This is a genomic window from Arthrobacter sp. UYNi723 (assembly GCF_054057635.1).
In genome coordinates this window covers 1-172,678 of sequence record NZ_JBSRZM010000006.1, presented here as the reverse complement: position 1 = coordinate 172,678, position 172,678 = coordinate 1, and the positions used below count along the sequence as shown (strand labels likewise).

The window sequence follows — 172,678 nt, the reverse complement described above, 5'->3', positions numbered from 1 at the left end:
GCCAAACAAGGCCCCAAGAGCCAACCAACCATCCGGGCACAATCAAATGATTCTTCGATAAACGCTACGCGGGCATCTTGACATGATTCCTCGGGGGACGCTGCCGCAGCCCGGTGACGCAGCCGCCCAGGCCTTGTAGTGTCGTGGGCAATGGGCAAGGACTCCCCCTGCCGCCCACCAGCAGCGAACCGGCAACCTAGGAGCGAACATGACTGTTGACGAGAACGAAGCCCAGGTCCTGGACCAGTGGACCCAGCGACTGGCCCAGGCACTGCAGATCCTGGACCTGGAGGTGGATCAGGAACTCCTCCTTGATCTGGCCAGGAAGTCTGCCGGCTCGGTGATCCATGCGGCTGCACCGGTCACGACGTTCCTGGTGGGTTACGCCGCAGGGCTCGCCGCTGGCAACGGCAGCGCCGGATCCAAGGAAAAGTCGACGGCGGCAGTCACCCAGGCGGCCGACGTCGCCTTCCGGCTGTGCGAGGACGGGCACGACGGCGGCCCGGCGGCTGGGGGCTGGGCGGACACGGGCCAGTAGGGAGCCCCGGCCACCGGGTCTCGCTCCCCACCGTTAACCGGCTACCGGCTCCAGCCTGACGATCACTTCCTTCGACGCCGGCGTCTGGCTGCCCTCGGCCACGCTTTCCAGCGGCACCAGCACGTTGGCCTCAGGGTAGTAGGCTGCCGCGCAGCCGGCCGCCGTGGGGTAGGAGACCACCCGGAAGTTCCGCAGCACCCGCTCCACGTTGTCCTGGTACACGCCGTGGATATCCACGTGCTGCCCGTCGGCCAGGCCCAGTTCGGCGAGGTCCCCGGGGCTGACAAACACCACTTCGCGGCCCTTCTTGATGCCCCGGTAGCGGTCATTGTTGCCGTAGATCGTGGTGTTGAACTGGTCGTGCGAGCGCATGCTCTGCAGGATCAGCGTTCCGGCCGGCCGCTCCATATGTTCGAGCTCGTTTACGGTGAGCATGGCCTTGCCCGTCGGGGTGGTGAACGTCCGCGAATCCCGTGGCCCGTTCGGGAGCACAAAACCGCCGTCCTGCCGGATCTTCCGGTTGTAGTCCTCGCAGCCGCTGACCACGTGCGAGACGTGGTCCCGGATGAGGTCGTAGTTCTTCTCGAACCCGGCCCAGTCCGCCTGCACGGAGTCACCCACCACTTTTTGGGCCAGCCTGCTGACGATTGCCACTTCGGACAGCAGGCCCGGCGCCACCGGCTCCACCGTCCCGTGTGAGGCATGCACGGCGCAGACCGTGTCCTCCACGGACACAAACTGCGGACCCGATTCCTGCATGTCAATCTCCGTACGGCCCATCGTGGGCAGGATCAGCGCCTCGGCGCCGGTGACCGTGTGCGAGCGGTTGAGTTTGGTGGAAATCTGGACCGAGAGCTCGGTGTTCTCCATCGCCGCGAACGCCGCGTGGGTGTCTGAAATGGCTCCCACGAAGTTACCGCCCATGGCCACGAAAACCTTGATGCCGCCGTCCCGCATTTGCCTGATGGTCTCGACGGCGTCGACGCCGTGTTCGCGCGGCGGTTCGAAGCTGAATTCCTTGCCGAGGGCGTCTAAGAATGCCGCCGGCATCTGCTCCCAGATGCCCATGGTGCGGTCGCCCTGGACATTGCTGTGACCGCGGATGGGAGAGGCTCCGGCGCCGGGCTTGCCGATGTTGCCCCGGAGCAGCAGGAGGTTGATGATCTCCTTGATAGTGGCCACGCCCTTCTTGTGCTGGGTGATGCCCATGGCCCAGGTGATGATCACCTTCTCCGCCCTGAGATAACGGTCCGCGAGCTCGTCGATATCCTCGGTTCGCAGGCCGGTGGCCGCCAGCACGGCAGCCTCGTCCAGCTGGGAAAGGTGCTCGCGGAGCTCCTCCAGACCTTCGCAGTGTTCGGCGAGGAACGCGTGGTCCAGCACCGTGCCCGGATTCGCAGCTTCGGCGTCCAGGACCCGCTTGGAGACGGCCTGGAGCAGGGCCATGTCCCCGCCGATGCGGACCTGCAGGAACTGGTCGGCGATCTCCGTGCCGCGGCCAATGATCCCCTTGACCTTCTGCGGGTTCTTGTAGCGCATCAGGCCCGCTTCCGGCAGCGGATTCACGGCCACAATGCTGGCTCCCGCCTCCTTGGCTTCCTCCAGGGCGGTCAGCATCCGCGGGTGGTTGGTGCCCGGGTTCTGGCCCATCACGATGATCAGGTCCGCCTTGGCGAAGTCATCGTAGGAGATGGTGGCCTTGCCGATGCCGATGGTCTGGCCCATGGCCCAGCCAGACGACTCGTGGCACATGTTGGAGCAGTCCGGCAGGTTGTTGGTCCCGTAGGCCCGGACAAACAGCTGGTAGAGGAACGCGGCCTCGTTGGAGGTCCGGCCGCTGGTGTAAAAGGCGGTCTGGTCCGGGCTCGGCAGCCCCTTGAGCTTGTCGGCGACGATGGTGAACGCCTGCTCCCAGCTGACCGGCCGGTAGTGGTCCTCCCCCGCTGGCTTGTGGACTGGCTCGGTGAGGCGCCCCTGCATCCCCAGCCAGTACTCGGACCGCTGCCGCAGGTCACTGACCGGGTTCTCGGCCCAGAATTCGGAGCCGATCACCACCGGAGTGGCCTCCCAGGTGACAGCCTTGGCGCCGTTTTCGCAGAACTCGAACGTCTTGCGGTGCCCCGGGTCCGGCCACGCGCAGCTCATGCAGTCGAAACCGTCCTTCTGGTTCAGGGCAAGCAGGGTTTTCCCGGTCCTGACCAGGCCCATGTGCTGCACGGCCGGCTCCAACGAGTGGTAGACGCCCGGGACGCCGGCGGCCCACGTCTTGGGGTGGCCGCTGACCTCGATGTCAGCCTCGTTGACCTCTTCCACGTGCGGGTTCTTGCGTGCCACGTTGCACTCTCCTTGGTTCAAGCTCACACCGGCAGCGCACCGGTTTCAGCTCGGTGTGACGGTCCCAGTCCACCCTTATTGAGGGGGTCATCCAAGTCAAGCAGGACTAACGGCAAACGCCTAGGTAGGGTGGAATGATGGACGTCCCTCCCTTTGTCTGGACCCTGACCATCGCGGGAATTGTGGGCCTGCTGGCTTTCGATTTCTTCTTCCATGTCCGTAAGGCCCACACCCCCACGCTCAAGGAATCGGCCATCTGGTCCTCCATCTATGTGGGGATCGCCCTCCTCTTTGGCCTGGGGGTGCTGTTGTTCGGCGGCACCACCATGGGCACTGAGTACTTCGCCGGGTACATCACGGAGAAGGCCCTGTCCGTGGACAACCTCTTTGTGTTCCTGATCATCATGGCCAGCTTCAAGGTCCCCCGTGCGGACCAGCAGAAGGTGCTGCTCTTCGGCATCGTGTTTTCGCTGATCGCCCGGACGGCGTTCATTTTCCTTGGCGCCGCTTTGATCAACAGCTTCGCGTGGGTGTTCTACATCTTCGGCCTGATCCTGCTGATCACCGCGGGGAACCTGCTCAAGCCGGACGGCCACGACGAAGACGCCGAAGGCCTGGTGGTCAGGCTCGCCAAAAAGTACCTCCCGGCGTCGGCCCATTACGATGGCGACAAGCTCTTCACCCAGGAGAACGGCAAGCGCGTCCTCACCCCGATGCTCCTGGTGATGGTTGCCATCGGCGGCACCGACATCCTGTTTGCACTGGACTCCATCCCCGCCATCTTCGGCCTCACGCAGAACGTCTTCATCGTCTTCACGGCCACCGCGTTCTCGCTCATGGGCCTGCGCCAGCTCTTCTTCCTGATCGACGGACTGCTGGACCGGCTGATCTTCCTTGCCTACGGTCTCGCCGCCATCCTCGGCTTCATCGGCGTCAAGCTCATCCTGCATGCCCTGTCCGAGAACAACCTGCCGTTCATCAACGACGGCGGGCACGTCAACGTCATCGAAGTCAGCACCGGTGTGTCCCTGACCGTGATCCTGGGCGTCCTGGCGGTCACCGTCCTGGCCTCGATCTTCAGCCCCAAGGGCAAGGCCAAGAACGCGGTGTCCGGCGCCAAACGGCACGCCACCGAATACCTGGACCTCAACTACGAAACGGACATGGCGGAGCGGGACAAGCTTTTCGCCCGGATGGTCCGGGAGGAAGACCAGATCCGCAGCCTGCCGGAGAAGTACAAACGGCTTATCCGCAACGAAACCGAATTCATGGACCTCCTCCACAAAGCCCACACCGAGCACGACGACGCGCAGGTGCGGGCAGCACAGGAGTAGCCGGGGGCCTTATTGTCAGCCCCTCTTGCTAGATTCAAACCAGCGCCAGGGGAACTGCCCTCCGGCCAGGCACGTCAATGGGGAGGCCCCGTGTTTCTGCTCGATCCAGCCAGCGCTGATCCCGGTACTGTTGATCCGCGCCTCGCTGATCCCGGTTCCAGAGCGCCGCAGGACCTGGTGTTTTCCGCCAGCGATCTGGTGGCCGCCAGCGAATGTGAGTACCGCACGCTCCGCATCCTGGACGAGAAACTGGGCCGGTCCCCCAAGGCGCAGTTTCCCGACGACGAAATGCAGCGCCGTGCCGGGGCGCTCGGTGACAAGCACGAGGCCAAGGTCCTGGCCGGCCTGATCGCGCAGTACGGCGCCTGGGACGCCAGCCGCGGGGCCGGGGTGTACTCGATCGAGCGCGGGGAGAACACGCGCGGCGAGCTGCTGGCCAAGCACGCTGAAACGGAACTCGCGCTCCGCGCCGGGGCCGATGTCGTCTTTCAGGCAACTTTCTTCGACGGCGAATTCCTGGGCTACGCCGACTTCATCGTCAACGAGGCTGCCGGCACCGGCAATCCTGGACGCTACGAGGTGTGGGACACCAAGCTGGCACGGCACGCCAAGGTGGGCGCACTCCTCCAGCTCGCCGCCTACGGCGATCAGCTCATCGGCATGGGCCTGGACCCATCGCCCCGGGTCACGCTGGTACTGGGCGCCGTGGTGGACGGCGACTACGTCCGCAGCCACCACCCCCTGCCGGACCTGCTGCCGGTCTTCCGCGAGCGCCGCGACCGCTTCCGCACCCTGACGGCCGCCCACCGGGAGGCCGGTTCGGCGGTGCAGTGGCAACAGCCCGGCGTCGCGTTCTGCGGGCGGTGCAACTACTGCGCCGAGCAGGTCCAGTCCCACCGGGACCTCCTGATGGTGGGCGGCATGACCACCCACCGGCGGAAGAAACTCATCGCCGATCACATCACCACCATCGACGCGCTGGCGGATCTCCCGCTCAGCAAGGCCAGCGGCTCCCTGGCCCGGCTCCGCGACCAGGCCAGGATGCAGCTGGGCCGGGACGTTCCGGACGGTTCGCGCACCTTCGCCAAGGACGGCGAGGAGCACACCGTCACGTTCAAGGTGCTGCCGGAGAACGCCCTGGCAGAGATTCCCCGGCCCAGCCCCGGCGACATCTTCTTCGACTTCGAGGGCGATCCCCTCTGGCAGGACCCCGCCACCGGCAAATGGGGGCTGGAGTACCTGTTCGGCGTCATCGAGGCGCCCGTGTTTGACGCTAACGCTGCTGGCGCCCACGCCGCCGACAGGCCCGTGTTCCGGCCCTTCTGGGCGCATTCACGAAACGAGGAGCGGCAGGCCTTCCTGGACTTCCTCGCCTACGTGGAAGAGCGCCGGGCCAGGCACCCGGACATGCACGTCTACCACTACGCCGCCTACGAGAAATCAGCGCTCCGGAACCTGTCCGTCACGCACCTCGCCGGCGAGGACATCGTGGACAGCTGGCTCCGCGACGGCCTGCTTGTGGACCTCTACGCCACCGCCCGGCATTCGCTGCGGATCTCCGAGCCGTCCTACTCCATCAAGAAGCTCGAGCCCCTGTACATGGGCAGCAACCTCCGCTCCGGGGACGTCAAGGACGCCGGAGCGTCCGTGGTGGCGTATGCCGGTTACTGCGCCGCCCGGGACGACGGCGACGCCGCCGCGGCCGCCCACATCCTGGCCTCCATCTCCGACTACAACGAGTACGACTGCCTCTCCACCCTCCGCCTCCGCGACTGGCTGCAGGGTCTGCGAGGGACGTCTGCCTCAAGCGCGGCGTCAACCGGAACGGCCGACGACGGCGGGCGGCCGGCGCCGTCGTTGTCCGCAGTTGTTGCCCCGCCACCCCTTCCGGAACCCGAACCAACACCGGAGGAGCGCCGCCTGCAGGATTACCTGGCCGGCCTCCCGGACAACCGGCCGTGGACCAACGACGAACGGGCCATCGCCATGGTGGCGGCTGCCACGGGATACCACCGCCGCGAGCGCAAGCAGTTCTGGTGGGAGCACTTCGACCGCACCGAGTCCGAGATCGACCACTGGTCCGAGCACCGCAACGTGTTTGTGGTGGATACCGCGGAAATTCTGACGGACTGGGTCCTGGCCAAGCCCACGGCGAGGATGCGCACCCGCACGCTGAGGCTGACCGGAGTCATGAGCGAAGGGTCGGAGTTCAAACCCGGGAGCACCTGGTGCCGGCTCTACGATTCGCCGGTCCCTGATGGCCTGGATGATCCGCTGGGAACCACCACGGGCCGCGGCTTCACCTTTGGCACCCTGGTGACTGCTGTGGAGGACCACCCGCGGGTTGCCGGCCAGACCATGATCACCATCGAGGAACGGGAAACCGGCAAGGTGCCCGCATACCCGCACATTCCGGTGGCGCTCACCGAGGACCAGCCGATCCGCACCGCCAGCATCGAAGCCGCCCTGGCCGAGCTGGCGCAGAGTGTCGGGGCCTCGGTCCCCGTCCTTCCGGAACACCCCGGCGTCGACATCCTGCGCAAGGTGCCGCCGCGCTTCCAGTCGATGCCGGGTCCCGCCGTCGTCGGCAAGGACGTCGCCGGTGCGGCGGACTACGTCACGGCGATCACCGCCACGCTGCTGGATCTCGATCATTCGTACCTTGCCGTGCAGGGCCCTCCCGGGACGGGCAAGACCTACGTCGGCTCGCATGTCATTGCGCGGCTGGTGGAGCAGGGCTGGAAGATCGGGGTGGTGGGGCAGTCCCACGCGGTGGTGGAGAACATGCTGTGCACGGCGATCGAAACCGCAGGTGTGGATCCGGCGCGGGTGGCGAAGAAGCTGGCGGCCCCGCATCCGGTGCTGTGGCACCGCACGTCCGACGACGACGTCGCCGCGCTGCTCGTCTCCCCCGGCGGCTGCCTGGTGGGCGGCACCGCCTGGACCATGACGGGCAGGTCCGTCCCCGCCGGTTCCTTGGACCTGTTGGTCATCGACGAGGCCGGCCAGTTCTCGCTGGCCAACACCCTGGCCGTGGCCCGCGCCGCCAAGCGGCTCCTGCTCCTCGGTGACCCGCAGCAGCTGCCGCAGGTCACGCAGGGCTCGCACCCGGAGCCCGTGGACGAGTCGGCCCTGGGCTGGCTCGCTGCCGGGCACGCCACCCTCCCCGGCGACCTGGGCTATTTCCTGGCGGACAGTTGGCGCATGCACCCGGACCTGTGCCGGGCCGTGTCCGTCCTCAGCTACGACGGAAAACTCGAAGCTGCGCCTGCGGCATCCCTCCGCAGCCTCGCGGAACTGCCGGCCGGGGTGGAAACAGTCTTTGTGGACCACAGCGGGAACACCAAGTCCTCCGCCGAGGAAGCTGCCGAGGTGGTCCGGCAGGCCCAGCGGCACATCGGGCTGAAATGGCTTCCCGGCGACGACAAGCCGGCCAGGCCGCTGAACCCGGAAGACATCCTGGTGGTGGCCGCCTACAACGCCCAGGTCCAGCTGATCCGGCAGGCCCTGCACGACGCCGGGCTGCCGGGTGTCCGGGTGGGCACGGTGGACAAGTTCCAGGGCCAGGAGGCGCCGGTTGTCCTGGTGTCCATGGCCTGCTCTGCTGTTGCCGAGGCTCCGCGCGGGGCCGAATTCCTGCTGAACCGGAACCGGATCAACGTGGCTGTGTCACGGGGCCAGTGGCGAGCCGTGATCATCCGCTCCCCCGAGCTCACGAATTACATGCCGGCCAAACCGGCGGTGCTCGAGGAACTTGGCGCCTTCATCGGCCTCAGCGCGGGTATTCACGGTGCGCTTACTCACAGCCGCGCAACACCCTGAGAAACCGCGTTCTCAGCGTCAAAGCAGGGTAAATTCGTGGGGTGACCTCCCAGAGCAACAGGTTGCCTGTCGGCGCCCTGATAGTCCTTGCCGCCATCGGCTTCACCGCCATCACCACCGAACTCCTGCCCTCCGGCCTGCTGCCCCAGATCAGCGCCGACTTCCGGGTCTCCGAGGCGACCGCCGGGTACCTGACGGCCGGTTACGCGGCCATCATCGTGGTCACCGTTATCCCCTTGTCCCTGCTGCTGTCGCGGGTCCCGCGGCACTACCTGCTCATCGCGCTGATCCTGTTCTTCGCGGCCAGCAACGCCTTGGTGGCCATCGTCTCCGATTTCGGCGCGGCCATGGGTTCACGCGTGGTGGGCGGCATCGCGCACGGCCTGCTGTGGTCCGCCATGGCCCCGTTTGTGGCGCGGATCGTCCCCGCCCACAAAGTGGGCAAGGCGCTGGCCATCGTGTTCAGCGGCAACAGCCTGGGACTGGCCATCGGCGCCCCGGTGGGCACCGCCCTGGGCAACATCGTCGGCTGGCGCGCGGCGTTCCTGGTCCTGGCCGCCTCCGGGGTGGTGCTGGCGCTCCTTGCCGTGTGGCTGCTTCCCCCGGTGCGGCGCATCCCCGATGCTCCGCACCCATCCATCCGCAAGGCGATCGGCCAGCCGGGAGTGAAGACTGTCGCCGTCGCCTGGCCGCTGATGCTTATGGCCCATTTCGCCTTGTTCACCTACATTGCGCCGTTCTTGCACGAGGTCCGGCTGCCCGACTTCAGCATCCCACTGTCCATCAGTGTTCTCGGTGTTGCCGGGCTGGTGGGCATCTGGATCGCCGGCATCACCGTGGATTCCCGGCCGCGTCGCTGGCTCCTGATCACCGTCGCCGGCGTTGTAGTGTCCGTGGCCTTGCTCCCGCTGGTGGGAAACGTCCTGCCGGCCTTGGCGCTGCCGGTCACGCTGGTCCTGATGTTGGTCTGGGGCACAGGCATCGGCGCGATGGGGATTTACAACCAGTCGGCCATCCTCCGGGCCGGCGGCGAGTATAGGGACGCCGCCAACGGCCTGACGGTACTGACCATCCAGATCGGGATCATGATCGGCGCGATGTTCGGCGCCGCCGCCCTCACCATCGCGGGGCCGCTCCTGATCCCGATCGCCGCCGCAATCCCCGCCGTCGTCGCGTTTGTGCTGATCCTGGCGGGATGGCGGCACGCCTATCCGCCGGGGCCGAAGGAACGCCAAGCCACTTTGGCCGAAGCAACGTCGCCGTAGCCTCCAGACGGCGCCGAAAAAACGTCCCCAACGTCCACATAGCCCCCCTCCCCCGCGGGGCTGGCGTGAAGCCGGTCAGGGGCCCCGCTCAGCGGGCCCGGAAGTCCCGGAACGATCCGTCGGCCGCGGAGATTGACTCCTCCACGCGTTCCACCCGGCCGGGCGCGTTCTCTGATCTCAGCCAGTCCAGGAGCTTTTGGACTTGCTGCTCCGGCCCTTCGGCCACGATAGACACCGAGCCGTCGTCGAGGTTCCTCACCACGCCCTTGAGCGCCAGTTCGTCGGCCTTGCCCATCGTCCAGAAACGGAATCCGACCCCCTGCACCACGCCAAAGACGCGGGCAGAGAGCCGGATATCGCCGCTCCCCCGGTCAGGGTTATCCCGGCTGGAGTCATCGCGGCGCCAGGAAAAACTCATGGCAGTCAGGACTGCTTAACCAGCGCAGCTTCGACGTTGATCTTCACCTTGTCGCTCACCAGCAGGCCGCCGGCTTCCAGGGCGGCATTCCAGGTCAGGCCGAACTCCTTGCGGCTGATGTCGCACTCGGCGGAGAATCCTGCGCGGGTGGCACCAAAGGGGTCCACGGCTACGCCGGTGAACTCGACCTCCAGCTCCACCGGCTTGGTGATTCCGCGAATGGTGAGATCGCCCGTGAGCGTGTAGTCCTCGCCGTCGCCCTCCACCGAGGTGGCCCGGAACGTCATCTCGGGGTACTCCTCCACATCGAAGAAATCCGCCCCCTTCACGTGCCCGTCGCGGTTGGCGTCGCCGGAATCGAAGCTGGCCGTCTTGACTGTTGCGTGAAGCGAAGCCTCAGCGAGGGATGCGCCAACGCGGGCTTCGGCCGAGGCGTCCGTGAAACGTCCGCGGACCTTGCTGATGCCCGCGTGCCGGACAGTGAAGCCAATCTCGCTGTGCGACATGTCCAGGGTCCAGACGCCCGATGTCAGGCCTGAAGGTAGGGTCACTTTGCATCTCCTTTGTGGGAAACAGTGCTGTGGAAACCGGCCAGGACGACCGGTTTCCACACTGCTTCACTCCGGAGTTTTTGTCCAGATACTGCGCCCAAATCCGCCCCCAGATGCCGTTATCTGGACGAAAACTCAGCGGGCTGGGCGGGCCTGGTCAGTTGATGGTGATGTCCCGCGTGCGGTGGTCGTAGCGGATGGTGACCGAGCCGCCGTCGTGGTGCAGTTCGTGGTTGGGGCCATCGAACGTGCCGAACGCGCCGTAGTTCTCGTCCCACGAACGGTTCAGTGCGATCTTGAAGGTGTATGAGCCGGCGGGCAGGTCGGCGCTGATCTTCCAAAGCTGGTCCAGGGCATCAAGCGTCAGCTGGGCCTCGTCATACTGCGGGGCCCAGTTCTCCGGAGCGCCCAGGATGGTGTTGAAGTCGCCGGCAACGGCGACAGCCTCGGGCTGCGGGAAAGTCTCCACTGCAGGCGCTTCTGCCTTTGCCTTGGGCGCTGCTTTGGGCGCAGTTTTTGGCGCTGCCTTGCGCGAGCGGACGGCCTTGACCACGGGCTCCACGGCGTCCTCGATGGCGTCCTCGATGGCCTTGGCAGCCTTCCCGACGGCTTCGGCGGCCTTCTTAGCGGGAGTCCGCTTTGCCGGGGCCTTCTTGGCGGGAGCCGCCTTGACTGCCGCTGCCACTGCCGGTGCCGGTGCGGGTGCGGGTGCGGGTGCGGGTGCCGGCGCCGGCGGAATGGCGACGTAGGCAGGAACCGGAGTGCCGGCGTCGAGCGCTACGGCGAAGGAATCCGCATCGGGGAACGCGACCGTGGCGCGCATGCCGTCATCGGTGATGGTCCAGCCGGAACGGCCCTTGACCAGCCAGCCGGCCTTCACCAGCTTGGCCGTAGCGGACGTGAGCGTCTTGTGTCCACGCGGAATGCCACCGCTGAGCAGCGTGGCCTCGTGATCACTGAACGGCACGCGCGCGGTGGCTTCCGCCAGAACCTCGCCGGTATTGAGTGAACCGCCGGACCAGACGCCTTCCGTCAGGACGTGCAGCACGGTCTTGAGTCGGAGGTCGGTGTTATCTGCGATGGACTTTGCCATGATTCCCCTTGCATAATGCGATCTGTCACTAGGCATCCTGCCAAGACCCTGCTAAATCGCGCGACTTGAATTGGTTAACTCTGCGTGTCATGACCGACTATGACGCGCATTACAGCAGAAGTGAGGCAGGAGTCTCGGCTAGGGGGCTGTTTACTCAACCCTGAAGCGGAAATCCCGGGTATCGCCGGACTCTTCCCGGACGCGCCCGGGCACCAGTGTAGCGAGCAGGAACGTGCGGAGCTACCCGCGGTTCAGCTCGTCCAGGAGCTCGGCTTTGCGCTCCTCGGAGGCGAACGACGAATGGATGGAATTGGCCGCGAGCCGTGCCCTGTCGAAGTCTGAAAGATCAAAAACGGCCTTCAGCTGGGAAAAGTTGTCGTCCACGTACCCACCGAAGTAGGCCGGATCGTCCGAGTTCACGGAGACGTTGAGCCCGGCGGCGAGCATGGCCGGCAACGGATGGTCCGCCAGGGTGTCCACGGCACGCAGCCGGACGTTCGAGAACGGGCAGACCGTCAGCGGAATCCGGTCCGCAACCAGCCGCTCCACCAGGTCCGGGTCCTCCATGCAGCGGATGCCGTGGTCGATCCGTTCCGCTCCCAGGATGTCCAGCGCTTCGATAATGTACGACGGCGGCCCCTCCTCGCCTGCGTGCGCGGTCAGCCGCAGGCCCGCTTCGCGGCCTTTGGCGAACAGCCGCTCAAACTTGGCCGGCGGGTTGCCCACCTCGGCCGAATCCAGGCCGATGGCCGCGATGGGGGCGTTCAGGGCCAGCAGCCCGTCCAGGACCTCCAGCGCCGATTCCTCGGACTGGTCCCGCAGGAATGCGGCAATCAGCAGGGTGGACATGCCGAAGTCCTCCTGGGAGGTGGCCAGCGCCGACGCCACCCCGTTGACGCAGGTCTCCAGGCTGACGCCGCGGGACAGGTGGGCCTGCGGGTCCATCATGATCTCCGCGTGCCGGACGCCCGCTGCCGCGGCGCGGGCCAGGTAGGCGCGGGTCATGTCGGCGAAGTCCTGTTCGGTCTGCAGCACCGCCATGTTGGCGTAGTAAAGGTCCAGGAAGGACTGCAGGTCCGTGAACTCGTACAGTCCCCGGAGCTCCGCGATCCCGGAATACGGAAGCGTGATGCCGTTGCGTTCGGCCAGTTCGAGGATCAGCTCCGGCTGCAGCGTGCCCTCAATGTGCAGGTGCAGTTCCGCAACAGGCAGGAGCGGCGCAGCTTCCTGCAGGTCTGTTGCTGTTTCTGTTTCTGCCGCGGCAGCTTCAGTGGCGGCAGCTTCAGTTTCGGGCACCGCGGTTCCGTCCGCAAAGATATTCATCCGGTCAGGATATGCCTGCAAGCCGGTCCGCGCCCTTTCAGCAGACCACCTCCATCAGGACATCACCAGCTGACCACCAGAAATCATCTCGGTTTGATAACGGCCTCCTGATGTCCTAGCGTGAAATGCAAGCCCGTTCTTCGGGCGACATGAATGCCCGGTGCTGCCTCCACCAGAACTGCCCGGCCGGCAGACACCGAAAATTGACCTCTATATCGTCAGGGGCGGGCAGTGGCGCAATAACCTCCCGGGACGGACCGAGCGCTGGTGGCCTTCAGGAGCATCACACCATGAACAACAACACCATTCGTACTGCCGCACGCCGTGGAGTAGCCGTCGCCGCCATTTCCGCAGCCGGCCTTGCACTCTCCGTCACCGCAGCAAACGCGGCCACCGACGGCGCAACTTGGGATTCACTGGCGCAGTGTGAAAGCGGCGGAAACTGGGCCACAAATACCGGCAACGGCTACTCGGGCGGCCTGCAGTTCAGCGCCAGCACGTGGGCTGCCTACGGCGGCACCGGTTCCGCAGCCGACGCCAGCCGCGAGCAGCAGATCGCCGTGGCCGAACAGGTCCAGGCGTCGCAGGGCTGGGGAGCGTGGCCGTCCTGCGCCGCGCAGCTTGGCCTGAGCGGCGGAGGGGGTACGACGGCGGTGACTCCCCAGAGCGCGCCAGTCCAGAGTGCGCCGGTCCAGGTGCCTGTGGAGAGCGTGCCAGTCCAGGCGCCTGTGGAGCAGGCACCAGCCGTGCCGGCCGCGACGGATGCCGTGACGGCTCCGCAGCACGCCGCGCCCGTGGAACTGAGTGGCGAGACCTACACGCTTGAGCCCGGCGACACCCTGAGCACCGTCGCCGACAAGCTTGGCGTTGACGGCGGCTGGCAGAGCCTGGCGGACGCCAACTTGGACACCATTGCCAACCCGGACCTCGTGTTCTCCGGGCAGGTCCTCCAGCTTCCCGCCTAAGCTTCAACACTTTCCGCGGGAACCGCCCCTTTCCCCAAGAACGGACGGCCCGCGGAAACAACAAAACCCGGCAGCAACAACCCCGGGAAACAACGACGCCGGAGCTCCCCTCGCTGGGGAGCTCCGGCGTCGTCCGTTGTTGTGTACTGAATGGCTGGCAGGGACCTGATCTTCCTGCCGGCCGCGATCCTGCTGGCTTAGGCTGCTGCCTTGGCCGCGGCCGGAATCTCGCGGATGATGCGAACCTTCCACGCGGCGTCGTCGCTGGTGTCCAGCAGGGCCACTGTGCCGTGGGCAAGGTTCAGCGCCACACGCTTGGCGGCCAGGAGTTCAAGGTAGAGGTGCTCGTTCATGCGGCTGGGGGTGTCGATCATGTACTTCACGGCGTCGCGGACCTTGCGGTAGTTGGCGCTCTTCTCGCGGTGCAGGTGCAGTTCCAGCATCTGGCGCTGGCGCACTTTGGGCTCGTGCTTGTTGAGCCAGGAGACGGCGAGGTGCACACCGATCACCAACGCGAGGGAGACAGCGTAGATCCACCAGCCGCTGGACATCAGGAACAGGGGCAGGTTGCCGATGGCCACGAGCGCGATCACGATCCGCAGCGCGACGATCCGGCGCAGTGTCAGGGCCACGGAGGCCATGGCCGCACGAAAGCCGTGCTGCTCGTGGCGTGCCGCGGCCGGGTCAAGGGTGAATTCATCAAGGACCAGGATGCCCTTGGCCTCCGGATCAAGCATCTGCCCAAACTTGGGCACAAACAGCTGCGTTGAACCGGCGGTCACAACAGGAGAAATTGTCATTGGGGGGCTTCCGGGACGGTGGGGCGTTTCGGTGATCTTAGTGGTTAGCGGCACCCGCTGTATGTATCGGTCCACTATATGAACTATTCCGCTGCTCCTTCGCGCTCAGGGGGCGCTGCCGCCGGATCCCGTTCATGTGGCGCCGGGCACTGCAATTGGCACATCCGCCGCATGCCGTCAGACTGAAGGGATGCAAACCTTCCTTCCGTATCCCGATTTCCGGCAGAGCGCCGCAGCACTGGACACCGCCAGGCTTGGCAAGCAGCGTGTCGAGGCGCTGCAGACCCTCCGGGCTCTGGTGATTCCCGAGTACGGCTGGCTGGACCATCCCGCCGTCCGCATGTGGATGGGCCACGTTCCGGCGCTCACCATGTACGGTCTGGCGATGGTGGACGAATGGACCACCCGCGGCCATGAAGACAACACGCGCGCCAACATCACCGAGTTCGCGCCCCAGGCAGCACACCCGGACTACGCGGCCAAGATCCCGCTGCCGGAGTGGCTCGGAAATCCCGATTTCCACCTGAGCCACCGCGCGAAGCTGCTCCGTAAGGAACCGAAGTTCTACAAGACGGTGTTCCCGGACGCCGACCTGGACCTGGACTTCATTTGGCCTGAGCCCAAGCACGAGTTCTATCCGGCAGAACCCGAGGGCGACATCTTCTGGATCCTCCGCGACCCGCACGCCGAAATCGATCCGCAGACGCTGGATACCGTGGCCCTGCCGCCGATCCGCCGCGGCGGTGCTGTTGCGCCCGGCGCTCCCGAGGACGGTTACTCCCCCGTTTACGTCGACGACGGCTCCCGCCGCCCGTCCAAGCAGCCGCGCAAGCTACCGCGCAAGCAGCTCGTGAAGAAGCCCACCCGGAAGCGCCAGGCGCAGGAGGAAGCATTCGCCACCCTCCCCGGCAAGACGACCGTCGCGGTTTCGTTTGAGGACGGCAACAAGTTCGCCGTCGGGCAGGTGCTGGGCCGTCCCATCACGCTCGACGACGGCCGGTTCGGCCGCACCTTCACCGTCACCGAGGTGATCGACCGGTCCGCGTTCGATTACCCCGCGCTCCTGCAGGACCCCCGGGTGTTCTTCCCGGTTCCCGCTCCCTGACGCACCACGCCCGGTCTCTCGCCCCTGAGGAGGCCTACCTGCTGCACGCCCGCGCAACTTTTCCCTTACAGTGATCCTTGAGTGCTGGCAGCGAGCACCAACAGCTTGGGGGCGAAAATGGGGGCAGGCGACGGCGCTGCTGAGCAGGCGCGGATCGCGGCGGAACGAGCGGCCAAACTGAGACGCCAGCTCGACTACGCAGAACGGGCGGAACGGGCGTGGGCCGCGGGTGCCGCTGGTGAAGCCCGGGTTGCGGCGATCCTGGAAACGTTGCAGCCCCAGGGCTGGATGGCCCTTCATGACGTGCATTGGCCAGGGCGGCCTAAAGCCAATTTGGACCATGTGTTAGTGGGCCCGGGCGGCGTCATCGTGATCGATGCGAAGAACTGGTCCGGCGACATCCATCTCCGGAACGGCGTCCTGCGGCAAAACGGTTACTCCCGTGAGCGAGAAGTCTCCGGGGTGGTAGAGCAGTGCTCAGCGGTGGCAGCCCTCCTGGAACCGCGGCACCGCCGCTACGTTCAAGCGTGGCTGTGCATGGTTGGACAACCCGATCTGCAGGGCACCACCGCCAGCGGTGCGCGGGTCCAGGGCATCGACACCGTATGCCGCGCCATAGGTGCTGTGCCGGCCGTGCTTGATGCGAACACAGTCGAAGCCATTCACCAATTCCTGACCAACCTGCTTGCCGGAGCGTCAAGTCCACCGCTTCTAACCACTGGAAGTGTTCCGACTGGGCCTTCGGATTTCATGCATGCTGCAGGCCCTGCCACATCCTTGGCACGGTGGCGCACTGCACGCGACCCCTCCGATGACCCACGCACCATACGCCCTCCAGTTAGCGCTCGACCAAAGCCTGCACGCAGGAAAAGGACGAGCTGCCTGGGGGTGCTCTTTCGGCTGGCACTGATCATTTTCGCCCTCGGTGTGCTCTCCAACGTGCTCTCACAACTTTCGCCCCAGCCGCAGAGAGTCCCGGTTCCCGCGCCAGCGGTAGTTTCCACCCTTCCAGCGCCCTGATCAAGCCGCGAATGCGAGTCACGACGGTGGGAATGGCAGACTTTCACCATGACGATTCTCTTGGCCGGCTGCGGCGATCTTGGCACTGAAGCAGGCTTGCGCTTCGCCGCGGCAGGGCATCGGGTGGTGGGCTGGCGCCGTTCACCCGAAAAACTGCCGGCTGCGATCGAAGGCGTGGCGGCGGACCTGGGCTCTGCGGATCTGCCCGCGGTTCCGGCGGACACCACCGCCGTCGTCGTGGCGGTTGCGGCTGACTCACCCACGGAAGCGGCCTACCGTGCCGCCTATGTGGACGGGCTGGCGCACGTCTTGGATGCCCTGGAGCGCGACGGTGTGACGCCGCGGCGGGTGCTTTTTGTGTCCTCTACCGCTGTCTACGGGGACGCTGGCGGTGGCTGGGTTGATGAGAGTACGACGCCGGCACCTGGCGGTTTCTCCGGACGGATCCTCCTTGAGGCGGAGGAACTCCTGGTTTCGCGGCTGCGCGGCACGGGTACTTCTCCCGTTACACTGCGGCTTGGCGGGATCTACGGTCCGGGCCGGACGCGGTTGATTGACCAGGTCCGCAGCGGGACTGCCGTGGTTCCCGACGAACCACGCTTCACTAACCGGATCCACCGGGACGACGCCGCTGCGGCGATCGTCCAGTTGGCCACGATGGAAGCTATGCCTGCGCCGGTATATGTCGGCGTGGACAACTCTCCCGCTGAACTTGGGGATGTACTGCGGTTCCTGGCCTTGGAAATGGGATATCCGGAACCTCCCATCGGACCGGCCGGCGAGGCCCGTGGTGGCAACAAACGCTGCAGCAATACGCTGCTCCGCGGGACCGGGCTCGAGTTCACCTACCCGACGTTCCGGGAAGGTTACCGGGCAGTTCTGGCGCGCACCGCAGTCCGCCACCCCTAAGCCAGCCGCCTATCTGCCCACCATGGCGAGCCAACACCTGAGGCCGGGCGCGAGCGTACACTTGCGGCCCCTGCGGCGCCGGCCGCTGTCTGGGTGTTTGGGCGTCCTTCGGGGTGACCCACATAGGCAGCTAAGTTCACGGTCCTGGTCGGTCCCTCGCGGGAAGACGATGATGCTGCGCGTTTTCGGCGCGATCGCATCCAGCGTGGCCGGGTGACCCGTCAAAAAAGCGCAGGCACCGGACCTGTCAGTGTGCGGCTGGCTCGCGGCCGGGCAGGACCACCAGCGCATCGCCTACCGGCCGCTCGGCGGCCCCCGCATTGGACGGCGTATTCACCACTGCGCCGTTGACCACCATGGTGGTGGATCCGCCGCCGTCCAGATTGATCGCTTCAGTCAGCCCCAGGGACTTTGCCACCTGTGCGGACTCCTGGAGGCTGAGTCCCAGGGAACCGGTCTGCCGCCCGTCCACCGTCACCAGGACCAACCGCCCGGCAGCGTCCGTTCCGGCAATCGTTCTCGGGTTGCGTTTGTGCGCCCAGCCGTAAAACATCCCCGGGTTCCTGTCGTGCACCATGCCGTCGCGCCGCGCTGTCACTCCGATCTTGCCGTCCTCAATCAACGCGGGCCCACCGTTGAGCACGTGCGAGCCCGGACCTGCCTCGAACTCTTTCCCGTCCGCGGCAACCAGCTCTGACGTCAGCCCCAGGTGCGCCCCGGGCTTTGCCAGTTCCAGGAGCCTTTCGACGTCGGTCCCGATCGCTTGGATGCTGGCACCCCCGGCAGGAACGGAGGCGCCGCGGCTGCGGTTTACCGCGGTCACTGTGCCGGTGGCGTCCAGCACGACCTCCAGTCCTGGCCCCGCCGGTGTGGTTGCACCGAATTCCGGAGAAAATGAAACGATCTCGTCTGCGTCTGTGCACGTGACGTCGTGCAGCGGCTCACTGGTCACCACGTCATCCGGCGTCCCGCCGCAGTTGCGGATAAGCCCCGGCACGCGGTTGATACCGTCCAAGGGAAGGACGCTGCCGCCGTCGGACACCGTACCCTCCCAGCTGAGGCGTTCGACGCCGGCCCTCGCCTTTTTGCCGTCGACTACCAATGCCGGCCGGTCACCTACTGCCTCGCTCAGCACCTGCCCGGAGTAGACTCCGGCCCCGGCAGGGTCGCCTTCCGCGCCGGCGGCAGGATCGAAAACAAAGAAGCCTCCGTTGACGGCGGCAACGGCTCCGGCGTCCGCCGCGAGCTGGCTGGTGGTCTCCCGCCGCTCAAGGTCGGGCCCGAACGTCGCAGCGATTTCGCCATCGAACTCCTTCGGGTCGATGGTCAGAACCTGAAGGTTCCACGGGCCCCGCGACTGGTCGGCACTGGCCGGATCCCCGTCCCAGCCGACGTACCAGGCCGACGCGGCGTAGCCGGCTGCCTTGACGCCGGCAATGGTGGCAGCAGCGTCCTCACGGCTGGCGAATTCCCCGACTCGAACCCGGAAGCCAAGCTCGCCGCCAGCATCGGCCAGCTGAGGCGAGACGACCCGTTCCACGCGCGCAGTGAAGCCCGCGGCGACCAACTCTGCAGCCACCCGTCGGGCAGTGGGCTCGCTGGACAAGGCGGAAGCGGAAACTTTGGGGTCCGACGACGGAATGGTGACCTCCGCCGTCCAGAACAGGGCGGTGGTTGCTGTTCCCCGCGAAATTGACGTCCTGGTCACGCCAGGCGCAACAGTGCTCACCGTGCGGCTTTCCGGCAGGTCCGGAGCGCCGAGGTCGAGTTTGGTTGCAGGCGCCACCTCCCCGAAGACCGGGATTGGCCCGGCCCCGCCGGTTGACGCGCCGGCGACCGGCGGAGCCATCAGCGTCATAGCAACCAACGCGCCCGCTGCCGTCAGCGACCCGCTTTTCTTCCGCGTAAACCCTGGAACCGTTGATTTCATACGGATTAACGTAGCGGCGCCGCAGGCCGGGCGCGGCCAAACTCCGGCCTGTTTCCACAGAGTTGGCGAGCTGTTCATCCACCGTCAGACAGCAACGCTCCGGCCACCGTAGCGGTGGCCGGAGCGTCCTGGTTCGCTCCCGGGTGTCAGCTCACCCGAACAGGGCGGCCACTCGGGTGAGGGTCTGGAACACGCCGTAGGCCAGCGGGATACCTACGATCGACCAGCCGACTGCAAGCTGTACTGAACTCATCTCAGGCCTCCATTGCGGGTACTTCGGACCGGACGCTGTCCGGGCGGGGTTCGTGGAACCGGGCGTCCACTGGTTTGATCATCAGGTTGGCCACGAAGCCGATCACGAGCAACCCGACCATGGTCAGAAGAGCAGGCTGGTACGAGGCCGCTGTGAGCTGGCCCGGCTTCCCCTGGGCGTCCAGGAAAGCATTCACGATCAGCGGCCCGGCAATGCCCGCAGCAGACCACGCAGTCAGGAGCCTGCCGTGGATGGCACCCACCTGGAACGTCCCGAATAGATCCCGCAGGTAGGCGGGCACGGTGGCGAAACCGCCGCCGTAGAAAGAGATGATCACGAAGGCAAGGATCACGTACAGGGCCGTGGTGGCCGAGCCGGCCAGTGCCAGCACGGTGTAAAGAACGGCGCCAACGCCGAGGTACACCATGTAGATACGCTTGCGGCCCGTGACATCGGACGTAGCTGACCAGGCGAACCTGCCCGCCATGTTGCCGATGGACAGCAGTCCCACAAAGCCGCTGGCGACGGCGGCACTCACCAGGGAGACGCCGTCGGACTGGCGGAAGAAGTCCTGGATCATCGGTGCTGCCTGCTCCAGGATGCCGATGCCCGCGGTCACGTTGCAGAACAGGGCGATCCAGACCAGCCAGAACTGCTTGGTCTTCACCGCATTCGCCGCCGAAACGTGCTCCGTGGTGACCAGCTTTGCCGCCTTGACCTTGGCAGGGTCGAAACCCGCGGGCGTCCAGCCATGGGCCGGAACCTTGATGGTGAAGGCACCAAAGAGCATGTAGGCGAGATAGACGACGCCGAGCGACAGGAAGAGCTTTCCGACGGCGTCGCCGCTGGCCACCCAGTCCTTCGCTCCGGAAGCGGGGTCGTACATTTTGAGCAGGGCGCTTGAGACCGGGCTGGCGATGAGCGCCCCGCCGCCGAAGCCCATGATGGCCATGCCGGTGGCCAGGCCCGGCCGGTCCGGGAACCATTTGATGAGCGTTGACACCGGCGAAATGTAGCCGATGCCGAGCCCGATGCCGCCAATGAAGCCGTAGCCCAGGTAGACGAGCCACAACTGGCCGCTGAAGATCCCCAATGATCCGACCAGGAAGCCGCTGGCCCAGAAGACAGCCGAGGTAAACATCGCCTTCCGGGGCCCGTGCTTGTCCACCCAGGTCCCCATGATCGCAGCGGACAGTCCCAGCATCACGATGGCGATGGAGAAGATCACCCCGATCTCGGTCAGGCTGGCATCAAAATGCTTGACCAGCGCTGTCTTGTACACGCTGGTTGCGTAGGCCTGCCCGATGCACAGGTGTACGGCCAGTGCCGCCGGCGGGATTAGCCAGCGGTTGAACCCCGGTGGGGCAATAGTGTGTTCACGATCCAGCCAGCCCATATTTTCTCCTCAATGTCCGCGGCAACGTCGGCCCGGTCCTCCGCAAATTATGGTGCACGTCACACCAGCATCACCACGCTTTGCGCCCAACGGTGGGATTGCCGCGGTAAGCGGTTCCAGCGCGGCACACCGGGCGCGCCACCATACCGCCCATTTCGTTTTCTCCCCCATTACCGGCGAGTATGAAGCCATGAAACGTGGAGCTCCTGTCGATGACATCAACGAAGATGACCTGCTGGTCGGCAAACCCAAGAAGTCGGCCGCCGGGCTGAAGGCGGTCGAAGTTGCCCTTGAGCGCGGCTTCGCCCAGGCCGGCGTCACCCGGACCGTCCAGTCCCTGCTGCGGCTGAACCAGCGGAACGGAACGGACTGCCCCGGCTGCGCATGGCCGGAATCCCAGGGACTGCGGAAGCCCGCCGAATTCTGCGAAAACGGCGCGAAGGCCATCGCGGAGGAAAACACGCTCCGGACGGTCACCCCGGAGTTCTGGGCGGAACACTCCATCGCGGAGCTCTCGACCAAGACCGAATACTGGCTCGGCAACCAGGGCCGCATCACCCATCCCATGGTGGTCCGGAGCGGGGAAACCCACTACTCCCCCATCGCCTGGCAGGAAGCATTCGACCTCATCGGCGAGCACGTCCTGGCCAGCACCCCGGAGCGCACGGTCTTTTACACGTCCGGCCGGACCGCCAACGAGACGGCGTTCATGTACCAGCTGTTCGCCCGCTCCATCGGCACCAACAACCTGCCGGACTGCTCCAACATGTGCCACGAATCCTCCGGCACCGCCCTGAACCCGACCATCGGCATCGGCAAGGGCACCGTTTCCCTCGAGGACATCCACGAGGCCGAGCTGATCTTCGTCGTCGGGCAAAACCCCGGCACCAACCACCCCCGCATGCTGTCCGCCCTGGCTGACTGCAAGAGCAACGGAGGCAAGATCGTTGCCGTGAACCCGCTGCCGGAAGCGGGACTGTTCAACTTCAAGGACCCGCAGTCGGTCTCCGGAGTCATCGGCAACGGGTCCTCGCTTGCCGATGAGTTCCTGCAGATCAAGGTAGGCGGAGACCTTGCGCTGTTCCAGGCCCTGGGCCATCTTTTGCTTGAGGAGGAGGAACGCGTTCCCGGATCGGTGGTGGACCGCGCATTCATCGACGCAAATACAGCCGGGTTCGAGGCTTACCGTGCCGCCCGGCAGTGCATCGACTGGGAAGAGACCGAGAAGGCCACCGGACTTTCCCGCCTGCAGATCTCCACAGTGGCGCAGATGCTGGTTAATTCCAAAGCCACCATCATCTGCTGGGCGCTGGGTCTGACGCAGCAGCCGCATTCAGTGAACACCCTCAAGGAAATCATCAACCTGCTGCTGGTGCAGGGCAACTTCGGCAAGCCCGGCGCCGGCGCCTGCCCGGTCCGCGGCCACTCCAACGTTCAGGGCGACCGCACCATGGGAATCTGGGAGAAGCCCAAGGAATGGCTGCTCGCCGCCCTCGACCAGGAGTTCGGTATCACTTCCCCGCGGGGCCACGGCGTCGACTCAGTGGAAACCGTTGAGGCGTTCGAACGCGACGACGTCGATGTGTTCGTGTCCATGGGCGGAAACTTTGCGCTGGCCTGCTCGGACACCGAGATGCTGGAGGCTGCCATGCAGCGCGTCGGGCTGACTGTCCACATCTCCACCAAGCCCAACCGTTCGCATGTGGTTCATGGCCGGACGTCGCTGATCCTGCCCACCTTGGGGCGGACAGACACCGATGACAAGCACCCGGGCGGCCGCCAGATCCTTTCCGTGGAGGATTCGATGTCCTGCGTCCACTCCACGCAGGGACGCCTGAAGCCGGTCTCAGACCACCTGCTCGCGGAACCCGTCATCGTGGCGCGCATGGCCCTGGCCACCCTGGGCGACGACCACGCCGTGGACTGGAAGGCGATGGCCGATGACTACGACGTTGTCCGCGACCACATTTCCCGTGTCCTGCCCGGCTTCGAGGACTTCAACAAGCGGCTCAGGACCAGGAACGGCTTCATCCTGCCCAACCCGCCACGGGATACGCGGAGCTTCGCGACGGACATCGGCCAGGCGCGCTTCACGGTCAGCCCGCTGGAGTACCTGACCCCGCCTGAGGGGCACCTGATCCTGCAGACCATCCGCAGCCATGACCAGTACAACACCACCTTCTACGGGCTGGATGACCGTTACCGGGGCATCTCCAACGGCCGCCGGGTCATCCTGATCAACAAGGACGACGCTGCCGAGCTCGGTTTCCAGGACCGCGAACTGGTGGACGTCATCAGCACGTTCCAGGGCGAGGAGCGCCGCGCCGACAAGTTCCGGCTGGTGCACTACCCCACCCCGCGCGGGTGCGCCGCGGCCTACTTCCCGGAGGCAAACGCCCTCGTGCACCGCGGGCTCGTGGCTCGGGAGTCCAACACGCCCGGCTACAAAGCGATGACGGTCCGCTTCCTTCCGCATGAGGAGCACGCCAAGCAGCTGAGCTGACCGGGCTCCGCGCTGGAGGTTGGGGACTGGGGCGGCCGGCGGTAGCGCCGGCGGCCGCTCCGCCTGGCAGAACGGACCCGGAATCGCTAGGTGGCAACGCCCGCCTGACGCAGGGCTTCGGCCAGCGCGGTGTTCGGCGGGCTCGCCGTGGCTGCTGTTGGTGCCGGCGCGACTTTGCGCCCGCTGGCCTCCGGGCGTGGCCCCCGGCCGGCCGAGCGTGCCGCAGCGTCATCGGCCGCCCGCGCCGGGCGGCCGCCGGGCGGCCGGCCGGCGGACGGTGCCGGCTCGTCGTCGAGCCTCAAGGTCAGCGAAATCCGTTTCCGCTCCGGATCGGCTTCCAGAACCTTCACGCGGACAACCTGCCCGGACTTCACCACCTCACGGGGATCGGAGACAAAGCGGTTGGCCAGCGCCGACACATGAACCAAGCCGTCCTGGTGCACTCCCACGTCCACAAATGCGCCGAACGCGGCCACATTGGTGACGGTCCCCTCAAGCACCATGCCGGGCTTGAGGTCGGAGATCTTCTCGATGCCTTCGGAGAAGGTCGCCGCGGCAAAAGCGGGTCGGGGATCGCGGCCTGGTTTGTCCAACTCCGCCAGGATGTCCTGGACCGTGGGCAAACCAAAGGTGCCGTCAACGAAGGCGCGTGGATCAAGTGACGACGCCGGCGCCGAGCCCGCGGCCACCAGGATTTTCCGGGCAATCGGATACGCCTCGGGGTGCACGCTCGATGCGTCCAGCGGCTCTGCTCCGCCGGTGATTCGCAGGAAGCCGGCGCACTGCTCAAACGCCTTCGCACCCAGGCGGGGCACCTTCTTCAGTTCGCTGCGCTTGGCAAACGGCCCGTGTTCGTTGCGGTACGCCACAATGTTTTCGCTCAGCAAAGGTCCGACGCCGGCCACGCGGCTCAGCAGCGCGGGCGAAGCAGTGTTCACGTCAACGCCAACCGCGTTCACGCAGTCCTCGACCACCGCGTCCAGGCTGCGGTCCAGCTTCGACGCCGTGACGTCATGCTGGTACTGCCCCACGCCGATGGACTTGGGATCGATCTTCACCAATTCCGCCAGCGGATCCTGAAGCCGCCGCGCAATGGAAACCGCTCCGCGCAGGGACACATCCATGCCCGGCAGCTCCGCCGAGGCCAGCGCCGACGCGGAATACACCGACGCCCCGGCCTCGGAAACCACCAGTTTCTGCGGTTTCGTCTCCGCGGCCGGCAGCAGCTTGATCAGTTCCGCGGCAAGCTTGTCCGTCTCCCGGGACGCGGTTCCGTTGCCGATGGCCACCAGCTCCACGTTGTGCTTCCGGGCCAGCCGCACCAACGTTGCGAGGGCCTCGTCCCACTTCCGGGCAGGCGCGTGCGGGTACACGGTGTCGGTGGCCACCACTTTGCCTGTGCCGTCCACAACGGCAACTTTCACGCCGGTCCGCAGTCCCGGGTCCAGCCCAAGAGTGGCGCGGTTTCCGGCGGGTGCGGCCAGGAGCACGTCGCGGAGGTTGGCGGCGAACACCCGGACAGCCTCGTCCTCTGCGTCGGTGAACAGCCGTCCGCGGAGGTCGGCGGTCAGCCGGGCCAGCACCCGCGAGCGCCAGGCAAGCTGCGCGGTCTGGATCAGCCACGAATCGGCGGGACGGCCGCGATCGGCGACCCCGAGGCACCTGGCCACAGCGGATTCGTAACGGGAACGCGCGGCGGCCAGGGCGTCGTCGTCGTTCGGATCCGCCTCGGCGAGATCCAGCTCCAGGACGCCGTCCTTCTCACCGCGCAACAGCGCAAGCACCCGGTGCGAAGGCATCCCGGTGGGCGCCTGGGCGAACTCAAAGTAATCGGCGAACTTCTGCCCGTCGGACTCCTTGCCCTTCTTCACCCGCGACACCATCCGCCCCTGCGTCCACAGCCGCTCGCGCAGGGTTGCGGCGAGGTCCGGATCCTGCGCAACCCGCTCGACCAGGATGGAACGGGCGCCGGCGAGCGCGGCGGCCGCGTCATCAATGGAGTGTTCGGCGTTCAGGTACCTGGCAGCCTCGCGTTCCGGGTCCAGGTCGGGCCGCTTCAGCAGCACATCGGCGAGCGGCTCCAACCCGGCTTCACGGGCGATCTGGGCCTTGGTGCGGCGCTTGGACTTGAACGGAAGGTAGATGTCCTCCAGCCGGGACTTGGTGTCCGCGGCGAGGATCGCTGCCTGCAGCTCGGGGGTCAGCTGCCCCTGCGCCGCAATCACTTCGAGGATAGTACGACGGCGGTCCTCGAGTTCGCGGAGGTAGCGCAGACGCTCGTCGAGCTCGCGCAGCTGCGTGTCATCCAGCGTCCCGGTGGCTTCCTTGCGATACCGGGCGATGAACGGAACGGTGGACCCGCCGTCGAGCAGGTCCACTGCAGCCTTGACCTGCCAGGTCTTCACGCCAAGCTCGGCGGCGATCTGGGCATGGATGGCGCTGTCCGGAGTTGGGGCAGACGCGGGGGCGGACGGGACGTGCGGGAGTTGGGTCACCTGAACATTTTGCACTACGGGCCTGATGGTCTCCAGCAACGCCCGGCCGGGCAGCCGGCCGGGTATTCCGCTCCGGGCCGTGAAGTGCTGTAGTTGATATGCCGTCACAGGCAATCACTTCGAGGAAGAGGGCCACCATGCGTGAACTGCTCATCGTCTTTCAGGAAGGATTCGACGAGGCCAACATCACCGTCATGGTCAACGGCAAGGAGGTCCGCCGCGATATGGGCGTGTCCACCAACCCGCTACTGGGAGAAGCCTACGAAACGTCCGTGGAGCTGCCCGCGAAAGGGGCGCAGGTGGGAGTGGAAGTCACCAACCGCGGCCTGAAAGCCATTGCCAAAGTCAGCGGAAAGCCCAAAAGCCTGCTCGTCTCCATTCAGGACGACAAGCTGGTGATGCGCGAAGGAACGGGCCGGGAAGCATACCTTTAGTTATTTCCCTAGCAATAGTCCATTCGCTGGAGTATTCTGGTGTTTACCGCTCAGCGCTTGTGAACCTGGGCGGGCCAACGTTGAAAGATGAGCCAAAACAGCCGTCGGATGGCTAATTGGCGCGCGCTGCCGGGACAGCACACCGAGCAGCCAACGACGGCGGCACCCAAGCCGGGTGCCGCCGTCGTCGTTAAGCTCTGGCTGAGGCCAGCATTGACCGCTAAGCCGAATACGCGGGGTAGTCCGTGTAGCCTATGGAGCCGTCTGCATAAAAGGTGGACGGGTCCGGTTCGTTCAGCGGAAGGCTTTCCTTCCAGCGGCGTGCGAGGTCCGGGTTGGCAATGGCGGGGCGCCCCACCACCACAGCATCTGCATGGCCGTCGGCCACCAAGGCGGTTGCTTCCTCCCGGGTGGTCATGGTGCCGAAGCCGGAGTTCACCAGGAACGTGCCGTTGAAGCGCGCCCGGAGATCCTGGACCAGCTCACTCGTGGGCTCGTGGTGCAGGATGCTGACGTAGGCGAGGTTGAGCGGGGCAATGCTGTCCACCAGCACCTCGTAGGTGGCGCGGACATCGGCCGCATCCGTTTCGGCGATGCCCTGGACGCTGTGCTCCGGCGAGATGCGGATGCCCACGCGGCTCGAACCCACCGCAGCCACCGCGGCGTTGACCGTTTCGATCACAAAGCGGGCCCGGTTCTCCGGCGAGCCGCCGTAGCTGTCGTTGCGGACATTGGAGTTCGGGGCAAGGAATTCGTGAAGAAGGTAGCCGTTGGCCGAGTGCAGCTCCACGCCGTCGAATCCCGCTTCAATGGCGTTGATCGAGCCGGTGACGATTTCCTGCATCACGACGGGCAGCTCACCGATGGTCAGCGCGTGCGGGACGGGATACGGCTGCTTGCCGGACGGGGTGCGGACCTCGCCCTCGATGGCGACGGAACTCGGACCCACGATGGTATGACCGCCGGTGATGTCCGCATGGGAAACCCGTCCGCCGTGCATGATCTGGGCGAAGATCCGGCCGCCTTCAGCGTGCACCGCGTCGGTGACCTTCTTCCAGGCGGCAATCTGCTTCGCGGTGACTAGACCGGGCTGACCCGGGTAGGAGCGTCCGGCGGGGCTCGGGTAGATGCCTTCGCTGACGATGAGTCCCAAGGATGCGCGCTGCCGGTAGTGCTCCACGACCAAGGGACCCGGAACACCGTCCTCGCCTGAGCGGAGACGGGTCAGGGGTGCCATTACCAGGCGGTTGGGCAGTTCAAGCTCGCCAAGAGTCAAGGGGGAAAACAGCATGCGCAGTTCCTTTCGAGGTGAATTGGTACTGCTGTGCCCAACTGCGCGGCGCGTGCAAGTATTCCGATGGAGGCGGGGATCACTCTCTGCGGGGGGTGGCTTGGCTGGTTTTTGAGTTGCTAGGTTCCGGCCGCCTGCCGCCTGCTATCGGGACGATGCCACGCCCGGGCAACCTTGACCCTGCGGGTTCTGGTTGCAGTCGTCGGCGTAGTTCCTTGTGATGGACCGCCAGACGCTGATGGTCTGCGGCGGTGCGCTGAACTGGCCTTGGCCCGGTATAGGCAGCGGTGGTCCGTTGTTCACGGAATACGTGCCTTGGAAGGACGTCGTGAGGACAACCTGGAAGTCGCCAGTGTCCGCGTAGACGTGGCTTGTTCGGGTCTTCTCACCCCAGCGGTCCTGTGGCAGCGGCCCACCCATGGAAGGCTGTGGACCGAAGACGGTTCCGTCGCCGTAATTCCACTTGTACTGAACAGGCGTGGCGACAACATGCACTTTCTGCCCGAGCATCGTTACGTCGAACTGTTGCTCGGAGGCGTCGGCGTAGAAGTTCGTCTCAGCACCGCGGAGCGTGTTGGGACTGGGCTGCGCGACGACGGCTCCGGCGTTGATGGGCAGGCTCTCGAACTGCTGCTGGATCTGTTCGGCGATGCGCGGCAGGAGGTCCTCGGGCCGAGCATCGTAGAGACAAGTTGGCCCCGAATGGATTGCCCAGACGGCTCCAGGAACGCCTCTCGGCATGGAATACCAGATGACCGGGATCCCGTCTTCGCCGTCCGGCCCGTTCGTGCATTCAACCTGATCACGTAAGCACACGGAATCGAAGTCGCCCCCGCCAAGGTGGCACTGCAGTTCGTACTTGTAGTTGTTGGGATCCAAAATTGGGGCCCCGGGTGCTTGCTGAACGAAGTCATTGGCCTCGGCGTCCCACACATAACCTCCGACTCCGGCTGAGTCCGGTGTCCAAGCGCCATCAAATTCTGGATCATCGCTACCGGCACCATGAGCCGGTGATACAAAGAGCGTTACGAGCAGCCCCGCGGCAAGTAACATTCCGCGATATCCAAGCGGTCGACGGGTAGACACTGTTATCCAACGATGCTTCCGACTTCGTCCAGCCGCCACGAATCGGAGCTGTACGAAATGATCAGCAGGTTGCCTTGATCCGCACCTTGTGGGTCGGTATGCGCAACCGTCCCATCTGCGCGGACATATGACAGTGGAATCTGATGCACTTGGACGGATACCTTGTATTTCCCAGCTTCATCCCGTGAGAACGTTGTATCTACCGCGGGGGTGCTGATCTGCCCTCCGACCAGCCACCTGCCTTCGGAATGCCAAGCTCTTATCGCCTCCGCGGACTTTTGGCATGGCGCGCATGTTTGAGGTGTCAGGCTTTCATGAAGTGAAAGCTCACCCGTCTCATAGGAATAGCTAAGGACCTCGAACCAGTAGCGGGCGAACGCGATGGCCCCCTCCTTCGTCTCCGTCTTTGCGACCTCAGGCAACACCGGCACCGGCACGTTCTGAGAACGGCCGCTAGCCGAAGCGGGCACATAAGCAGGAGTCGGCGTCGGGGTCGGCGTTGCGCTTGGGCTTGCCGTCGAAGTCGGAGACGCGGACGAGGTGCCCCCAGGGTCGCCACCCGCGTTGCAACCGGTCAACAGCAAAACAGAAGCGGCAACAGCAGCAACAAAGTGCAGGCGCGAACGCCGCGAAGTAGTGGAACTGATGTGCGATGTCATGGGCAGCTAATCCCCCGATAGTTTCAAGACGCCTCGCTCCGAACAATGACCTTAAGGGTAGCCCAGGACACATTTGAGCGATGAAAGTTATCCACAGCCACCCGCCATCGGTTCTACCACCGCGAAGGACCAATAAAAAGTCACACGGATAGTCGCCCTGCCAGCCCCTTGCGCACCGGATTCCCACGCGCAACCCCTAGAATTCTTCTACCGAACGTAGAAGAATAGGCTGCATGATGTTTACGCACGCAGATGACAACCCCGTTCTGGAGCTCGACGACGAGCAGTCCTGGAAACTCCTGGAAGCTACCAGGCACGGCCGGCTGGTGGTTTCCGTTGCCGGCGAGCCGGATATATTTCCCGTCAACTACCTCACCTCGGACCGGAAAATCTACCTCCGCACCGCGCCAGGCAACAAGCTGGCGCAACTCACCATCAACTCCAGGGTGCTGCTTGAAACGGACGGCATCCTCTCGGATGAAGCGTGGTCGGTGGTGCTGCGGGGAACGGCGCGCGTCCTGACCAACTCAGCCGAACTCGCCGCCGTCGAAGAGCTCGGCCTGAAATCCTGGGTGCCGACGCTGAAGGATTTCTACGTGGAGATCGTGCCCACGTCCGTCAGCGGCCGCCATTTCGAGCTGGGCGACCAGCCGGAGCACGAAATCTAGGAGCCCGTAGGCTGGAATCATGGCGGACAGGCTCACTCCCGAGCGGCGCAGCTGGAACATGTCCCGCATCAGGGGCAAGAACACCAAGCCCGAACTGCTGGTTCGCCGCCTCCTCCATGCCAAAGGCTACCGCTACCGCTTGCACGGCACGGCCGGCAAAAGCAGCCTGCCCGGCCGCCCGGACCTGGTATTCGCCGGCCGGCGAAAGGTCATCTTCATCAACGGCTGCTTCTGGCACTTTCACGACTGCCGGGTAGGCCAGCACGCGCCCAAGGCGAATGCCGCCTTTTGGGAGGCCAAGCGCACGCGCACCAAAGACCGCGACGCCGACCAGCGCCAACAGTTAATGGCCGCCGGCTGGGAGGTGCTCACCGTGTGGGAGTGCGAGTTAAAGGACGGCTCCGCCCTCGAAGCCCACCTGGTGGAGTTCCTCGGCGCCAGCAAATAGCCCGGCAAGCCGGCGGCAGGCAAGAAACGCCAGCCGGAAGTTGAGCCAATCTTGAGCCTTTGCCGCCTCCCGAATTGATCGGCGCCCGCAAAGATGAACTCCTATGAAAAACCCGCATTCTCCTCAGGAATCCCGCAGTCATTGTCCCGAACCGCTGCATCTCCAGGGAACAGATTTACTCTGAAAGTGGCAACAAACCCAAGTCACAGCCCCTACCAGGGGCGGCAGGCGCGAGCGGAAGGGACGGAAATGGCACCATCCGATGACGCAGGGCGCCCCCTAGTAGATCCCTCCGTCCTTGACCGGCTGCGGGTCGAACTCGACGAGGACGCGGGCTATTGCAGCGTCTTCGTCGGGAACTTCATCGACTGCCTACCGCTCCGGATCGGCAAGCTGCGGCTGGCTCTGACCACCGGTGACATGGACGGTGCCGTGGACGCGATCCTTAGCCTCAAGACATCGAGCCAGATGGTGGGCGCGGAACGGCTGGCGGGCCTGGCCATGGACCTTGAACGTTCAATCCGGGAAGAGTCACCGAGTGCGGAACCTTCCGTTGCACTGCCGCAGCTTGCCGTCAACTACCTCCGGCCGATCAACCTGTGCAGCCGCCAGACCCTGCACAGGCTCCAGGCTCAGCGCCCGCCAGGCGCCAACCGGTAGCCCACGCCGCGGACCGTCTGCAGCCAGCGCGGTTGCTGCGGTGAATCACCGAGTTTCTTCCGGAGGTTGCCCATGTGCACCTCCACGGAACGTTCGTCCGCCTCGCTGATGTAACTTCCGACGTCGTAATCCTCGTCCCGGAGCCGACGCACCAAATCCGATTTGGTCCGGACCGTCCGTCCCGCCTCGAGCAGGGCATACAGGAGTTCAAATTCGGTCCGGGTCAGGTTAAGCTCCTGGCCGTCCACACTGACCGACCGTGACGCGTAACTCAGATCCAGTCCGTTGTGGCTGTAATGACCGTTTCCGCTGTCACTAACGGCGTCCGCCGGGCGGTCAGAAACGGGAGCGCTCTCCCCCGCGTCCGGAAGCGACCGGGGGCGGCGCATCATCGCCGCGATCCGCGCGCGGAGTTCCCGGGGGCGGAACGGCTTGGTGAGGTAGTCGTCGGCACCCGACTCAAGACCGATCAAAGTATCCAGTTCTTCAGCCCGAGCCGTGAGCATCACGATATAGGCATCCGAGAACTCACGGATCTGGCGGGAGACCTCGAATCCGTCAATATCCGGCAGTCCCAAATCCAGCGTTATGACGTCTGGATTCAAGGCTCTCGCAGCCTTAACCCCTTCGGAGCCGCTGCCCGCGACGGTAACGTCAAAACCTGCCTGCGTCAGTACCGTGCGTACTAACTCCCGGATATCCTGATCATCCTCGATGACCAGACCCACTCGCGCTTCACTCATACCAGCCCCCTCCGCCAGCTTGACAACGTGAGAAGTATAGCCCGCTGCCGATATCCTGCTGATATGCACTCCCCTATCCTCCCACTTCAGACCGATGTTCATGAGTGAATCCGTAACGTGGACGCCGGGGCGCCTGAAGTTTTTCCGGCGGCCCTTCCACGAATACCGGCTGACGGACAGGGTGGCCCTGAGCCAGATGCCCCTTTTCATAACCACACTGCTGGCCGCGGTCCTCGTTTCGGCGTTTTTTCCCGGAAGCATGGACAACCCGCTGTTCGTCGTGTTCCTCTTTTCCCAACTTGCCATTATGGTGCTGTGCTACGTGGTGCCATGGGACCGCCTGCCGCACACCACGTTCCTGGTGATCCCGTTGCTGGACTTCATCTCCATTGCGGTGGGCCGCGAAGGAAGCCACGAAAGCCTCATGGGAATCAGCCTGCTCGCGGTCTTCCCCGTGATCTGGCTCTGCGCCTCCGGATACTACCTCCGCGTGTCACTGTGGCTGTCCTTCATCATGCCGTTGGCGATCATCTGGACGCCACTTTTTATGCGCGGGGACGTCTCCGGACCAAACCTGGCCCGTTCGCTGCTGCTTCCTGTGATGATGCTGGGGATCGGAGTTTCTGTCGCTATGCTGACGCTCAGCCTTAGACGCCAGCAGGGCGTCCTGGAAGAGAAGGACGAGCAACTGCAAGCCAGCCTCCGCAGCACAAGGCGGCAGGAGACCTTGCTCAACTCCGTTCTTGATACCGTGCACCTGGGCGTCCTCGCCGTCGACGCCGACGGCCACGACATCCTCATGAACCGCAAACAGCGTGCCAACCACGAGCTGGCCCGGCCAAAAGACATCGAGGATCCCAACGAGTCCCAGCTGCTGGTCTTCGCCGCAGACCGTACCACCCCTGTCCCTGTGGCAGACCGCCCGGTGCGCAGGGCTGTCCTAGGCGAGACGTTCACGGACTACCTGGTCTGGCTGGGCGCAGGCAAGGAGCAGCGGGCCATCACCACCAGCGCCCGGCCCATGACGGACCCGGACGGGAAGTTCGCGGGCTCGGTGATCGTCTTCAGTGATGTGACCGACCTGGTGGACGCCCTGGCCGCCAAGGATGATTTCGTCGCCAGCGTGTCCCACGAATTCAGGACTCCCCTGACCTCCATCCTGGGCTACGTGGAACTTCTCCTGGAGGACGATCCCGGCAACGACCAACTGGAGCCGCTGAACATCATCAAGCGCAATTCAGAAAGGCTTCTCACCTTGGTGTCCGACCTCCTCGCCACCAGGAACGGGCAACTGATCGTGACCCCGCACGCCGTGGACGTCGCTGAACTGGTGCGGGCCAGCGTGTCCGCCGCGATGCCCCGGGCTGACGCCTCCCGCGTGGCGCTGAAAACCGAAATACCAGCAAGGCTGGAGGCCCATGTGGACGGCCCCCGCATCTCCCAGGTGCTGGACAATCTGGTCTCCAACGCGATCAAATACTCGCCCGACGGCGGCAACGTAGTGGTGTCGTTGGAGCACGACGACGGCCACGTCGCCTGCCGCGTCAGCGATACCGGCATGGGCATGAGCGCCGACGACCAGGCCCACGTGTTCGCCAAGTTCTTCCGGACCAGCAACGTCCGCCGGACATCTATTCCCGGCGTGGGCCTGGGCCTGCCCATCAGCAAGGCAATCGTGGAGGCCCACGGCGGAACCATCCAGGTGGAAAGCAAACTGGGCCAGGGCACCACCTTCACGTTCCGGGTGCCGGTCTAGCCTCCCGCGCGGGCAGTCCGGACAACTTCGCCCCAGGACTGCCGCGCCAGGTCCGCCACAGCTGCCAGAATGTCCGACGGCGGCAGCGACAGATCCAGCGGAAACTCAACAATGTCGATGTCAGTGTTAAGGATCCGCCGCAGTTTCATCTCGCCCGCCCCTGCATAGACCAGCCAGGCGGTGGGCACACCCAGGGCGGTGCAGTGGGCAAGCATCTGGTAGTGGTCGGCGGTCAGGGACGCGCCAAGGTCAGCGGCGGCCTTGTACTTCGCGTTGTAGGCCACTACCGGCCGGCCGCCCAAAAGGTGCACGGCGTCCGGGCGCACGGACAGCCTGTCGGAATCGTGGACAGCCTCGCTGAGGAGCGCGTTGTACTGCAACCGCATCTCCCCCGGATACGCCGCCATCGCCTCGCGGAGCGCCGTGCCCACAAAATCCTCGAACACCTGGGCCATGTCCACAACAAACGACGCCGTCTGCTGCTTCCCCTCCCCCGCCTCCGCAGAGGCATTCCGCAGGATCAACTCAGCCAGGCGCAGCACTGACTGGTAGCGGACATTCATCCGGCTCGGGGTCCACGGCGGCAGGGGCGCGCCGGCTGGAAGGCGGGTGACGGCGTCGAGCTTTCCCTTCAGCTGACGCAGGCGGCTCAGCACCTCAGGCCGGACGCGTGGAACCTGTCCCATTCGCTCCAGCGCAGCCCGCAGGATCCGGTTTTCGGCGATGTCCTCAGTGAATTCGTCGTAGGACACTTCCAGCGGCACCAGCATGCCGGGGCGCCGCGAGATCTGGTCGGAAATCCGGATGCGGCCCTTGACCGTGCGGAGGGACTCGTCAACGGTGAGGTAGCCCTGCAAGACTCCTCGTCCAAGCGCACGCTCCGCCATTTGGGCGAGGGATTCGGCCAGCGCGCTCCAGAGTTCGCGGTCCTCGGCAGCCGCCACGGAATCGGCCCGGAAGCCCTGATTACCGGCATAGCTGAGGAGGAACAGGAGCCGGCTCAGCCCCAGCCTGTCCTTGGGGCGCACATCCAGCTGTAGCGTGGCCGTGCGGACCGACCCCACCTTGCCCGCGGGCTCGATCCGGTACAAGCCCATGCCCATCGGGGACGCCTTGGCCAGCCCGCTGGCGTTCACGAAGGCCGCGCTGGCGGCATCCAGGCGTTCCACGGTGCCTTTGGACAGCTCGTCGAGGACCAGATGGCGCGCTGCCGGTGCACGGCCGCGCTGGGCTGCTCCGCCGTGCACCGCGCCACCTTGCGCGGGGGTGTGGGTTGGCTTAGCTGGTAACAAGGCGTCCCAGCAGCTGTTCCAGCCCGAACCGCTCCTCCAGCTGCGCCCGGGTCAGCTGGCCGTGGTAGTGCTCCTCCAGCAGCGGCATCAGCTCGTATTTCCAGATCCGGCGAAGCCCGGCCGGCGTCTGGGCGGCCGTCTTCATGAAGTACGACGGGCCGATCATCAGGTCCCGGTCCCACTCGTCGATGGCGGCGTTCAGCGCATCGAGCAGCAGCGCCGGTGTGGTGTCCAGGTCCCGCGCCTGCAGGAACCGCAGCAGCGACCCCTTCACGGGCTCCGTCTGCGGGTGCAGCTCGATGAACGCGAAGCGGCGTCGGATGGCGGCGTCCATCATGGCGATGGACCGGTCCGCGGTGTTCATGGTGCCGATGATGTACAGGTTGTCCGGCAGCGTAAACGGCTCGTTGGGGCTGTACTGCAGGTAGATCCGGTCATCGCGGTACTCCAGCAGGAAATAGAGCTCGCCGAACACCTTGGCCAGGTTGGCGCGGTTCATTTCGTCAATGATCAGGAAATAGGGCTTCTTTTCGTTCCCGGGCTTGGCAGCTTCCTCGGCCAGCCGCCGCAGCGGTCCCGCCACGAGCTTGAAGGACACCTGGCCCTCGTCCGTCTTGTCCGGCCGGTAGCCCTCGAAAAAGTCCTCATACGCGTACGACGGGTGGAACTGCACCAGCTTCACCCGCTCGTCCGTGCTGTCCTGGGCCAGCTCCGCCGCCAGATGCTTGGCCAGGTACGTTTTGCCCGTTCCGGGCGGCCCGTACAGGACCAGCTGGCGGTTCTCCTCCAGCAGTTCCGCGATCTCCTGCAGCGGCTCCAGGTCCATGTGCAGCGAATCCGCGAAGTCGCGGCTCAGCGGGCGGAAGCCTTCCTGCACAGGGGGCACGACGGCGGCAGGCGCGTCGGCGTCGTCGTCCTCCGGTTCCGCCTCCGCCGGGACGAGCGCCTGGAGCGCCTGCACCACCCTGGTCACGTCAACGACGATCCCCGAGGTGGCCAGCTGGCGCTGGACGTGACGGGGCAGGTCCGCGGCGGCGTGGCCGTCGTCGTCCAGCCAGCGCACCTTGCGCCGCAGCCGGCGGTTGTCGTCGTTGTGCTCGGGCTCGCCCAGCACCACGCCCAGCCGCACGGTGCCGGCGTGCTGGAACAGAACCAGGTCGCCCGGCTTCATGACGGTCAGGAAGGCAAACACCGCCGTTTTGGTGTCCTCCCGCTCCACGTAGCCCAGGTGCTTGTAGTCCTCGTCCACGGCGTGCTGCACCAGCCCAGCGGTCACGCCGGGGTCCAGGTGGCGGAGATGTTCGACGTCGAGCGTCACCTTCTCCTCGTCCTGCCACGCGGTGAGGAGTTCAGCGTTGTCGCTGTGGGTACGCAGCAGCCACGCGCGGCGCCCGGGGTCCCCGACTTTGCGCCACTGGCTGACCAGCTGGCGGGCGTACCAGTCGATGCGCTGGCCGGCCTGTTCATCCAGGTGCAGGCGGATGCGGTTAATGTCCGCGGTGATGTCCTCGTCGGAATCGCCCTTGGCCCCGCCCACCAGCGAGGCGAAGGCGTCGCGGATTTCCTGCCGCTCCACGTCCGCCACCACCGGCTCGAAGTAGCTGGGCCAGGCCAGGTACTCGATGCTGCGGCGGATGGCGGGCTGGTCCGCCGGGGTGCCCGCGGCGAGCTCGTGGAACTTCAGCGGGTCCTTCAGCGCCTTCGCGATGGCCGCGGGAACCTGCTGGTCCACATGCTGCACAAACCGGCAAAGCCACTTCAGGTGGTCCCAGATGGTCCAGTTGAATTCGGCGGTGCGGTCCCTGATCACGCCGTGGTCCGTCATGCCCTTGTAGAGTTCCTCGGGCAGCTCCAGCGGCGGCTCCAGCGCTGTCTCCAGCCAGGACGCGGCCTCCGCCACGCGGGCACGCTTGACCTTGAGCGACTTGACCTCGTGCGCCAGGGGCAGTGACTGCAGGAAGAGCAGCTCCACGGCCAGCTGCTTGGCCTCCCGGGAGGCGTCTTCGAGGTTCTGCCGGAGGTTGGTCATCATGGGCGCCTTGGCATCTGCCGCTCCCCGGTCCAGGCGCTCCAGCAGCTCTGCCGCGGCCTCCGCAGTCCAGGTCAGGGTGTTCCCGTCCAGGGCCGAGGGCTTGCCCTGCAGGCCCGGTCCCAGCACAAACCAGGCCGCGTCCTCGATCTCCTTTGAGACACCGAGGGCGCGGTGCATGGCAGTCTTGGGATTTGGGGTCATGGGTTCAAATTTACAGGCTCAAACTGGGTGCCTGCTCCGAAGACCCTGGCGGCGTGCAGATCCGAGGCCTGCTACTTAACTGCTCCGAGTCCGGCTCCGGGCCGCTTGCGCCCCAGAATGAAGTAGCCCATCGGCCCGATGAAATTGATCAGGGCGGCTACCCGCCAGGCCGCCTTTGGCCCATTGATTTGCGCCGCCGGACGCTTGGAGATGTCACGTTGGGCGGCCAGCATCAGCGCCACCTGCCCTATCCCGATGACCACGAATCCCGCCCGTGCCGCCGGTGACATCTCTTTCCAGGTCTTTTTGTTTTTCTTGGCCATGGTCAACGCTCCTTAGTGGGTATTTCCAGTTTCCGGTGTGCGCCGTGCCTGCGCAACGGGTGTGCGGGCACGGTGCCGTACGGGTCAATACGTGAACGGTTCAAAACGTGAACGGCTCAAACGGTGAACGGCGCCAGCCGCTCCTTCTGCTCCGGCGTCAGGCGAAGGACGCGGCCGGAAGCCTCGTCCACAAACGCCAGATGGCTGCTGGCCCGGACGCACTCCTCCCGGGTGACCGGGTCCTGCACTACGTAGTGGATGTCGAAGCTGGCGCCCTTCACCGCGCCGATCCACACCTGGACCACAGCCGGGACGTTGCGGTATTCCAACGTCCTGACGTAGCGGATCCTGTGGTCCACCACCAGCGCCAGGGTTCCCTCCGGAACGTCATTGAAGAGCGACACTTCCGGTTCGATGCCGGGCAGGCCGGCACCCCGGGGAGGCCCGAACGCTGCGATCCGGGCCTCCTCGAGCATCCTGACAATCTGGACGTTGTTGATGTGCCCGTAGGCGTCCATGTCACCCCAGCGCATCGGGACCAGGACCTCGATGCGCCGGGGTGATCCGGTGCCCAGCGCGCTCAGCTGTGGACCGCCGTCGAATCGTCCACAACGGTTTCTTCAACGTCGGAACCGGCGAACTGGGACATGTACAGCCGGTAGTAGGCACCCTCAGCCGCCAGCAGCGTATTGTGGTTGCCCTGCTCCACGATCTTGCCGTTCTCCATCACCAGGATGGTGTCGGCGTCGCGGATGGTGGAGAGCCGGTGCGCGATCACAAAGCTGGTGCGGTCCGTCCGCAGCGCCGCCATGGCCTTCTGGACCAGCAGCTCGGTGCGTGTATCCACGGAGCTGGTGGCCTCGTCCAGGATGAGCAGCGACGGGTTGGCCACAAATGCGCGGGCGATGGTGATCAGCTGCTTTTCACCGGCGCTGACGTTGTTGCCTTCTTCATCGATCACGGTGTCGTAGCCCTCCGGCAGGGCGCGCACAAAGCGGTCCACGAAGGTGGCCTTGGCGGCTGCCATGACCTGCTCCTCGGTGGCGTCCAGGTTGCCGTACCGGATGTTGTCGTAAATGGACCCGCCAAACAGCCACGCGTCCTGGAGTACCATGCCCACCTTGGACCGCAGCTCGGACCGGCTCAGGTGCGTGACATCCACGCCGTCCAGGGTGATGGAACCTGAGTTGAGCTCGTAGAAGCGCATCACGAGGTTCACCAGCGTGGTTTTGCCGGCCCCCGTGGGACCAACAATTGCCACGGTGTGCCCCGGTTCCGCCGTGAAGGACAGGTTTTCGATCAGCGGCCTGTCCTCGGTGTAGCTGAACGTGACGTCCTTGAACTCCACATGCCCGTCGGTCTTGGCCGGCAGGTGCTCGGTGGCGGTCTCGGAGTCCTGCTCATCGGCGTCGAGGAATTCAAAGACCCGCTCCGAGGACGCGACGCCGGACTGCAGCATGTTGGCCATGCCGGCCATCTGGCCCAGCGGCTGGGTGAACTCGCGCGAGTACTGGATGAACGCAGTGGCGTCGCCCAGGGACATCGAGCCCGAGGCTACCCGGAGGCCACCCACGACGGCGATGCCCACATAGCTGAGGTAAGAAACGAACTGCATGACCGGGAAGATCATGCCGGAGACGAACTGGGCTCCGAAGCTGGCCTTGTAGAGGGCCTCGTTCCGCTCTTCGAAGCGTTCCAGCATGTCAGCGTCACGGCCGAAGACCCGCACAAGATCGTGCCCAGAGAAGGACTCCTCGATCTGGCCGTTCAGCTCGCCCGTGTTCTTCCATTGGGCGGCGAAGAGCTTCTGGCTGCGCGAGCCGATCAGGCCGGCAGCCACACCGGACAGCGGCAGCGCAACGAGGGCGATGAGAGCGAGCTGCCAGGAGACAATGAACATCATGATGACGATGCCGATCACTGTCAGCAGCGAGCTGATCAGCTGTGCGAACGCCTGCTGCAGCGCCTGCTGGACGTTGTCGACGTCGTTCGTCACCCGGGAGAGGACGTCGCCGCGCTGGCGGGTGTCGAAGTAGTTCAGCGGGAGCCGGTTCAGCTTCTTTTCGGTGTCGTCCCGGAGCCTGCGGATCACCTTCATGACGATGCGGTTCAGCACGTAGCCCTGCAGCCAGAGGAAAATGTTGGCCACAAAGTACATCAGCAGCACGATGGCGATCAGGACTGAGAGTTTCTGGAAGTTGATCCCGGTGCCGGGAACCAGCTCCATCCGCGACACCATGTCCGCGAAGTTATCCTGCCCCTGCTGACGGAGGCCTTCCACGAACTCGTCCTTGCTGGCGCCCGCGGGCAGTTGATTGCCAACCACGCCGCCGAAGATGACGTCCATGGCCTGGCCCAGGATCTTGGGTGCGATGACATTCAGGACCACCGAGACCACCACCAGGGCCACCACGGAGTAAATCCCCACAGCCTCAGGCTTCAGGAGCCCCAGCAGGCGTTTCGCCGAGGGCCAGAAGTGCTCGGCCTTCTTGGCGGGCATACCGCCGAACATATCGCCGTCGGCTTCGGAGGGCTTGTATTCCTCCTCAAAGAAATCGTCGTCCTCCAGGAGGTCTTCGGGAGTTACGGAATCCGGGTTCGTTTCGGTGGTCGAGCTTATCGTTTCGGTGGTCGAGCCTGCCGAGACCTTCTTGGCGGCGCTCATGCCATTTCCTCCACGCTCAGCTGGGATTCAACAATTTCCTGGTAAGTGGGTGAGGTTTCCAGGAGTTCCTCATGCGTTCCGCGGTCCACGATCCGGCCGTTATCCAGGACCAGGATCTGGTCTGCGTCGGTGATGGTGGAGATCCGCTGGGCCACAATGATGACCGTGGCGTCGGCGGTGGTCTGTTTCAGCGCGGCGCGGAGCCTCGCGTCGGTTGCCACGTCCAGCGCCGAGAACGAATCGTCAAAGAGGTAGACCTTGGGTTTGGTGATCAATGCCCGGGCGATGCAGAGCCGCTGCCGATGGCCACCGGAGACGTTGGTGCCGCCCTGCGCGATGCGGGCGTTCAGCCCGTTCTTCTTCTCGCGGACAAAGTCCCCGCCCTGGGCGATCTGCAGCGCGTCCCAGAGTTCCTGGTCCGTGGCTTCGGTCTTGCCGAAGCGCAGGTTGTGCTCGATGGTGCCGGAGAAGAGGTACGGCCGCTGCGGTACGAGGGCCACGCGTTTGGTGATCTCAGCCCGGTCCAGGTTGCTGACGGAGACACCGTCCAGGAGGACTTCGCCCTCGGCGATGTCGTACAGGCGCGGCAGCAGGGCCAGCAGCGAGGTCTTGCCTGCACCGGTGGAACCGATGATGGCAACGGTCTCCCCCGGCTTGGCGGTGAAGCTGATGTTGCTCAGCACCGGCGTCTCGGCACCGGGGTAGGCAAAGGTGACGTTCCGGTATTCCACTACCCCGGCCAGCGTGGCGGGAGTCTCAGGACGTTCGGGATCGTGGATGGAGGGTTCGACGTCGAGCACTTCACCGATGCGGTCCGCGCAGACGGAGGCGCGCGGGATCATCATGGCCATAAACGTGCCCATCATGACGGCGATCAGGATCTGGAGCAGATACTGCAGGAACGCGGTCAGGGCGCCCACCTGCATCTCGCCCGAATCCACGCGCTGGCCGCCGAACCACAGCACCGCGGCCGTGGACAGGTGCAGGATCATGCCGATGGCCGGGAACATCAGGACAAACAGGGCCCCGATTTTCAGGGAGACGTCGGTCAGGTCCTTGTTGGCAACGCCGAAACGCTCGGTTTCATAGGGTTCGCGGACAAAGGCGCGGACTACGCGGATGCCGATGATCTGCTCGCGAAGGACCGCGTTGATGCGGTCGATCTTCTTCTGCATGGAACGGAAAAGGGGCATGAGCCGGACCACCAGGTAGCCCACCACTACGATCAGCACGGGCACGGAGACCCAGACCAGCCATGACAGGCTGATGTCCTCGCGCAGCGCCATGATGATGCCGCCGATGCACATGATGGGGGTGGCCACCATGAAGTTCAGTCCCATCAGCACCAGCATCTGGACCTGCTGGACGTCGTTGGTGCCGCGGGTGATGAGGGTGGGGGCGCCGAACGTGTTCACGTCCTTGGCGGAGAAACTGGTGACCTTGCGGAACACCCCGCGGCGCAGATCGCGGCCCACGGCCATAGCCGTTTTGGAGCCGTAGTAGACGCCGGCGATGGCAGTGCCCACCTGGACAATGGCCACCAGCAGCATCACGGACCCGGTCCGCCAAATGAAATCCGTATCCCCGCGGGAAACGCCTTCGTCGATGATCTGGGCATTAAGGCTGGGAAGGTAGAGCGCTGCGATGGTGGACGCCAGTTGGAACACGACAACGGCCACGATGTATGGCCTATACGGTTTGGAGTAGCGCCGTATGAGGGTGAGGAGCATGCCCGTGAATCCTTAGGAAGAGAGCGCGAAATGATGAGGATAAGTAGTAACAGACGGGGCTGACATTTCTCAGCCTACCCACTTTACGAAATCCGTTGCCCGGGCGAAACATCTACGGTAAATATCATCCGATCGGCGTACTCCCCCACACGTTCCCCGGCCACCCACCTGCGCGAACGGACACTTGCGGCCCCGGATCCGTGGGGCCTCAAGTGTCCGTTCGCGCCCAGGTTAGCCGTTCGCGCTCAGGTTAGCGACTCGCGGAGGCGAGTTCCGGCGTCGTGCTTTCAGCGTTGGCGTTTGCCTCGTCGCCTGCCCCCGCCCATGGCTCGGCCTCCGGCTGGATGTCAACGGTGCGCCGCAGCGGGCGCTCCTTGATGAACAGGACCGAGATCAGGGCTACCACCGCAACGCCGGCGGAGATCAGGAAGACCTCGGCGGTGGCGTCGCCGTAAGCGGCGCGCATGATCTCGCGGACCGGTGCGGGCATGTCAACGAGGTCCATGCTGGCTCCGGCCGACCCGCCCGCAACCGGGATACCGGCCGCTGCCAGGCCCTGCGTGGCGAGTTCGCTGACCCGGCTGCTGAGGACGGCGCCGAGCACGGACACACCGATCGCGCCGCCCACCGAACGGAAGAAGGCAACAGACGCGCTGGCCGAGCCGATATCTGACGCCCGGACCGTGTTCTGCACTGCCAGGACCAGGTTCTGCATCAGCATGCCGAGGCCCACGCCCAGGATGGCCGTGAAGATCCCGGCCTGCCACAGTTCGGTGGTGTGGTCCATGGTGCCGGCCAGGCCGAGGCCGCCGATCAGCAGGATGGACCCGCCGATCAGGTAGCCCTTCCACTTGCCGGTGCGGCTGATCAGCAGACCGGAAACGACGGAGCCGGTCAGGTTGCCGGCGATCATGGGCAGCGTCAGGAGCCCGGCTTCGGTAGGCGTGGCGCCGCGGGCCACCTGGAAGTACTGGCCCAGGAAGGTGGTTGAACCGAACATCGCGATGCCCACGGCCACTGAAGCAATGATGGCCAAAGCGGTGGTGCGTTCGGAGATGATCTTCAGCGGGATGATGGGCTGCTCCATCTTGGACTCCACCAGCACCAGCAGGGCCAACAAAACCACACCGCCGCCCACCATGGCGGCCGACTGCCAGGAAACCCAGTCGTAGTAGGCAGGGTTTCCGGCGAAGGAAACCCAGATCAGGAGCAGGCTGACGCCGGAGGTCAGCAGGATGGAGCCAAGCCAGTCGATCTTGACGTGGCGTTTGATGTGCTCGATTTTCAGGGTGATCTGGAGCAGGATAAGCGCGACGACGGCGAGCGGCACGCAGACGAAGAAGGTCCAGCGCCAGCCCAGCGGGCTGTCCACGATGAATCCGCCGAGCAGCGGGCCGCCGGCAGTGCCTACCGCCATCACGGCGCCCATGTAGCCGGAGTATTTGCCGCGGTCCCGCGGCGGGATCATGGTGCCGATGATGGCCTGCGCCAGCGCGGTGAGCCCGCCCATGGCCACGCCCTGGATGACGCGGGCCGTGAGCAGCAGCGGGATGGTCTCGGAGAGTCCGGCAATGACGGAGCCGGCCACGAAGATGACAATGCTCAGCTGGACCAGGAGCTTCTTGTTGAAGAGGTCGGACAGCTTGCCCCAGATGGGGGTGGTGACGGCGTTTGCCAGCAGGGCGGCGGTGATCACCCAGGCGAAGTCGGTCTGGGTGCCGTGCAGATCGGACATGATGGTGGGCAGCGCGTTGGCCACGATGGTGCTGCTGAGGATGGCGGTGAAGAACGCCGCGAGGAGCCCGGTCAGGGCTTCCATGATCTGGCGGTGGGTCATCGCCAAGGGGGGTGCGGCCGGTTGGCTCGACATAATCAGTGCTCCTGGAAGGTCTGGTTTGCGGCGGCTGTTGCCATGGTTGAAAGTGCCGGGACTGCATGTTCCCGGGCTGAATGCTTGAGGGACTCCGAGAGTTTCGTCAGAATCCGTGCCGTATCTTCGGCATCCTCCTGGCTCCAGTCGCTGAGGTAATCCTGCAGCGTGGCCGTGCGGCGCTCTTCAATCTTCCGGAGCTTCTCCGCGCCCGCCGGCGACAGGGCAACCAGCTGGGCGCGGCCGTCGTCGGGATCCTGCCGCCGACTGACGTAACCCAGCTCTTCAAGGTCCGCGATATGGCGGCTGAGGACAGGGGCGCTGACTCCGAGCCGCTCCGCCAGCTGGGTGGCGCGTGACTCTCCCTCCCCCACGAACCTGAGCACGCCTTGCAGCGCAACCCCGGTGTCCTGTCCGCGGAAGCTCGCCGCGGCCACGCATCGGACCACCCGCTGGAGGTCGAAGATGCGGTAGACAAGGTCCGCTGCGGTGTCCGGGGCGACTGCCATGGTTGAGCTCTCCTCTTTTATTTGCCTGAGGCAACTATATGCATAAATGGTTGCTTTGGGAAACTAAAGAAGAGGTGGCAGGGGTGAACGGCCCTTAAACGCCAAGCGCGAACTGGCAGCTAACGCCCTCAAATTTGCTTGCAGAGGGTATTAGCTGCCAGTTCGCGCGTGGTTGGTGCTGGGTGTTCAGTCGTCCAGGTGGGTGGGGCCGAACATCTTGAGGAGCGTTTCGACGACGACGACGTTGGGTCCGTCCGCCGCGAAGCCCGCCTTGAGCGCGTCCCCGACATCCTCGGGGGCCACCCGTGTGGCCGGCACGCCGAAAGCTTCGGCGAGCTTGACGAAATCGGGACGCGCAAGCTCGGTGGCCGTGGCCTTCCCGAACGCGCCCACCATGTATTCACGCAGGATGCCGTAGCCGCCGTCGTCCACTATCAGCCAGGTGACCGGGATGTTGTGCTGCTTGGCGGTGGCGAGTTCGGAAATGGAGTACATGGATGAACCGTCACCGGACACGGCGAGGACCCGGCCGGGCTTGCCGACCGTTTCCAGCCCGACGGCGCCGCCGATGGCTGCCGGGAAGCCGTAGCCCAGGCCGCCGGCACCCTGGGCCGAGTGGAACTGGCCCTGCCGTGCATCCCAGCAGCTCCAGCCCCAGTACGCGGAGATGGTCATGTCCCAGAAGGTCTGCATGTCCGCGGGGACGGCTTCGCGGATGTCGGACATGAACTTCAGCTCTTTGCCCAGGTCCTGCGACTCGAGCCTTTCCTTGACCTTGGCGAGCGAGTCCTTCACCAGGTCCTCCGGAGAGGTCCCGTGCCAGCTGCGGGGGGTGCCGACGGGCGCCATCAGGGCCTCGTCGAGGGCGGCGAGCGCCTGGCCGGCGTCGGCACGGATACCCAGGCCGGGGCTGTTCGATTCGAGGACCCGCGGTTCGGCATCGATCTGGATGATGCGGCCGCGCGGAGCGAACGTGAAGTAGTTGGACGTGACCTCACCGAGGGACGAGCCGATGACAATCAGGACGTCGGCATCCTCCAGGAGGTCCGTCATATGCCGGTCCTCGATCCAGGACTGCAGCGAGAGCTCATGGGTCCACGGGAAGGCGCCGTTGCCGCCAGGCGTGCAGATGACCGGCGCCCGCAGCTTTTCGGCAATCGAGAGCAACGACTTTTCGGCCCGGCCCCGCCGCGTACCGCCACCGGCGATGATGGCGGGACGTTCCGCCGTCGACAGCCATTTCACCGCTTCCCGGACCAGCTCCACGCGCGGCGGGTTGTCCGCTGCTTCGGCGAGCGCGTCCTCCACCGGGGGCACCATGATGGGATCCAGCAGCACGTTCTGCGGGATTTCCAGCCAGACCGGGCCCTGCGGCGAGGAGATGGCTTCAGTCCAGGCATCCTGGATGGCCGACGGAATACCGGACGCGTGCTGGATCAGGCGCTGGCTCTTGGTGACGTTCGCGGCCGAGGCCTTCTGGTCATCGAGCTGGTGGAGCATGCCCTTGCGGCGGGCGCCCAGTCCCTCGAGCGGGATCTGGCTGGCCACTACCACCATGGGCACACCCGTGGCGTAGGCCTCCTGCAAGCCGGCGAGTGACGTCAGCGCACCGGGTCCGGTGGACAGGAACAGCACGCCCACTTCGCCGGTGGCGCGGGAGTACCCGTCCGCCGCGAAGGCGCTGTTGTTCTCCACCCGGGAGGACACGAAGTGCAGGTTGCCGCGGCCCATGGCGTCAAACAGGCCGAGCGCGTGCTGGCCCGGGATGCCGAAGACGGTCTTGGCGCCGAGCGCTTCAAGGGTTTCGACGACGAGGTCGCCGCCGTTGCGCTGGCTGGTCCGTCTGTTATCCCGTGCGGGAGCTGCTGCTGTGCCCGGATCGAAATCAATCATGGTGGCTACTCCTTGGTTCCGGCGGCGAAACCGGCAGGTTGGCGGGCTTCTTGGCCGAGAGCTTGGGCGGCGTAGCCGTTGGCGGTCCCGAACCGGTCACCTTCAACAGCATTGTCCGCCATCAGGGTGATCAGTTCATAGGCCACGTGGCTGGCTGCCACGCCGGTGATTTCGGCGTGGTCGTACGCAGGAGCAACCTCGACGACGTCGGCGCCCACCAGGTTCATGCCGCGGAAGCCCCGGATGATCTCCAGGAGTTCGCGGCTGGTGATGCCGCCGGCCTCGGGGGTTCCGGTGCCAGGCGCGTGTGCGGGGTCCAGGACGTCGATGTCCACGGAGATGTAGAGCGGGCGGTTGCCGATCCGGTCGCGGACCTTGGCCACGGTTTCGAGGACGCCCCGGTAGTAGACGTCCGCGGAGGTGACGATGCCGAACCCGAAGCGGTGGTCGTCGTCGAGATCCTTTTTGCCGTAGAGCGGGCCGCGGGTGCCGATGTGGCTGATCGCTTCCGTGTCCAGGATGCCTTCTTCAACGGCGCGGCGGAAAGGTGTGCCGTGGGTGTATTCGGCGCCGAAGTAGGTGTCCCACGTGTCCAGGTGGGCGTCAAAGTGCAGCATGGCAATGGGCCCGCCAGCCCGCTCGGCAGCCGCACGGAGCAGGGGCAGGGCGATGGTGTGGTCCCCGCCGAGCGTCACCAGCTTGCTGCCGGCCGCGGTGAGGTCCAGGGCGTTCTGCTGGATGGTTTCGATGGCTTCGTTGATGTTGAACGGGTTGACCGCCATGTCGCCGGCGTCGGCCACCTGGATGTTTTCGAACGGGCTGACGTCCCAGGCCGGGTTGTAGGGCCGGAGCAGGCGGCTCGCTTCCCGGATGTGGTTGGATCCGAACCGCGCGCCGGGGCGGTACGAAACACCCGAGTCGAAGGGCACTCCCACCACCGTCACGTCAGCCTTGGCCACCTGGTCCAGGCGCGGCAGGCGGGCGTAGGTTGCAGCGCCGGCATAGCGCGGGATACGGGATGAATCGATGGGGCCAAGGTTGCCGTTGGCTTCGATGCGCAGCTCTTTCAAGATGAGCCTCTCCTTCGAGGATTGATCGGCGGGTGTGACTGCCATCATAGCCTGAAGTTTTCTTATGCGCATCAGTTGTTTACAAAACTCTCCTGGCCGGGTTCTCGGTGATCGCTCCCGCCCAGTTGCCTCCGGGGCTGTCCATGCGCCGTCCGCCATCTGGCCCGCCGCGCCGCGGAATCACGGGGCCCTCCGTGGCAGGCAGCCTGCCCGCGGCCCGAGCAACTGGGCAGGAGCGTCGAGCGCAGGCTGGGCGGGTTACCCACATACTGCTTGGTTCGCCTTCCGGAACCAGTTCGGGACGCCTGGAATGACCCCATGGACATCTACGAATTCCTCAAACGGACCGGCGGAGTTGCCCGCACCGCCCAGCTGCTTAGCGCCGGTTACTCCAGGACGGACATCGAACGCTTGACGGCGCGCGGCGTCACCCAGCCCCGCCGTGGCATCTTCCTCACTCCGGACTGCGACCAGGATCTCGCTGCCGCAGTCCGGCACAACGCCCGGCTCACCTGCGCCAGCGCAGCTGACCACTATGGGCTGTGGCTGCGGGACCCGCCAGCCGAACACCACCTGGCCTGCAACCATGGCCACGGCAGAGGCTTCATCCGGCACCGGACCAGCAGGTTCAATCCGCACCCCACACTGCCCCTCGCCGCAGTTGAAGATGTGGTGCTGCATGCCATCGGATGCCTGCCCGCCCCGGCCTCCACGGCAATCGCCACCTCGGCAATCCGACTGCACGGCGTACCGCTCGAGCTTTTGAAGGACCAGCTCGGAGGAGATCGATCCCGTCCCGTGCTGACGGCGCTGCGTGAGCTGGACCTGCGCGCCGAATCCATCGTGGAAGTCGACGCCCAACACCTGTTCCGCGCCAACGGCATCGCGTTTGATGCACAGGTTCAAATTCCGGGAATCGGGCGCGTCGATTTCCTCATCGAGGGTTTTCTGATCGTAGAAGTAGACGGCTTCGCCTTCCACTCGACCAGGAAAGCCCTGCGGCAAGACCTGGCGCGCAACAACGCGTCAACAGTGAATGGCTATGCTGTGCTGCGCTACCCGCCGGAGGTCATCTGGTATCAACCCGAACGCGTTGTGGCAGAGATCCAAGCCGTCATCGCCCTGAAGAGACCGGCGCCGTGACATTCCTGCCCAGTTGCCTAGGCGAGCACCTGAGACGAACCGCTGATTTCCGGGGTCACGCTGGGATTGCCGGTGCGAAGCCAGAAGAAAACGGGCCACAAACTGGGCAGGAACGCACGGAGCGCGCGGCGGAGGGCAGGACCGCCCGCGGCAGAGAGCGGTGGAAGGAAGACCTACCTGCTGGCGGCGGGGACCAGGACCCAGAGAACTTCGACGGCCTCGTCGGTGGGATTGACCCACGTATGCGGTTCGCGGCCCGGGAATGTCACGGTGTCGCCGGTGCTGAGCTCGTATTCCTCGTTGGTCAGGATCAGCCGGATGCGCCCCTTGATCACATGGAGCACATCCACGTCGCAGTCCACGGCGTAAAGCTCAGCCTCGCCGCGGCCATGCGGCTCGATGACGGCCTGGATGATCTGGATGCGCCGTTCGGAACGGGCGGTCAGCAGCCGCTCCACGATGCCTTCGCCGCCCAGGGAGATCCGTGGGCCTTCGTCCCGCTTGGTCAGGTGCGTTTCCGGGGCCACAAACAAGTCGCCGATCGAGATGGACAGGACCTGGCACAGGGTCACCAGGGACGCGACCGACGGCGACGTAAGGTCACGTTCCACGCGGCTAAGGAAGCCCTTGGTCAGGCCGGTGGCGTCGGCAACCTGCTCGATGGTCAGCCGCTGCGACTGCCGGGCGGCACGGATTCGGGAACCGATGGCAACCGGAACGTTGCTCGGCTCAACTGGCAGTGCCTTCATGTGCAGACCTTTCGTGGCCGGCAGTGCGGCCCCATCTCTGGAGCAATCCTAATGGCCAGCCGACCCGCGTGACGTGGCGGACGCCGCGACGAACAACAGATGCTACGGCCGCCCTTGACTGTTGCGTCGGTCACAGCATACGCTTCTTGGCAACAAGTGTTGCCTGTGAGGCAATATTTGAGGAAACTCTTCCTCCCAATTTCCACAAGAGCAGCGGAATACCGGCTTCCCCAGCAGCGCCGCCGGGATTCCAGACACACTGCAGATCAGCTCCAAGGAGCCCCAAATGGACGCTAACTTCGTCAACATCGCCATCGTGGTGGTGTACCTCATCGCCATGCTGGCCTTCGGCTGGTGGGGCAAGTCCCGTACCAAGAACAACAGTGACTTCCTGGTTGCAGGACGACGCCTCGGCCCGCTGCTCTACACCGGCACCATGGCCGCCGTCGTCCTGGGCGGTGCCTCCACCGTCGGCGGTGTCGGCCTGGGCTACAAGTTCGGCATCTCCGGCATGTGGCTGGTGGTCGCCATCGGCGCGGGCGTGCTCCTCCTGAGCCTGCTCTTCGCGGGCACCATCCAGCGGCTGAAGATCTACACGGTCTCCCAGATGCTCAGCCTGCGCTACGGCCAGCGCGCCACCCAGACCTCCGGCATCGTGATGCTGGCCTACACCCTGATGCTCTGCGCCACCTCCACCGGCGCCTACGCCACCATCTTCGTCGTCCTGTTCGACTGGGAGCGCTGGCTCGCCATCGCAGTCGGCGGCGCCATCGTCCTGGTCTACTCCACCATCGGCGGCATGTGGTCCATCACCCTGGCCGACCAGGTGCAGTTCATCATCAAGACCGTAGGCATCTTCGCCCTGATGCTGCCGTTCACGCTCAACGCCGCCGGCGGCTTCGACGGCATCCGCAGCCGCGTTGACGCCAGCTTCTTCCAGCTTGATGGCATCGGGATGCAGACCATCATCACGTACTTCGTGGTCTACACCCTGGGCCTGCTGATCGGCCAGGACATCTGGCAGCGCGTCTTCACCGCCAAGACCCCCACCGTGGCCCGCTGGGGCGGCGCAACGGCCGGCGTCTACTGCATCCTGTACGGCGTCGCCGGTGCCCTGATCGGCCTCGCCGCCCGCGTGGCCCTGCCCGACATCGACGTCGCCAACCTCGGCAAGGACGTTGTCTACGCCGAGGTCGCCACCCAGCTCCTGCCGATCGGCATCGGCGGCCTAGTCATGGCCGCCGCAGTCGCCGCCATGATGTCCACCGCCTCCGGCGCCCTGATCGCAGCCGCCACGGTGGCCCGCGCCGACGTGGTGCCGTTCGTGGCCAGCTGGTTCGGCAAGACGATCAACACCGACGACACCGAAAACCCCGAGCACGACGTCAGGGCCAACCGCTACTGGGTCCTGGGCCTGGGCATCGTAGCCGTACTGATCTCCATGGCGGCGCAGGACGTCGTGGTGGCACTGACCATCGCCTACGACATCCTGGTGGGCGGCCTGCTGGTGGCCATCCTCGGCGGCCTGGTCTGGAAGCGCGGCACCGGCATCGCAGCCGCCTGGTCCATGGCCGTTGGCTCGGTACTGACCCTGGCACTGCTGACCATGTACGCCGTAGGGGTCATCCCCAGCGCTGACGGCGTCTACGCCAACGAACCCATCTACTGGGGCCTCGGCGCCTCGCTGGTTTCCTACATCGTGATCTCGCTGCTCACGCCTCCCACGGACCCCGAGGTCCGCGGGGCCTGGGAGAAGCGGGTCGCGGGAGCGGTCACCGAAGAGCTGCCCATGGAGGCCCACCCGGTCGCCAGCCACCCGACCCACTAATCTCGACAGGCTCGATCACCGGCGGCCACTGAGCCCGCAGCTTCACTGAGTTAAGTACGACGGCGGCATCCCCCTTCGCTTCCCCGCGAACCGGAGTGCCGCCGTCGTTCGTTCTATTCGGTTCCGCGGAACTCGTCCTCATCGAGTGGAACCACGCGCTCCTCGGCGTCGACTGCCACCGGGGGCGTGGGAACCACCACCTTTTCGGCGTCCGGGAATTCGTCCTCGGCGTCCCAGTCGTCCACGCTGATGGGGACGTCCTCGGCGTAGTCGTAAGCGGGATCCGATTCAACAGATTCCAGGTGCGGCATGTCCGGGTGCTGTCCGGTGGTGCTCATGATTCGACCTCCGTTTGTTCGCCTGACGTGCTTTGTTGATAGGCGCCGCCGGTGGGCGCGGGCGGACGCCACTCCTTCATCACAGCACCGCCGTTGAGCCCGGTCAAGAGCCGGCGCAACCCGTCCGGGCACACGCGGCAGACCGCCGAATTTTGAGGGAAACCTAAACTCCGCAGTGAGGGCAGCCAGCCGAAAATCCGCGGAATTCCGCGGTAAGCTGGGCGGTGCAAAGGGGCCGAACCATGCCCATCCAGCACAGGAGCCTTGCGTGTCTCAGCACCCCAATCCCAGCCAAGCCCGGCCCGCGGAATCCATTCCATCCGCGCCGCAGCCCACGCCGGCCGACATCCGCCGGTGGCGCCAGTACTTGGCGGACGAACGGGCAGAGGCCGCCGTCTACCGCGATCTCGCCCAGAACCGCGACGGCGAAGAACGTGCCATCCTGCTGGCCCTCGCCGAAGCCGAGGGGCGGCACGAGGCCCACTGGCTGCGCCTCCTCGGCGACCACGCCCAAAAGTCCCGGCCGGCGTCCCTCCGCAGCCAGTTCCTGGGCTTCCTGGCCCGCCACTTCGGCTCCGTTTTCGTCCTGGCCCTCGCCCAGCGCGCTGAAGGCCGCTCCCCCTACGCCTTGGAACCCAACGCCACGGACGCCATGGCGGCGGACGAACAGATCCATGAGGAAGTGGTCCGAGGCCTGGCAACCCGTGGCCGTAACCGGCTCGCCGGGACGTTCCGTGCCGCCGTTTTTGGCGCCAATGATGGCCTGGTCAGCAACCTTTCGCTCGTGGTGGGCATGGCCGCTTCCGGAGTGGCGAGCGGGGTGGTGCTGCTCAGCGGTGTGGCAGGGCTCCTCGCCGGTGCCATGTCCATGGCCGCGGGCGAGTTTGTCTCCGTGCGGTCCCAGCGCGAGCTCCTGGCAGCCACGCGTCCCACCCAGATCACCCTCGCGGCCGCCCCGAAACTGGACATCGAACACAACGAACTGATGCTCGTCTACCTGGCGCGCGGGATGTCCCACGAAACGGCTGAACACCGTGTGGCCGAACGCATGGGGCTGCTGAGCTGCGACTGCGATCCCAGCCTGTCGCTCCAGCCCGAGCTGCCGGAGGCCGAAGACCAGCACGAGGCCGTGGGCACCGCGTGGGGGGCGGCGCTGTCCAGCTTCTGCTTTTTCGCGTCCGGCGCCGTGGTCCCCATCCTGCCGTTCCTGTTCGGCCTGACCGGGGTGGCCGCCCTGGTAGTGGCCGCGGTGCTGGTGGGGCTGGCGCTGCTGGCCACCGGCGGAATCGTGGGCCTGCTGTCCGGAACGTCGCCGCTGACGCGCGGGCTGCGCCAGCTGGGCATCGGCCTGGGCGCCGCCGCCGTGACCTATGTGCTGGGGCTGGCCTTCGGCACCGTGGTGGGTTAGCAGCCCGCCGTACGCCGGAATAGTCAGCCGCCCAGCACCGCGAGCGCCTCGTCCACACTGTCCACCAGGAAGATCCGGTCCTCCATGGCCCGTCCGGCAGCGAGCCGCCGGAGCATTGGCCACGCGGGATACTCGTGCTCCCAGTGCTGCCGTCCCACCAGCACCATCGGCGTCACGGCTTCGCGGGCGCTGTAGTAGTTCTCGCAGGCGTCCTGGAAAATTTCCTGCACGGTACCGGCCGCTCCCGGCAGGAAGATGATGCCGCCGTCGCACAGTTCCAGCAGGATCGCCTCCCGGATGGCGTTGGCGAAGTACTTGGCGATGTGCGTGGCAAAGTAGTTCGGCGGCTCATGCCCGTAGAACCAGGTGGGGATGCCCAGCGACGGCGTTCCGCCCGGATGGCGTTCGACGACGGCGGCCGCCTCGCGTGCCCACGCGGACACCGAGGGGCGGAAGCCGGGGACGGCTCCAAGGCCGGCGAGCGCCGCCGTGAACTCCGGGTGCGGAACGCGGCTGAGATACGCGCCGAGGTTCGCCGCTTCCATGGCACCCGGGCCGCCGCCGGTTGCCACCATCCGCCCGCTCTGCGCCAGGAGCCTGCCCAGCTCGGCTGCCTGAGCGAAGTCCGGGGTTCCCCGCAGGACGGCATGCCCGCCCATCACGCCCACGGTCGTGCGGCCGGCGTAGGGGTCCGAGTGAGTGAACTCGTCCAAGGCGTCGCCGATGGCGTGGTCATGCAGCGCCGAGGCCAGTGTGGCGTCCAGCCGGTTGCGTTGCCCCGGGCGGATGCTCCACTGATACACCAGGGCGTCAGGCAGCTCCTCATAGGGTGAGTTTTCCAGGCCGGCGTACAGTTCCTGCGGTGTATAGAGCCGGGCCCGGTAGGGATCGAACGGCACACCCTGCAGCCTGGGGAAGATTAGTGCGCCGCGGCGACGAAGCCCGTCTTCAACGCCCTGGTCGAAGGTGCAGCCCAGGAAAATGGCACCCTCCACGTCCAGGGTTTCCAGCGCCGCGTTCCGGCCGCGCAGGTCCAGGGACTGGGCGTGCCAGCCGTGCATGGCCACCGCGCCGGCGGCGAGCAGCCGGTCGAAGGCGTCCAGGCTCTCAACCTCTAGGGTCCGCGGGCTGGGGACCAGGCCGCCGTAGGGGTTCACGCCACGGACCTAGCCTGCCAGTCCGGCCGCGCCGGTGACGTGCTGTTCCAGCCGGGCCAGCGTCTTTTCGATGCTGACGGGGTGGCGGCGCAGGTATCCTGCCAGCCGAAGGAAAAACTTCCCACGGACCGCAGTGGCGTCCCATTGTTCGGTGACGCGCGTGCCGGCAGTACCGTCGGCGCCGGTGGCCGGTTCCAGGATGTAGCGCCAGATGTGGCCATAGAAATGGCGCCAGGCAATGCGCCTGCCTTCCTCGAATTCGGAGACCGTGTTCAGGATTTTGTAGTCCACGGCCATGTTCATTTCCATGCCAAAGCGGGCTCCGAGGCTCAGCCGTTCCGGGCCGCGCGGCTGGGCGCCCTTCACGGTGCCGGAACCGTCGATCGCACTGTGGAGCGCCGGCGTGGCCAGCACTTCAAAGATCACGTCGGGCGGGGCAGCGATGAAGCGTTGACGGGACACGAGGTATCGGTTGTTCATCCCCCCAGCCTAGGACTATGTGCACGAATGGCGGTGCGCCCGCCAGTGGCAGCCTTGACCGCCAAAATTCGGCTGATATTATCAATTAAGGCAGTATGTCCTATCAAGCGAACATACTAGGACATGGATGCCCTCCCGGGCCTCGGGCGGGCACCAGCTTCCGGCATGGAACGAGGAATATTTAGTGGCGAATCAACTTGGTCTCATCATCGACCGTTCCTCGCCGGTGCCCCTGTACCACCAGGTGGTACAGGGTATCGAGGCTGCCATTCACAGCGGAATCCTGGAACCCGGCAGCCGGCTGGAAAACGAAATCGATCTCGCGGCCCAGCTGAACCTGTCCCGGCCCACCATGCGCAAAGCCATGGATGAACTGGTCCGCTCGGGGCTGCTGGTCCGCAAGCGCGGCGTGGGCACCCAGGTGGTCTCCAGCCAGGTCCGCCGCCCCCTGGAGCTCTCCAGCCTGTTCGATGACCTCTCCAATAACGGCAAGAAGCCCACCACCCAGGTGTTGACCTTCTCCCACGTGGAGGCCGACGCAGCGACGCTCGCCACCCTCGAATTGCCTGCCGGCTCCAAGGTCTACCACTTCACCCGCCTGCGGAAAGTGGGCGGCAAGCCCCTTGCCCTGATGGAGAACTGGGTCCGGGACGACATCGCGAGCATGGACGAAGCCATGCTCGCCGCTGAGGGCCTCTACGCCATTCTCCGCCGCGGCGGCGTCAACTTCCGCCTGGCCTCGCAAAGAATCGGCGCGATGATCGCCAACGACTACCAGGCGCGCCTGCTGGAGGCCGAGGTCAGTTCCGCCCTGGTCACCATGGAGCGCACCGCAACAGACGACGCCGGCCGACGGGTGGAAACCGGACACCACGTGTACCGGGCGGATTCGTACAGCTTTGAAATGACACTCGTACAGCGATAGCGCAAGGAATACATCAATGACTAACTGGGTCTACCCACTGGGAACCGCCAACGACGGCGACTGGGATATCTCGCTCGGAACCTCCGATTCAACCCTGGCCGTGGATGGCTGGGCCCATACGGGCCTGAAGGTGGCTACCTTAACTGCAGGGGCCGACGTCGTTCTCCCGGCAGCGGACGAGGAGCGGATTGTGGTTCCCCTCAACGGCTCCTTCACCGTCTCCGTCGACGGTGAAGACTATGTCCTGAAGGGGCGGGCGTCCGTGTTCCACGGCCCCAGCGACGTGCTGTACTCGGGCACGGGCCGGACCGTCAGCATCAGCTCGTCCGACGGCGGACGGGTGGCGGTCGCCACCGCACCGGCAAAGGCCTCCTATCCCACGCGCCTGGTCACGGCGGCGGAGACACCTGTGGAACTGCGCGGGGCCGGCAATTGCTCCCGCCAGGTCCATAACTTCGGCACGCCGGCGGCCCTTGAGGCTGACCGTTTCATCGTGTGTGAAGTCCTGACCCCCGCCGGGAACTGGTCCTCCTACCCTCCGCACAAGCACGATGAGGAAAAGGACGGCGAAACGAACCTCGAGGAGATCTATTACTTCGAGACGCAGGTGGCTGCGGGCTCCGGCGCACCCGCCGACGCCGACGCCATCGGCTACCAGCGCGTCTACGCCTCGGATGAGCGTCCCATCGACGTTGCCGCCGAGGTCCGCACGGGCGACGTTGTGCTGGTCCCCTACGGGTGGCATGGCCCCGCCATGGCGGCCCCGGGCTACGACCTGTACTACCTGAACGTGATGGCCGGACCCGGCCCGGTCCGCGAATGGCTCATCAGCGACGACCCGCACCACGGCTGGGTCCGCCAAAGCTGGGACGGCCAGGACATCGATCCCCGGCTGCCGTTCGGCGCTTAGAGAGCAAGCGCTAGAGATCAAGAAAATGCCCCTCCGGAACGGATTCCGGAGGGGCATTTTTCATGGCAGCGGTATGCTCACCTGGCTAGGCTGATGGCCACCCTGACGGGGACGCCTGTGGCCAGTGATTCCTGGGCGGCGTCCGCCACGCGGGAGGCGGCCACGGCGTCCTCCGGGGTGCACGGATTCTCCCGGCGGCCCAGGATCAGCTCCACAAACGCGGCCATTTCGGATCGGTACGCCTGGTCGAAGCGTTCGGCGAAGGTCCTGTGGGGTTCTCCGGCGGGGAAATCAATCACGGCTTCGGCCGACGCCATGGCCGTGTGCTCATCGAGCCCAACCATCAGCGAACGGCTGGAGCCTTGGATTTCCAGGCGGACGTCGTGGCCGGCGCCGTTGTAGCGGGTGGCTGAGACGGTACCGACCGTGCCGTCGTCGAACGTGATCAGTGCCAGCGCCGTGTCCACGTCTCCCACTGCGCCGATGGCCGGGTCTCCGTTGTTGGAGCCCTTGGCGTAGACCTCCACGATCTCGCGGCCGGTCAGCCAGCGGAGGATGTCGAAGTCGTGGACGGAGCAGTCGCGGAACAGGCCGCCGGAACTGGCGAGGAACTCCACGGGCGGCGGCGCCATGTCGCAGGTGACGGCGCGCAGGGAGTGGATCCAGCCCAGCTCGCCCGCTTGGTAGGCACGCTTGGCCTCAAGGTAGCCGCGGTCAAAGCGGCGCTGGTGGCCGATCTGCACCACGCCGTTGTTGTCGCGGATGTAGTCCAGCACCGGCAGGGCGTCCGCCACGTTCATGGCCACCGGCTTTTCGCAGAAGACCGGGATTCCGGCGTCCACTCCCGCCTTGATCAGTTCGGGGTGGGTTGCGGTCCCCGTGGCGATGACGAGTCCGTCCACGCCGGCGGCGATGAGGTCCTCCACCGAGGGCAGGAAGCCGGCACCGAGGCCGGCCGCAATGCCCTTGGCGTGGTCCTCGGCGACGTCGGTGAGCAGAAGCCTGACGTTGATGCCCTCCGGGTTGAGAACTCCGTTGAGCGCGGCGATGTTGTTCGCGTGCATCACGCCGATGCGCCCCACTCCGACCAGACCGAGAATGACGTCCTTCATAGTTCCCTCGCATGCAGTAGCGGCCCCGGAATCCGGGCAGACAAACAATGTTGGAACGTTCCATCATTGTCTTGCTAGAGTAGGTGAATCCGCATTCGGAGTCAAGACTTTGTATTAACAAACTGGAGGACGCTGTGACTGCCCCTGAACGCAAACGCGCGGCCACCATCCTGGACGTGGCCGCCGCCGCGGGTGTGTCCAAATCGGTGGTGTCCCTCGTGCTGCGTGGTACGGGCTACGTCAGCGCGGCCAAGCGCACCGCCGTCGAGCATGCTGTCCTGGAACTCGGCTACCGGCCGAACGCGGCCGCCCGGGCCCTCGGCGAATCGCGGAGCCGCACCGTGGGCGTGGTACTCAACGACATGCGGAACCCCTGGTTCGTCAGCGCGGTGGAAGGGCTCAACAGCACCCTCAACGAGCGCGGCCTGCAGATGCTGATGGGCGACTTCCGCCTGGACAGCCGCAGCGGCGAATCCCTGCTGAAGAAACTTCTGGAGATGAACATCGAGGCCCTGGTGCTGGTGGGGACCATGCCGGAGAGCCCCGGCCTGACGGCAGCAGCCTTGCAGGTGCCAACCATCGCGCTGGGAGCGCCCACCGGCCCGGGTGCCAACGTCACCGTCGTGACCAACGACGACGACGCCGGGGCGCGCCTCGCGGTGGCTCACCTGATTGCGCTGGGGCACCGCCGCATCGCCCATGTGGGGGCACCGGCCACCGCAGTCGGGATTGCCCGCCGTCGGGGGTATGAGGCTGAGATGAGGGCCGCCGGCCTGGCGGAGTTCATCCGGACGGTGCCGGGAGACCTGAGCGAAGAGGGCGGCCACCGTGCCGCCCTCGAGCTGCTGTCAGGTGGCGACCGGCCCACAGCGGTGTTCGCTGTCAACGACATGGCGGCACTGGGGGTCCTCTCGGCTGCCGAGGAATGCGGGCTCGCCGTTCCTGCCGATCTTTCGGTGGCAGGCTACGACAACACCCCGCTGGCGCGGTTGCGCCGGATCAGCCTGACTTCCGTGGACACGGCCAGTTTTGCCGCAGGGCAGCGGGCGGCCGAACTCCTGATCGCACGGCTGGAGCCCGGTAGCACGCTGCCCCCAGACGAACTGTTGGTGCCGACGCTGGAAGTGAGGGGCAGCACCGCCGCCCCTCACGCCTGAACGGCACGCCTATGCCGAGGCGATCTGGACGCTGGCGTCCTGCACCGTGAACGCCGCCCGGAAGGCCGCCAGGGCTTCCTCGTCGTCACCGCTGGCCCAGGCTTCCATACCCACCGTCCCCTTGTAGCCTGCGTCGGCGAGCGCCCTGGCCACGGCCCGGTAGTTGATCTCCCCGGTTCCGGGTTCGCACCGCCCCGGGACGTCGGCCACCTGGACTTCGCCGATGTGCGGCAGGGCGGTCCGTACAAGTTCGATGAGGTTCCCCTCCCCCAGCTGTGCGTGGTACAGGTCCAGCATGAGCTTCACGTTGGGGTGCCCGGCTGCTTCCACGAGCGCCAGGGTGTCCTTGGCACGGGCGAGCGGGATGCCGGGGTGGTCCAGGATCGTGTTGAGGTTCTCCAGGCAGAACGTCACGCCGTATTTCCCGCCCAGCCTGCCCAGCCGTTCCAGGGTCCGCGCCCCGGTGCTCCACATGCGGCCGGTGGACCGGTAGAGGGGGCGGGCCGCCTGGCCATCGATGAGCTCCGCGGAGTGCACCACCATGCGGCTGACGCCGAGCTCCAGAGCGGTCGGGATCAGCGACTCGGCCGTCCGCACCACGTCGTCGGCGGTGTCGGGGTCCACCACGCTTCCGGAGGTGTACCCGGTCATGGAGGAGAACACCGCGCCGGTGGCCTTGAGCGCGGCCAGGTCCTTGCCCCTGGAGTCCCACATCTCGACGTCGAATCCGGCTTCGTGGATCCGCTGCACCCGTTCCACAAACGGCAGGTCCGTGAAGACCATTTCCGCGCAGACGGCCAGCCGCATCAGACGCCGGCCCTGGCGTCGTCACGGAGCGCCACAGGGGCTGCGGCCACAGCCACCGGGCCGCCCTGTTTGACCGATTCGATGCACGCCAGCGCCATGGCCAGCGCGCGGCGGGCGTCTGCGGCGCCGGGGGTGAGGGTGAAAGCGCCCGACGGCGGCGGTGTGCCGTCCCGCTGCGCACGAACCGTGGCGGCGAAATCGGCGAGTTCATCCGTGTAGGCCTGCCGGAAGAGTTCCACGTTGAGGCGAGGGGTGTCCGCGGACAGTCCGCCGGCGGTGTACCTGCGTGCGGCGGTTTCCGTGGCACGGCCGGCCTGGACCATGCCCTTGGAACCGAAAACCTCTCCGCGGATGTCGTAGCCATAGAGGGCACTGAAGTTTGCTTCCGCCACGGCGATGGCGCCGTTGCTGTAACGGATGGTCACCACCGCGGTGTCCAGGAAACCCTGATCGCGCAGCTCCGGTTCCACGAGGGCGTCGGCCACGGCATAGACCTCCACCGGCTCGGCGCCTTCGTTGAACCAGTTGAGGGTATCGAAATCGTGGATGAGGGTCTCCAGGAAGATGGTCCAGGCCGGGACCCTGGCCGCGTTCGGGATGCTGCCGGTCCCGGGGTCGCGTGTCAGCGAGCGCAGGAGCTGCGGCTGGCCGGCGATGCCCGCGGCGAGGTCCCTCTTGGCGGTCTGAAAGTCTTCCGCGTAGCGGCGGTTGAAGCCAATCTGGAAATGCACTCCGGCGGCCTCCACGGCGGCCAGCGCGGCGTCGAGTTCGTCCAGGCCTTGGCCCGCGGGCTTCTCGCAGAAGACGTGCTTGCCCGCGGCGGCAGCCTGGGTGATCAGGGCGGAGTGGAAGCGGGCCGGGCTCGCGATGACCACGGCGTCGATCTCCGGATCGGCCAGGATGTCTGCGGCGTCGGCCGTGACCTTTCCGGTGCCCAGCGATTGGGCAAGGGCCTGCGCGGATTCCACATTGGGGTCGGCGATGGCCGCCAGGATAGCGCCGGGGACGCGGCGGGCAATGCTTTCGGCATGGAACGCCCCCATCCAGCCGGAGCCGATGAGCCCGACCTTCACGAGTGCGGAGAGTCCTGCGGAATGCTGTTCGATGTAGGCCATTGGGCCCGTCCTTTCGATGGTCAGAACAGATAATGAATCAGGGGCGGGCGGTTTCCTCGCCGGGGAACGCACTTTCGCCCGGGAACACCACGCCCAGCTGGCGACGGATTGCATCGGCGATCTCCAAAGTGCGGATGGAGGCTGCCAGGGTCCGCTGGCCGGCCTGCGTCTGGCCTGCGTCCACGGCACGGGCCACGGCCGTTGCCTCGTAGTGCAGTCCTTCGAAGTGGCCGCCGGACGGTTCGTCATGGCGCAGCCGGGTCCCGTCCGGGAAGCGGACCTCGAAGCCACCGGGCATGTTGAAGGGACCGTCGATAGTCAGCGTGGCTTGGGAACCGACGATAGTGGCGGAAGTGGGCGTGAAGTTGTGCACGTGTGTGTTCACCACGGCCTGCGCGCCGCCGGCGAACTGCATGATGGCGGACAGCTGGGCGTTGACCCCGGATTCGTGGGGCTGGCCGATCGCATGCAGCTCTTCCGGCAGACCCAGGACCTCGGTGACCAGGGCCAGCGGGTACGTGCCGAGGTCCAGCAGCGGGCCGCCGGCCAGCGCGGGATCGAAGATCCTGTGGCTGCGTTCGAAGTGTTCGCCGTATTCGGCAAAAACCGTGGTAACGGTGCCCAGGGTCCCGGCGTCGAGGATCTGCCGGATCACGTCGAACTTGGGCAGGAAGAAACTCCACATGGCCTCGGCGGCGAACACCCCGGCGGCCTCGGCCCGCTTGGCGATGTCCCGGGCCTGCGCCGCGTTGAGGCCGATCGGCTTCTCGACCAGCACGTGTTTGCCGGCGTCGAGGGCGAGCACCGCGGCCTTGTGGTGGAAGTTGTGTGGCGTGCAGACGTAGACGATGTCGATGTCCGGGGCGGCGGCCAGCTCCTCGTAGCTGCCGTAGGCCGCGGGCACGTCGAAAGCGTCCGCGAATGCCTTGGACCGGCTGAGCGAACGTGACCCGACAGCGGCGATCACCTGGTCCGTGTGCGCCTGGACGGATTCGGTGAAGCGTTCGGCGATCCAGCCGGGTCCCATGATCCCCCAGCGCAACACCGGGGCATCCCGCGGACCGGGCACGCGGGAGACGGGCAGGGCGGAGATGCTCACGAGTAGCTCACTTTCGTGTAGGCACCGTCGCTGTGCAGGGACTGGATCATGGCTTGGGCCACGAGCGAGGCGTTGAGGCCATCCTGCGCCCCGGCCAAGGGTGGTTGTTCCCCCTGGGCCAACGCTGAGATCCAGGCCTGCAGCTGCAGCCGGTACGCGTCGGCAAAGCGCGGGCGCCAGTCCGCGGGGATTCCTGTCCGGCCGATGCCGTCCTGCCGGATGCCCAGCAGCGCGGATTCCTTCAGGCCAGTGGTGCCAAGTTCCGAGACAACCTCGCAGCTGGTGGTGTAGCCGTACCGGGCGTTCAGGAACAGCTCCAGCGTGGTCACCGTCCCGTCGGCGGTGCGGAGCATCATGAAGGCCGGGTCCTGCAGCCCGCTTTCGGCATGGCGTGAGCTCCGCCCGGCCTGCCATGACACCTCCATGATGTGCGAGTCCAGCAACCAAGGAATGATGTCCAGCTCATGGATGACCGAATTCGTGATGGCCGATTCCGAGGTGGTGCCGGGGCCCGCAGCGGCGTTGCGGCTGGTGCAGTGGACCATCAGGGGCTCACCTTGGACCCGGTCCTGCACGGACTGGCGCAGGGCCACGTAGCCGGGGTCGAAGCGCCGCATAAAGCCCAGTGAGAGCAGGGATGCTCCGGTGGCGGCCACGATATCGGCGTCCGCCGCTACCACCTCGAGGCTTTCCAGGAGTGTGGGTGCCAGCGGCTTTTCGCACAACACCGGGGTCATCGCCTCGAAGCATTCCAGCACCAGCCCGGCGTGGGTGGCGTCGTGGGAGGCAACCACGACGGCGTCCACCTCGCTGGAGTTGATCAGCTCGGAGGGATCGGTGGTGATGCGGGCGGCCGGAGGTGCAGCTGCCGCGGCACGGCCGGCGTCGAGGTCTGCCACAAAGGTGACCTCGGCACCGCCGATAGTGGTGGAGAGGTTCCTGATGTGGTCGGCGCCCATGATTCCGGCGCCGATGACGCCTACCCGGATCGGCATGTTGGTCCTGTCCTGTCCATCGCGATTCTGTACGTCGCGGTTCTGTACGTCGTTTAATGGCTGCCCATGGCAAGACAGGGGCCCGCCGGCAGTCCGCCGAAGGGCCCCTTCCGCCGGCGCTGCTAGGCGTGTCTTGGGGCGCCTGCCTGCACGGCGTCGGCAACGTCCGCCACTTCGGCTTTGACTTCCTTGAGGGCTTCGCTGTGGCCGCCGAGTTGTTCGAGCTCGTGCGCGAGTTCGGCGAGTTCGGCGCCGCCTGCCATCTGGGCGGTCAGCTCATCGAGGGTGATGTCCTTCTTGTCGTAGTAGCCGATCGACTTACCGCGCTTGAGCAGCAGGAACCGGTCCCCGACAGGGAAGGCGTGGTGCGGGTTGTGGGTGATGAAGATGACGCCCAGGCCGCGGTCGCGGGCCTGCAGGATGTACCGCAAAACCACACCGGACTGCTTCACCCCGAGTGCCGCCGTCGGCTCGTCCAGAATCAGGACCTTGGCACCGAAGTACACGGCGCGGGCGATCGCCACACACTGGCGCTCACCGCCGGAGAGCTGGCCGATGGGCTGCTCCACGTCGCGGAGGTCGATTCCCATCTCGGCGAGTTCCTTGAGCGTGATGGCCTTCATCTTCTCGACGTCCAGGCTCTTGAACGGGCCAAAGCCCGAAGTCAGCTCCGAGCCGAGGAAGAAGTTCCGCCAGATCGGCATCAGGGGCACCACCGCGAGGTCCTGGTAGACCGTGGCGATTCCGACGTCGAGGGCGTCACGGGGCGAGGTGAACTTCCGTTCCTCGCCCATGATGTTCAGGACCCCGGCGTCGTGCTGGTGCAGGCCGGCGATGATCTTGATCAGAGTGGACTTCCCCGCGCCGTTGTCGCCCAGCACGCAGGTGACGCGGCCGTTGTCGACGGCCATCGTGACATCGCTCAGGGCGATTATGTTGCCGTAGTGCTTGCCGACACCCTCGAGGGAGAGCAGGTGCACGGGAGTGTGCGTGAGGGGATCTTTTTCGTTCTGGAGCAGCGTTTGCTGGTCGATCTGTTTGGCATTCATTTCTCCGGGCCCCTTACTTAAGTTCCGCGCGGCGCTTGACGATGAGATTGACGATGGTGGCCAGCAGCAGCATCAGGCCGAGGAAGAACTTGAACCAGTCCGGGTTCCACTGCGCGTAGACGATGCCCTTGTTGGCCATGCCGAAGATGAACGCGCCGATCGCCCCGCCCACAGCGGAGCCGTAGCCGCCCGTGAGGAGGCACCCGCCGATGACCGCGGCGATGATGTAGAGGAACTCGTTGCCCACACCTTCACCGGACTGCACCGTGTCGAAGGCGAAGAGGTTGTGCATGCCCAGGATCCAGCCGCAGAAACCCACGCCCATGAACAACCCGATCTTCGTGGCCTTGACCGGCACACCCACGGCGCGGGCCGCGTTGGCGTCCCCGCCGACCGCGAAGATCCAGTTCCCCACCTTCGTGCGCATCAGCACCCAGGTGGCCACGGCGACGAGCGCGATCCAGATGAACACCGTGATCTTGACATCGATGCCGCCGATGGTGACGGAGGATGCGAACACGGCGCGGGCGGAGCCGAAACCGTCCATGGTGGAGATCGACGGGGAGGATACGGAACCGCCGATCAGCCGGGTCAGGCCCAGGTTCAGGCCGGTGAGCATCAGGAACGTGGCCAGGGTGACGATGAAGCTGGGCAGCTTGGTCTTCATCAGAATCCAGCCGTTGATGTAGCCGATACCTAGGGAGACCAGCAGGGCCAGGACGACGCCGACCCAGACGTTCGTGCTGAAGTACCAGCTGAACATCGACGCCGTGAGCGCCGAGGAGATCACGGCGACACCGGTGGACAGGTCGAACTCCCCGCCGATCATCAGCAGCGAAACCCCCACCGCCATGATCCCGATCGTGGAGCTGCCGTAGAGAATGGTCGCCAAGGCATTGGGTTGGGTGAAGGTCGGGGAAACCACTGCGAAGAAGATGAAAAGGACGAGTGCGCCCACGAGGGCACCGACCTCGGGCCGGCCGAGGAGTTTCTGGAACGGGCTGCGCTTGGCGACGCGCTCGTCGGGCGCCGGTGACTTTGTCTTTGTCTGGGTGATGGTCATGATGATTCTCCTTGCTGCCGGGCCGGCGTTAGCCGGCCCGGCCAGCGGACTGTTAGCGGATACCCTGCTTGGCGAACTTCAGGACATCGGCCGCATTTGACTTGTCGACGAGGCTCGGGCCGGTGAGGACCGGCTGGCCGCCGCCGATGCTGAAGCCGCCGCGCTTGTTCTGCCACAGCGCGTCAACCGCGCCGTAGCCCTGCAGCCACGGCTGCTGGTCCACGGTGAACAGAACTGCACCATCCACAATCTTCTGGGCCAGATCCGCGTTCAGGTCGAAACTTGCCACCTTGGCAGAGCTGCCGGCGTCAGTGACCGACTTGAGGAGAGTCAGTGTGATGGGAGCGCCGAGGCCGATGATGACGTCGGCGTCCTTGGAAGCCTGGAGCTTGGCAGTCGCGGTGGACTGGACGGAGGTCATGTCCTTGCCGTCAACGTAAAGGATCTCCGTTCCAGGCACCTTCGCCTTGACGCCGGCGCACCGTGCTTCAAGGCCCACGTGGCCCTGTTCCTGAATCACGCAGATCGGGTGCTTGAAGTTCTCCGCCGCGAGCCGGGTGCCGACGGCCTGGCCGGCGAGCTGCTCGTTGGAACCGAAGTGGGTGAACGCTGCCAACTGCGCCGAGACACCCTCGCCGGCGTTCAAGCTGACAATCGGGATGCCGGCGTCAGCGGCCTTCTTCAGGACGTCTTTGAGTGCTTCGGGCTTGGCGAGCGTGACCGCGATGCCGTCGACCTTCTGGTCGATAGCCTGCTGGATGAGTTGGGCCTGGCGCCCGGCTTCGGGATCGGACGTGTAGAGGAGCTCAACGTTGTCCTTCGCCGATGCCTCCTCTGCACCTTTGCGAACGATGTCCCAGAAGGTGTCACCCGCTGCGGCGTGGGTGATCAACGCGATCTTGATCCGGTCTGTAGTGGCAACCTGTCCTCCGCCCGCGGCGCCACCGGTTTCGGCGGGCTTGCCGCCCGTGCTCGAGCAAGCGGAAAGAGCGAGCATCGGAACGACGGCCGCTACAAGCGTCGCCTTCCGCCAAGAAAAGTTCTTCACGATTTATCTCCTTTGATGGGGGTTGCGGCCCTGCCACTCTGCAGAAACTCAAAGCCCTCTACACAGATCATGGTGACTCGACTCACAGATGTCAATAGTTTGTCCTGACATTAGGATGTTTTTACGTTCAGAGCGGCCTGCGTGCAGCGAGCGCCGTCGTCGAGCGTACAACCAGGACAGGATCGATCAGCGCGTGCTCGGGCTCAATGGCGGGGTCCTGGATGCGCGCCAGCAAAGTGCGGGCGACGCCTGTTCCCACCAGATCGCTCCGGTTGTCCACTGACGTCAAGGCAAGGTAGCGGGACTTGGCCAGGCTTGAGTTGTCGTAGCCGACCAGCGAGATGTCCCCGGGAACCGAGAGCCCGCGTGCCTTGATGGCAGCCAACGCGCCCAACGCCATGGTGTCGTTGGCCGCGAAGATGGCCGTTGTCTCAGGATAGCGATCAAGCAGCCAGGATGCAGAGGCATAACCGTCTTCCTCGGACGTGCCACCGGATTCCCCCACAATTCGAGACTCAATGCCCTCCTCTTGGATTCGGTTTTGGAAGCCCGCCCGCCGGTGGGCAGCCGCCCCGCCCGATCCCGACAGGTGCCCAATCCTCGTGTGGCCGAGTCCAAGAAGGTGACTGGCTGCCACGCCGCCTCCGCCGTCGTCGTCATTGCTAATGAGATCGGCCCCCGCCGGTACGCTGTCACGCCATCCGGCCACCACAGTGGGCACCGCCATCCCGGCCACCATGGACTCGCTTGGTTCCGCCGCGATCACGAGCCCGTCAACGTGCATGGCCAGGAATCCGCCAGCCACTTCCTCAATGCCGCCCTCCCCAGGGCGCGCATCGGCGAGCATGACGTGGTAGCCGTGCTCCGTGAGGGCAGACTCCATCCCGCGCAGCAGATCGACGAACCACGGGTTGCGGTAGTCGTCAATCACGAGCCCGATGCTCTTGGTCCGACTACTGGCGAGGGTGGTGGCCGCCCGGCTGGGGCGGTATCCCAGCTCCGCCATAGCTGTACGCACAGCAGCGCGCCGCCTGTCACTCACCTTCGCTGGATTCTGCAGCACCAGCGAAACCAACGACGGCGATACCCCCGCCCGCTTCGCTACATCGTAAATAGTGGGGCGTCGTGTTGTGGGCCCGTTCATGGTCATGGTGGCGCCTTTCCGGCCCTGCCGTCGAAGACAGTCCGATGAGTCATTGACAGGACATAAATACATAACTACGCTCAGCATCCAGCCTACAAATTGTAGCGCTACAAATTGCCGTTGACCCCTGGACACGGCGGAATTTCAAAGGAGAAATCAATGGCTGAAAGCCTAGGCGTCGCCGTCATCGGTGCAGGCATGGCCGGCAAGGCCCACGCTGCCGCGTACCGCACCGCGTCAGCCCTCTACAGCCCGGTGCTTCCCCCGGTGCGCCTGGTCTCGATCGGCGACGTCAACGCCGAATTCGGCTCATTGGCCGCCCGCCGTTTCGGATACGAGCGCAACGACACGTCATGGCAGGCAATCGCCGAAGCCGATGACATCGACGTCGTCAGCGTGGTCATCGCCAACTCGCTCCACCGCGAAGTGGTGGAGGGCCTGCTCGCTGCCGGCAAACACGTTTTGTGCGAAAAGCCGCTGAGCGACTCCCTGGCAGACGCACGCGCCATGGCCGAGGCAGCCCGCGCGGCTGAGGCCGGCGGCACGATCGCCCGCACTGGCTTCACCTTCCGCCGAACCCCTGGCATCGCCTACATCCGGGACCTCATCCGCAACGGCGTCCTCGGCGACGTCCTGCACTTCAGCGGCCGCTACTGGACCGACTACGGCTTCAGCCCCTCCGCTCCCATGAGCTGGCGCTACAAGGGAGGCCCCGGGTCCGGTGCGCTCGCCGACGTCGGAAGCCACCTGACGTACGTCTCCGAGTTCCTCTGTGGCGACATCAAGTCGATCACCGGCGGCAGCCTCAGCACCGTGATCGACAAGCGTCCCCTGCCGCTCGCGGCCGTGATGGGCCACGACCACGTTGCAGTCAGCGACACCTTCGAAGCCGTCGAGAACGACGACTATGCAGCATTCAACGCAGAGTTCGGCACCGGCGCAGGCAGCTTTGAAGTCTCCCGGGTTGCAGCCGGACACGCCAACAGCCTCAACTTCGAGGTGTTCTGCGAGAACGGTGCCGCCAAGTTTGACCAGCGCCGCCCCGCCGAAATCCAGCTGTTCCTCAACGATGGCTCCGGCAACGAGAACGGCTACCGCCAGGTCATCCTCGGCCCGGGACACCCCTACATCGCGGGTGGCCTCGCCATGGACGCCCCCGAAGTCGGCTTCGGCCAGAACGACGCGTTCGGCTACCAGGCCCGGGCGTTCCTCGAAGAGGTCGCCGGCCTCAGCGAGGAAGAGTCCCTCCCCCGCTGCGCCACGTTCGACGAAGGTGTGCGCAACATGGAACTGCTCGGGGCAGTCGCCGAGTCCGCCCTGAACAACGGAAAGAAGATCACGCTATGAGGCTCGGTGTCTACAACGCGGTCCTGCATGACCGGCCACTTCCCGAAGCACTGAAGGTCATTGCCGATCTTGGCCTTACAGGCATCGAGATCAACACCGGCGGCTTCCTCCCCGCCGTGCACGTCCCCACCATGGACCAGATCCTTGAAAGCGACGCGGCCCGCGATGACTACCTGGCGGTCTTCGAAGGCACCGGCGTGTCAATTGCCGGGCTGAACTGCAACGGCAACCCGCTGCACCCCAACCGTGAGATTGGCGACAAGCACGCCGAAGACATCCGCCGCTCCATCAAGTTGGCGCACCGCCTGGGCCAGAACCGGGTGGTCACCATGTCCGGCCTGCCCGGCGGAGAGCCCCGCGCCACCACCGTCAACTGGGTGGTCAACGCCTGGAACTCAGCCGCACTGGACGTGTTGGACTACCAGTGGGGCGTGGCGGCGGAGTTCTGGAAGGAAACCGACCGTCTGGCGGCCGACCACGACGTCAAAGTGGCTCTCGAACTGCACCCGCAGAACCTCGTTTTCAACACCGCCGATGTCCGCAAGCTGCTCGAGCTGACCAACGCAACGCATGTCGGCGTCGAGCTGGATGCCTCCCACCTGTTCTGGCAGCAGATGGATCCGGTCGCCGTGGTGCGCGAACTAGGACCGCTCGTCTTCCAGGCAGCGGCGAAAGACGTCCGCGTGAACACCGAAAACGCTGCGCTCTACGGCGTGCTGGACAACAGCTTCCGCCGCCTTGCGCCAGAGGAAGACCGCACCAACCTCGGCGGCGACGAGTGGGCCAACGAGTGGCCCAAGAATTCCGCTTGGGACTTTGTGGCGCTGGGCCGCGGGCATGACACCGCTTATTGGACGGAGTTCCTCCGTGCCCTGCACGAAGTTGACCCGGAGATGCTGGTCAACATCGAGCACGAGGACGTTTCACTGGGCCGGATCGAGGGCCTGCAGGTGGCGGCCAAGGTGCTGCGGGATGCTGATGCTGCGCTCAGGGCATCGCTGAACGTTACGGCGTAGTCAGCCAACCAGTCAGCCAAAGGCCTGTGACAGACAGCACGGGGGCGACGCGCACGCGTCGCCCCCTTGCTGTCTCCGGAGGCCGGCCATCCCCAACAGAGAAAAACAAAACATGCGTATTGGCATTGTCGGATACGGAGCAGGCGGCAGGTACTTCCATGCCCCGTTCATTGAAGCGGCCAAGGGAGTCGAATTGGTCGGCATTGTGGCCCGTTCGGAAGCGAAAAGGGCGCAGGCAGAATCGGACTTCCCTGGCTGCCCGTTTATGGGAGCCTTGCCGGTTTGCTCGACGCCGGCGTGGACGCGGTGACCATCACCACGCCGCCGCACAGGGGGTCGAGGACCATTCCGCGGAAAAGTAGCGCTGTCATTTTCAGCGGTCCAGGGGCGCTGAGAATGACATCGAACATGACCTGGAGTGTCTTGCGAACGAACGATTTCCCGACATCCTCCGGCATCAGTTGGTCGCAACGCGTGACCGGGCTCTGGCGCTGACGGGTCCTGCGAAAATTCGCACCGCAGGAACCGGCGTCGTCTTTGGGGCGGCCCGGTGGTGACAGCGGGTTGCGCGTCGCCAGGTCCAGCAGGTGCCGGGCGACGACGGAAATGCGCTGTTGCGGGGTGTCCGGCGCCAGGACAACGTGCACGTCCGTCCGGAAACTCGGGCCGGATCAGTCCAGCCCGCCAAGAGGGGAGGCCGGCAGGTGCCTGGGCGATGGCTTCAGATCCAGCAGACAATACATCCGTGCCGCGCCAAAAAATCCCCCGGTTTCCGGGGGCCAGCGGCCGTGCCGCGACACCACACCGCGGCTCCGCGGAGGGGGAACCGCTGGCATCCCCGGTTTTGCACGTTTGTGCAGAACGCTTGAACATATTTCCGTCTTGTTCGAAAAATGAAAGGGAAGGCGCCCCAGGGCGCGAAGAAAAAGCTGCGAGGGAGCAACTTTGAGCGAGCATGAATCCACCGGTGAGCACAGTCCGGCCTCTTCCCGCACGACGGTTGAGAGTCTGCGTGAACGCCCCAGGGCGAAGGTGCTGATCATCGGCGGGGGCATCAACGGGGTCGGTACTTTCCGGGACCTGGCGCTGCAGGGCGTGGATGTGGCCCTGGTGGAACGGGGGGACTACTGCCAGGGTGCGAGCGGCGCCTCGTCTCATATGATTCACGGCGGGATCCGTTACCTTGAAAACGGCGAATTCCGCCTCGTCAAGGAATCGGTCACCGAACGCAACGGGCTCCTCAGGCTCGCGCCGCACTATGTGAAGCCGTTGAAAACCACCATTCCGATCTTCAGCACGTTCTCCGGCGTGCTGTCCGCCCCGTTGCGGTTCCTGACCCACAAACAGCACGGCGCCCCCAAGGAGCGGGGGGCCTTCCTGATCAAAATCGGGCTGAGCCTGTATGACTCTTTCTCGCGGGACGGGGGCGCCGTGCCCCGGCACGAGTTCAAGGGACGCGCCCGGGCGCTGGAGGAACTTCCCCGTCTCAATCCTGGCGTGAAATTCACGGCCACGTACTTTGACGCGTCCGTGCACAACCCTGAGCGGCTCACCCTGGATGTCCTCCAGGATGGACAGAAGGCCGCCGGCTGCGGCAATGACACAGCCCGCGCCGCCAATTACGTCAGCGTCACCGGCATCGGCGACGAAGGGGTCCAGCTCCGTGACGAACTCACGGGGGAGACGTTCTCCTTCACGGCCGATGTGATCGTGAACACAACCGGGGCCTGGGTCGACCTGACCAATGAGGCGCTGGGCTCGCCTTCCCTGTTTATGGGAGGGACCAAGGGTTCCCATATCGTGCTGGATCACCCCGCACTGTCCGATGCCTGCCAGGGCAGCGAAATCTTCTTTGAACACACGGACGGCAGGATCGTCCTGATTTACCCCATGGGGGACCGTGTCCTGGTCGGCACCACGGACATCCGCGCGGACATGGCCGAGGACGCCGTCTGCACGGATGAGGAGATTACCTACTTTTTCGATCTGATCAAACACGTCTTTCCCGACATCACGATCACCCGGGAGAGCATTGTGTACAGTTTCGCCGGCGTCCGCCCGTTGCCGCGTGATGAAGCCGAGCACCCAGGGTTCGTCTCCCGCGATTACCGCATTGAACTCGGCGGCCGTGAAATTGCCGGCACGAACGTTCCGGTGCTGAGTCTTGTCGGCGGCAAGTGGACCACCTTCCGGGCCCTGTCCGAGCATATGACCAACGATGTCCTGGCGATCCTTAATCACAAACGCAAGGTTTCCACCGCGAAGCTTCCCATCGGCGGCGGAGCGGATTTCCCGCCCACCGAGGCCGATGTGCAGGCCTGGATCACCCGGCACGTGTCCGATGATCTGGACGCCGGCCGGGTCGAAGGACTGCTGACCCGTTACGGCACCCGTGCAACGGAGGTCATCACGTACCTCTCCGCCGGTGAGGACCGTGTCCTGAACTCGACGCCCGAGCTGAGCCTGCGCGAAATCGAGTTCATGGTCCGGCACGAGCAGATCGGACACCTGATCGATGTCCTGATCCGGCGCACATCCCTGGCCTTCCGGGGCTTGGTCACTGCCGGACTCCTCACCGAGCTGGCCCAGGCCCTGGCGGGACCGCTCGGCTGGGATACGGCCCGGGTCAAGCAGGAAATCACGCACGCACAAGAGGTGCTGCAGCGTTTCCACGGGGTCCGGGTACAAAGCCGGATTTCCTGACGCACAGCAAGGCCACCATCAAGAAGCCGGACCGCAGCCTTGGCGCGGATCCGGACCCGCACGATCCGGACCCACACAGCGGGCCGGCGGGGCGGAACGAGTCCTGGCGCGCCCGCCCCTGACTGCCGGTCATCATCCGAGACCGGCTAAAAACAGAACAATATGAGGAGTCAAAGATGTCTCTTGGCATTATCTTCCTGTCCGAAGTATTCGGCACCGCGATGCTGACGCTGCTCGGCTGCGGTGTCGTCGCCAACGTTGCCCTGAAGGGAACGAAGGGAAATAACGGCGGGTTTCTGATGGTCACCTGGGGCTGGGGCATCGCCGTCTTCGCTGGCGTGTTCATTGCAGCCAAATCCGGTGCCCACCTCAACCCGGCCGTCACGCTGGGTCTGATCCTCAACGGCAAGAAGGAATTCGTCCCCGGCATCCCGGTTGATTTCCTGTCGACCATCACCTATTTCGGCGGGGAACTGACCGGCGCCTTCCTGGGCGCCTGCGTGGCCTGGCTGGCGCACAAGCAGCACTTCGACGCGGAGCCGCTGGCAGCCAGCAAACTGGCGGTGTTCTCCACCGGCCCGGCCATCCGCTCCACCGGCTGGAACCTCGTCACCGAGATCATCGGCAGCTTCGTCCTGGTCTTCGTCATCCTGACCTTCGGCGGCACCCCCTCCGGGCTCGGGCCGCTGGCGGTGGCCCTGCTGGTGGTCGGTATCGGTGTTTCCCTCGGCGGCCCCACCGGCTACGCCATCAACCCGGCCCGTGACCTCGGGCCACGCATCGCACACGCGCTGCTCCCGATCAAGGGCAAGGGCAAGAGCGACTGGTCCTACTCGTGGATTCCCGTCGTCGGCCCCCTGGCCGGCGGAGGGCTGGCCGGCATCGTTGCCGCCGCCGCGCCCATTGTCTTCACCGCCGCGGCGTAACCGCCGCGCACCCGAACACCGTCATTCACTAAGACAAGGAAGTCATGATGAAGCAGTACGTCATTGCAATCGATCAGGGCACGACCAGCAGCCGGGCCATCATTTTTGACCACAGCGGCAATATCGTCTCCAGCGGCCAGAAAGAACACGAACAAATCTTTCCCCAGGCCGGCTGGGTCGAACACGATCCCGTCGAAATCTGGGACAACATCCGCGAGGTCATCGGCTCAGCGCTGTCCAAGGCCAACCTGACCAGCCACGACATCGCCACCGTGGGCATCACCAACCAGCGCGAAACCGCCGTCGTCTGGGACAAGAGGACCGGGCGGCCGGTGTACAACGCCATCGTGTGGCAGGATACCCGCACCCAAGACATCGTGGACGAGCTGGCAAAGTACGGCGGTGTGGACCGTTTCAAGAAGCAGGTCGGCCTGCCGCTGGCCACCTACTTCTCCGGCACCAAAATCAAATGGATTCTGGACAACGTCCAGGGTGCGCGGGCCAAGGCCGAAGCAGGGGACCTGCTCTTTGGCACCACGGACTCCTGGGTGATCTGGAACCTGACCGGCGGCAGCACCGACGGCGGCCTTCACATCACCGACGTCACCAACGCCTCCCGGACCCTGTTCATGGACCTGGAAACTCTGCAATGGGACAACAGCATCCTTGAGGCCTTTGATGTGCCCAGGTCCATGATGCCCGAAATCAGGTCCTCTTCCGAGGTCTACGGCACCGTCCACCACTCCCAGCTGCTGCGCGGAGTTCCGGTGGCCGGCATCCTCGGGGACCAGCAGGCAGCGACCTTCGGCCAGGCCGCGTTCGGCAAGGGCGAGGCCAAGAACACCTATGGCACCGGGTGCTTCCTGATCTTCAACACCGGCGAAGAGATCGTGCACTCCAGCAACGGCCTGTTGACCACGCTCGGCTACAAGCTCGGCGACGCGAAGCCGCACTACGCGCTGGAAGGATCCATCGCCGTCACCGGATCGCTGATCCAGTGGCTGCGGGACAACCTGGGCCTGATCGGTTCCGCCCCGGAGGTTGAGGCCCTGGCCGCGTCGGTGCCGGACAACGGCGGCGCCTACTTCGTACCGGCGTTCTCCGGCCTCTTCGCACCCTACTGGCGTCCGGATGCCCGGGGCGCCCTGGTCGGGCTGACCCGTTTTGTCACCAAGGCCCACATAGCCCGGGCGGCGCTGGAAGCCACCGCGTTCCAGACCCGCGAGGTGCTGGAGGCCGTCAACGCCGACAGCGGGGTGTCGCTGACCGAGCTGAAGGTTGACGGCGGCATGGTCGCCAACGAGGCCCTCATGCAGTTCCAGGCGGACATCCTCGGTGTGGCCGTGGTACGGCCCAGGATCGTTGAAACCACGGCGCTAGGTGCGGCCTATGCGGCTGGCCTGGCGGTCGGCTTCTGGAAAGACCTCGGAGAGCTCACCGCCAACTGGGGCGAGGACAAGCGCTGGACACCGAAAATGGACGACGCCGAGCGTTTCCGCCAGCTCCGTCTCTGGAAAAAGGCCGTCACCAAGTCCATGGACTGGGTAGACGAGGATGTGATGTAGGGCCTATCGCCCCCGCCAGACAGCGGCGGCGGCCGGGAGCCTATTGCGTGCAGGTGGCGCCTGCGGGCCGCCACCTGCACGCCCGGAACCGGCCCGATGGCCGGGCGCTCCAGTGTTGCCCAGGCTTCCGGCAACGGTCCCGCCCCCCGCAGGAACACAGATCCGCCGCACGCTGACCGCCACGCATTCCCCACTACCGTTAAGAATGAGCCCGCCATGTCTGATGCTTCCAGATCAACCCGCTATTCAACCCTGTCCCCGGCGCTGGCCGTGGGCGAGGACGAACCCGACCGGAACCTGGCGCTGGAACTCGTCCGCGTGACAGAGGCGGCCGCCATTGCCGGTGGCCACTGGGTCGGATTCGGCGACAAAAACAAGGCCGACGGCGCTGCCGTGGACGCCATGCGTTCCCTGCTGTCCACCGTCCATTTCAACGGCGTCGTCGTCATCGGTGAAGGCGAAAAGGACGAAGCCCCCATGCTGTACAACGGTGAGCACGTCGGTGACGGCACCGGCCCCGAATGTGACCTCGCCGTGGACCCCATCGACGGAACCCGCCTGGCTGCCCTCGGCATCAACAACGCCCTCGCCGTCCTCGCCGTGGCCGAGCGCGGCACCATGTTCGATCCCTCAGCCGTTTTCTACATGGAGAAGCTGGTCACCGGCCCGGAAGCCGCGGACGTCGTGGACCTGCGGCTGCCGGTCAAGCAGAACCTGCACCTCATCGCCAAGGCCAAGGGCGTCAAAATCAACCAGCTCAACGTCATGATCCTGGACCGCGACCGCCACCGCCCGCTGGTGGAGGAAATCCGCGAGGCCGGTGCCCGAACCAAGTTCATCATGGACGGCGACGTCGCCGGCGCGATCGCGGCCGCCCGCTCCGGCACCGGGGTCGACGCCCTGATGGGAATCGGCGGAACCCCGGAAGGCATCGTGACAGCCTGCGCCATCAAGACGCTCGGCGGCGTGATCCAGGGCCGGCTGTGGCCCACGAGCGATGACGAGAAGCAGAAGGCCATCGACGCCGGCCATGACCTGGACCGGGTCCTTTCCACCGACGACCTCGTCACCGGCGACAACTGCTACTTCGCGGCCACCGGCATCACCGACGGCGACCTCCTCAAGGGCGTTCGCTACTCCAAGGACAAGGTCCTGACCCAGTCGATCGTGATGCGTTCCAAATCCGGCACCATCCGCTTCGTGGACGGCGAACACCAGGCCCACAAGTGGGAAGGCTACGCCCGCCAGAGCTAATCACTGAACCTCACCAGGCGACGCATTCCACCCGGAATGCGTCGCCTGGTGAGTTCCATGCCTCACTGCGGAGCTTTCGCGGAGCCGGCGCCCTCCGGCGCCGACGTTCAGGCCGACGCCCTGATGTCGGGCCGCCGTCCGGTTGAGGAACCGGCAACGTGGGGCATCGACGCGGACGAAAACTGGGGCACCCTGGCCACAAAGGACGGCCGCGAGGCCATTGCCTCGGCACAGGGGAACTATGCCGGCTTCTATACAGAGTTCGCCCGCGCGGTCCGCGGCGACGGCCCTGAACCCGTACCGGCGACGGAAGGAATCCGGACGCTGGAGGTGCTGGATGCGGCCCGCCGCAGTGCGCTGGAGCACGCGGTGATCGCGCTTTAGCACCCTCTCTCTTCCTGCGCGTTTTCCCGGATCCCTCTCTCACCTGGTGAGAGAGGGATCCGGATTTTCCTGCAGGAAGGGAGAGAGCGTCCATGGCCCCGCACCCGCTGGACGCAGAACGCCCGACGCCGGCCGGCGTCGGGCGTTTTTGTGTCACCTTGGGGTGCGGCGTCACCTTAGACAGACACGCCTGAGCGCTGCTTGAACAGGTGCTCCAGCTCCTCCAGGGATTTATCCTTGGTCTCCGGAACGACGCGTTTGACCCAGACAATGGCACACAGCTGCAGTGCCACGAAGATGAAGAACGTCGCCGAAACGCCGATCCACGAGACCATCTGCGGGAAGAAGAACCCGATCAGGAAGTTAATCATCCACAGCACAAAGACGCAGATGCCCATCGCGATGCCGCGGACGTGCATGGGGAAGATCTCGGACATGGTCAGCCACGTGACGGTGCCGATGCAGCCCTGCATGGAAGCCAGGAACGTCACCATGAACAGCAGCACAAGGTAGCCGCGCAACGTGCTCTCCGGTAGGAGCATGGAGACGAGCGCGATGGCCGTCAGGGACGTGGCGGTGCCGCACAGTCCCACGATCAGCATGGGCTTGCGAGGCACCCGCGTCATAAGATACATGCCGACGATCACGGCCGCCACGGATGTGACGCCATTGAGGACGTTGGCAATCAGGGCGCCTTGGTCGCCGAATCCGGACGAGGACAGGATGGACGTCCCGTAGTACATGATGGCGTTGACGCCGCTGATCTGGTTGATGATGGCCATGCCCAGGCCCACCACGAAGATCCTGCGGATCCACGGAACGGTGAGGTCCTTGAACGTGCCCAGCCTGGCCTGGTAGTCCTCCCGGGCTGCCTGCCGTACCTCGTCGAACTCCGCTGAGACGTCGCCGGCTGCGCGGGTGGACCGCAGCACCTCAAGGACGGCCCCGAAGCGACCGGCCGACGCCAGCCAGCGTGGGCTCTCCGGCAGCACCAGCATCCCGAACCACAGGACGACGGCCGGGAGCGTGGCGATGACCAGCATCCAGCGCCACACGTGCGTTTCTTCGGGGAAGGCGTTGCCGAGCACCGCATTGAAGGTGAAGGCCAGGAACTGGCCGGTGACAATCATCAGCTCGTTTTGCGTGACGATGCGACCGCGTTGGGCCGCCGGCGACATTTCCGCGAGATACACGGGGACAATCACGGAGGCGCCGCCCACTGCCAGGCCCAGGAATGTCCGGGCCGCGATGAGCAGTTCCGTGCTCGGCGAGATGGTGCAGGCGATGGTGGCCACGACGAAGATCAGGGCCAGTCCCATGATGGTTTTGCGCCTGCCGAAGCGGTCCGAGAGCCGGCCTGCGCTGATGGCGCCGAAGGCCGCGCCGAACAGCAGCGTGGACGTGACCAGCCCTTCAGTGAGCGGCGTCAGTCCCAGGTCCCGCTGCATAAACGGCAGGGCGCCGTTAATGACGCCGGTGTCGTAACCGAACAGCAGTCCGCCGAACGTGGAGAAGAGCGCCACCTTCCGCATGAACTTCTTCGGATTGGCCGGCTTGGACGGGTTGTTCGGCTTGGTGCTGCCGGGGGCGTCGGACTGGACTGTGCCGGGATTCGTCGTGGTTCCTTGGTTTTGGTCCGTCTTCGCCGCCACTACTTGACCTTGTTGACGTAGTTGCGCATCGTCTCCAGCTGGTAGCGGGACACGTCCTCGGCGTTGTCGTCTTCGGCGAAGACACTGGACACCATGACGGTGTTGTCCTTGTCCAGGAAGCCGATTTCCTTGAGCCCGGCGAAGAACTCGTCCCAGTTCACGTCGCCGTCGCCGATCTTCAGGTGCTGGTGCACACGCACGGCGTTTCCGGGCGGATTGGTGATGTAGCGCAGGCCGTGGGAGGCGTGGTGGTCCATGGTGTCCGAGACGTGGACCAGGCGCAGCCTGTCCCCGGCGGCCCGCATGATCTCCAGGGGCTTGTTGCCCATGTGGAACGAGTGCGAGGCCACGTAGACCATGCCGATGTTGGGCGAGTTGACGCCGCGGATGACGCGGATGGCGGCCAGGCCGTCTTCGACGAAGTCGTCCGGGTGCGGGTCGATCAGGACATCGAGGCCCTCCCGCTCGATGATCGGCAGCAGCTCTTCCATGGAGCGGTAGAAGGCGCGCTCGGACTCTTCGGCCTTTTCGGGGCGGCCGCTGAATTCGGTATTCATGGTGCTGACGCCAAGGTCCACGGCAATTTGGATGGCGCGCTTCCAGTAGCGGACCGCTGCTTCGCGGGCATCCTCATCCGGACCCGACCAGCGCAGCACGGGAAGCACCGACGCGATTTCGACGCCGGCATCCTTGCAGGCCTTGTTCATCTGGGCCACGAGCTCATCGTCGGCTTTGGGGTGGTTGTAGAACGGGATCATGTCCGCATGCGGAGTCAGCTGCAGGTACTTGTATCCGAGATCGGCGGCCACGCGCGGAAATTCCAGCAGGCTGTGGCTGTGGTGGAACGGGGTGGGGTCAAGTGCAATTTTCACGTGGAACACTCCATTGTGGATCAGTTGTGGGCGCAGGCGCAGAAGGGGACGGATGGCTCCGTCCCCTTCTCGTGCCCTACTTGTAGAGGTCGGGCTTGGCGGCCAGCTTGACGGCGACCTTCTCGCCGTTCTTCTGGGCTTCCACGCCGGCTTCGCAGCAGGCGGCGGTGGCGTAGCCGTCCCAGGCGGTCGGGCCGCCAATTTCACCGCGAAGGGCCGCATCCACCCATGACTGGATCTCGACGTCGTACGCGCTACCGAAGCGCTCCTCAAACCCGGGGGTCACCGTGCCGCCCCAGCGACCGGCGCTGCGGGTGTAGGGACCCTTGTCGCCGCCGATGCTGACGATGCCGTCTTCGAAGGACGCCTGGGTGGCCACTTCGTACCCAAACTTTGCGTTGACGAAGATCTCGACGTCGGCCAGGACGCCGGACTCGGTTTCGATCAGGACATGCTGGGGATCGTGCTGCCCGGCGGGGGCGTTCTTGGTGGCCTTACCGAGGCGCACCTGCACGCTGGTGATTTCCTCACCGGTGAAGAACCGGATGGCGTCGAACTCGTGGACCACGGAGTCGTTGATCAACATCTCGTTAGTGAAGCCCGCCGGGGTGGAGGGGTTGCGGTGCTGGTGGTGCAGCATGAGCAGCTCCCCCAGCTCGTGGTTGCTGATGATCTGGCCCAGGGCGGCATATTCGGTGTCGAAACGGCGCATGAAGCCGACCTGGATACGCTTGCGGCCCAGCTCCACCTCAGCCTGGACCACCTTCCAGGAGGATCCCGCGTCGGGGGTGAGGGGTTTTTCGCAGAGGATGGGGATGTCCTTGGCGATCGCCTTGAGCAGGATGTCCTCGTGCAGGAAGCCGGGGGTTGCTATCAGGACGGCGTTGACGTCACCGTTGTTGAGGGCTTCCTCGGCGTCGGCGAGCGCCACGGCGCCCGGGATGCCTTCGATGGCCGCCTGCGCGCGGGCCAGATCAACGTCGACGACAGCGGCGACTTCGGCTCCGTGGATGCGGGTGTTGAGGCGCTGGATGTGGTCTGCGCCCATGCGGCCGGCGCCGATGACGGCGACGCGGAGGGTTTCAGTCATGTCTGGTGTCCTTTGGGGTGAGTATTGCGGAAGCTGGAGTTGGCGTCAGCTGACGGTGGTGCGGGAGCCGCAGGAGAGCAGGTAGTTCCGGGTGCGCTTGGCGATCGGCATGGGGACGTCGAAAGCCACCGGGTACATGTCCTGCTCCACGATGCCGAAGATCGGCCGGTTCAGGGCCTCGACTGCTTCGATGACGGCGCGCAGGTCCGGCAGCCCGTTCGGCGGTTCGGTCATAACGCCGGCCAGGTTGGCAGCGGCCCACGTCATGTTTTCCTCGTTGACCTTCTTCAGGACCTCCGGGTTGATCTGCTTCAGGTGAAGGTAGCCGATGCGGTCCGGGTAGTTCTTGATCAGTTCCAGGCTGGAGGCTCCGCAGTATTCGGCGTGGCCGGTGTCCAGGCACAGGTTCAGGTACTTCGGGTCCGTGGCAGCCAGCAGGGTTTCGATGTCTTCCTGCGCTCCGACGTGCGAATCTGCGTGGGAGTGGAACTGCTGGTTCAGGCCGAAGTCTTCCAGCAACGTCTTGCCGAGGCGGTTGTGGCCGGCGAACAGGTCGTTCCAGCCCTCCTCCGTGAGCTCACCGCTTTCCACCGCCTCGCCGGTGACGTCGTCACGCCACATCGCGGGAATCACCACAATGTGCTCACCGCCCATGGCTGCCGTGAGCTCGGCAACCTTGCGGGCCGGCTCCCAGGCGGTCTCCCATTGGTCCAGCCCGCGGTGGAAGGCCGTGAAGACGGTTCCCGCCGTGACCTGCAGATCACGTGCCTTGAGCTCCTCGGCGAGCCTGGTGGGGTCGGTGGGCAGGTAGCCGTAGGGGCCCAGTTCGATCCACCTGTAGCCGGATTCGGCCACTTCGTCGAGGAACCGTTCCCACGGGGTCTGCTTGGGGTCGTCGGCGAACCAGACGCCCCAGGAGTCCGGCGCGGTGCCGATGATGAGTTTGTTCTCTTTGTCTGTCATGACAGCGTTGTCTTTCTGTTATGGGGCTGGTCAGGCCGGTAGGGGTCGAAAGTGCTTTAGTCGCGCCGACCGCGTCCTTCGGAAGCATCATCAGCCCGTCCGGGAACGGTGTCCTCTCCCCCGGCAAGCTGGTCCGGGAGTCCCTCGGCAATACCGTCGTGACGAATCTGGTGGCTGTCGTCTGCGTGGGACGGGAAGTTATAGGAAGCACCGGAGGCGTGGGTGGCTTCAGGCCAGCGCGACGTAATGACTTTGCCACGGGTATAGAAGGAGACGCCTTCGGGGCCGTAGATGTGCTTATCGCCGAAGAATGATGCCTTCCAGCCGCCGAAGGAGTGGTAGGCCACCGGTACGGGCAGGGGCACGTTGATGCCGATCATGCCCACGGTGACGGAGCGCTGGAACTTGCGGGCGTTTGCGCCGGAGGAGGTGAAGATCGCGGTTCCGTTGCCGTAGGGGTTGGCGTTGATAAGGGCGATGCCTGCGTCGAGGTCCTCGACGCGGACCACCACGAGGACCGGTCCGAAGATTTCCTCGGTGTAGGCGGTCATTTCGGTCTTGACGTGGTCCAGGACGGTGGGGCCCACCCAGAAGCCGTCTTCGTGGCCGGGGACCACCAGGTCGCGGCCGTCCACCACCATCGCGGCGCCGGCGGCTTCCGCCTCGGTGACGATCTTCACGATGCGTTCCTTGGAGGCGGGCGTGATCACTGGGCCCATTTCGGCGTCGGGCGCTGTGCCGTTGTTGACCTTGACGGCGAGCGCGCGCTCTTCGACTTTCTTCACGATCAGGTCCGCGGCGTCACCGACGGCGACGGCCACGGAGATGGCCATGCAGCGTTCGCCGGCGGAACCGAAGGCGGCGGCGGCAAGGTGGTCTGCCGCGTTATCGAGGTCGGCGTCGGGCATGATGATCGCGTGGTTCTTCGCCCCGCCCAGGGCCTGGACGCGCTTGCCGTGCTTGGTGGCGGTTTCGTGGACGTACTGGGCGATCGGCGTGGAGCCAACGAAGGAGATGCCGTCCACGTCCGGGTGGGTCAGGAGCCCCTCGACGGTTTCCTTGTCGCCATGCAGGACCTGGAAAACGCCGTCGGGCAGGCCTGCCTGCTTCCACAGCTTGGCCAGCAGCATCGACGCGGAGGGGTCACGCTCGGAGGGCTTGAGGATGAAGGCATTGCCGGTGGCGATGGCCATCGGCGCCATCCACAGCGGCACCATGACCGGGAAGTTGAACGGGGTGATGCCAGCGACGACGCCCAGGGGCTCGCGGAAGGAGAAGACGTCGATGCCGGTGGAGACCTGGTCCGAGTAGTCGCCCTTGAGCAGCTGCGGGATGCCGCAGGCGAACTCGATGACCTCCAGGCCGCGGCCGATCTCACCCTTGGCGTCGGAGAGGACCTTGCCGTGCTCGGCGGTGATCAGTTCGGCGAGATCGCCAACATGGGACGCGACGAGCTCGCGGAACTTGAACAGGACGGCGGTGCGCTTGGCCAGGGAGATGTCACCCCAGCTGTCGGCGGCGGCACGGGCAGCGGCAACAGTGGCATCGAGGTCCGCCCGGTTGGCCAACCGCAGCTCGCCGGAGACGGCGCCCGTGGCCGGGTTGTAGACCGGCTGGGTGCGGGTGCCGACGCCTGCGGTTTCCGCGCCGTTGATGAAGTGGTTGATGGTGGTTATCTCAGTTGTGACAGTCATGGCGACTCTTCCTTGAGTTGTAAAGCTTGCGGGTGTCGAGGAGGGTGTCAGCCCAACAGCTTGCGCTGGCGGCTCTTGTGGTCGGTGTAGGTCTTGAAGGCCTGCTGGGTGGAGTCGAGCTCGGAGACCTGGGAGACGGGAACGTCCCACCAGGACTCGGAGCTGGGCGCGTCCAGCAGCGGATCGGATTCGACGTGGATCAGGATCGGCCCGCCGCGCTCGGGGGCTGCTTTGGCGTCACGGATGGCCTGTTCAAGTTCGGCGATGACCTTCTCCCCCGGTTCGATCCGGATCACCTTCACGCCGAGGCTTTCGGCGTTCAGAGCCAGGTCCACCGGCAGGGTTTCGCCTGCGTCGAAGCTGTGCTGCTCCTCGTTCAGCGCCCGGTACTGGGTGCCGAACCGCTGCGAGCCGAGGGACTCGGACAGAGATCCGATGGAGGCGTAGCCGTGGTTCTGGATCAGGACCACGATCAGCTTGATGCGTTCGGCGACGGCGGTGACCAGTTCGGTGTGCATCATCAGGTAGGAGCCGTCCCCCACCATGACCACAACGTCCCGGTCCGTGCCGCCGGCGGCGGCTTCGGCCAACGCTGCGCGCTTAACACCGAGTCCGCCCGGGATTTCGTAGCCCATGCAGGAGTACGCGTATTCCACGTGGTAGCCGAACGGGTCCCGGACGCGCCACATCTTGTGCAGGTCACCGGGCAGGGACCCCGCCGCGCAGATGACGACGTCCGCCGCGTCCATGGCCCGGGACGTGGCGCCGATGATCTCGTTCTGGGCCGGCAGCGGGGTGAAGCGCGTGTCGAAGGCTTCGTCCACCGTGGCGTCCCAGCGCTTCTTCTCCGCGGCGATCGCCTCTTCGAGGTCCGCGCCGACGCGGTAGCCGCCCAGGGCCTGGTTCAGCTTGACCAGTGCCTTCCGGGCGTCCGCGACGATCGGCAGCGAAGTGCCGTGCTTGTACGCGTCGATGGCGGCGACGTTGATGTTGATGAACTTTACGTCGGGGTTCTGGAACGCGGTCCGCGAGGCGGTGGTGAAGTCCTCATAGCGGGTACCGATGCCGATGATCAGGTCCGCCTCGGCAGCGATGGCGTTCGCCGCCGTCGTCCCTGTGGAGCCGATCGCACCGAGCGAGAACTTGTGGTCCCACGGCAGGACGCCGACTCCGGCCTGGGTGTTGCCCACCGGGATGCCCGTCAACTCAGCAAATGCTGCGAGTTCCTCGTTGGCGTAGGCGTACAGGACACCGCCACCGGCGATGATCAGCGGGCGCTTCGCGGCACGGATGGCCTCGGCGGCGCGGCGGATGTCCTCGTCGTCGGCCTCGGGACGGCGGATGCGCCACTCGCGTTCGGCGAGGAACTCCTCAGGCACGTCGAAGGCTTCGGCCTGGACGTCCTGCGGCAGCGAGATGGTCACGGCACCGGTTTCGGCCGGATCCGTCAGGACACGCAGGCCGTGGTGGAACGCCGAGAACAGCTGCTCCGGGCGGGATACCCGGTCAAAGAACTTGGACAGCGGCCGGAACGCGTCGTTGACGGTGATGTCGTAGGCGTAGGGCTGCTCGAGCTGCTGCAGGACCGGGTCCGCGGCGCGAGTGGCAAAGGTGTCACTGGGCAGCAGCAGCACCGGAAGGCGGTTGGTGGTGGCCAGTGCCGCACCGGTCAGCAGGTTCGAGGAACCCGGACCGATCGAGGTGCTGATCGCGAAGGTCTGGCGGCGCCGGGTGTGGCGTGCGTAGCCGACAGCCTGGTGCGCCTGGGCCTGCTCGTTGCGGCCCTGGTAGTACGGCATGATGGACGGGTCAAGCTGCTGGTACTGCTTCAACGCCTGGCCGACGCCGGCAACGTTGCCGTGGCCGAAGATGCCGAACATGCCCGGAATCAGCCGTTCCCGGTAGTCCGCGGTGCCGATGCGGTCCACCGTGTACTGCTTGGAAAGGTACTCGACGACGGCCTGGGCGACTGTCATTCTGCGTGTTGCTGTTCGCATTGGGTTTTACTCCGATACTTTAGCTGATGACTGCAGCACGGGCGTCTTGAGCAGCGCGGCGGCGGTGGCGACGGCTCCGGCCACATCGCCGTCGTGCGGGTACAGCAGCGTCCGGCCCACGGTGAGGCCCTGGACGCCGGGCAGGGCCAGGGCGGCCTGCCAGCTGGCGAAAACCTCATCCTGGGTGCCTTCCGGGTCCCCGCCGAGGAGCACGGTGGGCAACGTGGTTGCCGCCATGACGCGTTCCATCTCGGCCACCACGGGCAACTTCATCCACGTGTAGGCACTCGTGGAGCCCAGGCTCTGGGCGATCGCGATGGACTTGATGACGGCGTCCGGGGTGAGGTCGTTGCGGACCTTGCCGTTGGCGTCCCGGACAGACAGGAATGGTTCCACCATGGCGATCAGCTTGCGTGCGGCGAGGGAGTCGACGGCCCGCGCCGTGGCTTCCAGGGCGGAGGCGGTGTCCGGGTCGCCGAGGCAGATGCGGGTCAGCATCTTGCCGCCGTCGGCCCCCAGCGCTTCCAAGGCGGCGGCCGTGTGGCCGGTGAAACGGTCATCGATTTCGTTGACGAGCCCGGCCAGGCCACCGCGGTTCATCGAGCCGAAGACAAGCTTGCCGTCCAGGGCCCCCAACAGGAGCAGGTCATCCATGATGTCCGGGGACGCCAGGACCCCGTCCACGGCGGGATTTGCCAAGGCGATCTGCAAGCGGTCCAACAAATCGCGGCGGTCCGCCATGGCCACCGGATCGTTTCCCACGGAGAGGGCCCCACGGGCCGGGTGGTCGGCGGCAACGATGAAGTTCTGCACGCCATACTTCAGCCCCGGATGGCGGCGGCGCGTGGCTGCCGCGCGGGCAACGGCGTCGGGGTCTTCGAGCCGGAGGGCGCTCAGGTGCTGGTAGCGGCGGGGATCGTCGTTGGCGCTCAAGACGCTGCTCCTTCGGAAACTGTGGTGTGGGACGGATGTGAGGCGGCGGCACCGGCCAGGGCGGGTGCCAAGCGGCCGCGTTCGGCCAGCAGCGAGGTGACTTCCTCCGGCGTCGGCATGGCGTCGGCGCAGGAAAGGCGGGAGGCCACAATGGCGCCGGCGGCGTTGGCGTAATCCAGGACCTGGGCCAGCGGCCAGCCGGACAGCAGTCCGTGGCAGAAAGCCCCACCAAACGAGTCGCCGGCACCGAGGCCGTTGAGGGTTTCCACCGGGACCGGAGCGGAGACCACGCGTTCGGTGCGGGTCTTTGCCATCACGCCTTCCGGTCCAAGCTTGACGACGGCGATCTCGACGCCGGCGGCCAGCAGCCGGTCGGCCTGCTCGTCAGGGGTTCCTTCGCCCACGGCGACGGCACATTCCTTGTCGTTGCCGATGGCAACCGTGACGTGCGGCAGGATCTTTGCAACCTCGGCCCGGGCTTCCTCTTCGGAAGCCCAGAACATGGGCCGGTAGTCCAGGTCCAGGATGGTGTACTGGCCTTCCTTGAGACCGGTCCGGGGACGGGCAGCATGGGCGGCCAGGTGGGCCTCGCGGCTGGGCTCCTGGCACAAACCAGTCACCGTCGACCAGAAGATCCCGGCTTCACGGATGGCATCCAGGTCCAGCTCCGCTGCCTTGATCTGCAGGTCAGGCGCCGTGGGGAAACGCCCATAGAAGTAGAGCGGAAAATCATCCGGCGGCATAATGGCGCAGAACGTCACCGCGGTGGGCCATTCCTTCACCGGCGTAACGAACGTATCGTCCACGTTGAACTTGCGCAGTTCACGGTGGAGGTATTTTCCGAAGGCGTCGTCGCCGGTGCGCGTGATCACGCCTGCGTTGCGGCCATGCCGCGCCGCGGCCACGGCCACATTGGACGGGGAACCTCCGAGGTACTTTCCGAAGGACGTCACGTCCTCCAGATCCACCCCGATGTCGTTCGGGTAGATATCAACGCTGATGCGCCCGATCGTGAGCAGTTCGTGGGTCACGGTAATCGCGGACCTTTCTGGTTTGAGCTCCATACCCCTGTACTGCAAGAGCTAGAACTCGGATTCCTGGCCGGGCCCCCGTGAGCGGGGCCACAACCACTACCTTGCCCTAGAATCATTGTCCTGTCAAAGGTTTGTACTGACATATTTACAACCTGCATAAGGCGCCAAATTCACGCCCTCGGGATTACTTCCGGGGGACCGCCAGTTCGCCCGTGACATACTGCGCCCGCCCGAAGCCGAACGACCAGTCGCCGGCCGCATTCTCGACGTATCCGATAAACACGTCCTCACCGGCAACATCAAGTTCCGCCAGCCGGTGGGCTATCGCCGCAAAGAGGGATTGCTTGGCGTCCTGGCTCCGACCGCCTTGCGTAAAGATCTGGATCATCACCACATCGGGGGTGCGCTCGAAGCCGAGCCCCGCATCCTGGGCGACAATCTGGCCCTGCGGGTGCACTGTGAGAACGTGGAAGTAGTCGCGCTCCGGGATGGCATACTCCGCGAGAATGGCATCGTGGATGCCCCGGCTCAAGCGCTGCAACTGTTCGGCGCTGCGCCCTTGATTAACATCGATTCGTACCAGCGGCATTTCTCATCTCCCTATAGTTTGTCCTGACATCCTAACAAACTTTCGAGATGATCTGCAAGGAAATCCCCGGAAACCCCTTCCGCGCGGGCAGGGTCGGCGGTATGGTTAAACAACCAGATAGTTGATCAATGACTTAGTTGATTAATGATCCAGAAAGGTCTGCACCCCGATGAATGCCGACGACGGCACCCTGGACTCGGCCTTTATGGCCCTGTCCGATCCCATCCGTCGCCGCATCATCGCCCGGCTCAGCCGGGGACCGGCCACAGTGAATGAATTGGCGGAACCCTTCGCGATCACCAAGCAGGCGGTCTCGAAGCACATCCAGGTCCTGGAGCAGGCAGGGCTCGTCACCCGCAGCAGGGAAGCCCAGCGCCGGCCCGTCCACCTGAATCCCGCACGGCTGGAGGCTCTCACAGCGTGGATCGACCAGTACCGGCTGGTCCGCGAAGAGCAGTTCCGCAGCCTGGATGCCGTGCTCAGATCCAATGCCGCAACCGGCGGCAACCACCTAAAGGAATCATCATGAGCAATTCGCTGAACCTCACCATTCCTGAAGGACTCCCCTTCATCGACTTCGAGCGGGAGTTCGACTTCCCGGTGGCGGACGTCTTCCGCGCTCACAAGGACCCGGACGTCATCGTCCAGTGGCTCGGCCCGCGTGGCATGAAGATGGAAATCAACCACTTCGATTTCCGGACCGGCGGCAGCTACAGCTACCTGCACACCGGGCCAGACGGCGTCGCCTACGAATTCAGCGGCGTCTATCACACAGTCCGCGAGAACGAATTCGCCATCCAGACCTTCGAATTCGGCGGCTACCCCGACGTGGTCAGCATCGAGTTCCTCACCTTCGAGGATCTCGGCGACGGCCGGTCCCGCGTCCGGGGCCACTCCGTCTACCCCACCCAGGAGGCCCGCGACGGCATGGCAAAGTCCGGCATGGAGGGCGGCATGTCCGAGGGCTACGAGCGGCTCGACGAACTGCTCAGCGGCGCCAAGGTCTAGCACAGCCGTTAAACGAGTACGACGGCGGCCGGTTACTTTCCTGGAGAAGGTAACCGGCCGCCGTCGTACTTAACCAAAAACGCGGAGTCACTTACGGCCCATCCCACCGAGTGGAACGGGCCGTAAGTGACCCCGCGTTGCTTTGTGGAACTAGAGCGTTGCGAAAACTTCGCGCAGCAGCTTGGCGGTCTCGGACGGCGTCTTGCCGACCTTTACGCCTGCAGCCTCGAGGGCTTCCTTCTTGGCCTGGGCGGTTCCGGCGGAACCGGAGACGATGGCGCCGGCGTGGCCCATGGTCTTGCCTTCGGGAGCGGTGAAGCCGGCCACGTAGCCAACAACCGGCTTGGTGACGTTGGCCTTGATGAACTCGGCAGCGCGTTCTTCAGCGTCGCCACCGATTTCGCCGATCATCACGATCGCCTTGGTCTCGGGGTCAGCTTCGAACGCAGCCAGGGCGTCGATGTGCGTGGTGCCGATGACGGGGTCGCCGCCGATGCCGATCGCGGTGGAGAAGCCCAGGTCGCGCAGTTCGTACATCATCTGGTAGGTCAGGGTACCGGACTTGGAAACCAGGCCGATGGGGCCTTTGCCCGTGATGTTGTTCGGCGTGATGCCAACCAGCGCCTCGCCGGGGGTGATGATGCCGGGGCAGTTCGGGCCGATGATGCGGGTGACCTGGTTGCCGTCGGCGTCAACCGTGGACTGGGCCAGTGCCCAGAACTCGGCGGAATCCTGGACCGGCACACCTTCGGTGATGACGACGACCAGGCCGATGCCGGCTTCGATGGCTTCAACAACGGCGTTCTTGGTGAATGCCGGCGGGACGAAGACGATGGAGACGTCAGCGCCGGTTTCAGCCATGGCTTCCTTGACGGTGCCAAAGACGTTGATTTCGTTGTCGCCGTGCAGGACCGTGGTTCCGGCCTTGCGGGCGTTGACGCCGCCAACAATGTTGGTGCCGGCCTTCAGCATCAGGGCGGTGTGCTTGGTGCCTTCGCCGCCGGTGATGCCCTGGACGATGACCTTGGAGTCCTTGTTCAGATAGATAGACATGGTGCGTCCCTTTACTTAGCTGCGTTGGCGAGCTCGGCGGCCTTGTCGGCGCCCTCGTCCATGGTGGCGGCCAGGGTAACCAGCGGGTGGTTGGCCTCGGCCAGGATGCGGCGGCCTTCTTCAACGTTGTTGCCGTCGAGGCGGACTACCAGCGGCTTGTTCGCGGAGTGGCCCAGCTCGGCCAGCGCACCAACGATGCCTTTGGCGACGGCGTCACACGCGGTGATGCCACCGAAGACGTTCACGAACACGGACTTGACCTGCGGGTCGCCCAGGATGACGTCGAGGCCGGCAGCCATGACCTCGGCGGAAGCTCCACCGCCGATGTCCAGGAAGTTGGCGGGCTTGACGTTGCCGTGGTTTTCACCGGCGTAGGCAACAACGTCCAGGGTGGACATGACCAGGCCTGCACCGTTGCCGATGATGCCCACGGAGCCGTCCAGCTTGACGTAGTTCAGGTCCTGCGCCTTGGCCTTGGCCTCGAGCGGATCTGCAGCGTCCTTGTCTTCGAGGAGGGCGTGCTTGGCGTGGCGGAACTCGGCGTTCTCGTCGAGGGAGACCTTGCCGTCCAGTGCCACGATGTCGCCGGCGCCGGTCTTGACCAGCGGGTTGACCTCAACGAGGGTGGCGTCTTCCTTCTTGAAAACGTCCCAGAGCTTGAGGATCACGGCGGCGACCTTGCCGCGCAGTTCCTCATCGAAGCCTGCTGCTGCGACGATTTCGTCAGCCTTGGCCTGGTCGATACCCACAGCGGGGTCGATGGCAATCTTGGCGAGCGCCTCAGGGCGTTCGACGGCGAGCTGTTCGATTTCCATGCCACCTTCTACCGAGCACATGGCCAGGTAGTTGCGGTTGGCCCGGTCCAGCAGGACGGAGAAGTAGTACTCCTCGGCAATGTCGGCACCCTGGGCAATCATCACCTTGTTGACGGTGTGGCCCTTGATGTCCATGCCCAGGATGTTGGTGGAGTGCTCAAACGCCTCATCGGCGGTCTTGGCAACCTTGACGCCGCCAGCCTTACCGCGGCCACCAGCCTTAACCTGGGCCTTAACGACAGTTACGCCGCCGATTTTCTCGGCAGCTGCCTTTGCTTCTTCTGGGGTGTACGCCACGATGCCGGCAAGCACGGGTACACCGTGCGCCTCGAACATATCGCGCGCCTGGTATTCAAACAGGTCCACGGTTTAGTGTCCTTCTACGTCGAAGTAGTTTCTGTACAGTCGGGCACCGCCGAAGACGATGACCGGGCTGCGGATTGCCTGCACCTGCGACCAGTCCGGAAACGGGCCCCACAGCGCAATGCTCCATTCGGAACTCTAGCCCTCTCAGAGGACCGGCCCGTTCCACACTACCGCTTATGTGAGTAACGACACTATTCTATGGAGCGTAGAAAAACGCCTAGATTACGGGGTTTTTGAGGTCTCCGCGGGTGCCGGGGAGGCTGTTGCCGCGTCCTTGGAAATAAGTTCGTAGCGGTCCCGGGCAACAAAGAATCCGACGCCGGCCGAGACGTTTCCGCACGCCACGCCGCCGTTATGGGCCGAACAGCGCAGCCCGTTCCGTTCCAGGTTCTGGCCCTCGGCGAGGACCCGCAGTTCCGTCAGCGGGCCGCTCTTGTTTCCCTTGGGTCCGTAGGCTGCCTCCATTTGTGTGACGCCGGAACGGCACTCCCCATACGTTGCCTTGTCCGGGCTGAGCAGCGCCGCTCCGCCCAGATAGCCCAGGCCGGTGCCAGCGCAGTCGTCCTTGATGTCGCCCGCGGCAGGCTTGGGGTAACCGGCAAGCTCGCAATGCGCCACCGGGACGGTGGCGAGCTTGTTGTTGGCCGCATCACTGAAGCTGTTCGACTCATACGGGAGGTTGAGGTGTTCCCCGCGGGCCGACGTCAGGGAGCACACAATGTTCCGGTTCTCCGTGATGAAGGACAGGACGTCCCCGCTGGCCCTGAACGCGGCGGGGTCGGCCAGCGCTGCCTGTTCCAGTTGTTCCATGGCCGGCAGCGGCGGCGGAGCCACATAACCCGGGTCCTCGGTGGTGATACTGCAGGCAGTGCCGGTCACTACGAAGAGGGCGGCCAGGATCCCCAATACAGTCCGTCGCATGGCCTCCATTATGCCCCGGCAGCGGTCTCAGGACGCCGGGCGCGTCCCGGTGGTCTCTACGACGGCGGCAGCAGCTTCGGCGGGATCCTCACGGTCGAACTGCTCCTGCATCGTCCGGGCGCTGGATTTCCAGCCGGGATCCGCCAGGACCTTTCGAACTGCAGCGGCTATGTCGGCGGACTTGGGTGACTCCGTCCTGAGGTTAATGCCGACGCTGGCGTGTTCCACCCGGGCGTTAACATCACTTTTGCCCTCGTTGATGCCCGACACCACCAGCGGAACACCCTTGGACAGGCTCAGCTGCACACCGCCGAATCCGCCGTTGGTGATGAAAACATCCGTGAAGTCAAAGACCTCCGCGAAGTCCACGTAGTCCCGCACCACCACGTTGGGCTGCGGGTAGCGGGCCTTCAGTTGCTCGGTGCCGTGCCCGCCGGTTGCGACGATGACCAATGCATCCATGTCCTTGACCGCCTCCAGCGATGGAACGATGAGTTTGTCCTGGTCCAGGTTGTCCACAGTTCCCTGGGTGACAACGAGTGTTGCGGGATAGGACCGGGGAAAGCCGCCGTCCCCACTGTTCCCACCAGGACCGGCGGGCGCCTGGCCAGGCGACCGGTATGGCAGGAGCGCCCCGACGTAGTGCACTTTGGCATTGACCCGGCGCCGCGGGAAATCGAGGGATTCCGTGCCGGTCTGGATAATGGCGTCCGAGCACCGATAGGGTTCGTCCGTCAGCCGGCCTTCCCGCGGAACAGCCTGGCCGTAGGCGGCATGCTGCCGGCGGTAGCTTTGACTGGCAGGCCGAAGGATGACCTTGTCGGACAGCAGGCCAGCCAGGCCTTGGACCGCCTTCTCCACGGGATTGCGGGGCGGCCGGAACCCGAAGAAAAGCGGCGGCACCTGCGGGTCGCTTTCCATGTTGGGGATCGCAACAAAATTCACCACCGGCTTGCCCATCAAGTGGGAGACGAGCCGGTGAATGAACATGGAACTGTCCGCCACAAGAACGTCTAAGGGATACTGCTGCGCGACCTCGCGGATGTCCTCGAAGAAGTCGCTGACGTTGCTGGCGAAAATCTTCTCGCCGTCGAAGCCGATGGCCCGTGGGCCCTTGAGCTTGGCCCGCTCCGGATAGAGCTCATTGAGGTTATCCGCGCGGTGCTCGATGGCCCTGCGGAAGGGGAAGTGCTGGATTCCCATGCCGCCGAGCCTGTCCGCATAGACCGGACCCGTGTACCAGGCCACCTCGTGGCCGCGGTCCTTGAGCCGCATCGCCACGCCCGTCATGGGGTTGAAATGTCCGTCAATGGCCTGGCTGGCGAACAGGATCTTCACAGTGGTGCCCCCGAATCTGCTGTGCTCAAGTGGCCTGCGCTTCACCGGTTTCCCGGCTTCACCGGTTCCCGGCTACGGGCGCGTTCCTGAACTGTAAGCTAGCCGGGGTCCGCGGACAAGGGTGAGCGTGGTCAGGCGTCGAGCTTCGTGAGTGGCGCGTACCGGAGCAGGAGACGCTTCTCGCCGACGTCGAACTTCACCTTGGCGACCGTCTTGTCCCCCGCACCTTCCAGCGCCAGCACCGTGCCGTCGCCGAAGCTGGTGTGGTTGACTTTGTCGCCCACGCTGACGGCCACAATCTCCTTCTGCGGCTGGACCCGGTTCTTGGCGATGGCTGCGGGAACGTCCGCGTTGAAGCCTGCCGACGAATCGGCGGCCGCACCGCGGGACGTGCCGGCGCCCCAGAAGGATCCGCCGTAACGGCTGGAGCCGATCGCCGTGGTGCTCCCCCACCCGCCGGACTGCCGGCTGGTGCCTTCGCGTTTCCACTCCAGCAGCTCGGCGGGAATTTCCTCGAGGAACTGGCTGGCCGGGTTGTACTGGCTTTGGCCCCACATGCTGCGGACTTCGGACCGGGTGACGTAGAGGCGCTTGCGCGCGCGGGTCAGGCCCACGTAGGCAAGCCGGCGTTCCTCGGCGAGTTCCTTGGGGTCCGTGGCCGAGCGCTGGTGCGGGAACAGCCCGTGTTCCATCCCCGTGAGGAACACCACCGGGAATTCGAGCCCCTTGGCGGTGTGGAGGGTCATCAGCGTGACCACGCCCAGGCGTTTGGCTTCGGCCACGGCGGCGTCGATGTCCGCGCCGGGGGCGTCCGGGATCTGGTCGGCATCAGCCACCAGGGACACCTGTTCCAGGAACGCGCCCAGGGACCCTTCCGGGTTCTCCTGTTCGTATTCACGTACGACGGCGACGAGTTCCGCCAGGTTCTCCACGCGTGACTCGTCCTGTGGATCAGTGCTGGAACGCAGCCCGGCGAGGTAGCCGGTCTGTTCCAGGACGGCCTCCAGCGCGGCGGCGGCACCTGAACCGGAGGCAACCTCTGCGAGGTCGTCCAGCAGTTTCACAAACCCGAGGACGGCGTTGACGGAACGGGTGGCCATGCCGGGAGCTTCTTCAGCCCGCCGGGCGGCGGCCATGAACGACATCCGTTCGCGCTCGGCCAGCGCGGCCACGGCGCCTTCGGCGCGGTCACCAATGCCGCGCTTGGGTTCGTTGAGCACCCGGCGCAGGTTGACGTCGTCGTCCGGGTTCACCAGAACGCGGAGGTACGCGAGGGCGTCCTTGATTTCCTTGCGGTCGTAGAAGCGGGTGCCGCCCACCACCTTGTACGGCAGGCCAACCCGGACCAGCACGTCCTCAATGGAACGGGACTGCGCGTTGGTGCGGTAGAAAATGGCAACATCACCGGGGCGGAGGTTGTCCTCGTCCTGGAGCCGGTCAATCTCCTTGGCAATGAACTGGGCCTCGGCGTGCTCGTTCTCGCCCACATAGCCGATGATCTTGTGGCCCTCGCCCTCGGCGGTCCACAGCCGCTTGTCGGGGCGGTTGGGGTTGCGTGAGATCACGGAGTTGGCCGCGCTGAGGATGTTCTGCGTGGAGCGGTAGTTCTGCTCCAGTTTGATGGTGCGGGCGTCCGGGTAGTCCTTTTCGAACTCCACGATGTTGCGGATGTCGGCGCCGCGGAAGGCGTAGATGGACTGGTCGGAGTCGCCCACGACGGTGAGCTCGGACGCCCCGGGGCCCTCACCCACAATCTCGCGGACCAGGGCGTACTGGGCATGGTTGGTGTCCTGGTACTCGTCCACCAGGACGTGCCGGAACCGCCGCCGGTACGAATCGGCCAGCGCCGGGAAGGCGCGGAACATGTAGACCGTCTCGGCGATGAGGTCATCGAAGTCCATCGCGTTGGCCTGGCGCAGCCGCTGGGTGTACCCCTTGAAGACGTCAGCCACGGCGGACTCGAACGGATCGTTGTAGTTCGCGGACGACGAGTAGGAATCGGCGTCGATGAGTTCGTTCTTGAGCGCGGAGATCTTGTGCTGGATGGCCTTGGGCGCGAACTTCTTGGGGTCCAGGTCCAGGCTCTTGGAGACCTGGATGACCAGCCGCAGCGAGTCCGCGGAGTCGTAGATGGAGAAGTTCGACTTCCGGCCGACGTTGGCGGCCTCCTGGCGCAGGATACGCACGCAGGATGAGTGGAACGTGGAGATCCACATGATCTTGGCCCGTCCACCCACCAGCGCCGAGATGCGCTCCCGCATCTCGGCGGCGGCCTTGTTGGTGAACGTGATAGCCAGGATCTCCCCGTGGTGCGCGCGGTGCGTGGCAATGAGGTACGCGATCCGGTTACTGAGGACTCGGGTCTTTCCCGAGCCGGCGCCGGCAACAATAAGAAGGGCGCCGCCGGCATGCTTAACGGCCTCCTCCTGTTGCGGGTTAAGTCCCTGCAGAAGTTCCTCGGCATCAGGCCGGCGGTGGGCTGGCTCGCCATTGCCGTCATGAGCAGGCTGCTGGTTGGCCCAGCTGGCCGGTCCGCCAACGGACCCGCCGCCCGGGCTACCAACGGACCCACCGCCAGGCCCGCCGCCACCGAATTCGGCGGCCGCGGCAAGGCCTTCCGGGCGCGACTTGGTGCGGGCGGAGGCTGGCGCGGCGGCCTTGAACGGTCCGTCAGAGTACGGGTCAAACAACATATCCATGGTGCCTACAAGTCTAGGCGGTGGGGCTGACAGTCAGGTCCAGCCTGTGGATAACACCGCCACCCCAACCCCGGAAGCACGCAAAGGCCGGTCCGGACTCAGGCCACCGAGCCCGACTCGAGGGCCGCACGCAACTCCCGCACCGCCGTCGTGCCTCCCGCCATAAACCAGTCCAGGCCGTTGATCCGGACAGTGTCCGTGGCGCCGCCGGCGGCGCGGACGATCGCCTTGCCCGGCAGCCAGTCCCATTCCGGGCAGCTGTGCTGGAACCAGCATCCCAGCTGGCCGTCGGCCACCCGGCCCAGGTCGCAGGACCCGGAGCCGAACATCCGCAGCGCCGCGGCGGAGGTGGCCGCAGCGTGCCAGGGCATGGCGCAGAGCGGATCCATCAGCCAGGTGGGGTGGATGTAGGTGGCTGCGCCGAGTTCGGCGAGCGCGGTTGCGTTGCGCCCCCCGCCATCCTGGACAGCGCCCGAGTCACGGTAAGCGGTCAGTACCTCGCCATTCAGTGTGGCAACGTGGGCCGTGCCGCCCAGCCAGAGCTTGTCCTCCTCGGGCTGGAATATCGCGCCGAGCAGCACATCGGACGGGTCCTTCAGCGCGAGGGCCGAGCACCAGTACGTGGATCCGTGCAGGAAGTTATAGGTGCCATCCACGGGGTCGATCACCCAAGTACGGCCGCTGGTTCCGGCCACCGAAGCGCCCTCCTCCCCTAGGATGCCATCCACCGGCCGGCAGCGCTGCAACTGCCCCAGCACGTAGGCTTCGGCAGCGTGATCCGCGGCGGTCACCACGTCGGAGATGGAGGTTTTCTGCTGGGACTGCAGCCCGGCCATGCGCATCAGGAGCGCCAGTTGCCCGGCTTCGCGCACCAGCGCGGATGCCAGCTGATAGTCGTCCAGGGCGGGGTCAAGTTCAAGGGCGCTGTGCCGGCCAGTGGTCATGGACCCAGTTTAGGTGGCGGGATAATGGTGCCATGGCCAAAACCCCAGCGCAGCGGATCAAGAAGCACGGCTCCAAGGCGGCTGTTCCGCAGCACAGCCTCCCGCCGGTCATCAACCCCTCCACCAGCCGTTCGCCGCAGAAGGCCCAGAACAACACCAACCTGATCCTCATCGCCGGAGTCGTGGTCAGCCTGTTCCTGTTCTGGTATGTCCACCTGCTCACGCTCCAGCAGCTCACCCAGCTCTCCGGCGGCCTGGCCATGCCCGACTCGCTCGTGGGAGGTTTTGACGCCGGCTACGTCGGCCAACTGAACGCCGTCATGGACAACGACGCCCGCGGCCAGCTCAACTACGTCCACAAGACAGCCGGCACCCTGTTCCCGCTCATTTTCGGCTTCACGTGGCTGCTCCTGATCGGGACGAACGTCGCCAGAAAGGCACTCCGCTGGGCTCTCTGGGCCGTCCCGCTACTGTTTGTGGTGGTCCGGCTGTGGGGCAACGTCGCCATCGATGCCGCGTTGGCTTCGGAAACGGCCGACGCCGGCCAGGTCGCCTTGGCGTCCGGGCTCACCGTTGCGGGGTGGGTGCTGTTCGTCCTCAGCCTACTGGCCGGGGCCGCGGCTGTGTTCCTGCGGAAAAAGCCCGCAAAAATCGGCTAGGCCCGCGCCGCCCCAGTAACCCTGGCGGCCCCAGTACCGCGCTCCTCCTTGCGGTGCCGGTGCACACGCTGGGCGATCACCAGGCCCGCCGCTGCCACGCCCACGGTGACCGGATAACCCATCAGCCGCTCCAGGGTGCCGGGCTCCGGAACATCCAGGCCTGTCAGTCCGCCTGTGACCAGCGCGGCGAGGGACACCAGCCCGCACACCAGCACGAACCACCCCAGCGGAGTCTGCCGCAGCCAGAGGAGGCCCAGCAGCAGCAACGCCAGCGCGCCGGCCAGGAAGTACATCAGGGCCCCGACGAAGTGCCAGCCGGAGCCGACGTCCTCCGGCACCAGGCCCACGATCATGGTCCCCGCACCGGCAGTACCGGTCAGGACCCGCACGGCGACCGCCGCCTGCCAGGGTTTCCGGCGCCCCGGCTGGACCCGGGCGCCGGCCCTTGCCGCCACACAGAGCAGCCCCGAACCCAGCAGCAGCGCACCGAGCAGCATCCCCAGCCCCTGGACCACAAACGAGGCGTTCATCAGCCAATGCAGCGGCGAACACACATCCCGTCCGTCGTAGATCCCGCAGTGAAGCGCGCCGAGGTCGCTGATGTATCCGGTCCGGCGGTCGTAGGGCTGCGGCCCGCCCCAGGCGCCGATCACGGCCGCTTCCGCCACAAAATACTGCAGGACACTCAGGACGGACCAGGCGCCGATGTACTGGCGGGTCGAGGCGGTGTCCGGGAGGTAGGCCACGGCGGGGGTGGACGTCGGGGCTGATCTCATGCCAAGAGCGTAGTACGGCCTCCCACCTTGTATGCTTGTATCCGTGTCCGGACGGACCGGCCCTGCCGGAACAGCGGACACGCGCCCTCGTAGCTCAGTGGATAGAGCACGGCTCTCCTAAAGCCGGTGTCGTTGGTTCGATTCCAATCGAGGGCACTTGAATCTTCCTTCCCCGGAGTTCGACCTCCGCGCCTACCTGCTCGGCCCCTCGCAGGCCGGGAACTTGCCCGTTCAGGGAAACTGGGCCGTCGAACGGCAGCTGCTGGACCGGTCCGCCGGCACCCACGGAACCTTTTCCGGCGTCGTACATTTTTCCCCCGCGGACGACGGCGGCCTGGCCTTCCGTGAAGAAGGCACCATGCGCTGGCCCACTTTTACCGGCCCCGCCTCCCGCGAATACCTCCTGAAACCCGCCGACCGGCCGGACGCCCTGGACGTGTTTTTTGCCGACGGGCGGCCCTTCCACAGGATGAGTTTCAGCCCGGAGGCCAACCTGGACCAACACTGGTGCGATCCCGATACGTACCGCGTGGCCTACACCTACGAAGGCCCTGACACGTTCAGTTACACGTGGGATGTGACAGGCCCGCGCAAGGACCTGCTGCTGACGTCCGCCCTGAAGCGGCAAGACTGAAGCGGCAAGACTGAACACGCTAGGCTCGGAACCGTGAAAGCCCGCATTGTTGTCTCCGCCGTCTGTGTCTTCGATGACGCCGGCCGGCTCCTGACCGTCCGCAAGCGCGGCACCAGCATGTTTATGCACCCGGGAGGCAAGCCCGAAGCCGGCGAAACCGCCGTCCACGCCGCTGCGCGGGAACTTCAGGAAGAAGTGGGAATCGTGGTGGATCCGCACGAACTGGAGCTGATGGGCGTCTGGATCGCCGACGCCGCCAACGAGGCCGCCACGGACATCGAAGCCACGGTGTTTACAGCACCCGGAACCTGGACCGCGCACCCCTCGGCTGAGATCGCCGAGATCCGCTGGCTGGACCTGGCCGCGCTGGACCGGGGCGCGCCGCTGCCAGCGGACCTCGCCCCGCTCCTCACGGACCACATCCTGCCGGAACTGGCCACCCTGCGCCCCGGCCCCAACTAGGTAGCGCTAAGTGTCGTTTTGAGGGCTCAAAACGACAGTTAGCGCTACCTAGTTGGGGAAGGCTGAGCTCTAGTACTCCGGAACGGCTTCCGCTGCCACGGCCGTGGCTTCGGCGAACTGCGTCTGGTACAGCTCGGCGTACCGGCCTTCGGCCGCGAGCAGATCGGTATGGTTCCCGCGTTCCACGATCCGCCCGTCCTCCACCACCAGGATGACGTCGGCGGCTCGGATGGTGGACAGCCGGTGGGCAATCACGACGGCGGTGCGCCCCTCGAGCGCGGCGCCCAGGGCCGCCTGCACGGCGGCTTCGTTGGTGGAGTCCAGCGCGGCGGTGGCCTCGTCGAGGATGACAACCCGGGGCTGGGAAATCAGCAGCCGGGCGATGGTGAGGCGCTGGCGTTCACCGCCGGAGAGCCGGTAGCCGCGCTCCCCCACCACGGTGTCCAGGCCGTCAGGCAGGGAGCGGATCATGGTTTCCAGGCGGGCCTGCCGGATGGCGTCCCACATGTCTTCCTCGGTGGCGTCCGGCCGGGCGAGCCGGAGGTTGGAAGCGATCGACTCGTGGAACAGGTGCCCGTCTTGGGTGACCATGCCCAGCGTGTCCCGCAGGGAATCGAACGTGGCGTCCCGGACGTCCAGCCCCGAGCCCGGCAGGGTGCCGCCGAGCCGCACGGCGCCGGAATCGACGTCGTACAGCCGGGAAAGCAGCTGCGCGATAGTGGACTTTCCGGCACCGGAGGAACCCACCAGGGCGACGGTCTGCCCGGGCTCCACCCGGAAACTGATGCCATGCAGCACCTCTTCGCCGCCGCGGGTGTCCAGCGTGGACACTTCCTCGAGCGAGGCCAGCGAGACCTTGTCCGCCGAGGGGTAGGCGAAGCGAACGTCGTCAAACTCCACCGAAACGTTTCCCGGCGGGATGGCCACGGCGTCGGGCTTCTGCTGGATCAGGGGCTTGAGGTCCAGGATCTCGAAAACCCGCTCGAAGCTGACCAGCGCGCTCATGATTTCCACGCGGGCGTTGGACAGGGCGGTGAGCGGGGCGTACAGGCGGGTCAGCAGCAGGGCCAGCACCACAACGTCGCCCGCGGCGAGCTGACCGCCGATGGCCAGCCAGCCGCCCAGGCCGTAGACCAGGGCCAGGGCGAGTGCGGATACCAGCGTGAGCGCGGTGACGAAGGTGAACTGCAGCATGGCGGTGCGGACGCCGATGTCACGGACCCGGCCGGCCCGGACAGCGAACTCGCGGGATTCCTCGTCCGGGCGGCCGAAAAGCTTCACCAGCGTGGCGCCGGGAGCGGAGAAGCGCTCGGTCATCTGGGTGCCCATGGCTGCGTTGTGGTCTGCGGCTTCACGGCGCAGGTCTGCGAGCTTGGAGCCCATCCGGCGGGCGGGGATCAGGAAGATCGGCAGGAGGATCATGGCGAGCACGGTGACCTGCCAGGAAGTCCCGAGCATTACGATCAGCGTCAGGATCAGCGCCACGACGTTGCTGACCACGCCGGACAGGGTGCCGGCGAAGGCGGACTGGGCGCCGATGACGTCGTTGTTCAGGCGGCTGACCAGTGCGCCGGTGCGGGTGCGGGTGAAGAATGCGATGGGCATCTTCTGCACATGGTCAAAGACCCTGGTGCGCAGGTCCACGATCACGCCTTCGCCGATGTTGGAGGACAGCCAGCGGCTGACCAGTCCCAGTCCGGCTTCGGCAACGGCCACGGCGGCGATCAGCAGCGCCAGCCGGATCACTTCGTCCGTGCCGGCCTTGGCCACGATGGCATCTACCACCTGGCCGGCCAGCACGGGCGTGGCCACGGCCAGGAACGCCATCACAATGGACAGCGCCACAAACGCGATCAGTTTTGTCCGGTGCGGGCGCGCGAACCCCAGGACCCGTTTCAGGGTGGCCTTGGAGAAGGGCTGGGAGCCGTTCTTGGCCCGGGAGATGTTGTACAGGGAGTGCCAGGCGACGCCATCCATGCTCATCGCTGTTGCTCCGTTACGTCTGCCATCAGTTCAGTTACCGTTCCGTTGTCCACATTCCACCGGACATCCAGCCGCACGTTCTCGAGCAGCCTCCGGTCATGGGTTACTAACAGCAAAGCGCCCTCATAACTTCCCAGCGCCTCTTCCAGCTGCTCGATGGCGGGCAGGTCCAGGTGGTTGGTGGGTTCGTCCAGGACCAGCAGATTCACCCCGCGGGCCTGCAGCAGCGCCAGTGCGGCGCGGGTGCGTTCGCCCGGCGACAGGGAATCCACGGGGCGGGTGGTGTGGTCCGCCTTCAGCCCGAACTTGGCCAGCAGCGTGCGGACCTCCGCCGCTGTCAGGTCCGTGAGCACGGCTTCGACGGCGTCGGCAAGGTTGAGATGGCCGGCCAGCAGTCCGCGGGCCTGGTCAATTTCGCCGATGGCCACCGAGGCGCCCATGGCGGCGTTGCCGGCGTCGGGCGCCTGCACGCCCAGGAGCAGGCGCAGCAGCGTCGACTTGCCGGCTCCGTTGGGGCCGGTGATGCCGATCCGCTGCCCCGCGTTGAGCTGCAGGTTCACCGGGCCCAGCGTGAAGCTTCCCTGTTTCACGACGGCGTCACGCAAGGTGGCCACCACCGCACTGGACCGGGGCGCCTGGCCAATGGTGAACTGCAGCTGCCATTCCTTCCGCGGCTCCTCCACCACGTCCAGCCGGGCAATCCGGGATTCCATCTGCCGGACCTTCTGGGCCTGCTTTTCCGATGACTCGGTGCTGGCGGCCCGGCGGATCTTGTCATTGTCCGGGCTTTTCTTCATGGCGTTCCGCACACCCTGGGAGCTCCACTCGCGCTGCGTCCGGGCACGGGAGACCAGGTCTGCCTTGGTGGACGCGAACTCCTCGAACTTTTCCCTCGCGTGGCGCCGCGCCACCGCGCGCTCCTCCAGGAAGGCTTCATAGCCGCCGTCGTATACCGCCACGGAATTCTGCGCCAGATCCAGTTCCACGATGGTGGTCACACAGCGGGCCAGGAACTCGCGGTCATGGGACACCAGCACCACGCCGCCGCGCAGTCCCTGCACAAACGCTTCCAGTTTGGCCAGGCCGGCCAGGTCAAGGTCGTTGGTGGGCTCGTCCAGCAGCACAACGTCGAACCGGCTGAGCAGGAGCGCCGCGAGGGCCACGCGGGCGGCCTGGCCGCCGGAGAGCCCGGTCATGGGAGCGTCCGCGCCGGTGTCCAGGCCCAAATCTGCCAGGACGGGCGGGATGCGTTCGTCGAGGTCTGCCGCGCCTGACGCCATCCAGCGGTCAAAGGCCAGCGAGTAGGCGTCATCGGCTCCCGGTGCGCCGGATCCCAACGCCTCCGCGGTGGACTCCATCTCCACGGTGGCCTGGGCGCAGCCGGTCCGGCGTGCGATGTAGCCGGCCACGGTCTCGCCGGCGACGCGCTCGTGTTCCTGGGGCAGCCAACCCACAAAGGCATCGGAGGGGGCGAGGCTGACGCTGCCGCACTGGGGCTGGTCCACGCCGGCCAGCAGGCGCAGCAGGGTGGACTTGCCGGCGCCGTTGGCGCCCACCACACCCACCACGTCACCGGGGGCCACCGTGAGGGAAAGTTTGTCGAACAGCGTCCGGTGGTCGTGGCCGCCGGAAAGATCTTTGGCAACAAGGGTTGCAGTCATAGGTTGGTCCATCCTCTCGCCGCCGCCCGGCCGGAGGAGCCCGCCTGAATCGGCCCGAAACTGCGGTGAATCCGCAATGTGCCGCCCCGAAAAGTGCCGGGGCACTAAAGAGCCCGCCGGTCCGGACTTGGGGGGTGTACGGACCAACGGGCTCGACCATTAAGCATAGTCGACTCAGCACGCCGCACCAAACCCGCCTGCGGGAGATCAGGCTAAAATCAGAAGCGACCATCCGTTCTGCAGAGAGCCGTTATGCCCATTCATGCCAAGGCGTTCCAGCGCTGGCTGCACGGCATCGCCCCCCACACGAGCACGTCCGACATCTGCCGCGTGTCCGGCATCAAGCGGACCACACTGGCCCAGCAGCTTGTCCGGGGCAAGGTGGCCGAGGCAACAGTGGTGAGCATCAGCCGGGCGTACAACGTCAACCCCGTCTCGGCGCTGGCGGCGTTCGAGGCCTACAGCCAGCTCGCGGACACGCACCCGCCCACCAGGGCCGAACTGGTCAGCCAGATCTCCACCGCGGACCTCCTGCGGGCGGTTTTGGCCCGTTCCGCCGCGGACCCGGGCGGCGAGCCGGCGGCGGCCGTGCCGGCCAGTTCGTCCGTGTTGGAGCCGGCCCCGCACGCCACCTCGGTCAAGAACTGGGTGGAGGCCATCGACGACGGCGAGCTGCGGCACCGGGTCTCCGCCGCCACCGGAATCGCCCCGCAGAACTATTCGGCACAACTGACCGCAAACCGGCTGGCTCCCGAACTGGCGGTTGCCACCTCCCTTGCCGCCGGCGTCGGCCCGGCCAGCGGCCTGGTGGCCACCGGGCTTGTCACGGAGGCGGAGGCCGGCTGGCCTCCCGGAGCCCGGCAGTCCGCCCTGGACAGCCTGTCCGACGGCGAGCTGACCACCCTGGCCGGTGACCGGCTGCAGACTCTCGGCAGGGCCCTCCGCCGGCAGGAACATGACCACGAGAAAACCGAAAAGATCTGGGAGAACCTGGGATGATCGAAATCCTGCAGTGGTCCACGCTGACTGTCTGCGGCCTGGTGGCCGTCGCGCGGGTTCCCACTGCCGTGAGGGGGAGGAATCGGATACTCTTCTACATCTTTGCGCTGATGACGCTCGCCATTCTGCTCAGCATCCAGGCACCGTACCTTGCCATCGACCAGGCGCTCGGCGGTGTTAATGCGGCCAACCTCCTGCTCCGCTTTGTCATCTTCGCCGCTATTTTCTTCGTGGGCATCCGCGTCACCCGGGGCTTTGGGGCCGACGACGCCTACCGGCTGCTGACCGGACGGATCGGAATGGCTGTGCTGGGCCTGACCTCGCTGATGGTGGTGGTTGTGTTCCTGATGATGGACACGGCGGGATCCTCCGCGGGCATGGGCTCGGTGTCAGCCAAGGACGCCCGGCACGGACTGCTGGTTGAGTACTACGGTGCCGCGGGCCGCGCCTACCCTGCCTACGTTTCACTGGTCCTGCTGCCAGCCATGGTCCGTGGCTGCCGGAGCACCTTTCCGCTCTTGGTCCGGGTAGCGGCATTCCTGCTGGCCCTCGGAGCGGTTGCCATTGGCGCGAGCCTGTTGTTCCCGGTGCTCCCACCGGCCTTGGGCTCAGTGGAGTTTGTCATCAACTACACAGCCGTCCTATGTTTTGTCATCGGGCTGGCGCTGATCTGGGTAGCCAAGCTGCGGTCCGGGCGGAGTGAGCCGAGACAAAAGACTTCTACTGGAAAGTAGCCCTCACGCTTTCACAAAATCATTAGACATGGCACAATCATGAATGTGTGAAGTTGGGTGCCGGTGTTCGCGAACGGGGATGGATTCCTGGACGCCGGGCCCGTTGAGTCTTTGCATTCTTTGGGGGGATGAGTGGTGGCGGGCCGTTGGGGACCGCCCCCACTCAGCCATTTAACGGCCAGGTCACGCCAACCATCATCGATTGCTCCGTAACGGCCCTTCTGAGCCCTCAAAACGGCCCTGGGCCCACGCCGGCAGGGTTCCCTGGCCGAGCTTGCGAGGCGAGGGAGCCGGTGGGGAGCAGTCGATGAGTGGTAAGCGGATCCGGGTGGAACTATGGAAGCTACCGTGTGAACCTCAGGGTCACCAGCTGGAACGGGCGCAGCGTAAGCTCCACCGATTGCTCTGCTGCGGCAGTGTTGACGCCCGGCGCGTCGGTGGCGCGCTCCAGCAGGTCCGTGGCCTGGACGGCCGTGACCGGGAAGTTGGCCGTGAGCAGGCCGGCGGACCGCTGCCCCAGGGACTCATAAAGGCGGACCACAACATCGCCCGAGCCGTCTTCAGCAAGCTTGACCGCCTCGATGACCAGGGCCGGGTTGTCCACGGAGAACAGCGGCTCCACGCCGCGGGCGCCCTTCACCAGCCGGGGTGCAAGGTTGGTGCGGTACCCCTCCTCCACAGCTTCGGCGATTCCGGCTCCGGGGCGGATGGTCACGGTCAGTTCCTGGTGGCCCCGGTCCGCCGTCGGGTCCGGGAACTTCGGTGCACGCAACAGGGAGAGACGCACCGAGGTGGTGGTCCCGCCGTCGGAATCCCGCACACTCCTGGTGACATCGTGCCCGTAGGTGGCCGCATTGGAAATCGCGACGCCGTAGCCAGGCTCGGCCACGTGGATCCAGCGGTGCGCGCAGATCTCGAACTTGGCGGCCTCCCACGAGGTGTTGACATGCGTGGGACGGAAGACATGGCCGAACTGGGTCTCTGAGGCGGAGCGGTCCGCCCGGACGTCCAGCGGGAAGCCCAGCTTGAGCAGCTTCTCGCTCTCCTGCCACTCAACGGCCGTGGTGATGGTGAGGGAGCCGCTGCCGGCATCCAGCGTGATCCGCTGGGTGAGCGGTGACGAGCCGGCAACCCGGTCCACCACCACAACGGCACTGGTTCCGGCGTGCTCCACCCGGATGGCCTGCGCCGCCGTGAGGGCGGTGACGTTGCGGCGGTAGAACTCATCGATGTCCCAGGCGTCCCACTCGTTGGGGGTGTCCCGGTGCAGTTCCAGCAGGTTGCCGCGCGCTCCGGGCGCGATGGCTTCCCGTCCCGTGGCGTAGTCGGTAAGGGAAGCAAGGAGGCCATCGGCGTCCAGGACGGCCCGGATTATGCCGTTGTCCAGCACATAACCGCCATCCACAGGAGTCGCCTGAACCGGCTGGCTGGCCGGCGAGAGCTCTGCGGCAGCCAGGGCCGGAACGCCGTTGCGCGCGTGCGGTGCGGCGTTGAGCAGGAAGGTCCGCAACCCCTCGCCGAGGAGCGCGGCCGCTGCCTGCCCAATGAGGGTTTCGAGGCTGGCGCTGATGGCGGCATAGTTACGTTCCGCGTCCTGGTGGACCCAGGCGATGGAACTGCCGGGCAGGATGTCGTGGAACTGCTGCAGGAGCACCAGCCGCCAGAGCCGCTTCAGCTCGGCCGCCGGGTACTCGAAGGAACCGGCGCTGCGGACAGCAGCGGTGGCGCACCAGAGCTCGGCCTCGCGGAGCAGGTGTTCGGTGCGCCGGTTGCCGCGTTTGGTCTGGGCCTGGCTGGTGTACGTGCCGCGGTGAAGTTCCAGGTACATCTCGCCCACCCAGACCGGCAGGGAGGAATACTCGTCCTCCGCGTGCGCGAAGAAACTCTCGGCGGAGCCCACCCTGACCTTGGGCGAGCCTTCGAGGTCGGCGGTGCGGCTGGCGGCAGCCAGCATTTCCCGCGTGGGCCCGCCGCCGCCGTCGCCGTAGCCGAACGGGACGAGAGAGGTGTTGCCGCGCCCGTGGTCGCGGAAGTTCCGCTCGGCGTGCGCCAGTTCGCGTCCGCTGAGCTCGGCGTTGTAAGTGTCAACGGGCGGGAAGTGCGTGAACAGCCGGGTGCCGTCGATACCTTCCCAGTTGAAGGTATGGTGCGGCATGCGGTTGACCTGGTTCCACGAGATCTTCTGCGTGAGGAACCAGCGGCTGCCCGCCGCCTTGACGATCTGCGGCAGTGCCGCGGAGTAGCCGAAGGAATCCGGGAGCCAGGCTTCGCGGCATTCGACGCCGAACTCGTCGAGGAAGAAGTTCTTGCCCTCAATGAACTGCCGGGCCATTGCCTCGCCGCCGGGCATGTTGGTGTCCGACTCGACCCACATGCCGCCCACCGGAACGAACTGCCCGGCCTTGACCTTCTCCCGGATCCGGCCGAAAAGCTCGGGGTAGAACTCCTTCATCCAGGCCAGCTGCTGGGCTGAGGAGCAGGAGAATACAAAGCCCGGATCCTCATCCATCAGCGCCACCACGTTGGAGAACGTCCGGGCACACTTGCGGATGGTTTCGCGCACCGGCCAGAGCCAGGCCGAATCGATGTGCGCGTGGCCCGTAGCCACCAATTGGTGGGCGGAAGCGTAGGCGGGCCTGGACAGGACCTCGGCCAGGGTTGCCCGCCCGGCTGCGGCCGTGCCGGGGACGTCGTCGGGATCCATCTGGTCCATCATGCGCTCCAGCGCGCGGAGGATTTCATGGCGCCGCGGCTGCTCCGGAGGGAGTTCGTGCATCAGCCCGGCGAGGGTCCAGATGTCCTGCTGGAGTTCCCAGACCGTCTGGTTGAGCTCGGCGATGGCAATCCTGCCCAGCCGGTAATGCGGTGCGGTGCCTGCCGTTTCCTTATCCCCGTAGGGTGTGGCGGCGAAGGTCCAGCCCTGCGCCATGTCCGGGTTGGCGGCCGCTTCAACGTAGAAGTCAACGGACATGCCGCTGCCCAGGAGCTTCAGGGGAATGTACTGATTCCGGGGCGAAATGGCCTTAATGATGGTGCCGTCAGGGCGCCAGGCGATTCCCTCGCACTGGAATCCGGGGGCTTCGTTGATGAAGCCAAGGTCCACCACAATTTCCACCGCGGTGTCCGGCCCGGTGCCCCAGGCCTCCGGGACGTCGCCCTGCAGGCGCAGCCACTTGGTGCCCCACGGCTGGCCCCAGGCAGCACCGTGTTCCTGCGGCGCGAAGTGATTCCGCAGGGCTTCCATCACTGACACAGGTTCGCCGGGCGCATCCCAGCTGCTCAGGTTCAGCGGAACGGTGCGGGCGTATACGGCGGGAATGATCCGCTCGCGGACAAACCGGTCCAGGCGGACTTCGGTGATCCGGCGGTCGTCATGCAATGTAAACCCTCTTAGGTGCTTGAACTGGAGTACTCGAATCCGGACCAAACGCGTCCAATCGATGGATAAAATCTACCGGCTAGTAGCTCAATAGCCAAGCGTCACCGGAAATCTTCGCCGAAGGTACTGGCGCCGTTTTTATCCCGGTACGTTCGCGTTTTCCTCCGCCGGGTCCTCGCCCGGAACCGGCGCGGGAACCGGGGTGGGAACCTGCGCGGCGGGCAGCGTAATCCTGCCCTGTCCGGCGTAGATATTCAGGCTGGTGCCCCGGCTGAATCCTGCCAGGGTCATGCCGCTGGCCTCCGCCAGCTCCACAGCCAGGCTCGACGGCGCACTCACCGCCGCCAGTACGGGAATGCCCGCCAACGCGGCTTTCTGGACGAGTTCAAACGACGCGCGGCCCGAGACCTGCAGGACCAGCCCTGTCAGCGGAAGCAACCGCTCCCGCAGGGCCCAGCCAACCACCTTGTCAACGGCGTTGTGGCGTCCCACATCCTCGCGGAGGCACAAGAGCTGCACGCCGCCGTCGTCCGTTATGCGGAAGAGGCCCGCGGCGTGCACTCCGCCGGTGACGTCAAAAACGTCCTGGGCTTCGCGGAGCCGCCCGGGCAGGGAAGCCAAAACGTCGGCCGGTACGGTCAAGGGATCCGCCGCCGGGCTGAAATGGGAGGACTTGCGCACTGCCTCGATCGAGTCCGTGCCGCAGATACCGCAGGAACTTGAGGTGAAGACGTTCCGTCCCTTCGCCGGGAGTTCGACGTCGGGCCGCAGCTGGGCTTCCACCACGTTGAACGTCTGGACGCCGTTTTCGTCCTCGCCGGCGCAGAACCGCAGCGACACCAGCTGCTCGGGAGCCCAGATGATCCCCTCGGACACCAGGAAGCCGGCCACCAGGTCAAAGTCGTCCCCGGGCGTCCGCATGGTCACCGAAAACGACAGCGCCCCGATCCGGATTTCCAGCGGCTCTTCGACGGCGAGGACGTCCTCGCGGTGGCGGACCGGGAACTCAAGGGCATTCGGCGAGCCATCCAAAACGTATTTATACACCTTGCGGCGCTGCGTCACCCGCCCCATCGGCCGCCCGCCAGACTGTCTCGAAGGACCCCGTGGACGTTCCGGACCTGCCGGCTGGGACTGTTCATAGGTCCATCATCGCACCACGGGCGCGCCTGTGGCGTACGGGCGTCCGCAACGGGGCGCCTACCCAAGCAGGGCACTCCAGTCCACCGGACCGGCGGGCTTCGCAGCGTCCTTGCTTGCCGCCCGGGTGGCCGCCTTGGCGGCGGGCCGGCCCTTGGACTTGGTACCCGGCTGCTCGGGTGCGGGCACGGGCGGCCCCCACGGCAAGGCGAACGCCGGCACGGGTTCGCCAAGCTGCACGCCATGCGGCGGAACAACCATTACCCCGTGCGCCGACGCCAGCCCGCGCATCATCCCCGGCCCCGTGTGCTTGGCCGGTGAGGCCATCCCGTACAGCAGTCGGAACGGCATCAGCCTGGTCCGGCCGGGCTCCGGTTCGAGTGTGGTGCCGCACGGGACCTCCTGCACCGGCGGCATGGTGCCGTGGCCCAGCGCCGCCAGCAGCGGTTCGCCCACCGTGGACAGGGCCATCATGGCGGCCAGCGGGTTCCCTGGGAGCCCCAGGACAAAGCGCCCGTCGGGGAGTTCGGCCAGGACAGCAGGATGGCCGGGGCGCATGGCGATGCCGTCGATGACCAGCCTCCCGCCCAGTTCCGCCACGGCCCGGCGGAGGTGGTCGGTGTCCGAGCGGCCCGTACCGCCGGTAGTGATAACGACGTCGGCCGGCAGCGCGGAGGGGTCCGGCACCTCGGGCGGGAGGTCCGCCAGACCGTCCAGCCACTCGGCATAGGAGTCGCCGATCCGTTCCTGGCCGCCGTTGATACCGCCAAGCATTTCCACGACGGCCGCGAGCTGCGGGCCGAAGGTGTCCCGGACCTGTCCGGGGACCGGCAACCCGTGCGCCACAACTTCGGAGCCGGTCAGCAGGAGTTTGACCACGGGCTTGCCCTGGACGAGCAGGTCATCGTGCCCGGCAAGCGCCGCGACCGCCAGATGGGCCGGGTTCAGTGTGACACCGGCCTTGACCAGCACCTCTCCCGCCGCTGCTTCCTCGCCGGCCCTGCGGATATGCTGGCCGTTCCCGGGTTCGCCGGGGCGGGCGGTGCCGCCGGTCATCAGCAGCGGCAGCCCGTCGTCGTCCGTTCCAAGCGTGGCACTTTCGCTGCGTAGCACCGCTTTGGCGCCGGGCGGGATCAGTCCGCCGGTGACAATGGGGCTGGCCTGGTGGGGTGCCAGCCGCTGGCCGGCCTCCGCCACGATCCACGGGCCACCGCCGTTGACGGCCCATCCATCCATCGCAGACGAGGCGTAGTGCGGCATGTCGTGCAGCGCGGTGATGTCGCCGGCCAGGACCCTGCCCAGGGCCTGGCCCAGGGGAACCCGGCCCGGCGGAATCGGCGTGGCGATATCAAAAGCGGCTTTGCGCGCCTCATCCCAGGTGTGGGCAAGGTGCTTTGCCGGGGCTGTCTGCTGCTCGGGATTTTCGGATACGTCGCCGGGAGCGGCGGTCACTGAACGGGAGTCATTCGACGGGGGTCGCGGCGGATTCGGCGTCATAGTCAGCAGCCAAGGCGCGGGCACGGTCCATCGCGGTGGTCATGGCGGCGGCGTTAGTGGCCTGCCCTGCTCCCGCAGCCAGTCCGGCGGCGAAACCGGCAATAAAGGTGGTGAGCGGGGCGGCGGGGCGGACCACTGAGTGGGCTGCCACGCCTGCCAGCGACAGGATGGTGTTGACGTCGATCTGGACGTCCTCCAGTTCATACGCCTGGAGCAAGGACCTGCACCATTCTTCCAGCGTCTCTTCCTGGCTTTTCACGCTCTGCCTCCCAAATCGTCTGCGGCAGTGTTGCCCCGGAACCCGGCTAGGGGATCCGGACCGGCCACTCCAAGTGCGGCGGCATCGTCCCAAGTGTCCACGTCTGCCGTGGAGCCGGCCGGAACGGCGACAAGCTGCACGTCCAGACTAGCAAGGAGTGCCCTCACCGAACCGTTGATTAAGCGTCCTGTGCTTTCCAGTTCCGCCACGGAACGTTGTAGCGCGGCTGTGCTATAAAAACCGACCAAAGGCTGGCGGCGGCCATCCTCCGAGACCGCCACCACGCCGTCCGGTCCCAAGCCTGCCGGCTGCCGGGCGGGGTGTCCCCCGGCGGCGGGTTCTCCGGCGGGAGGTCCTGCGGCGGCGGGTCCTCCGGCGCCCCGTGCCCGGGCACGCAGCGCAGCCTTCAGCGCCGCCACCGCCTGCCCCGCGTTGGGCATGTCGCACGCCAGCACCAGCGTCAGACTGGGGCGGTTGCCGCCCGCAGCAGCCAGGGCCGCGAGCCCGGCCGCAATAGCGGCCGCGGGTCCGCTAAACGGCGGTTCTTCGCGGCAGCGGAGAAATCCGGCAGGGATTTCCCCGGCCGGCACTTCGCGGGCGTCCGGACCAACCACGACGGCGGCCCGGGCTCCCCCGGCAGCGGCGGCGGAGCGGCGCAACAGGGAGTCGCCGTCGTACGTCAGACTCTGCTTGGGCACACCACCGAGCCGCGACGAACGGCCGCCGGCGAGGATGACGGCATCGAAGTCGAGGGGGTCAGCGTCCACCCTCCCAGCTTAACCGCGCGGGCCGGAGTTACCGTGCGGGCTGGAATTCAGGCGGCCCGTTCCGGCAGCAGGAACGGATCCCAGGCCGGAGTGGGCTTCTCAAGTTCTTTGATCTGCCAGATGGTGCCATGCGGCGGTTCCGGAACAAACCTGAGCTTCCAGCCCATTTCAGCTGGCGTGTGGTCGCCCTTGGTGTTGTTGCACCGGAGGCACGCGGCCACCAGGTTCTCCCAGGAGTCGGCGCCGCCACGTGATTTGGGCTGCACATGGTCGATGGTGTGGGCACCTTTGCCGCAATACGCGCACCGGTGACCGTCCCGCCGCAGGACTCCGCGGCGGCTGACCGCGGTGCCCTGGTTGTATCTCGGGCGGATGTAGCGGTTCAGGAGAATCACGGACGGGCGGCCCAGGATCTCCTGCGGTCCCACTACAGGGTCATCGCCCTCGGCAATAACACTGGCCTTGCCCGTGAGCACAAGCACCAGCGCCCGGCGGAAGGTGACTACCGCCAGCGGTTCATATCCAGCATTCAGAACGAGAGTGCGCATGCACGTACCTCTTTGTGGCCGCACCCGTCAGGGGCACGAGGGCCGGCTGCCCCCGGCATATCCGGGCTATGGATCGACACCACAAGAGTAAACAAAGAATCCCGGGATCAGCTAATCGCAGAAGCGGCCGCCGTCACGTGTCGGATTCGTGCACCTCACCGGATCAGGCCAGCAGCCCTGAAACAGCAAAGGACCCCAGCCGTGAGGCAGGGGTCCCTTGAAGGCTGACTCTGGTGCTAGGACACGCGGATGTAAACGGGGCCGGAGCCGACATTGGCGCTGAACAATACGGTCTGGTTGCCGTTGTAGCCCCCGTGCACGGCCTGGCCGTTGCCAGCGTACACGGCAATGTGGGCAACGCCCGCGCCGCCGTCGGCGTAGTACAACAGATCGCCGGGCTGGGCCTCGGCGGCGCTCACGGTTTGACCGAGGGACAGGTAGCCTGCGGGCCAGTCGCGGAAGTTGATCCCCACGGCAGCCAGCGAGTTGGTGACCAGCATGGTGCAGTCCTGGCTGACACCGAGTTGTGCGTAGGCAGCGGAGAGGATGGCAGCACCCTTGCCGCTGGCGGAGACCGGCGCCTTCGGAGCGGCCGGCGTTGCCGACGCTACCTTGACGGTGGCCGCGGCCTTGGCCGGAGCCGGAGCTTCAACAACAGGTGCGGGAGCCTCAACCGGAGCCGGCGTGGTGGTCACTGCGGGCTTCTCGTAGGAGATGGCAATGGTGGAAGCAGCCGAAATGATGGCCGGGGCGGAAACCTCAGCTTCAAGGTTCGAAGCGGATGCAGCTTCACGCTGGATGCCGGTGTCAGCCGCGTTCGCAGCGATACCACTGGTCAGGACAAGGCCGGAAGCAGCAGCGATAACCGCAGCCTGACGGCCCATGCCGCCGGCGTTGTCGCCGACAGCCTTGGCAATGACAGCCAGCGAGTTGGTCTTGGCGACCTCGGCGCGGTGCCGCGCAACAGTTGCACGTGTAGTCATTAATTTTCTCTCTTTCGTTTTCCTCAGGACCGCGTGGGCAGCCCAAGGGCTTTGGACGCGCCGGCATCTTGGGGGTACGTCGGCACGCCCCGAACGGGGATTTAGCGAAGAGTTTCTCGCGAAGAAACGGTTCCGGCAGCACAGGGCTGCAGGAACGACTGGAATGCAGGAACTACGGGGCCAGCGTGAAAAACGCGGAGGAGCCCGTGGATGCCACGGAGTGGAGCAGCGTGCCCTGTGACGGGTTCAGTGCGCCGATCATCATGCCGTTGCCAACGTAAATACCGACGTGGGCGCCGCCGTTCTGCATGACCAGGTCACCGGGAGCCGGTGTGGCGGTGGGCCGCATGGCTGTCCACGCGTTGACGCGGGGAATGCTGATGCCGGCCTGGGCGTAGACCCACTGGGTGAAGCCCGAGCAGTCCCAGCCATTGGGAGTGGTGCCGCCCCATACGTACGGGCGGCCGATACCGGTGTAGGCGATTGCTGCCAAGCCCGATCCTGCCGCAGAGGAGACCGTGCCCGCGAGCTTGCTCGCGGCGGTCGCCGTTGCTTCAGAGGCCCGGTCAGCGCCGGTGGACTGGGCGCGGACGGTGTTGACCTTCGGGGCGGCCGTAGTCTTGATCACGGGCCGCTCGAAGGAAACCATGGCTGTGGGTGCAGCAGTTACGGCAAGTGCCGTCTGCGCGGAACCGGACTCGGTGGAGGCGGAAACGCCGGCGGTGGTATCCGCGGCGTTGGCCGGAAGCCCCATGCTCAGGATCAGACCTGATGCAGCTGCGATAACGGCAGCCTGGCGACCTACGGTCACGGCATTGGCACTGACGGCCTTGGACACGGAGCCCAAGGGGTTGGTGCGAACCGGCTGTGCGCGGTGACGCGCAGAAATATGGCGTGAAGACACGAAGGTAGCCTCTCCCAATGCCTGCGAGGTGAGCTGTCGGATTCGGATGGGAGTCACCCGGCCGCGCTGCTTCACAGCGGAAGCTTTGCGACTTAACCCCAAGGCCTTCAGAATCGAAGACCAAAATTGGTTCCCCCGCCCCTGCCAGACGATGTCATGCGAACGGACCTTGAGCGGTGGCAGAGCTAGACAATCCACTCAAGAACGTCAACTTCGGAAAAGTTGACGCGCTCTAGACGTTACAGGAGTTCCGAGCCAATGTCACATTCAGGTCACGGCACGTCGCCGTGATTCGAGAGTTGGCCATCCTTTGGGTCAGAGCCAGCCGGCGGGGTCAACGACTTCGCCGTTGACCTGGACCTCGAAGTGGAGGTGGCAGCCCGTGGACGCGCCCGTGGTGCCGCTCAGGGCAACCACGTCGCCGCGGCTGACCGTCTGGCCTACCTTGACGGTGGCGGAGGAGAGGTGGTTGTAGGTGGTTTCAAGGCCGTTGCCGTGATCCACCACCACGCGGTTGCCGCCGCCGTACTGGTGCCAGCCAGCGAAGGTCACGGTGCCGCTGGCAGCAGCCAGGACGGAGGTTCCACACTGTGCCACGAAGTCCTGGCCACGGTGGAAGTCTCCGGCGCCGCCGGTAATGGGGCTGACCCGGAATCCGAACGGAGAGACTGTAGCCAGCTGGGCCAGTGGCGAGCCGAGGCTTCCGGCAGAGGCGGCGCGGGTAATGGATCCCGCGGACTGGGCGCTCAGCAGCTGCTTCAGTTTGCCGTCGGGATCACCTTGGGTCACCACGGACGAGCGGCTGAAATCAATTTGGGCGGCGGCTTCGGCAGTAACTTCAGGCTGCGGAGCGGCGGAAACGGCCGACGCGGACTGGCCGGGTGCCGGAGTGGCCATCACGGGGCCGGTCACAGGAACCGTCACGGTAAGTGCTAGGCCTGTTGCTGCCAAGGCGATGCCGGCTTTCTGGCCGAGGCCACTGGCAGCGGCGAAATCCGTCATCTGCCGGAAGGGTCCCCGGCGGCGGCGTGCTTCCCGCTGTGGGTCGCGGGGCCTCTCCGCGGTGAAATCCTCGGCCACTCTGGGCGCCGAAGCGGGACCCACCGCGCGACGGCGGCCCCTGGAGTATTGCGTGGTCAAGAATGTTCCTCTCTAGATAGCCTGCGAAGTTAGCTGTCGGATTCGGGTCAGAGAGTTCAAAGACCCGGTCCGCCATGACAAGCACTTGGCGCAGAGATATCCCGTGAGGATCCTTCGCTGGAAGAGGCTTGCTGCTGACGGACTTCACCCCAAGGCAGTCTTACGACTGCCGGTTGTGGTTCCCCCGCCTCTGCCAGTTGGTGACTGATGCACCTGATCCGCTGGCAGAGCTCGGCTCCGGATCAGGTAACGCTTTTGTATCGACGCTGAGCTTCAACTATAGGTGATTAACCTGGACAGTAACAATTCCGTTATCTTTGCGGAACCTGGCGCCACTGCGCTATGACGCGGCCCCAAACGGGGGACCGCCATCCCGTCAGCGGACGGACACGAAGACGTGGGATGCCACTTCCGGGGGCAGCTCGAGAGCCCCTTCTATTCCCGGAACCCGCACGGAAATATACTCCCCCACGCGCTCCAGGGACACCGAGGCACCGGGCCTGATCCCGCCTTCGTCCAGCTGGACCAGCAGCTCAGGTTCCACCTGGATGGGCTCAGCCAGCCGGCTGACTGTCACCCTCGACGCCGGCCCATAGCCCTGCATCGCATCAAGGAGATTAATCACACCGGCGTCAGGGAGCGCAGGCGCGGGTCCTCCCAGGGCGGCCAGCCCGGGGATGGGGTTGCCATACGGAGACTCGGTGGGATGGTTGAGCAATTCGTAGATGCGCTGCTCTACGCGTTCGCTCATCACGTGCTCCCAGCGGCATGCTTCATCGTGGACATAGGCCCAGTCCAGGCCAATCACATCCGCCAGGAGCCGTTCCGCGAGCCTGTGCTTGCGCATCACTTCCGTAGCGCGTTTCCGCCCGGCTTCCGTGAGCTCCAGGTGACGGTCTCCGGAGACCACCACCAGTCCGTCGCGTTCCATCCGGCCGACGGTTTGGGACACCGTGGGTCCGGAATGCCGCAGCCGTTCGGCGATCCGTGCGCGAAGAGCAACGATGTTCTCTTCTTCAAGCTCCAAAATGGTCCGAAGGTACATCTCCGTAGTATCGATCAGATCCGTCATCCAGCTCAGCTCCTCGAGCGCAGTACCTTGCGTTGTCCCACCGTATCGCGTCCCGCGCAGCGGCGAGGTCCGGTAAAAAGCTTAGCCTATTTTGAATTTGTCCGGATAATCCCCGGACGAGGATGAACGGTCTCATTGGCCGGACTATGACGGCGCCGGTTCCCGCCTAATCGAGGGGTTCAGGCAGAATAAAGGAGGTCCTTATGCAGTCACTGCCGACTACCGGCCACCCCACCGTCCGGACGTGAGCCACGTCCATGCCGAAATTGGAGCCCCCGTGAGCGAAACCAGCATCACTATTCCTGCCGACCTCCTGCCAGAGGATGGACGGTTCGGCGCAGGCCCGTCCAAGGTCCGGCCGGAGCAGCTCGAAGCGCTCTCAGCGGCGTCCAAGACCATCCTGGGCACCTCCCACCGCCAGGCTCCGGTCAAGAACCTCGTAGGCTCCGTCCGTGAAGGCCTCAGCCAGTTCTTCCGCGCCCCCGAAGGCTACGAAGTGGTCCTCGGCGTCGGCGGCTCCACCGCTTTCTGGGACGTCGCCAGCTTCGGCCTGGTGGAGAAGAAGGCCCAGCACCTGTCCTTTGGCGAGTTCGGCTCCAAGTTCGCCTCGGCCACCAACAAGGCCCCGTTCCTGGACGCCTCCTCCATCATCAAGTCCGAGCCCGGCACCCGCCCGGTATCGGCCGCCGAGGCCGGCGTGGATGTCTACGCCTGGCCGCAGAACGAAACCTCCACGGGTGTCGCGGCTCCGGTCAAGCGCGTCGCGGGCGCCGACGCCGGTTCCCTGGTCCTGGTGGACGCCACCTCCGCAGCCGGCGGCCTGGATGTGGACGTCTCCGAGGCCGATGTCTACTATTTCGCCCCGCAGAAGAACTTCGCCTCCGACGGCGGCCTGTGGCTGGGTCTCTTCTCCCCCGCCGCGCTGGAACGCGCCGCCCGGGTCAAGGCCAGCGGCCGCTGGATCCCCGATTTCCTGGACCTCCAGACCGCCATCGACAACTCCAAGCTGAACCAGACGTACAACACGCCGTCGCTCTCCACCCTGGTGACCCTCGACGCGCAGGTGCAGTGGCTGAACGCCAACGGCGGCCTGGACTTCGCGTCCGCCCGCACCGCTGACTCCGCCGGCCGGATCTACTCCTGGGCCGAGGCCTCCGAGTACGCCACCCCGTTCGTGGCCAAGGCGGAGGACCGTTCCAACGTCATCGCCACCATCGACTTCGACGACTCGATCGACGCCGCCGCGATCGCCAAGGTGCTCCGCGCCAACGGGATCGTGGACACCGAGCCGTACCGCAAGCTGGGCCGCAACCAGCTCCGGATCGCCACGTTTGTTGCCATCGAGCCGGCTGACGTCTCCGCGCTGCTGGCAAGCATCGACTACGTGGTGGGCGAGCTGCGCAAGTAGCGCACCCGCGCGAACGGACACTGGGGGCCCAGATACCGGGGCCCCAAGTGTCCGTTCGCGCTGTCTTGTGGTGACGCCAGTTGTCAGCGTCCGACGGCGTCGTCCGGGTTTTCGTCCCGGGCGGCGCCGTTTGCGTTGTCCCCCGGTTGTTGGACGCCCAGGTGGGAGACGACGCCGAAGTACCGCAGGCCGCGGGCCCGCCGGTTGAAGGTGAGCCGGAGCTGCTGGGCGCGGATGATCCAGATCATTCCGATCACGGCGGCGATGATCCCGGAGGCGGCCGCAACGGAAAGCGACCACCGGGGGCCGGCGACGTTGGCCACCCATCCCACGAGTGGGGCGCCGATGGGGGTGCCGCCCATAAAGATGGCCATGTACAGGGCCATGACCCTGCCCCGCATGACGGGATCGGTGGTGGTCTGGACGTAACCGTTGGCGCTGGTCATCATGGTGATCGCGAACAGGCCCACCGGCACCAGCGCGACGCCGAACCAGAAGTAGTCCGGGGCAAGCGCGGCCAGTCCCGACGTCACCCCAAAGGCAGCCGCCGCGCCGAAGATCATCCGCAAGCGGGGCTTGCCGCGGCCGGCGGAGAGCAGCGCGCCTGCCACGGAACCGACGGCCATGATCGAATTCATGAGCCCGAAGGCGCTGGCGTCGAGCCCGAATTCCGTGCCCACCATCGCGGCGATGAACAGCACGAAGTTAAGGCCGAGTGTTCCCACGATGAACACGGCCACCAGGACCACCACAATGTCCGGCCGGAACCGGACATAGCGCAGCCCCTCCCGGATCCGGCCCTTGCCCGGAGCCGCCCGGGGAAGCTGGCGCAGCGACGCGGCGGGGATCTTCCACAGGCTCAGGAGCATGGCCAGGAAGGTGCAGGTGTTGATCAGGAACACCCAGCCGGGACCTACCGCCACGGTGAGGACACCGGCGACGGCGGGCCCGATCATCCGGGCGACATTGAAGGAGGCGCTGTTCAGGGCCACGGCATTGGGCAGGTAGTCGTCCCGCACGAGTTCAGAAACGAAGGTCTGCCGCACCGGGGCATCGAGGGCGGAGACCATGCCCAGCAGCAGGGCGAAACCGTAGACGTGCCACAGCTGGCCGGCGCCGAGCACCACCAGGATGCCCAGGCCGGTGCTCAGGAGGGCCATCATTGACTGGGTGATGATGAGCAGCTGCCGGCGGCTGTACCGGTCCGCCACGAGGCCGGCGACGGGCGCCAGGAACAGCTGCGGCCCCAGCTGCAGTGCCATAGTGATGCCCATGGCCCCGGCGTCGTGATCGGTGAGGTGGTCAAACACCAGCCAGTCCTGGGCCGTCCGCTGCATCCAGGTTCCGATATTGGAAACCAGCGCGCCGAGGAACCAGATCCGGTAGTTGAGGATGTGCAGGGATTTGAAGGTGGACATCAGTGCCGGCCTTCTTGGTTCTCAACCCTGCGCATTCGCAACTGGTTAGTCAGCCTCGCCGGCGGGGTCGTCGTCTTCGAATTCTTCGTCCCGGTCTTCGGACCCGGGAGTGTCAGCCTCGGCCTTAGATGCGTCCGGCTCCGCAGCGGAAGCCTCAGCAGCGCGCGGCTCCTCTTCCTCTGCCGCCTGTGCGTCCTCGGGGCGGACGCGCTCGGCCCACGGCACCCACTCCGGGGAGAGGATGGAGTCCTCCGACGGCAGGAGACCAAGATCGCTGACCGTGACCACCTTGGAGCGGGAGTTCCTAGTCAGGACCGCGTACCACTGCCAGCCGTGGTAGCCGGCCATTCTTGATTCGAAGAGGTGGGTGACCAGGCGGTCGCCCTCACTTTTGGCAGCCAGGTGCGCACCGATGTCCGACGCCGCCGCGATGCCTTCGATGGCGGTTCGCGCCTCGCCAACGGCAGCGGCGAGGAAGGCATCCGGCTTTCCGGTACGCCACACGGGCACGCCTGCGCGGCGCTTGGCCTCGGCTTTGGCGCCTACTTTCTCCGCTGTTGTGGTGTCCGGCTGTTCAGCTTCCGCGTTCATGGCCAAGACCTAAACGTCCAGCTCGTCGGCAACCTTACGCAGGGCAGCCGCGATGGCTTTGCCCTTGTTGCCTTCCGGGTACTTGCCCGCGGACAGGGTTCCGGAGAGGTTGTCCAGCACGCTGACCAGGTCCTGGACCAGCGGCGCGAGGTCCCGGGCGCTGGGCCGCTTGGCCTTGGCGATAGACGGCGTCTTGTCCAGGACGCGCAGGCCCAGGGCCTGTGCACCCTTGCGGCCGTCGGCAACGCCGAACTCAACCCGGGTGCCGGCCTTCAGCTCCGTGATGCCTTCGGGCAGCGATGATTTGGGCAGGAAGACTTCCTGCCCGTCCTCGCCTGCGAGGAATCCGAAACCTTTTTCCTTGTCATACCACTTGACCTTGCCGGTAGGCACGTAATCAACCTTCTTCGTTCTGACGTCTTCTGACACGGCCGGCAGTCACCGCATCCGCACTGATGTGCGGGTTCAGGGTATGACAGCGACGGACCGTGTTGGTCTGTTCCTCAAGGTTATCCTGCCGGGGGCCGGAATCCTGCTTTCACGCACCCTTCGTCCTGCCGCCTGCCTGCGGCTGTGTGCCCGCCGCTCACGGCCGCCTGTGGCGCCACCACCGGCCGCCCGGCTGTTAGCGTTGCCTGCATGACACCCTCGCGATACCGGCGCCCACTGATGATCTGCGCAGCGGTTGTTGCCATGCTTTCCCTCGTGGCGGTGGGAGCCGTCATGGCACTGGCCTTCGCAGGCTCCGCGGCTCCGGCCTGGGTCACTGCCACTGCCCTGTACGGGTTGCCTGTGGCGTTCCTGCTGATGCTTTTCCTGGTGCTGGACAGCGTGGCGGGCCGGCGCCGGGCAGGAAAGTCCGGCGGACGGTAACGTTGGACTGATGTCCCTTATTCGCGCGCTCAGCAAAGAACTGGAAGCACGCAGCGATGACTCGTTGCGGGCGCTCTTTGCAGCGCGGCCGGACCTTATGTCCCCCGCCGTTCCTGACTTTTCCGCCCTGGCCGCGCGGGCCAGTGCGCGGGTCAGCGTCCAGCGCGCGCTCGAGCGGCTTAACAGGCCACAGATGCAGGTGCTGGAAACGCTGCATCTGTGCACCAACACGGACACCGAACACAGCGCCTCGGCGGCGGGCGTCCGGAAACTCATTGCAGGGTCCACGGTGGCGGCGCTGGAACGCATCCTGGCCTCGCTCCAGGAACTGGCTTTGGTGCACCGGGCAGAGCCGCCGCATGGAACGGCGGTTTCGGGCCACCGCCAGCGCTACTACCTGCCGGTGGGAAGCCTCAAGGACGTGGTGGGAATCTATCCTGCGGGGCTGGGGCGCAGCTACACCGAGCTGGTCAGGCTCCAGCCCGCGTTTGCCCAGCGGGCAGTCCAGCTCGTTGCCGAGCTGCGCCGCAGCGGCGTCTCCATCCAGAACGCCACCACCCCCATGGAGGCAGCCCTCGCGCTGCAGCATTGGACATCCTCGCCCGAGGCACTCGGCGAGGCTTTGGCCGGAGCCCCGGAACGCACGACGGCGTTGCTCGCCAAATTCCGCAACTGGGCCATGGGTGCCGTCCCCCAGGCGCAACGGAAAGCGTCGGTCTCGAACCAGGGCGCCGACGTCGGGCCCGTTGACTGGCTCCTGGCCCGGGGCCTGCTGGTCCCGCTGGACGCCGCGCACGTGGAATTGCCGCATAGCGTGGGATTGTCGCTGCGTGGCGGCGCCATCATCAATGACTTCTCCCTGTCCCCACCGGTTCCGGAGCTGGGCAGCACCACCGCTGCGCTTCGCCGGAACGCGGCGCTGGGCGCCATCGCCGAAACCCTCCGGCTGGTGGGTGACCTCCTCCACGCCGTCCGCGAACAGCCGCTGGCCACGCTGCGCAGCGGCGGCGTAGGCGTCCGGGAAATGAAGCGGCTGGCCGAGACGCTTCGCATCGACCAGCACCGGGCGGGCCTGCTGCTGGAGGTCAGCGCCCTCGCCGGCCTGTTGCGCCTTGATGTGGACTCGTCCTCGTGGGTGCAGCCCCCGCAGCTGGAGTGGCTGGCCCTCCCCCGCCAGGAGCAGTGGCTGTGGCTGGTCAATGCCTGGCTCGCGAGCGAGCGTGTGCCTTCACTGGTGGGTCAGCCCGCTAACGGCCCCGGCGGCGTTCCCAGCGCGCACCGCACCCTGGCCGGGAACACCGTTAATGCCCTTTCGGCAGAGGCGCAGCGGCCGGACGCCCCGGTGGTCAGGAAGCGGATCCTGGAAATCCTGGAGGAACTCACCCAGGAGGCTGCCGCTGCGGACGGCACGGCACCGGTGCTGGATGCTGCGGCAGTGCTGCAGCGGGCTGAATGGACGCAGCCACGGATGGCCCGCCGGTTCAGTTCCCTGATCAGGGGTGTGCTCGCGGAAGCGGAGCTGCTCGGACTGATCGGCTCCGGTGCGTTGAGCCAGCTGGGCAGCGCCATCGCCGAAGACAACCCGGACGAAGCCTTGGGCATCCTGGGCGAGCATCTGCCTGCGGCGCTGAACCACGTCCTGCTTCAGGCGGACCTGACCGCAGTTGCCCCGGGCTATCTGGCTCCGGAGCTGGCCGAAAAGCTTCTGGTGATGGCCGACGCCGAGGGGCACGGGCCCGCCACTATCTACCGGTTCTCCGCAAACTCGGTCCGGCGGGCGCTGGACGCCGGGCATGACGCCTCAAGCCTGCTGGAGTTCCTGCGTGAGCATTCGGCCACGGCCGTGCCCCAGCCCTTGGAATACCTGGTGGAGGACACCGCGTCCCGGCACGGCCGGCTCCGGGTGGGAACGGCCGCCAGCTTTATCCAAAGTGATGATGAGGCAACGGTGCTGGAGCTGGCGGCGGAGTCCAAGGCGGCCGGGCTGGGGCTGGCCCGGATTGCGCCGACGGTGCTGATCTCCACGGCTCCGCCGCGGGAAACAGCGCAGGTCCTGCGCGGACTGGGACTCTCGCCGTCGGTGGACCAGGCCGAGCCCGGAGTGGTCCGGCTCCGCCGCAACACAAGTGTTTCGGGCAGCGCCCGCCCGGTCTATACGGCGCCGCGGACCGCGCCCGCCGAGGACGACGTCGCTGCGCAGCTGGCCGTCCTGCGGAACAGGCGGGCTGAAGCCAACGGACACCACGCAATTGCAGTGCCGGGCTCCGGCGAAGCTGCAACCCAGCTTGGGCTGGAGACCCTGCAGCGGGCTATCCGGCTCAAGCAGCGCGTGAGCATGAACGTGGTGGACAGCCAGGGGAATTCCTGCCTTGAGACAGTTGTTCCCCTCTCCGTAAACGGCGGACGCGTCAGGGTCTTCGATCCTGCCAAGGAAACCGAGCGCGTGCTCTCCATCCACCGCATCATCGATATTGAGGCCGCAGAAGAACTGCGCCAGTGAAGGACTCCCCCGCGTGAACGACGGCCCGCTGATCGTCCAAAGTGACAAAACCATCCTGCTCGAAGTGGACCACGAATTGGCCACCGAGGCGCGCCACGCCATCGCCCCGTTCGCCGAACTGGAACGCGCCCCCGAGCACATGCACAGCTACCGCCTGACGCCCCTGGGCCTGTGGAACGCACGCGCCGCCGGCCTGGACGCGGAAAAGGTCCTGGACACCCTGCTCAAATACTCGCGGTTCCCGGTGCCGCATTCGCTGCTGATCGACGTCGAAGAGACCATGTCCCGGTACGGGCGGCTGCGGCTGGAGAAGGACCCGCAACACGGCCTCGTGATGCGCACGGACGACTACCCGGTGTTGGAAGAGGTCATCCGGGCCAAAAAAATCCAGCCCCTGCTGGGGCCGCGGATCGACGGCGAAACCATCGTGGTCCATTCTTCCCAGCGCGGCCAGCTCAAGCAGCTGCTCCTGAAAATCGGGTGGCCGGCGGAGGATCTGGCCGGCTACGTGGACGGCGCACCCCACCTGATCGCCCTGAACGAGGACGGCTGGAAGCTCCGCCCGTACCAGCAGCTCGCGACCGAAAATTTCTGGGCCGGCGGCAGCGGTGTGGTGGTCCTCCCCTGCGGTGCGGGAAAAACCCTGGTGGGTGCCGCGGCGATGGCCACCAGTTCCACCACCACCCTCATCCTGGTGACCAACACGGTGGCCGCCCGGCAGTGGAAGGACGAGCTGCTCAAGCGGACGTCCTTGACGGAGGATGAGATCGGCGAGTACTCGGGCGCGGTCAAGGAGGTCCGCCCGGTCACCATCGCCACGTACCAGGTCCTCACCACCAAACGCGGCGGCCTGTACGCACATTTGGAGCTACTGGATGGCCACGACTGGGGCCTGATCATTTATGACGAAGTCCACCTCCTGCCGGCGCCGATCTTCCGGATGACGGCGGACCTGCAGGCCCGCCGCCGGCTGGGCCTCACCGCCACCCTGGTCCGCGAGGACGGCCGCGAAGGCGAGGTCTTCAGCCTGATCGGGCCCAAACGGTACGACGCGCCCTGGAAGGACATCGAGGCGCAGGGTTACATCGCCCCGGCGGACTGCGTGGAGGTCCGCATTGACCTGCCCCGGGACGAACGCGTGGCCTATGCCATGGCCGAGGACGCGGACAAGTACCGGCTGTGCGCCACGTCCGAGTCCAAGACCCTGATCGTGGAACAGCTGGTGGCCCGGCACCAGGGCGAGCAGCTGCTGGTGATCGGGCAATACATTGACCAGCTGGACGAGATCGGCGAGCGCCTGCAGGCTCCCGTCATCAAGGGCGATACGTCCGTCAAGGAACGGCAGAAGCTCTTCGACGCATTCCGGGCCGGCGACGTGAACACACTGGTGGTTTCCAAGGTGGCCAACTTCTCCATCGACCTGCCTGAAGCCTCGGTTGCCATCCAGGTCTCGGGATCCTTTGGGTCGCGGCAGGAGGAAGCCCAGCGGCTGGGCCGGCTGCTCCGCCCCAAGAAGGACGGCAGGGCGGCCCGCTTCTACTCGCTGGTGGCCCGGGACACCCTTGACCAGGATTTCGCGGCCAAGCGGCAGCGCTTCCTGGCAGAGCAGGGCTATGCCTACCGGATCATGGACGCCAAGGATGTCGGCGCCGCCTAACGGTCACCCGGTGTTCCTGTTCTGCGATGGGGATGGCCACGCCACGGGGGGTTCCCCATGGAACACCCACCATCCATCCAGAAAACTCACAGTTTCTGGGAGCATGATGGGAGCATGAAGAAGACCGGCCCAGAAGCCAAGCTGCTAGTTGTTGATGACGAACCCAACATCCGCGAGCTGCTGTCCACCTCGCTCCGCTTCGCAGGCTTCGAGGTGGTCTCTGCCGCCAACGGCCGTGACGCGCTGGCCGCCGCCGAGCTCCACGCGCCCGATCTGGCGGTACTGGACGTGATGCTGCCGGACATGGATGGCTTCACCGTCACCCGCAAGCTGCGGGCTTCGGGCAAGCACTTCCCGGTCCTGTTCCTCACGGCGAAGGACGACACGGAGGACAAGGTCACCGGCCTCACAGTAGGCGGGGATGACTACGTCACCAAGCCGTTCAGCCTGGACGAGGTAGTGGCTCGCATCCGTGCCGTTTTGCGCCGCACGCAGCCCCTGCTCGACGACGACGCTGTGATCCGGGTGGACGACCTGGAGCTTGACGACGACGCCCACGAAGTGCGCCGCGGCGGCACCGTGATCGAACTGTCCCCCACGGAATTCAAGCTCCTCCGGTACCTCATGCTGAACCCCAACCGGGTGCTGTCGAAATCCCAGATCCTTGACCACGTCTGGGAGTACAACTTCAACGGCGACGCCTCGATCGTGGAGTCCTACATCTCCTACCTCCGGCGCAAGGTGGACATTGATCCGGACGCACCGGCACTGATCCAGACCAAACGCGGAGTCGGCTACGTGCTCCGGACGGCAGAGAAGCGCTGACGTTGCTGCAGCGGTGGAAATCGGCCTCGTTGAGGTCCCAGCTGGTGGCCATGATCATGGCACTGCTGATTGTTGCGCTGACCGCAACCGGCGCCGGCACCCTCACGCTGCTGCACAGCTACCTCCAGGCGCAGGTGGATGACAAGCTGTACGCCGCCGTCGACCTCGCCAGCAAGCAGCGCTCGTTCACCCAGCTGCAGGCACCCACCAACCCGATGGTCCCCACTGACTATTCGCTGATCCTTTACACCCCCGGTGAGGACCCCCAGCTGTTGGGCGGCGATCCGGAAGACCACCCCGACATCTCAACCATCTCCGTTGAGGAGGCCCAGGACCGGGGCGCGCGTCCTTACCAAGTACGCGGCACCGACGGCCAGAACTGGCGGGTGGTCGCAGTGACCGTGCTCTATGTCGGCCGCCCCGCCGTCGTTGTCATCGGCTTGCCGCTGCAAAGCGTGGACGATGTCCTCAAGCACGCCACCCTGGTGGTCACCGGCGTCGGCCTGCTCACCCTGCTGCTGGCCTCCCTGATCGCCAGCTGGACCGTGTCCCGGTCATTCCGGCCACTGGCCAAGGTGGAAAAGACAGCAGCCGCCATCGCCGCTGGCGACCTTTCCAGGCGTGTGGAAATCGAAAATCCCGGCACCGAAGTGGGGCGGCTCGGCAGCTCGCTGAACGCCATGCTTGCGCATATCGAGACGGCCTTCGCCGCCAGGACAGCCTCCGAAGGCAGAATGCGCCGGTTCGCGGCCGACGCCTCCCACGAGCTGCGTACCCCGCTCGTGACCATCAGGGGTTTCTCCGAGCTCTACCGCCATGGCGCGCTGGCCACCGACGAGGACGTGGCCACGGCCATGGGGCGGATCGAAAGCGAAGCCAAACGGATGGGCTCTATGGTGGAGGACCTCCTCCTGCTGGCGCGCCTGGACGAACAGCGCCCGCTCCAGCAAAAGCCCGTTGACCTGCAGCTGATTGCCCATGACGCGGTGGTGGACACGCAGGCAAGCGACCGCTCGCGCCCCATCTCCTTGACCGGTCTTGGTGACGATCCGGCCGCCCCCGCGCCGGTGCTCGGTGACGAAGCAAAACTGCGGCAGGTGTTGGGGAACCTCGTGGGGAACGCCCTGCGCTACACCCCGGACGGCAGCCCGATCGAACTAGCCGTCGGGGTCCGGACCTCCGACGGCGGGCAGCCGCTCGCGGTGATCGAGGTCCGTGACCACGGCCCTGGCATCTCCGAAGAGGACGCGTCCAAGGTGTTCGAGCGTTTCTACCGCGCGGACACGTCCCGGACGCGCGAGACCGGCGGAAGCGGCCTGGGACTCGCGATTGTCGCGGCCATCGTGGGATCGCACGGCGGGTCCGTCAGGGTGGAAAAGACCGACGGCGGCGGGGCCACGCTGGTGGTCAGCCTGCCGGTCCGGGACGACGCCACCGACGAGGCTCACGCCGGCGATGACCACGTGGGGGAAGCCCACCCGGGCGCACCGGTCGCGCAGGATGGCGATCCTCTGGACGGAGGCCACGGAGATGGCAAGGTTATCCACATATAGCCGTGGAGCGTGGCGTGCGGGCAGTGCCCGTCCGTAGGCTCGCTGTAGTGGCCCGGGGCAGCCGGGCGGGCAGCACATGCTGTCCCACTACTTCGAGAGGCAGCAAGCCATGAGCATCATTTCCGTCGACACCGAACTCCTTCAGCTCAAGTCGGCCAACGTCAAAGCAACCGTGGACCGGATCAGCTCGGACGTCCAGACCATGAAGCGCGGCCTGGACGAACTGCAGTCCACCTGGCGGGGCTCGGCTGCCAACAACTTCCAGGCCCTGGTGACCGAGTGGACACTCACCCAGGGCAAGGTGGAGGCATCGCTGGCATCCATCAACATGGCCCTGGCATCAGCAGCGTCCACCTACGCCCAGGCCGAGCAGGGCAACACCCAGCGCTTCAGCTGAGTCCGCAGCCGAAATGGCCTCTACGCCTCCGGCGTCCCCTGGCGGAATCGGAGCCGCCATCTGTTGCCGTCCAAGACCCACAGTGAGCTATGGAGAGCCGTGCCTGAGCGCGAGTAGCTTCGGCACGTCAGCAGGATCGCGCTGGTGCCGATGCGGTCCGCACCCAGAATCTCCAGTTCACTGTGCTGGGCCGGTTCCTCTTCCAGCGCCATCATCGTGGCGTCACGGGTCCATACCCTGCCCGAGGTTCCGATCTCCATAAAATCAGGGTGCAGGAGGACGCCGGTGCGGCCGATGTCGCCACGGATGTCGGGGCCCGACAACTCGCGTTCGAGGGCCTCGACGATCGCTTCGGGACTCATCTCAGCCCCGGCGGGCTCCGACGGGATGAAGGAGTCGCTCTCCAGCTCGCTGAAGAGGTCCGGCTCGTCGTAGAGGCCTTGGTTGAAGAGGTCCTGACCGTACGCGCCCTGACCGTCGGAGCGAGCACCACCGGCTGTGGTGGCGGCAGCAGGGCTGACTGCGACCGGGGCGCCTGTTGCCGGGGCTCCCGCGAATCCTGGGCCGGAACGGGCAGCCACACCCTGCTGGTACGCGGTGGCGGCTGCACGCGCGCGGTCATCGGCCGCCTCATTGAGGTCGTGGCCTGCGTGGCCCTTGACCCATTCGAACGTGTATTTCCGGCCGGCGATTTCCCGGTCAAGTTCCTTGAGCAGCTCCACGTTCAGGACGGGTTTGCCGTCGGCCTTCCGCCAGCCCTTGCGTTTCCAGCCCGGCATCCACTTTGTGATGGAGTTGATCACGTACTGGCTGTCGCACAGGACCCTCAGGTCCTCCTCCGGGACGTGGGCGGTGGCACGGAACAGATCCAGGACGGCCATCAGCTCGCCCTGGTTGTTGGTGCCGTGCGGCCATCCCCCGGCGCGCCAGCAGTCGTCGTTCACATACCAGGCCCAACCGGCCGGGCCGGGATTTCCTAAAGCCGAACCGTCGGCCGCTGCAGTAATTGTCACCTAACCATCCTGCCAGACAGCGCCGCCAACCGGTTCAGCCAGCATTCGGGAAACCGCTTACCGAAAAGCCTTGACGCCGAAGTCGCAGCGCGGCAGAATCTGGCCGACCTCGATGCGCTGATCCGCGACAAGGTCACCGAACACCGGCACACCCAGACCTTGCTCAGCATGCCCGGCTTCGGACCCGTCCTCGCCGCCGAGTTCCTCGGTGCCACTGGCGGAGACCTCACGATTTCAAACCGCGGACCGGTTCGCCGACATCGCCGGGCTCGCCCCGGCGCCTAGGGACTCCGGCAGGATTACGGCAACCACCACCGGCACCGGCGCTACGACCGGCGGCTCCTCCGGGTCTTCTACCTCTCCGGACCCTCGGCCCTGAAAAGCTGCCCCGCCTCACGGACCTACTACGACCGCAAACGCACCGAGGGAAAACCCACATCCAGGCCATGCTCTCCCTCGCACGGCGCCGTCTCACCGTCCTCTGGGCCACCCTCCGCGACGGCACCACCTACACCCCGGCCCCGGTTCGGGCAGCCAGGGTGGCTGCCTGAACAGTCCAGCGATCCGACTAGGAGACGGCGGGGATTCCGAACGGGGACCTCGCCCTTCCAGACGTTCGAGGCGTTGACCGTGTGGACGTCGCGGCATCATTACCAGGACCGCCGGAGCACCGTACATCAGCGCCTGCGGGACCACGAGTTCGCGAAGGGTCGGCACCGTCGTTATCATCGCCCTTAGTGCGGACGGCGGTCGTGCCGGTCGGGAAGATTCCGAATCTCTCGGATTCTCCGTCCCGCTTCGGATGACCGCGGACGCCCGGAAGGCCGCGCAGACCGGTTGCGGCGGGCCGCCTGTTGGGCGGGCAGCCGGTCCACGCTGCCCGCCCCTGCTATAGACGTTCGGCCAGGGCGAGGGTTTCTTCGCGCAGCACATCCTTGGCCCCGAGAATTTCCATACCCAGAATGCGCCCTTCGGCATCAAAGTCAATAATGATCTCGCCTTTCCGCCCGGGTGTTTCTATCGAATGCACCTGCGTCGACGCTTCGCCATCGCGGACTTCATCGACGAGTTGGACGTATGCGGCGTCGGCTTCTTTGTCATAGGTAATTTTCATCGGCTACCCCTTTGTCACGGTAATGATAGTGCTAGACCTGTTGTCAACGATGACCCGGATCCGGCTCGTGCCTGATCCTTGGGTAAAGACGGATGTCCCCTGGTTCCCGGCGGACCTAACGCCGTTGCGGATTACTAACTTGGATGAGTGTCTGAATGACGCCGCGCTTGGCAGCCTGCATAGCCGCACGCCGGCTGATGACGTGGGCCAGGATGAACAGAACAGGAAGCCAGAACGGATCTTCGACAACAGGAAAAGCGAAGGTGGCGTTGAAATGGACCCTCTGAATCAACCGATTGTTCTCGATCAGGAATCCTGTTGCATCAGTGACGACCCCTAAAAGCCGCACCGCTCCACCCGGAAAAAACAAGATGAAGCACCGGGACAGATCTCCTCAGATAAGAACATTCGCTTTCCCCCTGCCGCCGCATTTACACACTGGCCGTTTCGGTGGAACGGGCTTCACCATCTGTTGCTGGCTTACCCCGACCAACATGCCTTCTATGCGGATCGTGTCCCTCGGCGCAGGGAATTGCCTCCGACTTCTTTCCCACCCCACCTCGCGATGACGCAGTTGCCATTGGCTAGAAGTTAAACCACCTTCTCCTTCAGAGGACTCACACCTCCAAGCGAATGCCCATGCTGGGCGTACAACAAATGCGGCCCCCTCCAGTGGAGGGGGCCGCATTATGGTTTGCGCGGAACGCAGTCCGGGCGCTGGGGACTAGAAGCCGCCCATGCCGCCCATGTCGTCGCCGCCACCCATGGCCGGAGCGTTCTTCTCCGGCTTGTCGGCCACAACGGCCTCGGTGGTGAGGAACAGACCGGCAATGGAAGCCGCGTTCTGCAGGGCAGAGCGGGTTACCTTGACGGGGTCGTTGATGCCGGCAGCCAGCAGGTCGACGTATTCGCCGGTTGCTGCATTCAGGCCGTGGCCTGCAGGCAGGCCGCGGACCTTGTCGACAACAACGCCAGGCTCGAGGCCGGCGTTGAAGGCGATCTGCTTCAGCGGGGCGTCGATGGCAACGCGGACGATGTTCGCACCCGTTGCTTCGTCACCGGTCAGGTTCAGGTTCGCGAACGCCTTGGCGCCGGCCTGGATCAGCGCAACGCCGCCACCGGCGACGATGCCTTCTTCAACAGCAGCCTTCGCGTTGCGGACAGCGTCCTCAATGCGGTGCTTGCGTTCCTTGAGCTCAACCTCGGTTGCGGCACCGGCCTTGATGACTGCAACGCCGCCGGCCAGCTTGGCCAGGCGTTCCTGCAGCTTCTCGCGGTCGTAGTCCGAATCGGAGTTTTCGATCTCGGCACGGATCTGGGAAACGCGGCCAGCGATCTGGTCGGCGTCGCCGGCACCTTCAACGATGGTGGTCTCGTCCTTGGTGACAACAACCTTGCGGGCGCGTCCCAGGAGTTCCAGTCCGGCGGTCTCCAGCTTGAGTCCGACTTCCTCGGCGATGACCTGGCCACCGGTGAGTACAGCGATGTCGGCCAGCTGGGCCTTGCGGCGGTCGCCGAAGCCCGGAGCCTTGACGGCTACGGACTTGAAGGTGCCACGGATCTTGTTGACGATCAGGGTGGCCAGGGCCTCGCCCTCGATGTCTTCGGCAATGATCAGCAGCGGCTTGTTGGACTGCATGACCTTTTCCAGGACAGCAACCAGTTCCTTGACGTTGGAGATCTTGGAGTTGACGATCAGGATGTACGGGTCCTCAAGGACCGTTTCCTGGCGCTCAGTGTCGGTAACGAAGTAAGCGGAGATGTAACCCTTGTCGAAGCGCATGCCTTCGGTGAGCTCGAGCTCCAGGCCGAAGGTGTTGGACTCCTCGACGGTGATGACGCCTTCTTTGCCCACCTTGTCGAGGGCTTCAGCGATCAGGGCGCCGATTTCGTCGTCACCGGCGGAGATGGAGGCAGTAGCCGCAATCTCTTCTTTGGTTTCGATTTCCTTGGCGGAGGCCAGCAGTTCAACCGTGACGGCTGCTACAGCCTTCTCGATGCCGCGCTTGAGGGACAGCGGGTCAGCGCCGGCCGCGACGTTGCGCAGGCCTTCCTTGACCAGGGCCTGCGCCAGCACGGTAGCCGTGGTGGTGCCGTCGCCAGCGACGTCATCCGTCTTCTTGGCAACTTCCTTAACCAGCTCGGCGCCGATCTTTTCGTAAGGGTCGTCCAGCTCGATCTCCTTGGCGATGGAAACACCATCGTTGGTGATCGTGGGGGCGCCCCACTTCTTTTCGAGGACGACGTTGCGTCCACGCGGGCCGAGGGTGACCTTGACGGCGTCGGCGAGGATGTTCAGGCCCCGCTCAAGACCGCGGCGTGCCTCTTCATCAAATGCAATGATCTTGGCCATAACGGCAGTAGTCCTTTCGGGACAGTCGTTAAGAATGAACCTCACTGCAGTGCCCGCGACGGACGATCCTTCACCGGCGGCCTCTGTATGCCGCGGCTGGGGATCTCACTCCAGCTAGGTATTTCTCTCGCTCCACGACCGCCGCCAAGCCCCGATGCCGGACAAACCGGACGTTGCATTAGCAGTCGATACGTAGGAGTGCTAACTCAATAATTAGCACTCCCTAGGTGAGAGTGCAAGCGAAAGGTCCCGCAAATCGCCCTGTCAGGCCGGCCCGTTCGCCACCGGCGATCAGCCTGCGGCCCGGCCTGCCGCCTCACGGCCGCTGAGCACTGCCTTGTTGTCTCCGCCGTAGGTGAACACCATGTAGTTGGCCGTGGTGATGTCACCGTTGGCGTCGAAGGCAACCGGCCCCGATTCGCCGTCGTAATTAATGTCTGCCCCGGTCTTCAGGACAGCGAGGCAGTCGGTGTAGGACAGGCACGGCTTGGTGGCCGGGCCGGAAGCCTGCGCGGCGGGCTGCCCGCCGGTTGTCCCGCCGGACACGGCGATCAGGTTGGCGGCGATGGAGCGGCCGGCGTCGTCGTCAGCCTTCGCGGCCGCCAGGACCGCGAGGTTCACGGCGTCGTAGGTCTCCGCGGCGAACGAAAGGTCTTTCAGGGCAGGGTTGACCGAAACAAGCCGGGCTTGGAAGTCCGCGGACGGCAGCAGGCCCGGCACCACTGCACGGGCGCCGTCGAGGGCCTTGGATCCCAGCCCCGAACCGTATTGGGCGAAGGCGCCGTCGCTCAGGATGATGCTCTTGCCCGAAAGTCCCGCGTTATTGAGCTCTGCGATGGCGCCCTGGGCGTCGTCCCTGGCGATCAGCACTACAGCGTCAGGAGTGGCGGCCTTGGCAGCGGCTGCGGCGTTCCCGGCGTCGCCGGGCTTGAAGGCGGTGGTTGAGACAGTTTCCAGGCCGGCGTTCTTGGCGGCGCCGGTCACCGCGGCTGCTACGTCCTTTCCGTAGCTAGAGTCCTGGTGGACCACGGCAAGGCTCTTAGCGCCGCCGTCCTTGGCCAACTTCACCAGCACCGAGGCCTGGGCAACGTCCGCCGCCGCCGTCCTGAAGTAATAGCCGCCGCTCTTGTAGCGGGACAGTCCGGCAGCGGAGTTGGCCGGCGAGACGAGCGGGACGCGCGCGGCCGAGAGGACGTCGATGGCGGCGGCGGCGTGACTCGAATCCGTGGGGCCGATCACCGCATCAACCCTGGCTGAGGCCAGATTCCTGGCCTGGGCATCTGCGCCATCACCGACGCCTACCACCAGATCTACAGGCCTGCCCTTGTGGCCGCCGGCCGCATTGATTTCCTTGATTGCCAGTTGGGCTGCGGCGAGCTGCGAGTCGTTGAGGAAGGCCTGCTCCCCTATGCTGTCCTGGATCAGCCCGATCCGCAGCGTGCCGTCACCGGATGCTTCAGCGGATTCAACGCGGGCGTTGCCGCCTGCCCCGGCGCAGCCGGGCAGGGCCAACAGGAGTGCCGCCCCCGTGATTGTGCGGACGATTGTTGAACGCAAGCTGCGGGAGATCACTGAGCGGGCCGGACGTTTTCTGCCTGCGGGCCCTTCTCGCCTTCACCGACTTCAAGCTCCACGCGCTGTCCCTCATCCAGGGCCCGGTAACCTTCGCCCTCAATGGCCGACCAGTGCACAAAGACATCGTCCCCGGAGCCGTCCACCGTAATAAAGCCGTAGCCCTTTTCGGCGTTGAACCACTTAACCGTTCCCAATGCCATGATGTCCACTCTTTCCGTCGTGCCGTCGGTCCCCGTCGGAAGTGTGCCGCTTGTTACGGACCGAAGCCTGAAATCACTCTAGCGACAAGCCATCCGGCGGGCCGAGCCGCACGGCCGCTCCGGTGCCCAAAAGTTATTCAGGCGTAACCGGGAAGTGTCACCGGTAGTCCGGGCCCAGGACAACAACCAGCGGAACCTGGAACTCCTGGCTCTCCACCAGGGTAGGGATGCTTAGGAGTTCGGAGACTGCTTCGGCGTTGGCCTTCTGAGCCGGGCCTGAATAGAAGATTGCGGATGTCTGCTGCGGTGGGCCGCCCCAGTTCCCCACCTGGCCCAGCGTCCAGCCATCGGCCTGGACCATGGAGCTGATGCGTCCGGCGAGCCCGGCCGTACCCGCGGCGTTGTAGATGGCCACGCCCTGGGTCTTGTCCAGCACAACCGCGGAGGGAATGTTGCTGGGCGAAGCGCTGGGCTCGGCGTCGGGGCTCTCAGAGGGCTCCGGGTCCGCGGAAGATTCAGCGGTGGCCGACGGTACCGCGCTTGCCCCGGGTGCCGCGGTTGATTCCAGGCTGGTGGAGGCTTCAGTGCCGGCCTGGGTGAACCCGAGCTTGGGAAGGATCAGGAAGGACACCACTCCGATGGCCAATGCCACAATCCCCACCGCAAGGATGGGCCACAGCTTGCGGCGGACAGGCGCTGAGGCCGCACGGTGGACGCCCTGCCGCGAGGCGGACTCCGGAACCTTATCGAATTCATCCCGAGCGTATTTGGTCATGGTGGGGAGACGTCCTTGTTGATTGCTGCTGATGGCTCAGCACGAGCGTGGTCAGGCGTCGGAACCCAGGCGTCGTGCAGTGCGTGCCCGGTGACGTGACGTACGTAGTCTACGCAATCTCTTGACCAGCATGGGGTCATGGGCCAGTGCAGCCTCGGTGTCGATGAGGGCGTTGAGTAGCTGGTAGTAGTGGGTGGCGGACAGATCGAACAGCTCCCTGATGGCCTGTTCCTTGGCCCCCGCGTACTTCCACCACCGCCGTTCCAGTGCCAGCATCTGCTGGTCGCGCTCGCCCAACGGGGAGTCACGGAGCGTAAAATCCGCCAGCAAAGAGCCGCGCTCCTCCGGCTCCGGCACGTATTCCCGAGCAGGTTCCGCCACGGCACACCCCTTCGCTGGTTTCGCTGAATCACCGGTTAAGTTTCAAAATCTCCTCCCCATGCTACGGCGTGAATAACACGGTTGTCATTTGCGCCCCCGGCTGCGGTGGCCGGTAACCCTGCGAGAATGGGAGCGTGTTTGATTCTGACGCGCTGTTCGAACTGACGGCGGACCCGGCGGAGGCCGTTGGCTTTGCCGAGATGGCCGCCTTGCCGCTCAGTGACCTGATGGCCGCCGACTGGGCGGAGGCGCTGGGCCCCGTAGAAAGTCAGCTGCGCGGCGTACTGAGCTTCCTGGCCGCCGAAGTTGCCGGTGGGCACCAGGTCCTGCCGGCGCCGTCGAACGTTCTGCGCGCCTTCCGGCAGCCGCTGGCCAGCGTGAAGGTCCTGGTAGTAGGCCAGGACCCCTACCCGACGCCGGGCCACGCGATCGGCCTGTCCTTCGCCGTTGACGGGCGGACCCGCCCCATCCCGCGGAGCCTGGCGAATATCTACCGCGAACTGGAGGCCGATCTCGGCCTTCCCGCACGCGTCCACGGCGACCTGTCCGCATGGGCCAGCCAAGGGGTCCTGCTGCTGAACCGGGTCATGAGCGTCCGCGCCGGGGCCGCCGGCTCCCACCGCGGCAAGGGCTGGGAGGCCATCACGACGGCGGCAGTCACCGCGGTGGCCAGCCGGCGCACTCCCGACGGCGGCCCCGCGCCGCTGGTGGCGGTGCTGTGGGGCAGGGACGCGGAGAGTGTCCGGCCCCTCCTGTCGGGCGCGGCGGTCGTGTCCAGCGCCCACCCCAGCCCGTTGTCGGCGTCGCGCGGGTTCTTTGGCTCCCGGCCGTTCAGTGCCATCAATCAGCTGCTGCGGGACCAGGGATGCCCTGGCGTAACCTGGGAACTCCCCCCGGTCCCTTAGCTTAGGCTTGCCTTATGAGCACTGTTCCGGCCGCCACCAGCGCCACGAAAAAAACACGTCCGCAGTTCGATCTCACGGTCATTCGACGGGAAGATCTCTCGCCCCACATGGTCAGGATCGTGGCCGGCGGCGAAGGTTTTGCCGCCTACGTGAACAACAGCTTCGTGGACCGCTACGTCAAGATTGTCTTCCCGCAGCCCGGCGTTGACTATGCCCAGCCCCTGGACCTGTGGACCATCCGCGAAACCATGCCCCGCGAGCAGTGGCCCTTCACCCGCACGTACACGGTCCGCTGGGTGGACACCGAGGCGCAGGAACTCGCCATCGACTTTGTGATCCATGGCGACGAGGGGCTGGCCGGCCCTTGGGCGGCTGCTGCCAAGCCCGGCGACACCTTCACCTTTACCGGCCCGGGCGGCGCGTACAACCCGGCGCCCGACGCCGACTGGTACCTCTTTGCCGGCGATGAAGCCGCACTTCCTGCGATCGCCGCCGCCATCGAATCGTTGCCGGCGGAAGCGACCGGCCTGGCATATATCGAGGTGGACAGCGACGCCGACATCCAGCCTCTGGCGTCCCCGGCGGGGGTTCAGGTTACCTGGCTCCGCCGGAACGGCGCTCCTGCCGGCGCCGGAGACCTCCTCGTCTCGGCGGTGGCCGGCGCCGAATGGCCTGCCGGCCGGGTTGACGTTTTTGCCCACGGCGAGCGCGGCTACATGAAGGGCCTGCGGGACGTGTTTTTCGTCCAGCGCGGACTTGAACGGAGCCAGGTTTCGTTGTCCGGCTACTGGGCCCAGGGCCGGGTGGAGGACGACTTCCAGGCCGAGAAGAAACTCCCCGTAGGGAAGATCTAAGCAGGGAAGATCTGAGCAGGACCTAGCGCCGCCGGGCGCGGCGGCGTTCGTTGCTGGCCAGGCTGCGTGTCAGCGGCCGGGCCAGGGTGTCGCCGAGGACGATCCCGCCGGCTGTGCCCAGGACGATCGCGCCGGCGTTGAGCATACCGCCGGCGCCGAGGAGGATTTCGGATTCCTCGATGGTCAGCACATACATGGACCGGAAAATGGTCAGCCCGGGCAGCAGGATCAGGGCCGCCGGGACGGCCACCACGAGCTGCGGTGCGCCCATTCTCAACGCCACCACCCGCGCCAGCAGGCCAATCACGACGGCGGCGAGCGCCGGGGAGAACCGGTCACCGACGCCGAGGGACGCGGCACCCAGCAGCACAAGGTAGCCCACGACGCCCACGCCCGCGGTAGGCAGCAGCAGCTCCCAGGAGGTCTGCTCCGTCACGCCGATGGCCATCACAGCGACGGCGATAAAGATCACCAGGGCCCAGAGGTCGTAGGCTGGCGGGAATGTCTGGGTAACGCTAATGGGCTGCATTCCGGTCATCGCGCCCACCACAAAGGCCACCGCAATCCCGGCCACAATCGCACCAAAGGTCAGCAAGGTGGACAGAAACCGGCCCGCTGCGGTCACGGGGAACCCGTTGATGGCATCCTGCACCGAGGAGACCAGGCGCCCGGTGGGCAGGAGCAGGAGGATGCCGCCCACCACCACAATCGCCGGTGCGTTGGTGAGGTCAAAGCGCCACAACAGCAGCGCGGTGAGTGTGACGGCGAAGGAGCATGCCGCCGTCGTAAAGAAGTCCGGAACCCGCCACCGGCCCAGCTGGCGGGCGAGCAGGCTGACGCCGATGTTGGCCACGAAGGCAATGCCCGAGGACACTGGGCCGCCGCCGAGCACACCCACAAAGACTGCGGCGAAGACGCCGAACGCTATGGTGACCATCCAGCGCGGGAATGGTTTGGGGCTGGTGATGGCCTCGTCCAGCCGGCGGATGGCTTCATCGCGGCCCACTCCCCCGGCCACGATGTCCGTCACCAGCCGGTGTACTTTGGCCAGCCCGGCATAGTTGTTGGTCCAGGACCGCACCACCCGAAGCAGCGAGATGGGCGTCTGGTCCTTGGGCGCATAGTTAATGGCCACCGACTGGTTGGTGATGTCCACTTCGATGTTTTTCAGCCCCAGCGCCGCGGTGACGGCAATAATGCTCGTCTCCACTTCCAGGGCGCCTGCCCCGTACCGGAACATGGTCTCGGCCAGGTGCAGGGAAAAGTCCAGGGTCTTGCGGGCGGAGGTGTCCACGCCTCCCACCTGGATCATGGGGTTGGCGTAGGGGCTGCCGGCGAGCCTGTCCACAATGCTCAGTGGCGCCGTCGGCGGGTCCTCCCCCCGCACCAGGCGCCGCAGCATTCTCTTGGCCGCGGCATCCTGGCGGAGCTGGGAGGGTGTGAGCGGCTCTGCTTTGGGCAGACCGTCGGTGGGAGGCATGCGCCTTGGGTTTTCAGGTCGATCGTTCACCTTGGTGCTCCTCCCTTTCTGGCAGTTCGTGGTTTGGTGTTAGGCCTGGCGCTTCAGTGGCAGTTTGCCCAGCAGGGTGCGCGCCGCCGCGATGGCCGCGCGGACCAGGCGGTTGGCCTGGAAGGCTGCCGGCCGCACGGGCATCACGAAGTCACCCAACAGCTGGACAACGTCGCCGCCGAAGCCCTTCTTGAACTCGTAGCCGCCGTGGCCTTCGTCGTCCTGTCCCTGGATGCCGAAGGTGCCGTAGAAGTTGTAGCGCGAGTAGCCCTTCTCCAGCGCGTGCAGCATCATCCCCCAGTACAGCGAGGTGGCTCCGTTGAAGTAGATGTAGTCCTGTTTGGTGCCGCCGATGACGCAGACCACCTCGTCTCCGAAGCAGACAAAGTGGATGGCGGCCACTGTTGCCACGCCCACCGAGTCCGGGAAGCGCTCGATATCCTTGAGGCTGCGCTCGTAGCTGTCCACGAGGTCCTGGACTACTTTGAGCCGGTTGGCTTTCTTTTTGCTGCCGGTCTCTTCGACTTCACGTCGGAGTTCGGCTGCGGACGCGGCTTCCGCTTCCAGGCGTTCGGTGATGGACTTCCGGTACGCGGGGATGTCGATCTTGGCCATCATGAGTTTGGTGAACTCGGCCGAGGTGGTCCGCAGGAGCTGGTCGTAGTATTCGCGTTCCCGGTAGAAGAAGCCCTTCTCGTCCCCCGCCGTGCTCAGCGAATCGTAGAACTCGTCAAGGGTCTCCAAAGTGGCCTGCTCCAGGAACACACCGTTCTTTTCAGCCTTCCGGATGGCCTTCCGTGTCCGGTAGCTGGTACCCATGATGAGCTCCTCGGCGTCCGTGATGCCGCCGAGCTGCTTGATGAACATCCAGTTGACGTTGGCGAAGTTCATGTCGGAGCCCTGGTGTTCAAGACCCAGTCCCGCCAGTTCCGCCACGAGCGGCCTGTTGTCCACGATCTCGGGGTGTTCGGCGCCGTCGGCATCGCGGGCGATGTACGTCAGGTTCGGGGAAATCCGCAGCTCGGCGGCCTTGCGTTCCGCGGCGCGTTCCTTGAGGAGTCCGACGACGTCACGCACCAGTGCGGCGTCCGTGTAGTCCAGGAGGGGGCCCTTGGCGCACTCGCACACCTTGTAGCCCCAGCGGTTGGTGGTGTAGTTCAGCTTGCCGGCAGCGACGAGATCGCCGTCGCGCCTTACACCGAACAGTTCCACTGACTGACCGCGGGCGCGCTGGAAACGGGTGAAGTCAGCGGACTGGATGAAGTTGTTTTGCGGATGCTTGAGGGAGAAGGACTCAAACTCGGCATCGCTGAGGACGCTGAGCTCGAGTCCGGCTCCGGCCTTGGTTGGATTCACAGAAATAACCTCATCTATGGCTGGGCTGCCGCCTGGGGCAGGCTCTGGCCTTCGTGGTGTGGATGGTGAGAGTGGCTGGTGGGCTGTCAGTAGAACTGCTGGCCGGTGCGTGCGGTTTCAAGCCGGCGGAAGACCCGTTCCGCGCCCTTGACCCACAGGGTGTGCCTGATGGGCGACAGCACGTAGTCGTAGCAGCCGACGAAGTCCGTCACCGTCTTGGTAAAGCTCGTTTTGAACATGCCCATGCCGTACAGGTGGTGGCTCTTGTCCTTGATCAGGCCGGACGGCGGCGTCCCGCAGAAGTCGTACTCGATGCAGCCAAGTTCCTGCATTCTCCGGATGGCCTGCCACTGGACCAGGTGCGAATCGCCGTACTGCTTCCTGTTCTGGGTGGAGCCCCCGTCCTTGTATGTTGCCTTGGATCCATAGTTGATCACAAAGGCGCCCACACTGGGTTTGCCGTCCTCATAGACGAAGAAGAAGCTGCCTTGGCCGCGGGTGCAGAATTCGTCCCAGAACCGCGTGTAGTACTCGAGGCTGCGCAACGGCATTGAACCCTTGGCGTTCACGGTGTCTGCCATCAGGTCATACAGCGCCCGGTACGTTTCCGGGCCTGGCTCCTGCTGCACCACGGTGCAGCCTTCGCGTTCTGCCCGGCGGATCGCGTTGCGGGCGCGGGAGGAGATGGACCGGAACACCTGGTTCTCCGGTGCCGCGATGTCCAGCAGCGCGGTGGAGTCGTTGGACTGGATGTTCGGGGCCTTCACCAGGCCGGCGGCGGCGAGCTGCGCCCGGGCTTCCGGGGTGGACACAACGTCCGGTTCAATCTTGATGGTGAAGACATTGAGTTTCCGGCTCCGGGCGAATGCAGCGCACGCGTCCAAGACCGGCTTCAGGTCCTCGACAGCCCCCAGGTCAGGACCTTTGATCAGGTACCACAGGCGGCCCAGCACCGGGAATTTCTTCTCCAGCACCAGGTTGTAGCTGGCGGTCCCGGCAGACTCCAGGACCAGGAAGCGGGCGGTCCAGCCGCTGCCGTTCTTCACGGACGCGTAGGCAGCGGACTGCAACATGTTGCCGCCGTTCGGGTTGGCCGTGACGTGCTTGTCCCAGTTCTCAATTTCCTCCGCTGTGGCAAAGCGGGCGGTGAATTCTCGCAAGGGGGCCGTGTCCAATCTCAGGAGTTTGTGCGCGGTTCTGTGGGTCCGGCGGCGTGCTGGCATGTAGTCCCAAGTCTAAAGCCTGATCTGGTCCGGGCTTTCCAGCCATACCGCCAGGCCCGGCCCGGCATCGTTGGTTCACTCTGCGATCTTCCAGTATTTTCGGGGGCTGGAGGCGGGCTTAGACGTCCTCCCATCCCGCCAGGCCCAGGGTTCCGCCCGCCGCCACGAACTGCTGCTCGTGGGCGGGATCAATCAGCAGTGTCCGGCCCTCGCGGCTCGCCACAATCCTGCTGCCCAGGTAAGCCACATCCGCCATGATCTGGTCCCAGTGCCGGTACTGCACATCGTGTCCTTCGCCCAGATAGACCCGTTCCACCAGCGTGCGTCCGGCACCGGATTTCCCGACGTCGAATGCTGCCTTCCAGAGGTCCATCTGGACAAGCGGAACGAGCTCATCGGTGCTCCCCCAATAGAGGAAGACCGGCGCCCGGACTGCCGACAGGTCCGGAAGCCGGGTCGCGGCATACAGTTCAAAGGCCTGCTGCAGGCCCTCCGGTACCTGGTCCCGGCCCCTGGCGAACAGGCCACGGGTGGCTTCCTCGATCACGGAATCGTCGAAGCCGGGGATAGCGTGCACAGAGCTTTCCGCAGGGAACCGCCACCAGGCCACGGGATCAGACGCCACCGCCCCGACGTCAAAGCGGGCACCCGCACCCTCGATAAGTTCCCCAAAGGCGCAGGCCAGGTGCAGCGACCGGACCCGGTCCGGGCGGGAGGAAACCAGCCGGGCCGCGTAGGGCCCGCCGCCGGAAATGGCGATCACCGACACCTGGCCGATGCCCAGCGAGTCCAGTAGGGACCAGACATCCTCCGCATACTCCGCGAAGCCGACGGCGGGGTCGAACTCGCTCTGGCCCAGGCCGTTGCGCTCCACCGACACCACCCGGATCCCCAGCTCCTGCCGGAAGGACCGCGCAAACTCCAGCAGCCGGAAGGCCCTCACTGTGGTGCCCGCCCCGCCCAGGAACAACAGCGGCACTGCGCCGGCGTCGCCGTCGTCGATATAGTTCACGGTCCGGCCGGACCCCACGACGGCGCTACGCACCTCGGGGCCGAGCGGGTCGAAGCCGGAGTTCCGGACCTGGATCCCGTCCACGGCAGCCAGTACATCCATCGGTGTGTGTCCTTTCAGTTGTAGTCGTAGAAGCCGCGGCCGCTCTTGCGGCCAAGCATCCCGGCATCCACCATGCGCAGCAGCAGCGGCGGCGGCGCGTAATGCGGTTCCTTGAATTCCTCGTAGAGCGAGTTGGCCACGTGGAGGGTGGTGTCGAGCCCCACGAGGTCCGTCAGCTTCAGCGGCCCCATCGGGTGCGCGCAGCCCGCCACCATGCCGGTGTCGATGTCCGCGGCGGTGGCGTGGCCGGCCTCCACCATGCGGATGGCGGCGAGTATGTACGGGATGAGCAGGGCGTTGACCACGAATCCGGCGCGGTCCTTGGCGACGATGACCTTCTTGCCCAGGCCCTCGGCGAAGGCCCGGGCACGCGCCACCGTGTCGTCGCTGCTCTGCAGCCCGGCGACCAGTTCCACCAGCGGCAGCACGGGCACGGGGTTGAAGAAATGCACCCCGAGCACCCGGTCCGGGCGGCGCGTGGCCGCTGCGAGCCTGCCGACCGGCATGGAGGAGGTGTTCGAGGCCATGATCGCGTCCGGATCCTGCACGACGGCGTCGATCCGCTGGAAGGCATCGAGCTTGAGTTCAAGGATCTCCGGGACGGCCTCGATGACGAACTGCCGGTCCGCGAACGAGCCGATGTCCGTGCTGAAGCTGAGCCGGGCCAGGACGTCGTCGCGGACTGCGCTGTCCAGCCGGCCCGAGGCAACGGCCCTCTCCAGCGACGCGGTGACGCGTTTGCGGCCGGCGGCGACAGCGTCGTCGTTCGCTTCCACCACCACGACACCGGCGCCGGAGCGGGCGCAGACCTCGGCAATGCCCGAACCCATGAGCCCACAGCCAAGGACGCCGACCCGTTCGAAACCGCCTGCTCCGGCGCTCACTGCCCGCCCCCTGCGGGGCGGTTTAGCGCGGCGTAGGCCAGCTGTTCGATCAGGCGCGAGGCGGAGGCCGAGGACTCAGCGGCGGCGTCGATGGCGGCCTTGGTCCAGGCCACCGCCATGGCAGGCTTCCCGGCCAGGACCGCAGCCCGTTCCAGCGCCACGGGAAGGGCTTCTCCGGCGGGGACCACTTCGCGGACCAGGCCGAGGCGGTGTGCCTCGGCGGCCGTGAAACGTTCGCCAAACAGGATGATCTCTTTGGCGATGGCCGGTCCCACAGCCCGGACCAGCCGGGTCAGCCCGCCGGAGCTGGGCAGTATCCCCAGTCCCACCTCGGGAAGGCCGAAGCCCGCCGTTTCATCCGCGATCCGGATGTCGCAGGCAAGCGCCAGCTCGAAACCGGCACCGAGGCAATACCCGGACACGGCGGCCACCGTGGGTTGCGGCAGCCTGGCCACCGTCTCATAAAGCGATCCGCTGCCCCGGTAGTAGGCGGAGATCCTCTCCGGCGTCATCTCCGGCAATTCCGAGGTGTCCGCCCCGGCGGAGAAAGCCCGTACGGATCCGGCGAAGACGAGGGCGGCCGCCCCGGAGACTGCCGGCGAGCGCAGGGCATCCAGCAGTTCCTGTTCGAGGGCAGTGGAGAGTGCGTTGAGCTTGCCGGGCCGGTTCAGCTGCAGTACCGCCACGTTCCCATGGTGCTGCACGTTCACCAGGGGGTCAGCGGCAGGGGGCTCAACCGATGCAGCACTGTCCGCCGCCGTCCCTGCCGGTGATGTGCCAACCATGGACGTCACTGGGGCACCGCGCCGGCGTACGCCAGCAGGCCTTCGGCTCCGCGCTTCTTGATTTCATTGCCGATGATGATCGTCTGGATCTCGGACGTGCCCTCCCAGATCCGGTCAACACGCAGTTCACGCCACAGCCGCTCCACCGGGTTTTCGCGCATGTAGCCACGGCCGCCGAAGATCTGCAGGGCGTTGTCAACGCAGCGGTTGGAAGCCTCGGAGGCGCCCAGCTTGATGACGGCAGCCTTGGCGTTGAGCAGCTTGCGGTCCATGCCCTGGTCGGCCTCCCAGGCCACCTGGTAGGTGAGGGCGCGATTGGTCATGATGTCCACCGTGTTCTTGGCCAGCATGTTCTGGATCAGCTGGAACTCGATGATGGGCTGGCCGAACTGGACGCGTTCCTTGGCGAACTCGGCGGCCAGCATGGTGGCGCGCTCAGCGGCCCCGATGGTGCGGGCCGCGATCATGAGGCGCTCCTCCACGAACCAGTCGCGGGTGAGTTCGTAGCCCTGGCCGATTTCGCCCAGGATCTTGTCCGCGCCGACGCGGACGTCTTCGAAGAGGAATTCCGGGTGCTCGTAGACAAACGTGTGGGTGTAGCGAGGGGTGCGGGTGACGGACACGCCCGGCAGGTCCTTGTCCACCAGGAACATTGTGGGCGCCCCGTCCACGCTGGCCAGCACCAGAATGAAGTCGGCGGCGTCGCCCACCGTGACGAAGAGCTTTTCGCCGTTGATGAGGTAGGAGCCGCCGTCCTTGACGGCCGTGGTCTGGATGTTCTGCGGGTCCGAGCCGGCATCGGGTTCGGTAATGGCGACGGCGTCGCGGCGCTGGCCGAGGATTTCGGGGATGAGGTATTCCTCGCGCTGGGCCGGGGTGCAGGCCTTGAGGGCATTGGCCGGGCGCCACAGGGTGTCCCACAGGGCGCCTGTCAGCTTGCCGACCTCTTCGGAGACAATGGCGTGTTCCAGGACGTTGAGGCCGGCGCCGCCCCATTCGGCGGGCATGTTGATGGCGGCCAGGCCGTGGTTAAGGACCAGTTGCCGCACCTTGGTGTGCTGATCCTCGGTGAGGCCGTTGTTCATTTCGCAGTCCAGCTCATACTGCATCATTTCGTTGGTCCAGGCGGCAGCGCGCTGCTTGAGTTCGATCTGCTGCGGGGTCATTCGGAAATCCATGGGGTCCTCTTTCTTAGGTGGGGTTGGTGGGTCAGGACCGGCTCAGCCGAGCACGATCCGGGCGTCGAGGGCGATTGCTCCGGACGGCGTCGCTGCCACCGGATTGCATTCGATCTCGCTGATTTCCGGATGTGCCGCGGCAAGGTCCGACAACCGGGCCACGACGTCGGCGGCCGCGTCAAGGTCCACCGGCGCCCGGCCGCGGGCCCCGGTCAGCAGGGCCGCTCCGCGGAGGGACAGCAGCATCCCCTTGGCCTGTTGCCGGGTCACGGGTCCGAGCGCGCAGCGGACGTCGTGGAGGATCTCGGCGAAGACTCCGCCGAGTCCCACCAGCACGAGGGGTCCGAACCGGGGGTCGCGGCGCACGCCAACCAGGAGCTCCACCGCGCCGGACAGGTCAGCCATTTCCTCAAGGGAGCACGACGGCGGTGCCAGCCGGGCGCTGACGTCCCGCCATGCCGACAGCAGCGCAGCCTGGTCGGCGATGTTGAGGATGACCCCGCCGCGGTCGGACTTGTGTTCGTCGCCAAGGGCCTTGAGCACCAGCGGGTATTTGAGTGTTGCCGCGCTGCTCACGAGTTCGGTTTCACTGGAGACCTCGGCCGCCGCCACGAATGGGATTCCCGCCTGGGCCAGGAGCCCGCGGGACTGGTAGTAGCCCGTGTCCCGCACGGGCGCCGCCGCTGCGGGCAGTTCCGGGATGCCGGTGGCCGGTTCGCTGTGCCGGCGGGCCAGCCTGCCCAATGCCCAGGCGGCTTCCTCGATGCCCCGGTAGACGGGGACGCCGCCGTCGCGCAGCGCATCGGCCGCCGCGGACTGCCAGTTCATGGTCTGCACGACGACGGTTCCGCCATGGGCTGCCGTGTCGGCCGCCATCTGCCGCGCGGCCTCGATTTCGCGTTCGGCCAGTTCCGGCCCGTAGCTTCCATAGCCGCCGAAGTAGCCGCTCATGAGAGTGGCATCGACGTCGTCGCTGGTGGTCAGGTGCCCCAGCACGCGCTGGAAACACATGATGTCCTGTTCCCCGCCGCCGGCGACGTCAACGGGGTTGCTGACCGCGGCCGTCGGCGGCAGCTCCGCGGCGACCGCGGCCTGCAGCTCGGCGCCGAACTCGACGACGTCGAGCCCCTGCGCGGCGGCGCTGTCGCTGGCGACCGAAGCCTGGCCGCCGCCGTCGGCGAAAACGGCGGTGCGGGCGCCCTGCGGCACCCGGCTACGGACGAGGGCTTGGAGCAGGTGGGCCATCTGGGCCGGTGAGGTGACCTGTTCGATCCCGGCGGCACGGCAGGCGGCCTCCACCACGATCCCGGAGGACACCATGGCTCCGGTGTGCGACTTGGCGTTGCGGACCGAGGCATCGGTGGCGCCGACGGTCAGCAGGACCACGGGTTTTCCGGCCTCCGCGGCACGCCGGGCGGCGCGGGCGAAGCGGCGGCCGTCGCGGAAGTCCTCGCAGTAAACAGCGATTGCCGCGGTGCCTTCGTGACCCACATAGGCGTCGATGAGGTCGGCGGCGTCGAGGTCCGCCTGGTTGCCCAGGGAGGCGAAGCGCGAGACGCCCAGACCGTGGTCCACCAGCAGCCCGGCGAGTTCCAGGGCCAGGTTGCCGCTCTGGGAGATCACGCCGATGTTGCCCACCGGGAATTCGTTGGAGGCCAGCATCAGGGAGCTGGTGTGGTCCAGGACGCCCAGGCAGTTGGGGCCGAGCAGGCGGGCCCCGGCGGCCCGGACCTTGGCCGTGATCCGTTCCTGCATCAACAGGCCCTCCTCGCCGGCTTCGCCGAGGCCGGCACTGATGCCCACGATGGCCTTGGCGCCGCCGGCCAGGGCGTCGTCCACGGCGGCTTCGAAACCGGCCGCGGGGACGGCGACGACGGCGAGCTCCACCGGGCTGCCGACGGCGGTGACGCTGGGCACCGTGGGCCGACCGAGGACGGTGCTACGGGTCCGGTTCACGAGGTGGACCGGGATGCTGCCCTTGAGGGCCTGGACGGCGATCCAGTTGCCGTACTTGCGGGTGTCATCGCTGGCGCCGATGATGGCGACGGCGTTGGGTGAGAAGAGGGCGTCCAGGCTGGCGGAGGCTGTCTCCGCGGCGGCGGCGTTGCCGGCGTCGTCAAGCGCGGACTGGTCCAGGGTTACGGTCATTTTAGTACTCCTTTGCGGGGACGGGCCGGCCGGACCCCCAAGCGTCGGCACCGCCGTCGATGGCGATGGTGGTTCCAGTGATGTAGCGGGCGGCGTCGGTGGCCAGGAAGGTGATGACCTCCGAGACGTCTTCGGGCCGGCCGAGCCGGCCCAGAGGCACACCCTGTTCCCACTCCGCGCGGGCCCCGGGCGGGTACTGCTCGAGTCCCTCGCTGATGATGCTGCCCGGCGCCACGGCCACGGATCGGATCCCGAAGCGGCTCCATTCCAGGGCGAGCCCCGAGGCGAGGTTCTCGACGGCGGCCCGGGCTGCGGTGGCGTGCACCATGCCGGGGATGCCGCGGCGCGGCGAGAAGGCCATAAAGACCACAAGGCCTGAGCGGTTGGGGATCATGCTGCGCGTGGCCACCTCGCGGGTGAGGTTCCAGACGCTTTCCACAGACAGGCGGTGCACGGCCCGCCACCCGTTGAGCGAAATATCCTCGGCCGGCGCCTGGAACTGACCGCCGGCGTTGTTGACCAGGACGTCGATGCGGCCGAAGACGGCCAGGGCCTGGTCCACGAGATCCGTGGCGTGTTCGGGTTCGCGGATATCCCCGGCCACCACGTGGGCTTCGCTGCCGGCTGCCCGGATGAGTTCGGCCGTCTCCTTCAGGAGTGTCTCGCGGCGGCCGGCCAGTACCAGCCTGGCGCCGCAGCGGGCCATCGACAGGGCCGTGGCGCGGCCGATGCCGGTGCCTCCGCCTGTGATCAGCACTACCTTGCCGGCCAGGGCCTCCTGATGGAAGCTCTGCCGGGGCTGCGCGGCATTCACGGCGGCGGCGTTCACAGCGTCACCATTTTCTCTGGAAGCTGGAAGTTGGGGGTGGCCTTGATCAATGACTGGGTATAGCGGTGCTGCGGGTTGGCGAACACGCCCTCCACCTCTCCGAATTCGACGATCCGGCCGCGCTCCAGGACGGCCACCTGCTGCGCGATGTTGCGCACCAGGGCGATGTTGTGGGTGATGAACAGCAGGGTCAGGCCCATCTCGGCCTGCAGGCTCCGGAGCAGGTCCACGAGGGAGGACTGCACCGAGACGTCCAGGGCCGAGGTGATCTCATCGCAGATGAGCACTTCGGGTTCGGTGGCCAGGGCCCGGGCGATCGCGACGCGCTGGCGCTCGCCGCCGCTGAGCTGGTCCGGGTAGCGCAGGGCGTGGTCCGGGCGGAGCGAGGCCCGTTCCAATGCCGTGGCCACGATCTCCTCGCCGTTGCGGACCTTCCCGCGCACGGCGGTGACGGGCTGGAGGATCAGTTCTTCCACGGTCCGGCGCGGGTTCAGAGACTCGTAAGGGTTTTGGAAGATGTACTGGACCCGGCGGCGCTGTTCCTTGCTGCGCTTGAAGCTGCTGGCGGCCAGGGTTTCGCCGTCAAGGGTCAGCGAACCCGTGAAGTCATGGTGGAGCCCGGCGATGCAGCGGCTCAGCGTGGTCTTGCCCGAGCCCGACTCGCCCAGCAGGGCCACGCAGTCGCCCGCGTAGACGTCCACGCTGATGTCCTCCAAGACCGTGTTGCTGCCGTAGCCGGCCTTGAGTCCGTCGATCCGGACCACGGGCTTCTCGTCCGCGGGCCGTGCTGGCCGGACCGCCCAGCTGCGGGCGGGGACGGCGGGAAGGGGCAGCTCGGCTTTGAAGCAGCGCACCGAGTGGCGAGGCCCGACGTCGGTGGTTCCGGGCGCGGTGGTGGTGCAGGCCTCGTCGGCGAGCGGGCAGCGCGGGGCGAAGGCGCAGCCTGCCGGCCGAGCCAGCGGCGACGGCGCGTGGCCGGGGATGCCGATCATGGGACGCCGGGCTTCCAGGTCCGGCACGGCCAGCAGGAGGCGCCCGGTGTAGGGGTGGCTGGGGTTGGCCAGGACCTGGGCGGTGCTGCCGATCTCGACGATCCTGCCGGAGTACATGACGGCGATCCGGTCGGCCAGTTCGGCCACCACGGCCATGTCGTGACTGATGTAGACGGCGGCGCAGTCGTAGGTCTTGCACATCCCGCGGACGGTCTTCAGGACGTGTTCCTGGGTGCTGACGTCCAGACCGGTGGTGGGCTCGTCCATGACGATCAGAGCCGGGCGGGCGGTGAAGGCCATGGCGATGGCGACGCGCTGCTGCTGTCCGCCGGAGAGCTGGTGCGGATACCGCGCCAGGAACTCGTCGCCGTCGGGCAGTGCCACTTCGCGCAGCACCTCCCGGACGCGTTCCAGGACCTCTGCGGAACTTCCTGCGAGGCATTCCTTGAGCTGGGTGCCGATGCGCAGGGCAGGGTTCAGGGCCGACGCCGGTGACTGCGGGATGTACGCGACGGTCTGGCCGCGCAGCCGGCGGACTTCGCACCAGGGCAGTCCCGCGAGTTCCTTGCCGGCGACGCTGACGCTGCCGCCGCCCACCCGGGTGCCTTCCTTGCAGTAGTTCAGCAGGGCCAGGCCCAGGGTGGTCTTGCCGGAGCCGGATTCTCCCACGACGCCCAGGATTTCGCCGGGGCGGACCTCCAGGGAGAGTTCCTCGATGATGCCGGCCAGGGACGGCACGCCGACGATTGTCAGGTGGTCCACCACGAGGGTGGGTGATGGGCTGCTCATGCCTTGACTCCTTCGTCGCTGCCGATTGATGCCTTGGCCAGGCCGTCCGTGACCAGGTTGGTGCCGACGGTCAGGACCGCGATGGCGATGACCGGCAGCGCCACGGACCACGGCGAGACCGTCAGGGCGATCCGGTTTTCGTTGATCATCAGGCCCCAGTCGGCGGTGGGCGGCTGCATGCCCAGGCCCAGGAAGCTCAGGCCGGCCACGAGGCCGATCGAGTAGGTGAGTCGGAGGCCGAATTCCACGGCCAGGGTGGAGCTGATGTTGGGGACGATCTCGCCGAGCATGATGCGCCAGCGCGGGATGCCGACGGACTCGGCGGCCTTGACGAAGTCGCGTTCCACCACGGAGAGGGCGGCGCCGCGGACCACGCGGGCCACGCGGGGCAGGTGCCCGAGCCCGACCATGAGCACCAGCAGCCACAGCTGCGGGCCGATGATGGACAGGAACAGCAGCGCCAGCACGATCTGCGGGAACGCCAGAGCGACGTCCCCGGTGCGCATCAGCACCTCGTCCAGCCAGCCGCGCCGGTACGCGGCCAGGACACCCACCAGGGCGCCCAGGCCGACGCCGAGGGCGGTGGCCAGGAGGGACAGCAACATGAGGGTCTGGCCACCGGCGAGGAACCGCGAGAGGACGTCCCGGCCGAGGTTGTCGGTGCCGAAGGGGCCCCCGACGCCGGCTGGCGAGAAGGGCGGTGCCACGAAGTCGGTGGGCGGATGCGGCGCGAGGTAGGGGCCCAGGAAGGCGACGGCCAGCACGACGGCGGTGAGCACCACGCCGATGACGGTGCGCCTGGACTTCAGTGCGCGGCGGAACAGGCCCTGCTTGCGCGTGGCGCGGACGGCTTCGACCGGGCGGGTGGCTGCGTCGGTGACTGTGTTGTTCATGCTGCGGTCCTCACTTTCGGATTGGCGGCAAGCGTCACGACGTCGGCGAACAGGTTCACGACGACGTAGAACAGGGCAATGATGACGGCCAGGGCCTGGACCACCGGCATGTCCCGGTTGGTGACCGAGTCGATGAGCTGGAAGCCGACGCCGGGGAAGCGGAAAAGGTATTCCACGATCACGACGCCGCCGATCAGCCAGGCCAGCTGCAGGGCGATCACCTGGGCCACCGGACCGATGGCGTTGGGGAGGGCATGGCGCAGGATGACGGTGCGCTCGGGCAGTCCTTTGAGCCGGGCCTGCTGGACGTACTGGCTGTCCAGGACCTCGAGCATGGTGGCCCGCATGATGCGGATGATGTACGGGGAAACGGCCACCACGAGGGTAAGCACCGGGAGCACCAGCTGGGCCGGGTTGCTCCAGACCTGCTCGCCGGGAACCAGGACGAACACGGCCGGGAACAGGTGGAACAGGCCGGTGGCCAGGATCAGCACCAGCAGCACGCCCACCACGAATTCCGGCAGCGAGGCCAGCACCAGGGTGATGAGGCCCGTGACGTGGTCCACGGCGGTGTCCTTCTTAAGCGCGGTCCAGGTGCCGATGCCGATCGAGAGCGGAATCGCGACGACGGCGGCGCACAGCATCAGGACACTGGAGTTCAGGAGCATGGGACCCACCACGTCGCCCACGGGCAGTCCCCCGGCGAGGGAGGTGCCCAGGTTGAAGCTCAGGAGGTTGCCGAGCCAGGCCAGGTACTGCTCCGGCAAGGATCCGCCCAGGTGGAGCTGTTCCCGGAGCGCGGCGAGGCGCTCCGGGGTGGCTTCACGGCCCAGAATGGCCTGGGCCGCATCGCCGGGGAGGGCCTGGGTGGCGAGGAAGACCACCAAGGAAACCACCCACAGGGTGAAGACCCCGAACAGGGAGCGCCGGACGAGCAAACGGCGCATGCCCCCTCCTTTGGCGCCTGTCACTTATTCAGCCAGGCGTTGCGGAAGCCGAACGACGTCAGCGGGATGCCGCTCTTGTCCGGGGTCAGGCCCTGGACCGTGGCGCTGTAAGCGTCCACGCTGTTGGGGAAGCCCCAGATGATGTTGCCGCCGCGCTCGAATTCAATCTTGTGGGCCTGCTGGATGAGCCCGCAGCGTGCGGCTTCGTCGGTGGTGGCCTGCGCCTTGGTGACCAGTGCCGCCCATTCCTTGTCATCCCAGTGGGTCTCGTTGTACGGGGATGTCGGGAACCCGGAATTGGCGGCCTGGGAGAGGTAGTCACGCGTGAACCAGAAGTCCTGAGCAAAGGTCCATTTGAGGTACTGGTCTCCGTAGAACTCGCCCGGGTCCACCTTCTTGACGTTGACGGTCACGCCGGCGGCCTTTGCCTGCTGCGCGAACACCTGGGCCGATTCCACGAGGCCTGCGGCCACCGGGGAGGTCACCAGATCGACGGTGAGGTTGCTCTTGCCTGCCTCGGCCAGCAACGCCTTCGCCTTGTCGATGTCCTGGTCGCGCTGCGGAACATCGGACGGGTAGCAGGTGTCCAGAGGGGCGTACATGTCGTTGCCGGTGGTGCCGTGGCCGCCGAGGACCTGCTCCACCATCTGCTTGCGGTCCACCATCAGGCGGAACGCTTCACGCACCTTGGGGTCGTTGAACGGTTCCTGGTCCACGCGCATCGTGAAGGGAATCCACGAGCCGGTGGCCGATTCCAGGACCTTCATGGCCGGGTTGGCCTTCACCACGTTGACCTGGCCAAGCGGAAGCTGGTCGATCGCGTCCACCTGGCCGCCGAGCAATGCGTTGACGCGGGCGGTGTCGTCCGGGAAGTCAATGATGGTGACTTTATCCAGAAGCGGCTGACCGGTGCGCCAGTAGTTCGGATTCTTGACGAAGACGCTCTGCTGGCCTGGGGTGAAGCTCTCCAGGACAAACGGCCCTGAGCTGACCGGCTTCTTCGGGTCGTAGCCGACAGGCACGATGCCGAGGGCGTACTGGGCGATGGTGTCCGGGAACATCGAGTTCGGCGCGGTGAAGGTGAAAACGATCGTGGAGGGATCGCTCGCCTTGATGGCGTCGCGTTCCAGCGTTGCCAGGGAAGTGGCACCGCCGAGGGGTGCCTTGGGGTCGGTGATCCGCTGGAACGTGAAGATGACGTCCTCTGCCGTGATGGGCTTGCCGTCGCTGAACTTCAGGCCGGGACGCAGGTGGACGGTCCAGGTGCGGGCATCGGCTGACGGCGTGACGGAGTCTGCAAGTGTCATCTGGATCTTGCGTTCGTTGTCGTAGCTGGCGAGGGTGTCGTAGAGCTGGATGGCCCGGGCCTGGTCCGGGTGGGTCACGGGGGCGTGGGCGTCGAGGGTGTCCTTGGCGGAACCGCCGACGATGCCGACGCGCAGGTTCCCGCCGGCCTTGGGGGCCGACGTTGTTGCGGCGCCGGACTGGCCTGCCGAGACACCGGGTGAGCAAGCGGACAAACCCATGAGCGATGCGCTCATGGCCAATGCAGTGATGAGACGAACCTTGCGGCGGTAGTGCGAAGTCATTGGCAATGCCTCCTGCGGCGATGAAGGAAGTTGGGGACCGAATCGTGTCTGACTGACGCGTCGGTCATTTCCCTAGCTTTGTGTCTCAGCTCACAACTGTCAAGCGCCGTATTCAGAAAAGTCGAAGATTCCCTTATTTTCAGGGCTAAATGTCCGGTCACAATCCGTCGGCCATCGTCGGAGCAGGGAGATTTGTCCAATACTTCTTTGACTGACGCGTCAGTTTTGGACGTAAGCTATAGTCAAGCGATACCGAGTCAGGCTCCACATCCACGAAGGAATCCGCCATGACAGACCCAGCAGAGACCCGCGGATCGCAGGAACGCAGGAACGCGATCCTCGAGGCCGCCTGGCAGCTGATTGCCGAACGTGGCTACCACCATGTGCGGGTCCAGGACGTTGCACGGATCTGCGGAACCAGCACCGGCACCATCCACTACTACTTTCCGGGTAAGGACGATGTCCTGCGGGAGGCCCTGCGCTACTGCGTGGACCAGGCGTTCACGCGGCAGGGCTTGGTGCTGCGGCAGATCGACAATGCACACAAGCGGATGCTGGCCCTGATTGAGATGCAGCTTCCCGTAGGGGTGCAGGTCCGGAATGAATGGTCCATCTGGCTCCAGTTCTGGTCGGAGACCGCCCTCAATCCGGCTCTGCGACCTGTCCACAACGACTTTTATTCACGATGGATGGACGCCGTGATCAGCATCGTCAAGAGGGGCCAGCGCCAGGGCATCTACCGCGACGTCGATCCGGTCCAGTTTGCCCGTCTCCTAAGCTCGGCCACCGATGGTGCCGCGATCAAGATCCTCACCGGCGCCCCGGACATGAGCATCGATGTCATGCGCACCATGCTGGTGACCATCGTGGAGAAGGAACTCAGCCTGGCGTCGTCACATGTCGCATGAGACGCCCGGTTCCGGACTGGCCGCGCTCCGGCCCCTGATCGCAACACGCCTCGGCGGCAGGCTGTCCGCAGACCCAGCCGGCGCCCTGCACGCGGATTCCGCTGCCCAGCGCGCCGCCGTCGTCGTCCTGCTGTTCGAACACCGCGGCGTTCCGTCGTTCCTGATGATCAAGCGGGCGGCACGCGGCTCCAACCCGGGCCAATGGGCGCTCCCCGGCGGCATGCTCGAAGCCGGCGAAAGCCCGGTGGAGGCCGCCCTGCGGGAGCTGCGCGAGGAAACAGGGGTGGGCGGCGGCCCGGACGACGTCCTGGGTATGCTGGACGATTTCCGGACCCTCCGCGGCATTGTCATCTCGCCGGTGGTTGCCGCCGTCACCGGTCCGGTGGCCCTGCGGCGAAACCCGTCAGAGGTAGCGTCCATCCACCCGGTCCCCCTCTCGCGGCTCAGCGAACCGGGAGTTCCGCGCTGGCGGCAGGATACTGCCGGGGAGCCGCTTCTTCAGATGCCGCTGCGCCACGACATGGTGGTGCATGCCCCGACTGGTGCCATCCTGTGGCAGTTCGCCGAAGCCGCCCTGCGGGGGAATCCGGTGCACGTATCCAGGCTGGTCCAGCCCGCGTTCACCTCTCGCTAGCCGAGCCGAGCCATCCCTCCGGGGACCTTAGTCTTCGAATTCCGACAGCGGCGGGCAGGAGCAGATCAGGTTGCGGTCCCCGGCCGCGCCGTCGATGCGGCCTACGGGCGGGAAGTACTTGTCCTGCTTGAGGTGGTGGACCGGGAAGGCGGCCTGCTCACGCGGGTACTGACGGGTCCAGTCGGAAGATACGACGGCGGACGCGGTGTGGGGTGCGTGGCGCAGCGGGCTGTTCTCCACCGTGAAGTCGCCGTTGGCCACCTGGTCGATTTCCTTCCGGATGGTGATCATCGCGTCAATGAACCGGTCGATCTCCACCAGATCCTCGGACTCCGTGGGCTCCACCATCAGCGTGCCCGCAACCGGGAACGCCAGGGTGGGGGCATGGAAACCGTAGTCGATGAGGCGCTTGGCCACATCCTCCGCGGTGACGCCGGTCTTCGCCGTCAGCTCACGCAGGTCCAGGATGCACTCGTGCGCCACCAGCCCGCCTTCACCGGTGTAGAGGACCGGGAAGTACTCGTTCAGCCGGGCCGCGACGTAGTTCGCCGCCAGCAGCGCCGACTTCGTCGCCTCGGTCAGGCCCTCGGCACCCATGAGCTTCACATAGGCCCAAGAGATGGGAAGGACACCGGCGGAACCGTAGTTGGACGCCGAGATGGCCACGCCGTGGCCCGCTTCGTGGGCTGCCTTGTTGGCATCACCCGGCATGAACGGCGCGAGGTGGGCCTTGGCTGCGACCGGGCCAACACCGGGTCCGCCGCCGCCGTGCGGGATGCAGAACGTCTTGTGCAGGTTCAGGTGCGAGACGTCGCCGCCGAACTTGCCCGGCTGCGCCAGGCCCACGAGGGCGTTCAGGTTGGCGCCGTCGACGTACACCTGGCCGCCGGCAGCGTGCACGGCGTCGCAGATCTCGGTCACGTCGGCGTCATACACGCCGTGGGTGGAGGGGTAGGTGATCATGATGGCCGAGAGTACGTCCTTGTTGGCCTCGATCTTGGCGTTCAGGTCCGCGTGGTCGATGCTGCCGTCCGCAGCCGTGGCCACCACAACAACCTTCATGCCGGCCAGAACAGCCGAGGCGGCGTTGGTGCCGTGCGCCGAAGCCGGAATCAGGCAGACCGTGCGCTGGTCATCGCCGCGGGAGAGGTGGTAGCCACGGATCGCCAGCAGGCCCGCAAGCTCACCCTGCGATCCGGCGTTCGGCTGCAGGGACACCTGGTCATAGCCAGTGATCTCGGTCAGCTGGTCTTCGAGGTCGGCGATCAGTTCACGCCAGCCCACGGTCTGGGCGTCCGGGGCGAACGGGTGGATGGAGGCGAACTCCGGCCAGGAAATGGCTTCCATCTCGGCCGTGGCGTTCAGCTTCATAGTGCAGGAACCAAGCGGAATCATGGTGCGGTCCAGCGCCAGATCCCGATCCGAAAGCCTGCGGATGTAACGCAGCAGCTGGGTCTCGGAACGGTGCGTGTTGAACACCGGGTGCTGCAGGTAACCGGAGGAACGTTCGACGGCGGCATCCAGCGCGAACTCAGTGTCAGTGCCGGCGGCCGCGTCCACCGCTGCGGCACCAAAGACTTCCAGCACACCGGCGACGATGGCCGGGGTTGTGGTTTCGTCGGCGGAGAGCCCCACGGTGTCGCCGTCGATGGGGCGCAGGTTGATGCCCTTGGCTTCCGCGGCCGCCACAAGAGCGGCGGCCTTGCCGGGCACGGAAACCGTGACGGTATCAAAGAAGCTTGTGTGCAGTACGTCCAAACCGGCAGCCTTCAGGGATGCGGCGATAGTTGCAGCATGGCCGTGCGCGGTCTCGGCGATTGCCTTGAGGCCGTCGGGGCCGTGGTAGACGGCGTAGAAGGAGGAGACGATGGCCAGCAGCGCCTGCGCGGTGCAGATGTTGGACGTGGCCTTCTCACGGCGGATGTGCTGCTCACGCGTCTGCAGCGCCAGACGGTACGCCGGAGTCCCGGCGTCATCCTTGGACACCCCGACGAGGCGGCCCGGCATGGACCGCTCCAGGCCCTTCGCCACCGCCATGTACGCGGCGTGTGGGCCGCCGAAGAACAGCGGCACACCAAAACGCTGGGTAGAGCCGACGGCGATGTCCGCGCCCTGCTCCCCGGGAGGGGTGATCAGCGTCAGCGCCAAAAGATCGGCGGCCACGGTCACGAGCGCGCCGCGCTCCTTGGCTGCCGCGATCACGGCGGCGTGGTTGAAGACCCGGCCGGACACGCCCGGCTGCTGCAGGACGATGCCGTTGATGACGCCGTCGGGAAGGCCCTTCGACAGGTCGGCGACCTCCACCTCGAACCCGAGGGCCTCGGCGCGGCCCTTAACGATCGCGATGGTCTGCGGCAGGCAGTCAGCATCCAGGACGGTCTTGCCGTCCCGGGCCTCCTTGTTCTTGTTCGCGCGGCGCATCATCAGCACGGCCTCTGCCACCGCGGTGGCTTCGTCGAGCAGGGAGGCGTTCGCGATGGGCAGGCCCACCAGGTCCTGGACCATGGTCTGGAAGTTCAGGAGCGCCTCAAGCCGGCCCTGCGAAATCTCCGGCTGGTACGGGGTGTAGGCGGTGTACCAGGCCGGGGCTTCGAGGATGTTCCGGCGGATCACGGCCGGGGTGACGGTGTCGTAGTAGCCCTGCCCGATCATCTGCACAGCAGTCTTGTTCTTGGCCGCGAGCTTCCGCAGCTCGGCAAGGACCTCGACCTCGCTGAGGGCGTCCTTAAGTGCCAGCGGCTTGGCCTGGCGGATGGAGTCGGGGACGGCAACGTCCACGAGGCCGTCAACGGTGCTGTAGCCAACGGCCTTGAGCATGGTGTCGATATCGGCCTGGCGGCGGGCGCCGATGTGCCGGTCAACGAAAGTGGCCGAGGCCGAATTAACACTCACAAGGAACTCCATAACTAGGGCGGCGCAGGGTACGCCACATCGACTCGGGTTCCTCCCCGCTCTGTCCGGGACCTGGGAGTTTCCGCGCAGCCTGCTTCCGCAAAGCTGACGCTTGCACCGTCGGCGGGCACAGCGGTCCTGCCATTCCGGAGTGATCCGGGATGTTTCAGGCGGGCGGCCTGCCACTTTCCAGAGTTGCCTGGCCGCGGCGGTACGTGGGCCTGAGAGATTCCTGGGGAGGATTTGCTCCTACGGCGCCTGTTGTACCTGCTAACAGAACTCTCCCGCCGCAGATCAAAGGCATATTCAAATTTTGTGGCGGCCGCAGATGGTCGCCACGCGGTCCAATTCTCCTATGCCCCGGGCCGTCGGGCAAATGAAGTCGTCGGATTCTGCTCAATCATTCCGGTGTGGAGCTCCAGCGCGCTCGGATAGACGCGGGCTGCACCAGAAGGCTGGCCGAATGATTGAGCAGAATCAGCCGCGAAGCCGCTCCACGGCAGCGAGGAGCTCCTCAATGTCCCCATGCCTGCCCCGGCCGTCCCCGGTGGTGCCGCTTTCCCACATGGCGTTGAAATACAGCCCGTCCCCCATATACAGCACGGCTTTCGCCATGGCCGTGCCGACGTCGGCCGCGATCAGGTCCAACCATTGCTGCTGGATGGCGGCAAAGCGGCGCCGGGCCTCTTCATGGGCCACTTCAGCCAGGCGTGTGGCGGCCACGAAGGATCGGTCCATGGGCGAATCGGACCAGAGCGAGGAACGGATGAAGTAGGCCGCCGCACCTTCGGCTGCTGCGGCCATCAGCGCGAGATCCTCGACGGCCAGGCGGTCCAGGCGTTCCAGCACCGCAGCGATCAGCGCTTCCTTATTGGGGAAGTGGTACAACAGGCCACCTTTGGACACCCCGGCCCGCTTGGCCACCGCGTCCAAAGTGGCAGCCCGCTCCCCCACATCAATCAGGAGTTCTTCAAATGCGTCGAGGACTGCATCTCGGGCTACGGGTTTTCTGGGCATGGCTTCAATCATGCATGTTCCGGGCTCCGTTTCTTAACTATACCGTCCAGACGGTATAGTTATCGACATGACGTTGTCCGCACAGTCCAACCAGAACACCCGAAGCACCTCCGCGACGGCAGCCGGTCTCCCGCCGTCAGGCCCCAGGAAGTCGCCCTGGCGCGACTGGCTCGCGCTGGCCCTGCTGATGTTTCCGGTGCTCCTGGTTGCGGTGGACAACACGGCGTTAACGTTTGCGCTTCCGGCCATCGCGAGCAGCCTGGAAACTACCGGAGTCCAGTTGCTGTGGATTGTGGACGCCTATCCCCTGGTGCTTGCCGGCTTGCTTGTTGCCATGGGCAGCATGGGTGACCGGACCGGGCGCCGCCGGCTGCTGTTGACCGGCAGCGTTGGATTCGCCGCGGTCTCAGCAGTAACAGCCTTCGCCCCAAGCGCGGAGTGGCTGATCGCGGGACGGGCGTTGCTGGGGTTCTTCGGCGCCATGCTGATGCCCTCCACCCTGTCGCTGATCCGCAACATTTTTCCGGACCCAAACCGGCGTCGGCTGGCCGTGGCCATCTGGGCGGCCGGCTTCTCCGGCGGCGCCGCCCTGGGTCCCATCTTTGGGGGCTGGCTGGTAGAGCAATTCTGGTGGGGCGCAATCCTGCTGGTCGCTGTGCCCATCATGCTGCCACTGCTGGCGTTCGGCCCCGCGTTCATCCCGGAATCAAAAGATCCGCGGCCCGGACGGGTGGACGTGCCCAGCATCGCCCTGTCCCTGTTGGTTATGGTGCCCGTTGTGTATGGCATCAAGGAGCTGGCAACCGAAGGTTTCGGGGCCGCTCCGGTGGGGCTTGTCGCCTTTGGCCTGGCCATGGGCGTCGTCTTTGTCCGCCGCCAGCAGCGGCTGGCCAGCCCCCTGCTGGACATGTCCCTGTTCGGCAACCGCGTCTTCAGCACCGCCATTACGGCAAACGTGCTGGCCCTGTTCTCCTTCAACGGCTTCATCCTGTTCCTCGCCCAGCACCTGCAGCTCCTGGACGGGATGACACCGTCGGCCGCCGGAATAGCCATGATCCCGGCACTGGTGGCCACAGTATTGGCCGGCCTGGCCGTGGTGCCGCTGGTCCGGAAAGTGCGGCCGGGTTTTGTGGTGGCGGCTGGCCTGGCCCTGAGCGCCACCGGCTACGGAATCGTGGTCTTTGGTGATCACGGCTCCGGCCCGGCCCTCCTGCTGGCCGCGCTGCTCATCCTCGCCCTGGGGGTGGGCACAGCGGAAACCATTTCCAATGACCTCATCCTGGGCTCCGTTCCGGCGGAGAAGTCAGGAGCGGCGGCCGCCATCTCGGAGACGGGCTATGAGGTGGGGTCCCTGCTGGGGACGGCGGTGCTGGGCTCCACCCTGACTGCCTCCTACCAGCGCAATCTCCTGCTGCCGGCCGGAGTGGAGGAAACGGCATCCGGCACTGCCGTGCACCAGGCCGGCGAAACTTTGGCGGGCGCCGTGGAGCTGGCCGGCAGCCTTCCTGCTCCGCTGGCCGAAGCGCTCCGCGGCGCAGCGCGCCTGGCGTTTGATTCGGGTGTCCACACTACTGCGGCGATTGCGCTGGTACTGATGGCGAGCGCGGCAGTCCTTGCCGCCGTCGTACTCCGTAAAGTTCCGACGGCGGACTAGGACTGACGGGGCTTACTTGGCGTCAGGGGCGGTGACGCTGGCGGAGGCCTTCATGGTCTCGGCGTTCACCATCCACGCGTACTGCTCCAGCTTGGCGATGAATTCGTGGAGCAGGTCCGCGGTGGTGGGATCCTCTTCGTCCACTTCGTCATGGACCTTGCGCATGGTGCCCACGGCAGCCTCAAGCGCGGCAACGATCCGCTCGATGGCGTCCTTCGTGTTAATGAGGCCTTCGGGGAACTGCGCGAGGCTGGTGGACTTGGCCACGGTGGCACTGCGGCCGTCCGGCAGGGCATGCAGGGCGCGCATCCGCTCGGCCACATCATCCGCGAACTGCCGGGCGGCATCCACGATTTCGTCCAGCTGCAGGTGAAGGTCCCGGAAGTTGGTCCCCACAATGTTCCAGTGAGCCTGCTTGCCCTGGATGTGCAGCTCGATCAGGTCCGCAAGTACGGCCTGCAGGTTATTGGTCAGGGTCGGTGAAGCTTTCATGAATCCTCCTCGATTGGTCCAGTAGTCCCGACGCTATCAGCCACGGGATCGATCGGGGCAGGCCGGAAGCAAATTTCTCAGTGAGCTTACTAATCTCACGGAGCGAGACAAAAGAATGGAATTCATTTAAACCATTGCGCGAAAGTCGTCGACCCTTCATACTAAATGAACGTCATTCATTTAGTGACGGTCGTCTCACTGGAAGTAAGCACATGATTGAAATTTCCTGCCTCGACTCACCCACGTCCCTGGCCCGGACAACGCCGTCCGTCCGCCCTGCCCTTCGGGTGGGCGTTGTGCAGCACCGCTGGCATGCAGACGCTGCCGTCCTGCAGGCGGAACTCGATGAAGGAATCGGCCGCGCAGCCAGGCTCGGTGCCACGGTGGTATTCCTCCCCGAACTCACCCTCTCCCGCTACCCCGCGGACACGCGCCCGGAGAATGACACCACGCGCCCTGGAGCGGTGCGGCCCCGGCCGTCGGACATCGCTGAGGACCTGCTCACCGGACCCACCTTCCGGTTTGCTGCCGAGTCGGCCCGCCGCCACGGCGTGGCTGTCCATGCCTCGCTGTACCAGCAGGCACCGAACCCGGACGGCAGCGACGACGGCCTGGGGCTGAACACCGCCGTCCTGGTGTCGTCCGAGGGCGAACTGCTCGCCCGCACGCACAAGCTCCACATCCCGGTCACCGCCGGCTACTACGAAGACAAGTTCTTCCGCCAGGGGCCGGCGGCCGCGGATGCCTACGAGGTCCACGCGCCGGCACAACTGGGCGGCGCCCGGCTGGGCATGCCCACCTGCTGGGACGAATGGTTCCCGGAGGTGGCCCGGCTCTACTCCCTCGGTGGCGCAGAGATCCTGGTCTACCCCACCGCCATCGGCTCAGAGCCGGACCACCCGGAATTCGACACCCAGCCGCTGTGGCAGCAGGTCATTGTGGGCAACGGCATCGCCAACGGGCTCTTTATGATCGCCCCCAACCGCTGGGGCAGTGAAGGAACGCTGAACTTCTACGGCTCCTCCTTCATCTCCGACCCCTATGGCCGCGTCCTCGTGCAGGCCCCGCGTGACGCCTCCGCAGTGCTGGTGGCAGACCTCGACCTGAACCAGCGGCGGGACTGGCTGACGCTCTTCCCCTTCCTGTCCACGCGCCGCCCCGATACCTACGGCCGGCTTACGGAACCCGTACGCCGTGACCAGCCGCTCGGCGGCGAAGAGCCAGGGATTTCGACAGGCTCAATCAACGGGCACGCAGGCTCAATCACCGGGTACGCAGGCTCAATCACCGGGTACGCAGGCTCAATCACCGGGTACGCAGGCTCAATCAACCGTCAGCAGGTGACCGCATGAGCACGTGGCGCATGCCCGCCGAAACCGCTCCGCAGGAGCGGCTGTGGATGGCCTTTCCGACCGGCGGCTACACGCTGGGCGACACGGAGGAAGACGCCCACGCTGCCCGGTCCACCTGGGCAGCGGTGGCCAACGCCGCCGTCGAATTTGAGCCGGTCACCGTGGTGGTTGACCCCGACGACGTCGGCATCGCCGCACGCTATCTGCACCCGGCCGTCGAGGTACTTGCCGCCCCGCTCAACGATGCGTGGATGCGGGACATCGGCCCCACCTTCGTGCTGGACCGGGACGGAAGCCTCGGCGCCGTCGACTGGGTCTTCAACGGCTGGGGCGCCCAGGACTGGGCGCGCTGGGACAAGGACGCGCTGATCGCCGGCGAAGTCTCAGGCCGCTCCGGCGCCACGCACATTGTCTCCGCGCTGGTCAACGAAGGCGGCGGCATCCAGGTGGACGGCCAGGGAACCGTGCTGGTGACCGAAACCGTGCAGCTGGATCCGGGCCGCAACCCGGGACTCAGCCGGGCCGACGTCGAAGCCGAACTGGCCCGGACCATCGGCGCAACACAGGTGGTCTGGCTCCCCCGCGGACTGGCAAGGGACTCGGAACGGTTCGGCACGCGCGGTCACGTGGACATCGTGGCCGCCATTCCCTCCCCCGGCACACTGCTGGTGCATTCCCAGCAGGACCCCCGCCATCCGGACTTCCAGGTAAGCCGCGACATCATCGAGCACCTGCGCACCACGAGGGACGCGGCCGGACGGGAGTGGAACATCATCGAAGTCCCCGCCCCTGAAGTGCTCTGGGATGACGAAGGCTTTGTCGACTACAGCTACATCAACCACGTCGTGGTCAACGGCGGCGTCATTGCCTGTACCTTCGCGGACCCCAACGATGACAAGGCGCTGCAGATCCTGGCAGAGGCCTACCCCGGCCGGCGTGTCGTCGGGATCGACGCGCGGGAACTCTTCGCCCGCGGCGGCGGAATCCACTGCATCACCCAACAGCAGCCTGCTGCCTCGTAGAAAGCGCTGGACAAATGACACAAACCACCCGCAAGAGCACGCCCGCCGGCCAGCCGGCCGGGACTGACCCGGCCGGAACCGCGCACGGCATCACGGCCAAGGGCCTGAAGGGCGGGCAGCTGGGCCTCCTCGCCGTCATCGTTCTTGGCATTTCCACCATCGCACCGGCCTACACGCTGACCAGCGCCCTGGGCCCCACGATCAACGAAGCCGGGCTCCAGCTGCCCGTCATTTTCCTGATCGGGTTCATCCCCATGATCCTGGTGTCACTCGCCTACCGGGAACTCAACGCCGACTCCCCGGACAGCGGCACCACGTTCACCTGGGTCACCAAGGCCTTCGGCCCCTGGGTGGGCTGGATGGGCGGCTGGGGACTGCTCGCCGCCAACATCATCGTCCTGTCCAACCTGGCGGGCGTCGCCGTCGACTTCTTCTACCTCTTCCTTTCACAGCTGACGGGTGCGCCTGAACTCGCGGACCTCGCGGCCAATAAGCCATTGAACGTCCTGACGTGCTTCGTGTTCGTGGCCCTCGCCGTGTGGGTGAGCTACCGCGGCCTGCACACCACCAAGCTGGTCCAGTACGGACTCGTCGGATTCCAACTGCTGGTCCTGGGACTTTTCGTCGGCATGGCGTTCGCGAACTGGTCCACGTCGGAAACGGCCATCCCCTTCAGCTGGGAGTGGTTCGACGTCACCAAGATCGAGACGTTCGGGCAGATCGCTGCCGGCATCTCGCTGTCGATCTTTGTCTACTGGGGTTGGGACGTGTGCCTGACGGTGAATGAGGAAACCGCCAACGGCAAAAAGACCGCGGGGCTCGCCGGCACGCTCACCGCCGTCGCTGTCCTGGGGATCTACCTGCTGGTGAGCATCGCCACCATGATGTTCGCCGGCGTCGGAGATACGGGTGTGGGGCTGAACAACACTGAGAACCACGAGAACCTCTTCACGGCGCTGGCCTCGCCGATCATGGGGCCGTTCGCCATCCTGATGTCCCTCGCCGTGCTGTCCAGTTCCGCTGCGTCCCTGCAGTCCACGTTCACGTCGCCGTCGCGCAGCCTGCTGGCCATGGCCCACTACGGTGCGCTGCCCGCGCCGTTCAGCCACATCAGCAAGCGCTTCTCGACGCCGGGCTTCGCAACAGTGGCGGCGGGCATCCTGTCCGCTGGGTTCTACGCAGTGATGCATGTGATCAGCGAAAACGTCCTGAACGACACCATTCTGGCTCTTGGCCTGATGATCTGCTTCTACTACGGCCTGACCGCCATCGCCTGCGCCTGGTACTTCCGGAACAGCGTGTTCAGCAGCGTCCGCAACTTCGTGCTGCGGCTCCTCTGCCCGGTGCTGGGCGGTGTCGGATTGTTTGTGGTTTTCCTGCAGACAGCCATTGACAGCTGGGCGCCGGAATTCGGCAGCGGCTCCGAGGTCTTCGGGGTTGGACTGGTCTTTGTCCTGGGGATCGGAATCCTGGCGCTCGGGGCTGTGTTGATGGTGATCATGGCACGCCTCCGCCCCGGGTTCTTCCGGGGCGAGACCATTCGCCGCGATACCCCCGCGCTGGTGGTGCCCGAGTAGTTGCGCCACCCACAGCACACAGAACGGCGCCCTGCCCGGAAAGTCTCCGGAGCAGGGCGCCGTTCTTTGGTTTTCCTGATCTTGTCTCAACTGCGGTACAGCAGCGAACCGCCGGTCACCAGAAGTGCGCTACATCCACCACCATGCGCGATCCGGATCCGGGGCCGTCCAGGGTGAACACCCGGAACGGGAGCCGTGCACGGACGCCGAGGCCGAGGCTGGTGTAGCCTTCAAAGCTGCCTGCGTACGCTACCTGACGGAAGGTCTGGTATCCCGAAACGTTCGACAGTTCGGCCTTGGCTGCCGGGCTGTACGTGACGTTGTAGTTGCTGTCGTAGGACGGTGCGTTCACAGTGACCTGGAGGAACGCGCTGCCCTGCAGCGGGATACTGAAACCTGAACCGTCCTGGACCACTACGGGAACGTACTGGGCGGTGTAGCCGGCCACAGGGCCGTTGAGATCAACCACCATCCGGTCGAAGCAGTAGTGCTGCCCCGTCCGAACGTTGGTTACTGATGCGGTGCTCATCGCCGGATTTGATTCGGCCAGCGATCCCCATGCAAGTCCGCAATAGGATGTGGTTGCCGAGGCGGGCCCCGGAGCCAGGAAACCCAATCCAACAGCCATCAAAATGACTGTCAGCCACGTATGAATCTTTTTCATTGTGGGCCACCCTTCGAGTGATTAGGTAGCTCAAGCGTAGGAGCCTCCGGAGCCACTCAACAGGGTTGTTGCCGCTTCGGCGCGGAACCGTTAATCGGCCTTGGTTCCGGTCACGCGGGCGTAATTCTGAAGCACTTAACGGGGCCATCGAAACGCTATTAACACCGTTTCTGCACCCTGCCGTTATGCATAATAACGACGCCGGCGCGCCTCACCGGAGTGTCGGCGTCGGGCGTTCAGCCTTCGCACTCGATGCAGTACTTCAGGCCGTTCTTTTCGCGTGCAACCTGGGACCGGTGGCGGACCAGGAAGCAGGATGCGCAGGTGAATTCATCGGACTGTTCGGGAACCACAATGACGGTCAGTTCTTCGCCGGAGAGATCGGCTCCGGGAAGGTCGATGCCTTCGGCGGTGTCGGTCTCGTCGACGTCGATGACAGCGGTCTGGGCACTGCCGCTGCGGGATGCCTGCAGGGCCTCCAGCGACTCGGCAGAAGCCTCGTCGTCAGTCTTGCGTGGAGCGTCGTAATCGGTAGCCATGGCATGTTCACTTTCGTCGCTGCACGGCACCATTTCAGGCACCTCAGTGAAGCAGTTTAGGTCATTATGCCGCTACTTGGGCAACAGTGTGGCCAACCAGACAGATTTCGTCGCTTCGCCCTCTGCAGACGGGGTAATTGATGGAATCTTGAGGGCATCCGGGGGCGAAATCTGAGAAGTCGCCTGCAGGATGGGTTCGCAGGCCGCTGGGGTCTGCGAAACCACCCAAGGAGGCCGCCGTGGATGCCGCACTGCCCCTCCCGCCGGCCGACGTGACGCGCTCGTCTGTAGTTCATCCCACCCGCCGGGCAGCCCGCGTCGCATCCGATTCCGGCGAGGCTACCCCAGCATCACTTGGCCTGCGCGTAGTCGTGCTGGTGCCCGCTTACAACGAGGCCGGCTCGATCGGGGAAACCCTCGATGGCCTGATGCTCCAGTCCCGTCCCGCGGACCTCATCGTGGTCATCCCCAATGGCTGCACCGATGCAACGGCCTGGGAAGCGCGGAAGTACCCGGTGACCGTGATGGAACTTCCTCGATTGCAACACCGCAAATCCGAGGCCCTGAACCGGGCATGGGCAAAGTACGCAGTCGACGCCGACGTAGTCATCTGCCTCGACGCGGATACGGTCCTGCCCCCGGACGCAGTTGAAGCCTGGTCCCGGGAGTTCAGCGCCGAAAGCGGCACGCTCCTCGGTGGCTCGTCGTCGAAATTTACGATGCAGGACCCCGGATTTCTGAGTCGGCTGCAGAAGGCTGAATTCGCCACGTGGACCGACACGGCCCTGAGGCGGGGCCGGACCAGCGTTCTCGCAGGAACCGGCTGCGCCATCAATAACGCCGTCCTCCGGCAGATCGCGGCCCGGGACGACCGTGAAGGGCCGTGGGTCTACACTTCGCAGGTCGAGGACTTCGAACTGACCTATCGCATCCGCGAACTGGGCTTTATCTGCCAGGTATCCCCAGACGTCCGCGCCTACACCGACTCGATGAAGACAGTCAAAGCACTGTGGGGCCAGCGGATGAAATGGCAGGTCGGCACCGTGGAAGACCTGTTGGACCTGGGAATCAACCGGCTGACCCTGCGCGACTGGGGCCAGCAGGCCATGGGTCTGCTGGGCGTGTTCCTGAAGCTCCTGTGGATCGCCGTCATTGTCCTCTCACTCTCGTTGGGAGTGTTTCGCGTCGTCCTGTTCTGGTGGCTGGTGCCGATCCTGTTCGTGGCGCTGGACATCAAACGGGCGCTACGGATTCCGCACCGCGGCTGGAAGGACGTCCTGATGGCAGCCACGTTCTTCCCACAGGAATTGTTTATGTGGCTGCGGTCCGGGTGGTTCCTGGCCTCCTGGTGCGCAGTCCTGACCGCAAAGATCACCCAGCGGCGGATAGACCGCTGGGAAGCGCAATACACAGCTGAGGAAATCAACTAAACAATGTACGGAATGAACACCGCCCTACCCGCTTCCGGAGCCGCTCTGGGCGCTACCGGACTGGCCTACACCGGCCTGGACGTCATGGCCGCCCTGCTGACCGCGCTTGGCGTGATGCTCATAGGTGTGGCCCTGCTGGGGCTGGGCCGCCGGGACATCAAGGCGCGTCCCTGAATACCGTGTCAGGGAGTCCGGCGTGCCTGCAATGCGGACTTGAATGCGGAAGCGGAGGTGGCGCTGCTGTTGATGCGCCAGTCGGTTTCTTTCTGGAGGTGGAACCACACGAAGCCCATAACATCAGGCTGGGCCGCCAGATAAGACACGAGCTCAGTGTTCCAGGCAGCCTTGTTGCCCCCTGCTTCGCTGGAAGCCGTCTCGCTGATCAGGATGGGAACTCCCGGTGCCAGAGTACGCAACTGGGCTATCCCCGGAGCGAAGAGATCCTGCGGCGATATCCAGCCGCTCCAGGAGGCTGAAGTGCCCCAGTTGTACCCATCGAGGGCTACAACATCCACGTATCCGACACCGGGAAAGAGGCCCGCGAGATCGGTGGAACCGTAATAGGGAACATTCGGGCTCCAAACCCAGGACACGTTCCCGGCACCGGTGGCAGCAACAACGTCGTGAACATGGCGCCAGGCCTCTACGTAGTCGCCGGACTGGTTGCCGTTGACGCCTTCGGCCCACGGGTACCAGTTGCCGTTCATCTCGTGGGCGAACCTGAGCTGGACCGGCTGGCCCCAGGCCGCAAGTGCCTGGCCCCACTGCGTGATGTGGGCGTCAAAGTCGCCGGCGACAATTCGGTCCAGGGAGTAGGCGGGCTGTGCCATTCCGCCGCCCCAGGCCCAAGGTTCCCAGGTTATGAGCGGGACGGCGCCGCGTGCCCGGACGGAGTTCATCTCGGCGATGGGCGGCGCCTGGAGGAAGTCCTTGTAGAACAGAATGGTGGACGGGCTTTCGCCGGCCAGTTGCGCCACTTCATCCAGTTCGCCGCTGGCCAGCGGGCCGCCGGCCGTAGCCACCCCGAACCGAAGCGCGGCGGTGCTGACCGGAGGGAGCGTCGGGGCCGGCGCGGTCACTGTGAACACGGACGAGGCCTGGATGGAGGACGTCTTGGCCGTAATGGTCAACGATCCCGTGGCTGTGGAAGGGATGGTGATCGAGGTGCTGAAGGCACCCGAGGCCGCCGTTTTGAAGGGAAAAGTCGTAGCACCGGCGATCACCGCCCCCGTGGTGGAGGCTTTGAACCCCGTTCCGCTGACTGTGACGGCGGATCCTGCCAGTCCAGTGGCCGGGCTGAGGGAAATCCGGCCTGTGGCAGGCGCTGCCTGGGCTGCCTGGGCCGGCATCAGTCCCAAAGCCAGACCCAGCCCAACCACTGTCGCGATGGATTTCAAAGTTCTGAGCATGGCGATCGGTCCCCGCAATCGGCAAGGCGGTTTGGAAATCCGCCGGTCAGGTGGTGCCTAGCGGCACTTTTCTGATCCTAAGGGCTCGGCGCCAACCAGAGCGCGTTTTTTAGAATATTTTTGAAGAACTCATTGCACTCTGCTGGATCCTGCCGGCCGTCCCATCTCGTGACCGAAGGTTCGACTGGCGCTGCACGAGGCAGCCCAGTCGAAGCCGTTACTGACCTGGGGCCCTGTATGCAGGCGTCTTGCCCACGGCTGCGTCAATATCCTCCGGTGTCATGAGCGGCGTGAGGTGCAGGTCCACGGCGCCCGTGGAATTGATCATCAGGGAAAGGGCAACAGCACTCGGCTGATCGGGAACGTCGAAGACCCCCAGAACGTCCGTCTCGCCGAACGCGTAGTAGATGCATTCCAGCGAACCCCCAACCGACTCCAAAGCCTTAACAACCGCGTCCCGACGCTTGGACCCACCCTCCTGCATCAGGCCTTTGATGCCCTGGCCCACATAATTTGCTTGGAAAAAATAGAACACGAACCTATCCGCACGCCCAGAACAGAGGATGAGTGAGGGCTCTGGAGTTCTCCCCCGGCAGGGGTTGTGCGCCGAGTCTAGGCCTCGCCCCCGGGAACTGGCAACGGTCGGTTATACCCACGTTCCAGCCATCGTCCGGCAGTTGCAACGAAACCGCCACGGGCTCGTATTCGAGGGCCCGTTCCAGCGCCCCTGCTGGCCCACAGGGGTCCGTGGGCCAGCAAAGGCGTGGTGCCTAAACCGCTGCGGCTTCCAGCGCTTCGGCGCCTCTGATGGTCGCTCCCTTGGAGCGATTCACCATCAGCCCGAGAAGGTCAAAGACCAGGGTTGCGGCCGCGAGAGCGGTGATGTCTGCGTGGTCGTACGCGGGGAAATGGTGGAAATCTTCTCGATTCCCTAACGCTCGGTAGTTCCGGATGCGGACTGCGCCACGGAAAACACTGGGTGAACGTCTGGCTAACCAGGTCAAAAAGCCGCCCCTTGACCCTTCGAGCGTGCGGATACTGGAAGGCATGACTAACTTTACTCGTCGTCAAGTACTGCGCTCAGCAGGGGTCGCTGCAGTGGCTGGAGCCATGGTCACCGGCGCCACACAGAGTGGCTTTTCCGCCTCCCAGGGTGGCGTCTTCGGCCACGGGATCGCCTCGGGAGACCCGATGCCGGACAGCGTGTTGCTGTGGACCCGTGTGACGCCAACGCCCGAAGCGCTGCCAGGCACCGGGCTGGGCCCGGATGTGTCCGTTGGCTGGGAAATCGCTGCGGACCCTGGATTCAAGAAGATCGCGGCCCGGGGTACTGCCTCCACCGGCGTGGCCCGGGACCATACGGTCAAGGTCGTCGCGGGACGGCTGGCCGCCGCCACCAACTACTGGTACCGCTTCACGCTGGGACAGTCCGTATCGCCGGCGGGCCGCACGCGCACCGCCCCGGCAGCGGGTGCGGCTGTGGACCGGCTGAAGTTCGGCGTCGTCTCGTGCGCCAACTGGCAGGCGGGCTACTTTTCGTCCTACCGCCACCTCGCCGCGCGCGGCGACCTCGACGCTGTGCTTCACCTCGGCGATTACCTCTACGAATACGCACCCGGCGAATACCAGGCCCGCGACGTCGTCGTCCGCCCCCACGAACCCGCCCACGAAATGACCCAGCTGGCGCACTACCGGCGCCGTCACTCCCAGTACAAAACCGACCCTGACCTGCAAGCCCTGCACGCCGCCGCCCCGTTCATCGTGACCTGGGATGACCATGAATCGGCCAACGACACCTGGAAGGGCGGCGCCGAAAACCACACCGATGGCGCCGAAGGCGTGTGGAGCGAACGGATCGCCGCCGCGCACCAGGCCTACGCCGAATGGATGCCCGTGCGCTACGAGCCAGGCGGGCACATCTACCGGCGGCTGGACTTCGGCTCCCTAGCAAGCCTGTCCATGCTGGACCTGCGCAGCTACCGCGACCAGCAGGCCGCCAACGGGACGGATCCATCCGTCAGCAGCCCCGCCCGCACTATCACGGGCGCCGCGCAGATGGACTGGCTGCTGGGCAACCTCACGTCCGCGGGCCCGCAGTGGAAGCTCGTGGGCAACCCCGTCATGATTGCGCCCGTCCGCGTTCCCTCGACGCTGAGCACCGCAGAGCTGGCCGGTGTGCAAAAGCTGATGGGCGGGACAACCATCAACGGCGTGCCCTATAACGTGGACCAGTGGGACGGCTACGAAGTGGACCGCAACCGCGTGGTCCGCCACCTGCGGGACAACGCCGTCAAGGACACCGTGTTCCTCACCGGCGACATCCACTCCGGCTGGGCCTGCGACATCCCCGCCGATCCGGCCAGCTACCCGGCCACCGGCGACTCCGTGGCAGCCGAACTCGTCTGCACCTCCGTCACGAGCGACAATCTCGATGACATCCTGAACGTTCCGCCCCGGACCGGGTCCGTCGCCGTGGAGAACGCTATCAAGGCGGCCAACCCGCACGTGAAATACCTGGACTTCGATTCGCACGGCTTCTCCGTCCTAGACGTGACCGCCGCAGGCGTTCGGATGGACTGGTACGTCCTCGCCGAACGCACCTCCGCCGGCTCAGGCGCCACACTGTCCACATCATTCAATGTTCAAGCCAACACCGGCAAGGTCGCGCAAACGCAGGGAGGACTCCAGTGAGCCGTTCACCGCAGCCGGGCGCGCTCGCGGGCACCACGCTTTCGACGCCGGGACGCCGGCAGTTTCTGCAAATCGCCGCTGCCGGCGGGGCCGCCGTCGTCCTTTCGGCAGCGCAGGGCACCGCCTGGGCTGCCCCCGCCGCTGGACGAACGCGAAGCTACGTGCTGGTGGTGGACGGCTGCCGGCCGGACGAGATTACGCCCGCGCTGACGCCGAGGCTGGCTGCACTGCGCGATGCAGGCACGAACTTCCCCGCGGCACGCTCGCTTCCGGTGATGGAGACCATCCCCAACCACGTCATGATGATGACGGGTGTCCGCCCGGACCGCTCGGGCGTGCCGGCCAACTCCATCTTCGACCGGACCGACGGCGTTGTCCGCGACCTCGACCGGTCCACGGACCTGCATTTCCCGACCCTCCTCGAGCGGCTGCAGGAGCACGGCCTCACCACCGGGTCGGTGCTCAGCAAGAAGTACCTTTACGGCATCTTCGGTGCCCGCGCCAGCTACCGGTGGGAACCCCAGCCGGTGCTTCCGGTGACCGGCCACGCGCCCGATGCCGCCACCATGGACGCCCTGCTGGCCATGGTGAGCGGCCCGGACCCGGACTTTGTGTTTACCAACTTGGGCGACATCGACCGTGTGGGCCACTCGGACGTTTCCGGAACAACGTTCCGGGCGGCGCGCGAGGCTGCCCTGGCGGAAACAGACATGCAGGTAGGGCGTTTCATCGACCACCTCAAGAACACCGGCAAATGGGACTCCAGCGTGGTGATGGTCCTCGCCGACCATTCCATGGACTGGTCCATCCCCAGCAACCTCATCTCGATCAACCTCATCCTCCAGTCCCGTCCGGAGCTGCAGTCGAACATCATGATTGCCCAGAACGGCGGCGCGGACCTGCTGTACTGGACGGGGACAGCTGTGGACCGTGCGGCAGGCCTGGCCGCCGTCGAACAGCTTGTTACAGCGCATGAGGGTGTTCTCTCGGTCAACAAGCCAGCCAGCCTCCGACTCGGGGGCGAGGCCGGCGACCTCGTCGCGTACTGCCGCGCAGGCTGGCGGTTTTCCGACCCATACGTGGCGTCCAACCCGATCCCTGGCAACCACGGTCACCCCGCCACAGAGCCCATTCCCTTCTTCATATCAGGCGGCAGCCCCGCAGTGGTCACAGGCTCGGTATCCTCCGAAGCTGCCCGGACTGTCGACGTCGCGCCCACAGTTGGCATCATCTACGGCCTCAAGGCCCCGGTCGGGGGCTACGACGGCACGGGCCGGGTCTCTGCCCTGACGAAACCGCGCAACTGAGGACGCACTGTCAGGCCCTTCTGCCTGGTTGGTGGTTCCCATGAGCCGTGTCTCCAGCAGCCTCATGAGAAGTCTCCGGCTCCGAGTCCAGCAAATGCCGGGCTAGTCAGTGTCTGGATCAGCGGCCTGCCACTGGGCCTGCTCAATTCAAGGCTCTGGGCTAGGTGATGACCAGCGTGCGCGCCGCCATAATGGTTGCCGTCTTGGCCGGACCCCAGTAGGCGTGGGCCGTCGTTCGATGCTTGTTTGTTGAGGTGGCCGTAGATCGTGGGAGCGCGGAACCGGAAGCAGGTCGGCGATGCGTTGGACAGCGTGGCTGCCGGCGCACGTACGCCGACTGGCGGCCGCCCCGTCGTCGGGGCGGCCGCCAGTTTCAGTGCGCTGCGGGCGTTAGTGCTCGGTGCCTGCCGCAGCAGCCTTCTTGGCGTTCTTCTCGGCATCCTTCTCGGCGCGCAGAGCCTCCGCCTCGTGCTGCTCCTCGGCTTTTTCCTGGTGGATGACCTCTGCCAGGAGCTTCTCCATCTCCTTCGCCACGCCGGCGGCTGAGGCCGGGTTCTGGCCGGTCACCAGCCGGTCGTCGACCACGACCTTTTCCTCAAAGACACCAGCGGCGACGTGGGTGGCACCCTGTTCCTCAAGCCGGTCTGCCAAAAAGAACGGGATGACCTTGTCCTTCCCTGCGGCAACCTCCTCGGCGTTGGTGAAGGCAGCGACCTTCCTGCCCTCGACCAGCCGAAAGCCGTTGGCCAACTCGACGTTCAGCAGTCCGGCCGGCCCGTGACAGACAGCG

The 172,678-nt window shown here is 65.8% G+C and carries 151 protein-coding genes, 1 tRNA gene, 2 pseudogenes and 3 riboswitches; of the genes and pseudogenes, 56 read left to right on the top strand and 98 right to left on the bottom strand.

Going from position 1 to position 172,678, the window contains the following annotated elements; translation table 11 throughout:
- Positions 1 to 208 precede the first annotated feature (208 nt).
- Complete coding sequence (locus ACVWY0_RS07225; RefSeq protein WP_248762200.1) at positions 209 to 538, top strand: DUF6457 domain-containing protein; 330 nt, start codon at positions 209 to 211, stop codon at positions 536 to 538.
- A gap of 33 nt (positions 539 to 571) precedes the next feature.
- Here ACVWY0_RS07225 and ACVWY0_RS07220 read toward each other — a convergent pair whose 3' ends face one another.
- Entirely contained in the window at positions 572 to 2,872 is a 2,301-nt protein-coding gene (locus ACVWY0_RS07220; protein WP_485836079.1) for an FdhF/YdeP family oxidoreductase, read from the bottom strand.
- A 137-nt stretch (positions 2,873 to 3,009) separates the two neighbouring features.
- Between ACVWY0_RS07220 and ACVWY0_RS07215 the strand changes: the two genes are divergently transcribed.
- From ACVWY0_RS07215 to ACVWY0_RS07205, 3 genes are all read left to right on the top strand, one after another.
- Complete coding sequence (locus ACVWY0_RS07215; protein WP_485836085.1) at positions 3,010 to 4,206, top strand: TerC family protein; 1,197 nt, start codon at positions 3,010 to 3,012, stop codon at positions 4,204 to 4,206.
- 90 nt (positions 4,207 to 4,296) lie between these two features.
- Positions 4,297 to 8,028 carry a TM0106 family RecB-like putative nuclease gene (locus tag ACVWY0_RS07210; RefSeq protein WP_485836078.1) on the top strand — a complete coding sequence of 1,244 codons (3,732 nt, stop codon included), beginning with the start codon at positions 4,297 to 4,299 and terminating at the stop codon, positions 8,026 to 8,028.
- A gap of 41 nt (positions 8,029 to 8,069) precedes the next feature.
- The gene (locus ACVWY0_RS07205; RefSeq protein ID WP_485836077.1) at positions 8,070 to 9,293 is read left to right on the top strand and encodes an MFS transporter; all 1,224 of its coding nucleotides are present in this window, start codon (positions 8,070 to 8,072) and stop codon (positions 9,291 to 9,293) included.
- Between the two features lie 88 nt (positions 9,294 to 9,381).
- Here the strand turns inward: ACVWY0_RS07205 and ACVWY0_RS07200 are convergent, their stop codons facing one another.
- From ACVWY0_RS07200 to ACVWY0_RS07185, 4 genes are all read right to left on the bottom strand, one after another.
- Positions 9,382 to 9,711: an acylphosphatase gene (locus tag ACVWY0_RS07200; RefSeq protein ID WP_485836076.1), complete on the bottom strand. Its 330-nt coding sequence runs from the start codon at positions 9,709 to 9,711 to the stop codon at positions 9,382 to 9,384.
- Positions 9,712 to 9,716: 5 nt separating this feature from the next.
- Positions 9,717 to 10,262 carry a YceI family protein gene (locus ACVWY0_RS07195; protein ID WP_463861946.1) on the bottom strand — a complete coding sequence of 182 codons (546 nt, stop codon included), beginning with the start codon at positions 10,260 to 10,262 and terminating at the stop codon, positions 9,717 to 9,719.
- A gap of 157 nt (positions 10,263 to 10,419) precedes the next feature.
- Positions 10,420 to 11,355, bottom strand: a complete 936-nt coding sequence (locus tag ACVWY0_RS07190) for a pullulanase X25 domain-containing protein (protein WP_485836075.1) — start codon at positions 11,353 to 11,355, stop codon at positions 10,420 to 10,422.
- A 240-nt stretch (positions 11,356 to 11,595) separates the two neighbouring features.
- Entirely contained in the window at positions 11,596 to 12,678 is a 1,083-nt protein-coding gene (locus ACVWY0_RS07185) for an adenosine deaminase (protein WP_485836074.1), read from the bottom strand.
- Between the two features lie 290 nt (positions 12,679 to 12,968).
- Here ACVWY0_RS07185 and ACVWY0_RS07180 point away from each other — a divergent pair, with 290 nt between their 5' ends.
- Positions 12,969 to 13,643, top strand: coding sequence for a transglycosylase family protein (locus tag ACVWY0_RS07180; RefSeq protein WP_485836073.1), 675 nt, complete (start codon positions 12,969 to 12,971; stop codon positions 13,641 to 13,643).
- A 197-nt stretch (positions 13,644 to 13,840) separates the two neighbouring features.
- On the opposite strand, the gene ACVWY0_RS07175 is transcribed toward ACVWY0_RS07180, so the two are convergent.
- The gene (locus tag ACVWY0_RS07175) at positions 13,841 to 14,380 is read right to left on the bottom strand and encodes a hypothetical protein (RefSeq protein WP_485836084.1); all 540 of its coding nucleotides are present in this window, start codon (positions 14,378 to 14,380) and stop codon (positions 13,841 to 13,843) included.
- Between the two features lie 253 nt (positions 14,381 to 14,633).
- On the opposite strand from ACVWY0_RS07175, the gene ACVWY0_RS07170 reads away from it, so the two are divergent.
- From ACVWY0_RS07170 to ACVWY0_RS07160, 3 genes are all read left to right on the top strand, one after another.
- A complete protein-coding gene (locus ACVWY0_RS07170) occupies positions 14,634 to 15,548 on the top strand; it encodes an MSMEG_6728 family protein (protein WP_485836072.1) in 915 nt (304 codons plus the stop codon).
- 117 nt (positions 15,549 to 15,665) lie between these two features.
- A complete protein-coding gene (locus ACVWY0_RS07165) occupies positions 15,666 to 16,568 on the top strand; it encodes an NERD domain-containing protein (protein ID WP_485836083.1) in 903 nt (300 codons plus the stop codon).
- A 48-nt stretch (positions 16,569 to 16,616) separates the two neighbouring features.
- Positions 16,617 to 17,477, top strand: coding sequence for an SDR family oxidoreductase (locus ACVWY0_RS07160; RefSeq protein WP_485836071.1), 861 nt, complete (start codon positions 16,617 to 16,619; stop codon positions 17,475 to 17,477).
- Between the two features lie 247 nt (positions 17,478 to 17,724).
- On the opposite strand, the gene ACVWY0_RS07155 is transcribed toward ACVWY0_RS07160, so the two are convergent.
- The 3 genes from ACVWY0_RS07155 to ACVWY0_RS07145 form a co-directional block, all read right to left on the bottom strand.
- Positions 17,725 to 19,407, bottom strand: coding sequence for a phosphodiester glycosidase family protein (locus ACVWY0_RS07155; RefSeq protein WP_485836070.1), 1,683 nt, complete (start codon positions 19,405 to 19,407; stop codon positions 17,725 to 17,727).
- Between the two features lie 151 nt (positions 19,408 to 19,558).
- Positions 19,559 to 19,660, bottom strand: coding sequence for an MFS transporter small subunit (locus ACVWY0_RS07150; RefSeq protein ID WP_445260433.1), 102 nt, complete (start codon positions 19,658 to 19,660; stop codon positions 19,559 to 19,561).
- Between the two features lies 1 nt (position 19,661).
- Positions 19,662 to 21,056 carry an OFA family MFS transporter gene (locus tag ACVWY0_RS07145; protein WP_252599377.1) on the bottom strand — a complete coding sequence of 465 codons (1,395 nt, stop codon included), beginning with the start codon at positions 21,054 to 21,056 and terminating at the stop codon, positions 19,662 to 19,664.
- A gap of 190 nt (positions 21,057 to 21,246) precedes the next feature.
- Between ACVWY0_RS07145 and ACVWY0_RS07140 the strand changes: the two genes are divergently transcribed.
- Positions 21,247 to 23,559 carry an FdhF/YdeP family oxidoreductase gene (locus ACVWY0_RS07140; protein ID WP_485836069.1) on the top strand — a complete coding sequence of 771 codons (2,313 nt, stop codon included), beginning with the start codon at positions 21,247 to 21,249 and terminating at the stop codon, positions 23,557 to 23,559.
- 86 nt (positions 23,560 to 23,645) lie between these two features.
- Here the strand turns inward: ACVWY0_RS07140 and ACVWY0_RS07135 are convergent, their stop codons facing one another.
- Positions 23,646 to 26,054, bottom strand: coding sequence for a Tex family protein (locus ACVWY0_RS07135; protein WP_485836068.1), 2,409 nt, complete (start codon positions 26,052 to 26,054; stop codon positions 23,646 to 23,648).
- A gap of 137 nt (positions 26,055 to 26,191) precedes the next feature.
- On the opposite strand from ACVWY0_RS07135, the gene ACVWY0_RS07130 reads away from it, so the two are divergent.
- Positions 26,192 to 26,488, top strand: coding sequence for a hypothetical protein (locus ACVWY0_RS07130; RefSeq protein WP_111908639.1), 297 nt, complete (start codon positions 26,192 to 26,194; stop codon positions 26,486 to 26,488).
- 220 nt (positions 26,489 to 26,708) lie between these two features.
- Here ACVWY0_RS07130 and ACVWY0_RS07125 read toward each other — a convergent pair whose 3' ends face one another.
- The 3 genes from ACVWY0_RS07125 to ACVWY0_RS07115 form a co-directional block, all read right to left on the bottom strand.
- Positions 26,709 to 27,779, bottom strand: coding sequence for an alkene reductase (locus ACVWY0_RS07125; RefSeq protein WP_485836067.1), 1,071 nt, complete (start codon positions 27,777 to 27,779; stop codon positions 26,709 to 26,711).
- A gap of 144 nt (positions 27,780 to 27,923) precedes the next feature.
- On the bottom strand, positions 27,924 to 28,658 hold the full coding sequence (locus tag ACVWY0_RS07120; RefSeq protein ID WP_485836066.1) for a PKD domain-containing protein: 735 nt from the start codon (positions 28,656 to 28,658) through the stop codon (positions 27,924 to 27,926).
- A gap of 209 nt (positions 28,659 to 28,867) precedes the next feature.
- A complete protein-coding gene (locus ACVWY0_RS07115) occupies positions 28,868 to 29,524 on the bottom strand; it encodes a DUF6318 family protein (protein ID WP_485836065.1) in 657 nt (218 codons plus the stop codon).
- A gap of 233 nt (positions 29,525 to 29,757) precedes the next feature.
- Here ACVWY0_RS07115 and ACVWY0_RS07110 point away from each other — a divergent pair, with 233 nt between their 5' ends.
- From ACVWY0_RS07110 to ACVWY0_RS07100, 3 genes are all read left to right on the top strand, one after another.
- Positions 29,758 to 30,192 carry a pyridoxamine 5'-phosphate oxidase family protein gene (locus ACVWY0_RS07110; RefSeq protein ID WP_485836064.1) on the top strand — a complete coding sequence of 145 codons (435 nt, stop codon included), beginning with the start codon at positions 29,758 to 29,760 and terminating at the stop codon, positions 30,190 to 30,192.
- A gap of 19 nt (positions 30,193 to 30,211) precedes the next feature.
- Positions 30,212 to 30,640, top strand: coding sequence for a very short patch repair endonuclease (locus ACVWY0_RS07105; RefSeq protein ID WP_485836063.1), 429 nt, complete (start codon positions 30,212 to 30,214; stop codon positions 30,638 to 30,640).
- A gap of 249 nt (positions 30,641 to 30,889) precedes the next feature.
- On the top strand, positions 30,890 to 31,300 hold the full coding sequence (locus tag ACVWY0_RS07100; protein ID WP_485836062.1) for an Hpt domain-containing protein: 411 nt from the start codon (positions 30,890 to 30,892) through the stop codon (positions 31,298 to 31,300).
- Here ACVWY0_RS07100 and ACVWY0_RS07095 read toward each other — a convergent pair.
- Positions 31,273 to 32,043 (bottom strand): response regulator transcription factor, encoded by a 771-nt coding sequence (locus ACVWY0_RS07095; protein ID WP_485836061.1) that lies wholly within the window; start codon positions 32,041 to 32,043, stop codon positions 31,273 to 31,275. The genes ACVWY0_RS07100 and ACVWY0_RS07095 overlap by 28 nt on opposite strands.
- A gap of 100 nt (positions 32,044 to 32,143) precedes the next feature.
- On the opposite strand from ACVWY0_RS07095, the gene ACVWY0_RS07090 reads away from it, so the two are divergent.
- Positions 32,144 to 33,799, top strand: a complete 1,656-nt coding sequence (locus ACVWY0_RS07090) for an ATP-binding protein (protein WP_485836060.1) — start codon at positions 32,144 to 32,146, stop codon at positions 33,797 to 33,799.
- On the opposite strand, the gene ACVWY0_RS07085 is transcribed toward ACVWY0_RS07090, so the two are convergent.
- The 10 genes from ACVWY0_RS07085 to speB all read right to left on the bottom strand — a co-directional run bounded on the left by ACVWY0_RS07085 (position 33,796) and on the right by speB (position 47,384).
- The gene (locus tag ACVWY0_RS07085) at positions 33,796 to 35,046 is read right to left on the bottom strand and encodes a 5-methylcytosine restriction system specificity protein McrC (protein WP_485836059.1); all 1,251 of its coding nucleotides are present in this window, start codon (positions 35,044 to 35,046) and stop codon (positions 33,796 to 33,798) included. The genes ACVWY0_RS07090 and ACVWY0_RS07085 overlap by 4 nt on opposite strands.
- A 31-nt stretch (positions 35,047 to 35,077) precedes the next feature.
- Complete coding sequence (locus ACVWY0_RS07080; RefSeq protein WP_485836058.1) at positions 35,078 to 37,324, bottom strand: McrB family protein; 2,247 nt, start codon at positions 37,322 to 37,324, stop codon at positions 35,078 to 35,080.
- Positions 37,325 to 37,395: 71 nt separating this feature from the next.
- Positions 37,396 to 37,647 (bottom strand): PLDc N-terminal domain-containing protein, encoded by a 252-nt coding sequence (locus ACVWY0_RS07075; RefSeq protein ID WP_141139620.1) that lies wholly within the window; start codon positions 37,645 to 37,647, stop codon positions 37,396 to 37,398.
- A gap of 116 nt (positions 37,648 to 37,763) precedes the next feature.
- Positions 37,764 to 38,180, bottom strand: coding sequence for an acyl-CoA thioesterase (locus ACVWY0_RS07070; RefSeq protein ID WP_252563883.1), 417 nt, complete (start codon positions 38,178 to 38,180; stop codon positions 37,764 to 37,766).
- A gap of 47 nt (positions 38,181 to 38,227) precedes the next feature.
- Positions 38,228 to 40,312 carry an ABC transporter ATP-binding protein gene (locus ACVWY0_RS07065; protein ID WP_485836057.1) on the bottom strand — a complete coding sequence of 695 codons (2,085 nt, stop codon included), beginning with the start codon at positions 40,310 to 40,312 and terminating at the stop codon, positions 38,228 to 38,230.
- The gene (locus ACVWY0_RS07060) at positions 40,309 to 42,042 is read right to left on the bottom strand and encodes an ABC transporter ATP-binding protein (RefSeq protein ID WP_485836056.1); all 1,734 of its coding nucleotides are present in this window, start codon (positions 42,040 to 42,042) and stop codon (positions 40,309 to 40,311) included. The genes ACVWY0_RS07065 and ACVWY0_RS07060 overlap by 4 nt, the downstream gene beginning before the upstream one ends.
- Positions 42,043 to 42,292: 250 nt before the next feature.
- Entirely contained in the window at positions 42,293 to 43,912 is a 1,620-nt protein-coding gene (locus ACVWY0_RS07055; protein ID WP_485836055.1) for an MFS transporter, read from the bottom strand.
- A 2-nt stretch (positions 43,913 to 43,914) separates the two neighbouring features.
- Complete coding sequence (locus ACVWY0_RS07050) at positions 43,915 to 44,421, bottom strand: MarR family winged helix-turn-helix transcriptional regulator (protein ID WP_485836054.1); 507 nt, start codon at positions 44,419 to 44,421, stop codon at positions 43,915 to 43,917.
- A 186-nt stretch (positions 44,422 to 44,607) separates the two neighbouring features.
- Complete coding sequence (locus tag ACVWY0_RS07045; protein WP_485836053.1) at positions 44,608 to 46,314, bottom strand: thiamine pyrophosphate-binding protein; 1,707 nt, start codon at positions 46,312 to 46,314, stop codon at positions 44,608 to 44,610.
- A 5-nt stretch (positions 46,315 to 46,319) separates the two neighbouring features.
- Positions 46,320 to 47,384 carry an agmatinase gene (speB, locus tag ACVWY0_RS07040; RefSeq protein WP_485836052.1) on the bottom strand — a complete coding sequence of 355 codons (1,065 nt, stop codon included), beginning with the start codon at positions 47,382 to 47,384 and terminating at the stop codon, positions 46,320 to 46,322.
- A gap of 318 nt (positions 47,385 to 47,702) precedes the next feature.
- Between speB and ACVWY0_RS07035 the strand changes: the two genes are divergently transcribed.
- Positions 47,703 to 48,527, top strand: a complete 825-nt coding sequence (locus ACVWY0_RS07035; protein ID WP_485836051.1) for a DUF559 domain-containing protein — start codon at positions 47,703 to 47,705, stop codon at positions 48,525 to 48,527.
- A gap of 173 nt (positions 48,528 to 48,700) precedes the next feature.
- Here ACVWY0_RS07035 and ACVWY0_RS07030 read toward each other — a convergent pair whose 3' ends face one another.
- Positions 48,701 to 49,276: a helix-turn-helix domain-containing protein gene (locus ACVWY0_RS07030; protein ID WP_058929916.1), complete on the bottom strand. Its 576-nt coding sequence runs from the start codon at positions 49,274 to 49,276 to the stop codon at positions 48,701 to 48,703.
- A gap of 286 nt (positions 49,277 to 49,562) precedes the next feature.
- Here ACVWY0_RS07030 and ACVWY0_RS07025 point away from each other — a divergent pair, with 286 nt between their 5' ends.
- Positions 49,563 to 51,104 carry a sodium:solute symporter family protein gene (locus ACVWY0_RS07025; protein WP_485836050.1) on the top strand — a complete coding sequence of 514 codons (1,542 nt, stop codon included), beginning with the start codon at positions 49,563 to 49,565 and terminating at the stop codon, positions 51,102 to 51,104.
- 113 nt (positions 51,105 to 51,217) lie between these two features.
- On the opposite strand, the gene ACVWY0_RS07020 is transcribed toward ACVWY0_RS07025, so the two are convergent.
- Positions 51,218 to 51,442: a hypothetical protein gene (locus ACVWY0_RS07020; RefSeq protein ID WP_485836049.1), complete on the bottom strand. Its 225-nt coding sequence runs from the start codon at positions 51,440 to 51,442 to the stop codon at positions 51,218 to 51,220.
- A 268-nt stretch (positions 51,443 to 51,710) separates the two neighbouring features.
- Between ACVWY0_RS07020 and ACVWY0_RS07015 the strand changes: the two genes are divergently transcribed.
- The gene (locus ACVWY0_RS07015; RefSeq protein ID WP_485836048.1) at positions 51,711 to 52,850 is read left to right on the top strand and encodes a VIT1/CCC1 transporter family protein; all 1,140 of its coding nucleotides are present in this window, start codon (positions 51,711 to 51,713) and stop codon (positions 52,848 to 52,850) included.
- 23 nt (positions 52,851 to 52,873) lie between these two features.
- Here ACVWY0_RS07015 and ACVWY0_RS07010 read toward each other — a convergent pair whose 3' ends face one another.
- Both ACVWY0_RS07010 and ACVWY0_RS07005 read right to left on the bottom strand, forming a co-directional pair.
- Positions 52,874 to 54,007 (bottom strand): LOG family protein, encoded by a 1,134-nt coding sequence (locus tag ACVWY0_RS07010; RefSeq protein ID WP_485836047.1) that lies wholly within the window; start codon positions 54,005 to 54,007, stop codon positions 52,874 to 52,876.
- Between the two features lie 9 nt (positions 54,008 to 54,016).
- Complete coding sequence (locus ACVWY0_RS07005; RefSeq protein ID WP_485836046.1) at positions 54,017 to 54,487, bottom strand: SRPBCC family protein; 471 nt, start codon at positions 54,485 to 54,487, stop codon at positions 54,017 to 54,019.
- A 184-nt stretch (positions 54,488 to 54,671) separates the two neighbouring features.
- Between ACVWY0_RS07005 and ACVWY0_RS07000 the strand changes: the two genes are divergently transcribed.
- Positions 54,672 to 55,412, top strand: coding sequence for a GntR family transcriptional regulator (locus ACVWY0_RS07000; RefSeq protein ID WP_252563916.1), 741 nt, complete (start codon positions 54,672 to 54,674; stop codon positions 55,410 to 55,412).
- 16 nt (positions 55,413 to 55,428) lie between these two features.
- Complete coding sequence (iolB, locus tag ACVWY0_RS06995) at positions 55,429 to 56,322, top strand: 5-deoxy-glucuronate isomerase (RefSeq protein ID WP_485836045.1); 894 nt, start codon at positions 55,429 to 55,431, stop codon at positions 56,320 to 56,322.
- A 77-nt stretch (positions 56,323 to 56,399) separates the two neighbouring features.
- Here iolB and ACVWY0_RS06990 read toward each other — a convergent pair whose 3' ends face one another.
- A complete protein-coding gene (locus tag ACVWY0_RS06990; protein WP_485836044.1) occupies positions 56,400 to 57,434 on the bottom strand; it encodes a Gfo/Idh/MocA family protein in 1,035 nt (344 codons plus the stop codon).
- Positions 57,435 to 57,568: 134 nt separating this feature from the next.
- Here ACVWY0_RS06990 and ACVWY0_RS06985 point away from each other — a divergent pair, with 134 nt between their 5' ends.
- Complete coding sequence (locus ACVWY0_RS06985) at positions 57,569 to 58,591, top strand: LacI family DNA-binding transcriptional regulator (RefSeq protein WP_485836043.1); 1,023 nt, start codon at positions 57,569 to 57,571, stop codon at positions 58,589 to 58,591.
- A 9-nt stretch (positions 58,592 to 58,600) separates the two neighbouring features.
- Here ACVWY0_RS06985 and ACVWY0_RS06980 read toward each other — a convergent pair whose 3' ends face one another.
- The 8 genes from ACVWY0_RS06980 to ACVWY0_RS06945 form a co-directional block, all read right to left on the bottom strand.
- Positions 58,601 to 59,398 carry a TIM barrel protein gene (locus ACVWY0_RS06980; protein ID WP_485836042.1) on the bottom strand — a complete coding sequence of 266 codons (798 nt, stop codon included), beginning with the start codon at positions 59,396 to 59,398 and terminating at the stop codon, positions 58,601 to 58,603.
- A complete protein-coding gene (locus ACVWY0_RS06975; protein WP_485836041.1) occupies positions 59,398 to 60,513 on the bottom strand; it encodes a Gfo/Idh/MocA family oxidoreductase in 1,116 nt (371 codons plus the stop codon). The genes ACVWY0_RS06980 and ACVWY0_RS06975 overlap by 1 nt, the downstream gene beginning before the upstream one ends.
- A gap of 37 nt (positions 60,514 to 60,550) precedes the next feature.
- A complete protein-coding gene (locus ACVWY0_RS06970) occupies positions 60,551 to 61,612 on the bottom strand; it encodes a Gfo/Idh/MocA family protein (protein ID WP_485836040.1) in 1,062 nt (353 codons plus the stop codon).
- Positions 61,609 to 62,607, bottom strand: a complete 999-nt coding sequence (locus tag ACVWY0_RS06965) for a Gfo/Idh/MocA family oxidoreductase (RefSeq protein WP_485836039.1) — start codon at positions 62,605 to 62,607, stop codon at positions 61,609 to 61,611. Before ACVWY0_RS06965 ends, ACVWY0_RS06970 begins: the two co-directional genes overlap by 4 nt.
- A 122-nt stretch (positions 62,608 to 62,729) precedes the next feature.
- Positions 62,730 to 63,656 (bottom strand): ATP-binding cassette domain-containing protein, encoded by a 927-nt coding sequence (locus ACVWY0_RS06960; RefSeq protein WP_485836038.1) that lies wholly within the window; start codon positions 63,654 to 63,656, stop codon positions 62,730 to 62,732.
- Positions 63,657 to 63,669: 13 nt separating this feature from the next.
- A complete protein-coding gene (locus ACVWY0_RS06955; protein WP_485836037.1) occupies positions 63,670 to 64,719 on the bottom strand; it encodes an ABC transporter permease in 1,050 nt (349 codons plus the stop codon).
- A 52-nt stretch (positions 64,720 to 64,771) separates the two neighbouring features.
- Positions 64,772 to 65,767, bottom strand: coding sequence for a substrate-binding domain-containing protein (locus ACVWY0_RS06950; protein WP_485836036.1), 996 nt, complete (start codon positions 65,765 to 65,767; stop codon positions 64,772 to 64,774).
- Between the two features lie 127 nt (positions 65,768 to 65,894).
- Positions 65,895 to 66,917 carry a LacI family DNA-binding transcriptional regulator gene (locus ACVWY0_RS06945; protein ID WP_485836035.1) on the bottom strand — a complete coding sequence of 341 codons (1,023 nt, stop codon included), beginning with the start codon at positions 66,915 to 66,917 and terminating at the stop codon, positions 65,895 to 65,897.
- 153 nt (positions 66,918 to 67,070) lie between these two features.
- Here ACVWY0_RS06945 and ACVWY0_RS06940 point away from each other — a divergent pair, with 153 nt between their 5' ends.
- The 3 genes from ACVWY0_RS06940 (at position 67,071) to ACVWY0_RS06930 (ending at position 69,584) form a co-directional block, all read left to right on the top strand.
- Positions 67,071 to 68,258, top strand: a complete 1,188-nt coding sequence (locus ACVWY0_RS06940) for a Gfo/Idh/MocA family protein (protein WP_485836034.1) — start codon at positions 67,071 to 67,073, stop codon at positions 68,256 to 68,258.
- Positions 68,255 to 69,274: a sugar phosphate isomerase/epimerase family protein gene (locus ACVWY0_RS06935; protein ID WP_485836033.1), complete on the top strand. Its 1,020-nt coding sequence runs from the start codon at positions 68,255 to 68,257 to the stop codon at positions 69,272 to 69,274. Before ACVWY0_RS06940 ends, ACVWY0_RS06935 begins: the two co-directional genes overlap by 4 nt.
- Positions 69,275 to 69,386: 112 nt before the next feature.
- Entirely contained in the window at positions 69,387 to 69,584 is a 198-nt protein-coding gene (locus ACVWY0_RS06930) for a Gfo/Idh/MocA family oxidoreductase (protein WP_485836032.1), read from the top strand.
- Here the strand turns inward: ACVWY0_RS06930 and ACVWY0_RS06925 are convergent.
- Positions 69,538 to 69,921 carry a hypothetical protein gene (locus tag ACVWY0_RS06925; protein WP_485836086.1) on the bottom strand — a complete coding sequence of 128 codons (384 nt, stop codon included), beginning with the start codon at positions 69,919 to 69,921 and terminating at the stop codon, positions 69,538 to 69,540. The genes ACVWY0_RS06930 and ACVWY0_RS06925 overlap by 47 nt on opposite strands.
- Before the next feature lie 298 nt (positions 69,922 to 70,219).
- Here ACVWY0_RS06925 and ACVWY0_RS06920 point away from each other — a divergent pair, with 298 nt between their 5' ends.
- From ACVWY0_RS06920 to ACVWY0_RS06900, 5 genes are all read left to right on the top strand, one after another.
- The gene (locus ACVWY0_RS06920) at positions 70,220 to 71,977 is read left to right on the top strand and encodes a glycerol-3-phosphate dehydrogenase/oxidase (RefSeq protein ID WP_485836031.1); all 1,758 of its coding nucleotides are present in this window, start codon (positions 70,220 to 70,222) and stop codon (positions 71,975 to 71,977) included.
- Between the two features lie 176 nt (positions 71,978 to 72,153).
- Positions 72,154 to 72,903: an MIP/aquaporin family protein gene (locus ACVWY0_RS06915; RefSeq protein ID WP_485836030.1), complete on the top strand. Its 750-nt coding sequence runs from the start codon at positions 72,154 to 72,156 to the stop codon at positions 72,901 to 72,903.
- A gap of 47 nt (positions 72,904 to 72,950) precedes the next feature.
- The gene (glpK, locus tag ACVWY0_RS06910) at positions 72,951 to 74,468 is read left to right on the top strand and encodes a glycerol kinase GlpK (protein ID WP_485836082.1); all 1,518 of its coding nucleotides are present in this window, start codon (positions 72,951 to 72,953) and stop codon (positions 74,466 to 74,468) included.
- Positions 74,469 to 74,684: 216 nt separating this feature from the next.
- Complete coding sequence (gene glpX / locus ACVWY0_RS06905) at positions 74,685 to 75,722, top strand: class II fructose-bisphosphatase (RefSeq protein WP_485836029.1); 1,038 nt, start codon at positions 74,685 to 74,687, stop codon at positions 75,720 to 75,722.
- A gap of 57 nt (positions 75,723 to 75,779) precedes the next feature.
- Positions 75,780 to 76,106 (top strand): Gfo/Idh/MocA family oxidoreductase, encoded by a 327-nt coding sequence (locus ACVWY0_RS06900; RefSeq protein WP_485836028.1) that lies wholly within the window; start codon positions 75,780 to 75,782, stop codon positions 76,104 to 76,106.
- A 176-nt stretch (positions 76,107 to 76,282) separates the two neighbouring features.
- Here the strand turns inward: ACVWY0_RS06900 and ACVWY0_RS06895 are convergent, their stop codons facing one another.
- The 9 genes and pseudogenes from ACVWY0_RS06895 to ACVWY0_RS06855 form a co-directional block, all read right to left on the bottom strand.
- Positions 76,283 to 77,758: a sugar porter family MFS transporter gene (locus tag ACVWY0_RS06895; RefSeq protein ID WP_485836027.1), complete on the bottom strand. Its 1,476-nt coding sequence runs from the start codon at positions 77,756 to 77,758 to the stop codon at positions 76,283 to 76,285.
- On the bottom strand, positions 77,758 to 78,630 hold the full coding sequence (locus tag ACVWY0_RS06890) for a sugar phosphate isomerase/epimerase family protein (RefSeq protein WP_485836026.1): 873 nt from the start codon (positions 78,628 to 78,630) through the stop codon (positions 77,758 to 77,760). The genes ACVWY0_RS06895 and ACVWY0_RS06890 overlap by 1 nt, the downstream gene beginning before the upstream one ends.
- A gap of 76 nt (positions 78,631 to 78,706) precedes the next feature.
- Positions 78,707 to 79,720, bottom strand: a complete 1,014-nt coding sequence (locus ACVWY0_RS06885; RefSeq protein WP_485836025.1) for a Gfo/Idh/MocA family protein — start codon at positions 79,718 to 79,720, stop codon at positions 78,707 to 78,709.
- 45 nt (positions 79,721 to 79,765) lie between these two features.
- Entirely contained in the window at positions 79,766 to 80,683 is a 918-nt protein-coding gene (locus ACVWY0_RS06880) for a sugar phosphate isomerase/epimerase family protein (protein ID WP_485836024.1), read from the bottom strand.
- Positions 80,684 to 80,868: 185 nt separating this feature from the next.
- A pseudogene (locus tag ACVWY0_RS06875) lies at positions 80,869 to 82,377 on the bottom strand (CoA-acylating methylmalonate-semialdehyde dehydrogenase); the annotation flags it as partial.
- Positions 82,378 to 82,424: 47 nt separating this feature from the next.
- The gene (iolD, locus tag ACVWY0_RS06870; RefSeq protein ID WP_485836023.1) at positions 82,425 to 84,353 is read right to left on the bottom strand and encodes a 3D-(3,5/4)-trihydroxycyclohexane-1,2-dione acylhydrolase (decyclizing); all 1,929 of its coding nucleotides are present in this window, start codon (positions 84,351 to 84,353) and stop codon (positions 82,425 to 82,427) included.
- A 27-nt stretch (positions 84,354 to 84,380) separates the two neighbouring features.
- A complete protein-coding gene (locus tag ACVWY0_RS06865) occupies positions 84,381 to 85,307 on the bottom strand; it encodes a Cgl0159 family (beta/alpha)8-fold protein (RefSeq protein ID WP_485836022.1) in 927 nt (308 codons plus the stop codon).
- Positions 85,304 to 86,338 carry a 5-dehydro-2-deoxygluconokinase gene (gene iolC / locus ACVWY0_RS06860; RefSeq protein WP_485836081.1) on the bottom strand — a complete coding sequence of 345 codons (1,035 nt, stop codon included), beginning with the start codon at positions 86,336 to 86,338 and terminating at the stop codon, positions 85,304 to 85,306. The genes ACVWY0_RS06865 and iolC overlap by 4 nt, the downstream gene beginning before the upstream one ends.
- Before the next feature lie 187 nt (positions 86,339 to 86,525).
- Positions 86,526 to 86,930 (bottom strand): tautomerase family protein, encoded by a 405-nt coding sequence (locus ACVWY0_RS06855; RefSeq protein ID WP_485836021.1) that lies wholly within the window; start codon positions 86,928 to 86,930, stop codon positions 86,526 to 86,528.
- 169 nt (positions 86,931 to 87,099) lie between these two features.
- On the opposite strand from ACVWY0_RS06855, the gene ACVWY0_RS06850 reads away from it, so the two are divergent.
- A complete protein-coding gene (locus ACVWY0_RS06850; RefSeq protein ID WP_485836020.1) occupies positions 87,100 to 87,459 on the top strand; it encodes an ArsR/SmtB family transcription factor in 360 nt (119 codons plus the stop codon).
- A complete protein-coding gene (locus ACVWY0_RS06845) occupies positions 87,456 to 87,938 on the top strand; it encodes an SRPBCC family protein (protein WP_485836019.1) in 483 nt (160 codons plus the stop codon). Before ACVWY0_RS06850 ends, ACVWY0_RS06845 begins: the two co-directional genes overlap by 4 nt.
- A 150-nt stretch (positions 87,939 to 88,088) precedes the next feature.
- Here the strand turns inward: ACVWY0_RS06845 and sucD are convergent, their stop codons facing one another.
- The 6 genes from sucD to ACVWY0_RS06815 form a co-directional block, all read right to left on the bottom strand.
- Complete coding sequence (sucD, locus tag ACVWY0_RS06840) at positions 88,089 to 88,991, bottom strand: succinate--CoA ligase subunit alpha (protein WP_485836018.1); 903 nt, start codon at positions 88,989 to 88,991, stop codon at positions 88,089 to 88,091.
- Positions 88,992 to 89,002: 11 nt separating this feature from the next.
- A complete protein-coding gene (gene sucC / locus ACVWY0_RS06835; RefSeq protein WP_485836017.1) occupies positions 89,003 to 90,172 on the bottom strand; it encodes an ADP-forming succinate--CoA ligase subunit beta in 1,170 nt (389 codons plus the stop codon).
- Between the two features lie 222 nt (positions 90,173 to 90,394).
- A complete protein-coding gene (locus tag ACVWY0_RS06830) occupies positions 90,395 to 91,102 on the bottom strand; it encodes a hypothetical protein (RefSeq protein WP_485836016.1) in 708 nt (235 codons plus the stop codon).
- An 18-nt stretch (positions 91,103 to 91,120) separates the two neighbouring features.
- Positions 91,121 to 92,431, bottom strand: coding sequence for a glycosyltransferase (locus tag ACVWY0_RS06825; protein ID WP_485836015.1), 1,311 nt, complete (start codon positions 92,429 to 92,431; stop codon positions 91,121 to 91,123).
- A 131-nt stretch (positions 92,432 to 92,562) separates the two neighbouring features.
- Positions 92,563 to 95,130, bottom strand: a complete 2,568-nt coding sequence (gene pcrA / locus ACVWY0_RS06820) for a DNA helicase PcrA (protein WP_485836014.1) — start codon at positions 95,128 to 95,130, stop codon at positions 92,563 to 92,565.
- A 98-nt stretch (positions 95,131 to 95,228) separates the two neighbouring features.
- Complete coding sequence (locus ACVWY0_RS06815) at positions 95,229 to 96,074, bottom strand: inositol monophosphatase family protein (protein WP_485836013.1); 846 nt, start codon at positions 96,072 to 96,074, stop codon at positions 95,229 to 95,231.
- Positions 96,075 to 96,106: 32 nt separating this feature from the next.
- Between ACVWY0_RS06815 and ACVWY0_RS06810 the strand changes: the two genes are divergently transcribed.
- A complete protein-coding gene (locus ACVWY0_RS06810) occupies positions 96,107 to 96,733 on the top strand; it encodes a hypothetical protein (protein WP_485836012.1) in 627 nt (208 codons plus the stop codon).
- Here ACVWY0_RS06810 and ACVWY0_RS06805 read toward each other — a convergent pair.
- Entirely contained in the window at positions 96,730 to 97,509 is a 780-nt protein-coding gene (locus tag ACVWY0_RS06805; RefSeq protein ID WP_485836011.1) for a DUF998 domain-containing protein, read from the bottom strand. The two genes, ACVWY0_RS06810 and ACVWY0_RS06805, sit on opposite strands and share 4 nt — an antisense overlap.
- A gap of 83 nt (positions 97,510 to 97,592) precedes the next feature.
- Here ACVWY0_RS06805 and ACVWY0_RS06800 point away from each other — a divergent pair.
- The 3 genes from ACVWY0_RS06800 (at position 97,593) to ACVWY0_RS06790 (ending at position 98,605) form a co-directional block, all read left to right on the top strand.
- Positions 97,593 to 97,665 (top strand) — tRNA-Arg (locus tag ACVWY0_RS06800).
- Between the two features lies 1 nt (position 97,666).
- Positions 97,667 to 98,143, top strand: coding sequence for a DUF6314 family protein (locus ACVWY0_RS06795; protein ID WP_485836010.1), 477 nt, complete (start codon positions 97,667 to 97,669; stop codon positions 98,141 to 98,143).
- A 33-nt stretch (positions 98,144 to 98,176) separates the two neighbouring features.
- Positions 98,177 to 98,605 carry an NUDIX hydrolase gene (locus tag ACVWY0_RS06790; RefSeq protein WP_485836009.1) on the top strand — a complete coding sequence of 143 codons (429 nt, stop codon included), beginning with the start codon at positions 98,177 to 98,179 and terminating at the stop codon, positions 98,603 to 98,605.
- Between the two features lie 69 nt (positions 98,606 to 98,674).
- Here the strand turns inward: ACVWY0_RS06790 and ACVWY0_RS06785 are convergent, their stop codons facing one another.
- Both ACVWY0_RS06785 and ACVWY0_RS06780 read right to left on the bottom strand, forming a co-directional pair.
- Positions 98,675 to 100,588: an ABC transporter ATP-binding protein gene (locus tag ACVWY0_RS06785; RefSeq protein WP_485836008.1), complete on the bottom strand. Its 1,914-nt coding sequence runs from the start codon at positions 100,586 to 100,588 to the stop codon at positions 98,675 to 98,677.
- Positions 100,585 to 102,249, bottom strand: coding sequence for an ABC-F family ATP-binding cassette domain-containing protein (locus ACVWY0_RS06780; protein ID WP_485836007.1), 1,665 nt, complete (start codon positions 102,247 to 102,249; stop codon positions 100,585 to 100,587). Before ACVWY0_RS06780 ends, ACVWY0_RS06785 begins: the two co-directional genes overlap by 4 nt.
- Positions 102,250 to 102,501: 252 nt before the next feature.
- Between ACVWY0_RS06780 and ACVWY0_RS06775 the strand changes: the two genes are divergently transcribed.
- Positions 102,502 to 103,248 (top strand): hypothetical protein, encoded by a 747-nt coding sequence (locus ACVWY0_RS06775; RefSeq protein WP_485836006.1) that lies wholly within the window; start codon positions 102,502 to 102,504, stop codon positions 103,246 to 103,248.
- The gene (locus tag ACVWY0_RS06770; RefSeq protein ID WP_485836005.1) at positions 103,245 to 103,982 is read left to right on the top strand and encodes a hypothetical protein; all 738 of its coding nucleotides are present in this window, start codon (positions 103,245 to 103,247) and stop codon (positions 103,980 to 103,982) included. Before ACVWY0_RS06775 ends, ACVWY0_RS06770 begins: the two co-directional genes overlap by 4 nt.
- 343 nt (positions 103,983 to 104,325) lie before the next feature.
- Here the strand turns inward: ACVWY0_RS06770 and ACVWY0_RS06765 are convergent, their stop codons facing one another.
- The 10 genes from ACVWY0_RS06765 to ACVWY0_RS06720 all read right to left on the bottom strand — a co-directional run bounded on the left by ACVWY0_RS06765 (position 104,326) and on the right by ACVWY0_RS06720 (position 115,671).
- The gene (locus tag ACVWY0_RS06765) at positions 104,326 to 107,361 is read right to left on the bottom strand and encodes an alpha-mannosidase (protein ID WP_485836004.1); all 3,036 of its coding nucleotides are present in this window, start codon (positions 107,359 to 107,361) and stop codon (positions 104,326 to 104,328) included.
- A 138-nt stretch (positions 107,362 to 107,499) separates the two neighbouring features.
- A complete protein-coding gene (gene fdhD, locus ACVWY0_RS06760) occupies positions 107,500 to 108,435 on the bottom strand; it encodes a formate dehydrogenase accessory sulfurtransferase FdhD (protein WP_485836003.1) in 936 nt (311 codons plus the stop codon).
- Between the two features lie 126 nt (positions 108,436 to 108,561).
- A complete protein-coding gene (locus tag ACVWY0_RS06755) occupies positions 108,562 to 109,998 on the bottom strand; it encodes a molybdopterin molybdotransferase MoeA (RefSeq protein ID WP_485836002.1) in 1,437 nt (478 codons plus the stop codon).
- Positions 109,964 to 110,257, bottom strand: a complete 294-nt coding sequence (locus tag ACVWY0_RS06750; protein WP_485836001.1) for a DUF6457 domain-containing protein — start codon at positions 110,255 to 110,257, stop codon at positions 109,964 to 109,966. Before ACVWY0_RS06750 ends, ACVWY0_RS06755 begins: the two co-directional genes overlap by 35 nt.
- Positions 110,254 to 111,024, bottom strand: coding sequence for a molybdenum cofactor guanylyltransferase (mobA, locus tag ACVWY0_RS06745; RefSeq protein WP_485836000.1), 771 nt, complete (start codon positions 111,022 to 111,024; stop codon positions 110,254 to 110,256). Before mobA ends, ACVWY0_RS06750 begins: the two co-directional genes overlap by 4 nt.
- 47 nt (positions 111,025 to 111,071) lie before the next feature.
- Complete coding sequence (locus ACVWY0_RS06740) at positions 111,072 to 111,572, bottom strand: HNH endonuclease (RefSeq protein WP_104062827.1); 501 nt, start codon at positions 111,570 to 111,572, stop codon at positions 111,072 to 111,074.
- A gap of 236 nt (positions 111,573 to 111,808) precedes the next feature.
- A complete protein-coding gene (locus ACVWY0_RS06735; RefSeq protein WP_485835999.1) occupies positions 111,809 to 112,555 on the bottom strand; it encodes a C40 family peptidase in 747 nt (248 codons plus the stop codon).
- Between the two features lie 172 nt (positions 112,556 to 112,727).
- Positions 112,728 to 113,393, bottom strand: coding sequence for a C40 family peptidase (locus ACVWY0_RS06730; protein WP_485836080.1), 666 nt, complete (start codon positions 113,391 to 113,393; stop codon positions 112,728 to 112,730).
- Between the two features lie 70 nt (positions 113,394 to 113,463).
- A riboswitch (cyclic di-AMP (ydaO/yuaA leader) is annotated at positions 113,464 to 113,626 on the bottom strand.
- A 148-nt stretch (positions 113,627 to 113,774) separates the two neighbouring features.
- Entirely contained in the window at positions 113,775 to 114,599 is an 825-nt protein-coding gene (locus ACVWY0_RS06725; protein ID WP_485835998.1) for a M23 family metallopeptidase, read from the bottom strand.
- A 3-nt stretch (positions 114,600 to 114,602) separates the two neighbouring features.
- A riboswitch (cyclic di-AMP (ydaO/yuaA leader) is annotated at positions 114,603 to 114,821 on the bottom strand.
- Positions 114,822 to 114,975: 154 nt separating this feature from the next.
- Positions 114,976 to 115,671 (bottom strand): iron-dependent transcriptional repressor DtxR, encoded by a 696-nt coding sequence (locus ACVWY0_RS06720; RefSeq protein ID WP_485835997.1) that lies wholly within the window; start codon positions 115,669 to 115,671, stop codon positions 114,976 to 114,978.
- A 277-nt stretch (positions 115,672 to 115,948) separates the two neighbouring features.
- Here ACVWY0_RS06720 and serC point away from each other — a divergent pair, with 277 nt between their 5' ends.
- The gene (serC, locus tag ACVWY0_RS06715; RefSeq protein ID WP_485835996.1) at positions 115,949 to 117,079 is read left to right on the top strand and encodes a phosphoserine transaminase; all 1,131 of its coding nucleotides are present in this window, start codon (positions 115,949 to 115,951) and stop codon (positions 117,077 to 117,079) included.
- 83 nt (positions 117,080 to 117,162) lie between these two features.
- Here serC and ACVWY0_RS06710 read toward each other — a convergent pair whose 3' ends face one another.
- From ACVWY0_RS06710 to ACVWY0_RS06700, 3 genes are read right to left on the bottom strand one after another with little or no spacing between them, the layout of a single operon-like run.
- On the bottom strand, positions 117,163 to 118,497 hold the full coding sequence (locus tag ACVWY0_RS06710) for an MFS transporter (RefSeq protein ID WP_485835995.1): 1,335 nt from the start codon (positions 118,495 to 118,497) through the stop codon (positions 117,163 to 117,165).
- Between the two features lie 45 nt (positions 118,498 to 118,542).
- Positions 118,543 to 119,088, bottom strand: a complete 546-nt coding sequence (locus tag ACVWY0_RS06705; protein ID WP_485835994.1) for a DUF3027 domain-containing protein — start codon at positions 119,086 to 119,088, stop codon at positions 118,543 to 118,545.
- Between the two features lie 9 nt (positions 119,089 to 119,097).
- Complete coding sequence (locus tag ACVWY0_RS06700; protein WP_056347308.1) at positions 119,098 to 119,481, bottom strand: cold-shock protein; 384 nt, start codon at positions 119,479 to 119,481, stop codon at positions 119,098 to 119,100.
- Positions 119,482 to 119,727: 246 nt separating this feature from the next.
- Here ACVWY0_RS06700 and ACVWY0_RS06695 point away from each other — a divergent pair, with 246 nt between their 5' ends.
- The 6 genes from ACVWY0_RS06695 (at position 119,728) to ACVWY0_RS06670 (ending at position 126,893) form a co-directional block, all read left to right on the top strand.
- Positions 119,728 to 119,961 (top strand): hypothetical protein, encoded by a 234-nt coding sequence (locus ACVWY0_RS06695; protein ID WP_058932785.1) that lies wholly within the window; start codon positions 119,728 to 119,730, stop codon positions 119,959 to 119,961.
- Positions 119,962 to 119,971: 10 nt separating this feature from the next.
- Positions 119,972 to 122,461 carry a helicase-associated domain-containing protein gene (locus tag ACVWY0_RS06690; protein ID WP_485835993.1) on the top strand — a complete coding sequence of 830 codons (2,490 nt, stop codon included), beginning with the start codon at positions 119,972 to 119,974 and terminating at the stop codon, positions 122,459 to 122,461.
- A 13-nt stretch (positions 122,462 to 122,474) separates the two neighbouring features.
- Positions 122,475 to 124,118, top strand: a complete 1,644-nt coding sequence (locus tag ACVWY0_RS06685) for a DNA repair helicase XPB (RefSeq protein ID WP_485835992.1) — start codon at positions 122,475 to 122,477, stop codon at positions 124,116 to 124,118.
- A gap of 114 nt (positions 124,119 to 124,232) precedes the next feature.
- The gene (locus ACVWY0_RS06680; protein ID WP_058929981.1) at positions 124,233 to 124,943 is read left to right on the top strand and encodes a response regulator transcription factor; all 711 of its coding nucleotides are present in this window, start codon (positions 124,233 to 124,235) and stop codon (positions 124,941 to 124,943) included.
- 2 nt (positions 124,944 to 124,945) lie between these two features.
- Positions 124,946 to 126,496, top strand: a complete 1,551-nt coding sequence (locus ACVWY0_RS06675) for a sensor histidine kinase (RefSeq protein WP_485835991.1) — start codon at positions 124,946 to 124,948, stop codon at positions 126,494 to 126,496.
- Between the two features lie 109 nt (positions 126,497 to 126,605).
- On the top strand, positions 126,606 to 126,893 hold the full coding sequence (locus ACVWY0_RS06670) for a WXG100 family type VII secretion target (RefSeq protein ID WP_058932786.1): 288 nt from the start codon (positions 126,606 to 126,608) through the stop codon (positions 126,891 to 126,893).
- A gap of 20 nt (positions 126,894 to 126,913) precedes the next feature.
- Here ACVWY0_RS06670 and ACVWY0_RS06665 read toward each other — a convergent pair whose 3' ends face one another.
- Positions 126,914 to 127,906: an RNase H family protein gene (locus ACVWY0_RS06665; RefSeq protein ID WP_485835990.1), complete on the bottom strand. Its 993-nt coding sequence runs from the start codon at positions 127,904 to 127,906 to the stop codon at positions 126,914 to 126,916.
- A gap of 21 nt (positions 127,907 to 127,927) precedes the next feature.
- Here ACVWY0_RS06665 and ACVWY0_RS06660 point away from each other — a divergent pair.
- Positions 127,928 to 128,457, top strand: a pseudogene (locus ACVWY0_RS06660) (transposase); the annotation flags it as partial.
- A gap of 338 nt (positions 128,458 to 128,795) precedes the next feature.
- Here the strand turns inward: ACVWY0_RS06660 and ACVWY0_RS06655 are convergent.
- From ACVWY0_RS06655 to ACVWY0_RS06625, 7 genes are all read right to left on the bottom strand, one after another.
- Positions 128,796 to 129,020 (bottom strand): DUF2283 domain-containing protein, encoded by a 225-nt coding sequence (locus ACVWY0_RS06655; RefSeq protein WP_485835989.1) that lies wholly within the window; start codon positions 129,018 to 129,020, stop codon positions 128,796 to 128,798.
- A gap of 115 nt (positions 129,021 to 129,135) precedes the next feature.
- The gene (locus ACVWY0_RS06650; RefSeq protein ID WP_485835988.1) at positions 129,136 to 129,390 is read right to left on the bottom strand and encodes a hypothetical protein; all 255 of its coding nucleotides are present in this window, start codon (positions 129,388 to 129,390) and stop codon (positions 129,136 to 129,138) included.
- A gap of 354 nt (positions 129,391 to 129,744) precedes the next feature.
- Positions 129,745 to 131,373, bottom strand: coding sequence for a chaperonin GroEL (gene groL / locus ACVWY0_RS06645; RefSeq protein WP_058929984.1), 1,629 nt, complete (start codon positions 131,371 to 131,373; stop codon positions 129,745 to 129,747).
- A 291-nt stretch (positions 131,374 to 131,664) separates the two neighbouring features.
- Positions 131,665 to 132,930, bottom strand: coding sequence for an ABC transporter substrate-binding protein (locus ACVWY0_RS06640; RefSeq protein WP_485835987.1), 1,266 nt, complete (start codon positions 132,928 to 132,930; stop codon positions 131,665 to 131,667).
- Positions 132,931 to 132,941: 11 nt separating this feature from the next.
- On the bottom strand, positions 132,942 to 133,148 hold the full coding sequence (locus ACVWY0_RS06635; protein WP_141139551.1) for a cold-shock protein: 207 nt from the start codon (positions 133,146 to 133,148) through the stop codon (positions 132,942 to 132,944).
- Between the two features lie 157 nt (positions 133,149 to 133,305).
- A complete protein-coding gene (locus ACVWY0_RS06630; RefSeq protein ID WP_485835986.1) occupies positions 133,306 to 133,923 on the bottom strand; it encodes a LytR C-terminal domain-containing protein in 618 nt (205 codons plus the stop codon).
- A 51-nt stretch (positions 133,924 to 133,974) separates the two neighbouring features.
- Positions 133,975 to 134,304, bottom strand: a complete 330-nt coding sequence (locus ACVWY0_RS06625; protein ID WP_485835985.1) for a DUF3263 domain-containing protein — start codon at positions 134,302 to 134,304, stop codon at positions 133,975 to 133,977.
- Positions 134,305 to 134,438: 134 nt separating this feature from the next.
- On the opposite strand from ACVWY0_RS06625, the gene ACVWY0_RS06620 reads away from it, so the two are divergent.
- Both ACVWY0_RS06620 and ACVWY0_RS06615 read left to right on the top strand, forming a co-directional pair.
- Entirely contained in the window at positions 134,439 to 135,209 is a 771-nt protein-coding gene (locus ACVWY0_RS06620) for a uracil-DNA glycosylase (protein WP_485835984.1), read from the top strand.
- A 14-nt stretch (positions 135,210 to 135,223) separates the two neighbouring features.
- On the top strand, positions 135,224 to 136,063 hold the full coding sequence (locus ACVWY0_RS06615; protein WP_485835983.1) for a siderophore-interacting protein: 840 nt from the start codon (positions 135,224 to 135,226) through the stop codon (positions 136,061 to 136,063).
- Positions 136,064 to 136,085: 22 nt separating this feature from the next.
- Here ACVWY0_RS06615 and ACVWY0_RS06610 read toward each other — a convergent pair whose 3' ends face one another.
- From ACVWY0_RS06610 to ACVWY0_RS06550, 13 genes are all read right to left on the bottom strand, one after another.
- Positions 136,086 to 137,543, bottom strand: coding sequence for a threonine/serine exporter family protein (locus ACVWY0_RS06610; RefSeq protein ID WP_485835982.1), 1,458 nt, complete (start codon positions 137,541 to 137,543; stop codon positions 136,086 to 136,088).
- 69 nt (positions 137,544 to 137,612) lie between these two features.
- Entirely contained in the window at positions 137,613 to 138,929 is a 1,317-nt protein-coding gene (locus tag ACVWY0_RS06605) for a peptidoglycan bridge formation glycyltransferase FemA/FemB family protein (RefSeq protein WP_485835981.1), read from the bottom strand.
- 86 nt (positions 138,930 to 139,015) lie between these two features.
- Positions 139,016 to 140,089 carry a lipid II:glycine glycyltransferase FemX gene (locus tag ACVWY0_RS06600; RefSeq protein WP_485835980.1) on the bottom strand — a complete coding sequence of 358 codons (1,074 nt, stop codon included), beginning with the start codon at positions 140,087 to 140,089 and terminating at the stop codon, positions 139,016 to 139,018.
- Between the two features lie 181 nt (positions 140,090 to 140,270).
- Complete coding sequence (locus ACVWY0_RS06595) at positions 140,271 to 141,266, bottom strand: alpha/beta fold hydrolase (protein ID WP_485835979.1); 996 nt, start codon at positions 141,264 to 141,266, stop codon at positions 140,271 to 140,273.
- 14 nt (positions 141,267 to 141,280) lie between these two features.
- Positions 141,281 to 142,150 carry a 3-hydroxybutyryl-CoA dehydrogenase gene (locus ACVWY0_RS06590; protein WP_485835978.1) on the bottom strand — a complete coding sequence of 290 codons (870 nt, stop codon included), beginning with the start codon at positions 142,148 to 142,150 and terminating at the stop codon, positions 141,281 to 141,283.
- Complete coding sequence (locus ACVWY0_RS06585) at positions 142,147 to 142,935, bottom strand: enoyl-CoA hydratase/isomerase family protein (RefSeq protein WP_485835977.1); 789 nt, start codon at positions 142,933 to 142,935, stop codon at positions 142,147 to 142,149. Before ACVWY0_RS06585 ends, ACVWY0_RS06590 begins: the two co-directional genes overlap by 4 nt.
- 5 nt (positions 142,936 to 142,940) lie before the next feature.
- Entirely contained in the window at positions 142,941 to 144,101 is a 1,161-nt protein-coding gene (locus tag ACVWY0_RS06580; RefSeq protein WP_485835976.1) for an acyl-CoA dehydrogenase family protein, read from the bottom strand.
- A 54-nt stretch (positions 144,102 to 144,155) separates the two neighbouring features.
- The gene (locus ACVWY0_RS06575) at positions 144,156 to 146,261 is read right to left on the bottom strand and encodes an acetate--CoA ligase family protein (protein ID WP_485835975.1); all 2,106 of its coding nucleotides are present in this window, start codon (positions 146,259 to 146,261) and stop codon (positions 144,156 to 144,158) included.
- Between the two features lies 1 nt (position 146,262).
- Positions 146,263 to 147,090 (bottom strand): SDR family oxidoreductase, encoded by an 828-nt coding sequence (locus ACVWY0_RS06570; RefSeq protein ID WP_485835974.1) that lies wholly within the window; start codon positions 147,088 to 147,090, stop codon positions 146,263 to 146,265.
- A complete protein-coding gene (locus ACVWY0_RS06565; protein WP_485835973.1) occupies positions 147,087 to 148,871 on the bottom strand; it encodes an ABC transporter ATP-binding protein in 1,785 nt (594 codons plus the stop codon). The genes ACVWY0_RS06570 and ACVWY0_RS06565 overlap by 4 nt, the downstream gene beginning before the upstream one ends.
- On the bottom strand, positions 148,868 to 149,764 hold the full coding sequence (locus tag ACVWY0_RS06560) for an ABC transporter permease (RefSeq protein ID WP_485835972.1): 897 nt from the start codon (positions 149,762 to 149,764) through the stop codon (positions 148,868 to 148,870). The genes ACVWY0_RS06565 and ACVWY0_RS06560 overlap by 4 nt, the downstream gene beginning before the upstream one ends.
- Positions 149,761 to 150,711 (bottom strand): ABC transporter permease, encoded by a 951-nt coding sequence (locus ACVWY0_RS06555; RefSeq protein WP_485835971.1) that lies wholly within the window; start codon positions 150,709 to 150,711, stop codon positions 149,761 to 149,763. The genes ACVWY0_RS06560 and ACVWY0_RS06555 overlap by 4 nt, the downstream gene beginning before the upstream one ends.
- Positions 150,712 to 150,731: 20 nt before the next feature.
- On the bottom strand, positions 150,732 to 152,300 hold the full coding sequence (locus ACVWY0_RS06550; protein WP_485835970.1) for an ABC transporter substrate-binding protein: 1,569 nt from the start codon (positions 152,298 to 152,300) through the stop codon (positions 150,732 to 150,734).
- Between the two features lie 287 nt (positions 152,301 to 152,587).
- Here ACVWY0_RS06550 and ACVWY0_RS06545 point away from each other — a divergent pair, with 287 nt between their 5' ends.
- A complete protein-coding gene (locus tag ACVWY0_RS06545; protein ID WP_485835969.1) occupies positions 152,588 to 153,208 on the top strand; it encodes a TetR/AcrR family transcriptional regulator in 621 nt (206 codons plus the stop codon).
- Entirely contained in the window at positions 153,198 to 153,842 is a 645-nt protein-coding gene (locus ACVWY0_RS06540) for an NUDIX hydrolase (protein WP_485835968.1), read from the top strand. The genes ACVWY0_RS06545 and ACVWY0_RS06540 overlap by 11 nt, the downstream gene beginning before the upstream one ends.
- 27 nt (positions 153,843 to 153,869) lie before the next feature.
- Here ACVWY0_RS06540 and gcvP read toward each other — a convergent pair whose 3' ends face one another.
- Together gcvP and ACVWY0_RS06530 are read right to left on the bottom strand one after the other, a co-directional pair.
- Positions 153,870 to 156,734 (bottom strand): aminomethyl-transferring glycine dehydrogenase, encoded by a 2,865-nt coding sequence (gene gcvP, locus ACVWY0_RS06535; RefSeq protein ID WP_485835967.1) that lies wholly within the window; start codon positions 156,732 to 156,734, stop codon positions 153,870 to 153,872.
- Between the two features lie 199 nt (positions 156,735 to 156,933).
- A riboswitch (glycine riboswitch) is annotated at positions 156,934 to 157,031 on the bottom strand.
- Between the two features lie 180 nt (positions 157,032 to 157,211).
- On the bottom strand, positions 157,212 to 157,751 hold the full coding sequence (locus ACVWY0_RS06530; RefSeq protein ID WP_485835966.1) for a TetR/AcrR family transcriptional regulator: 540 nt from the start codon (positions 157,749 to 157,751) through the stop codon (positions 157,212 to 157,214).
- 67 nt (positions 157,752 to 157,818) lie between these two features.
- On the opposite strand from ACVWY0_RS06530, the gene ACVWY0_RS06525 reads away from it, so the two are divergent.
- Positions 157,819 to 159,405: an MFS transporter gene (locus ACVWY0_RS06525; RefSeq protein WP_485835965.1), complete on the top strand. Its 1,587-nt coding sequence runs from the start codon at positions 157,819 to 157,821 to the stop codon at positions 159,403 to 159,405.
- A 12-nt stretch (positions 159,406 to 159,417) separates the two neighbouring features.
- On the opposite strand, the gene ACVWY0_RS06520 is transcribed toward ACVWY0_RS06525, so the two are convergent.
- Entirely contained in the window at positions 159,418 to 159,897 is a 480-nt protein-coding gene (locus ACVWY0_RS06520) for a Dps family protein (protein ID WP_252563222.1), read from the bottom strand.
- A gap of 212 nt (positions 159,898 to 160,109) precedes the next feature.
- On the opposite strand from ACVWY0_RS06520, the gene ACVWY0_RS06515 reads away from it, so the two are divergent.
- From ACVWY0_RS06515 to ACVWY0_RS06505, 3 genes are read left to right on the top strand one after another with little or no spacing between them, the layout of a single operon-like run.
- The gene (locus ACVWY0_RS06515) at positions 160,110 to 161,249 is read left to right on the top strand and encodes a nitrilase-related carbon-nitrogen hydrolase (RefSeq protein ID WP_485835964.1); all 1,140 of its coding nucleotides are present in this window, start codon (positions 160,110 to 160,112) and stop codon (positions 161,247 to 161,249) included.
- Entirely contained in the window at positions 161,246 to 162,271 is a 1,026-nt protein-coding gene (locus ACVWY0_RS06510) for an agmatine deiminase family protein (protein WP_485835963.1), read from the top strand. The genes ACVWY0_RS06515 and ACVWY0_RS06510 overlap by 4 nt, the downstream gene beginning before the upstream one ends.
- Positions 162,272 to 162,285: 14 nt before the next feature.
- Positions 162,286 to 163,848, top strand: a complete 1,563-nt coding sequence (locus tag ACVWY0_RS06505; protein ID WP_485835962.1) for an APC family permease — start codon at positions 162,286 to 162,288, stop codon at positions 163,846 to 163,848.
- Positions 163,849 to 163,963: 115 nt separating this feature from the next.
- Here the strand turns inward: ACVWY0_RS06505 and ACVWY0_RS06500 are convergent, their stop codons facing one another.
- Positions 163,964 to 164,512, bottom strand: coding sequence for an AMIN-like domain-containing (lipo)protein (locus ACVWY0_RS06500; protein ID WP_485835961.1), 549 nt, complete (start codon positions 164,510 to 164,512; stop codon positions 163,964 to 163,966).
- A 236-nt stretch (positions 164,513 to 164,748) separates the two neighbouring features.
- On the bottom strand, positions 164,749 to 165,051 hold the full coding sequence (locus ACVWY0_RS06495) for a DUF4193 domain-containing protein (RefSeq protein WP_485835960.1): 303 nt from the start codon (positions 165,049 to 165,051) through the stop codon (positions 164,749 to 164,751).
- Between the two features lie 239 nt (positions 165,052 to 165,290).
- Here ACVWY0_RS06495 and ACVWY0_RS06490 point away from each other — a divergent pair, with 239 nt between their 5' ends.
- The gene (locus tag ACVWY0_RS06490) at positions 165,291 to 166,481 is read left to right on the top strand and encodes a glycosyltransferase family 2 protein (RefSeq protein ID WP_485835959.1); all 1,191 of its coding nucleotides are present in this window, start codon (positions 165,291 to 165,293) and stop codon (positions 166,479 to 166,481) included.
- 12 nt (positions 166,482 to 166,493) lie between these two features.
- On the top strand, positions 166,494 to 166,655 hold the full coding sequence (locus ACVWY0_RS06485) for a hypothetical protein (RefSeq protein ID WP_485835958.1): 162 nt from the start codon (positions 166,494 to 166,496) through the stop codon (positions 166,653 to 166,655).
- 8 nt (positions 166,656 to 166,663) lie between these two features.
- Here ACVWY0_RS06485 and ACVWY0_RS06480 read toward each other — a convergent pair whose 3' ends face one another.
- Positions 166,664 to 167,890 carry a glycosyl hydrolase gene (locus ACVWY0_RS06480; protein ID WP_485835957.1) on the bottom strand — a complete coding sequence of 409 codons (1,227 nt, stop codon included), beginning with the start codon at positions 167,888 to 167,890 and terminating at the stop codon, positions 166,664 to 166,666.
- A 217-nt stretch (positions 167,891 to 168,107) separates the two neighbouring features.
- A complete protein-coding gene (locus tag ACVWY0_RS06475) occupies positions 168,108 to 168,425 on the bottom strand; it encodes a GYD domain-containing protein (protein ID WP_485835956.1) in 318 nt (105 codons plus the stop codon).
- A gap of 512 nt (positions 168,426 to 168,937) precedes the next feature.
- Here ACVWY0_RS06475 and ACVWY0_RS06470 point away from each other — a divergent pair.
- Together ACVWY0_RS06470 and ACVWY0_RS06465 are read left to right on the top strand one after the other, a co-directional pair.
- Positions 168,938 to 170,581, top strand: a complete 1,644-nt coding sequence (locus ACVWY0_RS06470; protein ID WP_485835955.1) for an alkaline phosphatase D family protein — start codon at positions 168,938 to 168,940, stop codon at positions 170,579 to 170,581.
- Positions 170,578 to 171,888: an alkaline phosphatase family protein gene (locus ACVWY0_RS06465; RefSeq protein WP_485835954.1), complete on the top strand. Its 1,311-nt coding sequence runs from the start codon at positions 170,578 to 170,580 to the stop codon at positions 171,886 to 171,888. The genes ACVWY0_RS06470 and ACVWY0_RS06465 overlap by 4 nt, the downstream gene beginning before the upstream one ends.
- Positions 171,889 to 172,278: 390 nt before the next feature.
- Here ACVWY0_RS06465 and ACVWY0_RS06460 read toward each other — a convergent pair.
- The coding region (locus ACVWY0_RS06460; protein ID WP_485835953.1) for a type 1 glutamine amidotransferase family protein at positions 172,279 to 172,678 on the bottom strand (400 nt) is incomplete at its 5' end.

What these genes read in the sequence shown, in the direction of transcription:
- ACVWY0_RS07225 (WP_248762200.1), top strand. Translation starts at nt 209, where the DNA reads ATGACTGTTGACGAGAACGAAGCCCAGGTCCTGGACCAGTGGACCCAG.
- ACVWY0_RS07215 (WP_485836085.1), top strand. Translation starts at nt 3,010, where the DNA reads ATGGACGTCCCTCCCTTTGTCTGGACCCTGACCATCGCGGGAATTGTG.
- ACVWY0_RS07200 (WP_485836076.1), bottom strand. Translation starts at nt 9,711, where the DNA reads ATGAGTTTTTCCTGGCGCCGCGATGACTCCAGCCGGGATAACCCTGAC.
- ACVWY0_RS07190 (WP_485836075.1), bottom strand. Translation starts at nt 11,355, where the DNA reads ATGGCAAAGTCCATCGCAGATAACACCGACCTCCGACTCAAGACCGTG.
- ACVWY0_RS07185 (WP_485836074.1), bottom strand. Translation starts at nt 12,678, where the DNA reads ATGAATATCTTTGCGGACGGAACCGCGGTGCCCGAAACTGAAGCTGCC.
- ACVWY0_RS07180 (WP_485836073.1), top strand. Translation starts at nt 12,969, where the DNA reads ATGAACAACAACACCATTCGTACTGCCGCACGCCGTGGAGTAGCCGTC.
- ACVWY0_RS07175 (WP_485836084.1), bottom strand. Translation starts at nt 14,380, where the DNA reads ATGCTTGATCCGGAGGCCAAGGGCATCCTGGTCCTTGATGAATTCACC.
- ACVWY0_RS07170 (WP_485836072.1), top strand. Translation starts at nt 14,634, where the DNA reads ATGCAAACCTTCCTTCCGTATCCCGATTTCCGGCAGAGCGCCGCAGCA.
- ACVWY0_RS07165 (WP_485836083.1), top strand. Translation starts at nt 15,666, where the DNA reads ATGGGGGCAGGCGACGGCGCTGCTGAGCAGGCGCGGATCGCGGCGGAA.
- ACVWY0_RS07160 (WP_485836071.1), top strand. Translation starts at nt 16,617, where the DNA reads ATGACGATTCTCTTGGCCGGCTGCGGCGATCTTGGCACTGAAGCAGGC.
- ACVWY0_RS07155 (WP_485836070.1), bottom strand. Translation starts at nt 19,407, where the DNA reads ATGAAATCAACGGTTCCAGGGTTTACGCGGAAGAAAAGCGGGTCGCTG.
- ACVWY0_RS07150 (WP_445260433.1), bottom strand. Translation starts at nt 19,660, where the DNA reads ATGAGTTCAGTACAGCTTGCAGTCGGCTGGTCGATCGTAGGTATCCCG.
- ACVWY0_RS07145 (WP_252599377.1), bottom strand. Translation starts at nt 21,056, where the DNA reads ATGGGCTGGCTGGATCGTGAACACACTATTGCCCCACCGGGGTTCAAC.
- ACVWY0_RS07140 (WP_485836069.1), top strand. Translation starts at nt 21,247, where the DNA reads ATGAAACGTGGAGCTCCTGTCGATGACATCAACGAAGATGACCTGCTG.
- ACVWY0_RS07130 (WP_111908639.1), top strand. Translation starts at nt 26,192, where the DNA reads ATGCGTGAACTGCTCATCGTCTTTCAGGAAGGATTCGACGAGGCCAAC.
- ACVWY0_RS07125 (WP_485836067.1), bottom strand. Translation starts at nt 27,779, where the DNA reads ATGCTGTTTTCCCCCTTGACTCTTGGCGAGCTTGAACTGCCCAACCGC.
- ACVWY0_RS07115 (WP_485836065.1), bottom strand. Translation starts at nt 29,524, where the DNA reads ATGACATCGCACATCAGTTCCACTACTTCGCGGCGTTCGCGCCTGCAC.
- ACVWY0_RS07110 (WP_485836064.1), top strand. Translation starts at nt 29,758, where the DNA reads ATGATGTTTACGCACGCAGATGACAACCCCGTTCTGGAGCTCGACGAC.
- ACVWY0_RS07105 (WP_485836063.1), top strand. Translation starts at nt 30,212, where the DNA reads ATGGCGGACAGGCTCACTCCCGAGCGGCGCAGCTGGAACATGTCCCGC.
- ACVWY0_RS07100 (WP_485836062.1), top strand. Translation starts at nt 30,890, where the DNA reads ATGGCACCATCCGATGACGCAGGGCGCCCCCTAGTAGATCCCTCCGTC.
- ACVWY0_RS07095 (WP_485836061.1), bottom strand. Translation starts at nt 32,043, where the DNA reads ATGAGTGAAGCGCGAGTGGGTCTGGTCATCGAGGATGATCAGGATATC.
- ACVWY0_RS07090 (WP_485836060.1), top strand. Translation starts at nt 32,144, where the DNA reads ATGAGTGAATCCGTAACGTGGACGCCGGGGCGCCTGAAGTTTTTCCGG.
- ACVWY0_RS07080 (WP_485836058.1), bottom strand. Translation starts at nt 37,324, where the DNA reads ATGACCCCAAATCCCAAGACTGCCATGCACCGCGCCCTCGGTGTCTCA.
- ACVWY0_RS07075 (WP_141139620.1), bottom strand. Translation starts at nt 37,647, where the DNA reads ATGGCCAAGAAAAACAAAAAGACCTGGAAAGAGATGTCACCGGCGGCA.
- ACVWY0_RS07070 (WP_252563883.1), bottom strand. Translation starts at nt 38,180, where the DNA reads ATGCGCTGGGGTGACATGGACGCCTACGGGCACATCAACAACGTCCAG.
- ACVWY0_RS07065 (WP_485836057.1), bottom strand. Translation starts at nt 40,312, where the DNA reads ATGAGCGCCGCCAAGAAGGTCTCGGCAGGCTCGACCACCGAAACGATA.
- ACVWY0_RS07060 (WP_485836056.1), bottom strand. Translation starts at nt 42,042, where the DNA reads ATGCTCCTCACCCTCATACGGCGCTACTCCAAACCGTATAGGCCATAC.
- ACVWY0_RS07055 (WP_485836055.1), bottom strand. Translation starts at nt 43,912, where the DNA reads ATGTCGAGCCAACCGGCCGCACCCCCCTTGGCGATGACCCACCGCCAG.
- ACVWY0_RS07050 (WP_485836054.1), bottom strand. Translation starts at nt 44,421, where the DNA reads ATGGCAGTCGCCCCGGACACCGCAGCGGACCTTGTCTACCGCATCTTC.
- ACVWY0_RS07045 (WP_485836053.1), bottom strand. Translation starts at nt 46,314, where the DNA reads ATGATTGATTTCGATCCGGGCACAGCAGCAGCTCCCGCACGGGATAAC.
- ACVWY0_RS07035 (WP_485836051.1), top strand. Translation starts at nt 47,703, where the DNA reads ATGGACATCTACGAATTCCTCAAACGGACCGGCGGAGTTGCCCGCACC.
- ACVWY0_RS07030 (WP_058929916.1), bottom strand. Translation starts at nt 49,276, where the DNA reads ATGAAGGCACTGCCAGTTGAGCCGAGCAACGTTCCGGTTGCCATCGGT.
- ACVWY0_RS07025 (WP_485836050.1), top strand. Translation starts at nt 49,563, where the DNA reads ATGGACGCTAACTTCGTCAACATCGCCATCGTGGTGGTGTACCTCATC.
- ACVWY0_RS07020 (WP_485836049.1), bottom strand. Translation starts at nt 51,442, where the DNA reads ATGAGCACCACCGGACAGCACCCGGACATGCCGCACCTGGAATCTGTT.
- ACVWY0_RS07005 (WP_485836046.1), bottom strand. Translation starts at nt 54,487, where the DNA reads ATGAACAACCGATACCTCGTGTCCCGTCAACGCTTCATCGCTGCCCCG.
- iolB (WP_485836045.1), top strand. Translation starts at nt 55,429, where the DNA reads ATGACTAACTGGGTCTACCCACTGGGAACCGCCAACGACGGCGACTGG.
- ACVWY0_RS06990 (WP_485836044.1), bottom strand. Translation starts at nt 57,434, where the DNA reads ATGAAGGACGTCATTCTCGGTCTGGTCGGAGTGGGGCGCATCGGCGTG.
- ACVWY0_RS06980 (WP_485836042.1), bottom strand. Translation starts at nt 59,398, where the DNA reads ATGCGGCTGGCCGTCTGCGCGGAAATGGTCTTCACGGACCTGCCGTTT.
- ACVWY0_RS06975 (WP_485836041.1), bottom strand. Translation starts at nt 60,513, where the DNA reads ATGGCCTACATCGAACAGCATTCCGCAGGACTCTCCGCACTCGTGAAG.
- ACVWY0_RS06965 (WP_485836039.1), bottom strand. Translation starts at nt 62,607, where the DNA reads ATGCCGATCCGGGTAGGCGTCATCGGCGCCGGAATCATGGGCGCCGAC.
- ACVWY0_RS06960 (WP_485836038.1), bottom strand. Translation starts at nt 63,656, where the DNA reads ATGAATGCCAAACAGATCGACCAGCAAACGCTGCTCCAGAACGAAAAA.
- ACVWY0_RS06955 (WP_485836037.1), bottom strand. Translation starts at nt 64,719, where the DNA reads ATGACCATCACCCAGACAAAGACAAAGTCACCGGCGCCCGACGAGCGC.
- ACVWY0_RS06945 (WP_485836035.1), bottom strand. Translation starts at nt 66,917, where the DNA reads ATGACCATGAACGGGCCCACAACACGACGCCCCACTATTTACGATGTA.
- ACVWY0_RS06940 (WP_485836034.1), top strand. Translation starts at nt 67,071, where the DNA reads ATGGCTGAAAGCCTAGGCGTCGCCGTCATCGGTGCAGGCATGGCCGGC.
- ACVWY0_RS06935 (WP_485836033.1), top strand. Translation starts at nt 68,255, where the DNA reads ATGAGGCTCGGTGTCTACAACGCGGTCCTGCATGACCGGCCACTTCCC.
- ACVWY0_RS06930 (WP_485836032.1), top strand. Translation starts at nt 69,387, where the DNA reads ATGCGTATTGGCATTGTCGGATACGGAGCAGGCGGCAGGTACTTCCAT.
- ACVWY0_RS06915 (WP_485836030.1), top strand. Translation starts at nt 72,154, where the DNA reads ATGTCTCTTGGCATTATCTTCCTGTCCGAAGTATTCGGCACCGCGATG.
- glpK (WP_485836082.1), top strand. Translation starts at nt 72,951, where the DNA reads ATGAAGCAGTACGTCATTGCAATCGATCAGGGCACGACCAGCAGCCGG.
- glpX (WP_485836029.1), top strand. Translation starts at nt 74,685, where the DNA reads ATGTCTGATGCTTCCAGATCAACCCGCTATTCAACCCTGTCCCCGGCG.
- ACVWY0_RS06900 (WP_485836028.1), top strand. Translation starts at nt 75,780, where the DNA reads ATGCCTCACTGCGGAGCTTTCGCGGAGCCGGCGCCCTCCGGCGCCGAC.
- ACVWY0_RS06885 (WP_485836025.1), bottom strand. Translation starts at nt 79,720, where the DNA reads ATGACTGAAACCCTCCGCGTCGCCGTCATCGGCGCCGGCCGCATGGGC.
- ACVWY0_RS06880 (WP_485836024.1), bottom strand. Translation starts at nt 80,683, where the DNA reads ATGACAGACAAAGAGAACAAACTCATCATCGGCACCGCGCCGGACTCC.
- iolD (WP_485836023.1), bottom strand. Translation starts at nt 84,353, where the DNA reads ATGACAGTCGCCCAGGCCGTCGTCGAGTACCTTTCCAAGCAGTACACG.
- ACVWY0_RS06855 (WP_485836021.1), bottom strand. Translation starts at nt 86,930, where the DNA reads ATGCCGCTGGTACGAATCGATGTTAATCAAGGGCGCAGCGCCGAACAG.
- ACVWY0_RS06850 (WP_485836020.1), top strand. Translation starts at nt 87,100, where the DNA reads ATGAATGCCGACGACGGCACCCTGGACTCGGCCTTTATGGCCCTGTCC.
- ACVWY0_RS06845 (WP_485836019.1), top strand. Translation starts at nt 87,456, where the DNA reads ATGAGCAATTCGCTGAACCTCACCATTCCTGAAGGACTCCCCTTCATC.
- sucD (WP_485836018.1), bottom strand. Translation starts at nt 88,991, where the DNA reads ATGTCTATCTATCTGAACAAGGACTCCAAGGTCATCGTCCAGGGCATC.
- ACVWY0_RS06830 (WP_485836016.1), bottom strand. Translation starts at nt 91,102, where the DNA reads ATGGAGGCCATGCGACGGACTGTATTGGGGATCCTGGCCGCCCTCTTC.
- pcrA (WP_485836014.1), bottom strand. Translation starts at nt 95,130, where the DNA reads ATGGATATGTTGTTTGACCCGTACTCTGACGGACCGTTCAAGGCCGCC.
- ACVWY0_RS06815 (WP_485836013.1), bottom strand. Translation starts at nt 96,074, where the DNA reads ATGACCACTGGCCGGCACAGCGCCCTTGAACTTGACCCCGCCCTGGAC.
- ACVWY0_RS06810 (WP_485836012.1), top strand. Translation starts at nt 96,107, where the DNA reads ATGGCCAAAACCCCAGCGCAGCGGATCAAGAAGCACGGCTCCAAGGCG.
- ACVWY0_RS06805 (WP_485836011.1), bottom strand. Translation starts at nt 97,509, where the DNA reads ATGAGATCAGCCCCGACGTCCACCCCCGCCGTGGCCTACCTCCCGGAC.
- ACVWY0_RS06785 (WP_485836008.1), bottom strand. Translation starts at nt 100,588, where the DNA reads ATGAGCATGGATGGCGTCGCCTGGCACTCCCTGTACAACATCTCCCGG.
- ACVWY0_RS06780 (WP_485836007.1), bottom strand. Translation starts at nt 102,249, where the DNA reads ATGACTGCAACCCTTGTTGCCAAAGATCTTTCCGGCGGCCACGACCAC.
- ACVWY0_RS06775 (WP_485836006.1), top strand. Translation starts at nt 102,502, where the DNA reads ATGCCCATTCATGCCAAGGCGTTCCAGCGCTGGCTGCACGGCATCGCC.
- ACVWY0_RS06770 (WP_485836005.1), top strand. Translation starts at nt 103,245, where the DNA reads ATGATCGAAATCCTGCAGTGGTCCACGCTGACTGTCTGCGGCCTGGTG.
- fdhD (WP_485836003.1), bottom strand. Translation starts at nt 108,435, where the DNA reads ATGGGGCGGGTGACGCAGCGCCGCAAGGTGTATAAATACGTTTTGGAT.
- ACVWY0_RS06755 (WP_485836002.1), bottom strand. Translation starts at nt 109,998, where the DNA reads ATGACGCCGAATCCGCCGCGACCCCCGTCGAATGACTCCCGTTCAGTG.
- ACVWY0_RS06740 (WP_104062827.1), bottom strand. Translation starts at nt 111,572, where the DNA reads ATGCGCACTCTCGTTCTGAATGCTGGATATGAACCGCTGGCGGTAGTC.
- ACVWY0_RS06735 (WP_485835999.1), bottom strand. Translation starts at nt 112,555, where the DNA reads ATGACTACACGTGCAACTGTTGCGCGGCACCGCGCCGAGGTCGCCAAG.
- ACVWY0_RS06720 (WP_485835997.1), bottom strand. Translation starts at nt 115,671, where the DNA reads ATGACGGATCTGATCGATACTACGGAGATGTACCTTCGGACCATTTTG.
- ACVWY0_RS06710 (WP_485835995.1), bottom strand. Translation starts at nt 118,497, where the DNA reads ATGTCCACCTTCAAATCCCTGCACATCCTCAACTACCGGATCTGGTTC.
- ACVWY0_RS06705 (WP_485835994.1), bottom strand. Translation starts at nt 119,088, where the DNA reads ATGAACGCGGAAGCTGAACAGCCGGACACCACAACAGCGGAGAAAGTA.
- ACVWY0_RS06695 (WP_058932785.1), top strand. Translation starts at nt 119,728, where the DNA reads ATGACACCCTCGCGATACCGGCGCCCACTGATGATCTGCGCAGCGGTT.
- ACVWY0_RS06690 (WP_485835993.1), top strand. Translation starts at nt 119,972, where the DNA reads ATGTCCCTTATTCGCGCGCTCAGCAAAGAACTGGAAGCACGCAGCGAT.
- ACVWY0_RS06680 (WP_058929981.1), top strand. Translation starts at nt 124,233, where the DNA reads ATGAAGAAGACCGGCCCAGAAGCCAAGCTGCTAGTTGTTGATGACGAA.
- ACVWY0_RS06670 (WP_058932786.1), top strand. Translation starts at nt 126,606, where the DNA reads ATGAGCATCATTTCCGTCGACACCGAACTCCTTCAGCTCAAGTCGGCC.
- ACVWY0_RS06655 (WP_485835989.1), bottom strand. Translation starts at nt 129,020, where the DNA reads ATGAAAATTACCTATGACAAAGAAGCCGACGCCGCATACGTCCAACTC.
- groL (WP_058929984.1), bottom strand. Translation starts at nt 131,373, where the DNA reads ATGGCCAAGATCATTGCATTTGATGAAGAGGCACGCCGCGGTCTTGAG.
- ACVWY0_RS06635 (WP_141139551.1), bottom strand. Translation starts at nt 133,148, where the DNA reads ATGGCATTGGGAACGGTTAAGTGGTTCAACGCCGAAAAGGGCTACGGC.
- ACVWY0_RS06630 (WP_485835986.1), bottom strand. Translation starts at nt 133,923, where the DNA reads ATGACCAAATACGCTCGGGATGAATTCGATAAGGTTCCGGAGTCCGCC.
- ACVWY0_RS06615 (WP_485835983.1), top strand. Translation starts at nt 135,224, where the DNA reads ATGAGCACTGTTCCGGCCGCCACCAGCGCCACGAAAAAAACACGTCCG.
- ACVWY0_RS06610 (WP_485835982.1), bottom strand. Translation starts at nt 137,543, where the DNA reads ATGCCTCCCACCGACGGTCTGCCCAAAGCAGAGCCGCTCACACCCTCC.
- ACVWY0_RS06595 (WP_485835979.1), bottom strand. Translation starts at nt 141,266, where the DNA reads ATGGATGTACTGGCTGCCGTGGACGGGATCCAGGTCCGGAACTCCGGC.
- ACVWY0_RS06585 (WP_485835977.1), bottom strand. Translation starts at nt 142,935, where the DNA reads ATGGTTGGCACATCACCGGCAGGGACGGCGGCGGACAGTGCTGCATCG.
- ACVWY0_RS06580 (WP_485835976.1), bottom strand. Translation starts at nt 144,101, where the DNA reads ATGACCCCGCAGCAGATCGAACTCAAGCAGCGCGCTGCCGCCTGGACC.
- ACVWY0_RS06575 (WP_485835975.1), bottom strand. Translation starts at nt 146,261, where the DNA reads ATGACCGTAACCCTGGACCAGTCCGCGCTTGACGACGCCGGCAACGCC.
- ACVWY0_RS06565 (WP_485835973.1), bottom strand. Translation starts at nt 148,871, where the DNA reads ATGAGCAGCCCATCACCCACCCTCGTGGTGGACCACCTGACAATCGTC.
- ACVWY0_RS06560 (WP_485835972.1), bottom strand. Translation starts at nt 149,764, where the DNA reads ATGAACAACACAGTCACCGACGCAGCCACCCGCCCGGTCGAAGCCGTC.
- ACVWY0_RS06555 (WP_485835971.1), bottom strand. Translation starts at nt 150,711, where the DNA reads ATGCGCCGTTTGCTCGTCCGGCGCTCCCTGTTCGGGGTCTTCACCCTG.
- ACVWY0_RS06550 (WP_485835970.1), bottom strand. Translation starts at nt 152,300, where the DNA reads ATGACTTCGCACTACCGCCGCAAGGTTCGTCTCATCACTGCATTGGCC.
- ACVWY0_RS06545 (WP_485835969.1), top strand. Translation starts at nt 152,588, where the DNA reads ATGACAGACCCAGCAGAGACCCGCGGATCGCAGGAACGCAGGAACGCG.
- ACVWY0_RS06540 (WP_485835968.1), top strand. Translation starts at nt 153,198, where the DNA reads ATGTCGCATGAGACGCCCGGTTCCGGACTGGCCGCGCTCCGGCCCCTG.
- ACVWY0_RS06530 (WP_485835966.1), bottom strand. Translation starts at nt 157,751, where the DNA reads ATGCCCAGAAAACCCGTAGCCCGAGATGCAGTCCTCGACGCATTTGAA.
- ACVWY0_RS06525 (WP_485835965.1), top strand. Translation starts at nt 157,819, where the DNA reads ATGACGTTGTCCGCACAGTCCAACCAGAACACCCGAAGCACCTCCGCG.
- ACVWY0_RS06520 (WP_252563222.1), bottom strand. Translation starts at nt 159,897, where the DNA reads ATGAAAGCTTCACCGACCCTGACCAATAACCTGCAGGCCGTACTTGCG.
- ACVWY0_RS06515 (WP_485835964.1), top strand. Translation starts at nt 160,110, where the DNA reads ATGATTGAAATTTCCTGCCTCGACTCACCCACGTCCCTGGCCCGGACA.
- ACVWY0_RS06510 (WP_485835963.1), top strand. Translation starts at nt 161,246, where the DNA reads ATGAGCACGTGGCGCATGCCCGCCGAAACCGCTCCGCAGGAGCGGCTG.
- ACVWY0_RS06505 (WP_485835962.1), top strand. Translation starts at nt 162,286, where the DNA reads ATGACACAAACCACCCGCAAGAGCACGCCCGCCGGCCAGCCGGCCGGG.
- ACVWY0_RS06500 (WP_485835961.1), bottom strand. Translation starts at nt 164,512, where the DNA reads ATGAAAAAGATTCATACGTGGCTGACAGTCATTTTGATGGCTGTTGGA.
- ACVWY0_RS06495 (WP_485835960.1), bottom strand. Translation starts at nt 165,051, where the DNA reads ATGGCTACCGATTACGACGCTCCACGCAAGACTGACGACGAGGCTTCT.
- ACVWY0_RS06485 (WP_485835958.1), top strand. Translation starts at nt 166,494, where the DNA reads ATGAACACCGCCCTACCCGCTTCCGGAGCCGCTCTGGGCGCTACCGGA.
- ACVWY0_RS06480 (WP_485835957.1), bottom strand. Translation starts at nt 167,890, where the DNA reads ATGCTCAGAACTTTGAAATCCATCGCGACAGTGGTTGGGCTGGGTCTG.
- ACVWY0_RS06470 (WP_485835955.1), top strand. Translation starts at nt 168,938, where the DNA reads ATGACTAACTTTACTCGTCGTCAAGTACTGCGCTCAGCAGGGGTCGCT.